Here is a 230,686-nt window from a genome sequence, read left to right on the forward strand (position 1 = left end):
ATAATTTATTACAATACGTGGCTATAAATACCGATGATGCGGTGGTGAGATTACGCGTTGCGGCGTGTACTTGGGCACCCGAGGGTCAAATAGGTTTATTACGCACGCGTGCTGCAGAATTAGCTAAAGCCATCGAAGGTTGGGGCTCTTGTGATGTTTCTGAAGTTTCAGGCGATCCATTTGGAGGCCTTGCTTCAACATTGTTAGGTATATCCGCAGAAAGTGTCGCAACGCCGACTATACTTCCGTTTTCACAGGTCGTTTATATGTTACCGATTACACGACCCGCATCCCCTTGGAAAACAGGCGCACAATTATTTCGTAGTCCAGATGGTAAGCCATGGCCATTTCAGCCGGGTTCTAGCGAACAAACGACTTGGATCGATCTGATTTATGCGCGTCCAGGCTCAGGAAAATCGGTATTATCTAGTACCTTAAATTTAGCGCTTTGTTTGGCTGGTGGTTTACAGCGTTTACCACGTATTGCCATTATTGACATTGGTCCCTCGAGTAGTGGTTTAATTTCTTTATTGCGCGAGGCTTTACCGGTCGTTAATCGGCATTGGGTGGCCTATCATCGTTTACGCATGACTGCGGATTATTCGATTAATCCATTTGATACGCAACTAGGTTGTCGTTATCCAACACCGCAAGAACGTAGTTTTTTAGTTAACTTTTTAACATTATTAACGACGCCGTTAGGTGCGGTGAAGCCTTACGATGGTATTTCCGATATGGCCGGCTTGGTCATCGATGAGCTTTACAAAAACTTAGCGGATGAAGGCATGCCTTATCCTTACACGATAGGTATTGAACCCTTGGTTGATGGAATTTTAGAAGAAATGGGTTTTATTCCTGATCAACGTACGACATGGTGGGAAGTTACTGATGCTTTATTTATTTCTGGATTTCCGCATGAAGCTATGTTGGCACAACGCTATGCCATGCCTTTACTTGCTGATGCAGCGGCTATTTGTCGTACACCTATCATCGAAGATCTCTATGGGAAAATAACCGCGCCAACCGGAGAAAGTTTAATTAACGCCTTTGCACGGATGATTTCCAGTGCAATACGTGAGTATCCGATTTTATCCCGCGTGACCCGTTTTGATTTGGGTGAAGCAAGGATAGTCTCATTAGATTTAGATGAAGTGGCAAAAAGCGGTGGCGATGCTGCGGATAGACAAACAGCAGTGATGTATATGTTGGCACGTTATGTATTAGCGCGACATTATTATTTAAGTGAAGAAAATTTAAGTGATATTGCCAGTCAATATCGAGATTACCATAAGCAACGGATTGCCGAATTACGCGAAGATCCTAAACGCATGGTATTCGACGAATTTCACCGTACCTCAAAAGCTAAAGCCGTTCGTGATCAAGTGATAGTGGATATGCGTGAGGGTCGTAAATGGAATATTCAAATTGCATTACTTTCTCAATCCTTAGATGATTTTGATGAAGTGATGGTAGAGTTTGCAACCTCTATTTATATTATGGATGCGGGTCCTGCTCAATCGGTAGAAAAATCGGTAGAAACCTTTGGTTTGTCACCCACCGCTAAAATTGCATTGCGAACACGTGTACACGGTCCCCGTGAAGGTGGGGCTACCTTCTTAGCACAATTTGCTACAAAAGAAGGTATGAATACCCAATTGTTAACCTTAACCTTAGGCCCTATCGAGTTATGGGCATTTAGTACTACGGTAGAAGATGTTAATTTACGTAATCGACTTTATCATCATTTAGGGCCGGTTGAAGCGCGACGCGTATTAGCACGTTTGTTTCCCAATGGTAGTATTAAAAAATTAGTAGAAAGACGTTTAGCAAGCATAAAAGAAGAACAGGGTGTCATCACTGAAGATTCTAGTTTAGGAATTATCGAACAAATTACCTCTGAAATTCTGGTTAATTACAACAAAGATCCAGAATTATCTACACTACCGGTCACTTAACAACATTAACAACAAGGATGTGTCACTATGATGATGGACAACCAGGATAGTAGTTTTGTTTTTTTACACGAAGAAGAAGTCAATCAATCTAAGCATGAAGCACTCCGTCATATCCGTTTTGGAAATAATAGTTTAGATAAGCAATTTGAGCGTGATATTGAATTAATGAGTCTAGCGATTGTGCAGAGTGGTCCATCCGAGCAAGACAAAATTAAAGCCGATATTTTATTAAAAAGTATGCTGTTATTATTCTTTGGGCGTGTCTGTTATCGGCATGTTTCCGATCAACGTTTCTATCCTTTTAATACATTAAACGCTTATTTCAAACAATCTAAGTTAATGCATTTTCCTATTGCAGCTATTTTACTACATGGGAGTCGGGCGCTGATAGAATTCCCTTCCGAGATCGCACCTGCATTAATAAATTGGCTTATCATTGACAAAAGTAGTTGGCGTTATCTGGCAACGCATGGCATTAGTGCATTAACAGAAGCTGAGGGGATAGCAAAAAATTATCCAGAGAAACAACCGAAGTTTCCATTACGGAAATATTTAAAGGAGCAAAAAGTCAGTAGTACACACGCTGCGATTAACTTATTATCGAATTCTATTTCAGGATTAAACACTTATTTTAATCTTACTTCCACTGCGCATTTGCAAAATAAAATGGATAGTGCTGAACATTTTGGCATCAATTTAGCATTGGGCGGGGTTGGTAACCAACATTTTGCTTCAAAACATATTATTCAAAATAATGGTGAAAATGGTCATTTATATATTAATGTTTATCAAGGTCTGACTCAACAATCTGGATTATTGTTAGGCATAGAACAATCAGCTCCAGGAAAACCTGATCAATACGGTGGCAAGCATGATTTAAGTGTAACTGATAAAGCTTATAGTGCTTCAGGAGGAGATTTTTTCTGTAAAAACCCCGTTTTGCCAGAAATATATCAAAAAGATTATCGTGGATTAACTCTTCTACCTTTTGCTAATTATTATGATAATTTCTGGAATTTTGTAACAGAAGATGCATTTGCTTTAATCAAAAGCAATTTCGAAAAGTGCAAATGTTTATTAATTTTATTAACACAAGAAAAAAGTCTTGCATTTATTAAGGAAATTCTTACAGCAGTGGGTGGCGCCAGCCAAAAAGACTTTAATATATTGTTTGCTAGCTATTTTCAAGAAATTCCACAAATTAAAATAAAAATTAAACAGAGCAATGCATTAGATCAGTTAAAAACTCTACAACAGCAAATCCAGTTATTAAAAATTGAAAAACAAAGGCTAGAAAGCAATGCTAAAGCTGATTTGTTGAGTATGAAAGCAGAAATACAATTGATAAAAAATACTATAAAAAACCAACCGTATAAAGAATTTACTATCCTTAGAGAACAGTTACAAATCTTAGCCATTAAAAAAAACAAGTTCGAAAAAAATAACCAAGAATTGTTTAATGAATTAATCATACAACGTGAACAAACCCTTCAATTGCAAAATGATAAACAAACTTTATTATTAGCGAATCAAACACATAGGTTTATGCATGCTGTAATTAATCAGATGGGTTGGTTTGCCAATATATCACAGAAAAAAAAGATCTTACAGGCTTTACAGGAAAAAATGCAGGCGCATCAAATAAACACAGAACAACTAAAGTATTTGTTAATAAATTTTATCAGTGTCAGTCTAATCAATCGATTTTATTCTAACACTGAAACCCATACTGCAAAAGCATGTTTATCGTACTTAAACGATCCGGAATATCAATCCTTAGCAGGATTTTTTGAGATGGGTTACCCCATTCAGTATAAGGATTTACTAGACTTGGTGTCTAAAAATCGATATAAATTTTATCAAAAAGAAAGCTCGAGAGAATATCAATTTGATGAAAATAATTTCCGCCTAGCAACACAGCAAGTCATGTTTTAACTAAAAGTTATTCAGAAATAATTTTGGGATTGTTTGTTGTTCTTACTGTGTTAAATTAGTAATATGAGTGTTGTTAATTTTATTAAAATAAGTCTAAGGAAAGATAATCTATGTTTGAAAATGATTTAACAATTAATGAAGAACTTTTATTACGTCGACATGCAGCTAAAGGTGAGCTTGAAAAAGTTCAAGACATTTTAAATCGAAATAAAATAAACCCAAATTTTAATATAAATGCGCAAAGTTCAAATGGGAATACGGCCTTGCATTGGGCATGTTCTAAAGCAGTAGAAAATGCTAATGGCTACTCTAAAGAATATAGTAAAATTGTTCAATTGCTTATTCAGGATGATGCCGATCATCGAATAAAAAATAAACTTGGACAAATACCGCTGGATTTTTTACAGGGTTTGCATGTAACAGTGCCTGGACCTGAAGGGTCTTCACACAAAGGATCAACTGAAAATTCCTGTTATTTCGAATTTATAAGCGCACTATTAAGAAAAGAATGCGTGAAAATTACTTTGCCTGAAGAACTTGAAGGGGAACTGGCAGGAGAGACAGCCTTTTATTTCATTATTGATTCACTAAAACTAGCTGATTTTTTACCGCCGGATGAGCAACAAGAGACGGTTACCATTCTAAGTTTAGCGTGTGGTATCTCTACCGAAATTCTACCGCTTATGCTGTATTTTCAATATCAAAATAAAAAAATAAACTATGTTGGGGTAGATAACAATGATGCCATTATCGAGGATAATAAAAAAAGATATGCGGCTTACGAAAATATACAATTTATCTGTGCAGATGCTGCCAATCTCGATGAAATAACCACGCAAATTGTTCCGAATTCTATCGATATGGGAATACTGCGTAATGGTGACTTTACCGAACTCCGTAATAGGCAGAACATATTTTGCCAAATAATCGATGAAATATTTCCAAATGTTTTAAAACCTAACTTTCCATTGTTAGTAAGTTTTCAAACTAAACAGGAGTTAGAAATATGTACGCAAAAAACTCAAATTATTCAAAATTTTAAAAAATTTAAAGGTAATAATTTTTGTGATATTGGTTCTCTATGTCTTATTTCTGGGCAGTATCAAAATAAAACAGTGTTTAGTTATTCGGATAGATATACAGCTATTTTAAATTTAGAAAAAATCAATGAGCAGGAACAAATGCAAATAAGACAATTTTCTAAATAAGCTTAATCTTGAATGATTTCGATGCGCAATGCATGGATTTCTTTGCGCATCGTGTCACCTAAGGCAGCATAAACAAGTCGGTGGCATTCAACTAAGGGTTTATTTTGAAACAATGGCGACGAGATTCTCACTGCAAAATGACCGGCGCCGGCATTGGCATGGCCGATGTGTTGATCACCTTCGTCAATGATATCCAAAAAAGTGGGTGCGAGCGCCTGATAGAGTTTTTTTTGAATTGTGGCAGTGGTATCGTGTGTAGAGTTATTTTTCATGTTTTTTCATCGGATCGAATATAACGCGCCAAATAAATAGCTTGCACGAGTATAAATACAAACGTAATCCCCAACAAGCCAAATAATTTAAAATTCACCCAGGTATTGGTATCAAATGTATAAGCGACCCATAAATTAATACCGCCCATTAAGGTGAAAAATATAATCCAATTTCTATTTAAAGATGACCAAAGGTGAGCAGGTAAGACCACATTAGTTTCTAGCAAATGCTGAATTAACGGTTTTTTTCCAAAATATTGAGTCACTAATGCGCTGCAAGCGAGTAACCAATAAAGAGCAGTGGGTTTCCATTTAATGAATAATTCATTATGCAGCAATAAGGTGCCTCCTCCAAAGAAGAGGATGAGGACTAAGCTAATAAGTTGTATACTAGGTACAGTACGGTGCTTAATCCAGTAACTGATGACTTGTAACAAACTGATAATAATAGCAGCTGCGGTTGCTACATAGATGCCAAAAAGCTTGTAAGCGATAAAAAAGACCACTATGGGCAGAAAATCGAAGAGTAAGCGCATGAAATGAAGGTAGTAGAAATTCGATAGTATCTTAGTATACCCCCAGTTGTTGGGTTTCTGTCAAGGTGCTGCGAACTTGTTTAGGAAAGGGTTAATAAAGTGAGCCAGTTTCTCAAAATTCATCCAGAAAATCCCCAGCTGCATTTAATACGGTTGGCAGCGAATACGTTGATGAAAGAAGGAGTAATTGTTTATCCGACTGACTCCGCTTACGCTTTAGGCTGTCAATTAGGTAACAAAAAAGGCTTACAGAGGATTAGGCAAATACGTCAACTAAAAGATCAACATTGCTTGACTTTACTGTGTCGTGATATTTCAGAAATGGCACTCTTCGCTCAACTAGAAAACCCTATTTTTCGTTTAATAAAAGCCAATACACCGGGTCCATATACTTTTTTATTGCCTGTTACCTCACATGTACCACGCTATTTAATCAATTCGAAACGTAAAACCATCGGTATAAGAATTCCCGATAATAAAATTGTCCATGCGCTCTTAGAAATGATCGATCAACCCTTAGTGAGTACGACCTTGATTTTGCCCGATACCGATTTACCTTTAATCGAACCAGAAGCGCTCAGTGACATTTTAGGTAAGCGCGTCGATTTAGTGATTGATGGAGGTTTTTGCGGCTTAGAACCAACCACCGTGATTGATTTATCCACCCATACACCAGAAATTATTCGTTGTGGTAAGGGAGATATTAAGCCATTTCAATCTATTTAATATATACTCTTTGCACTCGAATTTTTGTCTGTGTTGCCGCTCAATTCTCAACCCTTTTACGGCACTTGCCAAAAATCCAATTGCTGTGACTATAAAAATTAAGAGTAATTTATGAAAGTTCGTACTCGTTTCGCACCTAGCCCCACGGGTTATTTACATATCGGTGGTGTTCGCACCGCATTATATTCCTGGTTGTACGCAAAAAAACAACAAGGACAATTTATTTTACGTATTGAAGATACGGATACTGAACGATCGACTGCAGCAGCGACCGATGTTATTTTACAAGGCTTGGAATGGTTAGGTTTAGATTATGACGAGGGTCCAATCTTTCAAAGTCAACGTTTAGCCCGCTACCAAGAAGTCTTAGAGCAATTATTAAAAGAAAATAAGGCATATCGTTGTTATTGTTCTAAAGAACGCTTAACTGAATTGCGCGAAAAGCAATTAGCTGAACATCAAAAGCCCCGATATGATGGTCATTGTCGGAACCGATCGGCGATATTACCTCATCAAAGTTATGTTGTGCGCTTTTGTAATCCTTTAAACGGTGCAGTCATTGTTGACGATCAAGTCCATGGCCAAGTTATTTTTCAGAATAGTGAATTAGATGATTTAATTATTGCGCGCAGCGATGGCTCGCCCACCTATAATTTTACTGTCGTCGTTGATGATAATGATATGCATATTACGCATGTGATACGTGGCGATGATCATTTAAATAATACACCAAGACAAATCAATATATTATTAGCGTTAGGTGCAAATTTACCCGTGTATGCCCATTTACCGATGATCTTAGGTAGTGATGGTAAAAAGCTGTCGAAACGAACCGGCGCAGCCAATATTTTACAATATCGAGATGAAGGTTATTTAAAGGACGCGGTCTTAAATTATTTGGTTAAATTAGGTTGGTCCCATGGCGATCAAGAAATTTTCTCACGCACAGAAATGATTGAGCTTTTTGATTTGCATCATTTAAATAAAGCGCCCGCTGCGATTAATCCCGATAAGCTCATTTGGTTAAATCAGCATTATTTAAAGACTGATGACGCAAAACAAATTGCACTATTATTAGCTAAAGAATTCCAGCGCTTAGCGATTAACACCGAAAATGGACCTGATTTAATTGACGTGGTGGTTTTGCAACGTGAACGTGTAAAAACTTTAGTTGAAATGGCTGAGAAAAGTATTTATTTTTATTTAGCTCCTCGCTTGGATAAACTGACTATTTCCGAGGATGTTCTGGCTGTATTGAGAATTTTACAAGATCGTTTTCAAGCAGTTAGCGTTTGGACAGACGAATCAATACATACAGCATTAATTGAAACAGCTGAAGCGCTTTCTTTAAAATTAGGCAAAGTTGCACAGCCTTTGCGTTGGGCCATTACAGGTGGCAATATATCGCCACCTATGAACGCGACATTGCATTTACTCGGTAAGAAAAAAGTTTTAGCCCGTTTGCAAACTCTGTTGAATTGACGCTGTTTAGTCTTATAAAAGCTGAAAATAATTTGACAGATTTTTCTTATTCAGCTTAAAATGCCCATCATTGGGGCTATAGCTCAGCTGGGAGAGCGCTTGCATGGCATGTAAGAGGTCAGCGGTTCGATCCCGCTTAGCTCCACCAATCAAATCAAACTCCACTCAGCTTAATGTTTTTTGGAAACTCTCCTATAAAATTTTTGCAGAAACTGTACCTTTGATATAACGACAGTCGGATGTAAGAGCTTAAGCTTACCTTTTAACGTATTTCATGACGGAGAATCTTATTTAAATAAAATACTTTTTTTTATTTTAAAAATACGATACCCTGCGCAAACAATAAATATATTAAAGAGATAAAAAAGCTAATACCTTGTTAAAAGGAAAACTTAATAGATAATAAAAAGGAATTTATTATGTTAGACGCATCTAAAATAAATTTATTAAAAAAAAATTCTACCAATTCTACTATTCAAGCAGATACACATCTTCCAAGCACATCAGAATTTTTTTTTCAAAAAATAAAATATTTTTACACTAATTCGCCAATAAATTTTTCGTTTTTTACAGGTTACCGATATATTGGAATACCGCGATTATCCGGTAATCCTATCGTAGGCAGATTAAAAGACTTTTCGTCAGAAGAAGCAGCATGGAATGTTATCGATCAAGCCGCTAGGCTTGCTACACAGCATGCTTCCGGTATGTGCTATTTTTGGATAGCGAATAAGCTCATTCTTTTGATAACAAAACCTCAGCATATTAATGAGTGTTTGATAAAAAATAAAGATAAAGTTTCTCCCAATAGAGAAATTATAACGGCTGTATTTGGACAAAATATCGCAACAAAGGACAAAGTTAAATGGTTAGAAAAAAGAAAGTTATATAAAAGATATTTTTCTGAGAAAAATTATCTCAAACACTCTGAGCTATATACGCTTGATTTAATGGATAAGTTCTTTCATCAAATACAATCTTCCGGTAGCTATGCCGAGGATATTAAGCTGTTGCTTAATGATTTAAGTTTGTTGGTTATATTAGAGCGATTAACAAATACATCGTCGGATTTTGCTATAAAATTAGATGAATTATCTTCCTGCATTAACGAAGTAGCTAAGCATATAACACACAAAAATAATTTTTTAATAACTATTTCAAAAACATTTATTTATTTATATTTAAATAATAAACCCCCCGTTGATTTTAACGAAATACGTTTAAAATTTAAAAGCGATTTAAATCGGTTATTTTATCCCCACTTAGATAGGCTGCGAAATACAACTAATTTCCTTAATCTCTTATGGGAAGCTGAAGCAGATAAAAATCCTTTTGAATTTATGGAAGAGGTTGCTGCCGATAGTGGTTTATCTTTATTGGCTGCACGCCAAGGAATTGCAACCTCTTTACTTTTTATTATCAAGCTTTTAGCGGCTCATCCCGAAAAAGAAAAAAAACTAAGAAAAGCCATTAATGAATCTCTAGGAGAGCTTGATGAGATAAGTGTAGAAAATGTTAATAAAATAGAATATTTAGACATGGTTATAAATGAATCTTTAAGATTATATCCAACATCCCGTATTCTTTTGCCACGTTCTGTTGAAGATAATTTTTTAATTGGTGGATTACCCTTGTTTAAAGGGGATCAAATTCTTATTTCTCCCTATATTACCCACCGCTTAGGTCATTTTTTTAAACAACCGGTACAATTTATCCCAGAAAGGTTTGATAAAAAAAATAAAGACAAAATTGAATCAGGATCGTACCTACCTTTCGGAATCGGGGCTCATAATTGTATTGGTCAAAAATTATCGATACAAACCATTAAATTATTTTTAACCTCCATTTATAGGAAAAACCATATAGAGGTTATGGATAACTATTTCCCAACTTCAATCAAAGAAAATGTTGTGAAAACAAAGTTTTTCACTAAAATTCAGCTTGTTTCAACGAATGATTGTGAACAAAAAAATGCCTCTAAACCTCATGTTTGAATGAAAAAATTTATGAAGCATAGTTTATTTAATAAGAGAAAAATTCGGAGGAATAATTACTTTATAAAAGGATAAAACGATGGAAAAATATGCGCTAAAGGAATCTCAAGATTCAAATAAAAATAGTGGAAAAAATGTAGCTTTAAAGTTTGACCTAGGAGAGCTTATCACTACAAGATATGGAATAACACAAAGAAGAGGGCACTTTGTATGCTTAAACCCTTTTTCGCCAATTAATTTTATAAAAAAAAATGAAAAAGAACTAGCAGATAAAAAAGTTATATGGGAAAAGGAAATTACAAAAATAGGCTTTATGCAAAAAGGAGATTTTTTTTATAAAAATTTTAATAAATTAAATGCTTTAACCTTTTCTACATTACTTATTCCGGATAAGCCCATACAAAATTTAAAGTTTCTCTTTTATTTTTTAATCGCTTTATTTGCTATCGATGATTTTTTTGAAGAGGTAAAAGCGGATGAAAATTTAAATAAAATTGTAAAAATCCTTATTGAATTTGCTCAAGGCAATTCCGAGATGATTTTGCAGACTCATTATCAGACGCTATGTGCTCGTTGTAAATTATTGTCACCTTTATGTAAATTATTAACGAGCCTTCATCATGAAGCCCGGCAATTTAATTTAGATACTTCTTTTTTTACTAACTCTTTAATTCAGCATTTATATAGCCAGCAATTAGAGTTAAATTATTTTTTAGAAGAAAAATTACATCCTTTCTGTAAAGAAGATTACTTAGATACTCGATATTTTAGTTCGGGCGCTTATATTACTCAAGAGGTTATTAGTTTGATTAGAGGAATAGTGCTGTCTAAAGAGATAAGATTACACCCCGCTTTTATAAAATACAGAAATGAAATTTGTTTACACACTATTCTCGTCAATGATATTTTTTCCTTAGAAAAAGAAGCAGCCAATGAAGAAATATTTAATATGATTATTATAAAACAGGAAAAATATTCTTTACAAACTGCATTTAATAAAACACTGGATAAATTGAATAACCTAGTGATCAAGATAAAAGATAGCGCAAATAAATTAAAAGAAATATTTAAGGACGATTCGAATGTAGAAAAATTTATAAAAAGCACCTTTCAAATGGTCGATGGAAATATACTGGGCCACAAGGAATCTAAACGCTATGGTGATATTGCTTTTGAGGTTGTCGAGCTTCCTGAGATGGTATCTTCTAAATCTATTTTTTTTCAATACCCTCTAAAAGGCCGTTACGATCAGGAAAGTATTTCAAGCGTTTTTAACTCGCCGCAAACTCAACTGAATAAATAATTTGTTGTTTATCAGTGATTATCTTACCGGACATAGCTTTTTAAGCAAAAATAACTTATAACTACTTATAAGTTTTTAGCTGAGTTTGTTTAAAATCTTAACAATTTAATAGCCGAGCAAAACCATGAAACAATTGTTGATAACCCTAACTGCCTGTTTACTTCTAGTTGCTCAAATTACTTACGCTAAGGATCAATTTCTTATTGTTTGTGCACCATCGACGCAAAAAAATCCTGCAATACAGCAAGCAGATAAATGGTATCGCGATTCAGCAGAAAAAAAAGCCAGTTATCGACAGGTGTATAACATTGGATCGGCTTATGTGAAACAATGGGTAGAACAGCATCATCCTAAAGCCAAAACTTGGGGTGTGGTTTTGGATATTGATGAAACAAGCTTAGATAATTCTTGGTATTTTTATCAATGTGCTAGTTTAGTGGAAAAGCCAGCAGAATTTTCGCATTTTGTGACTATTCCGCAAAAATCAGTGGCTTTACCAGGCGTTGTTGCATTTACGCGATTAGTGCACGAATTAGGTGGTTATGTGACGTTGATTTCTAATCGGGATGGTTCTTATATTGATAAATCTGGCATTACCGCGTTGCAAGCCACCCTTAATAATTTAAAACAACAGCATGCTACTTTTGATCAAGTTATTTTAGCCAATAATAAACAATCACAGCATCCAGCCAATAAAAATCCCCGTTTCAATGCGGTGATACACGGCTGCTATGATGAGCATGAGATGGTTTGGTCTAATAAATTACCACCTCATCAAGTGATTGCTTATTTTGGTGATAACATCCAAGATTTTCCTGAGTTTAAGCAAGCAACAGAATATGCTTTACCCGATAGTGCACCACAATACGATAAATTTGGTCAGGGTTATTTCATTTTACCCAATCCTTTATATGGTAGTTGGCAAGCCAATCCTTTTAAATAATTTTCATTAGCTTCGATTAGCTATTGTTTTATAAATGCCAATAGATCCTGATTAACTTGGTTTTTTAACGTCGAACATAAACCGTGTGGTGCACCCGGATAAATTTTTAACGTGGAATCTTTGATAAGCTCAGCTGTAAGTAAGGCTGAATTTTTGATCGGTACGATTTGATCAGCATCCCCATGCATGATCAAAGTGGGTATATCAAATTTTTTTAGATCGGTCCTAAAATCGCTTTCGGAAAATGCTTTGATACAATCAAAGACAGCTTTGAAGCCAGCTTGCATGCCTTGTACCCAGAAAATATCCCGCTGACCTTGAGAAACTTTGGCATCGGGTCGATTAGCACCATAGAAGGGTGCAGAAAAATCTTGGAAGTACTGTGAACGATCCGCTAATACATTGCAGCGTATATCATCAAATACTTGCATTTCGAGCCCATTAGGATTAGTGGCAGTTTTTAGCATAAACGGAGTAACTGCACCAATAAGCACAGTTTTTGCTACCTTTTTTGTTCCGTGTCGACCAATATAGCGCGCAATTTCACCACCACCGGTAGAATGACCGACATGGATGACATCATTCAGATCAAGTTTAGTAACTAATTTTGCAAGATCATCGGCATACGTATCCATATCATTACCTTTCCAGGGTTGGCTGGAACGACCATGACCACGACGATCATGTGCAATACACCGATAGCCCTGTTCGGCAAGAAATAACATTTGGTCTTCAAAAGCATCACCATTCAGCGGCCACCCATGACTAAATACGATTGCTTGACCGCTTCCCCAATCTTTGTAATAAAGTTTGATGTCAGCCAAATTTTCTTTGCCCACTTGAATGTAACTCATAGTAAACTCCTGTAGCGAATCAATAAGCACATAAAAATGCGCTTGTGAATGTTACTTTCCCAAGCTTTTGGTAATGGGTCAATTATTTTTTCTAAATTTTTTATTATTGAATAATCTTCGCTATGCAAGCGGCACGTGCGGCGGCATGGGGATGGATTGAACTTTTCGCTATACAATTAACATAAGATTTCGCATATTGATCAAAGACTTCCTTTGCTTTACAAGGACACAAACTAACTAGCTGCTGGACAAATTTCCGACTACCTATTTCAAAATGTTGATAATCAATCGGATAATCCCAATAGCCACCCCAGCCAATGAAACCATTTTCAGCAAAGATATCAATTGCATCTTCGGCCATGCCGCTACGAAACTGTTTTTTGGGTCGGTAATTCAAACGGTTGATGGCTTGCTGCGCAGATTGGGCAGGTAAAATAGTCGCATGACCTTGATCGTCAAACGCAACATACGGATTTTGTAATGGATTTAAATCGATTGCAACACCGTAAGCATGTAAAGACCAATCCGAACCGCCGGTTATGGGTCGGCCATTAAAGGCAGAAGTATTATTATCGTTCATCGACGCATTATCATCACCGTTATATTTTTCCATCAATAACGCTTTGTTAATTGGGAATTTTCGATGATATAGCGTATCAAAAATGATTTGGGTATGTTTGGCTAGCACATCGAGTACAACGACTTGGCCTTTATCTGTTTGTCCAGTAAAATTGATGATAGGGAAATTAACGGTTCTTAAGCGTTCACAGGAAACAGGATTTTTGTTAGTAATTACCTGCCGAGCTTGCATTTTTTCACATTGCTTTGTACTTATTGGTAGGATGCTAGCCATACTGGGAAGAATCAGACTGTTTGTGAATATCCATGCAGCAAAAAATTTTAATATTTTGTTTAGCATAATGATGCATTCCTTTGTTATTAAATAAAATATTAAAGATTAAAAATTTATTTTTGTTTGTTTAAACGTACAATATTCTTGTTGCGGCGGGCAGTTTATTGTAGCTTCGCTGCCAAGAATAAACGGTTTATTTTCTCTACCATGACCAAAGTAGGGAAAGTAGTAAACGGGTATAGTCGTTTTCTTAGCAAACGCTTCAATGACAGTTTTATACATCAGTCGTTGCTCGTCGGTAGGGTCTAAAGGGTAAAACTGACCAAAGATGATAGCTTTGGGTTTAAAATTAGTTTTATACAGTAGTTGATGCAGGCTACGATCCAATTGTCTGAAGCTTACGCCAGTATCTTCTAAAATTAATAGGTCGTTAGTAAAATCATGTTCGTAACGTGTTGCAAAGAAAGATTGGATCAGTGTGAAATTGCCACCTAATAGATTTCCTCGTAGCGGTTGCAGAGCAGGCTGATTTAAAGGAATAAAATTTTTATAAAGAATGCCGTGCGTCAATAAAGTTTTGATCCATGGAATACTCTCTCGATCATTGATCGTTGCGGTTTCACTATTGGGTTTGCTCATTTCTTTATTGTAAGCAGCGACGACACCATGGACTGAAGGCCAGCCTAAAATGATATTAACAAAATAATGAATGGCAGTGACATCACTAAAGCCAACAATAATTTTAGGTTTAGTTTTTTTTAACAAGTCCTTATTTACATATAATGCTGGAATCAAATTCATAGCTCCGGCGCCGCCACGAACCATCCAAAGGATATCAGTATGTTTATCTAATAAAGCAGCAATGAGAACATTGGCGCGACTTTGGTCGGTATTAACATAACCAAAATCTGAAACGACTTGATTTAAGTACTGGGTATTAACGCGATAGCCTTTTGTTTCAAGTATTTGCTTGATTGGTTCAATATTGTCTTCGTTGTATTGCGTGGAACTTGAAATCAGCGCTACGCTACGATAGGTTTTTGCTAAAATAGGGTTAGCAAAGCTTAAACTTAACGCAGTAAAAAGAAAAATTATTTTTTTTAACATAAACTTATCCTTAAGCAGCAACTCAAAAAAACAAGAATTGAATTAATTGATGTTGGCAGCATCGTTTAATAAATTTATGCTTCTCCCTTAAGAAATGCAACAACAAAATACTGTAGCTTTATCTTCCGTATTGATTTTAAATAATTCAACTGGACATAAAAACAGCGAGGAAAAAAGCTTTCTCCTCGCTGCGTTTTATCAATTAAAGCAGCATGCTAAAAATTAAGCAGTGTTAATTTTTAGTTTTTTGATCCTGTTCATAATGACTATAGGTACGATGACGTAATTTGGGTTCTCCACCATAACGTCGTGTATTGCGACGTTGTGTGGATGGATTACTAGCATTAGTCTGTTTGCTAGAGTTAATGTTAGCAGTATTAGCTATTTGCTCAGCGACTGGTTTTTTTTCTATGCTAGGGGGAGATTTTTCAACAGATCGTGATGGAATAACGGTTTTTCTTTCCGTGTTATTTAACACTGGCTTAGGCGCCGAATTGGTATTTTCTTCTCGAATGGCTTGAGTATTTATTTTATGTTCGTGTTTTATTGACGATCTTTCTGAATGTTGTCGTCTCTTATTGGGTAGTGGTTTTCTTTCTGATGCACCAGCAATAGGAGCAGAGACAGGTTTATTGTTATGGTGTGTGTTTTGTTGATGCGGCGCTGACTCATAACGCTGTTGATGATGTTTGTTATAGCGATTTTGTGATGTTTTGCTGCCATTATGTTGGTGCTGTCCGCTACCAGCTTCGCTGCCACCTTCTCCTTCTTTGTCGCGCCTGTCATCACGGCGGTGATTGCGAAGTCGGTTATTACGATTTGCTTTTGAATAACGTTTTTCTGGGGGGTGTCGATGCGGAGTATCATTAGAATGATTATGTATTTGAGCAGTAGCTAGTTCTTTTTTAACAGAGTTTTTACTAAGCTCTTTAGTTTTACTGAGATCTTTTAACATACCAAGCAGTCGACTTAAAAGACCTAATTGAGTTTTAGGTTTATTTTTGCTAATCGCAAAAGTAAGTGGTTTAACTGCTGGGATTTCTACTGGCTTAATGACTGGCGCGCTATAAGGTAGCGAAGATTCTGCGCAAGATTTATCTAACATTTGATAGCTAGCATTTTCGCTAGCCTGTAGATTAATGTTTTTACCTTGACCAGTAATTTTATAATGCGGAGATTGCCAATATGGATTAGGTATTAATAGTATATTTATTTTATAACGTTGTTCAATCTGTTCTCTAGCAGCACGTTTTTCATTAATCAGATAAGTAGCCATATCCACAGGTATTTCGACGCGTATTTGCTGTGTTGATTTTTTCAAGGCTTCTTTTTCAATTGAACGGAGTAAAGATAAGCTTAATGATTCAATGGTGCGTACTGTTCCTTCTCCATTGCATCGTGAACATAAGGTTTCGTTGGCTTTTCCTAGAGAATGTCGCAAGCGCTGTCGAGACATTTCTAATAACCCAAATGGCGATATTCGACCGATTTGTATGCGCGCGCGATCTTTTTTAGTGGCCAAACGTAAGCAATTTTCTACTTTACGTTGATTGTCTTCGGAATTCATATCGATAAAATCAATGACAATTAAACCGCCTAAATCACGTACACGCAATTGATGCGCTATTTCTTTAGCCGCTTCTAGATTGGTAGTGACGGCAGTTTCTTCAATATCTTCATTTTTGGTAGATTTACCTGAATTAATATCAATGGAAACTAAGGCTTCGGTGCGATCGATAACGATGGTGGCACCTGACGGAAGTTCTATTTTACGCTTAAATGCCGATTCAACCGCTTCTTCAATATCAAAATACATAAATAAGGGAATAGAATTTTGATAAAGCGTAATTCGAGATACAAAATCAGGTCGAATTTGCTCGATGTAATTCTTAATTTTCTCGAATATTTTTTTGTCATCAATAATAATTTCGTCAATATCGCGTCTTAAATAGTCACGTATCGAACGAGTGATTAAATCGCCTTCTTGAAAAATAAGGAAAGGAGCAGAGCGCTCATTATAGGCTTTTTGTATGGCATTCCATTGTTGAATAAGCAAATTCAAATCATTTTGTAGTTCGTAAAATTCTCTACCCACGCCAGCGGTGCGTAGAATAAGTCCCATATCCTCTGAAAGTTCCATTTGGCTGAGTAAATCTTGCATTTCACGCCGTTCTTCTCCCTCAATGCGACGTGAAATACCACCTGCGCCGGGATTATTTGGCATCAGCACTAAGTAACTACCTGGGAGGGTAATATAAGTTGTTAGTGCTGCTCCTTTATTTCCACGTTCTTCCTTTTCGATTTGCACCATCACTTCACGACCCTCAAGTACTTTTTTGAGGTATTGGATTGATTGCGATTTTTCGAATTTAAAGAAAGAGGGAACGATTTCTTTGAAGGGTAAAAATCCATGCCGTTCGGGGCCATAGTCGATAAATGCCGCTTCTAAGCTAGGCTCTATGCGACTAATTTTACCTTTATAGATATTGGATTTTTTTTGTTCTTGACCGCTATATTCGATATCGAGGTCGGACAACTTGTTTTCTTCGAGCAAAGCAACACGGATTTCTCCAGGTTGATTCGCATTGATCAATATTCGATTCTTCTCATTATGCATCGTTGAATCCTATTTTGTATGAAGGCTCAACTAAGCTTGCTTATTTGAAAACGCGATAATCGTTGTTAAAAATTAAAACTGTTATTAATACCTGAAACAATGACCGCTTAATTAATTTAAAAAGGGGTGAGTGTGTCAACAAGGTCCTTGCATAAGCTACTTTGCCTATAAGGCTAGTAGCATAGGTTTTAACTATCTGATTTTTAACACGGATTATAGGCTTGCATATTCTTAATATACCGTATTTTTTTATGCACACATTAATGATTACTGAGCATAAAATTCGCATCGGAAGAACATCGTTCCAAATAAAAGGTTGCAAACTTAAGAAGCCGGACTAATTCTCTCATTTTGGGATTTAAATTTATTACCAAAAATAAGGTAAATTTATAAAAAACTAAAATTTTTTACTTTAGTTAGCTCTAATTACAAAACGTTGATTTCTTATCATTTCGTTCTGTTTGCATCAGAAAAAAGAGGGGATTAACCCTAGCTATAAACTGACACGGGAAACTAAATCTAGGGTTATTATAACAGTATTTAGTGGGTTGGCAATTAAAAGAGGAGGGCTGCATGCCATCGGGTTTAACGGGTGAACGTCTAATTTTTATCAGATTTTGTTTTACTTGAAAGTTTTGCTATGCTTAAGTTGGCTTCTACTATGGGCTATGGATTTGTCAGTGGGCTTTGTCAGTCCTTGGCTTACAAATTGTTCTTTAATGCTTTTTGCACTACTTTTTAGATGGGGAATTTTGCTTATGTATAAGAAGTTTTTGGTTTCTATGCTGCTGACGGCGGCGTTAGTCGGCTGTAATCATCAGCCTTCTGATAAGCAAGGAGATCAATCAGATACTGCGATGCCTGTGCAAGATCAGATGGCTAATCCTGCGAACTCATCCAGCTCGGATGATCAGCAAATGCCGGTAAATCCACAAGCTGTGGAACCTACTCAAACACCGCCTAGCGATACCGCGCCCGCTATGCCAGCGACACCAGATACATCATCTAACAATGGAACGGCAGGTACAGCGACACCCGAAGAACCTGCGAATAATGGTAATTCAGCTAACTCTGCAGCTGGGGACAATAAGTAAAATAATTGTAGTGGTTGTTGAAAACTACTGCCAGTTTAAGCCTTTTATGGTACTATATTTGTTGCAGATGAAGGGGTAAAAGACCTTCATCTGCTTTCATTTTATGTATCATAGGCTTTGAGTTTTTATGACAGAATCAGCGGCTAATGAAATCATTTCGGTAACAGTTGAGAAGGAATTAAAACAGTCCTACCTGGCGTATGCTATGAGTGTCATAGTAGGCCGGGCATTGCCTGATGTTCGAGATGGCTTAAAGCCTGTGCACAGACGAGTTTTATTTGCCATGAGCGAACTTGGCAACGATTGGAATAAGCCGCATAAAAAGTCTGCCCGTGTGGTGGGTGATGTGATCGGTAAATATCATCCGCATAGTGATGGGGCGATTTACGATACGATTGTGCGTATGGCACAAACCTTTTCTATGCGTTCGGTGTTGATTGATGGCCAAGGTAACTTTGGTTCGGTTGATGGCGATTCCGCCGCTTCGATGCGTTATACCGAAATTCGTATGTCAAAGCTGGCACATGCCTTATTAGCGGATTTAGCTAAAGAAACGGTCGACTTTGCGCCTAACTATGATGAAACCGAGCAAATTCCTACCGTATTACCCACTCGCGTTCCCAACTTACTCGTTAATGGTTCTTCAGGTATTGCGGTCGGTATGGCGACCAATATTCCACCGCACAATCTCGCGGAAGTTATCGATGCCTGTGTTGCTTTACTAGTCGATCCTGAATTGACCATAGAACGTTTAATGCAGTTCATTAAAGGACCTGATTTTCCTACGGCAGGTTTGATTTATGGTAAGCAGGGGATTCTCGAAGCGTACCACAGTGGTCGTGGACGTGTGTTTGTTCGTGCGAGAATCGAACTTGAGCAAGATGAAAAATCGAATAAACAACGAATTATTGTGACCGAGCTTCCTTATCAAGTAAACAAAGCAAAACTCATCGAAAAAATTGCGGAATTGGTAAAGGAAAAACGCATTGAAGGTATTACCGCATTACGTGATGAATCCGACAAAGACGGTATGCGTATGGTCATCGAAGTCCGACGTGGTGAGAACGTTGATGTGTTATTGAATAATTTATTTGCTCAAACACAATTACAAGTCACGTTTGGTATTAATATGGTGGCTTTGGTCGATGGCAGACCCGTTTTACTCAATCTCAAGCAATTAATTACTGAATTTTTGGCGCATCGACGTGAAGTGGTAACACGTCGCACCATTTTTGAATTACGTAAAGCGCGAGAACGTGCGCATATTTTAGAAGGTTTAGGTATTGCTTTAGTGAACATTGATCCGATGATCGCATTAATTAAAGCAGCAAAGGATCCAGCAGATGCTAAAGCTCAACTGTTAACGCAACATTGGCAGTTAGGTATGGTAGCTGAGATGCTCACTAAAACCGATTTGCTTGAGACACAATTAACGCTAGATGCAGCTAATGAATATGGTGTAAAAAAAGGTGAAAATGTTTATCGATTATCACCCGAACAAGCACAAGCGATATTAGAGTTACGTTTACATCGTTTAACGGGTCTTGAGCAAGAGAAAATTTTAAAAGAATATCGCGATCAGTTAGATATTATTATTGATTTATTAGATATTTTAAATCAACCCGAACGTTTACGTCAGGTTATTCATGATGAACTGATAGCGATTAAAGAAGAATTTGCTGATCCAAGGCGAACCGAAATTATCAGTGTCGATGCTGAAATTAATGAAGAAGATTTGATTCCTGCTGAAGATGTGGTGGTGACCTTATCGCATGAAGGCTATGTCAAACGACAAAGCTTAGATGTTTATCAAGCACAACGTCGTGGTGGTCGAGGAAAATCTTCTGGCGATGTAAAAGAAGAGGATTTTATTGAACATTTGTTAATTGCTAACACACACGCCACCTTATTGTGTTTTTCTAGTGCGGGTAAAGTCTATTGGCTAAAAGTGTATAAATTACCCGAAGGCAGTCGCATCGCTAAAGGCCGACCCATCGTTAATTTATTACCCTTAGGTGATAATGAACGAATTAATGCGGTATTACCTATACAGAATTATAGTGCTGAACATTTCATTTTTATGGCAACAGCCAATGGCACGACAAAAAAAACCAGCTTAATTGACTTTTCTAGACCCCGTAACGACGGTATTATTGCGATTGATTTACGCGAAGGTGATCGTTTAGTGGGAGTTGCGTTAACCGATGGTCAACAAGATGTTTTATTGTTTACCAATGCGGGTAAGGTAATACGTTTTAATGAAAGTAAAGTGCGATGTATGGGTCGTACCGCCTGTGGTGTAAGAGGTGTTAAATTACAAGAAGGTCAACAAGTTATTTCTTTAATCATTGCTAAACCCGAAGGCTTAATCTTAACGGCAACCAGTCATGGTTATGGTAAACGCACACCTGTTCCTGAACATCGTTTGACGAGTCGTGGTGGTAGTGGTGTAGTCGCTATTAAAACAACGGAGCGTAATGGTAATGTCGTAGCCGCTGTACAAGTATTACCTGCTGATGAAGTGATGCTCATTACTAATAAAGCGACCTTAGTGCGCACACGTGTTTCTGAAATTCGTGTCGCCGGCCGCCATTCACAAGGTGTGCGTTTGATACGATTGAATGAGGGTGAAACATTAGTTGGCTTAGAACGTATCGAAGAAGACTTAACAAACGATCCAGAGCAAACGGATAGCTTGATCAATTTAGCGGTTGAAAAAACTAATAATAATGACAACTCACCTGAAGCTTAGTGTGGAAAAACAAACCTTACTTGATGCATTAATTAATATTGGTGTGATTAAATGGGGTGAATTTACCTTACGTAGCGGTGAAATTTCACCTATTTATATCGATTGCCGTGAAATTATTTCTTATCCCCCTCTATTACGCAACATTGCTAAGGCATTGTGGGATAAAATAAAACATTTAAAACCAAGCTTGATATGTGGTGTGCCTTATACCGCATTGCCGATGGCTACCGCTATTTCGCTTGAGCAAAACTTACCGATGTTGATGTGTCGTAAAGAAGCTAAAAATTATGGCACAAAAAAACAAATCGAAGGTGTTTTCAAATCGGGTCAAGACTGTTTAATTATTGAAGACGTCGTGACTACGGGTGGCAGTGTGCTACAGATAGCAGATTCTTTAAAAAAACACGCTCTACAAGTAAAAGATATCGTTGTGTTAGTCGATAGACAACAAGGTGGCAAAGAAGCGTTGTTAGTTGCAGGTTATCAATTACATAGTGTTTTTACTTTGAACGAACTTGTTCTAACTAAGAAGTAAACTAATTGCCGTTAAGTTTAATTACTTTTTAAATGCTTCGAATACTTCCTTCGCATTCGACAATGCGAAGGATACTGTCGTGATTATCTTCGATAGCTAGGTTCTGCAACCCGAGCCTCTTCTATGCCTTGCTTAGGATTTTGGATAGCGGCTATTTTCTTTTCTAATACTTTTAATCCTCCCGGCGCGGGTTTAATGTCTGATAATTCAAAAACTTGGCGTGTAAAAGGATCTTCAAAAGGTATGAATTTTAAAATATTTTTTAAATCATAAATTCTATCTTTTGAACTGGGTAAAACAACAGGACATTCCAGAGCGGTACTGATAGACATAGAATCTTGATAGGCAGAGTCCAAACAGGCCGTATCAAGACCGGGATTATCCCTAGCGAGATTCTTGTTAAAACAATAATCAATATAAAGCCAGGTTATTGGGGCAAAATCGAGCTTAGCATATTTTTTATCATAGAGAATTCTTTCTTCTATTTGCTGATAAGAATCGATGATCTTTCTATCTACTTGAGTAATAATACTCGCTTGCATGCCTACAAAAAAAGAGTTAGGTGAAGGAATATTTTTTGATTCATACGTTATCAAACCTATTTCTGTTAATAGTGACATAAGGGTCTGAAAATTTTCTTGATCATTTTTGCTAGGAGAGTTTTGTGTGCTTGGCCTTAGGCGAAAATATTTTCTATCATTTGCAATGCGATATTTTGCTTCCAGCTGATAATGTTTTAAACTTGAATTCAGTACTTTTTTTAAAAATTTCTTATTTTCGAGAAAGGTTTCAAGTTCTACTAGATTTATTTCTTCAATCTTTTCAACTTGCATTGTTTGTTTTACAGATGTTCCGTTTGGAGTTTCTCCTTTAAACACTGCCTCATGCTTTTTATAAGTGATAAGTTTATTTTGAGCCAAATCTTGTAGCATCGTCTTGAATCTTGCTTTTTTTTCTTCATTAGGAATATCTTTAGGTTGAGTCGCTTCCCTTAGATAAATAAAATCGGAGGAAACACTATGGGGATAGATGTCCACGCGAAAATTCGAACCTAAATCATAAAGCTTTAAAACTTCTAAAAATAAATCTTTACCATCAAAGCGTTTTTCTGTGGTTAAATTTTCATTGAATATAAGTCCATTATAGAGATAGTTTTTAAATTCTTTAATGCTTTCTATTTCATTAATTTTGATAATTTCTTTTTTTTCTATTGAGTCGTCTATTTTAAAATCTGCTTCCATATATTCATAAGCGATGAGTCCCTTTTTCTCAAATGAATCTAACATAGCCTCAAATTTTATTTTGGAAATGTGATCCGAAGGATAACTAGATTTTTTTATTATTGTGAGGTATCCAGGATCGCCCTTATATTTTCTATAGTATCCAATGAAGTAATTTTTATTAAACCCAAAAAACTCTAAAGCTTTATTTAATAATTTTTTATAGGCGTCCCGTTGTTCTTTTGTTAAAGGATAAGGATTATTAAGCATACTTTTTCTCCTAGTATAAAAAGTTTTCTTTTCTCAAAGAAAAGTCCCTTCAAGATTTTTAATCAATCATAGCGTGTCTATTGGGTAGCGGTTTGTATAAAACAATAAAAAATAGGTTTTGTGTTATATAGAGACACATAATTCAGTTTGCTTATTTAAGCATGATAGGTAACTAATAAAAAAATAGTTTATAATAAGAGTCCAAAGGTGTTCCCTTGGATTTTTACATCTACTAGCTTAAGGTTTGCTCAATGTCTACATTTAATTGGATCGATTACACCATTATTGCCATCATTGCGCTTTCGGTATTAATTAGCGTCATGCGTGGCTTTGTGCGCGAAGTGATTTCTTTGGTTATCTGGGTTGCCGCGATTGCAGTGAGCTTTATTTTTTACCGGTATATTGCTGATTTATTGGTGAATTTTATTCATTCCGATTCAGTCAGATTGGTTGTTAGTTTTGTTGGTTTATTCCTAGTTACACTCGTATTGGGTATGTTGATTAATTATTTAATTGGTCAATTAGTCGCAAACACAGGCTTAAGCGGTACCGATCGCGTGCTAGGAATTATCTTCGGTATTGCGCGTGGAATCTTAGTCGTTGTTTTATTGATGATGCTAGTTAGTTTAACGCCCTTTGCCAAAGAAGCTTCTTGGCAAGAATCGGTGTTAGTGCCGCATTTCCAACCCCTAGAAAATTGGTTAAGCAGCTTCTTGCCCGAGTCCATGCATAGTCATCTTGAATTACAGAAAGATCAATACTAATTAGAATTGTGTCTAAAGCTTGCTGAAAGCGCTTACTGAGGTATGATCATACCTCAGTAAGCGCACAGTGAGATTTTAATTATGTGTCGCTATATCAAAGGCAAGTGCTGCGGCATTTAATACCGATGCGATACGCACACTCGATTGTATCCCAAGCTTACTCATGCCTATTTTTATTAAGCCATGAGTATGGGCTTCAATGCACATACCACAACCATTGATTGCCGATACCGCTAAACAATTTAATTCAAAATTAACTTTATCGATACCTGGATTGCCAATCACACTCATCCGTAAATTAGCGGGCATACTAGAGAAATCTTTATCATTAACTAAGTGAATAAATCGATAGTAAATATTATTCATCGCCATGATGCTTGCTGCAGATTTGGCAGCATTTATTTCTGTTTCTGATAGTACAGGTGTTACCTCTGATAAAACAGCTTGAATCAATGCGGAATTTTTTATGCTATAGGCCGAGGCTAATGCAATTCCGCCGATTTGATTTTTAGTTAAATCCGGTGAACCTTCTTCGGTTAAAATGTTAGATAGATTTAATTTAATATCTTTTGCATTATCTAACAGTTTATTTTTTAATGTTTCTATTGTCATTGTCATCATCATTTCCTCATTAATAGGGGGTTAGTCAACAGTAATCGTGGCTTCGCCTTTTTGCCAATTGCAAGGACATAATTCATCGGTTTGTAACGCATCAAGTATGCGTAATACTTCTTTGGCATTTCGACCCACGCTAAGATCCGTCACCATGACAAAGCGGATAATGCCTTCGGGATCAACAATAAATGTAGCGCGTTGTGCAACCCCTTCTTTTTTATCGAGTATGCCTAAACCCTGTGCTAACTCACGTTTAACATCAGCGAGCATCGGGAAGGGAAGATCACGTAATTCATCTTTTTGCTGTCGCCAAGCTAAATGTGCAAACTCTGAATCGGTACTGGCTCCTAATAAAATTGCATCACGGTCTTTAAATTCGTTGTTTAATTGACCAAAGGCGGCAATTTCAGTAGGACAGACAAATGTGAAGTCCTTAGGCCAAAAGAAAATTATTTGCCATTTATTGGCGTAGGTTTGATGACTAATTTCGGTAAAAGCGTCCTTGGCATTTGAGGATACGACTGCTTTAACCGAAAATTCTGGAATTTTATCACCTATTATTAACATGGATTTTCTCCTGATATTATGTTTGGAAAGGCATAAATTACTTGATATTAAATCATAAGTATAATATATTGTTATTATTAAATTGATAATTTAAACTTATTATAAAAACAATGAACACACGAGATTTTGAATATTTAGTCGCCTTGAGTGAACAGCGCCATTTTGGAAAAGCGGCTGAGAGCTGTTTTGTCAGCCAACCCGCGCTGAGCATGCAAATTCAACGTTTAGAAGCCAGCTTAGGTGTGAAGTTATTAGAACGTAACAATAAATCGGTGTTATTAACCGATATCGGTCTGGCAATAACTGAGCGTGCAAAACAGGTGCTCACGCAAATCAATGAAATTCACGATTTAGCCAAATTAGCCAAAGATCCTTATAGTGGAAGGTTAACTCTCGGGGTTATTCCGACCTTAGCACCTTATTTGTTACCATTGATTTTACCTGCTTTATCGGAAAAATTTCCCCATATTCATTTTTATCTTGTAGAAGAGCAAACCTTATCATTGATACAAAAACTTAAAACCGGCCGCCTAGATGTCGCATTAATGGCACATCCGATCGAAGAGTCTAGTTTTAGTTGCACTGATTTATTTCAAGAAGAATTTTTACTGGCGGTAGCGCATAAGCATCCTTTGGCGCAACGAAAATCCATTAATTTCTCTGATCTTCAGCAACAAAACTTACTTTTACTAGAAGAAGGTCATTGCATGCGTGGCCAAACATTGGATCTATGCCATAAAATGAATGTGAACGAAGTGCAAAATTTTCGTGCAAGCAGTTTAGAAACGCTGCGTCAAATGGTGGCTACCGGTAATGATGTCACGTTAATGCCTAAATTGGCCCAACAACAGCATGATGGGATTTCCTATATTCCATTTAATGCACCTACACCTGCGCGATCAATAAGATTATTTTGGCGATCGTCTTCAGTAAAAACAACGGTATTCAAAGATATAGCGACTCAGATTAGCAAAATAATGGCTCAAAAAGGTTTTTGGCTTGAAAAGTAAGATTCCAAGTGATCTCTGTGCTGAATAATAAAATCTTGTTTCTTAATTTAATAGTTCCTAACCTATTAAGTTTAAAATTGCAAATGTAATTAGGCCCTTGGGGAAAGCTTTATGTTAATTGATAATAAAAATGACTTATGGACGTTCATGAGCGATAACATTAATAGTCAATCTGAAGAGTATTGCAGGGATAGTTATACACAAGAGAACTTCTTAAAAGATTATGTAAGGAGTCTTAAAGAACTTTGTATTAATGGTGAGCTTGCCGAGTCAATACTACTTAATGCAACAAATCAAATTGAAGTAATTCATGCAATCACAGTTGCTAGTGCAATACTAGAAGAAAATCCTGAGCATATTAAACAGGCGTATCGAGAAATGATCCCAAAAGACAAAGATACGGATCAATTTAAAACGACCTTAGAAAGTGTTGCGTCGATGATTAAGAAATTAGATGGAATGGAAGATATTGCAAAGGCACTTCGAACACTCGCTTCAAACCTAAATTCTGTAGCTGGAGATGGAAGTAAAACCCACTATCCATTATTTGAAGGTAATTCAATATCTGAAAGTTTTAGTCAAACTTTGCTAAGTGCAGGTTCACTACTCAGAGAAAAAAAAGGACAAATCGAAAAAACACTACTAGTCGAAGCGGCTAACGTCACTTTTAACAAGATTGATGTAAATCAATCAGAGTGTAATTTGGGAGAATATAGAAAGCAATGCTTTAGAAGTTTTTTAAAGCTTTTTCTTCATCAAAGATTTATCTATCCTAGTATCAATTTTATTAATGTACAGGATAATGTTCTATTTTTAAGTCCTAAGAAAAGAACCATCGATCTAAGCTACTTAGATGATAGTCTGCTTATTAAAGTAAGCTTTTCAATTCAAACAATCTATGATGAAAAAACTAATAAGCCGTTAGAAGTTGCGGAGGATGATTATTTTGTAAAAGGTGTTGCTACATATAAAATTGATATTAAGCCGTATAATCTATCAGGTTGGATCGCTGGAGTTGAATTAATGGACTCCGTACTTGAATGTAAACCTGAATATAAAAATATTCTAGATACAAAGAGTATTTTAGAAAAATTTCAACAATATCTAGTGGCTCTATTAGAAAAATTAAATGTTTATCTGAATTTAGCTGATTCTCTGAACTCAAATAAGACAAGGTGTAAATCTTTTTTCTTTGTGTCACCGGATGGTAACTCTGCTGTAACTAAACAAATTTTCGATAATGATCCCGACAATTCGGGAGAAATATCTAATATAATAATAAATGGCATGTCTCAATACTGATTAGCCTTTAATCTTCGTGTGAAAAGTTGCTTAACATCCTGTCCTTGCCTTGACTAAAGTACATTAATGTCAAAGTTTGATTCGGCAACGCTACTAATACATTGGCTCGATTAGCATGCCAATCACTTAACACAAAACGCCTAATCCAAATGTTTTCTGTTGATTTTATTAGTTGAATACTGGGCAAATGCGTGTGTCCATGAATGATTTGATTTGTACCTGGATGATGTTGCAAGTAGGCTAATAGATCAGAGATGACCACATCATATTTAGCCATAGCAATGGGTGTGTTGGAATGTTCCTGACCACGTAAATACTTAGCAACTTTTTGGCGCCAAGGGAGGGGGAGCTGCAAAAATAAAAATTGCCAAAAAGGATAGCGCGACCAGCGCCGGTAACGCAGATAATGTTTATCTAAAGTGCACCAACTATCGCCATGCGTGAGTAAGGTAGAATTTCCGTATAGATTAATGATGGTCGGATCAGCGAGGTAGTGACAACCGGTTTGCTGAATAAAACGTTTACCGATGAGAAAGTCACGATTTCCGGGCATGAAATAAGTGGCTATGCCCCTCGCCGTTAAATCAGCGAGTTCGCTGATAATCATTTGATTGTATGGACCTAAATTATCGTCACCTACCCAGGTTTCAAATAGATCGCCTAATATATATAAAGCGTCGGCTTCCCTGGCTTGCTGGTGTAAAAAATCCAGAAACAACTGTGTTATTTCGGGTTGGTCGCTACTGAGATGTAAATCGGATATAAAGAGGGTCGACATAGGCTTAATCATAGCTTAAGTGATAAATTAGTTTATAGTAGTTATTTTAAAGCAAGTACTTTTAAAATAAGTATTTTTAAATTAAGTTATCAATCGTGGACTAAGTTATCAAATTTTAAACAAGTAGTTGATTATGAAAACTCGTTTTGCACCTAGCCCTACTGGCCATATCCATTTAGGTAATGCCAGAACCGCTTTATTTAATTTTTTATTCGCACATTCGCAAGCCGGTTGTTTTTTATTACGGATAGAAGATAGCGATGCGACCCGTTCATTGCTGACGCTCGCAAAAGAATTAGAAGAAGACTTGCTTTGGTTAGGTTTACCTTGGCAAGAAGGTCCTGGTCAAGAAAAAGGTCTCGGCCCTTATTATCAATCTGAACGACAAGCAATCTATACACTTTACTATGAGCAATTAGTGAGTCTGGGTCGTGCATATCCTTGTTTTTGCAGCGAATCGGAATTGCTAATGATGCGCAAGCGTCAATTAGCATCGGGTAAACCGCCGCGTTATAATGGTCAATGTCGACAATTAACGGCAGAGCAAATTGCCGAGAAAAAAGCGCAAGGAAAGCTTGCCAGTTTGCGCTTTCATGTTTTGCCGAAACAAGTTATTCGCTTCGATGATTTTGTTAAAGGCGAGCAAACTTTTGTCAGTGATGATATTGGCGATTTCGTGATTCAACGCAGTGATGGCTCTGCGGCATTTTTCTTTTGTAATGCTATTGATGACGCTTTAATGAAAGTGACGCATGTATTGCGTGGTGAAGATCATTTAACGAATACACCACGCCAGATCATGTTATTACAGGCCTTGGGTTTAACTATTCCGGTGTATGGTCATATGGCATTAATTGTCGGTGATGATGGTGCCCCCTTATCGAAACGACATGGAAGTTTTAGTATTAAAACTTTGCGAGAAGCAGGTTATTTTGCCGAAGCCTTGCAAAATTACTTAGCACGTTTAGGCCATACCTATACCAATCCGAATTTTCTAGATATTCATGCCTTAGCTGAACAATTTTCACTCAGTCGACTCGGGAAATCTCCTGCGCGCTACGACCAAACACAATTATTGTACTGGCAAAAACAGGCCTTATTACATATTTCAAATGATAAACTGAGTATCTGGCTGGAAGCTAAAATACAAAATTTAGTGCCAGATGCTGTTAAGTTAAATTTTATTGAATTAATGCGCGGGACAATCTGTTTCCCTGAAGAAGCAGTCGCATGGGCGACTATTTTATTTGGCGAAGCCAGCGCGTTAAACTTCTCGATAGATAGCAAGATTTTTTTGCGCGAAGTCGATCCTCGGTATTGGCAGACACTCTTAATATTATTGGATGAAGAAAATTCTGATTTTAAAGTCTTAATAAAACAGTTACAACAAAAATTAAATCTTAAAGGTAAAGCCTTGTTTACACCGTTACGTTTGGCACTGACCGGACGTCATGATGGTCCTGAGCTGGCAAAGTTATTTAGCCTGTTAGGTAATGAAAAAATTCGTGAGAGAATACTCCATGCTAAAAATTTATAATACATTGACGCAAAAGAAAGAAAAGTTTACACCAATGCATTCCAAGAAAGTAGGTATGTATGTCTGTGGCATGACGGTGTATGATTTGTGTCATATTGGTCATGCGCGCGTATTAGTTGCGTTTGATGTGATATTACGTTATCTCACCATGCAAGGTTATCAGGTGAATTATGTGCGTAATATCACTGATATTGATGATAAAATCATCAAACGCGCACAAGAGAATAATGAAAGCATGTCTGAATTGACGCAGCGCATGATAGCTGCCATGCATGAAGATTTTGCGCAGTTAGCTATTCTGCCGCCAACGCATGAACCTAGAGCGACCGATGCTATCGCTCAGATGTTAGATTTAATTCAAATCTTGCTCGATAAAAATTATGCCTACCAAGCTGATAACGGTGATATTTGTTACTCAGTAGAAAAATTTAAAAACTATGGTGAATTAGCCCATCAAAATTTGGAAAAATTACGTAGTGGTTCGCGCGTCGCCGTTGATGTTACAAAAAAGGATCCTTTAGACTTTGTGCTATGGAAAAAAGCAAAACTGAATGAACCCAGTTGGGAATCTCCCTGGGGCGCAGGACGTCCCGGTTGGCATATTGAATGTTCGGCGATGTCGATGGCTGCTTTAGGTGAACATTTTGATATCCATGGCGGCGGTTTAGATTTAGTGTTTCCACATCATCAAAATGAAATTGCACAATCCCAAGGGGCGACCGATCACAAGTTTGTTAATACCTGGATCCATGTCGGTTTTGTACAAACCAATCGGCAAAAAATGTCAAAGTCTTTAGGCAATTTTTTTACGTTACGTGATGTGTTAAAACAATATCCTGCAGAAGTCATTCGTTATTTCTTAGTTTCAAGTCATCATCGTAGTCCGATACAATATAGCCAAGAAAATTTACAAACTGCGCAGGCGGCTTTACAACGTTTGTATACTAGTTTACGCGGCTTGTTGAGTAAAGCGCCGCAATCTTTTGTTGCTGAACAATTCCAAGGAGAATATCTAGAAAGATTTCAAGCCGCGATGGATGATGATTTTAATACGCCGGAAGCGCTAGCGGTATTATTCGATTTAGCGCGAGAAATTAATCGTTTGCGCGAAACTGATAATAAGCAAGCGCTGCAACTTGCCAAAAATTTACAATATTTGGCAAGCATCTTAGGTATTCTGCTACAAGATCCAGAACAGTTTTTAAAGCTTGGCTTGCAACAAGAGACAGCCAATGAAGAAAAAATCAATGACTTAATTACCGCACGTAATCAAGCACGAGCGGCTAAAAATTGGCAAGAAGCGGATAGGATACGCGATGAATTATTGAGTTTAGGTGTGGTATTAGAAGATAGTGCTACCGGTACTGAATGGCGAAGCAAGTGAAATCGCACTTAATTTCTATTATTAAATTAGCAATTAATTTATCCTAGGAACAACTGATTTAAGGTCTTCGTCGTCTAATAAAGCCTTATTAGACGCTTGGTTGATAAAGTTTTTTATATTAGGGTCCTCCAGATTGAAGATATTCGCATGGGCGATTAAAAATTTTAAAAGATGCGCAGCGGATTCTGGGTATTTTAAACTAAATGCTAATAAATCTATTGATTTGTTAGTAGGGTTTCTATATAGCGTTGTAATTAACTGAAATTTTCCGGGACTTTCAAATAATAATTTAAGTTTTTTGGCAAATAATGTAAAACGTATATCGATAAAATCTAAAAAAAATTTTAAGGAATCAGGTTGAAAGCGGGCAGCACAATGTAAGCAAGTATAACCATCTTTATCTTTTTGCAAGATAATTTTTTTTATAGTTTCTACATCAAAACTATCCGGATGCGTGTTAATAAAATCTAAAATAAATTTTAAGGAATCAGGTTGAAAACGAGCAGCATAATCTAAGCAAGTATAACCATCTTTATCTTTTTGCAAGATAATTTTTTTTATAGTTTCTGCATCAAAACTTTCCAGATGCGCGTTAATAAAATCTAAAATAAGCTTTGTGTTTGCAGGATGAACGCAAGCCATACTTAAAAGATTCCAACCATCTAAGTTTTGTTGCAGAAATAATTGTTGCAAACTGGCCTTGTCAAAAAACTTAATATGTTTTTGATTCATAAAATCAAAGATGAATTGCAAAGCGTCTGAACGATGTCTAGCTGCTAAACTTAAAAGATTCCAACCATTATTATTTTGGCTAATAAATAACGCTGAAATTTTTTCTTTTTCAATCTGATCAATGTATTTATTTAAGAAATGCAATATAAGCTTGATTGTTTCGGTGTGATATCGTGCAGCAAACATTAAAAGAGTATTGTCTTGGTGATTTTTTTTAAATAGCAGGTCAAAAAATAATTGATAGGGCTTATTCGGCGTATTAAAAAGAAGATTAAAAAAATCTTTGGTTATTTCAGGAAAATATCTGACTGATTTTAACAGTAAACTATGATTAACGTCAGTTATGCAAGTGTTTTTTTCGACAATGATCTTGCGTAAAATAAATTCTTTATCTTGGGAAAACAACAACAAATAAGTTTGATTCTCTTTTTCTAAGAAACCCTTATCGTCTGCAATATTTTTTGATTGATTGTCTATAAAACTTAAAAAATTGTCAATATTTTGTATTAGAATCGGATTTTTAATTAGTTTTTGCCAATATTCAGAAAAATTAGTTTGAATGAAGGTTAAATCATCTAGCAATCTTGCATAATTTTCTGATTCAAGATAATCCTTAATAAATTGATTTTCAATTTCAGAATTTGTTTTTTCAGGGAGTAATGTTTGAAAATAAGCATATTCTATTAAGCTGGCTGGTTCTGCTGCTTTAGTAAAATAGTTTTTATCGATTAATTGTTGAAAAAATAGTTGTCGAATCAGGGGCCAATTTAAATCATAAATTCTCGTTGGTTCGCCAAATTCGTCAAATTTATCGAGAATAAAAAGTGGCTGTAGTTTATTGGTATTGGGTTTTGCAGGATTAACTAAAAAATTCTGTATAATTTTCAGCATACTTTCTACAGGTCCGGTGGCATATCCCGTTTCCTGAGAACCTATGTAACCTGACTGATTTAAAATAGCTTGTAATTGTTCAGCTAATAAAAAAGGGATTTTAAATGGCGTATAATGCAGGGGAAATTTACTCTGTAAACATTCGTGTATTGCTTGGTCGGATAACAAACTTTTATAGGGATCTTTTTGTATAATGGCTTCTATCCCTAAGCCTTGCTTTTTTGCAATTCGACATACACGATCAACAACATGTACCTGAAATGGCGGTGGAACGGAACTCATTAAATTATAAGCAATTTCGTGAACTATATTTTTTCTAACTAAATATAATAACTGTTCGAGAGTGTTGGGCACCTGCAAAGCATTAACCAGTTTATTGACACGAATGTGAAAGCCAGGCGTACATTCATTGATATCTTCTGTTAATACTAGCAATAGTAATTGACTTGATTCATGTTTTAATAATTCTGAAGGTAAATAATCTGAAATTTGATAAAAAACAAATGATAATTGTTTGAGTAATATCGCTTTAAGTTTATACGTAGAATTTGGTCCAACATGTTTTAAAAAAATATTTTTTTCTAAGTCTGGTTTAATTTTGCGACATTGGTTTTCTAACTCAATTAACCAATCCTTTGGCAGTTGGTGTAAATCATCGATTGGTAGAGTCGATGGAGGTGTGTTTTGAAAACATTGGTCAAGGTTTAAAGCAGAATCGAATACATACGAAGTAGGCATAAATCTTAATATTTTTAAACTTATAAATCGATAGTTACTTCCTTGTTGTTAAAGTGAATTAAATAGCTTATAAAAAATAAGTTCGTACTATAAATTAGATTTCTTAGCTAAAGCTTAAGAGATTGATTTAAAAAATAAATAGATAATAATTTTTTTGCATATAATAATGTTATGAAAATTATTATATGCAATTATTTATTTTTTTCGTGGAATTTTTGCGATCAACACTAAGGTAATCAAAGCAAAAAATGCTACGACAAACATGGTGATGCTAAATGCGCTGGTATATGCTTTTGCTGCTGCAGTTTTTAATAATTGCAGACTTTGTTGTGATAAATGACTGACGGCTTGCATCGCGCGTTGTGATTGTACTAATAAACCATCAATTTGATATTCCTTTAGAGAAGATAAGGGTGCAGCACTGTGTTTTAAGAAAGAACCTAGTTGCCATTTATTTAAACTACCTAACAATCCAGCAAATACCGCTAAGCCTATCGAAATGCCAAATTGGCGTGAACAATTCAATATTGCACTGGCAATGCCGCGTTGCTCGACTTTGACCATATTCATGACTGTTACCATAATGCCGGATAACGTTAAGGGGAAACCAATACCGAAACCGAGTAAACCAGGGAATAAAATAGGGTAGGTTTGATAGGGGCTAAAAATACCTATCCAAATAATACTTAATACGATAATTAACGCACCCCAGAACATCGGTAGCGTGGCCCCGTATTTATCGCGTAAATAACCACCGACCGGTGCCATAATAATAACAGGTAACATCGCCGGTAATAGCAGTATGCCCGCTTTTAAGGGAGTGAAATGTAACACATTTTGTAAAAATATTGCCCAAAATACAAACACAATACCTACGGCTTGAATAATCAGTAGCACATTAAATAAAATGGAAAAAGTTAGGTTTTTAAATAGGTCTAATTCAACCAATGGATTGCTGATTTTGTTTTCCCATATAATAAAAACACCAAGACTCACAATACTTAATAGTAATAAGCCAATGCTCGAAAAAGAAGTCCAACCCCAATTCGGTCCTTCCATAAAACATAAAACAAAACCACTAATAAAAAGTATCGAGATAAAAAATCCTAACCAATCGAGATTCAATTTTTCGGATCGTTGCCATTTTGGAACAGAAAAAACCGCTAAAAAAATACTAATTAATGCAATCGGGAAATTAATCCAAAAAACGGCTCTCCAGCTAAAGACTTGGGTTAGGAGTCCACCTAACAAAGGTCCTAAAGCGAGAAAGATAGCCGCTAGCGCAACGTAAATTCCTAAGGCTTTACCACGTTCTTTATCAGGGAAGGCATTGGTGACTAAAGTATTGGTCGAGGGCATCATAAAAGCAGCACCGATGCCTTGTATCCCACGCATGATGATTAACCATGCCCCTGACTCGGCTAGGGCACATAACACGGATGCAATAACGAAAACATGCACTCCAAATAAAAAAGCGCGTTTATGGCCGAGTCTATCGCCTATTTTTCCACCCAATAGAATAGTGGCACTTATCGCTAATAGATAAGCATTGATTATCCATTGCGTCAGGCTATTGCTGAGGTTAAGTTCACGCTGCATGGCGGGTAGAGCCACGGCCAAGGCTGTTTGGTCAATAAATACCAGGGCCAAGGCACTTGACATGGCGAGCAGGATCCACCATTTACGATTTTTTTCTGAAAATTTAATCATGATATTTCTTCTTAGCCGTTAAAAATAGACTATCCTTTTAATAAGAGTAACGCTTTCTTAAAAAGCGAAAGAACCGCCCTCAAAAAGCGGAAGGAGCCATTATGCGTATACTCATAAGATTTGGTTTATTGATTGCATTACTGGTTGTATTCTTAATTATGCATGGCGATAGTTTTGCTGCGCGCGGTTGGTTATTACAAAGTTTGTGCAATGATCCTCGACTTTATTGTTTGGTCGTAGCGAGGGGGGAAACTTGGTATACCTTATTTCCTAATCCACAACGACGCGAGTTGGTGCAACGTATAAACCGTATGAATACGGGTATATGGCCTGGAATGAGGATCGCGGCACCACGAAATCTCGATGCAACTAATTGGATGGAGTATACACCATTTTCACCTTACAGAACGCCTTCCGGGAGAAAAATGATCGTTTACTCTCCGGCATTGAATGCGTGGGCGGCTTATGGTCCAGCCGGAAATATCATTCGCTGGGGACCGGGATCAGGTGGACAAAATTGGTGTCCGGATTTAGGTAGGCCGTGTCATACGCCTTCTGGAGCATTCAAAATCTATGAAAAACGAGGAGCGGGTTGTCGATCAACTAAATTTCCTAAGCCTTATGGTGGGGCACCGATGCCTTACTGCATGTTTTTTAAAGGCGGTTTTGCGATGCACGGTTCACGCGGCGTACCTGGTTATAATGCCAGTCACGGTTGTCTGCGAATGTTTGTTGATGATGCGTATTGGCTGAACAAAGAATTTGCAGATATTGGTACGCAGGTGATAGTTTTACCTTATCCTTCGAATCATGTTCAGGTCAGTGATGATGACGATGATGATGACGATGATATAATCAGCAGCAATGATGAGTTCGATTTATTCGACAATCAAATAGCGGATAATCAATTGGGAATCACCCACGCCGTCGATGAGCAAGTTGCAGCGAGTAAAGATGATAAAAATCAAGCTGAATTAAAAAAGATCGAAGATGCGATTACTAATCATGCTTAATTTAGGATCTAGAAAAAGTAGGAAGGGAAACAAGTTGATGTATCTGACAGCAAGATAGAGTTTAAATTGGTGCAAACGATTTTATTTTACTGAATACATTTATGTCCTTACCTGCTTTGGATCATTTTCTACCTTGGATAAATCACTACGGTAGCCTAGCGATTTTTATTTGGTTTGCGTTAGGAATTTTTGCTTTACCGATACCGGAAGAATCCTTACTGTTACTACTGGGATTTTTAATGGCCAAAGGAAAACTGACTATCGTTTCCAGTTTACTGGCAGCTTATGCAGGTAGTTGTTGCGGTATCAGCGGAAGTTATGGTCTGGGTCGGGCTACGGGTCATTATCTGAGTCAAAGTTGGGGACGATATATCGGACTAACAGAAAAACGCTACCAAGCAGCGCACAATTGGTTTGAACGTTTCGGTAAATGGGCGCTAGTGATTGGTTATTTTATTCCTGGGGTGCGCCATCTGACCGGTTATGTGGCGGGTGCATTAAAATTACCGTTTCGTTATTTTGCCGTGTTTGCTTATTCGGGTGCCGTGTTATGGGTGAGTTTGTTTGTTGGCATTGGTTATTTTTTTCACGACCACTGGCACAGTGGGGCTGAGGCGCTGCATACACAGATTAGTTTACTGTTAAAAACGTTTATCTAGCTAACATTATTAATTATACAGCTTCAATTTTTATCGTCATTAGGCTTCATTGCCAAATTTCGTTGTTGCGAGCACCGAAGCTATGCATCAATCCAAGGAATATTGAGTAATGGATGGCCTACTTATTCTACTCGCTCGTCATAACAGCGATTTTTTTATGCCTCCTTTTTATTTTTAGTGCTATTTCAGCGTGAAAATTTCTAATTTTTTGTCCTATGCTGATCTCGCAATTTTTAGAATTGCTCTTAATATTTAATTAATAAATTTAATTTATTATAAAGCCTAATAATTATAAAAATAAAGAATAGGCATGAGTTCTCTGTTAGATACGATAAAAGATGTTTTAGCAAATGAAATTCCTAATAATACAACTGGATGTAAGGTAACTTTATCTGTTGGGGAGATTTTACTTCTCGTATTAACTGTTTGCAAAAAAAATAAAGTCAATGACCTTGAACTCAACCAATTTTATCAGCTGTATCTCGAGGGTGTAAAAACCGAAGCAGATAGAGAGCTAATTAAGGAAATCGAGAAAGTTATTACAGATAAGTGTTTTGTTATTAAGTCCGATTCTAAAACTATTAATGATGATCCAATCAGACGTTACTTTGAAACAAACCTAGCCTACCATATTTTACAAAATAATGCCGAGACTTTGGACCATGCTAAATTAGAAAATTTTACTCAATGTTTGAAAAGTCGACTATTTTCCTTGCAAAATGTAAAACCCTCTTTATCTATAGTTGAAAAAATACTTAAAGGTGATTTGGATGGGAATGTATTAAACAAATATGAATTAGAATATGCAGAATTAACGCATAAATTACTAAAAAATGATTTTTATGGATTGTCTGAAGTTGCTTGTAAAAATTTATATCAAATTGCTTGTAGTACTATTTTAGCAACGTTAAATACTCAAAATGATGAATCAATGCCAGCTAATATTTATAGTCATAGTATCTTCACCATGGGTATGGATGGACGAGGGCGGTTCATTAAGCCATTTCATAATGAAGTTAGGACAACTGCTAAAGGGTTAATGAAGTCTATATCTCCTCTTCCTATGTACCATGATGTAGTAAATCCTGTTGAGGAAAGCTATGAGAATGTTTACTCCCCCTTCCAACGATCGGCTGATCAATCAGATTATATGATAGAAAGTCAATGGAGTCAGCGTTTGTTTTCGCGTCAAACACAAGTCTATTCAAATGGGATTTCTAGTACAACACTAGCGCAGATTAGAAATATGATTTTGCAACGCAGATTAGGATCTCATGATTATAATATTTCTTTTAAGCACTACATGACAGTTTTTGCTTCTTTAATGCTTTATAATAGTGGAGGACATTCATTTTTTGAAATTTTTGAGGTCTTCAAACTGCCATTTTGCGCAGAATTAATGGAGGATGAGTTAGATATTCAAGAGGCGTTAAAAAATGATAAGCTCATGTTTAAATTACTTTACGAAGATCAAAAAGATGCATTTGAACAGGCGCTTCAATCGACGCAATTTTATGCAAATAGGTTGTTAAATAAAAAACTACTAAATGCAGAATTTAAAAAACAAAGAATAAAAGACGATTCTGATTTATTCTCTATCTCTGAAGAGAAAATGACATTGCATCATGCAGTGATAAATTTAACTGCGGATGAGTTGCATAAACGATTAGATAGTTCAGATGATGAAAAAGCAAATATTGATTCGCTAAATCATAAAGGATGGACTGCATTGATGGTTGCTGCTCAATTGGGTAAAGTTGATCATGTAAATGAACTTCTTGCCGCTAAATCAAATATTGGGCGACAGGCAAATTGCTTGTCAGCGTTAGAGCTTGCAATAAAAAGTGAAAATTATAATGTCGTACTTGCTTTACTCAGTGCAGGAGCTGTCGTAAAGAGGAAAAATACTTCATTACAAAAGCTATACAAAACCTCACCTGCCATGTATTTAGCATGTCGTCAGAGAGATATGCGTATTCTTGAAGCGTTATTGCATTATAAAAATAAATTTAATTTTGAAGATATTAAAAAAGCGTTATTAATTGCATTACAAGCTGAAAATTTTGAAGCCATACGGGTATTAGTTAATTATATTAATCAGCATTTGGAAAAAAACGATTTTTCAGAAGACTATAAATTTTTACTTTTAAAAAAGGCCATTACATTAGGTAGTTTGCAATTCATTCAAAATATCAAAAGTTTACTTTTTCCCTCTACTAATCGAATTGACTATTCAACGTTACTGTATATTGCAGCTACAAAAGGATTTTTACCTATTGCTGGATATTTATTAAAATTGTCTAATAGTCATATTTCGAAGTTAGAAAATAAAGAACCGACTTTTTCAATAGATTTTAATAAATTATTACTTACCGCGCTAAAAAATAATCACTTTGCTATGGCAGTATTTTTGATAATCGCGGGTGCTAATCCTGCCGCTATACCTATTAATAGCTCTTGTTTTATGCAGTTTTCTAACTATTTGTTAGACCCTAAATTGAGTGAATTTCTTTTTACTGAAGTTGAGAATGAACTTATTGCTAAAAGAATTAAAGATATCGGAGAAAGCTTGCAACAAAGAGAAAGCGGTGTATTTCATGATTTTTTGACAAGGCTTGTTAGTTTCTTGAACAAAATTTTGCCGAATAATTGGAGATTGGGTTATAACGATAAAACATTAGTTATGCGTAAATTATCATTGCTGTTTACTAGTAAAAATCCGGTAGAAATAGCTTCTATTGAACATCCATTAGAATCTCCAATCAAAGCCATATAGTGAAGTATACGGTCTTATCTTTAGTAAAAAAACTTAAATTCCAGCAAGCTGAATAATCAAACTTGAATTGAGACCTGCAGGCCTGCTATATGGATATTACTACGATAAATGCAAATAGAGTTTATGAAATTATTAGGGGAACTTAGAGAATCTGGGATTTACATTTTTTTTGTGTCTGATGCAATACGCAATATGCAAAATATTGTTAGTGAAAAGAAAATAAAAGTCTCAGACTAGCAATTGGTTTTTAAAAAATTAATGGAATTTTTAAATAAAGAATTTTTGCAACACCAAGAATAACATCATAGTAGTTCATTAAATAGATATAGTTTAGCCGCCAATCTTTCAGTAAACTCCCACTCACACCAGAGTGGGAACGAATATATTTTATTCTATTATTAGGGTGATTTGCTTATGAAAGCACTTGCGTGTTGATCTTGTATGCTATTAGGTAATTGTGTATTTTTTTCATCAAAGAATAATGAGTAGTTTTCTATTGGAGATACTGGGGCGTTGATATTATTATCATTAGAATTTTCTTTGCTAATGACTTTTTCGTTTTTATCATTTCTATTATTTGATGCTTCTTGAAGTGTACAGAGTAATGCCGTTTCATTCTCTAACGGATCAGAATTTTTTTGTTTAGTTGAATTTTTATTTTTTGAAGCAAAAAACCAAATAAACAGTGTACTAAGCAGAACAATAGGTAAACACACCACAGCGAATGTTACTTTCGTTTTATTAGTAAAACGGTTTATTATTAATGAATTAAAAAATATTCCCACTGCATGCAAATAATTTAGAAGATTACGGGATATTTATTAAGCCAGTATTAAGAAAGTCTTCTGCAAAATAATTTCTTTCGTTATGACTTTGATTTTAGCTGCGTACTTATTCTCAACCTCTTCAAGAAAATTTCTCGCTTTAAACGCTGTTTACTTCCTTTCTTCTTATTCATCAGACTTTAAAATGCTCGATTGATTCAGTCATAGACGTTTCAGTGAACTCCCATTCACACCAGAGCGAAGTAAGTGGGAAATACAAACTACAGCATACAGTTTGTTGCATATCTAACAACAATGCGTGTGCATAATTATTCAGTTGTTGTTGATGTTGTTGCATGGCAGATTTTAAAAATTCTTCGGGTTTATTGCCTTGATAGTCGGAGGTTTTATAATCAATAACCCAACAAATATTCGTAACGGGATCGATAAACGTTCGATCGATGACACAAATTTGCAATTCGCCATTGAGTAGGGCAGTGATGCCGTATTCTGATTGTACAGTTTGATGTTGTTGGCTTAATATCCAAAGTGTTAATTCTAAATTAATAAGTTAGTCTATTAATTAAATAATTCGTCAGAGTGAAGCAAAGATTAGCTGGCCATAAACCTTGGAAGCCTATCCGCGTTCATCCCTTAGCTTCAGGGTGTGAACGCAGGTAAGCTAGCGGCTGTAGTTTCATCATGTGTTGAATGAGTAAAATTGCTTCGCAGTTTCTCTAAATGCTCACTAGCCTTTAAAAACTCTTCTTGCAACTCGTTAATTGTTTGGTGGCTGGTAGTAGTAAAACAATTTGGTGCATGAAAAAATATTTTCATAAATTGCCTATAAATGAGTATGCATAACTTAATCAAAAGGCGATAACGCGGCTCATCAATCATGAGTTGATGGTCTTTTTTCCATTGTTCAAAAATACTATTGATATAGGATGTATCCACTTGTTGGATAGGAATACTTTTCAAATTATTTATTAATTGATTAACAGATTTTTGCTTTGATTTCCCAGATTTTAAAAATAGCGTGGGTGAATAAGATTGATTTTCAAGTTTTTTTATTGCTGTTATAAACCAATTCAAATGCAACACTGCATTTTGAAAATCAAAAAATTCATCTTTAATTTTCGTCTCTTTTTCTTCTTCTTTTAGTTTCTTTAGATAGGGGAGGGTTGATGTAAAAGAGTTTTTTGCAAATTGTTGAAATAAACAACAGGCATGCCACAATGAACACTGAAAAGTATTATTTTCAGAATCAGACGTTGTATAAGTGTTTTTACCTTCAAGCACTATAGTGGGATTCTTGTGTTTCTCGCAGCTTTTCAGCAATACATGCCGCCAGCGGGGATGTATTTTGCTAATTCTGCAATTTGTGTCTGAGAATTTTGAAACTGCTCTTCCAAGTTGTTAATTTTACTATTTAAAAAATCTTGAGTTTTATTCTTTATTTTTTTTAAAAATTCTTTGTCATTATTAAGACTCAATTGAGTTTCAAATGAAGACAAATTGTTGCATTTTTCAACCAAAATTTCCAGCGTAGCTTCCGATAAAAAAGCAGTATCAGAGAGGGTTGTATAGTCATTCAACCAGTCTTTAACGGGTTCGCCTAAATGTTTATTGAGAAATTCGAGTTTATTCTTAATCATATCAAGTTTATTGCTATAATCTTGATAGTGGTTTGCCAAAAGGATAAGACAGTCTTGATAAAAATCATTATATAAACTTGGGTTTTCACATTCACTTTTAACTTGTTGAAGGTTTAATTCCAAAAAATTCTTTTTAATTCTGTTTTTTAGCAACTGAATAGCTTGTTCATGCGCTGTAAAAATAAAATAACTTAAATTCGGTTCATTTTGATTAAGATAAGAATGTTTAATAATCTCGAAAAAATTGAGCAATTTTTCAGGATTTTTTATGTGATTTTTTATTAACTGGATGCAAGAATCGAACTGATCGTCAAAATCATTCTGGTCATTAAGCTGTAAATCAGCTAATATGAATGGAAGTTTTTTTTCTGAAAGTTCTTTAAAAAAACCATTTTTTTCTCTACAATACAATACAGCATATTCGGTGAATATGCTCTAGTAGGCTAACTTTATTTTTCGCTTCTAGTTCATCATATTCTATAAGACTGGCTTCTATTTCGGCAGTAGCTACTGTTAAATTAATTTGATTATTATTAAGATGATTGATTTGAAGTTCCAGTTTAGCAAGAAATTCCAATTGATTGACTACTTTACTGATCCACTCTTTTCCCCAAGCTTGAAAACTCCCTAATTCTGTAAAATTAAATAAAGCTTGTTGCAAGTCATTAATCCAAGTGCTTTTTTTAAGCCTTAAGTCATATTTGCTTTTAAGGTTAGAAATAATACTTTCTTTATAACTTATCATGGGAACCTCATTTTTTGTTATCTAATGAAGGTAATTTTTGTATTTTTATTTTTCTCCCAGAAAAATTAAAATTTTATTATTGAATTAGCAGTATATTCCTTTAGGCTTAAACCTAAATTAAGTATTTATTAGAATTAATTAAGGTTTAGGCCCGGATGAATTCAAAAAATGGCTGATTCTTACCTCAAGTTTATCGGATGTTGGCAAAAAATATAAAAAATTCTATAGCTGAATTTAACTAATTAGCATTTTCAATAAGCGGAATTTCGCTGAACTCCCATTCACACCAGAGTGAGGTGAGTGGGAAATACAAACCACAGCGTACGGTCTGTTGCGTGTCTAACAACAATGCGCGTGCGTAATCATTTAATTGTTGTTGATGTTGTTGCATGGCAGATTTTAAAAATTCTTCGGGTTTATTGCCTTGATAATCGGTGGTTTTATAATCAATAATCCAACGGATATTCTTCGCATTTGAATAACTATCGGTAATTGGCACAATAAACGTTCGATCGATGACATAATGTTGCAATTCGCCATTGAGTAGGGCAGTGATGGCATATTCTGATTGTGCAGCCTGATGTTGTTGGCTCAATAACCAACGTCCACGGGGATCGGCTAAGGTTTTTTCTAAACAGGCATGCAGTTTTGCTAAGGCTTGTGGTATTTGCTCTGCAAGCAATCCATTTTGTGCCAATAAACCCACTAACATGGCTTGTACAGAGCGTATTTTTTCTTTATTCCATTTTTGCAAACCATCTTGACTGATTTGATACAGTAAACGATGGATTACTGTTCCTAATATCCGCTCGGGATGCAATTCATAATGATAAGAATACACTTGAGATTTTATCTCAGAAGATGTTGCAAATTGACAAGGAATAGATTGCCAATCAGCCGGTAACCGTTTTAATAAACCTTGTGTGCGCATGCCTAGCGTATTTTTTGCTGATGCATGCGCTACAATCTGCTTCGATTGGATATCCATAACTGGCCATAAGTGACTTAATAATGAATGTGGAGCAGGAGATTTAAGTTCTCCTGAGGCATCGCGAATTAATGTGCCTAGTAAATGTAAGGATTGCTTGGCACGCGTGCAAGCAACATATAATAAGCGGATTAATTCAGCTGCATTTTTTTGCTTTTCTTCACTAAAAAGATAGTCATAAATTAAATCATGTTCTTCATGAGTGGCTTTAATCGGCGCCAATAAAAAATCTTTTTTTTGTTGCGCAAAGATTTTCTCACTCGATAATAATAATGGGGATTGCAGAGCGCGACCACGCCGATGCAAGCCCGGTAAGATGACATGATCATATTCTAAACCTTTGGCTTTATGGATGGTCATGACTTCGACAGCATGTGCGGAAATGGCAGAAGTGGTTTGAGTATAAATATGACTTAACTCATCTTCTAGTTTAAAAAAATCCAGTGCTGGGCCTTCCTGTTTAATTTTATTTTCTAAAAAATTTAAATACGTATGGATATGATCCATTTCTTCCCAGCTTGACAAGGTGGTCGGTCCGCCTAAGGCTAACCAGGTTTGTTTGACCCATAAGTGTAAAGAAAGTCGACCTTGTTGTTGCAAACTTTGTCGTAAAATGGGCAGGATGCGACGTAAACGTTGTTTAGTGTCTGCACTAAGTGGAATTTCTTCAAATTGCTGTAGCTGTTGCCAAATACTGAGCGATGTTTTTTTTTCATCATCCCACTGCGTAATTTGGTATAGATCGCTTAACGACAAACCACAATAAGGCGAGCGTAATAAGGCGAGCCAAGCGATCCTATCCCCTAAGTGATGTAACGCACGGGTTAAGGCTAATAGATCGCGTACCGCTGATTTTTCGGCGAGACTATCAATTTCTACGGCTTGATAAGCAATCGCGGCGCGCTGCAGGGCCGGTAAAATACTGCTTAAATGACTCCGTGCACGGACTAGGACTACAATAGAAGCTTTGCTATCTTTACGCTGAATTTTTTGAATAATTTTTATGATCTGCTCAGCTTCTGCGGATTCTGCTAAGACGGCATCATCTGCTTGCTGCCAGTAGGTACAAACGGCAGCGTTATATTGTTGTGCTTGCGAGTAAGCGCTTGCAGGAGAGAAACAAATAGTGCCGAGTTGCAGGTCCTGAGTGTTTGGCAGTAATTGGCTAAATTGTTGATTCACCCAATCGATAATGCCAGGTGTAGAACGAAAATTAACTGACAAACTTAAAGCTTGCAGTTGCATCGTGCCAATACCGTAGTGTTGCACCTGTAAAAATAAACCGACTTCGGCTTTGCGAAATCGATAGATGGATTGCATGGGATCACCGACTAAAAATAAACTGCGACCCTCTTGATTCTGCCAACCGGCGGTTAATTTTTCGATTAAGTTCAATTGTGTATTGGAAGTATCTTGAAATTCATCCACAAGTAAATGTTGGATTTGATAGTCTAAGGCGAGTGCTAAATCACTGGGATTCTCGGTCTGACCTAAGGCAGCGCTAGCTGCGAGTAAGATTTCGGTGTAATCGACTTTTTGTTGTTGTTGGAAAATAATTTTTAAATGGGCAACCAATACCGGTAATAATTCAAAGAGTGACTTGAGAATCTGCCATTGTGACTCGGTATAATGTAAAGGCGGTGCTTGTTTTAAAGCGATTAAGGTTTCTTGTACTAAATCTTGCTGACTTAAATGGTCAATTAAATTCAAACATTGTTTTTTTAGTGTTTGAATCTCTGTCTGTGCCGCTTTATTTTTTATTTCATTGGCAGCAGCAAAACCTTCTGTTTTTCGTAGTTGTTTGCGCCAAGTATTCGATTCAGTTAGCAATAACTGACTTACTGCTTGCCAAAAGTTTACATCATCATGCTGGACTAAAGGTATTCGCAGGCGCTGCTGTAAGGAAAAATTTATAACCTGAAAAAGTTCTTTGGCGATGTCTTTGCTAATTAATCGATTTAATTTTTCGACTAATAGCTGATTAATGTTAAATAAAGTATGTTCTAAATCTTCGCGTAAATGGTGTTGGTGTTGCAGCAAATAGTCCAACCATTGTTCGCGTCGAGCTAACATGGGAATGAATAAATTTTCTACACGTTGAAAATCATTATCTAAATGACTCAACAAATGACTTAATGCGACTTGCCAGGGCAATGGTTCTTCGAGCTGCTGGAGTAGTTCTTGTATCGCTAAACGATATAAATACTCAGGATGATCAACCGGCATTAATTTTTCACCTAATCCAGCGAGTAAAGGCATTTGTCTGATTAAGGATAGGCAAAAACTATCGATGGTAAGTATACGCAGTCGATTGGGATTGCTTAATAAATTCCAGCCTAAAGCGTGATCCTGTGTTAACACTTTTTTGGCCAAATAATAACGTTCGGTATCTTTGCCAGTAGGCGTTGTAGTGTTTAGCGCGAGTTCTAAGGCCTGCATGATGCGTAAACGCATTTCGTTAGCGGCTTTACGTGTGAAAGTAATGGCGATGATGGCTTCGGGTACGGCGACGCAGGTTAGCAACACCAGATAACGACGTACTAGTAATTCTGTTTTTCCAGAGCCGGCAGGTGCTTGCACAATAAATGATTGATTGGGATCGAGTGCTTGTTGGCGTTGCTTGGCGTCGGCTAAGTGTATACTCTTCGCACTTGAATTTTTGTCTGTGTTGGCGTTCAATTCGCAATCCTCATGTATCTTGCATACATTCCGGTTGCTTCATTCTCGCGCCGCCTTGACAAAAATTCCATTGCTGTGAGTATATTGAAGCTCATGATGGCGTTACCGTATGTTGTTGATGATTAATTCGACATAGCAATTGCAGATCGCACTGTCGACAGGTGCTAGGACCGTGTTTCGGATTGACATCGGCAACACCGTGTTGGAATTCTATAGCGAGCTTTTCCAAAGAAGTTTGCCAATGCTTCAGGAGATCAGACCATTGACTTATGTTCTGTGAGTTTTTTAATTTTTTTAAGGGTATAAGTTGATGCATAGCAGTTTCTTCTGCGCTTAAGCCCTGTAGCGTAATCTTATTACTGCGAAGATGCATAATGGCAAAGCTGCGTACCGTTTCGGGATAGCTTAAACAATATAACGGTAACTGTGGATAATCACAGCGTTCTTCTAACCAGTCTATTTTACCGGGTATACCGGTTTTGTAATCAATAATCATGCTGTGTGTTGCGTTAAGGTGATCGATACGATCAATCCTTAATTTCAGAGATATATTAGCTAGCGTGAGTTGTCTTTTCGTTTCATGTTGCGTTTGCATAAAAACGGGGCGTTGTTTTTCTAAAGCGATGATATTTTTTAATAAAGTTTGCAAACGATGGCGTTCGATGTCGATAAAATGAGTTTTAAAAACTATCGGCCGTTTTTTACTAAATAAACATAAGCAATGGTCAATAGCGGCATTAATAAGTTGATCCAAAGCACTCGGTGTTTGTGCTAATAAGGTTTTTTGATCCTTAACTTCATTCCAAAATTTTTCCAACACCTGATGTAATAGTATGCCACGATCGCGAGCGTTGAGTCCGTTTTGCGGAAAAGCATGACACTGCGCTTGCAAGCGCCAGCGTGCATAGGCTTGAAATGGACAGGCGGCTTGCGATTGCAAAAGTTGTGTACCTGCACTAAAACTTTCTTCAGGAGAAAATGCTAGCGTTTCATCCGTATAATATTCCCATTGTTGTGTATGCATTATTTTTTTTGCTAAAGCTTGATAGGAAGGTAGCTCTAGATCGCTTAATTTGATTTCTGCTAGGGTTTTAATTAAGAGACTGGGACGTAAAATCTGATCCAAATGCTGTGCCGGATAACTGAAAATAATGTTTTTTGTACAGCCAATTAAGTTTTTTGTTAGCAAGGAAGCAAAATAATATTCTCGTTCACTCGAGGCGTAAGGAATTTGGTGTATACGCTGCAAAGCATAAGGAATAAATGGATTAGGTTGGGCGGCGGCAGGCCAAGTTCTATCGTCAAGTCCCATCACCCATAAATTATCAAAATACATACCGGCGCTATCCAGTAAACCCAACACTTGAATCGGTGGGTCATGTAAGGTTTTGGTTTGGAATATGGAATTGCTAAGTAATTCATATAATTGTTGTAATGCTTGCGTTTGCGAAAGGTCACCGAGAATAAAATCTAAACCTGAAAGCTCTGTCAGTAACTCTGACCAGCATTCCAACAATTGAAATTCACTACTGATTAAAGAACGTTCGCCAGGCCATGCTAAAGCATGAAGCTTGCTAGCAAAATATTTTGACCAAAAACTTGGTTTCGCTAAAAAATTAACAGAATATTTTTTTAGCAAATGACTTAGCTTAGTAATTAAATTACTAAGCAATGGACAAGCGTGTTGACAGCTTACTTTAAGCAGTTGTTCTAAACTCAATCTATTTTCTGCAATAATACGTAGCGTGATATCAAGCTGTGCACGTGATGCTTGTTCTTTTTGCGAACCTCCTAAGTAAGGTGAAAGTAATAACTGATTAATTTGCTGAAATGAATTGATCTCATCTAAGCTAAGAATAAGCATTGCTGTTTGAATTAAAGGAAATTCTAACAAGCCATTACCTGCGGCTATGTTAAAAGGAAGAGGATTCATAGTGTTCTGTGTTAATTCGCTAAATACATCAGTGAAGGTATTGAGTAAGTGTGTACGTTGCTCGACTAAATTTGGAATCACACAGGCGATATTTTTTGCGCCTAGTTGCCAGGATTGATAGGCCCAAAGTGCCATTTGTTGGGATTCAGTTTCTTTGTCTGTTAAACACAGACGTTGTTGTTTTGTGTGTAAATGAACCGGTGCGAAATAACAAAGTTGACAGTGGTGTTCTTCTAAGATACTAAGCAGTTTTTTATATTGTGGATTTATTTCATTAAAGCCAATTAGAAAAATACGTGACGGAGGTTTTAAAATTTTCTTGTTGAATAAAAGGATTAAATGCTTGAGTGCACTGGATAAATCAACGTAAGCATGGTCTTGGCAAAAGCTTACGAAATCAGTGGCCCAGGTTTGCCAGGTTTCAGTTTCATTGCTTTGTTTAAAATGTGTTGTTTGATAATCAAGTTGCGCTTGTTGAAGTAATTGCCAAGCTTGCTGAGCATTTTTGGCGGTATCCGCGTTACCTAAAAAGGAATAAAAAGATTGCTGAATAATGGTTTTCCATATTAGACATTCTTGTTGCTTGTTGAGTAAGCGCAAAGGAAAACCCTTTTGTTCTATGAATTGTTTTCCCCAAAGTATTTCTAACCAACGTGTGAAAGTAAAAATTTGCGGTGTGCACCAAACATGTTTTTTTTGCGTTTGTTGATATTGCGCATAAGCTTTATGTAAAAAAGGAATTAAGCGTTTATTACCCGTCAGTAATAGATCCCCAGGATTTAACTGCTTGAAAAGTTTGTTATAAATTTCCATAGACTACCTATTGACAACGCTAAGTTTAGCTAAGAATGTACAGGACTTTTGCACAAGTCGGCTTAATTTAATTTATTCTATGTAATCTTAACAGCATTAAATGTAATTTTCTGATTGACAGGAACTAACTATTTGAAAAAAGAAGTTTTTTATCTTTTGTTTAAAGCTTGTACAAATTGTAACGATGACTTATAAATCAAGGTTTTTAGTAGCTTCCCCCAACTCTGTCCACAAAGTTATTCACAGAATCTGTGGGTAAACATGAATTTGTCATCCTAATGCCTAATAATTAAACATTTTTATACATATGCAACAACTTTCCAAAGACGCGGAATCTATTTGCTAATTTCTATAAGTATTCTATACTCACTGCACATCACGATGCGAGAGCATCGAGACGTGTTTTTATCTCGCGATGGAGATTTTCAAAAGGGGAAGCGTAATTCTCCGTTTGGATGGCTGAGCCCGAGCATAGGTCGAGCCAGTCATATGGGCGGGATACCGCTCACAGGAGTTTGAAAGTCACACATTTTTAACTACGAGTGGTATACTCGTGACTTCGGTAGCGAAAGCCAAACGTTGCAAAGGAGTTTTCAGCGTGTTCTTAAGAGGAATGGCCTTAATTTTTGCTATTGTTTTTATTCTTTTAGGCATATTAGGCTTTATTCCACCTATTACACCTAACCATGTGTTGTTCAATTTTTTTACAGTTGGGATTTTATTGAATATTTTCTATATTCTAATCGGTTTGCTGGCTTTATCCGCTAGCGGCTCAATGTTTTATGCGCGTTTGTATTTTAAATTTTTTGGTATAATCTTTGCTGCTATTGCTATTTGGGGTTTCGCCATGAATGGCGATTTGAGGCTAGTACATATCAATATTTCAGATAGTTTCTTTTATCTTCTGACAGCTATTATTGCGTTGTATTTGGGTTTTACCAGTAAACTGCCTCGTTCTTATGCACATTAATGGAAATTTCGAGAAATTAAAATTAAGCCACCGCACGCATTTCCGAACATCTAGCATCGTTTTCCAAATTAGATTCAACAACACTTTCAGCTTCGAGCAGGTCAATTTGTTGGTAAGCAGCAAATAAATTACCGAGTCTAGCCTCTAGAAGGGCAGGATATTGGTGTTTGAGTTGAAATAAGTCCACTCCCGTAACAAAGTCTTTTGTTTCTAACACTTTTTCTAAGGCTTGCGCTGCTTCTAGTTTTTCTGGCGTAGAATATCGCCATTTAAAAAAGGAAAATTTAGTCGTATAGGTTATTTTTTTGATTTTTCGATCTTCAAGTTCATTTAAATAACAGCGAAATAATTTATCAGTCACGATTTTTAAATTATTAGGCTTTTCGGCAAAATAGTTTTTATCAAAATAAGTTAATAGTGGCACTGAGCAATTTACTATAATTTTATCTAACAACTCTTGGTCTGCGACAGTTTTTATTGACCAACATGCAAATTGTTCAAATATAAAATAAGCTGCTAAGTTCTGCATGGACATTAAATCTTTATCATTTACAGAATGAGCAAGAAAATTTAAAGTGTTTTTCATGAGAAAAAGATTTCGAGCACAGGCAGAACGAAAAATATAATTACCTTGGGTATCCTGTTCTTTTAGCAAATCAATTAAGACTTGGATTCCTAAGAGTTCAATATGATCGTCGATAAACTTTAGCAGGGCATTGATGGGTGTTTGATCTTCTAGTTGCGAGGTGACTGACAAGACACTTTTATAATAATCATAACGGCCACCAAAAAATATCGCATTGGATGCTTGTTTATCGTGAATTTTTTTAAAAACAAATTCTTTTATGGTGTCAATACTAATAGGTCCAGGAGCAATATTATCGGCTAAAAATGTCAACAGCAACTCAACCACTTTAGGTCGATAAGTGGCGGCAATCATTAATGCGTTACATCTGTTTTGGTCATGAGTAAGAATCAAATCATTAAGAAAAGTAGATGAATAAAAATTAGGATTTTTTTGAATACTCTGAATAAAATTTAATATATGAGCTACAGCATCATATTGATTACGCGCTGCTAGCATAAAGGAATTATATTCTTGTTCGCTTTTTTCTGCGATCAATGTATGCAAATTATCTTTAGTAAAAAGATTCGGATACTTTTCAATAAATTCAAATACAAGCTTTAAAGATTGGGGTTTATCCTTTGCTAATAGCATAAAAAAATTTAAGCCATAGTTATTTTTTTTTAAAAATATTTCTTCTAAAGTGTACGGTAGTACGCCTTTTGGTTGTTGATAAATAAAATCTATAATTGAAGTCATGGCTTCTGGATGATGTCGGGAAAGCATCAAACTGTTGCAACCTTTTTGATTTTTATTGAATAATATCTTTTCTAAATGGGGATTAAATATTTTTTGTTTGCTTTGAATAAACTGCAAAATACTGGATACAAGATTTGGTTGATATTCTGTTGCTAACATTAAAAAATTGTAATTTAATAAATTTTTTTCTAAAAATAATGTGGTTAGATACTCTGCAGGAAAAAAAACTTTTCGTTCATTAAATAATTTAAACAAGATGTGTAAAGCGTTAGGCTGATAGCGAGCAGCTAACATTAAAATGGTAAACCCGTTTTCCTCTTTTTCTAAAAACATTTTTCTTAAAATTCCAGGATCAAAACTTTTGATATTTTCAGATATAAATTTTAGAATAGAAATTGCTGTATCAGCTTGATTTTTCAACGCTAGCATCAAAGCATTACAAGTGCCATTGGTATGTTCTGGAAATAAGACTTTATGTAAAATTTCTCCATCAGTGGTCATATTGTCGGTTATAAATGTTAGAATCTTTTTTAACATATCGGGATGATTACGCGCAGCTAAGGTCACCGCCGTATCACTATTTTTTCTTTGCTGCTGTGTAAAGAGTTTACACAGTGTATCATGAGCAAAACGACCAATATGAGAGGTTAAAAAGCTTAAAATGGTGATTATTGCTTCTGCTTGTTTGTTCGCGGCTATCATTAGCGCATTGCAATGATCGCTATTGTTCATTAAAAGCATTTTTTCAGCTATTTCAGAGCTAACAATCGTTTCATGTGTTTTAAGGAAAGCTAAGATATCCTTTACTAACTCCAGGTTATTCAGTGCGCCTAGCATCAGGAGGTTAAAACCATTTTGATTTTTTACTAAAAATGTGTTGGCTATTTTTTCAATGATATAATTTTTACGGCGTAAATCTAAACGGATGACTAAAAGAAAACCTTGCGTGATTTCTTCAGAATATTCTTTACTAATTTTTAACTGTCGAGTTAAATAATCAATGAAGGGTAAGCAATTATTAGTATAAGCTTTATTTTTGCTAATTTTTTGATAATAATTGGGAAATCTTGTCTTTAACTCAACGAGTTGCGTTAGTAAATCAGAATAATTTTCTTCTTTGAACAATTTATTAATAACATTGGTTGGGGTCTTAAACTGCTTATTTTCTAAAAATAAATTTTGATAGGCACTATCAAGCAGCGTATTTATTTGAGGGTTTTTAAAATAATTTTGATCAGATAAAGCTAGGTAAAAAGATTGATACATTTTTTCCCAATTAACATTAACAAAACTAAAAACTACAGGGTTTTTTTCGTTGCGAGATAGTTTAAAATAATTTTTCCAATTATTTTCACTCTCAGATTTTTCATTGATATATTTAGGTAAAAAACGTTTAATCAATCGAATTATTTTTTCTTGAGTTTCCAAACAGATCCCGTTTTCATCATGCTTTTCAATCTCTAATTCTGGAATAAATTCAATGAAGACAGCGATTAAAAAACAAGGTAAGTTGAAGGGAGTAAATTTTTTCGCAAATGTTTGTTGTAATGCGCGTCGAATTGAAGCATTAGCCAAACCACCGGAGTAGGTATCATTAGGAAAATTAGGCTTTATGCCTATACCATCAATGGCTGCAATAACACTTACACCATTCCAGGCATGAACTTCGTCGGTTAATTGCGTAGCGATTTCTTGGACAAATCGGTTGCGCACAATATAAAGTAATTCGGCTAAATTACGTGGTTTATGAAAAGAATCAACGATAATGTTGACACGGTTATGAAAACCTTCAGTGCATTCTTTAATCTCTTCGGTTAATTTGTAAATTAAACCATGGCGATGGTCCGCAGAGAGTTCACCTAGTTCTGCGTCCAAATTCCCTAGTAAGCGATGATAAATAAGTTGCAATTGTTCTAGTAATAGAATTTTGGTGCGATACTCGGATGCTTCGCCCACATGTTTAGCAAAACAATTGTTTGGTAATTTATTATTCGTTGTACAAGCAATTTTTTGCAAATCCTCCAACCAATTTTCAGCTAAGGTGGGTAAGGTTGAAGGGTCTATTACTGGAGGAGGTTGATACGCAAAAACAAGATTTTTATTAAAGGCAGGGTCCATTTGGTATTCATCTAACATTTAATATCCCTCTCTGTTATTAATATTTATTATTTAAAAATGCTTTATATGTATTAATTTATAGTAAATAAAAATAAGAATATCAGTTCAATTTCGCATTCACAAGAGCATTAAGATTAAATTAAATAATTTTAATTTTTTTTTAAAAAAAAGGGAAGGTTAAATAATTTTATAAAAAATATTTTATTTTAAGTGGGCCAGGTTTGTTGTGAGTAAGCACCTTGCCAAAATTGCCATTCACACAAGGTAGCTAATCTAAAAGCGCTTAACATATTTTGTTTACAGTGGATGCTGGCATGTTCTGCAAGTTCATTGACTGTGGCTATGACTAATTCCACGGAATGATTAAACTCATCACTCGCATATAAATCGATCCAGACTTGATAAGGGTTATTGGGAATTTTTTTATTATAGGCGCGTTGTCCTACTTGTTGATAAACCCAAAAGCAAGGTAATAAACTCGCTACTGCTTCTTCTACAGGCGCTGTACTTGCCATACGTAATAAATAATTGGTATACATAAAACAAAAAGGGCTTTGTTTAGGGGTTATAGGGGTAGTAGAAGTATATTTTTTTAGAATAGTATTATGCAAATCACGTTCGGCTTTAAGTGCATTTATGGCAAATTGAATAAATAATTCACTTTGCCGATCATGGGGTAATCGTGCTGCAGTAAGCGCAAGTGCTTTTGAAAAATCTGTAAGATATAAAGCATCTTGATGTAAATAAAAGATAAATGTTTCGATAGCTAAAGTACCCTGGGCCAGCTCTTGATTAAAAGGATGCAGATAAATTTTAGACATGACATCTGTAACGGAAGTTTTAAGTTCATTAAACATGTTGTTTTGCCTTATTTAAAAAATAAAAATGATGGACTGGACCTTGGCCATGACCTAGTTTTAAATTTTTTGCCGCTAAAATGCATTCTGTCAAATAATGTTTTGCTTGAGTAATGGCGCTAAATAAACTCTCGCCTTGTGCTAAATAAGAAGCGATTGCTGCAGATAATGTACAGCCGGTGCCATGTGTATTTTTTGTGTCTATGCGCAAGCTATCAAAACGGTGTATTTGTTTTTGCGGGTAATCATAAAAAATATCTGGCGAAGACATGGTTTTTAAATGACCACCTTTCAGTAGTACCGAAGTTTTATAGCGTGTTGCGAGTAAGGTGGCGGCGTCTTGCATACTGCGATGGTCATTAATGTTAAGTTTTAAAATAGCTTCGGCTTCTGGAATATTGGGTGTAATCAATGTCGCTAATGAGAATAAAACATCCACTAAAGCTTGTATCGCTTGAGGTTTTAATAAAGTATGACCGGTTTGAGAAATCATGACCGGGTCAAGCACTACAAATGGAGGTTGATATTTTTTTAAATTTGCAGCGACTAAATGGATAATCTCTTCATGATAAAGCATACCGAGTTTAACTGCGCCTATGGATAAATCAGTAAAGACAGCATCGATTTGTTGTTGAATAAACACTAATGGAATTTCTTGTATGGCAGTGACAGATAATGTGTTTTGCGCAACTAAGACGGTAATGATGCTGGCTGCATAACTACCTGTGGCTGAAATTGCTTTGATATCTGCTTGTATGCCGGCGCCACCGGAGGGATCCGTACCTGCAATACTGACGACACTGGTTAATACTTCGTTATAGAGTGACATAAGATGTTCATTCAGCAATTGTCGATTTAAGGAAGGCTTGTAAATCATTCTTTTGTACTGAATATAGGCTATCGAGTAGTTGAGAATAAAAACTGCCAGGACCTGAGGATTTTTTTTCTGCATATTCGCTAACTAATCCCATCCAAGCCATCGCATGCACGCAAGCATTGAATCTTTCCGGATTAATTGCTAAAAAACTGGCAATCATAGCGGTTAATGAACATCCCATACCGACCACTTTAGTAAGTAAGGGTGTGCCATAATCTAAGGTGATTGTTTGTGTGGCACTGACGATAAAATCAATTTGGCCACTGACGACTACGATGCATCGGTATTGTTCAGCTAAGGTTTGCGCAGATGCAAGGGCATGACGACTGATTTGTGTTGAATCGACACCTTTCGTGATGATGGAAGTATCTAACAAAGCCATGATTTCTGAAGCATTACCACGGATGACATCGATACCTCTTTTTATAATAGTTAAGGAGGCTTGCGTGCGATACCGGCTGGCACCGGCACCGACCGGATCGAAGACGATAGGGATATTACGTTTTAAAGCAGCGTGTTGAGCTTGTTTTATGGCAGTCAACCACGTTTCATCAAGAGTACCGATATTGATGACTAAGGCTTGGGCTAATTGAATAATTTCTACTATTTCCTCTTGGGCATGCGCCATAATCGGCGCGGCCCCTAATGCGAGCAAAAAATTAGCGGTAGTCGGCATAACGACTAAATTAGTGATATTGTGGATTAACGGATGGGTTTGACGGATTAAATCGACGTCATGGTATAGCGATTCTAAGGTAAATGCATTGATATTCGAGAGGGAGGCGCTTTTAACTGAGCAATTTTTTGTTTTCAATGTACTTCTTCCTACGCAGGTCTTAGCCCGATCAGGTTATGAGGGTTGAATGGGAACATTCTCTCAGCCTTTAAAAAAAGCACCCCTGGAGTGGCTACTATTAGACAGGAATTAATGGGTCGGATCAAGTGACTTTTCTTGGTCATTGCCAGTGAGTAGTGCATAACAATCTACACTAACACGACATCCGATTGCAGGCGCGCGCATACAACATTTACTCGCCATGATGGGCCGTTTGCTGCTATAGTTTGGGCATGGAAAATCAAACGCTGAAATCGATCTGTGAAGCCGCTATTCTTGCTGCCGGTGAACCGGTGAGTATTGAGCGCTTATTCGATTTATTTAATCCGGAAGAACGGCCGACTAAAGCAGATCTGAAGAAAATTCTGTTGGAATTAAGCGAAGATTATCAAGATCGCGGAATTCAGTTAAAGCAATTGGCGAGTGGTTATTGTTTTCAAACCGCTAGTGCACTCAATGCCTGGGTTAAACGACTCTGGCCGGAAAAATCAGCGCGTTATTCACGTGCTTTCTTGGAAACCCTCAGTATTATTGCGTACAAACAACCCGTGACGCGCGGAGACATTGAAGCGATACGTGGTGTGTCAGTAAATCCAAATATTGTTAAAACCTTGCTGGAACAAGAATGGATACAAGTGGTTGGGCAACGTGAAGTTCTAGGACGACCTAATCTCTATGCAACGTCGAGATTATTTCTTGATCATTTTGGTTTAAAAGAATTAGCCGATTTGCCGCCTTTTCCTTTGCCGCAAATGACAGAACCGTTAGAGATTTCTTTGTCTGCTGATAGCGAAGCGAAAGATACTTCACTTGATATTCTACAAAATTAAATTTAAATGCTTTATTCTTTTGAAGGCAGACATCCAAAGCTATTAGGTAAAGATATTTTTATTGCTGAAAGCGCTGATGTGATTGGCGCCGTAATTATCCATAATCATGTCATTATCTTACCGCAAGCGGTAGTCCGTGCCGATAATACCGTGATAGAAATTGGCGAAAATAGTAATATCCAAGATGCTGCGGTATTGCATACCGATCCAGATATGCCGATGCAAATTGGTCGATTTGTAACGATTGCTCATCATGCCATGGTGCATGCGCAGGCGGTGGGTGATTATTCAGTTATAGCCATTGGCGCAAAAATATTGAATAATGCCGTGATTGGTAAACACTGTTTGATTGCAGCGAATGCTATGGTATTAGCAAATCAACATATTGCGGATGGTTCTTTGGTAATGGGCTCTCCTGGTAAAATAAAACCATTGACTGCCCAACAAATAGCGGATATGCAATGGTATGCGCAACATTATTCAGCAAAAATTCATCGTTATCAAAAAGGACTTAAACGATTCGATCCCAAAACTTGCGAATAAATTTTAGTATGATGGGTTTGTGTGTAAGTGCTTACCGCAGTGAGTATTAATAATACTGCAATAAAAATTCTTGCTAACATACTAATCCTGTATCAAACTTTTCATCCTGAAAAGTATCATTTTAAGTATACCATTAAATCACTATTGGAAAAAAAATATAGCAAGAGAAAAAATAGCAGCGATGATGTTTAATTTAGCATAGTATAAGAGGATTAACTGGCTTTATTTCTTATGAATGAAAAAATACAAAAAATACTGGCTAATTTAGGTATTGGCTCGCGTCGCGAAATAGAACGTTGGATCCGCGCGGGTCGAGTGCGTATTAATCAGCGGCCTGCCAAGCTCGGCGACAGAATTGATTTAACCGCAAAAATTTTTATAGATGGTAGGCCAATTCCGCTCATATCCCCATCCGATTTTAAACGACGTGTATTGATTTATCATAAACCTGAAGGCGAGATTTGTGCACGTTCGGATCCCGAACAACGACCGACAGTATTTGAACATTTACCACCGTTACGTGGTCAACGTTGGATAATGATTGGCCGTTTAGATATTAACACCTTAGGGTTATTAATTTTCACCAATGATGGTGAATTAGCGCATCGTCTATCACATCCTTCTTACGAAATTGAACGCGAGTATGCCGTGCGTGTATTAGGTAAAGTGGATGAGAAAATTTTGCAGCGTTTAAGACAAGGGGTGAAGTTAGAGGATGGCATGGCGGCATTTACGCGGATTGAAGAGCGTGGCGGATCGGGTGCCAATCATTGGTATCATGTAGTACTTAAAGAAGGGCGCAATCGAGAAGTTAGACGTTTATGGGAATCGCAAGGGGTTGGTGTTAGTCGTTTATTGCGCGTGCGCTTTGGTAATGTGAGCTTGCCGGAAGATTTGAGCAGAGGGCAAAGCCGCGAATTAAAAACCGACGAGAGTCAAAAATTAGCTCGCTTGGTAGGTTTAGATTGAGTTGCGTATTTAAAGGAACAGATCATGCAAAAGGATTGCAACAGAAATCGTTGGTTAAAATACTATTTAATTACACTTATCTGTATCTATACGGCTAATGGCTTAGCGGATTCCTTAGCACCACGATTTTCTGCGAATGCCTATACCGGTGTTTATACAGTAGGATCAGCGGATTTAATGTGGTCACTCGATGGCAATGAAATCCACAATTTCTATGTGAATCCACAAGCTGCTTATGGTAGTGATCAACAATGGCAGGCAGATTTAGGCTTAGGTTATCGTTGGGTTAATAACGACGCGGCTATTTTAGGTTGGTATGCGTTTGCGGGCCGTACACGTGTTAACAATAATAGTGATTTTTGGATAGCGAATCCTGGCGTGGAAGTATTAGGAAGGCGTTGGGATACGCATCTTAATGCTTATATCCCGGTTGCTGGGCGTAGTAATGAAGTGAATTTTCGATACGAATTTAATTCAGTAAGCGAACCATTTTTTACTGGGCATAGTGAAGTAATTAATAACCTATTTGATCTTGCCAATGAAATTGAGAGAATTGGCAATGGTGCGGATGCCATGTTGGCTTACCAACTTTTTCGAGAAGTGCCTTTAAAAGCCTATTTAGGCGCTTATTTTTTTGATATTCACGGCACAGATAATTTACGCGGTGGTGTTGCTGGGTTTCAATATTGGTTTGATCCAAATATTAAAATTTTTACTAACTTTAGTTATGATAATTATCAACACAGCAAGGTGATAGCAGGCATCGGTGTGAGTTTTGGTGGGGTGAGAAAACATACCGCCGATCCTTCCCTGTCAGAAAGATTAACTGATCCTGTTGAGCGTTATTTGGCGCATTGGGGCCATGGTTCAGGTATTCCCAGCCGGACTATTTTCTTTGCAGAAGGCCAAGGAACCAGCACACAATTAATTAATGATAATATTGCTTTTTTCACTCAAAGCGGAAGTCCAAATGATGGCGGTATTGGCTTAACCTTAGCTAACTGTACGTTTGAAAATCCTTGTGCCCCTAGTGATTTCAGTCAAACTGGAGTAAATACCTTAAATACTTTATTAGCAAATACCACAATGTTTTTTAATGGTGGTAGTTACCCAGCATTGAATAGCGCAGGTACCGGAGCGATTAGTTTAAACCCAGGACAAAGTGTTTCTTCTCGTTCAGCAGATTTTAGCGAAAGCGCAGCGGGTGCAAATCGCTCGATTTTTAATGGTGCGTTTATTTTAACGAGTAACAATACCTTGAATGATATTATTTTATTACCTACGAACGATACGGCAGCAGGCAATGCAGTCAATGCCACTAACGCTAGTAATGTGAATGTTAATGGCAGTCAAATAGGTAGTGCTTCCAATCGATTTCTTAATACGGCTATCTTATTATCTGGCAGTCAATTAGCATTAAATAATAGCGTTGTTTTTGCGGGTCGACGTGCCGTTAGAGCAGAAGCTAATTCTTCATTTAGCATTCAATCAAGTCAAATGGATGTGACGCGAACTATAAATGGAGGAATAACGGGAATAAGTATAACTGGGAACAGTACGGGAAATATGGAAAATAGTCAGTTAAATGTAAGTGGTCGAGGTAACGCCTTTGGCGTTAATGCATTGAGCAATTCACAAATTACTATAGCTAATAGTGATATTTCTGTGACGAGTACAGGGGGTAATTCTATGGTGAGAGGGATAATGACAAACACGGGAGGTTCAGCCCTCATGGAGCTAGGTAGCTTATCCGTAACAAGTCCTAGCCCAAATGCCGCTATAACCTCAGGCGCAAATATTTCATTGGATTTGGTAGCTTGCACACTTAACGGAACGACAGTTGTTTGTTAGCTTTACTACGAGTTACTGCCGCGATAGTACGTAAAGTATTTTTTATTTTAGACCAAGCTAATTCGATGGGTGATAGGTTAGGGAGTATGGAGGAGATAGAGTAAGCGAGCTCCTGTCTTTTCAATAGCTTCTTTAACGCCAGCGACTTATAAGCTGAAAGATTATCCATGACCACTACGTTTCCTGGTGTGAGTTTAGGAACTAAGTTTTTTTGAATAAATGCTGAAAAAATAGTGCCATCCGTGTACCAGGCTCCAAACAGGCTGGCTGTAAAACCTTGACAACTTAATGCGCCTATTAAGGTAGTTCGCTGACCCGGGTAAAAAGCAGATTACCCTTTAGCACGACTTTTTCCTACCGCTCTTCCATACAAACGACTCATTCCACCATGAACACCTGATTCGTCAATAAAGATAAGTTGGCTGGGGTCGAACAGGTTATCCTATCTGAGTAGCCGCCGCCCTGGCTATTGCTGCATCAATATAATTAGGATCTACCTCTACTCCGATATATTCTCTTACAATCTCCTGCATTTTTTCAGAATGAAGAAAATCAACTGCTTTTTCATAGAAGGCATCACCTGATAATTTAATATTATCGCAAATCTTCTGTATTTCTTTAGGACGAAGAAAATCAAATGTTTCTACTGCTTCTACAGAGAAGGTATTACCTGATAATACACGTAATAATTCTTTAGTAAGTTCAGATACATCAGCCATTAATTTTTTTCTCCCTTCTCTACTAAGCTTTCGGGCAGATAATCCACTGCAATTATTCATATTGGCAAATAATCCATGGGCTGTAGTTTCGAGACTACGTAAGTTGTTTCCTAGCGGTAGTTCCACTTGGAGTAGAATCTTTATAGCTTTATGAGTTTCGCTTTGCCCCTCACGGAAGTTAGGATGGAACAAGCCTTTCAATTTTCTTAAATATTCACGAAGTATACCATCAAAGATTTTGTCTAAATCTTCATCCGCCTCGGGGTTCTCGAAAAAACTGTGGGGTGAATTGTTCTTATACATAATTTCTCCTACATTAAATTGCATTGTAGCAGGACTCAGATCAAGCCAAGTGCTTAGTTACAGCCACGCAGATAGCGCTTGAGACATAACAAACATTCTAGCAAAATTTTCTTACCATACTGCCAATATATTATTTTATATAATTTTATTGTCTATTATTTGTACAAAAGGGGCACTTATTATTTGCATTCATAATGCTAGAAAAAAGTACAACTTATTTGTATTTGTCTGTTAATTAAGCGTATAATCGCCCAGTCTTTTTTACCCTGATTCATTAAAAGGCTTACAATTTGTGAGTAAACGACCGATTAATCTTAATTTATTGACGATTCGCTTTCCTATCACGGCAATCGTATCAATTTTGCATCGAATTTCTGGTTTTTTCTTATTTTTAATGATCCCAATCTTTTTAGCTATCCTGTCGCTGAGCTTACATAGCCCAGAGGCTTTTTTTACCGTGCACACCTGTTTTGCGCATCCAGTCACTAAATTGCTCATCTTGGGCTTTTTATTTGCGCTTTTTTACCATTTATTAGCCGGTGTTCGTCATTTGTTGATGGATACGGGCGTTGCAGAAGAATTAAAGTCCGCGCGCTTTAGTGCTGGCTTGGTTATTGTGCTGGCGATAGGTCTGACCGGTCTGATGGGAATTTATTTATGGTAAAAAAATTAACTAATGTAACCAGTCTTAGCGGTAATGGGTTACGTGATTGGTTAATCCAGCGTACCACATCGGTGATTTTGGCAGTCTATATTATTTTTTTATTGGGATTTATTCTTTGTCATCAATCATTAGATTATGTCACCTGGCAGAACTTATTTAGTCATATAGGTATGCGTTTGTTTAGTAGCTTATTTTTATTGAGTTTATTTTGGCATGCCTGGATTGGCATGTGGACGATAGTGACGGACTATATTAAATCAGCGAGTTTACGTTTAATCACTCAACTCATTATTATCATTGCGCTATTCCTCTATTTTGTTTGGGGTTTAGTTATTTTCTGGGGCACAATCTAATGGCCTTGCCTACTTATAGTTTTGATGCCGTGATTGTGGGTGCGGGTGGCGCAGGTATGCGCGCGGCATTGCAATTGGCGCATTCTGGTCAGAAAGTTGCATTAATCTCTAAAGTATTTCCAACGCGTTCGCACACGGTTTCAGCACAAGGTGGTATTACCTGTGCCTTGGGAAATGCGCATGAAGATGATTGGCGTTGGCACATGTACGATACGGTGAAAGGTTCAGATTATTTAGGTGACCAAGATAGTATTGAGTACATGTGTAAAACCGGTCCTGAAGCGGTGTATGAGCTGGAACATATGGGCTTACCGTTTTCACGGATGGACTCCGGAAAAATCTATCAACGTCCGTTTGGCGGACAATCAAAAAATTTTGGTGGTGATCAAGCGGCGCGAACCTGTGCTGCTGCCGATAGAACCGGTCATGCTTTATTGCATACCCTGTACCAACAAAACATAAAAGCCAAAACGCATTTTTTTAATGAATGGTATGCCATTGATTTGGTTAAAACACCACAAGGCCAAGTCGCTGGACTCACTGCGTTGTGCATCGAAACCGGTGAAGTGGTTTTTTTTCATACACGCGCAACTATTTTAGCAACGGGCGGTGCGGGACGAATTTTTCAATCAACTACCAATGCGATGATTAATACCGGGGATGGTATCGGAATGGTGTTACGTGCAGGCTTTCCAGTACAAGATATGGAAATGTGGCAATTTCATCCGACCGGCATCGCTGGGGCTGGCGTTTTAGTGACAGAAGGTTGTCGTGGCGAAGGTGGATATTTAATTAATAAAAACGGTGAACGCTTTATGGAGCGTTATGCGCCGCATGCAAAGGATTTAGCTTCGCGGGATGTGGTCGCGCGCGCTATGGCATTAGAATTACGTGCTGGAAATGGATTTAATCCAGAAGGGACCGATTACGTAAAATTAAAGTTAGATCATCTTGGCGCAGAGATTATTAAAAAACGTTTACCTGGAATTCGTGAATTGGCATTGACCTTTGCGCATGTGGATCCAATTACCACACCTATTCCTGTTGTTCCAACTTGTCATTATATGATGGGCGGAATACCCACCAATGTCCATGGTCAAGTGATTACGCTGGATATTGAAGGTCAAGATCAAGTCGTTGAAGGTCTATACGCGGCAGGAGAGTGTGCCTGTGTTTCCGTGCATGGTGCAAATCGATTAGGCGGTAACTCTTTGCTGGACTTAATTGTATTTGGCCGTTCTGCTGGATTACATGTTGGCGAATCTTTAATCCAAGATTTACCGTTACTCACTATTAATCAAGATGATTTAGATGCGGCATTAAATCGCTTGAATCGTTGGGATCAATCTAAACAAGGTGAAAGTTTGGTTGAGATTCGACATGCGATGCAAAAAGTGATGCAAACTGATTTCGGGGTTTTTCGTACCGCGAAATATATGGAAGAAGGTTTAGTTAAATTAAAACAATTAAAGGAACGTTTAAATCACGCTGTTTTAACTGATCATAGTCAGGTGTTTAATACCGCGCGTATCGAAGCCTTAGAACTCGATAATCTTATGGAAGTAGCCTATGCTTCAGCGGTATCGGCGTTAACTCGCGAAGAAAGTCGTGGTGCGCATAGTCGCGAAGATTTTCCAAAACGGGATGATAAAGTTTGGTTAAAACATCTACTGTATTTTTCTAAAGTAGATACGATAGATTTTAGACCCGTGAATCGGAAACCTTTAACCGTACCACCCATGGAGCTTAAAGAACGAACCTACTAATGCATAATCGTCGTCTTTTTTTGATTTCGTTGTTGGATTGCCTTTTTTGTACACTCGGCTACTAAAACCAATCCGCCTATAAATCAAATAAATACTTGATTCTGTAAGGAGGTTAGCTAGATATCTATGTGTACATTATTTTTTGTTTGATTTTTATTCATTAGGTTAAATTATGCAATTTTCCATTTATCGTTATGATCCCGAGATCGATAAAAAACCTTATATGCAGGATTACACACTGGAGATCGCCTCGGGTAAAGACATGATGTTATTGGAAGCTTTGGAATGTTTGAAGGAACAAGATCAAACTTTAAGCTTTCGCCGTTCTTGCCGTGAAGGAGTCTGTGGATCCGATGGTATGAATATTAATGGTAAAAATGGTTTGGCATGTATTACGCAAGTTTCGTCCTTGCGTTCGCCGGTCGTATTAAGACCGCTACCGGGGTTACCGGTGATACGTGATTTAGTAGTGGACATGGAACCTTTTTTTCGTCAATACGAAAAAGCTCAACCTTATCTTATTAACGATAAAGAACCGCCGGCAAAAGAACGCTTACAATCACCCGAAGAACGTGAAAAATTAGATGGGCTTTATGAATGCATCTTGTGTGCTTGTTGTACCAGTGCTTGTCCTTCTTATTGGTGGAATCCTGATAAATTTTTGGGGCCCGCCGCGCTATTGTGGCTTTGTCGCTTTTTGGTAGATAATCGCGACGATGCTAAAGAACAGCGTTTAGCTGAGTTAAATGATCTCTTTAGTTTATTTCGTTGTCGGACCATTATGAATTGTACGACGGTATGTCCTAAAGGACTTAATCCGGCTAAGGCAATAGGCCATATTCGCTCTGAGCTTTTACAAGAAGAAGTGTAATTAAAATATTCTCAATAGGGTAAATTCAACCATTATGACTGAGCAATTAAAATCGGCGCAGGCCTTACAAAAAAATTCCTATCTTTTTAGTGGTAATGGTAGCTATTTAGAAACTCTGTATGAACAATATCTACACGACCCGAGTCAGCTAAGTGCTGATTGGCAAACCTATTTTAGCCAACTCAGTGATAAAGAAAATGATGTTTCGCATGCTGATATTCGCGCTTATTTTACTGAATTAGCGCAACGACCCCTCGAGAAAAGAACGGTTCATGAGCCCAGTAATTTACATGATAAACTACTTAGTTTAATTGATGCTTATCGCCGCTATGGCCATTACCAAGCGCACTTAGATCCCTTAGCCTTAGCTGCAAAACGTGAAATAATCGATTTAAGCTTAGAAAATCACGATATTAACGCGCAAGATTTAACGCGCATCGTTAATCTTAATGGTTTACTCGGTTTACAAAGTGTTACCGCGGAAAGTTTACTGGCTCAGCTTAAAAAGATCTATTGCAGCAGTATAGGCTTTGAATATGAACATATTACCGATCATGGGCAACGAACTTGGTTGCAAGAACGTATCGAAGCGGTTGCGGGTAAACCGAGTTTCGCAGCACAAGTAAAAAAAACTATTTTAAAAGGTTTAATTCAGGCTGATGGTTTAGAAAAATTTTTGGGTAATAAATTTGTTGCACAAAAACGTTTTTCTTTGGAAGGTGGAGATAGTTTAATCCCTTTACTCGAAGAGTTAATCGCGCATGCAAGTGCCGCTTCGGTACAAGAAATCGTCATTGGTATGGCGCATCGTGGCAGATTAAATGTACTTATTAATATTTTAGGTAAATCGCCAGCAAAACTATTCGAAGAGTTTGCCGGTAAGTTAACGCAAGAAAATCGTTCGGGTGATGTCAAATACCACAAGGGTTTTGCTGCCGATATAAAAACCGATCACGGGGTCATGCATGTCGCTATGGCATTTAATCCTTCACATCTGGAAATTGTTAATCCCGTGGTGGAAGGTTCCGTGCGCTCACGCCAAGAGCGTCGCCAAGATAGTGGAAGAAAACAAGTATTACCATTATTGATCCATGGTGATGCCGCTTTTTCCGGTCAGGGCATTGTGATGGAAAATTTTGAATTATCACAAACCGAAGCTTATGGTACCGGTGGAACTTTACATATTGTTCTGAATAATCAACTTGGTTTTACCACTGATCCGCAAAATGCACGTTCGAGTTGGTATTGTACTGATCCTGCTAAAATTGTTGATGCACCGATTTTTCATGTTAATGGTGACGACCCCGAAGCGGTATTATTTACTTTACAACTTGCGTTTGATTTTCGGCAAACCTTTAAAAAAGATGTTGTCATTGATTTAGTTTGTTATCGTCGTCACGGACATAATGAAGCCGATGAACCCGCAGCGACCCAACCATTAATTTACCAAACCATTAAAAAACTGCCCACCGCAAAACAACAGTATGCCGATGCCTTAATTAATCAAGGGGTGGTAAGTGCAGAAGAAGTTCAACAATGGTCCGATGAATATAGAAATCGCTTAGATAATGGCCAACCTGTTGTGCATCGCCTTACTAGCGATTACGAAAATCCTTATCGTATTGATTGGCGTCCTTATCGCTATCAAGATTGGCGGTCACCCGTTGATACGGCCGTTGATTTATCCGTATTGAAAAAATTGGCTACGCAACTAGAAACTTTACCGCCAGGGTTTGTATTGCAAGCGCAAGTGGCCAAAATTATGGAAGATCGTCGTAAAATGACAGCTGGCCAGTTACCGTTAAATTGGGGCTATGCCGAAACCATGGCTTACGCTACCTTATTGCAAGATAACTATGAAATACGTTTATCTGGTCAAGACAGTGAACGCGGCACCTTTTTCCATCGTCATGCAGTGCTCCATGATTTTAATACCAATCAAACCATAACACCTTTAGACCAGTTGGCTAAAAATCCAAATGCATTTACTGTGATTGATTCAATACTTTCAGAAGCGGCGGTTATGGGTTTTGAATATGGTTATGCTATTTCGAATCCGAATAGTTTAGTGATTTGGGAAGCGCAGTACGGTGATTTTGTTAACGGTGCGCAGGTGGTTATTGATCAATTTTTAAGTTCTTCAGAACAAAAATGGGGTAGACTATGCGGTTTAGTTTTATTCTTACCTCATGGTTATGAGGGTTCCGGTCCAGAACATACCTCGGCTCGTTTAGAGCGTTTCTTACAACTTTGCGCCCAAGATAATATGCAAGTGTGTGTACCGAGTACACCGGCACAGATTTTTCATTGCTTGCGACGACAAATGTTAAGACGGTATCGAAAACCTTTAATTTTAATGACACCGAAAAGTTTATTACGCCATAAATTAGCCGTATCAACTTTGCAAGAATTGGCGAGCGGTACCTGGCAATCCATTATTTCGGATAGTGAAGTTGACGTCAAAAAAGTAAAACGTGTCGTTTTATGTAGTGGTAAGGTTTATTATGATTTACTCGAACAACGGCGTACGCAAAACCGTGAAGATATTGCACTGATACGCATCGAACAATTATATCCTTTTCCAGACATCGAGTTGCGTGCTGTACTAAATTCTTATTCCAAAGTAAAAGATATTGTATGGTGCCAAGAGGAATCTAAAAATCAGGGTGCTTGGTATTGTATCCAACATGAACTTGTTGCGTGCCTAGCAAAAATCCAAACGCTACGGTATGTGGGTAGGCCCGCTTCCGCCGCTCCTGCGGTGGGTTCACCTTTGGTGCATACAGAAGAACAACAAACTTTGGTTAAAGAAGCTTTAACCTAAAAGCTGAGTTAATATTATTTAGAGGTATCCAGAAATGAGTATTGAAGTAAAAGTTCCGATGTTACCTGAATCGGTTGCCGATGCCACCATTCTAAAGTGGTATAAAAAACCAGGTGAAATGGTTAAGCGGGATGATAATTTAGTCGATCTGGAAACTGATAAAGTTGTTTTAGAAGTACCGGCACCCGCCGACGGTGTGATGGGCGAAATTGTAAAAGAAGCAGGAACTGTGGTTAAAGCGGGTGAAATTTTAGCGCATCTAGACATTGACAAGGAAGCTAGTATGAAAACAGAGAAACCCTCTTCATCTCCAGTAGCACCCGCACCCGTCGCAGAAAAAACGCTCTCCGTTGATAGCGGTGCTAATTTGGCAGGTCCTGCTTCTAGGCGTAAACGGAGTATTCAGGAACCAGAAAGTCTGTCGGCTAATAAAAAAGAACCCAGTTCTGCAATTCAAACTTCAGCAACCCATGCTAACGCGCCTTCCGCAGCGTATGCTATGTCAAGTCTTCAAAATCAAAGCATGGAACGCGTGGAAAAACGTGTACCTATGACACGGTTGCGCGCGCGTATTGCTGAGCGACTAGTGGCAGCACAGCATAATGCGGCTATTTTAACCACTTTTAATGAAATTAACTTACAAAAAGTGATGGAGTTGCGCAGTCTCTATAAAGATAGTTTTGAAAAGAGGCACGGATCACGTTTAGGTTTCATGTCTTTTTTTACCAAGGCAGTTATTGAAGCTTTGAAGCGTTTTCCAGCGGTGAATGCGTCCATTGATGGTAATGATGTGGTTTATCATAATTATTTTGATATCGGTATTGCTGTTTCAACGGATAGGGGTCTGGTGGTTCCTATTCTACGCGATGCGGATCGTTTATCATTTGCAGAGATAGAAAAAACCATTGCCAATTATGGCCGTAAAGCCAAAGAAAATCAGATTGCTATTGAAGATATGACCGGCGGTACTTTCACTATAACCAATGGTGGAGTTTTTGGGTCACTTTTAGCTACGCCGATTATTAATCCACCCCAAAGCGCGATACTCGGAATGAACAAAATAGAGGAACGACCTGTGGCAGAAAATGGCCAAGTGGTTATTCGACCGATGATGTATGTTGCTTTATCTTATGATCATCGTATTATTGACGGCAAGGAATCAGTTAGCTTTTTAAAAACCATTAAAGAGTTACTTGAAGATCCGTCCCGTTTGTTAATTGATGTATAAGCGCTATCTCATAGCACAAAGCATAGTTTAATGGCGAGCAATCCGTTATCATTATTTTTAAAAAGTATGCTCACAGCAATGGGATTTTTGGTAAGTGCTGTAACCCAGCTGCAATTTATGTGTATATAATATTGACACATAAATTGCAGATAAAGCGGTAACGTAGACAAAAATTCTAATGCGAACAGCTAATAATTAGGAGAAAAAGAAATCCATGAATCTACATGAATACCAAGGTAAAGAACTATTTAGCGAATATGGTTTACCCGTACCCTTAGGTAAACCCGTTAGCACAGTAGAAGAGGCCTTGGCCGCTGCCGAAGCCTTAGGTGGAAATGCATGGATGGTCAAAGCACAAGTACATGCCGGCGGAAGAGGTAAGGCAGGCGGAGTTAAATATGTGACCACTAAAGAGGCGGTTGCGGCGGAAACTAAACGCCTACTTGGTCGACGTTTAGTGACTTTTCAAACCGATGAGCATGGTCAACCAGTTAATCAAATATTGATTGCTCAGCCTTGTGATATTAAACGCGAGTTATATTTAGGTGCAGTATTAGATCGCAGCACGCGTCGTGTTGTTATCATGGCGAGTACCGAAGGTGGTGTTGAAATTGAAAAGGTAGCGGAAGAAACACCCGAAAAAATATTAAAAATTACCATCGATCCTTTGCTCGGGGTGATGCCTTATCAAGCACGTGATATTGGTTTTAAATTGCAATTAACCGCTAATCAATTAAAAGAATTTACGCAGATTTTATTAGGTCTGGGTAAGATGTTCGTCGAGCGCGATCTGAGTTTAGTAGAAATTAACCCTTTGATTATTGATCAAAATGATCATGTGATTTGTTTAGATGCCAAAGTAGTGGTCGATGATAATGCTTTATTTAGACAAGCCCAATTGCGCGCAATGCGCGATCCTTCACAAGAAGATGAACGTGAAAACCGTGCTCACGATTGGGAATTGAATTATATCGCTTTAGATGGTGATATTGGCTGTATGGTGAATGGTGCAGGCTTGGCCATGGCGACCATGGATTTAATCAAGTTACACGGTGGAAGTCCTGCTAATTTCTTAGATGTTGGTGGTGGTGCTACACAAGAAAGAGTCACGGAAGCATTTAAGATCATATTATCCGATGAAAAGGTTAAAGGTATATTAGTCAACATTTTTGGCGGTATCGTCCGTTGCGATATGATCGCAGATGGAATTATTGGTGCAGTTAAGGATGTTGGCGTTAAAATTCCAGTGGTGGTGCGTTTAGAAGGTAATAATGCGGATCTAGGCGCAAAAAAATTATCTGAAAGTGGTTTAAATATCATTGCTGCGAATAGTTTAACGGGAGCTGCGGAACAAATAGTTGCCGCTGTTAAATCTCCGATGACTGCATGATACGCTTCGCATCAGAGTTTTTGGCTGCAAAATAAAACATTTTTATAAAAGGTTAGATATAAACATGAGTATATTAATCGACAAAAACACGAAAGTTATTTGCCAAGGCTTCACCGGTAAACAAGGGACATTTCATTCTGAACAGGCCATCGCATACGGAACGCAAATGGTTGGCGGTGTGACACCAGGAAAAGGTGGAACACGACATTTAGATTTACCCGTGTTTAATACGGTGGCAGATGCTATTGCAGAAACCGGTGCTGATGCCAGTGTTATTTATGTACCAGCGCCTTTTTGTAAAGATTCTATTGTTGAAGCAGCCGATGCGGGTATTTCATTAATTGTTTGTATTACTGAAGGTATTCCAGTATTGGATATGCTAGATGTGAAGGTTTATTTAGAAAATAATACCCATGCGCGTTTAATAGGACCGAATTGTCCTGGTGTGATTACACCCGGACAATGTAAAATTGGCATCATGCCAGGTTATATTCATAAACCCGGCTGCGTCGGTATCGTATCACGTTCAGGGACTCTAACTTATGAAGCGGTTAAACAAACAACTGACTTAGGCTTGGGTCAGAGTACTTGTGTCGGGATTGGTGGTGATCCGATTCCAGGCATGAATTTTGTTGATGTGCTGCGTATGTTTCAAGAAGATCCACAAACACAAGCTATTTTAATGGTTGGCGAAATTGGCGGCACAGCAGAAGAAGAAGCCGCAGATTTTATTAAAACCTACGTGACTAAGCCAGTGGTGGCTTATATTGCTGGTGTAACAGCTCCCGCTGGGAAACGTATGGGCCATGCCGGTGCGATTATTTCAGGTGGGAAAGGCACTGCTGCGGAAAAATTTAAAGCCTTAGAAGCAGCCGGTGTGCACACTGTAAAGTCTCCAGCCGATATGGGTAAAAAGGTTGCACAATTTTTATGATCATTTTTTAATGATAATACACTCACAGCGATGGGATTTTTGGCAAGGCGTCGCGAGAATGAAGCAACCGGAGTGTATTTGTTATACATGAGGATTGCGAGTTGAGCGACAACGTAGACAAAAATTCAAGTGCGAAGAGTAAGCATTCTATTTTACAGGCAATTGGAAATACGCCGCTCGTTAAATTAGAAAAAATAGTTCCAAATAAACACGTAACCATCTTAGTTAAATGTGAATTCGCTAATCCTAGCGGTAGTGTAAAAGATCGTATTGTTGATTATATTATTGCCGATGCCGAACAAAACGGTTACTTAAAACCGGGCGGCACGATAGTTGAAAATACATCAGGAAATACCGGTGCCGCTATCGCGATGCTGGCAGCTGCAAAAGGCTATCGGGCTATTTTGACTATGCCGGATAAAGTCAGTCTGGAAAAACAAAATACTTTGCGTGCCTATGGCGCTGAAATAGTGGTAACTCCAACAGCGGCTGCGCCGGATTCTCCAGAGCATTATGTCAATGTTGCTAAGCGTATTGCTATGGAAACTCCTAATAGTTTTCGACTTGATCAATATGATAATCCAAAAAATCCTGAAGCGCATTATCTCAGTACGGCACCAGAAATTTGGCAACAAACACGAGGTAATATCGATATTTTTATAGCCTCCGGTAGTACGGGTGGTACGGTGTCGGGTGTGGGTCGTTTTCTCAAAGAAAAAAAACCAACCATTAAAGTAATTATGCCCGATCCGGTGGGTTCTATTTACTATGAATATTTTAAGAATGGAAAAATTCCAGAAGGAGGGAATTGTAATTATTTAGTTGAAGGAGTGGGCGAAGATCATATTGCAAAAGCACTCGATTTTTCTGTACTGGATGAGGTTATTCCTTTTACCGATAAAGAAGCGTTTTCGATGGCGCGGCGTTTAGCCAAAGAAGAAGCGTTGTTAGTCGGAGGTTCATCAGGAGCCAATGTTTGGGCGGCATTAAAGATGGCTGCTGAATTGACCGAACCTACTACCATCGTCACTATTTTACCCGATAGCGGGATTAAATATCTCAGCAAAATTTATAATGACGAATGGATGCAAGCACAACAACTTTTGTAATAGATCTTTAACAATAAAATCAAGTCTATCACGCAGGTTATTTAAGTGGTTTAATTTTTATAGAGTAAAATAATTTGTTGATGAAGGTGAAGTACTTAAACAAAAAGTATTGCATTCACGATTAAATTTTATAATTTCTGCAGCTTCTTTAAAAGCGAGTTTACGTTCTTCTTTATCATTAGCATCAAAAAAATGTACGCCTAAATTCTTTTTCCATTTTTCTCGCATGGTTGACGCTTCAGTCCCAAAAAGTTCTTCCATGCGTTGATAAGCGACACTACTTTGCTTTCCTTCGTGGATACGTTGCAGAAGTTCTCGGCGTGCATCGAATTTTTCTTCTTCTTCCCTTTGGTTTTTATTCAACTGCATAAGACGTTCATTTTTAAATTTGATGATACTTGGATCATCTACTATTAAATAGAGTTGTGATAACAGTTGTTGTAAAAAATTCAAATCTGCTTCGCAGCAAGCTTGTAAATGTTGAGGTAGTTTTTTAAGTATAAGCTTCGCTACATTCAGAGGTTTGTCGATATATTCATTGTTTAAAAATTTATAAAAAGATCGATGTATATCTTGACGGGTGTTTTCTTTAACTACATGGATCATAAAATGATCTTTAATAAATACTTTTATGGCTAAGATACTGTTTTCAGCAACAACCGATAGAAATTCTATTGAGTAACTTTTGTTTTTTTCAAGCAGGCCATGATTTGCTTCAAAAACTTTTTTGAGTGTTTCTAAATCAAATGGTTTTTTGGTTAAAGTTTGTATCGCTAGGAGCTGAAACAGAGTAAGTGGGTAAGTATCAGTTGATTCTTGTAGCAGTGTTTGGAATAACAAATCTAGCTTATTTGCAGTCGATTTTTGTTTTGTTAAATCGTTATTAGTCATTTCAGATTCAATATTTTTATAAGAAAATTGGATTAACTGATCGATCAGATCTGAGCGTTGCTCACTTAGACAAAGATCAAGAAAATAAAGGATATTTTCTTGAAAATTTTGATTACTTACTAAAATATTTTCAAAAAAATTAAACCTTGCATTTGAATCAAGTCCAAGGAGATATGAAGTTAATATCGGATTTTGAGTTTCCAGTAATTGATTTATTAAGCATCGAATAAAATTAGCTGAAAAAATTAATGTAGGTGTACCAGAGAAGATAAATTTCAACAAATGTTCAACGAGATACGCATTTAAAATAGTTAGGTTAAATTTATTTTTATCTTTGATAAGTTTCTCTTCACATTCTTTAGCCAATATGGATAATGTCGAATGATAGTCTATTCGTTTGTCGTCGGGCATTGATAAGATAAATTTTAATTTATCGTCGAGTAAAAATTTATCTTTTAAACGAGCGCACCATTTTAGATTTCTTAAAGAACAGTTAGCCGCATTCAATTTGCTAAAATACTCACCATACAATTTTGCGGGTAGTTGCTCTAAAATATCGTTTAATAGAGGAGTACGGGTGTTATCTGGGTTAAGTCGCTCAAAAAACTGTGCTAAGCGTTCATTTGTAATGAGATGAATTTTTTTAGTAAAGATAGTTTTAATAATTTTCTTAGATATATTTATTTCTGATGCTTCATAAGCATATTCTTCAAAAATAAATAATAAATCAGGAAATTTATCCCAAGGAAAATAATTACCCGAGCGCTTAAGATCATCAATGAAATTTCGACATTTAAAATAAAAATTGCTAGGAGTTTTAAAAAAAGGTAGCCAATAATGCAGTAATAAAATCCAATATTTTGGAATATCTTGATCTAAAGAGTCTAAATTCATATGAGCTCCTTATCCTGGAGTTTGATTTAAAAACAATCATTATCTATCAAAATTAAAGTATAGCAAAAAATATTAAAAACGGATATTTTTATTTAATTAAAATTAAAAAAAATCTATTTAATTAAAAATATTATAGAATGCACCTCTTATTTTTTAGAAGAGAAACCTTATGCAAGAAAATATTTCCTTACCAATGAAAAATTCTACGCATGCTATATGTTTGTTTAATGCACAGAGACAGTTAAAAGAATTAAATTTTTTTGATCTCGCTCGCGAAGAAAAATTAAATGATATACAACAAAATTTGGAATGTGCTTTAGAAAAATGGGGTAAAAAAATTGAAAAACATTCTCGAGAAGATAAATTGAGTCTATTGGAACGCACAATAAAAAGCTTAGTTTTTTATAGTAGTTCCTTTTTTAAGAATGATACCCATCAAGAAGATCAAACAAAGTATTCGCAAAATTTTGGTATTAGTAATAGGATGAGCATTAAACATTAAATAAAAAATGCATCACATCGCCATCCTTGACCAGATAGGTTTTACCTTCTAAACGCCATTTACCCGCTTCTTTGGCGCCTTGTTCACCTTGATAACGTATGAAGTCATCATAGCTGATGACTTCAGCGCGAATAAAGCCTTTTTCAAAATCGGTATGGATGCAAGCAGCAGCCTGTGGAGCGGTTGCGCCTTTGTGCACGGTCCAAGCGCGAACTTCTTTGATACCTGCAGTGAAATAGGTTTGTAAATCTAGTAACTCATAACCAGCACGTATCAAACGATCTAAACCTGTTTCAGTTAAACCACAGGCTTGTAAGAATTCTTGTTTTTCCTCATCATTTAAATCGATACAATCTTCTTCTAATTTCGCGCAAATCGCCACTACTTTGGCTTTGTCTGCATGGGCATAAGTCTCTAATTGTTCAAGTAATGGATTATTCGCAAAACCTTGTTCATCGACATTGGCAATATACAAGGTGGATTTGAGCGTTAAAAAAGAGAAGGGACGCAACAACACTAATTCTTCAGGATTGAAATCGAGTTGACGTAATAAGCGACCTTGGTTTAATTCTGGAATAATACGTTCTAATAAATTTTTACTTAGCAGTGCCGATTTGTCATTAGACTTACTGGCTTTGTTAAGACGCAATACGGCTTTTTCAGCGCTTTCTAAATCGGCTAAGGCTAATTCAGTATGGATAGTTTGTACATCAGCAACTGGGTTGACTTGGCCTGTGACATGCACAACATCGGAATCTTCAAAGCAGCGTACAACATGCACAATTGCATCGACCTCGCGGATATGGGCAAGAAATTTATTACCTAAACCTTCACCCTGTGCGGCTCCTTGCACTAAACCGGCGATATCAACAAATTCCATCGTAGTGGGTATTATTTTTTGCGGTTTAACAATCTTGGCTAGCGCACTAAGACGTAGGTCTGGAACTGGGACGATACCCACATTTGGTTCGATGGTGCAAAAAGGGTAATTGGCCGCTGCAATACCTGCTTTGGTTAAGGCATTAAATAAAGTGGATTTTCCCACATTGGGGAGGCCAACAATGCCACATTTAAATCCCATAAAGTGTTCCTGTTATTCTTGTTGTGTATGTAAAATTTGCATCGCGTGTTCTTGGTTACCTTCGGCAAAACGGGTTAATGTACTTAGCGCAAGTTCGATGGCGAGCTCTATTCTTTGTTTATCCGTAACGGAAGGTATCCCCAAGACATAATCATGGACACGATCGCGCTGACCAGGGTGACCAATGCCGAGTCGCAAGCGCCAAAAATCTTTGCTGTGCAAATGAGCCACAATATCTTTTAAACCATTATGCCCGCCGTCACCACCACCTTGTTTATAGCGTGCCACACCGGGTAATAAATCTAAATCATCATGGACAATTAAGATGCACGCGGTGGGGATGCGATAAAAATTAGCAATGGCTTTAACTGCACGTCCGGAATCGTTCATATAGGTGCTGGGGATTAGCACGTAACATTTTCCAGATGTGAGCGACCAGGTCGTCACCGAGGCATGAAATTTATTTTCCACCTTTAAAGCGGATAAGGAATGCTGATGTAATAGCGCATCAATGAGCCATGCTCCGGCATTATGCCGGCTTTTTGCGTATTCTTTACCAGGATTCGCTAAGCCGGCAATCAGCTGTATACTCTTCGCACTTAAACTTTTGTCTATGTTGCCGCTCAATTCGCAATCCTCATCTTTATTGTGTACACCAGATTGCTGTATGGACGCGGCACTTGCCAAAAATCCCATTGCTGTGAGTATAGAGGATGAGTTCCATGCCGAGGATTAATTTTTGTCCTTTTCGGCCTTTTCTTTACCTTCACTGGCTGTTTGTTCAGCATCATCTTTGACATTGATAGCAGGTACTTCAGCCGATTCAGGTGCTGCGGTCAGATCTTCTTCGACAACCGCACGTGGTATATGAATATTGACCACCGGCCGGTCGTCTTCATGACTGATCGCTGCGGTTAATTCAACGCCTTGTGGTAAATTAAGCTGGGATAACAAGATGGATTCATCCAGTCCTAAGCTAGATACATCGACCTCAATGTACTCTGGAAGTGCTGCCGGTAAACACCGAACTTCGACGCTGTTTAATAGTTTAGTAAGGACACCGCCAGCGTCTTTGACACCCGGTGCATCGGCTTCGCCATTAAAGTGTAAGGGCACTGACATGGTGATTTTTTCTTTTGCAGATACGCGCATTAAGTCGACATGCAAGATACGCGGCTTATAGGCATGCCGTTGCAGGTCTTTTAATACCGCTTTTTGTTCGATACCATCGATCTTGATGGTTAAAATATGCGAATAAAAGGCTTCATTTTCCAGTGCCCGTAATATTTGGTTATGTTCCAAAGAGACAGGTAAGGGCGGCTCTGCTGCGCCATACAAAATAGCCGGAACGCGATTTTCAAGACGACGGAGACGGCGGCTCGCACCCGACCCAAACACCTCTCGAGTTTCTGCGTTGAGTTCAAATTGATGATTTGTTGACATATACTTTTTTCCTCAAATTCAAAAAATTATACTCTTCGCACTTGAATTTTTGACTGTGTTACCGTTCAATTCGCAATCCTCATGTAGGTTAATACACTCCAGTTGCTTCACTACGCAGGCCACTATCAAAAAATCCCATTGCTGTGAGTATGTCATCCCGCGACCAGGATGAGTGGGCAGTAGTTTACGGGGATTTACAATAAAACTCCAGGTGTTTTTAGGAGTTTTACAAAAGTTTCACTGAATAAATACCTAGAATTTAGGCCGCGTGATGAGCCTTCCCTAATTACATTTGTCTGTATTACCTAAGGGTGTGGGTCTTTCCTAGATTGCCGTGCATTCTGCGCTCGAAATGTGTTAATTCGCAAAATTGCTAATTAAGTTTTATTTAATGTATTTAGATTAAAATACTAAAGTCAAGAGCAAAAATAATAATAATAAGTAGGAAATAAGCCATGGGTAAATTTTCTTTAGAAATTGATCATACAGCTAATCCAATTCCTGATACAACACAGGAAAATTTTTTTAAACAGCTCAGTATTTTTATTATCAAACAACAAAAAATAAACGATGAACTTAGTGCGATAGCCGAGAAAGTCAGACTCGATCCGAAAGCTAATAGATATCCAAATATTGTAAATCGGAAAACGCAGCTAAGTGCGGAATGCGATAAAAACCAGCGACTTATAAATACAGAAATTAAAAAAATTAACGCGAATAATAAATTTGAAAACGAACTGCGCAGATTACCGCAAAGGCATTTGCAACTTTTAGACAAACAAAAAAAATTAGCTCAGGAATTATGTGAAGAAAAAATAAACGAAGAACAGGCTGAAAGATTAAAAGCTGAAATAAATAATGAGCTTTTTTGGTTATGTTCTGAACCCGTTAGTAGGCTTTATAAAAGTGATTTTCAAAATATCTTGACCAATGGAATTTCTAAAGCAAATCTCTCTTATCTCGGAAAATTGAGCCAATTAGATGAGAGAATCCGTAACACGGCAGAAGATAAAATCGCTGACTATCATATGGAGACAGCTGAGAAACAAATAGCAAAAAATTCTCAAAAGGCAAGTCAACGTGTGAGTGGTTTGATAAAAAAAAATAGCGTAAACAATCCTTGCGACTTTGAAATAGCGTTTGACGAAAACGAGTCTCTGCCAGCACTTTTTACTGTTGATTCTGTCGACCGAATTTATGAATTAGTATTAAACGGTGCAGATCCTAGTCAAGAAAGTGAAGGTTTAGGCCAAACCCCTTTAGATCGTCTATTTTCAACACGGTATGAAATCCAACAGTCATTAAATGGCATTTATATTGCTAAAAGTAGCGTGCAAGCTGCACGACAGATGCATTCATCTAAGGAATTAAAAGTAGAATTAAAAAATCAAAAGAAACATTTGAAAATTGCAGCTGCAGCGTTAAAGCTTGAATTAAAAAATAATGAAACGCATATTAAGGCGCAAATTGAGGTATTAGTGCTGCGAAATCCGGATGCTGAGGTATCGCACTATCCTGATATTGCCCGTTCAGAAAAATATCTGTCGATATGGAATGCGTGTAAACAAGAAGTGGTGGCAATGAAGCAGAGCAAACTGACGGAAACTTGCTGTGTGTATGATTTATTTATCGAAAATATAGAAAAATTACCTGACATACCAGCGAATACTTTAAAATCACTTGGCGCTAAGTTTCCTCACTATTATCCTCTTTTGAAAATGCAAAATGATATAATAGTAAATTATCGTTTAGTATTACCTAAATCTCAACAAGTGATACCAACAACCGAGGGAAGTTTGGTAGGTACTTCGGATAATGTTACAATTAATCGAAAAACAAAAATCCTGGGAGAAACTATGCCAAATGACAATTTAAATAAAAAAAATCCAGATTTTGTAGCAGAATTAAAAGGTATAAAAGGTATAATAGAAAAACAAACTCAAGAACAACCCATTGACTCATCATCTTTAATTTATGCCGATCTTGAATTCAGTGGAATATTTGGAAACAATCCAATTGAAAATAAAGATAACACAGATAAAACCGAATATACTCAAATTCTTTCGCTGGGTTTAATTAATCAAGCAAAAAAAATAATAGCGGATATCAATACTGAGAATAAAAAAATACAAGGGATAGAAAATTCTAAAAAATTAAATCAACCAGCTAGTAATTTAGCTATAATAAAAGAAGAAGTAAAAAAAGCCCGTGAAAACAAGCTTATTCTAGAAACTAAATTATCAGAAATTAGAGGGCCACTAAATAGTGAATTTAACGTAAACTTTGAGCGGTTACAAAACAAAGAAACCGAACTTGAAAAAGATATTAAAGATACGCATGGCCATATCGACAAGTATTATCAATTAACATCTGATTTATTCAATACTAGAAATGAACATATTGGTTTAATTCAAAACAATATAGAGTTTGAAAAAATATTAGCGAATCACAGTAAGGATTTACAAGATGAGGCTGGAACTCCTTTATATCACTTATATAAAGACGAATTAAGCTTACAGACAAAACGATTAGCGACTTTAGAAGAAAAAAAAGAACTTATAAAACTGAATTCACACCTGCATGACCAAGAGAACAATGAGAAGCAGTCCAGTGAAAGTTCTGCTGATATCGACAGCTGTTATAGGAGAATATTGCTACTAAAAAATGAAATCGATATTAAGGAAAAAACTTTTCAAAACGAAGAAATTGAACGCATAACAATAGGGAGTTTGGCACCAGATGGCGCATGTGAATCATCCGAATATGCAATTAATTCTTTCTATGGACAAGAAGAACAGCAAACTTCAGCAAATATTCTTCCTATTGATCCTATTGCTAAGCCAAAGCCATTGTCAGAATCTGAACAGCTAAAAAAACAAATGGAAGCATTAACAATCCAGAGAATAGAGACGATTAATCAACTTCGGAATGAGGAATTATCATCAAAAAAATCAATTTTCTCTTCAGAATTGGATGGAATTGAATTAAGTATTAAAGCAAAATATGACCGTATAGCAGAGTTAGAGAAAGAAAAGCTTGCTGCCCCTGTTGTTGATAGTAATAAGTCTAAACCCGTTGAATCTACTCAAACCGAAAAACAAGGTGCAGTGCCTAAGAAGAAACCTGATTCTGTCAAACCAGCGATAAATCTTGTTGCAAAATTGCAAGAAAGATCAGAACAAATTATTAAAGATTGGCAAAAGCCTTTATCTGAACCAGTTTCTGAGCCGACTCAGCAAAAATTGGAAGAATTGAAAAAACAAAAAGAGTTGGAAGATCTTCTAAAAGCAAAGCCTAAAAAAACTAATCTCTTGGAAAATTCTACAAATAAACAGAGTGCAGTGTCTGCAAAAAACAAAAACCCTGCATTTTTTAATGAACTTAATGAAAAATTGCAAGCAAAGCAAGCAATGCAAGGAACATCTACATCCACATTTTTTGGGTCAGGTAATTCATCTATTTCAGGTGATAAGACAAAAACGCCAAAAATACCAACGCGTAAACAATTGAGTCAATAATAAAAATTTATTTTGGGACAAGGATGTTCAAAAATAAAGTTAAATTAATCAACAAACATTGAACTGACCGATTCTTCCGAATTAATTCGGCAAATTGTTTTCGCTAACATATCACTCAAACTCAATTGACGGATCTTTTTGCAATGCTTTGCTTCATCACTTAACGGAACCGTATCGGTGACAACGAGTTCATTGATAATTGAATTTTGAATAGTCTCTATAGCATTCCCTGATAGAACCGGATGTGTACAATATGCCATGATTAAATGAGCACCATTTTCTTTTAAAGCTTGCGCGGCCAAGCATAAAGTGCCACCTGTGTCGACGATATCATCGACTAATAAGCAATTGCGATCTTTCACTTCACCGATAATATGCATAACTTCAGTTTTATTTGGACCGGTACGGCGTTTATCGATGATAGCGATATCGGCATCATTGAAACGTTTAGCAATCGCACGCGCTCTAACCACGCCACCTACATCCGGTGATACAACAATTAATTGCTCATTGCTTTTGTAAAGCTTTTGGCTTTCCATATCTTTTAAGATTTCTGGTGTGGCATACACATTGTCCACGGGAATATCAAAAAATCCTTGGATTTGATCAGCATGCAGATCCACCGTGAGTAAACGACTGATACCTACAGCAGTCATCATATCCGCAACGACGCGTGCAGTAATCGGAACACGTGAGGAGCGAATACGTCGATCTTGACGGCCGTAGCCAAAATAAGGAACGACCGCCGTGATACGTTTCGCCGATGCGCGACGTAAGGCATCGGCCATGATGATGAGTTCCATTAAATTGGTGTTAACCGGCGGACAGGTCGGTTGCATAATAAAGACGTCTTGTCCTCTGACATTTTCTAAAATTTCTACCATGATTTCACCGTCACTAAATTGACCGACGGTGGCTTTACCTAATTCTTTGCCTAAATGTTTAGCTACTTTTTCAGCTAAAGTTCGATTAGCGTTACCAGTAAAGAGCATCATTTCAGACACAGAGGAACCTCATTGTGTTAAATAAAAAGATTAGATGGATATGTATGGCTGGGGTGCTAGGATTCGAACCTAGGAATGCCGAGATCAAAACCCGGTGCCTTACCACTTGGCGACACCCCAATTTTTCATTATTTGTTGTAAAGGTGAAGTGGTTAACCCTTTACACACAAAGCCTTGATAAGGCGCTTTAATTTTTTCTAGTAGTGTTTCAGCGGCTACTTTTGTACTGAGTGTAGCAAAAATACACGCGCCGGTCCCTGATAAGCGAGCAGGGGCATAATGATTTAAGAAGTCTAAGCCTTCTGCAATCACTGGATAATCCTGCCTAACGATGTGTTCAAAATCATTATGTGTATTTAATGATCCGCTTAAAAAGGTTTGTATTTTGATGGGTGTCGTGTTGTATGTCAATCGGGGATGTGAAAAAAGTTTTGCAGTCGAAATAGTTAAGGGTGGAATCATTACCACAAACCATTTTTCAGGTAACGGTATTGGGTGTAGTTTTTCGCCTATCCCTTCAGCCCAACTGCTTTCACCCTGAATAAATATTGGTACATCGGCGCCGAGTGTAGCACCTAAATTTAATAATTCGTCTAAAGGTAAATTCATTTTCCATAAGTGATTTAACACGACGAGTGTCGTTGCCGCGTTGGAACTACCGCCACCTAAACCGCCGCCGATCGGAATACGTTTTTTGATAAGTATATCAACGCCGGGTAAATTTTTATTTCTATCTTGTAATAAGCGTGCTGCTTTAATGGCTAAATTATCTTCATCGGGAATGACTGCTGCAGTGACGGGGTTAAGTAATGATACACAGGTGCAATTAATTTGTGGATCGGCGCGTTGCGTAAAACTTAATTCATCGCAGTAATCAATCAGTTGAAAAACAGTTTGTAGTTCATGATAGTGATCGGGTCTGCGACCGGTAAGATGTAAAAAAAGATTTAATTTTGCAGGGGCGGGCCAATAGTACATGGTTATACTCACATTAATTAGATTTTTTGGGAGTGGATCGCGTTGTGAAGCAACCGGAATGCCATATTATAGGATCGCGAGTTGAGCCGCAACGCAGCCAAAAATTCAAATGCGAAGTGTATTATTTAATGTCCCACTGGGTAAGTTTAATTCGAACTTGCCATTGGCAGTTGGATAGCTGAATACGATCGGGTAAATCAATTTTTCCGATGTTAGTAAAATGTTGATAAACAACGCGCCAACCGGATTGACGTAGTTGCATGATATGGTTATAAGCATCTAGATTAGTGGTATAACGTGATTGAGGAGCGGGTAGGCCGCGTAACCAATAATAGAATTGTGATACCGGTAAATTTAAACCTAATTGATCGTGTAAAAGTTTTTCTGGATTTTGTGCATGATAAGTTTGTTGATGCGTAGTTAAACTGACTCGCTTAGGGTTGCCAGTGAGCACAGCACTTTGTGTGCCTAAGGGACCAAAAAAGTTGAGTTGATAATTAGGATAGTTCTGTTCCCAACTGAATGAAGCATTGACACCGTGACCAGTTGTTTCATGGATGGCTAGGTTCCCATTAACACGAAAATTTTGTATAGCGTTCAGTTGTGCTTTTCGTTGCGCCCAGGGAAGATAGTGATTAACTATTTTGGGCTTAGGGAGTGGTGTAGGGGTTTGTGTAAAGCTCACACAACTGCTCAAAAATACCGCTAAAATAATGACACTAATCTTTTTCATAAAAAATTTATCAGTATACTATTACATGAGGTCGTTAAGCATTCTATGCGTCTAACTCGTATCTATCAACCACAAGCTTCACACACTGGGCAAATTGTAAGCTTATCTAAGGAGGCTGCAGGGCATTTAATTCGTGTATTGCGTCTACAAGTCGATGATGAGTTTATTGTATTTAATGGCAAAGCGGGAGAATTTCCTGCCAAAATTGTTGAAATAACTAAAAATACGGTTACCGCAAAGCTCGGTAAATTTGATGAGGTGAATCGTGAATCGCCTCTGCAAATTACTTTAGCGCAAGCAGTATTGCGATCAGAAAAAATGGATTATATGCTGCAAAAAGCCGTGGAATTGGGTGTTACACGTTTTGTGCCTTTGCTTACCGCACACAGTACACTTAAATTAGCACCTGAACGTTGGCAGAAGCGTTGTTTACATTGGCAAGGTGTGATGCTTGCCGCCAGCGAACAATCAGGAAGAACACGTTTGCCGAAATTAGAAAACCCTATGACCTTCGATGTCGCTACGACTTCGATAAAAGCAGATCAGCGCATAATTTTACACCCTTGTGCTAAGGAAAATATCAATTCTTTATCGTGTTGCCAGAGTGTTGCGCTATTAGTGGGTCCTGAAGGTGGCTGGTCAGAAAATGAGTTGAAGTGTGCTCATGTCGCAGATTATAGTTCTATGCAAGTAGGACCGCGCGTCTTGAGAGCAGAAACAGCCGGTTTAGCGGCTGTCAGTATATTACAAAGTTTATATGGTGATTTGTAAAAGGATTTTAATTATCGGTTAGTCGCTAATTTTAATGTTCGCGCAATTAAATAGATATTCAAGCTCGATGCGTAGAGTCTAAAAAAAGATTTATTTGTTGAGTTAAAAGAGAATTACTCAGATCTTTTAATCTATAATTTTCCAATATGGTAAAGAAAGCCTGCATGGCTTGAAATAAAATTTTTTGAATAATGCAATGTGGGCTAATGATGCAATTATTCTTTTCTTTATTAAAACACTCTACTAAGTGAAAATTAGTTTCAGTTTTTTTTATGATTTCAGCCACTGTGAGTTCAAGAGAAGCATAAACTAATTGTAATCCACCGCCATGGCCTTGCTGGGTTTTAATAAAACCTAATTGTGCGAGGCGGTGGGCAACTTTGACGAGATGATTTTTAGAAATTTTATAAAAATTAGCAATCTCAAGAATTGTTGCGATTTTTTTAGGGGTTTGGCTTAAATATAATAAAACCCGTAAAGAATAATCTGAATAAAGTGTTAATTGCATAATAAAATTGAGTTTAAAGTTTTAAGAAAACTTGACAGTTTTTTTATCGAATTATAACATATATTTTTAATATATATTAAAAATAATTTGATAATTTGAGAAATAGGTTTATACCTATTTAGGTAAAATTTTTATTTCATAAAGTTGTTTCTAATAGATCCCTTAGTTGATTAATACATTTAATACTTCGCTTTAGGAAAATTAATGATACATCTTGATCCGCTTTTTTTGTCACGTTTACAATTTGCCTGGGTAATTGCTTTCCATATCTTGCTGCCCGCGTTTACGATTGGATTGGCATCTTTTATTGCTGTGTTAGAAGGAATGAATTTTTTCACGCATCGTGGCATTTATTTGCGTCTTTCTAGCTTTTGGACAAAAATATTTGCGATTTCGTTTGGAATGGGAGTGGTGTCAGGGATCGTCATGCCCTTTCAGTTTGGAACGAACTGGAGTCGTTTTTCGGATGCAACGGCTAATGTTTTATCTCCCTTATTAGCTTACGAAGGCTTAACTGCTTTTTTCTTAGAAGCGTCTTTTCTTGGTGTATTATTGTTTGGTCGTAAACTTGTGCCACGTTGGGCGCATTTCTTTTCTGCGTTAATGGTGGCTTTTGGAACTTTGTTATCCGCTTTTTGGATTTTAGTGACGAATAGTTGGATGCAAACACCTGCTGGCTATAAATTAATCAATGGTCGCTTTTTTCCCAGCGATTGGTTAGCAATTATCTTTAATCCTTCTTTTCCTTATCGTTTTGCACATACCGTGGTCGGTTTTTATATTACGACAGGTTTTGTGGTTATTGCGGTGGGTGCATATTTTATTCGTCAGCAGCGATTTGCAGAAGAAGGTCGAAAAATGTTTTCCATGACCACCGCGCTTTTAACCGTTTTGGTTCCATTGCAAATTGTTTTGGGTGATTTACATGGCCTTAACACATTAAAGTATCAGCCGGCTAAATTAGCCGCTATTGAAGCACATTGGTCGCCTGAAAAACGCGCACCGCTTATCTTGTTTGCTATTCCCGATGAAAAAAAACAAATGAATCATGATGTGTTAGAAATACCTCTTTTAGGTAGTATTATTCTAACCCATCATATTAATGGGCTTGTTCCTGGGTTAAAACAATTTCCTGTTGAGAATCGTGCTCCCGTCGCTATTCCGTTTTTCTCTTTTCGCATTATGGTGGGCTTGGGTACGATTATGTTATTGTTCATTTTAGTGAGTTTATTGTTGCGATTTAAACATCGGCTATTTGATACGGGTTGGTTTTTGAAATCTTCTCAATACATTGCACCGATTGGTTTTCTAACGATATTAGCCGGTTGGGTTACCACAGAAGTAGGGCGCCAACCTTGGACGGTCTATGGTTTGTTAAGGACCTCCCATTCTGTCAGTCCTTCATTAACAGGCGTGGATGTTTTACTTTCTTTATTCGGTTATATGTTGGTTTATTTAATTATCTTCCCTGTAGGTATCTTTTTAATGACCAGGGTTGCCCGGAAAGGGTTTATTGAAGAACCCAGCGCACCTATTGCTGGACAACAGCCAAGCCACCCTATTTTATCTCCGCCGGAGTTTTCAAATGACAAATAATTTAATTTTGCTATGGACATTGATATTGGGTATCGGCGTTTTTTTCTATGTTTTGCTTGATGGGTTTGATCTCGGTGTGGGTATTCTTTATGCATTTGCACCTCATCGCGAAGCACGTAAATTAATTATGAATTCAATTGCCCCTGTTTGGGATGGTAATGAAACTTGGCTAATTCTAGGAGTGGTGGGATTGTTGGCGGCATTTCCATTGGCTTTTGCTATCATTTTCCCGGCTGTTTATTTTCCAGTGCTGATTATGCTATTGGCTTTGATATTTCGAGGCGTGGCGTTTGAGTTTCATTTTGGAGAAACTGCACATGTCACACTGTGGGATCGCGGCTTTAGTTTCGGATCGTTAATTGCTACGTTTGCTCAGGGAATTATTTTGGGTGCTTTTATTCAAGGATTTGCAGTTAAAGGTAGGTTATTTGTAGGTAGTTCTTGGGATTGTTTTACACCGTTTTCATTATTCACAGGTTTAGCATTGGTTTTTGGATATGCGTTATTGGGCGCGTGTTGGCTTATTTTAAAAACGGAAGGTGAATTGCAAATGTCGGCACGTCGTCAAGGCCGTGTATGTCTAATTGCTGTACTCCTTGCAATGGTCATTATTTCTGTATGGACGCCATTTTTGGATGACACTATCCGGCAACGTTGGTTTAGTTGGCCGAATCTGCTTTATTTTTCACCTATCCCCTTACTTACTGGCGTGGTAGCGCTAGCAGAATGGCGTCTACTTAAAAAATCCAAGGATATTATGCCTTTTTTGGGAGCACTTAGCTTGTTTTTGCTAGCCTATCTGGGATTGACGGTGAGTTTATTTCCTATGATTGTACCTCATCATTTTACACTTTGGCAGGCTGCTTCTTCTCCAGAAACGCAACTCTTTTTAGCGATTGGTACATTGTTTTTATTGCCGATAATCTTGATTTATACAGCTTGGTCTTATTGGGTATTTTGGGGAAAAGTCCGGAGTGATATAGGTTATTGAAGAATTGTATTTGTTTACTTTAACTATTATTTTTTAAATTAACTCTAACAATTTGATAGGTCCTATCGTTTAGTCTTTCATTTCAATAGAATGATTTTCAGATAAAATATTATCTTTTCAAAAAAAACTACTATTTATGCTATATTACCTAATTCCTTATATAGAATTAAGGCATAACTTTGTGGTGTTATAATTTATTCCTAACGTATTTGCATATTTGGACCGGTTGCCTGAGTAACGATTGGAACGATTCTGAATTTTCAAGAGTAGGATGTGTATTCAACTCATTAATTAGTGATAACTATGGCAAAAAAATCGAAACGCTTTGTTGATCCTTATGCGGCACGTGAAGCCGGTAAATATGATAACCCCATTCCTAGTCGCGAGTATATTTTAGATTTCTTAAAAAAATGTGGCCATCTGGTTAAACGCGAGGAGCTTAATCAACGTTTGGGTTTAAGCGATCCCGAACGCCAAGAAGCCTTGCGTCGTCGTTTACGGGCGATGGAACGCGATGGACAAATTGTTTTAACGCGACGCGAAGGTTATGGTTTGCCAGACAAAATGAATTTGGTGCGTGGCAGGGTGATTGGTCATCGTGATGGATTTGGATTTTTAGTTCCTGATGATGGTAGCGATGATCTGTATTTAAATGCGCGACAGATGCAGTTGGTGTTTCACGGCGATAGAGTTTTGGCGCGCGTCATTGGAATGGATCGACGTAATCGACGTGAAGGAGTGATTGCCGAAGTCTTAGAACGAAACACACCTTCTTTAGTCGGACGTTTTTTCAAAGAGAAGGGTGTCGCTTTTGTTGTGCCGTCGAATAGTCGCATTACGCAAGATATTTTAATCGGTGTTGATGATGAAAGCGCAGCAGCATCGGGACAGATTGTCGTCGTTGAAATAACGCGTTTTCCTAGCTTTCGTCAACAAGCGATTGGCCGCATTACCGAAATACTCGGCGAACACATGGCGCCGGGTTTAGAAATAGAAATAGCGATACGTAATTATAATCTTCCGCATATCTGGCCAGATTCGGTACAGGAAGAAATTGCTGCTTTACAAGCCGGTGTGCCAACGAGTGATGAGCAAGAGGATCGGATTGATCTACAAGATTTGGCGTTTGTTACGATTGATGGTGCGGATGCCAAGGATTTTGATGACGCCGTTTATTGTGAGCGACAAAAAAAACAATGGCGTTTAGTAGTAGCTATTGCGGATGTCAGTCATTATATCAGCCCGCAAAGTGAACTAGATAAAGAGGCAGAAGCACGAGGAAATTCGGTTTATTTTCCGAATAGTGTACTGCCGATGTTACCGGAAGTGCTTTCCAATGAGCTATGCTCATTAAAGCCTAAAGTTAATCGACTATGCATGGTTTGCGATATGTTGATTTCTAGTAAAGGAGAATTAAAACGCTTTCAATTCTATCCCGCTACCATCCACTCTAGAGCACGTTTAATTTATAATGAAGTGGCGACTTGGTTAACAACTAATAAATGTCCTCCCGCGTATAAAAATCTATTACCCCACTTACAAAATTTGCATAGTCTGTACCAATTGTTACGTCAAACGCGTGAAGCGCGCGGTGCGATTGATTTTGAGACCACCGAAACACAAGTTATTTTTGGACCGAATCGAAAAATTAAACAGATCATTCCCAGCGTGCGTACCGTGGCACATCGTATTATCGAAGAATGTATGTTGCTAGCCAATGTATCGGCAGCGCATTTTTTATTGAAAGCTAAAATTCCAACTTTATTTCGGATTCATGCGGTTCCTGCGGCGGAAAAATTAGCGGATCTAAAAAGTTTTCTCGCCGAATTGGGTTTACGTTTTCCGAATAAAAAAGTCATCACACCCGAAGATTATTCAAGCTTGTTAAAATTAATTGCTGACAGACCGGATGCACATTTGATCCAAACCGTTATGTTGCGATCCTTGAGTCAAGCCATCTATAGTCCAGAAAATATTGGTCATTTTGGTTTGGCATTTGATGCCTACGCACATTTTACCTCACCGATACGTCGATATCCCGATTTATTAGTTCATCGAGCGATACGCCATGTATTAGCAAAACGTAAACCAAAGAATTTTTTCTATGATAAGGTCACTATTTCTCGTTTGGGTGAACATTGTTCGACTACCGAACGACGTGCCGACGAAGCGACACGTGAAGTATTAGATTGGTTGAAATGTGAATATATGCGCGATCGCGTCGGTGAAACCTTTGATGGTATCATTACCAATGTAACTGGTTTTGGCTTATTTGTTGAATTGCGAAATATTTATGTTGAGGGTTTAGTGCATGTCACCGCCTTGCATAATGATTATTATCAATTTGATGCGAATCGTCATTGCTTGCAAGGTGAGCGTACCGGAATAGTTTATCGTTTAGGCGACAGAATTCAGGTGCGAGTAGGGCGTGTCGATCTGGATCAACGTAAAATTGATTTTGAATTAATCGAGCCGGAAGTGCAAAAATCTGCAAAAAAATTTAAAAAATATAAAAAAAGAAAATAACTTAAGTTTCTTTAATTAGAACCTTTGTATATCTATCTTGTGCAAAGCCACTCGGAGTAATAGCATTTTCTAAATGCTACGCTATTTCGAGTTTATGGGTTTATTTAGCCGGGAGGGATTATGCACATCGAAGCTGCGCGATATCAGAGCTGTCAAGCTGGGGTTCGGATGACTGTGCATTGATGGTTTTAAAATGATCTTGGCGGAAAAATGACGAGGTTTGTCTGCGTTGTATTTGAGGGTTAGTAAGTTGTTTGTTGTTAAATATATATATTGGCCGTCGTAATTTATCCTTATCTTTTTTTCTGCAGACCAATTCATAGCTACTGTTTAAGCTCGCTAAAATTAAGCCTATTCCTAATCCTGCTAGTGGAAGTATTAAAGATGTAAGTGGTGTGAAACTTAAAGCCAGCATACAGATCATTGCTACGAGGCCGAATAAAAAACTGACTAAGATTGGAATAACACAAAAATTAAAGAGAGGCTTCTGCATTTGATGTCTAAGTTTGATGATATCCAGCTCAGCTTCGGGTAAAATCCAATCTTCAAAATTTTTAATGAGCATAGATTTAAATTCGTTAGCTTCATTGTCGTTAGTAAAAGAGAAGGTGATCGGTATTAATTCGAGTTTTATTTGTTTTTTTTCAGTAATAGTAAAGTGAATAGAGGTGCTTCCGACAGGCATTTTTGAAGTCTGATTTTTTACAAGCAAAGTTAAGCTAAATAAAATTGATTTATCAGTTGCGGTAGGTTTAGCTTTTTCAGCTTTTAATATATGTTTAAAATCAGGGTCCGAAAAGCCGCTATCATTGCTAGAATAATAACCTATATTGACCAGCAAAGAATTGACCAAGTTATGCAAAGCAAATTCTAGATACACTGGATCCGTTAAGCACATAATCATAAAATCGATGGCAGACGGATCTAGAATTTGGAATTCTTCTTTAAATGTTTTTTGTAAACTGGCTAAGTTGATTTTTTTTCCTTCTAAGAAACGTTTTAATAAGGAAGGTGTCAAGGCATAGAAAGCACCGCGGCTAATTTCTGTGTTCTTTTGCGAGTTAGAAAATTGAAATTTGGGTTGATTTCTTAATAAATTTAAGAGTCGATGAAGTTGTTCTAAAGTAAGATGTAAATCTTTTTTGGATAGGGATGCAAGCTTATGAGCGTGAATGTTTCCCAAAAAACCAAAACAATTGGGATTAATGTGGATGGAAAGTTCATTAGGCATTGTGCAATCCTTAGCAAACTATTTTTATTGAGTACTTTATCATGAGTCATGCCGTTAAAAAAGAATTTATTTTTGGTTTTCATGCTATTAACGCGTTGTTAAAATCACATCCAGAAAGAATATGCCAACTTTATTGGCAAGAGAGTCGTGAAGATAACCGCATTCAAGAGATTTTGCAGTTGGCAGGCGCGCATGATATTCCGATGCAAAGTATATCGAAGCCCCAATGTGATGAATGGTCAAAAGGTGGCGTACATCAGGGGGTGTTAGCGGAGATAAAAATTTCTAAACAATTAAACGAACGTGATTTATTTATTTTGTTAGAGCATCGATTACAAGACCAAACAAGACCGCCATTTTTATTAGTGTTAGATGAGGTTCAGGATCCGCACAATTTAGGTGCCTGTTTACGTTCTGCGAATGCAGCCGGTGTAGATGCTGTCATTATTCCACAGGACCGTTCGGTGAATATGACAGCAAGTGTGCGCAAAATAGCCGCAGGTGCAGCTGAAATGACGCCGCTTTTTACGGTCACGAATTTAGCAACAAGCTTAGAAAAGCTAAAAAAGGCTGGAGTGTGGTGTTATGGTTTAGATCACTCAGCCACACAGCTTATTTATGATACGACATTGACTGGGGCATTGGCGTTGGTTTTGGGCGCCGAAGGTAAAGGTTTACGTCGCTTAACTAAAGAACGCTGTGATGGTTTGCTTGCTATTCCAATGGCGGGTAGTGTCAGCAGCTTAAATGTTTCAGTTGCCGCCGGGATCTGTTTATTCGAAGCGGTTAGGCAAAGACAATAAAATCCAACTATGATACTATTTACCGCCTTACTGTTGCGGTAAAATAAAATACAACGTTGTATTGTTGTTAGCGACTTAATTTTTTATTTAAAATTGCAAGGAGACCCTACTATGTGTCGTAAATTCTTCCCAGCAATAGTGATTATTATTGCTGTTCTGATGGCTATCGCTGCAAGTCTTGCGAAACCTGAGTCGGTTGATACCATCGTAATGGTTTCACGATTCTTCGATATTATGCTGCCGATTTTAGCCGTAGGCGCATTGATAAAATATTTATGCTGTCCTCGTTCACACAAAGGCTGTCATTGCGGCTGCGATCATTGTAAGATGTGTAATAAAAAATAAATTGACTATTTTTTTACCACTTCCAACCTGCCTTTGTTGAGTGAAAGACAAAAGATTAGGTCTTTTAACTCAAGCTCAAATCCCGCGGCTTAAACCGCGGGATAATTCAAAAAAAATTATTTAACAACATTTTCAAGTTATGCAGCAGTTTGATCTAGATATCTATTATATGCAGCATGCCTTAGAAGCTGCGGAGCTTGCAGAGAGGGAGGGCGAAATTCCGGTCGGTGCGGTATTGGTAGTGAAGCAACAGATCATCTGCAGCGCTCACAATCAAACACTCACTCGGTGTGATCCTACTGCACATGCTGAAATTTTATTACTGCAACAAGCGGCCAAACAGCTAAAAAATCATCGTTTAGTCGAATCGACATTGTATGTTACCTTAGAACCTTGTTTAATGTGTGTAGGTGCGATGATTCAAGCTAGGATTAAGCGACTAGTGTTTGGTGCTTATGATACACGTTTTGGCATAATAACCACGCAATGGTCTATGTTAAAAGGACGAAATCATACGTTTGATTTTACGGATGGATTATTAGCTGAAACCTGTGCAGAAAAATTACAGAAATTTTTTAAACACAAACGTCAAATGCTTAATATACAAGATGAACAATAAAAGTTAATTGCGTAATCTCAGTTCAGTGTTTGACGTATTTCTTTATAGTCTACATCCTATATAGTTTATGCTAATATAGCCATAGCACTTATAATGAGCCTAAAAGGTGCAAACAGACAATATTTCCGTTTTGTTAAAAGCGGTAGTTACTGATTAAAGTAGGAGGGATGGCTGAGCGGTTGAAAGCAACGGTCTTGAAAACCGTCAAGGGGGTAACTCCTTCCAGGGTTCGAATCCCTGTCCCTCCGCCAAAAAAATGAAATTGACAAGAGGAGTTGGCGTTCCATGATTAACGTCGTTATCGTTGACGATCATGCCTTAGTACGTTTAGGGATGAAGCGCTTGTTAGAGGATGTTCGTGATATTAATGTGATCGGTGAAGCCGAAAGTGGCGAAGCTGCTATTAATTTAGTAAAGGAAACTAAGCCTGATGTGGTATTGATGGATCTAAAAATGCCTGGGATAGGTGGATTAGATGCCACCCGCCGTTTGATTCGTGTAAATCCTAAACTTAAAATTATCGTCGTTACTGTTTTTAGTGAAGGACCTTTTCCGGATCGTCTGGTGCGTGCTGGGGCAGCAGGATATATTACCAAAAATACCAATGCCGAAGAATTGATTACCGCGATTCGTAAAGTGGTTGCTGGTCAAATTTATATAACCTTAGAAATTGCGCAAAAAATGGCATTACGTCAAGTTTCTGATGCGTCCAAATCACCCTTTGCCCAACTTTCCGAACGTGAATTACAAGTTATGTACATGGTTACACATGGTACAAAAGTGAATGGAATTGCCAAAAAACTTTGTTTAAGTCCTAAAACGGTGAATACCTATCGCTATCGACTGTATGAAAAATTAGGTGTGCATAACGATGTCGAGTTAACGCATCTTGCTTTGCGTTATGGCTTATTGGAAGAAGAAGAGGGTTATGCAGATAAATCATCAGATAAAACAACGGAGGAATAATATTTCTCCGTTGTTTTTATTAGTGCTTATTAACGATTACCGAGCAAAAGAGTTTTTTCCGAAGAGTTTTTTTCAGTGCATTCTTCTTCCTGTTTTACTTTTGCAAAAATGGCTCGATTACTACTGAATAAATTATTGGGCAGTGGTGCGATGGTCGTTTGAGTTGGAAGGATTGTGATTTCGTTATTTAAAAGTGGGCTAGATGGCGATGCTGCTCGCTCTAGAATGTTAGGAAAAAATTGATTAGCCGATTGACTCTCAATACCTAATTCTTTTGCTTTATCTAAATCCCCTTGTATTGACTTACTAACAATATATTTTCTAATTTTTCGCCTTTATTCAGCAGATATTCTTTTAATTTAGCTATCAAGCCAGGTGTACCCTCTTTAAATTCTTTATATTGGTAAGAAGTGCAAAGATAAAAATTATCAGCAATTTCTAAAGGTGTTGCTTCTGTTTCTTCAGGTAGCTTCCAATCATTAGGGAAGTTTTCCTCAAATAATTCTACGATTTTTTTTATATTTAACGGGTTAGTATTTGAAATAAAATAAATAGATTGATTTTTGTTGATTAAGGTTTGTAATCTTGTTGTTGATTCAGGATTCCAGGTAATCAATGAATTCCATGCGCCGGTTATTTTTTCTGAGCTTATTTCAGGTGGAATAAAAATAAAAAATATCTTTAAGTTTACTTATAAAGGTATCAGTATTTATTTTCCCCAATTTGTATTCATTAATGATGGGTGTCATCGTCAAGTATTTTAACCTGACCCAAAGCTTGCTATACCATTCAAAGTGTAACCCACTGTTCGCATAGCCGTAGTGCAACTTAGCAAAATTATCCAATACGCTAGAGATCGGTGCGAGTCCATGGATAGTCGATAAATTGATGATAGAAACTGAATCAGCTTCAGAAGTGTTTGGTGTAGGTAGAATCGGTAACATAACTTAGTTTCCTGTGGTGTTTAATTGGTAAAAGTTAATTTTTAACAAATATGTTTAGGGATGGGCATTCAACTTTAGGATATTTATTTCCCGTAGAGTTTGGACAACGGGTTTATCAACGTCTCGGTCCATAGTGTCTACAAAACTGTTGTAAGATCAGTTTGATCAAATCATATAAATCACTATCATGTAAATCTATTTCCATTTAATTTTTAATCCACTTGTTATTAAAATATTTACTGGTCAGAATCCTAGCGGATAAATAAAAAAATTGTAAGCAGTTATTTATCCTAAAAACCGGTACACCGTGGAGAGATCTAACGGAAAGATATGACGATTGGAAAAACGTTCATCAGCGATTTTCTTGCTGGAAAAAAACAGGTGGGTGATCAAACGATTGCCGATTAAAACAGTTTCGTGGCATTGCTATTCGATATTGTAAACGAGGTTAATATTTCTTAGAAGCCATTAAATTTGCTGTTTCATATTATTGGCTTAATTGACGACACTCCCTAAATAAATCGTCTTGAACACTGCCTCGACAATTTATATAATGATAACTTCAATTTGATTGATTTTTTTGAGAACCCATATGAATACTGAACTTGTGTGTGTTGCAACTTTTACTGCAAAAACTGAAAAATCTGATGCATTACGTAAAGCTTTATCCAATTTATTAGAGCCAACAAGACGCGAAGAAGGTTGTCTACACTACGCCCTACATGAGTCTTTAAATAATCCTAATGTATTTACCATGCTGGAGCGATTCAAAAATAAAAATGCTTTTGACTCCCATTGTAACGAACCATACATGTTGCATTTTAAAGAAAATATATTAAATGAATTGGTAGATAGTACCTCTATATCGATTGAATTATACAAGGAAATTGAAAAATAAATTTCTCATAGGGCCAATTAAACAAAATTTGTTTGTGTCCATTGTATATCAGGCATTTTAGATCAATGTCACCATCTCGTTGATGAATATATTGCACGGGTAACGAACTTGCATGATAGGCTATAAACTTTTGCAAGAATTTAAGAAAGAGAGGGAGAAAGCTTGCAAAATGATGTCTAAAAAGAGAATACTATTGTTACCGAGGAAATGGAGTTAGAGAGTTTTTTAGATACCTCTCATTCGTTGTACCAATTAGCCAATGTTTTTAATTGTGAGTACTTAATCAAGGAGTTTGGCGCTTATTACGTAGAAGGAAGAACATAAACTTAAAAGAAATTACTTGCTTGGAAAAGCATGTGACAAAATTAACGCCTTATTAGCCGGTGCTGCATTCAATTTAAGGAAAATTATTCGACTTATTCGCTGTAAAAATTTACTTTTTTTCTTAGGCATTGACAAAAAATAAAAATATCAATTACGGTAGATATATGCTAATTTTTTCTATTTTTATAATGTTTTTTTAACAAGGGGGTAAATTTAATTTTTTACTATTTGATAATCTAAAATATCGCAACGATAAATTTATGATAATTTAAGTTAAAAACTTAAATAATTTCCAAAATTCTTTTTTCCATAATTTAAACAAAAATTTCACAATAGTGCATAAAATCAGCAAAAATTCCGAACAAAAATCTAGCATTTAGCATAAGTTTACGCTTTAGACTATGCTTCGTTTGCTTGGTACCGAAATGAAGGGTTGCTTATACTCTTGTTCGGTTTTAAGTCCGTGCCGGGCGTTTAACGGCTGTGTGCGGTGGATCCCTTTTTATGTCATAAGGAGGTTTTTTCCGATGTCAGTATTAAAACCAGTCACATTATTCTTATTAGCCGTTTTTGCGGTGAGTCCCGTTTGGGCGCAAGACAGCGATTGCTGTGCAGAGTTACGCCACGAAGTACAAATGATTAAAGATCAACTTAAAAGCCAACAAAATCAACAAATTAATGCTTCTAAGGAACTGAATCAACAACAGACTACGACCAAAACCGGCTTTAAAGGCGTCGGCGTTTTAGTCGATGCTTTGGCTACGCAGTTTCCTAATTTACCGGCATTGAAGACGGTAAAACAGATATTTGATAACTTAAATAAATAAAATATACTTGTGTACTTCAAGATGCTGTTTGCATCTTGAAGGAACCAGCGTATAAGCTGATTTTTTAAGTTGTTAATGGGTGATTGTAGTGGCAGGTGCTAGCGAAACGTCGAATTTAAAGCAGCAACTTGCTTTTATCAGTCAAAGTGCTGGCGTTTATCTATTTTTAAATGCCGAGCAACAGGTATTGTATGTTGGAAAGGCACGGAATTTAAAAAAACGTCTCACCAGTTATTTCCGCACTCAGCAAAGTAGTCGTGTTGCGTTGATGATGAGACAGGTTACTGCTATTGAAACCACGACGACTGAAACTGAAAATCAAGCGTTACTACTCGAAAGTAATCTCATTAAGCAACTCAAACCGCGCTATAATATTTTATTACGCGATGATAAAAGTTATCCCTATATTATTTTAAGCAAACATCAAAGTTATCCGCGTTTAGCGTTTTACCGCGGTGCCCGCAGCAAAGAATACCATTATTTTGGGCCGTTTCCGAGTATCTTGGCGGTCCGAGAAACTTTAAATTTATTGCAGAAATTATTTAGAATTCGGTCATGTAAAGATAGTTTTTTCCGCAATCGTACTAGACCCTGTTTACAATACCAAATTAAACGTTGTACCGGCCCGTGTGTCGGGTTGATTACATCAGAAAATTATCAGCGTGACGTGAACAATACCGTTTTATTTTTACAAGGAAAAAATCAAACGGTTATCGAGGATATTGCTGAACAAATGGAAAAGGCTGCGCAGGAATTAGATTATGAGACTGCAGCGCGTTTGCGCGATCAGATTGCAGCGCTGCGAGAAATTCAGCAAAAACAAGTGATTACTACCGGCCAGGGAAATTTGGATATTATCGGTTTAGCACAACAAACCTCTCATTATGTATTGTATGTGATGAATGTGCGTCATGGCCGATTATTAGGTGGTAAAGCCTATTTTCCGAATGTTCCTCCAGAACATGCCGCCGCGGAAGTGTTATCGGCTTTTATTGGACAATTTTATTTACAAACTGAGGTTGCGCATAGCATTCCTGAACAGATTATTTTGCCATTAAAAATTGCTGAACAAGCCTGGTTAATAGCTACGCTAGCGGAGCGTTCGGGACATAAAGTTAAATTACTGAATAAACCGAGTGGTGAAAAGCAGCACTGGATGATATTGGCCAATGAAAATGCACAACATGCCTTAGCTGCGCATCTTTCGGATAAATTGGCGTTTTATAAACAACTCGAATGTTTGCAAACGGCGTTGCGCCTAGATAATTTACCGCAACGTTTAGAATGCTTTGATATTAGTCACACACAAGGCGAAGCAACAGTGGCATCGTGCGTGGTATTTGACGAACAAGGTCCACGAAAAATGGATTATCGGCGATTTAATATTGAGGATATTACGCCTGGCGATGATTATGCGGCGATGCGTCAGGCACTCCTACGTCGTTATAAATATTTGAAAAACGAAGAAAAAAATTTACCGGATGTTTTATTAATCGACGGTGGCAAAGGACAATTAAAACAGGCCGAACACGTTTTAGAAGAGTTACAGATCAGTGGCGTTCTCATTATAGGTGTGGCGAAAGGACCGGGGCGTCGATCAGGACGGGAAAGCTTATATCTTTCTTCCGGATCGCAAGCGATTACATTACCCGCTGATTCATTGGCCTTGCGTGCTATTTTAACGATACGCGATGAAGCGCATCGTTTTGCGGTCACTGGTCATCGGGGTCGGCGTGCAAAAAAAAGACGAACTTCGGCATTGGAAGATATTCCAGGTATCGGCGCGAAACGACGACGCGAATTATTACGCCAGTTTGGTGGATTACAAGCCTTACAAAATGCCAGTGCCACCGATCTCGCTAAGGTACCCGGTATCAGTAAACGTTTAGCCGAACAGATTTATTTAGCTTTAAAAGCCTAAACTAACCGGTTACACTAAGCTAATCACCACATTTGCTAGCGGCTGGTATACACCTTATGGGTATCCCCAATATATTGACTTTTCTGCGCATTGTTTTAATTCCATTTTTTATTTTATTATTTTATTTACCCTTTCGGGGGAGCCATATACTGGCCGCGATCATTTTTATTTTTGCTGCGATGACGGATTGGTTAGATGGTTATTTAGCACGCAGCTTAGGTCAAGTTTCTAAACTAGGTACATTCCTCGATCCGGTTGCGGATAAATTAATTGTTGTAACTGCGTTGATATTATTAGTCGGTGATCGCGCTTTACCTTATTTAGCGGTTCCCGCGATTGTTATTATTTGTCGCGAAATTATGGTATCCGCATTGCGTGAATGGATGGCAGAAATTGGTAAACATAAGCACATGGCCGTAACCATGATAGGGAAAATAAAAACAACAATACAAATGTTAGCCATCATTTTATTATTACTATACAAACCGGGCGCTTGGATAGGATTTGCTTGGTTGGGTTATGTGTTACTTTATCTTGCCGTATTGTTAACGTTATGGAGTATGTGTTTATATTTAAAAGCAGCTTGGCATGATTTATCTTCTTGACAGTATTTTTCATGCAGTTACAATAACACCCGTTTTGCGGGAATAGCTCAGTTGGTAGAGCGCAACCTTGCCAAGGTTGAGGTCGCGAGTTCGAGCCTCGTTTCCCGCTCCAAAGTTTTTATTTTTAGATGTTATAGATACAGAGGCTGAAGTATTTTTGTTAAGTTCAAGGCGGATGATTGTTGAGGAGCGGAATGTATTGCGAAGTACATGAGCACCTGAAACAAGCATCCAGCGAAGAAATTAATAAAAAGACAAAGCCTTTAGATATAAAAAGATTGGCTGGGTGGCAGAGTGGTCATGCAGCGGCCTGCAAAGCCGCGTACGTCGGTTCGATTCCGGCCCTAGCCTCCAGTTAGAGAGCAAGAAAAAGAAAGATAATAGTATATTGCCCGGGTGGCGAAATTGGTAGACGCAAGGGACTTAAAATCCCTCGGTGGTAACACTGTGCCGGTTCGAGTCCGGCCCCGGGCACCAGATTTATTCAATTTGTATTTTTAAAGTAGTCCAATGACATTTTTAGTCACTGAAAAATGTATACGTTGTAAATATACCGATTGTGTCGAGGTATGTCCGGTCGATTGTTTTTACGAAGGGCCGAACATGTTGGTAATCCATCCTGACGAATGCATTGATTGTGGTCTGTGTGAACCAGAATGTCCAGTCAATGCTATTTATGTCGAAGATGATTTGCCGAAAAAGTATCAAAAATTTTTAGCGTTGAATAAAGAACTCGCGCAAAAATGGCCGAATATCACGCACCGCAAAGATCCGCCTGCCGACGCCGATGAATGGAAAGACAAAGAAGATAAATTACAATATCTTGAAAAATGATTACGCTAAAAATTTCATTTTTACGCAATATTATTTATTAATAAATCTAATAATTAAATAAACAACAATTTTTATGGATGAAAATTACCAGAAGCAATATGCTTCAAGTTCCATTGTTGTGCAACCCATCCACAATAATCTATTAGAATTAGTTCAAAAAAATAAAACCATCCCCGCTTTTTTAAATAATTTAACTGCGAATGACCCGCGACTGTGTTGCTTAAAAAAAGCAATTCGTAAAGGAAATTTTCGGGCAAAAATTTGGAATAATCGCGATTGTAATTTATATCTTATTTATCTCATTCAAGAGCAAATGATCCCTTTTTGGCAAGGGGTTACCGCTTATGTCTATCTGATTGCAAAAATGCAGTATACGCAGAAACAAGATTTGCGTGCTGAGGATCAGGATGTCAAATGTAATTATCAAGTCGAAATTGTTTCTTTAGTTAAGGCGGGAAAAATAACAATTCTGGGTTATCAATATTTGCTTGGCATGATGCATGCTTTGGAGAACTTAAACACGCATTTGAATTTTGATCAATTAGTCGATTATGTAGTAAAACTGCCACGCATCGAACAGTGGTTAATCAAAACGGAATTTGATCATCACCTGACACAGCGCGAGAGTCAGTATGATGCTAATCGTTTAGTTTGGGTACTGATCAACAATTTACCGTTGCTACAAAAAATTAGTGTAGGTAATTTTGAAGATCCAACCACCCATTATTTAATACCTTCTTCCTCGCTGATCAATTATGTTTTGCAAGCGCTGAATCAACAACCGCTGCGCATGCGTCCGGTTTTGGGCAATCCAGGCCTAGAAACTTTGTATAAATGGCATAGTCAAAATTTTCATCCGGTTGCATTGTATGCTCCGCAAATTTTGTCGAATCCTAAAGATGCTGATGGTTATCGATGTGGACCGCTTCCCATGTACTTACATGATATCGGACATATTTTTTGGGGAAGTATGTTGTCAGGAACCCAACGTAATTATATTTTCACGATTTATATTCCTGCTTTGCGTTACTTAAAAAAAATAGCAGAAATGTTTGGGGATGAATCGAGTATTGAATATCTGCAAGAAGCTATAAAAAAAGCTTACGATTTTGATTTGACAGCGATTATGGATTACGCGAATGTAAAGACGCGTTTTATTACCTATCTTGCACATACCATGGGTAAAAATCCGATTTATCCAAGCTGTATATTTACAGGAGCTTATGAGTATGAAGCGATAGGCCGAGCAGAAGGCGATACGTTTTATTTTTTACTGCATTATGGTATGTATACTGCTAAAGTGCCGAATGCTTTTAAAAAGGTCTATGAAACGCTAATAAGTTTTATTTCCATTGGACAAAGTTATAGAAAGTTGTCTATTGTTGAGGCGCTGCAGAGATTGGCTAAAAATGCAGTAACCGATCCAGATGCTTTATTTGCTGGTGATCCGCCTGTAGTGAAGCTAAATACCCTAGCTTGGCATAGCTTGTTGAATTCAGGTTTACCGAGTGCAGAACTCTGGTACAAAATGACCAGGGATGCTAATTTAGCCGATGAGCTTTTGCAGATGATCCAACAAGGATTGAATTTTTTTTCTCCTTATTTGCCTATAATACTGCCCAAACGACTCGCTCTGCTTGATTATTTAAAAAAACAACAACCTGACTGTGCAAAAATTAGCAAAGATCAATCCAGTAATGCTAATATTGTGAATAAATTTCGATCCCAGTTTTTTAACTCCCGGGACAATGAAACGGGTGAACCTGAGGCCAATGACTGTGGCGAAGGGTTAAAGTATAACTAAAATGTATGTCACTTAAGCTATTAGCCATTGATACTTGTACCGAAGCGTGTTCGGCGGCTTTGTTGTACGAAGAGCTTATTCAGGAACGCTATCAATGTGCACCGCGCGCCCATTCACAATTGATTTTGCCGATGATGCAATCCTTGTTAGATGAAGCGGGGCTTATGTTACGCGATCTGGACGCGTTAGCTTTTACACGTGGACCGGGTAGTTTTACTGGAATACGTATTGCGGCAAGCGTTATTCAAGCGAGTGCTTTTGCTGCTGATTTACCGGTTGTGCTCGTGTCTAGTTTACACTGTTTGGCACAAGGTGCTTACCGAGAATTGCAAGCGGCGCAGGTGCTAACGGCTATCGACGCGCGTTTACAGGAGGTTTTTTCTGCTGCCTATCGTTTACATGCCGACACCGCAATCATGCAAGCCTGCGGCATTGAACAATTATGCCTACCACATCAATGTGATACGAACGGTTTAACCCGTTTTGTGGGAGTTGGTAGTGGTTGGGATCAATACCATGACTTATTCGAAACAGAATTCAAGAATCGGTTGCAGCGTTGGGTTCCACAACGCTATCCTAAGGCCTATGACGCTGCGGTGATTGCCGCCGATGCTTATCGACGTGGGGAAACAGTTACGGCAGCCGAAGCTTTACCCACTTATTTAAGAGAAACAGTTGCTCTACGACGAGGTTGCGATGGATAAATATTTGCTCAGTATTCTAGTTTGCCCATTATGCAAAGCAAGTTTGGTGTATGAAAAATCTGCTCAAGAACTCGTCTGTCGTTTTGATCGTTTGGCTTATCCTATTCGCGATGAGATTCCGATTATGTTAGAGACGGAAGCGAGAAGAATAACCTTAGAAGAATATGATCGCTTGAGTTAAAGCGATTTTATTTTTTAATGTTTTTTTATTCAAGATTATTACTAATTCAGTAAATATAAAATTATTTTTTTTAATTTAATGATGTAGAACCTAATGGCTTAACAGTCTCTCTATTAAGTAACACACTCTTGAAAGCGCATAACAGCGTTAAAAAACTTTCTAACTTTAAGATAATCAGGCTGAAATCTACGTTTTAGTCTAATTAACTTTTAACTGTGATCAGCATTGTTAATGAATCTCATTTTTCTTTTTACAATAGGTTTGCTCTGAAGGATTTTATTTAAATCACTTAAGCAAAACCTAAGTTTTGGCATTTATACTTAACTATGTCATGTTGCATTAAAACAGCAATATCGAATTCATAAGCGCGTAACAAATTTCCACAAAAGAAAAATAATTTCATTATGCAATTCAAGCAATTAATCGAAGCAAATAATCAATTATTACTCGAAGAAAATTTTTCTGCTTATATAGAACATTTAATTCAGCTAGAAGATATTCTAGAAAAGGAGTTTGTCCAAGAGGTTAATAATTGTGCAGAAGGAACATTCGCTGAAGAAACGGATCAAAAGAAACGATTCTTTAAAACTATCGCAAATCGCTTCACATTTAAATTTTTATGTTTTCCCTCTAAACGGCAGGATTTATGTACAAGGCTTTGGAATCTACTAAGCTTTTTAAAGGCATGGGAAGATCCTGGGTTACGTAAACAAGAAGACAGAAAATTACGTAAAGAGATTACGTTCAAAGGCGGTATAGATAAATCTTTTCGGGGATCTATCCATGCGGCTTTGATCGCGGAAGTTAATAGATTACAGAATGAAGTCAGTGTATTTATCGATAAAGATTTAGCTCCTATCCATTCTGAATCAAAAGCAGAACTTATAAATTGTCTTACTGACTGTATTCATGCATTAAAGAGTGAAACACCGGAGGATATCCGTCAAACTTTTGATAAAGCCGCTGACGCTATTTTATCTTTTACCCCTCCAGCAGATAAGTTTTTACATGGATTTGCTATGGGTATTGGCTTGCTTGCCGCATTAGCCGTCGGTTTGGCTACCGGTGGATTTATATTCTTATTATTGAGTGGATTGGGTACTTCTGTAGCAGTGGCTGGATTGGCTGGGTTGGCTATATTTTCTGCTAGTACTTATGCAAATTATGGACTTTTTTCTGTTCACAGCAGTAAATTTTTACGCGCTTTAGCAAAAAGCGGTGGCATCACCGAAGTGATTGACCAACAGGGTAAACGTAGGCAATTGTCACTACGTATGAAATGTTTGCTGGTCTTCGGTGCTGTTTTATCAGTGGGTGTGGGTCTCAGCAATGCTTCTTTAACCATTATGTTTGGTATGGCCTTACTTGCTACGCTTTTCCCAACACTACCGGTGGTATTACCCGCTATCTTAATCAGCGCTTTAGTATTCGGAATGACGATAGGCTTAAGCTTAATTATATTTAAAGCATGGGTTTATTTAGTGGATATTATTCAAACCAAGTTCTCTTCGGGTAAAGAGTTTTTAGAATGGTTTATTAAAGAAATAAAAGCATTGAAAAATCTTACAGGTACGCAGTTATTAAGTTATCTTTTACAAGTTGTGTTTACCGGTTTTGCATTGTTTGGCTTATTTTTCATCTGTTTTACCGGGATTCCAAGCTTAGTTCCTGCATTGACTTTAACAGGTTCTTGGATCGTGGGTTTTGCTGCGTTTTTTGGAGATCTTCCGTTTACAGTCAGCACTATCCTTAATTTCTGTAGTGGTTTCAGGCAATTGTTTTCACGAACTGAGCCGAATACGACACAGGAGACTGAAGAGGGAGTGTCTACAGCAAATAAACAATCTCTTTTGGGTCGGATTGCGCATGGTCTTTTATTATTTTTAAATGCAGCAGGTCGATCCATTCAAGTTTTCGATGGAAAACTCATCTCAGCTTTTGCCGCCGTAGCGTGTTTTTTTTCTGCGTTAGCGGGTACGCTGGGTAAACAGGATGATTATGCAAAAATTCGTAGAAATGAAGCGACCAAAATTATCAAAGATTCATTGGTCGAGTGTGGATATAAAACGTGTGGAAGTACTGACCTAGCTGAAAATCCTGTTTACGAAAATAGATCTTCTTGCGTATTGTTTCCTGCGCTAAATATTACTTTGCCATCACCCATTTCTGAAACTGAGCTGAGCCCGACTACTGTGGGAACCAGACATTCAATTTAGATCCGGCTAACAGCTGATATTTTTTACCGATATATCCTACGGATATGCTAGACTGAACGATTTATAGAGTCCGAGCTCTGCATCTGATTCAAGAATTAAAAAAGGTTTAGTTTCATGATAGATGATTTGCAACAAATTATTCAGCAAGCGGCACAATCGATTGCCGAAGCAAAACGTTCTTTTGATTTAGAACAATTACGTAGCTCGCTATTAGGTAAAAAAAGTGCATTAAATGATTATCTTAAAAAATTAGCACAGTTGCCAGCGGCTGAAAAACCTAAAGCCGGACAAGCCGTTAATCAAGCTAAGCAACAAATTGAAGCCTTGTTGAAAGCGCAGAATGAGTTATTAATCAACCAAGAAATCAACGCGCAATTGGCGAGTGAAAAAGTCGATATCACCCTAGCGGGTCGTGGCCAGTCGAATGGCAGTTTGCATCCGGTAACTCGTACGCGTAATCGCATTGTCGATTTTTTTACCGGCGTGGGTTTTACGGTGGAACAAGGTCCCGAAGTCGAAGATGATTATTATAATTTTGAGGCACTGAATATTCCGAGTAATCATCCAGCGCGTGCTTTACATGACACCTTTTATTTTGCGAATGGCTTGCTGCTGCGCACGCATACGTCGCCCGCACAGATACGCGCAATGCAAGACACTAAACCACCGATAAGAATGATTGCACCGGGTCGAGTCTATCGTTGCGATTCTGATGTCACACACACACCGATGTTTCATCAAGTCGAAGGATTGTTAATCGATGAATCCGCTAATTTTTCTGAGCTTAAAGGTTTATTAACACAATTTTTACAGAAATTTTTTGAAAAAAATGATCTATTGATTCGTTTTCGTACCGCTTATTTTCCATTTACTGAACCTTCGGCGGAAGTAGATATCCAATGTGTAATGTGTGACGGAGCAGGCTGTCGTGTCTGCAGTCAAACCGGATGGTTAGAAATATTAGGTTGTGGCATGGTGCATCCGAATGTATTAGAAAAAGTGGGTTTAGCGCCAGATAAACATCAAGGCTATGCGTTTGGTATGGGCATCGATCGTTTAGCGTTATTACGTTATCGAATTCCCGATTTGCGTTTAATGTTTGAAAATGATTGTCGTTTTTTAGAGCAATTTTAATATGAAAGTAAGTGAACAATGGTTACGTACCTGGGTGAATCCTAACTTAAGTGTCGAGCAATTGGCTGAACAACTTACTTTAGCCGGCTTAGAAGTCGCTGCAGTGCATCCGGTTGCCGGAGCGTTTCATAAAGTCGTTGTCGGTGAAATATTAAGCGCAGTGCCGCATCCCGATGCCTCACGTTTACAAGTGTGTAAAGTGAATATTGGTACGGATTCATATTTGCAGATCGTGTGTGGTGCTAAAAATTGTCGAGCAGGTTTAAAAGTTGCTGTTGCACAAGTAGGCGCGCAATTACCCAATGAGGTATTGATTAAAGAAGCTAAATTACGCGGTGTGGTTTCACAGGGCATGTTATGTTCCAGCAGTGAGTTAGGTCTCGCTGAAGTAACACAAGATGCTGGGATCTTGGAATTACCTAATGATGCACCCCTCGGTAAAGATATTCGCGAGTATTTGCAATTAAATGATCATTGTTTGGATATTCATCTGACACCTAATCGGGGTGATTGTTTAAGTATCAAAGGTTTAGCCCGTGATATTGCTGCCATAACGCAGCAAACATCGACGGAGCCTGCCATTGTCAAACAGCCGGTGCTTATAGAAGATAAATTGGCTATTAAAGTTATCGCCGTGGCAGATTGTCCGCATTATGCCGGAAGAATTATCCGTAACATCAATACGCAAGCCAAAACACCCTTATGGATGCAAGAGCGTTTACGTCGTAGTGGTGTGCGTAGCATTCATCCCGTGGTGGATGTGACAAATTATGTGATGTTAGAACAAGGTCAACCTCTGCATGCTTTTGATCTTAAGCAATTAAAAGATGAGGTGTGTGTACGTTATGCCAAGGCGCAAGAACAAATCACTTTATTAGATGGTAAAAATTTAGTTTTAGAGTCAAATACCTTAGTGATTGCGGATAAAAACCAAGCACAAGCCTTAGCTGGTATAATGGGAGGTTTGCATTCAGCAGTCACCGAACAAACTCAGGATGTATTTTTAGAAAGCGCCTTTTTTAATCCCACACGCCTTGCCGGTCGTGCTAGGCAGTATGGATTGAATACCGATGGTGCCTACCGTTTTGAACGCGGTGTGGATCCGGCTATTACTGTGTCGGCTTTGGAACGGGCGACAGAATTATTGACTGAAATAGTCGGCGGTCAAGCAGGGCCTATCACACAGGTGCAATCAGCAACCGAACCTAGGTCTAACATAAAATTTCGTCCGGCGTATTTACAAAAATTTTTAGGCTTTTCCTTAAACGAAGAAAAAATTTCAACAATTTTTGCGAGCTTAGGGATTAATGTACAGCATAAGGATGTGCACGCTTGGCAGGTAACGCCACCGACTTGGCGTTTTGATCTATCCTTAGAAGTCGATCTCATCGAAGAGTTAGCGCGGATTCATGGTTATCAACATATTCCAGCCATACTGCCGAATAGTCCTTTAAGATTTTTACCGCAATCTGAAACACAACTTTCCTTAACTCGCCTGCAAGATTTACTTATCGACCGAGGCTATCATGAGGCTATCAATTATAGCTTTACAGCGCCTAAACTGCAGCAAACGGTAATTCCGCACGTTGAATCAATAAGTTTGCTAAATCCTATTTCCAGTGAACTCTCAGTGATGCGCACCAGTTTATGGCCGGGTTTGTTGAATGCCTTACGCTATAATCAACAACGACAGCAATTAAGTTGTCGTTTATTTGAAACGGGCGTTTGTTTTCAGTTGCATAAAGAAAAATTTGAACAGCAAGAATATTTAGCTGCCGTTGCCAGTGGGCATAGTTTACCGGAACAATGGGCTGTTGCTAATACCCCCTTAGATTTTTTTACGATGAAATCTGATCTGGAAGCCTTATTGAGTTTAACCGCTAAAAACGATATTCAGTTTATCCCAGGAACACATCCTGCTTTACATCCCGGTCTATCCAGCGACTTACAACGTGAGGGTAAGATTGTCGGTTATTTTGGCGCTTTACACCCAAAAATTATCACTGAGTTAGATTTAATTGGTCCAGTGTATTGTTTTGAATTAGAAACTTCCGCCATTAAGCACAGACATTTTCCACAATTTAAAACTTATTCTAAATTTCCTATGGTAAGACGGGATATTTCTTTTTGGGTGGATGAAAAATATCCCGCACAAACTATTTTGCAGCATGTGAATCATAAAGCGGGTGAGTTGTTGTATCGATCCTTCTTGTTTGATGTCTATTTTTCAGAACAAGAATCGCAAAAACGTAGTTTAGCTTTGGCTTTATGTTGGCAGCACCCGACACGTACCTTAGTTGATGCTGAAGTGGATGATTTAATGCAAAAAGTAATCGACAATCTTAAACAGAGTTTTGCTATTCATATACGGGATTAAAGTACTATGAGCCCAGTGTTAACCAAAGCTGATTTGATTAACAGCTTAAGACAACAAGAGCCCAGTCTCAGCCGACCTCTAGCAACAAAACTGGCGGATGCTTTTTTTGAAGAAATTGTATTAGCATTAGAAAAAGGGGAGCCCGTTAAAATCTCCGGTTTAGGTAGTTTTCGTCGGCGTAGAAAAAAAGAACGACCGGGTCGAAATCCAAAAACAGGTGTGACAACCATTGTAACTTCGCGGAATGTGGTGCTATTTCAAGCCAGTCAGAAATTAAAATCACAATTAAAGAACCAAAAAAATTAATTTTTAATCTTTTGTCATTGCATTTATTGTAAGGTTTAATTGTTTTTGGATTTAATTGCTAGTTGCGAGTTGACGATCCTAACATTACAATGTGCGCTGTTCGGGGCGTAGCGCAGCCTGGTAGCGCACCTGCATGGGGTGTAGGTGGTCGCTGGTTCAAATCCAGTCGTCCCGACCAAAGTTTAATACAATCGCTGTATATCTTTGCCTGCTTAGTGTAGGATAAATATTAGGAATATAGTTTATTTACCTAAAGTCAGGAGATAAGATATGGCAATTTATGAAAATATCTTAGTAGCGATAGATTTACACCCTACCTGTGATGACATTATCTTGAAGCGTGCACACGCCTTAACCAAAGGTGGGCATATCAGCTTATCGGTCATTCATGCAGTGGAACATATTAATGCTTATGGTGTTGCTCAAGCTTACCCTGCTGTCATCGATTTAGAAGGTGAAATGCTAGCTGAAGCGCAAAAACAATTAGCAGAAGTATCGAAAAAATTTGATATCCCTGCAAAACATCAATTTGTTGAAGTCGGATCCCCTAAAGTGGTGATACTCGATAAAATGAAACAATTAAAAACTGATTTAATTATCATTGGCAGCCATGGTCGACATGGTATTGGTGTGTTATTTGGTTCCACAGCCAGTGCAGTGATCCACCATCTATCCTGTGATGCTTTAGTGGTGAAGATCCCGGAATTAAAAGCCTAATAATTTATCGTTAAGATTAGTTAAAACCATCCCTTAATTATTACAGTAGCCAACAAAATAATTTGTTCGCTCGTTCTTAACGATCCGATCTTTTTGTTGTAAATTTCCTAATCTCATAACAGAAATCAAAGCGCTACGTGATTCAGTGGAATAATTATCTCTATTTAAAGAAATGGACCCTAATAAAGCTTACACTAAAGCCATACAGTGGGTTCCATTACTCTCACTTTCCGTTAATTTTGATAAAAAAATAGAAAAAACATAAAAAAATTTTTATCGGAAGCATGTATGTTATCCGGCATGGAATTAAAAAAATTCCAAAAAATTGTCGAGTAGATAGGCCCAGAGAATATTAAAATTTTTGCTGATGCACAGGCTGGTAAAGCGCGTTACAGCATTCCAAAACATTCTCTTATGACATGATGCCGAACAATCTGTTTCTTATAGACCATCGATCTAGGTAATACATTGAAGAAGTCAATAAATCAACAGTCATTTCTGGCTGTTGATTTAATATTTATTCGAATTGATTTATTTCTTTTTTTTGTTAAAAATTAAATTTCAGCATTATTCAACTGCGTATAAATTAAAAAATAGTAAACACGAATTAACTCAAAAAATTTTATCTAGAATATTTATTGCAAGTTACAGGCCTTAGTCATTCTCAATTGAGATACTGCAAAATTTGTTTATCTTAAATTTTTGAGCTACAGTAAGGGGGTATTACTGTCAAATGAGCCAAAAATAAGACGTTTAGTGTGTTACGAGAGTTTCACTTGCTTAAATAAAGGAGTATTTATGTTCAAAAGTCCGAGCGTTTTAGACTGGATTGCACTAGTTATCTTATTTATCGGTGGTTTGAACTGGGGTTTAGTCGGTTTATTCCATTTCGATTTAGTTACCGGCATCTTTGGAGATTACAGCCCGATAGCTAGAATTATTTATATTATCATTGGTTTATGTGCAATTTATGTACTAGTCCGTGCGATTAGTTGTTGTAAAAATCACGTTTCAGTACCTTAAGTCGGTATCTGCTCATCAAAAAACCTCCCGTCTCGTACGGGGGGAAACTATTTTTTTAAATTTAAACTTATAAAGTCCTACGTATCTCTGTTAATAAGCATTTCGAGTTTATCCCATAACCAATTTATTTTATAAAGTAATTAATTATTGCTTAATCTATTTTGGTAGAATGTCATCAATGTAGTGAAAAAAGAAGTCTATGTTGAATTCTAAACAAATAATTAACACACAAACTTTTTTTTGGTAGCCTCTAATGAGGCAAATCCGATTTTTGATAGACCCTTTCAGAAATTTACTCTTGATCCAAATGGAAAAGATAAAAAAGGATTGGAGCACATTTGTTATGGAGATTCGAATGGAGGAGGCCATATGCATTTGAACCAAAAAAACTTAGAGAGTAAACGTAGGGCGCTTCATGAGGCACACTCTCCAAGAGCTATAAGCGATTATGAGAAGTTAAAAAATAATTTAGATGAGAATCTTAAAAGACAGTGCAAAATATTAGATGAAAAATACAAATCAGAAGGCAGTGGCGGTATACAATTAGCTTCTCTTGCACTAGAGAAAGAAAAGATAGAAACTAAATGTAAATTAGCTGCTAAAGAAGGCCAACACAAATTTAACAAAAGAGTCGAAACTGCTGTAGAAAACGAAATTAAACAACTACAGAAAAGAAGGGATGAAATTATTAAAAACGAAAAAACCACGCATAATTTTTTTCCCTCAGAATGGGGACCATCAGAAATAGGATATAGTTAAGGATGTCGTTAATGATAATAATTCAATAATATCAAAGCTTCTAACTCCAGAGATAAGGCAAGAAGACCAAGGAGCTAGAAGTTCGTCAAGGGGCTGTGATAAGCGTGTGCATGGACCGACATGGGAAGTAAAAGGTGAATATAAAGGTAAACATAAAGGCGATTATAATGAAATATCAATTATAGTTATAATAGCTAAGGATTCTAAAAGTCAAAAGCTAAAGTTAATATCTGCTTATCCTGTAAATAAGATTGAAAAACAGCAACATTTATCGCTAACTCTTTCAAAATGATTAGTGATGTTTTACTGTCTTTCTTAAACGCAAGGGATTGTTATTTATTGAATTATTCAATTAAATTTGTACTTAATTCCACTTTTTCAATTTTTTCAAAGCGTGAGGTAATTTTATCGGCCGAGGTTTTAGCGTCTTGAATATCGGTATAGGCGAGCTGTATGTGACGGGATAGATCGTCCATGCGTTTTTTGAAACGTGAAAAATCTTTGGCTAAGACACTCAAATGTTGTTGTATCAAATGGATTTGCTCGCGGGTCGCGGCATCTTTTAAAATAGCGCTTGTGGTGGTGAGAACGGCCATCATCGTTGTCGGTGAGACCAACCAGACGCGTTGACGCTGTGCTTCTTCGACCAAATCATAATAATGGGCGTGAATTTCGGCAAAAATCGCTTCAGCAGGAATAAATAATAAAGCACCTTCTGAAGTTTCGCCGGGAATAATATATTTACTGGCGACCGCTTGTATATGATGGCGGATATCCTGGCGAAATTGCGCTGCTGCTGCGCGCTGTTCACTTTTTGGTAGATCGATCTCGGTTAATTTTCTAAAACCTTCTAAGGGAAATTTAGCATCGATGGCGATGCTACCAGTGGGTGGGGGTAGCAGTAACAGACAATCGACACGCTTTCCATTACTTAAGGTATGTTGCAAACTGTAATTTTTTGCCGGTAAGACATTTTCGATTAAAGCATGCAGTTGTACTTCGCCAAAAACACCGCGTGAGCGTTTGTCGGCAAGAATTTGTTGTAAATTAACCACATTCGTGGAAAGTTCAGTGATGCGTTTTTGCGCTTCATCGATCAACGCCAATCGTTTTACCACATCAGCAAATGTAGCGGTGGTTTGTGCAAAGCCATCAAATAAACGTTTTTCGACTTGACCACTAATCGCCAGTAATTTTTCTTGAGTGTTTTCAGTTAATTTATCCATACGTTGACTGATGTGTTGCAAACCTTGCTGCAAGCTATCTTGTAACAGCTTTAAACTACAGAGTTGGTGTTGATCAAATTGTTGGCGATACGTATTAAGTTCGAGTAACAGTTGCTCTTTACTGGCAGCTGTATGGCGTTGATCAATAACCCGCGCATCGTGCAGTTGATTGAGTAAACGATTGATATCTGTCCAACGACTTTCCATTTGGATTAATTTGTCGTGTTGACGTTCTAATTTATAAAAATGCAATAATGTAAAAGCGATTAAGCTGGCAAGCAGCCCTAAAGTGATATATATAAAATACAGGGGCATAAATTTTTCCTACTCTTAGAATGCTATGGGGACTATAAAAAGCAGCATATTGATCATAAGTTTTCTCTTGATATGGCCATGCTTAGCCCACGCTGAGAATAGAGATCAACAACGAAAACTATTTTGGCAGGCGCGGCAGCTGTTAATGACTAAACATTATGCACAGTTTTCTGCTTTAAAAGTTAAACTAAAAGATTATCCTTTATATTCTTATTTAATTTTTATCAAATTAAAACAACAAGGGTCTTATGCCAATAGCGGCGAAATCGATGAGTTTTTGCAAACCTATAACGATACACCTTTGGCCGTTAGGCTACGTGCTGATTGGTTAGCTTATTTGGCCAAAAAACAGGATTGGAATCATTTCATTCATTACTATCAACCTATTTATGGTACACCATTACAGTGTTATTACCTGCAATCTTTATTAGCCACGCAACAAAAATCTTTAGCGTTTAAAAAAATAGCCGCACTTTGGTTAGAAGTTAATTCACCGACGAGTGTTTGTCGTAAAGTTTTTGGTCGTTGGGAGCAATCCGGCGGATTGAATTCTGCTTTAATTTGGAAAAAATTAGATCAAGCGATGAACAAAAATAATGTCAACGTTGTCCAACACGTCGCACAATTTTTACCGTCTGCACAACGCCAACACGTTAAACATTGGTATCGAGTGCAACGCTATCCCGGGTTAATTAAATACAGCAATCAATTTGATCCCGATGATACTATCGATCGAAAAATTTTATTGTTTGGTATGAAACGTTTGGCGAATAAAGATCCTATTACATTAGCAGAAGACTGGTCGCAATTAAGTAAAGCCTATGATTTAACTGAAGCAGAAACCCAGCAAATATTGGCCGTTCTCGCCGTCGGTTTAGCCAGACGTGGTCACAGTACAGCGGGCGCTTGGTTAAAAAAAATTAAACCGGCTTATGCTGATGCGACCTTACGTGAATGGCGCGTGCGGAATAGTTTGTTAAATGGTCAATGGAACAAGGTGCTTTATTGGTTGGATCATTTGTCACATAAAGAACAACAACAACCGTGTTGGCGTTATTGGCGGGCGCGGGCCTTAGCTGAGACCAAGCAAATTGCAGCGGCAAATAGCATCTATACAAGTCTCGCTAAAGAAGTTGATTATTACGGTGTGCTAGCCAGTCAACGTTTGAAGTTAAATTATCATCCGTCTACACGTACTATTTTGGGTGATCGTGCAGCACTCGGGAATAATCTTGCTATACAACGAGCTAAAGAATTGCTGGCTTTAGGTTTTGTTGGTGAAGCGCGTCAGGAATGGTTATGGGCACTGGATAGTTTGAGTTTGACTGAACGGCAAGCGGCGGCGCAATTGGCTAAACAATGGGGTTGGTATGACTTAGCTATTGTGGGTGCGAGCAAAGCGAATATTCACAATGATATCAAATTACGCTTCCCCTTTGCTTATCGGCGTTCAGTACTGGCTGCTGCGCGTAAAGCCCATTTAAACTCGGCGTGGGTTTGGGCGATCATGCGCCAAGAGAGTGCTTTTATGTGGAATGCTAAATCCAGTGCGGGCGCGTTAGGTTTAATGCAAATTATGCCGCGTACCGGTAAACAGTTAGCGCATGGGCTAGCGTTACGTCGCGTGGATTTGCTGGATCCAGAACAGAATATTCGTTTAGGTAGCGTTTATTTAAGACAGTTATTAAAATTATTCGATGGCAATGCGACCTTGGCCACCGCTTCTTATAATGTTGGCCCTAATCGGGTGAAGCATTTTCAAGGATTGTATCAACGTCTACCAAAAGATGTTTGGGTAGAGATTTTACCCTGGAAGGAAACCCGCGATTATGTTAAAAGTGTCAGCTTAGCGCGCAGTATTTATAATCAAATCTAATTACTCTTCATACTAGAATTTTTGACTAGGTTGTCATTCACTGCAACATTATTTTGTGATGCTAAAATTATGCGGTGAGAGTGCAAAAAATAAATTTTCATTACAACTGACGCGCAAACGGGCATAATCGGTTGGTTTAACTAGCTTTGGGACTACAATGGCAAAACTTCCTTGATTGGGAGCTTTGCTGGCCAAACTTTTGGGTAGAAAAGTATATCCACCATCGGTAGATAGATCGATACGTACTGTTTTACAAGCAATCGGTTCGTGATTCGTTCCGGCAACATTCCAATTCACCCATTTCTTTTCGCCACTTTTCCAGGCGGTGTCCACAGGTCCTACTGAGAATATAAATCCGGTATTTAAGACATTGATCAGCATATCTGCATGGGCAGTGGTGGCTTGTTCTTGAAGATTATCGCGTACCGTCAAACGAAAATGTAGTTTTCGCGTCGTGCTTGGATAAACTTCACCCAAGCCTAATGCTTCTTTGCCGAGTACCGCATTTAAACGCGGAAAGATACGTTCGCCGCTGCTGTTGGGCAGATACGACCGGAAGATCGGACCTTGCCCGTCATCTTTTAGTGGAGTTTTTATGGGTTGTGTGGGGCCGAGATCCATTTGCTCCCAAGTATAACTAAGTTTTGCCTGACGATGCGGCGAATGCGCATAGCCATGTAATACAAAAGGTGTATTAGCCGGAATGGTTATTATGCGTTTACCGAAGGGTGCACTAGAGCGTGGATCGATTACCGGCGGCCAACTTGGATTGGATAGTTTTTTGGCACACCCACTTGCCGGGCCTACCAGAAAGGCTTTTATTTGATCAATCGACGCGGCATGGAAATATGGATCTTGGTGGTTTTGGAGATTTTCCAAACTGTCCTGATGAATAGGAGTCGTATATTCGTCATAACATTCGCCTGCATAGGACATAAGCGTGGAGCCACTGCCGGGTTCGAATGCGGTGTGCTCTGTACCGGGATCAGGGTTGCAACCATTAAACGTGTGTGTGGCACTGAATTGGTGACCTATCTCATGCGCAACTATTAAATCAAACCTGAGTTCACTTAAATCTTTTTCGGGAGGATTGGGTGTACCGTCATCCGCTGGTGTGGCTGAGCCACTCGAACCATCTGCCTTGTTGGCTGCTTGGCATACGGTTCCATTGGTTGTTCCACCACCAATCGCTCTGGAAAAGAGATGACCTAGATCATAATTTTTAATACCGATGATTGAGTTTAAGACAGTGATGTGTTTTTCTCGCGCTTGATCGGGATCTAAATTTAAATAGGGATCGGTGGTGGGATTGGCAAAAATAATTTTATCGTTGTCTTTGACGAGAATTAAATGGATGCCTAAATCAGTTTCGTAAATTTCATTAATACGATTAATGGTACGTACGGCATTAGCGAGTCCGCCTTCAACAGTGCCGCCATATTTTTTGACGTAATCACTATCCATGGCAATCGCAATTCGATATTCACGATGGATATTATCGTTAGTCAGCCGCGGTTTAGATTTAGTTGGCTGCTGAGTCGTGTTTGGGTTAACGGTTAATTTTTCGCGTAGGGGTACACTGCGTGTGCGTAGCGCTTCGAGTCGAAAACTTTGATAGGCTTGCTTATTGTTAAACTTATTTCCAACCGGTTGTATTAGCCAATTACCGGATGTATCAAACACCATCGCCTGCAAGCCGCCTTGTTGCGAAATATCTAAGCGTAAACGCCGTCCTTCTTTGTCAAATCCTTTTAAGCTGAGAAGATTAGGATATCGTTTGGCAAGTTCCGGTGGCATGCTATGGGCATTGGATACGGTAAATAATGAGAAATCGCCTTCAGGTAAGGGCAATAATAGCTCTGCTGTATTTCTTCTGCTCAGATCGTGACGTAAAGCGTTTAAAGACGCATCATTTAGACTAATAATGCGATAATAGCTTGGTTGTAGTTTTTCTGTTGTTAAGCTTAATGGTGTTTCACTATTCGTATCTTGCCAAACATTTCGCACGCTAGCATGACTTGGGATGGTTAGCGTGACGAGCAACAGTGTGAAAAGGCTTATGGAGAATTTTTTTAGCTTAGCTAGGAAACACTTTGTATATCGCATAAGACTGATCTGAATATAAGGAAAACAAGGATTTTAACCCTGTTTTCCTTATAATAATAGCTTTTTATTCTATTTACAGTCCGTCTTTAACGATGCATTTTTTTAACAACGATATTGTTGGTTACACCGGTGACGCCTTCAACTTGTTTAGCGAGCATGCCGGCTTTTTGTTTTTGCGCCCAACTATTTGCAAAACCGCCGAGTTTGACTTGGCCTTTATAGCTCATGACTGAAATAGCGAGACCTTTTACATCTGGGTCGGCTAATAATTTAGATTTTACTTTTAAGGTAATGACGCTACTGTCAACATATTGACCAGTAGTTTCTTGTTGCATGGCGCGATGGCTGCTCATGGCTATCGTGGCTACCATCGGTAATGCGATTAAGCCTAAGATAACAAATAACTTTGCTTTCATAGTATGAGTACTCCTACTTGAAAATAGAACCTCGATCATTTTGTGTATAAAATTTTATTCTATGAAGGGTTAGATTTTAAAATAGATGACTGAATAACCAAATAAGTAACAATACAGCAATAGGTATGCCTAATAACCAAGCAATTAAATATTTCACTATCCCCCCTCGTTTTTACACTCTTCTTTGAGAAAATACTCTTCGCACTTAAATTTTTGACTGTGTTGCCGTTCAATTCGCAATCCTCATGTATCTTGAATACATTCCGGTTGCTCATTCTCGCGGCGCCTTGCCAAAAATCCAATTGCTATAAGTATAAAAATGTTTCCCTATAAAAAGATTAGTCAAGTCAGCAGATAAATCAAGTACTCCCATTTTAAAGGAGATAGGTTATGTACATAAAATGCACAAAGGCATTGCTGCGCACAGCAATGCGCACTATGAAAATGAGAGGTACACTACCGATGATATTTTGGAAAATGTATTAAAATGGAATATCGTCATCAAATGCTTCGCTAGCCATTTCTGGTAATTTGTCAGCTTCGCGTTTGGGTCGCGTAGTGGCAGTGTTTTGTGTAGCAAAGGAGGGTGATTCACTGACCGCGCCGCCACCGCGACTATCTAACATTTGCATTTCATTGGCAATAATTTCGGTGGTATAACGATCTTGGCCCGTTGTTTTATCTTGCCATTTGCGTGTTTGTAAACGCCCTTCAATATAAACTTTAGAACCTTTTTTTAAATACTCATGGGCAATCTCAGCAAGGCGTTGGAATAAAATCACGCGGTGCCACTCGGTGCGCTCTTGTTGTTCGCCGGTCGCTTTATCTTTCCAGCTTTCGCTCGTGGCAAGGTTAATATTGGTTACCGCTGCACCATTGCCAGGCATATGACGCATTTCCGGATCAGCACCTAAGTTGCCGATTAAAATAACTTTATTAATGCCTCTAGCCATGTTCGAATACTCCTGCGCTAACTAAATTAAAACAGTTTAACATTGAATTCTAAATCTTGTCGCACAAAAAAGAAAGCGTTAAAAAGGAGATTTTTAGAGGTTTCTTTTCATTATTTTCAAGGTTATAGTGTGGTGTTTCAGCAATAGCTGATAAAGATTTTAGCTTTTGTATCAAAACTTTCCTATTTATCTATGGATACAATTCGCATTCGTGGTGCTCGCACCCATAATTTACAGAATATTGATCTCGATATTCCGCGTGATCAATTAATTGTGGTGACTGGATTATCCGGTTCGGGTAAATCTTCGTTAGCCTTTGATACCTTATATGCCGAAGGTCAGCGTCGCTATGTGGAATCCTTGTCGTCTTATGCACGGCAATTTCTTTCCATGATGGAAAAACCGGATGTCGATCATATCGAAGGGCTTTCTCCTGCGATTGCGATTGATCAAAAATCAACTTCGCATAATCCACGCTCGACCGTCGGTACTGTCACTGAAATTTATGACTATTTGCGCGTATTGTTTGCTCGGATTGGTGAGCCACGCTGTCCTGTGCATAACACCAGTTTAGCCGCGCAAAGTGTGAGTCAGATGGTGGATACATTGATGGCGCTACCGAATGAAACGCGCCTACTTATTTTGGCACCAAAAGTACAAGGTCGAAAAGGTGAATTTAAACCTTTATTTGATGAATTACGTAGCCAAGGTTATTTACGGGCACGCATTGACGGTGAATTGATCGAATTGGATCAAATGCCGTCTTTAAAAGCTAAGCAAAAACATAACATCGATGTGGTGATTGATAGACTGCGAGTGAAACCTGACAATCGATTACGTTTAAGTGAATCTTTAGCCACGGCAGCAGGCTTGAGTGAAGGTTTAGTAACGGTAGTGGTACAAGATGACTCAGGAAAGCCATCACAGGAATTAATTTTTTCTGAGCGTTTTGCATGCTCAGAGTGTGGTTATAGTATTAGCGAGTTAGAACCACGTTTATTTTCTTTTAATAATCCGGCCGGTGCTTGTCCGCAATGTGATGGTTTAGGCCATGAAATGATTTTTGATGCGGATAAAGTGATACCGCAACCCGAATTAAGTATCGCGCGCGGTGCTATTCGTGGTTGGGACGCACAAAATCCTTATTATTCTTTGTTGTTATCGACCTTAGCGAAACATTATCGTTTTTCTTTAGACACACCTTTTAATGCATTGCCAGAAACTATTCAGAAAATTATTTTGTATGGTAGTGGCAAAGAAGAAATAAAATTCCATTACGAGAGTGAAAAAGGCTACGTCTATAATAAGAAGAAACCCTTTGAAGGGGTGATACCGGTTATGCAACGCCGTTATCAAGAGACGGAATCGCATTCAGTGCGTGAAGATTTAGCGCGTTATTTAGCGTCTAAACCGTGTACCAGTTGTCAGGGTACACGTCTTAATGTCGCTGCGCGGCATGTTTTTATTGCGGATAAAGCCATTACGGATTGGGTGGCTTTACCATTGGATAAATTAAAAGAATTATTTGAAAAATTAAATTTATCCGGTCAACGTGCACAGATTGCTTTGCGCTTACAAAAAGAGATCATCGATCGTTTAAACTTTTTAATTGATGTCGGTTTAAATTATCTGTCACTGGATCGGAGTGCCGATACCTTATCTGGCGGCGAATCGCAACGGATTCGTTTAGCCAGTCAAATTGGTTCGGGTTTAGTGGGCGTGATGTACATACTCGATGAGCCATCGATAGGTTTGCATCAGCGCGATAACGGTCGTTTGTTAAGCACACTGCTGAGATTGCGCGATTTAGGCAATACCGTGATAGTCGTTGAACATGACGAAGAGGCCATTCGACACGCCGATTATGTCATTGATATGGGGCCGGGAGCGGGTGTGCATGGCGGTCGTGTGATTGCCCAAGGGTCACCTGCTGCAATTATGCGCAATACCCATTCATTAACGGGCCAATATTTATCCGGCGAGCGACGTATTGAATTACCTAAAAAGCGCCGTAAATTCGATAAGAATAGTGTGCTTAAGTTGTCTGGCGCGAGCGGTAATAATTTAAAACAGATTGATGTTGAAATTCCCCTTGGTTTAATGACCTGTATTACTGGCGTGTCAGGTTCTGGAAAATCAACCCTGATAAATGACACCTTATACCCACTTGCAGCGAAAAAATTAAATGCAGCCATTTTGCCGCAAGCAGCATCGTATCAATCCATTACGGGTTTAGAACTGCTGGATAAGGTGATTGATATTGATCAAAGTCCAATAGGGCGCACACCACGATCCAATCCGGCCACATACATCGGTTTGTTCACACCGATACGCGAATTATTTGCCGCCACACCCGAAGCGCGTTCACGTGGTTACACAACGGGACGCTTTAGTTTTAATGTGAAAGGAGGGCGTTGTGAGGCCTGTGAAGGTGATGGGGTACTTAAAGTAGAAATGCATTTCTTAGCGGATGTGTATGTGCAGTGCGATGTCTGTAAAGGTCAGCGTTATAATCGTGAAACTTTAGAGATTCGTTACAAAGGAAAAAATATTTATCAAATTCTAGAAATGACCGTAGAGGAAGCGCATGAATTTTTCAATCCTGTCCCTGTTTTAGCACGAAAGTTACAGACCCTCATCGAAGTAGGACTGGGTTATTTACATTTGGGTCAAAGCGCGCCAACTTTATCCGGCGGTGAAGCACAACGTGTCAAACTGGCTAAAGAACTGAGTAAACGCGATACCGGTCGTACACTGTATATTTTGGATGAGCCAACGACCGGTTTACATTTTTATGATATCGAACAATTGTTAAAGGTGCTGTATCGTCTGCGTGAGCGCGGTAATACCGTGGTGGTTATCGAACATAATCTGGATGTGATCAAAACTGCGGATTGGATTATTGATCTTGGCCCCGAAGGCGGTAGTAAAGGCGGTAAAATCGTTTGTGTCGGCACGCCTGAGCAGATCGCAAAGCAACCAACTTCATATACCGGTCACTATTTAAAACCTTTATTAGGAAAACGCAGCTTATCCAGTGAGAATGGTAGTCGGCACGGTTAATTGAAGACGATGATTAGATGTTAAAAAACCCCTAGAACAGGGGTTTTTTAACATACAGAATGTTGGTTTAAACGACGGAATTAACCGAAGCTGTAACCAATACCTACTGCAGCAAAGTCAATATTGCCGGGTTTGTTTTTTCCACCGATAGGTTGGATATGTGTCCATGAAGTATCAATAAAAGCATTAGGTGTGATATTGAAGCTTAATCCAATACCTGCTTCAGGAGCCCATTGATGCTTAGCGACACCCAAGTCATTACCGTAGTTGTCATTATTGCCTGTACGTTCATTAAGGTAAGCAGCCTCACTGGTTAAGTAAGCAACACCTAATTTTCCATAGACATTAAATTTATCGTTGATCGGTAAAATGCCTTTAGCAGCTACATCAATGGCATTTTGCTTTAATGTTATTGATCCTGGTTGGTACCAAGCTCCGTGTATTACGATATTAGGAGTAGTCGCTTTTAGTGTAGATAATTGTAGGTAACCTAATTCGACAGCTAGGTTAGGGTTGAATTGATAACCGATCGCAAAACGTCCAGCTATACCACCATTAGGCATTGATTTACTGCCAGGAAAAGCGGGGTCAAAAGAGAGTCTATTCTTCATATGCGTCTTTGCATAACCGGCTTGACCAGTCACATAAATACCATTCGTTGTTGCGTTAGCAGTCATCATTGCCAGTGCCGAAACGCCGAATGCACTTACTGCGATTATTTTTTTAAACATATTATTATTTTCCTCGTAAGAGTTTAACTAGTTAAACAATCTATTATCTATCATTTATATGAATAGTTGTCAAATTTATTATTGATAGAATTAATAAATATTTAGAAGCTTATATGCGCAGTAATGATTAAAAAAACCCCTAGAACAGGGGTTTTTTAACATACAGAAAATTGATCTAAACCACGGAATTAACCGAAGCTGTAACCAAGACCGACAGCAACAAAATCAATATTGCCTGGCTTGTTTTTTCCTAAAGGTTGGATATGTGTCCAAGAAGTGTCAATAAACATGTTAGGTGTGATGTCGTAACTAACACCTACTGCTGCTTCTGGAGCCCATTTATGCTTAGCAATCGCGGCTTGGCTATTGTTAATCATTTTGGTTTGGGCAGTTGTGAGATGTTTTCCATCGACAGTCGTGGTCAGATAAGCCACACCAAATTTACCATACACATTGAACTTATCATTAATCGGATAAATACCTTTACCCACTAAGTCTATAGCACTTTGTGAAATGTTTATTGAACCATTAATGTTTGAAGTACTGGTGCTATCTTTAATAGGGGTATAGAGCAAACCATCAAACTTCTTATTGCTGAGTTGCAGATAACCCATTTCCACGGCCCAGTTTGTGCTGAATTGGTAACCTATTGCCAAACGACCGGCTAAATTTCTGCTATTTGCAGAAAGCTTGTCATTAACATTATAGACCGGCGTTCCTGTTTTCGGCTTAATAGGGCTAAGGCCGGTTTTGTTCTTAGCGTAACCTAATTGACCAGTGACATACACACCATTAGTGGTTGCATTAGCAGCCATCATACCTAGCGCTGAAACGCCTAATACGCTCACTGCGATTATTTTTTTAAACATATTATTATTTTCCTCGTAAGAGTTTAACTAGTTAAACAGCCGGCATTTCTATCACTTGAATAAATAGTTGTCAACTTTATTATCAATAATATTGATATATGGGGGGGTGAAATAGTCCTAAAACCAGGTTTAGACGACAAAAGAACCAAAAAAAACCCCTGGAACGGGGGTTTTTAACAAACAGAATGTTGGTTTAAGCGAGTGATTAACCGAAGCTATAACCAATACCTACTGCAGCAAAGTTTATGCTGTTAGGCTTGTTTTTACCGATCGGTTGAATATGTGTAATCGAGGTGTCGATAAACACGTTCGATGTCATATTATAGGTGAAACCAATGCCCGCTTCAGGAGCCCAATTATGCTTTGCGATTGGAGCCATAATTGACTTAGTTTTTTCCTTACCCACTTTATCACCTTTTACGTCGGTGACTAAGTAAGCCATACCTGCTTTCGCATACACATTGAATTTATCGTTAATCGGATAAATACCTTTACCAACCACATCAAACGCATGTTGGTTAATCGTAACTACTTGCGTGATTTTGGTGATACTAGTGAAATCAGACTTTTGTTGACCTAATTGTAGATAGCCTAATTCAGCTGCCCAATGGGGAGTGAATTGATAACCTATCGCAATACGACCCGCTAAGCCTTTGGCCGATTTTTGGGTTTTGCCGAAGCTGGAACCAGAAGGTAAACCTTTTGCACCTTTGAATTGATTACCTGTAGCAGCATAACCCAATTGTCCGGTAACATAAGCTCCATTTGTTGTTGCATTAGCAGCCATCATACCTAGCGCTGAAACGCCGAGTACGCTTACTGCGATTATACGTTTAAACATATTATTATTTTCCTCGTAAGAGTTTAACTAGTTAAACTAAAGGGCTTGTATATCATTTGACCAAATAAAAAACAATATGTTTAAACGAATAAAATGACCGAAAAAACCCCTAAATTTGTCATCTAAATGACTACTTTTATAGGTAATTCTGCAGAAAAAGAAAAACCCCTTAAAAAAGGGGTTTTTTATTGAAGCTAGGGTCTAAAACAAAGTTTTAACCAAAGTTGTAGCCAAGACCGACAGCAACAAAATCAATATTGCCTGGCTTGTTGTTTCCTAAAGGTTGGATATGTGTCCATGAAGTGTCAACAGACACGTTTGGTGTGATGTCGTAGCTTACACCAAGAGCTACTTCTGGCGCCCATTTGTGCTTAGCAATATTAGCGTTATTATTAAAATCAATGTTTATATTAGGCTGACCAGGTGTTTGCAAGCTACCTTTTACATTGCTAGTAACATAAGCGACACCGAGTTTACCGTAAACATTAACATTATTAGCAACGGGAATAATACCTTTGCCAACTAAATCAATAGCATTTTGTTGAAGTTTTAAAGTGCCTTCACTTTCGCCAAGTGAGGGGTGGTGAACTACACCCAAATTGACTTTGCTTTCACCTAATTGCAGATAACCGGCTTCAACCGCAAAATTTTGATTAAATTGATAACCCAGTGCAATACGACCGGCTAAACCATTATCGGATAGATTTTTGTTATCTTGAGCAGGATCAACAAAGTGGACATAGTCGCCAAGAACATTCGAGACTTTGGTTTTGTTGCCCATATGCGTATTCGCATAACCGACTTGGCCAGTTATATAAACGCCGGGTGCAGCAGCATTTGCAGTCATTGCAGCTAATGCAGAAACACTTAATACAGTTGTACTTAGAACTTTTTTAAACATTATTATTATTCTCCTGAAGAGTTTAACTAGTCAAACGAGCAACTATTAAACAATCGGATTGATTTTTTGTCAACTTCTCTACGCAAAAAATAATTTTCTTTTAATTTTCATCTATATTTTTCATTTATTAGAAAAAAAATAATTTTATGTGAAACTTTATTTTTTTATTATTTTTGTTAAGTAGCGGCGTCTGCAAATGAAATTAATGTAAGGAATAGCTAAAAATTTGATATAATAAAAAGTTAGCTTGAGATGACTGTAAGAAACTTAACTAGTTAACCTAAGCTAACTAGTTAAGTGCGTGTTTAGCCGAAGTTATAGCCGACACCGACAGCTAAGAAGTCGATGTTACCAGGACGATCGTTGCCCAGGGTTTGGATGTGGGTTAAAGAGGTATCCACCGTGACGTTAGGTGTGATGTTATAGTCCATACCGACAGCGATTTCAGGTGACCATTGATGTTTGGCAATACCTTGTCTGGAATTGATGTCTCTAGAGATTATAGAATTATTTGCTTCTAACTGTGTGGTTAAATAAGCCACGCCGAGTTTGCCATAAATACCCACGTTGTTGGTAATGGGCAACTGACCTTTAGCAGCAACATCGATAGCATGCTGCTTATTAGAACGAGTCACTGAACCTTTTTTGAATTCTGCGCTGGGTAGTTGTAAGTAACCTACTTCTAAAGCAAAATTGGGTGTGATTTTATAACCAAGGGCTAAACGACCTGTCAGTCCGTCGTTTGCAAAATCAGCACCGTAACTTTTTACTTGCGATTTCATGTGTGTATCAGCATAACCGATCTGACCATTAACATATAAACCCACAGGAAGCGCTGCATTTGCGTTTATCACAGCACATGCACTAGCGGTTAATACACTAGTAATGAGTATTTTTTTAAACATTATTATTATTTTCTCCAAGGAAATATTATTAGAGTTTACTATTTAATCGTTAATACAAATTAATGTCAATTTGTTAGAAATAACCTGCGCAACAGACAAAAAAAATTATTCATTAAATAGTTTATCGTTATCCAAAATAATACGACACGCCGAGTGCATAAAAATCACTGCTCGGTGCATGATTACTGCCACCCATTTTTTGAATGCGATTCCAAGAAAATTCGATGGGAACATTCGGTTTCAGTGCGTAACTGATGCCTAAGCCAAACGTCGGTTCTAAAGTTTTAGCATAGCTGTTCATGGTTCCAGAATAAGATGGATTAAAGATTTGTACCGCTCCTTGTGCATTAGGTCGTAGATAAGCAACACCTAATTTTGCGTAGAGTGCTAATTTACAGGTGACCGGAAGTATACCTTTTGCAGTTAAGTCAAATGCACTGGATTTAGTCGATGCATTGGCGATGTAGTTATTAGTACCAATTGATGTGTCGGAGTTATTAAAATGACGATAACCAAACTCCATCGCCCAATATTGATCAAATTGATAACCAAAACTAAGACGATAGGTTAACAAGATATTATTCAAACCGGGTAAGGTTACGGGCGAAGTTCCGTTATTGACGGTTACTAAATCAGTGGTATTGAGATGATTATTTGCATAACCAAGCTGAGCACCCGCATAAAAACCTGGCATTTCAGCTTGCGCGTTGGGTGTGATACTGAAAATAGCGCTAGCGAGTAGTAAGGTACTTGTACTTCTTTTTAGCATAATGCTTCCTAATAAAAGTTTAACGAGTTAAAAATAGTTTAGCAAAATTATGTTTTGCAGATAACAGTAAACTACATTTTTAAATACAAACGCATTAGCCAAAATAATACGCCAAACCGATAGAATAAAAGTCGGTGCTGGGTGTGCTGTTACCGCCCCCGACACTTTGAATGCGTGTCCAAGCTAAATCGATGGGTACAAACGGTGTAATATCATAACTAAGACCGACACCGAAACTGGGATTCCAACTATCAGAGTAACCTAAGTAATTACGACCATTCACCACAGCAGAACCATTGGCTTTAAGATATGCTAAACCTAATTTGGCATAAAGATTTACATTACTCGAAATAGGTAACATCGGTTTCGCCATGAAATCGATAGCTTTTTCACTTAAAGAAACATTTGCGCCTGGCACACCACCGACGCCGGAAAAATCGACATCCGAAAAACGCGTATAACCAATTTCAAAAGCAATATTTTGATTAAATTGATAACCACCGGCGATGCGACCCGTAAAAGCCATTTTACTATTAATTGATTGTGCGGCGGCATTGCTGGCTTCTTGATGAGTATCGGCTGTGCCGAGTTGGCCTAAGAGATAAAATCCAGGAATCGATGCACTGGCCACTATCGGGAAGCAACATGAAAAAAGAAAAACTATTTCGGGCCTAATTTTTTTCAACATGAACAACTCCTTGTGAATGAAGATATCCTATTATACGATAAGCGGCATGAACTACCTACCGCGCTGGCGAGCTTATTTCGCCTTGCTTCGTTTACATCAACCGATAGGAATTTTTTTATTGTTATGGCCTGCACTATGGGCGTTATGGATTGCGCGTGCGGGCGCAATAGATTTTAAAGTCCTTGCTTTATTTATAATTGGATCAGTGCTCACGCGATCACTCGGTTGTGTGATGAATGATATCGCCGATCGAAATCTAGATGGTTTTGTGACAAGAACACAACACAGACCTTTAGCGACAGGTGCCGTGAGTTTGCAAGAAGCGGTGTTGATATTAATCGTTTTGACCTTATTGGCGTTTCTTGTGGTTTATCAATTGAACCGCCTAAGCATAGAATTGGCGGTAATCGCGGCAGGGATGATTGCGCTCTATCCGTTTACTAAACGTTATATCGCCTGGCCGCAGTTATTTTTAGGTATTGTATTTGGCGCATGGTCTATCTTAATAGCTTTTGCTGCAGAAACTGGAAAAATACCGAGCATGGCTTGGTTGTTGTTTTTGGCCGCTTATGCTTGGTGTGTCGCCTATGATACCATTTATGCCATGGTGGATAGAGAGGATGACAAGCGTGTAGGAATTAAATCCAGTGCTATCGCCTTGGGCCGTCACGATGTGAAATTTATTGCCGCGCTAGAGTGTGGTTTTGTTTTGTTGTTAAGTATCATCGGCCTCTGCTTAAAATTGAGCATGATTTATTATGTGATGTTGGTGTTAGTAATTGGCCTATTTATTTATCAACATTATTTAATTAAAGGTCGAAAACCTGAAGCGTGTTTTAAAGCTTTTTTGAATAATGCATGGATAGGTGGTTTGATATTTTTAGGGTTTTTCTTTGGTATGCCTAGTTAAAATGTATTCAAAGTCATTGGGCGACATCAACTCCAACAGCTCGGTTGATTACGGCATTTGATTTATCTTTAAAAAAAAGAATCCTCTCTAAAAGCAAGTCGACGTAAACGCTTCAAAGTGACTATTTATTCATTAATTAAAATACGATTTCTCTGGAATTAATCAATTTTTAGGAACTCTGTAGGGGACAAAACTAGAAATAAAGAAAGAACTCACTGCTAAAAAAATCTCATATACTACTTTTTGAATAAAAAAAGAGGTGTGTATGAAACAAAGCAGTGAATTACAAGCTATGTTAAAAGAAATATTAGGCTGGAACAAGGCACGTCTTAGTTGTTTTACAAAAATGTTGTTGGCTTTATTTTCAGTACGCACAGTGAATCTACGAGAACTTGCCGTTGCTTTTGCCAGTGATGCATTAGTCGATTCAAGACATAAGCGATTAAAACGTTTTTTCTCAAACTTTAAGGTAGACACGGGAATTATAGCCCCATGGATTTTCAACTTGTTTTTTCCTGAAACTAAAAAAGTTTATTTGATTATCGATAGGACTAATTGGTATTGGGGTAAACAGAAAATTAATATTTTTATGTTGGGAGTTGCTTATGAAGGCTTGGCGATTCCCTTATATTGGCGTTTATTACCCAAAGCAGGGAACTCCAATTTTACAGAGCAAAAAAGCTTATTAAATCGATTTTTTACGACGTTTGGAACGTCACGGATCGTTGGCCTATTAGCTGACCGTGAATTTGCCAGTGGTGAGCTGTTTCGATGGCTCAATGCGAAGAAAGTGCCCTTCTATATCCGTATTAAGGAAGGGTCCGTTATTGCGAGTAAAAATAAAAAAATATTAACGGCTAAAAAATTCTTTAACCGTCTCAAACCAAAAAATAGTAAAGAATTTCCTATGGCTGTGTGGATATTTGGACAAAAAGTGTATTTAGCCGGCTCCCGTTCAGAGCGGGGAGAATTGATGATTGTTGCAACCAACCAACTTCCTAACAATGCTATTCCTATTTATCTGCGACGATGGGAAATAGAAATGCTTTTTCAAAGTTTGAAGGGGCGTGGATTTTGTTTTGAAGAAACTCGTCTTACACACTATGAACGTATTGAAAAACTTATTTTACTCTTAGTCATAGGGTTTTGTTGGGCTCACAAAGTCGGTGAATGGCAGGCTATTAAAAACCTATCCCTTTTAATCGCTATAGAGAAAGTCTAAGACCTCAATATTCTTATTTTCGCTATGGCTTTGATTTAATTAGAGAAACTCTGCTCAATCCCTGGCGTCGATTATCTATTTTCCGAGATTATCTTAACCAAATGACGAGCCTTTTTTCTAGTAATATTCTCCGTAATTTAGATTGATTTCTACTTTTGTCCCCTACAGAGTTTTAGGAATCTGATTAATATTTTCTTAATATTTTCTTAATTTTTAAGATATAGAATGATTATTCATTAATTAATAAATTATTGCAATGATCAACGATAACTCTAACTCCTTCTATTTTGATAAACAAAAAGAAAATAAATTTTTAACTCGAATAATGTTAAAAATTTTAAAATCTATACTAGACGGAAAACCTAGCATTTATGCCAAAGATATAGATAAAGATTTTTATATATCGGATATAGATAAAAATCTTTGGCGAATTGATTCTATTCTTTCTAATATTAATCTCTCTTTCTTTGAGGAAAAATTAACCCCAAAAAATTTTTCGATTTTATATAAAACAGCAGAAAAATATTTAAATAATCGAGTGAGGAGATTTGAAGATCTTAAAGAAGATTTAAAAAATTTATTTCCTCTTAGTGAATTCAATATACAAATCAACTTAGAAGGGTGCAGTGATTGTTGTATTGTTATTAACAAAAATAATAAACAAAAATTATTCGTAAAGTCATCTAAACAAGATCAACAGAACCGCGAATTTATGATTAATTGTTTTATAAGTAATATATTACGCGGGGTAAATGAAAATTTATCGGCTAGATCTTATATTCATAGAAACGAAAAAAATAAATATCTTGTGTCAGAAGATGTTATAGGTATATTTAGAGAAGGGAGTAAATTTATAGAAGGCTTTGAATATATTAAAGATAATGTAAAAATTATACAAGGTCTAATAAAAAAAACTAGGAAAATGGGAGAATTAATAAATTATTTTAGCAAAGAAGATTTGCTTACATTAGGCATAATAAGCATTGTTTTCGGGTTAGCTGACTGTCATGGCCATAATATAGGAATAATAATAGAACATTCTAAAACGGATGAGTCAAAGCTTAAAAATAGAATAGTTACCTTTGATTTAGAAATGCATAAAAACCCTAAAGAAATAAGAGCTATATCAAAAGATGAAAATTTGATAAATTATTTTTCTTCAAATATTCAGAAGTATTACAACAATGCGTTTCTTAGGTTCCTCACTCAACCTCTAAAAAATGAGAGTTCATTAGTAAGTGCTGATGATTCTGATGTAACTAGCGCATTTTTAACATTAAAAATGCGCTTAAGCGCTATATATCTGGATAATTCAAGTCTAAATCAGCCTTTCGGAAATGAATTAGACGAACGTGGGTTAATATCATTAATTGAAAAAAGTATCGAGAGTATAGGAAAACCAAAAGACAATATTGAAATTGGATGCATTAAACATCTCAATTCTATTAAACATAAGTTGCTAAAGAATTACCAGACCTTTAAAAAGGCAGTGATGGGAAGATATCTGAAATCCCAAGACGATTTGGATATTCCAACGTCTATTTTTAGTACTAATTTCAAACCTACTTTTTTTTCTCAACCTCCGAATGATACTTGTGTAAGTTTTAACTCAAACGTCGAGATAGGAAGCACGGAATGTGAGACGAGGCGCTCTCGCCCGAGAGGTATGTTTTGATGGGCGAAGAATGCCTCGCGCGCTTAAGCCGAATTTATCCCAATTAACAACCTTTATTAAATTTAAAACTCGCATGTGCGTAAGTCCAGTAATAAATTCTAAGGGCTTACTTTCATTACTTGCTAGGGCTGTCATACGCAAGGTTATTTGCGTGCATTTTCAAGTACGAGCGGTATAATAATTTAAAGGTGGTTATTCATGAAAACCAAAGTTATTTATCCCGGTACTTTTGATCCGATGACCAACGGTCATGTTGATTTAGTACAACGTGCAGCACAGCTTTTTGCAACAGTTATTGTTGCTGTGGCGAAAAATCCCAGTAAAGCACCGGCATTCTCTGTCGATGAACGTATTGCTTTAGCACAAGAGGTATTAAAAGACTTAAACAATGTACAGGTGTATGGATTTGATGGTTTACTCATTAACTGTGCTAAGGAATATAATGCGCGGGTTATTTTGCGTGGTCTGCGCGCGGTTTCTGATTTTGAGTATGAATTTCAATTGGCGAGTATGAATCGAAAAATGATGCCTGATTTAGAAACCTTATTTTTGACCCCCGCCGAACAACATTCCTTTATTTCAGCTAATTTAGTCAGAGAAATTGCGAGTTTTGGCGGTAATGTGGCACAGTTTGTACCGGTGGTGGTTGCGGAGGCTTTACAAGCCAAATTTAAGCAAACAATAAGCTGAGACTAGGTATGGCTTTATTAATAACCGATGACTGTATCAATTGTGATGTCTGCGAACCCGAATGCCCAAATGAAGCCATCATTCAGGGTGAGTTTATCTACGAAATTAAGCCGAATAAATGCACTGAGTGCGTGGGTCATTTTGATGCTCCGCAATGTGTTGAGGTTTGTCCTGTCGCTTGCATAGTCATTAATCCCGAATATCAAGAAACCCCAGAACAATTGTTAATGAAATACCAAGGCTTAGTCGCTGAAATAAAATAAACTGGACTGAAGCGAGGATTTTAGATAAAGCGTAAGGCGCGGATTTGACGAGGAGCGGAGTTAACTGAGATGTTAATGAGGATCGCAGACCAAGTCCGCAACGCAGCGATTTGTCAAAAGCCGATTTTTCGCTTAAGTCCAGAAAAACGCCGGTTGTTTTTTCGACCACTAGACCGCATAATATGCGTCTTTTAGAATTGCTTATATAAGAGGGCCATCATGGCAGTCCAAAAATCACGTAAATCCCGTTCCAAAAGAAACATGCGCCGTGCGCATGATGCATTAACTTCACCGGCTATTTCCATTGATGCAACCAGTGGAGAAACGCATATTCGCCACCACGTCACCAAAGATGGCTATTATCGTGGAAAAAAGGTACTAAAAGCTAAGGAATAACACCTTAAAATGTCTCGTTATACTCTGGCTATAGATGCTATGGGAGGCGACTACGGTCCCTCCGTGATAGTCCCCGCTGTGCTCTTAGCGTTACAGGAAGAGCCTCAGCTACATATTATTCTTGTCGGTGATTTGCCTGAGTTGCAAGAGCAGCTAAAACTGGTAAAAACTAAGCCTGCAGCGAGTCAATTGACGCTACGCGGGGCTACTCAGGTCGTATCGATGGACGAACCTCCGGCTTTAGCACTGCGTAATAAAAAAGATTCTTCAATGCGCGTTGCGATTAATTTAGTTAAAGAAGGCGAAGCGCAGGCCTGCGTGAGCGCTGGCAATACCGGCGCATTGATGGCGACCGCCCGTTTTGTATTGAAAACTATTCCTGGTATCGATAGACCGGCTATCAGTGCCATGCTCCCTACCATGAAAGAACAAACCAAAGTACGCGTTTTAGATTTGGGCGCGAATGTGGATACGGAGGTTGAACATCTACTGCAATTTGCCATTATGGGTTCGGTATTAAGTTCTGAGATCGACAATATTCCCAGCCCGCGCGTGGCCTTATTGAATATTGGCGCTGAAGAAATTAAAGGCAATGAACAAGTTAAAAAGGCCGCTGAATTATTGAAGAATGCACATATCAATTATATTGGTTACATCGAAGGCGATGAGATTTATCAAGGCTTGGCAGATGTCATCGTCTGTGATGGTTTTGTCGGCAATGTGGCATTGAAAGTGACAGAAGGTGTGGCAAAATTAATGGGCCACTATATTAAATTAGCGTTTAATCGTAATTGGTTTTCGCGCCTCTCCGGGTTAATGGCTTTACATGTATTAAAAGGATTACGTAAACAATTTGATCCGGCCCATTATAACGGTGCAAGCTTAGTTGGTTTGCGCGGCATTGTGATTAAAAGTCATGGTAGTGCCAATATATTGGCTTTCAAAAATGCGATTAATGAAGCAATCTTAGAAGTACAAAAAAATATCCCTGAACGTATAAGAGAACAAGTGACCGGTTTATTGAAGGAATCTGAACAGTCTTTATGAAATATTCACGTATTGCAGGCACGGGTAGTTATTTACCGGAAAGAATATTAACGAATGCCGAACTTGAGAAGATGGTGGCGACCACGAATGAGTGGATAGTCGAACGTACCGGCATACGTGAGCGTCATATTATTGGTCCTAACGATAGCACAGCGAGCATGGCCACTATGGCGGCTAAAAATGCGCTAGAAGCCGCTAAGTTATCGGCTAAAGAAATACAATTAATTATTGTAGCTACGAGTACACCCGATAAATTTTTTCCTAGCACCGCCTGTTTAGTTCAAGCAGCATTGGGTGAAGATGGTTGTCCGGCCTTTGATATTGTAGCGGCCTGTGCCGGCTTTAATTATGCATTGAGTGTTGCGGATCAATTCATTCGTAACGGTGTCGTTCAGACTGCACTCGTCATAGGCAGTGAAAGCATGTCGAATATTATTAATTGGGAAGATCGCTCCACCTGTATTTTATTTGGTGATGGTGCCGGTGCTGTGGTATTACAAGCCGCCAATGAACCTGGCATTATTTCTGCACATCTGCATGCGGCGGGTTCTTATCAAAATTTATTGTCATTAAGTTCAGGGTTGAAAAAAGATGATATTCCACATCTTATAATGCAAGGCAGTGAGGTATTTAAAATTGCGGTGAAGAAATTAAGTGCCGTATTAGAGGAAACTTTAGCTGCGAATAAAATCAATAAAAAAGATATTGATTGGTTAATTCCGCATCAGGCCAATTTGCGTATTATTCAAGCGATGGCGAATAAACTTAAAATGACGATGCAACATGTTGTGGTTACATTAGATCAACATGGCAATACATCGGCTGCTTCTATTCCGTTAGCGTTAGATGTCGCCGTGCGTGATGGTCGCATCCAACGCGGCCAATTATTATTAATGGAAAGTTTTGGTGCAGGGTTGGCGTGGGGTTCTGCTTTAGTGCGCTATTAAGAGGGCGTTTTTAATTGCACGATGCTGGCCAAAAAGCACTGTTTTTTGTCTCAGCCTAATACAATTTAAGATGCCCTCTAACGATAAATTATCGTCTCTTATTTTGATTTTATTATGTTTAATTTGAATGAATAAATAATTATGGCTAAAAAAATTGCATTTATTTTTCCGGGACAGGGTTCACAAACATTAGGAATGTTAGTGGAATTTGCTAAAGAGTTTTCTATCATTCAAGACACATTTATAGAGGCTTCGCACGTCTTAAAATTTGACCTATGGGAATTGTGTCAAGACGGTCCAGAAGCCGCACTCAATCAAACAGAAAACACCCAACCCGCTTTATTAGCAGCCAGTGTGGCCTTATGGCGTGTTTGGCAACAACAACGGGGTCTTAAACCGACATTTATGGCAGGACATAGCCTAGGTGAATATTCTGCCTTGGTGTGTGGTGGCGCATTGGATTTTATGACAGCGGTACGTTTGGTGGCTGAACGAGGACGCTTAATGCAAGCAGCAGTTCCACCCGGTGTAGGCGCCATGGCGGCTATCGTGGGTTTAGATAATGATAAAATACAGGCTTTGTGTGAGTCGCTTGCCGAAGGCCAAGTCTTATCGCCCGCTAATTACAATTCTATCGGTCAAACGGTGGTGGCCGGAGATGCGGCTGCGGTGCAGCGCTTGCTTGAACAGGCTAAATCAGCAGGCGCTAAATTAGCGAAACTGATTCCCGTTAGCGTTCCATCGCATTGTGCTTTAATGAAACCCGCTGCAAAGCATTTAGCTGAAACCTTGGAAACCATTCATATTTCTGTACCACATATTCCTATTGTCAATAATGTCGATGTTGCTATCGAACATGATCCAAGTTTGATAAAAAAAGCATTAGTGGAACAATTATATAATCCAGTGCGTTGGGTAGAAATAATCCAACAGCTCGAGAAGCGTGGGATTGAAGAAATGATTGAATGCGGTCCAGGTAAAGTGTTGGCAGGTTTGAATAAACGTATCACATCGATACCCACACTCTCACTACAGGATCCGGAAATACTACAAGAAGCCTTAATTGGTTAAGGATGGTTTTATGTTATTAAAAGATAAAATAGCCTTGATAACAGGTGCCAGCCGGGGTATTGGCGCAGCGATTGCGGTTGCGATGGCACAGCAAGGTGCACTGGTTGCTGGAACGGCTACCAGCGCTGCCGGTGCAGAAAAAATTTCTCACATATTACAAGAGCAAGGATTGAAAGGTAAAGGTTTCGTCTTAAATTTAAATGATGATGCATCGATAAAAAATTTAATGACAGAATTACAAACGTTTGGACTTCCTAATATAGTAGTGAATAATGCGGGTATTACGCGTGATAATCTGTTATTGCGTATGAAAGCAGATGAATGGAATGCCGTGTTAGAGACTAATCTAAGTGCAGTTTTTAAGTTAACACAGTTGTGTTTGAAGCCGATGCTAAAAGCACAATCTGGGCGTATTATTAATATTTCTTCTATAGTAGGCTGTACAGGAAATCCTGGTCAGGCCAATTATGCGGCGGCAAAAGCAGGATTAATTGGCTTTACTAAAGCGTTGGCACAAGAAGTGGCAACGCGGAATATTACTGCGAATGTTGTGGCGCCAGGATTTATAGCTACCGATATGACCAGTCAATTAAATGAAAATCAACGCACTTTGTTGTTGGAAAAAATTCCAGTCAAACGTTTGGGCACTGCACAGGATATCGCTCATGCGTGCGTCTTTTTAGCCTCGGATTGGGCTGCTTATGTGACCGGCAACACATTGCATGTTAATGGCGGAATGTATATGAATTGATCAGAATAGCTTTGCAAAGTAAGTTTAGTTTTATAAGCGGCTAAACTTAATTGCTTAAATTAATTAAAGTGGCTTGCGTTCATTCAGGAATTGAATAAACTAAGCGACAGGTTTTATTTATATTAAATAGGGGAGATTCTCAGTGAGTACAATTGAAGAGCGTGTCAAGAAGGTAGTGATTGATCAACTTGAGATAAGTGAAGGAGAAGCGACCATGGAAGCTTCTTTTGTCGATGATCTGGGTGCCGATTCTTTAGACACCGTAGAATTAGTTATGGCTTTAGAAGAAGAGTTCGAGACCGAAATTCCAGATGAAGAAGCTGAAAAAATTCGTACCATTCAGCAAGCAGTTGATTATATTAAGCAACATCAAACTGAAACTGAAGACTCAGAACACAACGAAGAATAAATTCCATCTAAATATAGGCTCACAGTCATTGTGTTTTGTCATTGCCGCGAAGGGAATTATATATCAGCGGCAAAGCAGACAAAAATTCAAATGCAAAGAGTACATAAGTCAGTTCATTTGAAGGGGGCAAAGTAACGTGAAGAAAAAGCGACGTATCGTAGTAACCGGTGTCGGTATGATGACGCCATTAGGTTTGAACACCAAAACAACCTGGGAAGCGATATTGGCTGGCAAAAGTGGAGTAGCTACTATCACCCAATTTGATGTTTCTGTTTTTCCCTGCCAAATATCTGCAAGCGTGCGTGATTTTCAAGCAGAAAATTATGGTATTTCGCCGAAAGATGGCCGCAAAATGGATTTATTTATTCAATATGGTTTAGCGGCAGCGCTAGAAGCGATGACGGATTCAAAACTCGAAGTGACTGAAAAAAACGCTGACCGAATCGGTGTTGCAGTAGGCTCTGGAATTGGGGGTTTACCTTTTATTGAAGAAAATCACACGCGATTAGAACAAGGAGGTCCACGGAAAATCTCTCCTTTTTTTATACCGGGTGCCATTACCAATATGTTAGCCGGTCAAATTTCGATACGTTATGGACTACGAGGCCCAAATATTGCGGTAGTAACGGCTTGTACTACGGGCACACACAATATCGGTTTAGGAGCGCGCACTATTTTATATGGTGATGCCGATGTGATGGTCGTTGGTGGTTCGGAAATGGCGACCACACCTTTAGGTTTAGGTGGATTTTCTGCGTGCCGGGCCTTATCTAATCGGAATAAAGATCCGCAAGCGGCCAGTCGTCCATGGGATAAAGCACGGGATGGCTTTGTATTAGGTGACGGCGCGGGTATTTTAGTTTTAGAAGAATATGAGCGTGCCAAACAACGCAATGCACCGATCTACGCTGAACTTGTGGGTTTTGGTATGAGTGCCGATGCTTTTCATATGACCAGCCCATCGCCCGACGGACAGGGTGCGATGACGGCTATGTTGAATACATTGCATGATGCGAATATCGATAAAGAAAAAGTGGCTTATATCAATGCGCATGCCACGTCGACCTTGCAAGGCGATTATTTAGAACTAAGAGCCATCCGCCGTGTATTTGGCGATTATGCCAAGAAGATGGCAATTAGTTCGACTAAATCGATGACGGGCCATTTGCTAGGAGCGGCGGGTGCGGTAGAAGCTATTTTTACTATTTTGGCATTGAAGGATCAAAAAGCACCACCGACTATCAATTTAGATAATCCAGGAAACCCCCCTGAGCTGAATATACCCGACGATGATTTTGTTGATCTGAATTTTGTACCGAATGTACCACAAGAATTAAAAATGGATTATGCACTCTCTAATTCTTTTGGGTTTGGTGGAACGAATGCCTCCTTGCTTTTTGCACGATTATGAGACTTCTTTGGAAACACAGGAATTTGCTTGAGTTCGCAGCAAACGACTGGCAAGAACCGGAGTTTACATGAGCTAAGCGCGGACCCGGAGCCAGTATTCAACAATGAAATCAAGCAAATTACATAAATTTGGAAGACATCTTATGTCTAAAAGATTGACCTTGATTGCATTAGTCATTCTGGTTGTCGCTTTCTTATGTAGTTATTTTGTCGCGCATTATCATCGTTTTTTACAATCACCTTTAAATCCAACACAAACGATACACATCGTTTTTGCCCCTGGTTCATCCGTACATCGCTTAGTTGCAGATTTACAAAAACTAGGTGACATGCCACATCCGCGTTATTTTTTATTTTTAGCCTATATAAAAGGGGCGACGAGTAAATTAAAAACTGGGGAATATCAGTTTGATCCGGGTACGACACCCAGTCAGCTGTTGAATCAAATGTTAGCTGGGAAAGCTATTTTTCACCGTTTTACGATTGTTGAAGGTTGGACATTTCAACAATTAATTAGTGCGTTGAATAACGTAGACTTTGTTAAACATCAACTTAAACATGTTTCTTCGGAACAAGTCTTAACTAATTTGGGCTTACCCGCGCAGAATCCCGAAGGTTTATTTTATCCAGCCACGTATTATTTTAGCGCAGGTGTCAATGATAGTGATTTATTAAAATGGTCGTATCAATTATTAGAAAAGAAACTACAGGCTGCTTGGAAGGATCGGGCCACAGACCTACCCTATAAAACACCGTACCAAGCATTGATTGCAGCATCTTTAGTGGAAAAAGAAACTGCGGTTGCTAAAGAACGGCCTATGATTGCCGGCGTGATCGTGCGGCGTTTGCAGGCGGGCATTCCTTTACAAATCGACGCCAGTATTATTTATGGTTTAGGTGCGCATTATACAGGTAAGTTAACGATTGAAGATCTCCGTAAAGATACACCCTACAATACCTATACGCGCAGAGGTTTGCCACCGACACCGATAGGCAGCCCCAGTTTTGCTTCTATCACCGCTGCTTTGCATCCGGATCATAGTCAAAATTTATATTTTGTGGCAAAAGGCGATGGGTCGCATCAATTTTCCGAGCATTTAGCCGAACATAATTTAGCCGTACAACTTTATCAACTCGATCAGCGCTATCCGATTGTTAAGAAAAGAAGATCGTGTCAAAGTTTGTGGTATGTTAGTAAAACGATGCGTGCATTTTTTTGTAAATTGAATGATTTAAGTAGTTAGTTCTAGCTACTGTGACGCGAGAAGGAGATATCACTTAATAACGAATTAGCCTATCTTTTTGACTATAGTGCGTGATAGTTTCTTTTAGTAAGATCTGCTGAGCCTCGTTAAAATGAGGCATTACATATTTTGCCCAGGTGACGATAGAATAAAGATTTAAGGATTCGTATAAAAATATTCTTTTTATTAAATTTTTGATATCGCCGTCTGATAAATTGATGTAGGCATGCTTGTAGGTTTTCAAAAAAAGCTCTTTTTGCTCAGCGTTAAATTCGGTCACACAGAATAACCTAGAAATATCGTAGGCCGGATCTTCCATACTAGAAAGTTCCCAATCCATTAATTGCAGATATCCGTTGTTTTCGATGAGATTAAAATGATGTAGATCCCCATGTGAAGGAAGTAAAACTTTAGACTTTGCCAGAAAATTTTTAATACCGAATAGTTTTTTTAATACTCGATGATCTTTTTTATTTAAGATAGGTAGAATGTTTTGAAAACATTGCGATGCTTCGTCGATAAAAGAAATGCCCGTTTCTGAATTTTTTTTGAATGTAAACTCCGAATAATGTAATTTTTTAACTAAATGCGCTAAAGCAATTAATTGAGTGGGTTCTTTGAGGTCAGCAGTGGATAAAGGTTGAAAGTTTGGAATAAATTCTGTTACCAAGAGACTGTATTTTGCATAATAAGCAATTATTTTTAAAGGCGTTAAATTGAGTAATCTTGCTAACCGAAGGTTTTGTATTTCTACTGAAAACTCAGGAAATAAGGGGTTATACGTTTTTGGAAAACGTAACACCAGATTTTCAGTTGGATAATGGTAGGTATCATTGGAATGACCGCCTTTGATTTCTTTAAATTGACTCGGTTGATAGATTTTTAGGATTAACAATTGGATTAAAAGATTTTTATTCTGTAGTTTGGGTCCTTCTTTTTCTGTGATAACATCCGATAAAATCCGACAAAAATAACTATTTTCTTTTTTTGCAATCGCTTGTATAAATTGCCTCGGCATAACATCCCTTAATGTTTCAATTTTTCAGTTTTCCACATAAATTTCGATTGTATTATACCAAGATGTTGGATGTGTCAGAAATGAATGAAGGTAATGTAATATATTTTAAATTATCTGCCGCCGCTTAACTGCGGAATCTTTAATTCATTCTAAGCCAAAGTTCTGTGTTTATTTTTTCTTTAATTAATCACTTTTTAACAGATAATTTTATCTAAAATATTGAATTAGTTATTTTAAATTTTTTTAAAAAAAATACTAGTAAAAATTAAAAATTATCGTTATATTGCGCCGCCCATTTAGATTGAAAATAATATTTTAATTGAGACCAATAATAATGCCATCTTCAAGTTCTTCAGAATACGATCATTTGTCAACACCAGCATTTAATGCACGCTACAAGTTATTAGCTGGTTTTATAAAAATACACCAAGAGATGATTGATTCGGCGTATACAAAAATTCATCAAGAATTTCTAAGCAGTACTGAAAATAATTTTTCTGATTTTATAAAAAAAGACAATCCTAAGATTCAATCAGAATACAACAAAATTTGGGGGATTTATGAAAGATTTAAGGATGAAAATAAAAATGATGTCAATAAAATTACAGAAAATATTTTTGCGCTGAATATTAATGAAAATGAAAGTGAGGAAAGTGTCGATAGTGAAGTGAGTATTGAAAGTGTAGGTAGTATACAAGACACTAACAATATTGAAAGTGAAGAGGGTTTAGAAAGTATAGAAAGTATTAACGATGATTCTACATTGGATAGAAAATCATTATTACATAAAGCGGCGTTAGAAGAAGATCTGCCACTGATTAAATTTCTGGTAGTGACAGGACATGCTATCAATCTGCAAGATGCGCAACATAAAACAGCTTTATACGATGCTTGCTCACAATTAAAAATTGCATCGGCGAATATCTTACTGGATATGGGTGCCGATCCGAATCTTGGCAATAGCCATATAAAATATAAATACATATCCAAAGAAACGCACACCGAGCAAGAGTTGCGTGGCAGCAGAGTTCCTTTAGTGGCGGTTATTAAAAGCACGGCGACAGTCACTGCGGCGAAACTTACTACAACTTCATTAACAGGAGAAGATTTTTCAAATCTAAGCGATGAACAAGCAACAAAACAAGCAGCAGCCAAACTTGTAGAAAAATTGATTGCAAAAGCTGCGGATGTCAACCTGAAAACGGGTAAAAAAGAATTCCCAGCATTACATCGCGCAGTTGATAAGAAAAAACTTTTAATTATTAAGGAAATTATTAAATCAGGTAAAACTAACTTTGAGTTGGTTGATCAAGGTGGGGAAACCGCTTTACACATGGTGGCTGATTATCGAACGAGTGATGATAAAGAACATGAACAATCAGAGATGCAAGAAGAAAAAGAAATCGCTGAGGTACTTGTTCAACACGTTGAAGCCCTCGATATAAAGGAACATTTGGGTGGCAATACGCCCTTACATACAGCGGTTATACGCAGTAACCTGGATGTTGTGAAAGCCATTTATAAAGAAGATTATCGTTTTTTTTCTCACCAAAAAATCTTAAGCATACCAAATAAAGATGGTAATACACCGCTACACGAAGCGCTTAAAGAAGCACAGCGAGGACCTAAAATTTTAGCGTTTTTACTGAGTGTTGCGACAAAAGATGATTTAGCCATTGTTAATAATAAAGGTGAAACAGTAAGCCAAATGACTGATCGTTTATTGCAAGAAGCAGACAGCGTCAAATCCTTAACTGACGAAATAAATGCAGCAGCAGAGGCTCTGGAGCTGATTTTAGATGATAACTCCTTATCGAATGAGAATATAATACCTGCATCTGCAGAAATCGAGGAATTACATACAGCAATCAGTAATTTAAGGGATAATGATTCTTTTGAGAACAAAGAATCCGATGATTTAGGTGGTGGCTTATCTAAGAACGCAGATGATTTGTTTAGTGCTTTAGAAAACTACAAGAAAAGTCCTGGTTTGTCGGTAAAGGATGCAAATAATTTACTTAAAAAGATAAACAAGCTAACTGCTGATACTGAAATAGAATTTTTTCATGAAAATTATCTCAATTCATTAGAAAATGTTAAACAGCAGAACTATTTCGCTTGGAAAGCGGAACAATTACGCCTGCCCAGCAGTTTTCCAGATCTAAGACCTATAGATCCTAACTTAGTATCTCGGCATCCAGATCAAACTTATATCCTTGCAGAACAGTGGTATGAACATGGACTTCAAGCGTATCACAATCGAAATTATCCAACGGCCATAACTAGCTTAGAAAAATCGGTAAACTTCTTCAAACCACGTTATTCTAGACACCGTGCACTCGCTTTTGCTCATGATACATTAGCCAGTGCATATTTAGCTGCAAATAATAATATTAATGTACAAAACAACCAAATACTCTTTGATGATAATAATGCAAATGCACAAGTAAATTTAGAAGAAGCTATCAAAATTTATCTTCCTTTGAAAGAATATCAATTTCTCGAATCCGTTTATCAAAACTTAGCGAAAATCTATGTTAAAGATGAGTATAGTATTGCTCGCTTCGAAGAAATTAATCGCAAAAAGTTGTCATTAGATAATCAAGAGCAATTACAAGGACATTTGGCATTAGCCGGTCTTTATAAACAACTTGGAGAGCAAGCATTTGTATCCGCTTCTTTTTCAATGCAGGATTTATGGACACGCGAATCTTATCATTATCATCAAGCTTATAAACTAAGCCAAGGCAAGCTAGATAATTCCGCACATGTGGTTTTACAGCGTGAAATCGGCATCGCTAACGATGAGAATTTAGGCACGTATAATATTCAGCAATGTGTGGCGGTGGTGGCGTTTGATCCAGTTACGAAAAAGGTGGTTTTGTCGCATTTTGATAAAGCGTCTGGACCCGCAAGTTTTATTCAGCAACTTGCCAATGAATTTCCAGGACCAGCGCCCATCGATCTGTATATCAGTGGTGGCAGGGATCGTGTGACTCCCGCTTCAACTATTATTCCAAGTAAAGTATCCGATAACAATATTGATTTTGTTTTAAAACAAATACACTTAAAAAATAGTGAAGATTCGATAGATGGCAATCCTGAAAATGGTCGATTTAAGATAAAAGCCTGTGATATAGGTGATAAGCCATCCCCAGAAGGCATTGTCTTTGATGTGCAAGCGCAAGCGCAACGTTTAGTCCATGCTACGCCTAATCTTGATGATACTAGTCTTGAATCAAGAGCGGTTAACTTTATATTGCAAAAAAGCAAAGCAGATTATGTATGTCCATTAAACCCGGTCGATTTTACTAAAAGCGAAACTGAAAGAACGATAAGCTTTTCTTCTGCAGAACAGCAGCAAATACGCGATAAAACGGCAGAGTATACTCAGTATTATTCTTACGGAACCGAGGGAAAAACTTGGCAACATGATCAATTACTTTACCCCTTAATGACAGTGAATAACGAGATAGACAGAGTAACTCGTCAAGACTTTGACCAAGGTTTGCTAACTGACTATTTAACTCACTACAGGAACTCTCTGCAGGGTGCCCCATTAAGAACGAATACGCTTCAGGTAGCTGATGATGATGAGGAAAATTTTAATCAATGGTTGCTATGTCTTGGAAATAGACGTAGACGCGAGGCCGGTCCTTGTACATTAGATAGTGAACATTTGCTTGAAGGCATGCGTAAGTTACCTGAAAGCAAACAAGCTGAATTTTTAGAACAGGTGTCTAAGCGTAAGGTGGGAGGCGCTAAGCAGGAAGAAATAGCGACCTTGGTGCATAATCAAGAAACTACGAATCATCTAAAAAAAGTGGGCAGTATTTCTGCAAAGCTACTGGATGGATTATTTTATGATGACGCCATAATGGGCTTGTCGAAAGGTGATCCTTCTCAGGCTATGCAGCTGGGTGGTTTTAAAGCACTAAGCTATGGATTAGGAAAAGCATCCGCAAGGATGGATGCTACAGGACTTGATTTGATAGCGGAAGGAAAGACGATTCCAGGTAATTTATTGCGTGCGGGAGGCCCTGTTGTACGGCGTGGTACATCCATATTAATTGGATTTGATTTGTATAAGCAAGCCAGCGAATTGCAAAAAGATAGTAATAATACCGATGCGCTGGTAGGTGTGGTCAGTGATGGTATCCAAATAGGAACTGATTTGGTTACCGGTGGTATAGAAGTCGCTGAGATCACTTCTGAAAGAATTGCGTTGATGGGTATTTCTGAAGTAACGGGACCTGTAGGCGAAGCCGTGGTGGGTATCGTCATCCTAGGGGATAGAATCTATGAAGATGTAGAAAAAGTCGACCAAGAAAATCATTTAGTTCATTTAACGGTTTTGGAAAGGATTGAGGAAGGTGGATTAGCATTTGCCGGCTTTGAATCACGAACGTATCTCAAAAAAATGTTTGATGAAGTCAACGAATACAAGCGCATCTTACCCAAGCGATTCGAATTTTTAAAAAATCATCCCGAAGTTAAATATATTATATTTCCTGCCATTGAGAAGACGAATCTAAATTGTAACGGAGTGAGGGAAGAAGAATCCTGTACGGCAGGCGGGCCTATGTTCGCGTCACGGTGTTCGACTAGAAAGGTCGGATGCGATCCTATCTTTGCTGAAATTGAGAATAACTCCGCTGATTTCTCAGCGCCGCGATCAGGTTTTAAAGTGACCAGAGAAATAATTGTTGCACCTGCTGGAAGTCAACTGCTTTGTGTCCCTACCGCGGAGGATGGGGATGAACTTCCTACCGAAGCGGCTTTTTTCTGCGAGAATGCAATCGGACTCGAACGTAGTGCTACTAACAATGGAACAATTGCTTTATTCCAGTTAGGTGTAGGAATGGATGGTGTGATTGGCTTTCCCGAATTAATTAATGCGTTTATGATCAATAATGGTGCTAAATACTATCGAGGGGGTAAAAAAGATGATCAGTTTTTTCTACAAGCTACAGAAGTAATTAGTGCGATAGATGCAAAGACATTCGCGAGCGGTTTAGATGGAGCAGAGGGTAGCGATAGCTTACTCCTACAGGAGTTTAAGCCCTCTGCAGATAAAATAATGGTTGATTTCGCTAACGGAAATTTACGGTATAACAATAAAACTCTGGCTATCACGCGCATAGAAAAACTCTTCGGAGGCGCTGTGCCGTTAGACATAACGGCGGCTTGTGATACCGAAGAGATTCATTTAAGAAATGGGGCGATAGTTCAACAGACGAATACCTTGTTAATTCCGCAAAGTAGTTGTGCTTATGGTTTTGCAACCTATTTACAAGCGCCTGTTACTCTTAATGTCAATATTGAAGCAGAAGCTGGAAATTTTCCTTATTATATTTTACCAGGCAAAGGAAATATGGCCGTTAACTCAACCGCAGAAGGTAAGTCTAATGCGGAACAGGAAATTATTTTTAAATTGCCGATTTCCGATGTAATGTCTATTCAAGCTTCGATGACATCGACTGCGTTAAATTTAACCCTCAATGCTGAAGATAAGGCGGAGGCGTTTAAATTTGAATTACATACCAATTTGTTTAATAGGACGCGCATTTATTTCATGGATGCTGAACTGAGAGTTGGTTATAAAAATTTATATCTTTTTCCAATTTTAGGAAAGCCTAATCCAAGTACCGCTGCAATCATGGATAAATATGCGCCTATTGCGAGTCGTTTAAATCTTATTTGTAGTTTAATGACTGAAAACAATGAGCAAATTGTTATTGGCCATAATGGACATGAAGTCATGCAAAATAATCCTAGAGCATTTCGAACACATCTGAATGGCAATGGTGGTGAAGGAGTTTTTGTTATTCAATCAGGAATGCCAAGCTTAAGACGCTCGCATTTACCGATCCCTGAAACGGTAGTTTATCGTCGTCCAGAAGATACGCGCATCGATACACTCGATTTCCGCCCCTTAGTGGAGCAAATTCAAGCGGGTAATTCGACCGCTAAATTAGTTATTATTCCACCGAATGCTCAGAATCATCTAGGCGATGATTTATTATTGTTACTTGGCATTGCTGCAGCACCCCCCAGTCAACGATTGATCGAAGTGGCTACGGTGCGTTTAAAAGATGCGCGCTTGGATCATTGGTATAAACACTATTTACATATTCTTTTAAATGATAATTTACCGCAGCAGATAGCCGGTCGGCACGCGCACCTGTATTTAAAACCAATGCCTTTAGAATTTGCTGCGCAGTATGAAATGGCCAGTGTCGGTGTCAAGGATGTCGAAGAAAATATCGATGTTATTATTCCGCGACCCTACGAAGCCAATGCTTTTTTCCACCATAATAAAACTAATTTAGTATGGACGAATAGGCTGAGTAATCGCACTAAAGAGGTTGAACCCTTTTCGCTAATAGTAAAGAAATTTTTCGAAGAACCTAAGTTGCAGACGTTGGTATTAAAGTTTACCGATCAGGAAATAGCATTAAATAATAAATTAACAGAACTTAAGGCAGCCGAAGATTTTAAATCGGTAAAAAATGCTCATCTTGCTCGCTTGCGCGCAGAATCCTTATCGATTATACATCCTGAGCAACTTTTACCTAAAGCAGCTCAAAATGTGACTGAGATTAGTGTAGCTCAGGATCATTACTCGAGTAATGATATTAATGCGACTTCTATTGAGTCAGAAGAGCATATGCCTGTTTATTCGCGTGAGGAAACGAGTGGGATTGATAGGATTAGACTGCGTCGTTCTGCTGCAAAGGATTCTGATTTTGGCGGTACTTCAGATGCAACGCGTTTACGGAATTGGGTGCATTATCCACGATTAATCGCAGAAAATATGTTGCGTACAACAGGAGAAATTTTTACAATGCTTCGATCAAATATTCACAATCTCAGTTCTTACTTACCAGATATAAACTTTTCTGGTAATCCAGACTCACTTAATGAAGCTTCCATTTTAGGAAATAAAACTTCCATAGTTCACCCCATTGCTATTCAAGAATATGTAGTTAATGCTCAGGATGTGCCATTAAAAACATGTTTTCCTTTAAAATTAGTGGATCCCGAACAAGGATCTATTGATGGAGTAAGTTGTCGCATTCCTAATGCAAAGATTAATTTCTTCCATAACACTTTTGATCCCGCACCTTTTGAACAGCCTGAAGATAGTTTTACTAATTGTCACCCCACCGAATGGTATGACCGACCCGCAGTTATTTGTGAAGGAGAAAAAACTACGGCTATTGTTATCCCACATTTACCACATCGTATTTTTGATCCGCTTGATAGCTGGTTGATGCTAGGACAACTAACTATAGCAATGCTTAACCAATTTTTTTCCAAACCAGTGAATGAGACTCGATATCAATTAGTGGAAGAGTTTTCCTTGAAAATATCATTCTTATTGGAGATAAAATTAACAGCGGCGAAGCTGAAATTAAAAAGCTTGCAAAAACAAAAAGAAGTAAGTATGAAAGAATTAAATTGGATTTCACTACAGTTAGAAGACCGACAAGAAGAGTTTGAACAATTCCGAAAACTTAATCGGATAACAAATCATGAAGTAACAGAATTTACAGAGAACTTATTTGCTTTGCAAGAAATGTTGGATGAAGTAGAAGAGATGCCCACGCATACCTCTTCCAATTTCGCACAAAAAGACAATGACGTATTTGCGCGTGCAGCTAACGGAAATTACTCAAGTCATTTCTTTGGGTTAACGCGGCCTTCTGGTTTCTTTGAGGGTGCCGCGAATCAAATTAATACGGTAAAAAGGTTAATTTCAGCGTCTGTATCATAAAGGCGCTGGGATTCATTTAACGAGTATGCGTATAATTGCTGAAATATTCAGTTGGATGTGTTATGCAAATCAATCGAGCGCGCTTTATTACTTTAGAGGGCATTGAGGGCGTAGGAAAGTCAACGCAACTTAAATTTATCGCCGATTATTTGCAGCAAGCGGGAATCGCGCTGACCGTTACGCGTGAGCCGGGAGGTACGGAAGTCGCAGAAGCCATACGTGCTTTAGTGTTACAATCCGATTTTTCACCGGAAACTATTATTCCTGAATCCGAGCTATTATTATTTTTTGCGGCACGTGCGCAACATATCCACTATGTCATTAAACCGGCCTTGCAACGCGGTGATTGGGTACTCTGTGATCGATTTACTGAAACCAGTTATGCTTACCAAGGCGGCGGTAGAGGCATTGATTTGGCCTTTATTCGTAGTTTGCAGTTATGGGTACAACAAGATTTAAAAGTGGATGCCGTTTTATTACTCGATGCACCGGTCGATATTGCCTTACGTCGTACACAACGTCGAAAAACCTCAGACCGTATTGAAGCCGAGAAACAAGATTTCTTTACGCGCGCACGGGCCAGTTATCTCGAGCGCTCCAAACAAATGGCGGATTGTTATCATGTGATTGATGCCAGTCGTTCATTAAAGGATGTACAAAAACAAATTAAGCAGGTGTTGGAGCAACTAGTCGCATTATGGGTAAAATCAGATGAATAATTATTCAGCGCCTTTACCCTGGCAAGCGCAACAATGGCAGCAGCTGTATCACTGTCATCAAGAAGGCCGATTAGCGCATGCTTTATTGCTGGTAGGACAAGCGGGTTTGGGTAAAACCTTATTTGCAGCAAATTTTGCTAAAACCTTACTCTGTAAACAGCCAGTGCAGCAAATAGCGTGCGGCCGTTGTCGTGATTGTGTGTTAGTGGCCGCGGCAACCCATCCCGATTTGTGTTGGCTTGCTACAGAAAAATCCAGTCAGGGCATTAAAATTGATCAAGTACGCGCGGTGATAGAAAAATTAAATCACACCAGTCAAGCAAGCTACAAAATTATTGTAATTAATCCAGCGGATAGCTTATTGCTGGCAGCGAGCCATGCTTTATTAAAAAGTTTAGAAGAACCGAGTGAACGAACCTTATTTATTTTATTGACTGAAAAAATTGAGTGCTTATTACCCACTATTCGTAGTCGTTGCCAAGTGATTCGCTTTGCGACGCCAGAAAAATCGCTGGCGACGACTTGGTTAGCGCAGCAACTTCCAGCGTCAACACCTATCGATAAGCTTTATCGTTTATCCGCCGGTGCGCCATTACTTGCATTGAGCTATGCCCAGCAAAATTATTATTCATTTTATACCGACTTGTTGGCCTCATTAGCGCAATTATTCAATCAAGAACTGGATCCCGTCCACTGTGCAGCACAGTATGTGAAAAGTGATACGCGGCAATTATTATCGACGCTATTGAATGTCATCAGCGAATTGCTTAAATGCCAGTTACTGAACGGATATTTAGCGATAGAGGGTGCGTTATCGCATTTAGCCGCGCGCATGTCGACGGATTTTTTGTTGCAGTATTTTGATAGCTTATTGGCATTACAAGCGCATACCGCTAAAATCAGCTTGAACTTACCCTTAATGTTAGAAGATCTGTTTTCTCGTTGGGCTTTACAAGGTAAATCATGTTAGTTGACTCACATTGTCATTTGGATCGATTGGATCTGGATTATTTTAAAAAAGACCTAAGTGCCTGTCTGGAGTTTGCTAGAGAGCAAGGTGTGATACACTTTCTTTGTGTCTGTATTGATTTAGCCAATTTTCCGGCCGTATTAACGATTGCTGAGCAATTTACCGATGTTTCCGCGTCTGTCGGCGTGCATCCTACCGAACAAGTCGCTCAAGAAGCGACATTCGAAGAATTAACTAAGCTTGCAAAACATCCTAAAGTGGTGGCTATCGGCGAGACGGGTTTGGATTATTACCGTGAAAATACCGAAAAGGAATGTCAACAACAACGATTTCGGCAACATATTCGTGCGGCTATTGCGGTGAATAAGCCATTGATTGTGCATACTCGAGCAGCGCGCACCGATACGTTGCGTATTTTAATAGAAGAGGATGCGCAGCAGGTGGGCGGTGTACTGCATTGTTTTACGGAAGATCTAGATATGGCTGAGGCCGCTATTGAAGAAAATTTTTATATATCTTTTTCTGGAATTATAACGTTTAAAAATGCTGTTGAGTTAAAAGCTATTGCGCAAACATTACCTTTGGAACGCCTGTTAATTGAAACAGATTCACCTTATTTAGCACCGCAACCATTTCGCGGTAAACCTAATCAACCGGCTTACGTGCGTTACGTTGCCGAATATTTAGCTGAATTGCGTGATTGTTCGTTAGAAGATATTGCCAATCAAACCACCACTAATTTTTTTACTTTATTTAAACAAGCACAACATAACTAGTCAGTGGATAGACGTTAACTTTTTAAAGAGAGACGTTTTAAATAATGCGCGTATTATTTTTCTGTGTATTGCTTGTTAGCTGTAGTCTATGTATGGCGGAAAGCGCTAGCGAACGAGCAACCGCTGCAAATTTTAATTCGATACAGACCCAACCGAAAAAATTAAGCCGTTTTTTGCATGACATGCCGAAAGGAGGTGATTTGCATAATCATCTGGGTGGTGTGAGTATGGCGGAGAATATGTTGCGTTATGCGCAACAGGATGCTTTGTGTGTCAATAGTCATAATTTTAGCGTACACAGCGATCGCCGTTGTCCAAAGCAACTGAGCATTGCGCAGATACAACAATTCCCAATTTTATACAATCAATTGATTGACGCCTGGTCGATGCGTCATTTTCGTCCGGGGAAAGAAACAGGACATGATCATTTTTTTGCGACGTTTATAAAATATTTGCCTATTTTGATGAAACATCGTGCCGAGATGGTGAATGAGGCAGTGGAAAGGGCGTGTCGAGAAAATTTAATCTATCTGGAACTGATGATTATGCCAGATGATGATAAATCCGGATTATTAGGAAGTCAGATTGCTTGGGATGATAATTTAGTCAGCTTGCGCGAAAAACTTTTAAAATCAGGGGTTCTTCCTATTGTAAGGGATATTTCTAAGCAATTAGATAGCTATCAAAAACCATTGCAATCATTTTTAAACGGGCCTGGAAAGCAGCTGTGTCCAGATTTTAAACTGCGTTATTTATATCAAGTATTACGTGAGCAGCCGCGCACACAAGTTTTTGCACAATTATTAACCGGTTTTGAAGCGGCAAACCGTGATCCACGTATTGTTGGCATTAATCTCGTGCAAGCGGAAGATGGAAAAATATCCATGCGCGACTATTCCTTGCAGATGCGCATGATAGGATTTTTACATCAACACTATCCCAAGGTTAAGATTAGTTTGCATGCGGGCGAATTGGTTCCTGGTTTGGTGCCGATGAGTGGTTTACGCTTTCATATCCGTGAAGCCATACAGAGTGCGCATGCTAATCGAATTGGTCATGGTGTGGACATTCGTTATGAGGATCACGCTTTACAGTTATTGCAAGAAATGGCTAAAAAACAAATATTAGTTGAAATTAATCTCAGTAGTAACGCAGCCATACTCAATGTTAAAGGTCAACAACATCCGATCTTACTGTATAGGCAGTATCATGTACCCGTCGCGTTATCGACGGATGATGAAGGGGTTTTAAGAACTAATCTGACCGAGCAATTCAAGATTGCGGTAACAAATTATCATTTTTCTTATTTGACCTTAAAACAATTAGCCCGTAACAGTATCCATTATAGTTTTTTACCCGGAGCGAGTTTATGGCAAGATGTCCATTATCAACATCCGGTTTTATCCTGTAAAAATAGTTTAAGCAGCGGCCAGTTGTCTTCGAGTTGCCAAGATTTCTTAGCGAGCAACGAAAAAGCGAATAGCGAATGGCAATTGGAACAACAATTTTTAAAATTCGAACAGCAATTTATTCAGCATCGATGTTAATTAGCGCTAATTAAATGTTTAGATTGAAAAAAAGATGGCGTAAGCGATGCCGCCAAATAAAGTCCATTTAATTAAATAATAAGTGGGTTTGTTCCATTTTTTAATGCGTTTGCCGATGCGACGAATAAAATAAACATATTTAAAGATGCGATTCACAGCGCCGGTCTGATCCGATGCATCATTTGGCGCAGCCGCAGCGCTCATCAAGTAACGCCCTACTAAATAATTAAATTGCTGTGCCCAACGATATTTTAAAGGTCGTTCAATATCACAAAATAAAATCAGTCGGTTTTGACCACTGGTGTTTTCTGCATAATGAATATAGGTTTCATCAAAGATGACATCTTTACCATCCCGCCAACTATAATGCGTGCCGTCGACATTAATATAACAACGATCATCATTCGGTGTCATGAGTCCTAAATGATAGCGTAATGAGCCCGCATAGGGATCGCGGTGACGAGGTAAACGACTTTTATCGGGTAATTCAGCAAACATGGCGGCTTTAATTGAAGGTAGTGTTTTTAGTAACGCCGTGGTTTTCGGGCAGTGGATTGCTGCGGAGGGATGGTGGCTGTTATACCATTTTAGATAAAAACGTTTCCAACCGGTTCTGAAAAAAGAATTAAATCCGGCATCATCATACTTTTCGGACGCTTTAACATGCTGTTGAGCTAAAAGATGCATACCTTCTTCGCGTATCAGCTGCCAATTTTTTCGCAAAATTTCTAATTCAGGAAAATTTTCCAGTTTTAGATAGGGTGTATTAGGCAGCGCCGAAAAGCAGTACATAAACACATTCAGCGGCGCGAAAAAAGTCGAATGATCGGAAAGCTGGCGCCAAAATGGATAACGCTGTTTTCCGCGACGATGAATGTAAAAAACACATCCAGCAAATAAAATAACAATGATGTATTTCATTAAAGACATCTTAGCCTATTCATAACAGTATGTTATTGTATAAATCTGTCAATAATCCGATTTCCTAGTAAAAGTAATGTATGTCGTAGGTATACCAGACATTAATTAAACTGAGGTTTGATTTGCACATTGCCTTCGACATAAGTGTCTGAATTAGATGAAGTAGACGTTGGAAAGAATCCAGCACTACTACCGGAAACGTTTTCTGGTAAATTGGTTTCTAGCGGCGCGCTAACTTCTTTTTGGCAATTTTTCCAACATTCTAACAACTCTTTCTTTTCGGGTTCATCCAAAATCGCAGGTTGAGCTAAATTTGGGTTTTGTTTTAATGAAAGTCGAATATATTCCTTTGCTAACAAAGGATGAATAGGATACATCAAAGCATAATCAAGTGGAGTCTTCCCATAAATATCCTTAATATCAAACCTCGCGCCATTTTGTTCCAATTGTTCCAAAAAATTGATCGTGACTATCGCTGCAGCAGCATAGTCACTAGTCATAGGACCAATTACCCCCTTTCCCATAGCAAAGTCATGTAATGGTGTTCTACCCAACGCGTCTTGTGAATTGCTATTTTCAGGAAATAGAATTATTTTTGTATCTTTATTATCCATAATAAACTCCTATTTTTTCTCGTGATGGTGCGAATTATATTAACATATAAATCATATATACTTAGAAATTAAAGTGACTTTTAGAATAGGTATCTTGTTTTTATTCGGGTCTAAGGTTAGTATCGGCATAGTTTCTTTTCTTTCAAATATCTACTAAAAATAACAAGTGAAACACTCTTTTTCTCCTACGCTTAGCGTCACACTCGCGCTTTTATGCGTACTGACGGTTAAATTCCTTTTGGCCTGGTTTATTCCCATTACGGCGGATGAAGCCTATTATGCCATTTGGGGCGCTTATCTTAGTGGCGGCGGATATGATCATCCACCCATGATTGGGTTTGTTTTATACCCGTTGTTGCATTTCGGTCATCATGCCTTGACGCTGCGCTTACCGGCCATCTTCAGCAGTCTATTATTAGGTGTCGTAACCTATCTTTTTCTCAAAAAAGAGGATCCAGAGCGAGCGGCTATCGCTAGCATTCTATTAATGGTTGCGCCGATTAGTCTATTTAATATTATTGTGACTACTGATACACCCTTATTTATATTTTCGTTTTTGTCGGTGATGTGCGTCTTACAAGCTTTAAAAAATAATGATGCATGGAATTGGTTTGCTTTAGGCGGATTGTTTTTAGGACTCGCTTTTTTCTCAAAATATTTTGCATGCCTATTAGGCTTAGCCTATGCGGTGTATTTTCTTTTTATTGCACCAAACCGGGCGCGTCTCATTGGTTTAGGTTTATTGGCTTTATTCACACTGCCTTTTGTCGTGCAGAATATCTATTGGAATTATCATCATGATTGGTCAAATATTTTATTTAATATTTACAATCGAAATAATGATATGGGCTTTAGTTTCAAAACCATTTTAGCCTATGTGCTTATTTTATTGTATCTAATTACGCCGCCATTAGTGTTCGCGTTGGCCAAATTCCCAAAGCAGCAATTAAAACAGCAGGCGTTATTTTACTTCTCTTTTATACCCTTGCTGTTATTTTTTCTGCTCAGTAGTTTTAAACCGATAGGTTTACATTGGCCGCTTGCGTTTATTCCGTTAATTTATGTTTGGGCGGGTCAGTATTTAAGCGGTGAAAAACTAAGAAAATTATTAAAATTTACCGTTTATTGGAGTGGAGTACAGCTCATTCTGATTGTTAGCTTATTGCTTATTCCTCTTAAATCGGTGCAAGACCGTCATGTTCTGGGTTTAAACTATAATAAGATCGTTTATTTTTTTCATCATAAAACCATTAATGACTTGTTAAAAGAAAAATATTCGCTGGATTATATTTATGCAAGTCCTAACTATGCGGACGCTTGTTTATTTTTTTTCGATACGAATCATTATGCATCGGTATTTTTAAAAGGGTCTTATCATGGTCGTGAAGATGATTTAATTACTAATTTCAAACATTTTAAAAATAAAAACTTTTTAATCTTTTCACGCACACCACTGGTGTATAACGATTATAAGCCTTATTTTCAACGCGTTGCTTTGCATACTTTGCATTATGAGCAGGCTACTTTTTATTATTTGATTGGTACAAAATTTAATTATCTCGTTTATCGACAAAAAATATTGCGACCAATTAATGATACCTATTGGATTGATCCCCCATATTTACCGCATACGCCAAGCTTTTTTTATTTAAAATATTTTAAAAGTAAATAGACTCACAGCAATTGAATTTTTGGCAAGTGCTGCGTCCATGCAGCAATCTGGTATACATAATAAAAATGAGGATTGCGAGTTGAGTAGCACACAGAAAAAAATTCAAGTGCGAAGAGTATTAGACAACTAAGCTTAAAAACTCCGATCGCGTGCGTAAATCTTCTCGGAATAAACCCAGCATCACCGAGGTTTTCATCGAAGCCTTTTGTTTTTCAACACCACGCATCATCATACATAAATGTTTGGCTTCAATAATGATGGCAACACCTTTGGCATTTAATACTTTCATCAAAGTATCGGCAATTTGACGGGTTAAATTTTCTTGAATTTGTAAGCGTCGTGCATAAAAATTAATAATACGCGGTATTTTTGATAAACCGATGATTTTTCCGTTCGGAATATAGGCAATATGACAGACACCAATAAAAGGCAATAAGTGATGTTCACATAAGGAATATAATTCAATGTCTTTGACTAAGATCATTTCTTCCATTGTCGAATGAAATACCGCACCATTTAGCAGGATATCTAAAGATTCACGTGAACCACTGGTTAAATAACGTAAGGATTTGGCTACGCGCAACGGTGTATTTTTTAAACCTTCTCGTTCCGGGTCTTCTCCGAGTGCGCTTAAAATTGCTTTAATATGCTTTTCCATTATTTATTTTCTTATTACGTTTAGTTTTGTAACTACTTCCAAGCTGGAACGGCTGTACCATGAAATAATCTAGCGGCGGCGGCTAATACTTCAGGAGAGTGTATGGCCTTAATTAGATTAATAAACTTCGGGTTATTTTTATCGCTTAGTTTTACCACTAAAAGATTAGCATAAGGGGAGGTTTTACTTTCACTAAATAGTGCATTTTGTTGCGGGTAGAGATGGGCTAACGCAGCATAGTTAGCATTAATAACCGCCAAATCGACATCAGCGAGTACACGCGGTAATTGTGCAGCATCTAGCTCTTTGATAGCTAAGTGTTTAGGATTAAGTTGGATGTCGTTAGGCGTCATGTAGGTGCCTTTGTGTGTATCAAGTGTCAATAATCCGGCTGAACTTAACAATAATAAAGCGCGTGCTTCATTGCTTGGATCATTAGGTATGGCCACGATAGCATGCGGTTTTAATTCATTTAAATGCTGGATTTTTGCTGAGTAGATAGCCATAGGATAAATAAACGCTTTGGCTATCGGAGTTAATGCATAAGCTCGGTTATGAATTTCGTCGTTTAAAAAAGCTTGATGCTGAAATAGATTGGCATCAAGATTACCGTCGTTTAGCGCTCGATTGGGTAGCGAATAATCGGAGAATTCAATAATTTTTATTTGTAAACCATAATCTCGTTGTGCTACTTGTTTGGCGACTTGCATGAGTTCTGTTTCTGGCCCACTAATCGTACCTAAACGAATTTGTTGTGAGTTTTCACGATGCTGGCAAGCACTCAGGCCGAATAAACTACTTAGTAATAGACAGCGCAATATGAAATGAGAAGTTTTTTTTATCATAGTTAATATATCCGAAACACTAATAAAATTTTAGCAATCACTGCGTCATGGTAAGTGCAGCTTATTTTTGTCATTGCGTGCACAAACTGCACAGCAATCGGGTTTAATGATGATTTAAGCGTTTTGCCCAATAATCTCCCAAATGCTGAATGCCTTGTACTAAAACAATGAGGATCACTATAGTCATGATCATGATACTGGCATCAAAACGTTGATAACCATAACGTATGGCTAAATCACCTAAACCCCCTCCGCCAACGGCTCCTGCCATAGCAGAATAGCCAATTAAAGTAATGAGCGTGGTCGTTAGTGTACCTACCATACCGGGTAGGGCTTCTGTCAACAAAATAGCAGGGATTAATTGCCAAGTGGTAGCTCCCATTGCTAACCCTGTCTCAATTAAACCCGGAGGTAACTGGTTGAGATTATTTTCTATCATACGCGCAAAGAAAGGTATGGCCGCTAAGCTAAGTGGAACGATAGCGGCGCTAGTGCCAATCGAAGTACCGACTAACAAGCGTGTAATAGGAATGATGGCTAACATTAAAATGATAAACGGAATTGAACGTGCCATATTAACCATTAAGGATAAACTTTTATTAAGTAAGGGCATCGGTAATAAATTGGTTTGTCGCGTGCTAAATAACAACACACCTAAAGGTAATCCCAGTAGCATAGCCAGCAATCCTGAGACGAACACCATATAGAGTGTTTCGCCGGTAGATAGGAGTAATTCAAACAATAGATTCGTCGACATAGCCCATAATCTCTACATGAAGTCCTTTATCAGTTAAATAATCGATACCTAAAGGTAAGGGAGTTTGATCACCCATGACCTCAACTACCATGATACCTAAAATTGTTTGTTTAAGACATTCAATATTGGCTTGTAAGATATTCAGATGAATACCCATTTCACGCATCACATGGGCTATTAAAGGTTCTGCCGCGGCTTGTCCCTGAAATATGATCCGAAGAACTGCATGGCTATTTAGTTTTTTTTGCATACTGAGTCGTTTTTGTAATAAAGGGGGGAGTTCATGTTTTAACGATAAACTCACAAATTTCTTGGCTAAATCAGCTTTTGGTGCCGTAAAAAAACTGACCACATCAGCGACTTCAAGGATCGACCCTTGATCCAGTAATGCAACACGGTCGCAGATACTTTTTACAACATCAACTTGATGCGTAATTAATACGATGGTAATCCCTAAACGCTGGTTAATATCCTTTAATAATTGGAGAATCGTTTGTGTAGTCTGTGGATCGAGCGCCGATGTCGCTTCATCACAAAGTAATACCTTGGGTTGGCTGGCAAGTGCGCGTGCAATAGCAACACGTTGTTTTTGTCCACCACTAAGCTGTGCTGGATAAGCGTGTTGTTTATCACTTAAGCCAGTAAGGTGTAACAAAGGAGCAATCGTCGCGTGGATTTTCGATGGCGAATAATGTGCAAACTTTAACGGTAAGGCAATATTTTCATACACTGTTTTGGCTGCAAGTAAATTAAATTGTTGAAATATCATACCTATCTGACGTCGCACTAAGCGTAAATCAGCGGCTTTCATTGAGGTTAATTCTTGTTCAGCTATCCAGACTTGTCCTAAGCTAGGACGTTCTAAAAGATTGATACAGCGCACTAACGTACTTTTGCCGGCACCACTTTGACCCACAATACCAAATATTTCTCCTGGACAAATAGTCAGGTTTATGTCGCGTAGAGCATAGATAGGCGCGACTAAACTATTATAAATTTTTGAGATATTAATAAGTTTTATCATCTTTAATAGGTCATATTCCGCTAAAAAGGCATTGCTTAAAGGTATTATCGATACTTAGATAAATAACGCAAGAGGATTTGTTAATTTCGCTTGCTATCATACAGTTTCTAACTGAATCAACGTTTTGCTCAAATCCGTAGTTTAAGCTGAATTAATCTAAGTCAGACAACTTTTAAGGTATTTTTCAAAATGAAGTTTTAAACTTCTATCATTTTTTTAAATAAAAAAAAATTTTTATATTTAATTTTTTTTAAAAACTTGTATGGAAAAAAATTATAAAAAAATGTTTTAATGACTTGACACTAATCTTTAAAGTACATAATCTATATCCTAGTAAGATAAATTTACTTTAAATTAGCTTAAAAATAGTAGATAATTATTACCAACAACGGTATTATAAAATTTATTACAATATGTTTTATTATTAATTCCTTGTTGATAATAAAACATATTGTATTGCATTAAAAAAATAAAATTAAAAATTAATGGATGATCTTATGAGCAATCTAGAAAAACAACCCGCCTTAAAAGAACGTTCTGCTTTATTGATCGAGGATGATATTTTTTGCCAAAAAGTTCAAAGTCATTGTCTTTCTGAATTGGGATATACCGTCGAAGTCGTGTCCGATGCTGAAACAGCGATTAATCACATAGAGCAGTATGTTTATAATCTTATCGTGTTAGATTTGGGATTGCCTGATCAATCCGGTGAGTTAGTCATTCGCGCAACACGTGAGCTTGAGACCAATCATCGAACACCCCTTATTGTTGCTACGGCTCATGCCGATGGTCCTATGCAGCAAAAGTGTCTCTATTTGGGTGCCGATGTGGTATTTATTAAACCGTTTAACAAGCAAACCTTAGCGAGAGCGATTGATTTTTGTCATTCTCGAATCGAAAAATTATCTCGATTTAATTAAAAATTAATTAATGAGGTGTACTACTTATAGTTTATCCCATAACCAATTAGAAAAATTAATTAAACAAAAAATACAACGTAACTAAGTTTGATTTAAACTATGTTAAATAAACAAGTTTAAATATAATAGTAATGTAGTATTTTATAGTTGGTTATGGGATAAACTATAAGTATTTTTTCCTTGCAAGGAGGAAGTGTGTTAATAGATTTTGCGCCGAAATTCATTAGCTGCTTTACGGCTTTATTGCAAACACTTAATAAGTGTAACGCACATATTCAAAACGAGCTCAGTGAATTACCGCTATGGGTAGACAATGGCGCCGGAGATTTTATTACAAATCGCGATAAAGTCATTTTTGCTTTAGGAAACTTTGGGCCCACACAAGGTTTATCTCCCCAAGAAACCTTCAAATGCCCAGGCGTCGTAGCTGGGACGCAACATACCTTAATGCTTATTAATGAGCTTAACCAGATAAAAACCACTTTTAGAGAACTTGTACGTGCCTGTCAGCAAAGCACACAGCAAGATATTACCAAATTTGTTCGTGATACCTTGGCGTATGCTGGCTATCCAGGAATTAAACTTAAACAGGTTTTTCGGCATATTATTTATATTAACTATCATCCGCGCCGTATCGCATGGACTAAAGGCAAACACACCACGAGTAAACAATTATCAAAACAAGCCTCAGAAAAATTGTTGGAGAAAGCAGGGCAGGGCTTACATATTGATATACAAAAATTAAAATTGAACGGTTTATCTCATCAAACTAAACTGATTAAACATCGAGATATTAAGCCAGGTTGGGTAGTGAATATCGGTGCATTTAAAGAAAACAATTGTTCAGCTTACGAAGATATTCGAACCGCTTTACCTTTATTTTATTTGCATGATCAACAATTACCAAATCCTACGGTATGTTTTAGTAAACCCCGTATGCAAAATCGTAAAATGCGTATTGATAAGCAAATAGAATCCATGGCTTTTTTACCCTCTATCAGTGTCTATCGATATAAAAAAGAAACTATTAATTAAAATTTAATTAATATAAGCTTTCTATCAAATATTTTTTTAAATAAATTATTTTTTTATAAAAAAATAATGTTTCTTTGGAATAAGTTAATGCACCAAATACATAGATACCTTGGCATATACTATGCTATCTGGGAATTAATATGACTTCAATTATAAGAGATTAATTAAAATTATCTATTGCAGATTTTTTTTTAACGTGCTTAAATTTATTTAAATTGATAATAATAATAAATCGCTATTTGAATAAAGATTTAAAAATGTGAGGGAAATTATTATGCCAGAGCCAGAATTTAGAGAAAGGCTTGAATACACACAACTTAAGCCTGCTGTCCCTATATTCGCATCCATTCCAACTAATCAAGTTGTAAATATCCACTTATTAACAACAGAAACCTGTCGAACTTCCACCTCTTGTACGCTATCTAAGTAGATTATTGCAGAGATAATTTATTCGAAATAATAACTTATTTCATTACTTTAGCACTCAAAATTCCTAAGTTTTATGCAATCATCAAGCCTTGCTAAGAAAGGTTTAATTTTATCTTAAGCTAGGGAGACTACACTAAGTAAGTGCCAGGTAATTAATCTTGATTCAAGAAATTTAAATTGATTATTACAGCGAGGTTTTTAATGTCAAAAAACGATGTCGGATCAGTAACAAATGCTTTACTAGGCAGCAACGATCTTACAGTGGCTAATTTAGCCAAACTAGGTCACTTAATTAAAGATGAATGGCATAAGTTTTTAAAAAACTCTACCAAAAAAATTCCCATAAGTCCTAAATTTAGTTCAGACCCTATATTTAAAAAATTTTTGGCCACTCAACTTCAAATTTATATTGATAATGCAAAGATTGAACGTATACAGAATATTCAGGAACTTAAAAATAAATTAATAGATGTACATGAAAATTTAATAATATGGAAAGACAACCCAGAGAATGACAGTTTAAATTCTTCACAAAAATCGGAAGCTGAGAAAAAATTACGTCAAGAAACAAAGTCTAAATCAACAGTCGATAAAAACGAGCGCTATGCAATCAATATCGGTCTACAAAGCCTGGTTTTTATTCTTTGCCAGCAAAGTGATTTCGTTATAGAAACAAAAGAAGAAAATAAAAAAAAGAAAGAAAGAAAAAAAAGAATTTTTGTTACTCGCTTTGAAAAATTGAGCACTAAAAAAGCTTTATCGAAATTTGTTTCTAAACGAATTAGAAGCTTAAATTATCACTTTAAACTTAGTAACGAAGAGCCATCCAATATACAACAAAAAGTTGAAAAAAAACTTGAAGAGATTTCAGCTCATCAAACCCCGAATATCAAGAAAAAAATCATCAAATATACCGGTAAGATAGTGGCTCTCCTTGCATCCATAGCTTGCGGTCTAACAACTGGTGGTGCTATTTATTTACTGGGGCCTAGTTTTTTAGCACTCGCTATTTCCTTGGGAATATTTACTATTTTAGTTGCTCTTACATTTAATCGTCGCTTCACTGGTATTGCTATATCATTAGTATGTGGATTAGTTATGGGCGCGACTGTTTATTCACTAGGGCTTTTACTCACTCCTGGCTTAGCTTTGCTATTTAGCGCTATTACCTTAGGACTCTTAACAGGCATATTTGGTTTTACAGCTAATTTTGGTTTTTTTTCAAAGAATTTTCCTGGTTTTCTTCTTAACTTGGTAAAAAAAGCAGGTATAAGTGAATTTATTGACAATAATGGAAATCGCAAACAATTTTCTGCAAATTATAAATATCTATTAATACCGCTGATTACATTTTCGTCGCTAACGGTAGGTGCAGGGACTGTGGCCTTAACTTATATTACTATTTTAAGTCTATTTACTAAGCTTGCCACGATATTACCGATACTCGCCCTAGTCTGGCCACCCTTACCACTGATTATTGCGGGTGTCTTAGCCGGAGCTGTTGGCATTGCCTTGACAGTCGCTGTGTTGACAGCTTCTTTAGATATCTTAAAAAAAGTGGCTGCGTTAAATCTGGGTTTTGTACCACTGTGCAAATATGCCTATGAAAGTTGCAAAAATTGGGTTGCAGACTTAAGAAATTTAAACGCACGTGATATAATCGGTTTAGTTATTTTGTTGTTATTACTCCCTGTTGCGTTAGGCGGTTTGGCTTACTTTCGTTATACCGCTGGCATTGATTTATCAGCCTTTATTGGGGCAACCGGCGCTATCGTTATGGGAGTTGTAGCTTATATTGCACAAATGGCTTTTATTTGTTTATCTGTTAATAAGCTAAAAAATGCTATCATAAATCCTTCAGCTGCTTCTAATGATTTCTCAGCACTGACTGTTAATGCCGTTGGTAATGGAGTGTTAGTTTACGATGGTTCTCCTTCGTCATTTGCAGGCATGATATCTTGTTCCCTTAATTCTTTTTGTGGAAATATGTCTGAACCCGATCTGAACAAAGAGTTCAGATCCCGACAAACAGCAAAAATTATTGAAGAAGTGGAAAATTTTAATACGAAGGTTAAAACTGAGCCATCTGCGTCTATAAATAATTTTGAGCCAAATCAAAGGAACTTAAATTTAAATGGTTTTCCAATAGAGGAACCATCGAATGGTCTTCCTAGTCCTACTAGATCTGATAATGGGCTTTTTAATAACGGTGGCTATTCTGCTCTTATAGGCCAGACGCTTTTTCCTATTCCTAAAGGTAGTAATAGTTCAACAGTAGAAGCAAACTCTCGACTAGCTCCCGCAGCTACTCATTGATAAGCAACTAGCGTTGACTTAGACTTAATGTTAAGATTTTTGCAGAGAAAAGCAAAATCTATGTCTAAGTCAACGAAAGCTTATCCAGATAAAAACAGCATTTACCCAATACCGGGTGTCACTAGAACCTGTTTCCTAAAAAACATTATTTCGCATCCACAAATCATCATCGGTGATTATACCTATTACGATGATCCAGACGATATTCATCACTTCGAAAAAAATGTCTTATATCTATTTGACTTCATGCAAGATAAGTTAATTATTGGCAAGTTTTGCCAAATCGCTAGCGGTGTTCGTTTTATCATGAATGGTTCCAATCATGCTATGGATGGAATTTCTACGTATCCTTTTAAAGTATTTGGCAAGGATTGGAGTTCTGCGAGCATGAATGTGGTCAGTAAAGGAGATACTGTTATTGGTCATGACGTATGGCTAGGTAACTCAGCTACTATCATGCAAGGGATTAACATTGGTCATGGTGCCATTATTGGTAGCAATGCCTTAGTCACTAAAGATGTCGATGCTTATTCTATAGTCGGGGGAAATCCTGCCAAACTTATACGCTATCGTTTTTCCGAAGAAAATATTGAATTTTTATTAAAATTAGCCTGGTGGAATTGGTCAATAGAAAAAATTACTGACAATTTAGCAGCCATTACGCAAGGAGATTTTGCTGCACTCAAATTTATGCTACATAAAAACATATGAGTCATGAAGCCTGGCACGCTGATATCATTATTAATGAAGCGCAAGTAAAAAACTGTTTAGCAACACAGTTTCCTGAACTTTCACCTTTAAAAGAAATAATCTGTGTTGATGCAGGTTGGGATAATCTAGTTTTTTTAGTTAATCAAAAAATTATTTTTCGCTTTCCGCGTCGAAAAATAGCGGTAGCATTGATTGAACAAGAAAATCAGGTGTTAAAAAATTTGCAGTCGTATATCACATTACAAATTCCTAATCCTGAATTTATCGGTTGTCCAAGTAAAGGTTTTCCTTATCCCTTCCATGGTTACGCATTGATACCCGGAGTAGCCGCTGAAAGGGCGGATTTAACCTTGCCGCAGCGTATCGCAAGTCTAAAGCCCTTAACCGAATTTTTAAGTCAATTACATGCTATTGATAGTAAACATGTCGCAAATATAGGGGCTAAAGTTCCCATATTTGATCGGACGCATATTCAAAAATCCATAGCAATTTTACAAGAACGTGTCCAAAAAATCTTGGGCTTAACTATTTATAAACTAAATGCTCAATGCTTTCAGCAAGAACTTAACTTAATACAAAAAATAAAATTACCAGCCAACGAGCATTGTTTAATTCATGGTGATTTATATTGTCGTCATCTTATTTTTAAGAATAAACGATTAACGGGGATTATCGATTGGGGTGATGTGGCTATCAGTCATAAAGCGGTTGATTTAGCCGTAATTTGGAGCTTTTTTCCAGCAAGCTGCCATCAGGAATTTCTGCAATTGTACGGTCCTGTCGATCCAATGACTTGGCAATATGCACGATTTCTCGGTTTATATACGGGATTTACATTAGTATTGTATGGTCATGCGACCGAAGATAAACCTTTAATCAAAGAAGCGTTGGCGTCGATTAAAAGAATTAATCCAGATTTATTTCTGAAAATTAATTAAACGTTGCTTTATTAACGCTGGCATTGTTGACAATACACACTGCTGCGTTGGCCAATACGTGCAAGTTGTAGTGTAGATTGACATTGTAAACAGGGGAGTCCAGCACGACCATACACGTTTAAGTGCTGCGTAAAATATCCAGGTTTCCCTTCACTATTTAAAAAATCTTTTAAACTAGTACCCCCTTTTTTAATTGCTAAACGTAAAATAGCTTTAATAGCACTGACTAATAGCTTTAAATCGCAAAGTAATAATGTTTTGGCAGGCTTCAAGGGATTTATTTTAGCCATAAATAACGCTTCGGTAGCATATATATTACCCACGCCCACCACAACGCGCTGATCCATAATTGCCGATTTGATGGGTAATTGTTTTTTAGCCAATTGTTGTCTTAAATAGAATGCAGAAAATTGGCGACTAAGTGGTTCAACACCCAAATTTTTTAACAATGGGTGCCGTTTAGGATCTTCATTCGTATAGAGCAGTGCCCCAAACCGACGCGGATCAGTAAAACGGAGTAGGGTGCCATTATTCAAAAGAATATCGACATGATCGTGTTTCCCAGGAGTAACGCATTCATCCAAGATCCTCAGTCGTCCAGACATACCAAGATGAATAATAATGTTACCTTGAGCCGTAGCTACACAAAGGTATTTTCCGCGGCGGGTAACTTGCGTAATGGTGAGACCGACTAATTGCTGTAAATCTTGCGACGGAATAGGCCAACGCAAACTAGGCCGACGGATCAGAAATTTTTGTATAATTTGATTTTGTATTGGAGTTTGTATACCCCGCAACGTGGTTTCAACTTCAGGCAATTCAGGCATAGAAAGCGATAATTTATCTTTTCAAGGATAATAGCAAATTTAGTGCTCGCTAACTAATTTTCTTTACAAAATGATGGAGAAATTGTTTCATCTGCTTGTCCTGTGTTCAGTTGTAATTAGGAAACTAAAATGAAAATTAGCTGGGTTACTCTATTATTTATAACATTGACCGATCGATCACTACGTTTACGTCAAAAATTATGGCGGGGACTTTACAATAAAATTGTATCCAGAGACAAACTAGGTCAGTTTTTATTTATGAATTATGGATACGAGGATCAACATAATAAGCAATCCTTATATTTAGAGCCTGAGGATGAACCCTTCCGATATTTTATTCAATTATACCATTTTGTTATTCAAAGTCTTGAATTGCAAAACAAAGACGTTATGGAAGTGGGTAGTGGGCGTGGCGGTGGCGGTTCTTTTATCATACGTTATAAAAAACCTCGTTCTTTCATTGGTATTGATTTGTCAGAAAAGGCAATTAATTGGTGCAAACATTACTTTCAATTTAAAAATACAAGCTGGATACAAGCTAGGCAAACGCTAGCTGCTAACAACGAGGTTATACCTGCTAGACCACCAGAAAATCCTGTCAATCGAATAAACATTGCATCTAGTTCTTCTTTCTTTCAAGCTAATAATTCTTCTGGAGATACCCTTACTCCTGAACAAAACAATACGAAAGAGCAAAAAACAAATTCCCCTAAATAAATTAATGTGGGATGATGAGCGGTGTAGATAGCATATTAGGATCTAATTGGGTGTGGATTTTTTTGCATAACTAGTTCAAGCTTACTTGTATGTTCATCTTTCTCTTGAGGAAAAATAACTCCCTGTTTCCTTAACTCTTGATATATTATAAATTAATATTATTAACACAAAATTAAATATTTAATTTATTTTTTAAATATTATTTAATTTTTTTAACTAAAAAAATAATGCATAAGAATATAATATTGAAATTAAATACCCTTAGTTTATACTAAAAATAGAACATTAAAAATAAAGCAAAGGAAATGCAAAATGTATAAAAAAAATAAAAAAAAGGGAGTTAATTCTGAATTCACATTAAATTTTTCAGAAAATATTAAACATTTAAAGACATCGAATCAATTGCGTGTTAAGCGTGGTAATGATGGAACGCTGGTCGAAGCGACAGCAAAAGGCCAATATAATTATTGGTTAAATCAAGACGATCTCAACGAGATCGTTCGTTTAGGATATAACACTTATGCAGGAATAGTAGGAAGCAACGCAAAATTTGCAGTATCTGCTTCACTATCTGACTTAACGATTAACTTAGAGGCATTTTTATTAAAAACTAAAGAATCCGCTGAAGTCAGAATGACTTTAATTATACAATTAGAAAGTTTGAATTGGGTAACTTTGGTTATTTCTTATAAAGATAGACAGTGTACTGCTTATTATACGGATTCAAAAAATCATCCCATGCCGCCTGAATATTATCAGCTGCTTTTTGATCAGTTTAAAATACAGCCAATAAGCTTAAGTCCAGGTTTTTTGCAACAAACCGAGGATTATAATTCTGGTTTATGGGCTCTTGAAAATGCAGTCAGTCTGAATCAGATGCTTATTGAAAATCAATCAATGTATTGGTTAATAAATCAATTGCAATTATCCCGCAGTAAAGAATATTTTGAGACCAGACGACAATTTCTTTCAGAAAAACTTCGCGCTGACCCTGGATGGCATGAAAGACATCCTATGTTTATTCAGGAATTTAACCCACAACGTGAATCTTTACCCTCTTCATTCCGCCGTATCTCCTCTTCTTCATCACTCCATAGAGATGATGCAAAACGATTAAAATTAGCGCCTAAAGATGAAAAAGAAAAAATAATAATCTTATTAGAGACTTTTGTTGAAACTTTTATGAGAGTTTTTACCAAAAATTTGGGTAAATATCATTTATTGGCAAAAGGTGAGCTATTAACAGAAGAAGCATTAAAAACCGAACTAAAAACAGGATTAACCGGTGCGTTACTTGGAATAGGTATTTCTCAAAGTTTAGTTGGATCAATTCCTTCACTCGTCGCTTCATTACGAATGATTAGTGGTAAATTTTATATATCAAAAGATAAAGCTCAAAAAATTACTAAGATTTTTTCTAAGCTTAACCCAGGTAGTTTAAGCAAACTTTTATCCGCAGCGGCAGTTGATATTTTTTATAGCTATGAAAATCAATTTATGATGATAACGGATAAAGCCGGCGACAAGGTTGCTATGGAAAAGTTAGCCGAAGATGCCGTAGGCCGAGTATTTAACTCTATAGCAAAACTTACTGAAATAGATAGTTTTATTTCCGAGGAACTAATCGTACAAGGGATATTGCAAGGTCCATCGGAAAAATTCTTTGACCCGAGTGTTAAAACAGCCAGACTGAGAATCTCGGGAAATATTGTACAAGATAAAAGTGGAAAAGATATCAATACTGCAAATTTATATGAAAAAGTAGGTTTAGTTATTTTTGATGCCTATGGTCAACCCAATAAATATTATGCCAATAAAGATCATTTCAGAAATCATCGCTATGGTTACCGAAGAGTTTTAAATTGGGAGCAAGAAGTAAAGGGTGAACTAAAACAAAGTTTGAAAAATCAGTTTTTAATAGAAAACTATCCTCAAGAAGAAAGTCTTTTTCAGTTTGTTTCCAGAGGATATAATTATGTTTTAGAGACAGAGACGAATGCATCAGAAGCGCAACGTATTTTAGATAAAATAGAGCATCGAAATTCCGCCCAATCTTTTAAAAAGGAATACGAATACCCAAGTAAGATGCCTATTTTGTTTGATTTAAGAAAGCCTATAATAAATTTTAGCGGAAGAGTAGAGCTCCTTAAAACATTGCACGACATCTTACTATCGGAAAGAACGATAGCCATCGTGCCAACTTTATCTTCCTTAGATATTTTATCAAGCCCATCCTCCAGCAGCTCCTCTCAAGCAGCGAGTGGTTCTTCATTTTCTATTACTGGTTTAGGGGGAATAGGTAAAACTCAGCTCGCCTTGCGTTATGCTGAGCTTTATGCCAGAGACTATGATTATAACGTTTTATGGATTAGTGCTGAAACTAAAGAGAACTTGGCCTATTCCTTTCAAAAACTGGCCAACAAATTGCAGCTTATCATCACAGATAGCTATGGCTCAAAAAAAGATCTGGAAGAAATTGTCGATGCCGTATATGAATATTTTTCCGATAGAAAAAGTCTATTTATTTTTGATAATGTTGAGAATTATCGTGCGATAACAAATTATTTACCTAAAACTATGTTGGGTAATAAACCGACATTGCTAATTACTTCACGTTATTATAATTGGGAGAATGTTGCTTCAGTGTTATCGTTAGGGGTTTTTACCGAACAAGAAACCGAAGAGCTTATCAAAAAATCTTTAGATTTAAGCGATAATACTGAAAATGAAAAAATAAAGGAATTGAATAAATTACTTCAAGGTTTACCTTTAGCATTACAACAAGCGCTTGCTTTTATTAAACTTAAACAAAATACCGATGCTAATTTTTCTCTCGAAGACTATATAAAACTTTACAAAGAAAAATGTCAACTCTTATTGAATTTTGATTTCTCGAATTACAGCAATGATCTCTATCTGCAGACTGTATATACAACCTGGCTCATTACCTTAGAAAAAATTAGATCTCATGCAGTGGGTGAAGATGCGATAGAGGCTTTATATATTATGGCCTATTTAGACCCAGATAACATTTCAATTACAAAATTTTATTATTTAAATCATATTAATTGTAATTTAAAACTATATGATTTAGATGCTATTATGCACTTGTTAACTAGTTATTCCATGATAAATCGAGGTCAGGAAAATAAATTTACCATCCATCGATTGCTGCAACAGGTTATACGGCTTTATCTCGAGCAAGATAGACCTAAATTTGAAGACGTAATAAAAAAAACTCAAAAATTGCTGATTCATTTTGGTTTCAAAGATGATGAAGAAAATATTTTTCATTATTTACATTTTTTACTCTATATGTCAGAGCATTCCGATCTGGAATCGACTTTTTTATATGGTCATCCTGAAAAAATTTTTTTTGATAATTTGAGTTATCAACATATAAAATATTGCTCTTATTTTATCGATTTAGCCTATCTTAAATTTCCAAAGCCAAAATATCTTAGGTTTGTTGGAGACGCCATTGCCTATTATATAAAGTTAGGTTTATCTTTTTTCTTGGTTGAAACCTTAGACTATTTAGAAAAAAAATTGCTTGCAGGAAGCTTATCTAAAGAAAATATTAAATATATTATCGAGCATTTTAATAGTTTAAAAGACCCTAAATTTAAAATAAAGCGACTATCGAGTTTACCTTTGAAAAAGGAAATGCAACAAGAATCTATAAAACTTTTTTATGAATTTAAGATGAAAATTTTTGGAGATTTGTTCACCAGATATGAAAACTGCCCAGCACATAGTTTAAAGAGAAGTATTTGTACCTTTGAAACTGAGCAAGAAAAGATCGAAGATATCAAGAATCTAAAAATTAAATCTCATTTAAAAAAAGTAGCATCGCTAACTCGAACTATAGGTTCTGGTCTTATGGCTAAAGATACCTTAACCGCTTTATTTCAAGGGGATTTTAGCAAAGTGGCCATTAATTTTGGATTAATAGCCAGTAATGCACTCTTTGGCAAAATATCCAATGGCTTATTTTCCCAAGGTAAGCATTTGGCAGCAGAGACGAGTTTACTAGAAAAAGAGTTAAGTTTAGAAAGCAAAGACGCACTCCGAGCTTTATTTAACAAGAAAGTATTATCCGTAGGTCAAAGACAATTTTTAGCTAAAGCCATGCAAGGTGCTTCACCGTTTATTGCTAGAACGACAACCATTTTTATGGTTTATAATCTTAAACAAGAAATACAAGCTTATGAAATGGGCGATAAAGCAGTTATTCCTGATATTATTTCCAATGGCATTATTGTGGGTGTTGAGGGTTTAGAAGGAATTATTGAAGGGGCTGAATTGCTTGAAGTTATTGCAGGTGTAGCAGAATTTACAGGTCCAGTAGGCGAGGGAATTGCTTTGCTCGCTTGGTTAGGATCCGAAATATATACCTCAGAGCAACAAGTTGAGGCCATCAATAAATATGTTCCTCTCTCTCTAAAAGAACAAGTTGTTCAGTTTTTTCGGGCTTTTTTTCAGAGGTCGCCATCAGAATATTTACAACTTGAAGCTAAGAACCAACAATTAGTTAATCATGTCATTTCTTTCTTAAAGTTACACCCAGACATTATCTGGTATATTGTTCCTGCTTTTTATACAGAAAATATTTTATATAATAATAGTCTGATTTTCTTGGATAAAAAAAGACAACTGGAGCTTGATGAGAGCACCCCCAATCAGCCGAATGAAGGGCATTTATTTTGTTTATCCGGTACTATTAAATTGAAGCCTTCCGATGTTAACTTAGCTAATTCTAACTGCAAATGCAGTTACCTCTGTCACCATGCTATAGGTATAGAATATTCGGTAAATAGAACCGGTAACGCGACGCTAGTAGCTTTAGGACCAGGGAATCAGGAAGTTATTGCTTTTATCGATTCTCCCACATTATTTATCATAGAGAATGGCAGAAAATTGTATAGAGGTGGTAATAAAGTTAATGTGTTTAATTTGCAAGGAAACTCTACATCAGGTCATCTGCAAGGAGGTCAGGGATGGAATATACTTATACTGAATAAATTTAATCCTATAAAAAGTGATTATTTATTGATTGATATTAACGGTTTTTTATGTGGAAAAAATAGTAGTCTACTAAATTATATTCCAATATCCTGTTCTTCTGACGACAGTAGAATTCTGCTAAATAAAATCAATCAAGTTCGAGGTCGAAATAATCAACAAGAAATCTTTTACCTTAATAGGAACATGCACGAAATCGATGGTGGGGGAGGTAGAAATAATGAATTCCCAGACACCTTCTTCCTGAATGATCGTTCGTATAAAACACCAAAATTTATATTAAGAAATAATACTCTTATTTTATTTTTTTCAAATTCGAGTGTGAATTCTGTTGATTATTTAATACCATTAAAAGAAGTCGGTACAGCACAAGTCCGATTACATTCACAAGAAAAAATTCAACATCGATTCTTTTTCCAAACGGCTATACAGAATATTCAGACACTCAGTGTACAAAATAGTACCATAAATATTTTGCTTAATGCATTAGATTTTACAGATACAAAAACATTTACTCTTACTATTTCTGACTCTTCGACGGATTTAATTCATAATCAAACAAAAAATATATCTTATTTTTTTCAAGATACAGAAATGAAATTGTTAAATAACGAACAGGTCTATCTGCAAGAAAAGGTATCAAATAATAAAACCATTGATGAAAACATTAGTGTGTTAACCACATTGGCTAATCGTTTAGAAAAAACTTTTTCACTTCAATTATTCAACAATACTATGATTTCGATTGGGCAGACAAAGCATGAAATTTTTTATATTAATGGTTTATTTGAAAGTCATTTAGTGGGTAATGGTGGAGAAAATGTCTATATTATATCGCCTTGCAACGATGTCGTATTTCCTCTTGCGCCAATCACACTCTATGATACGTTAAAAGAAGATTTTAACGAGTTAATCGAATTCAGAGATACTTTGGATTTACGTGAACTGATTAAAAAATACAAACAAATCTACCCCGATGCTATCATTTTTCCTCGTTTATTTCGGGTAGGGGAGGATTTATTTTTGACATTGATTAACGCAATTTATTCACCCGCTCGTTATTTGCACGATGTAGACTGCTTCCATTCTCTGATCACTATTCAATTTAAAAACGCAGTTCTTGATAATTACACCTGGTTCCAAAAAATCGATATTTTTATTGATAATTCTATTCCTAAATATATAAGGGTTTTGGAGGATGAAATTTGGAATTTGGAAGAAGCACCTTTGGTTTTTACCGATGATATAGAAATTATAGTTATTACAGATAAAGATATTGGAGAACAAGCCGAAATTCCCATATCTAAAAATATAGGCAATTTTATTTTTCTTCAAACTGAAAATGATCTTATTATAACTAATATTCCAACCGCTTCCTTTGATTTCTGCACCATTATTCTAGTTGATTATAAAATACCTGAAATGAAAAAAAAGATATTATCAGCGACCTTTAAATCTTTCGATCACGAATTTCTATTGCAAGATTATCAAGATAAAATTGAACATGCTGCTTATTTTTCTGATAAGGTTAACTTCGAAGATATTAGCCTGACATCTAATTTTTTAAATTTAATCACCACCAAAGGAATATCTTCTGAGCATGAGAAGCCGCCACAAGAATTGCAGCGTCGTAAGCGTCAAATCATTCGCGAAGAAAATATAGGATTAAACACAAAAAAATCAGTGCCTAAGAATGATAATAAACTAAGCAATCAGACATTTTTTCCTCAGAGTAAACCGCATTCTCGACTTAGTAGTGCGTTTGTCGAGGATCGTATTTTAAGGATTGCAGAGGATTACTCAAATAAACACCAGGATTCTTCATTGAAAAACATAGCTCAGCCTATTAAAAAGAGGATTAATCAGAGAGACAGTGAAAGACAAGCGAGTCCGATAGCTACACAGAAGAAGAAATCTAATTCCAATCTAGAAAAGAAACATCGAACTTACACTAAAAATAATCGAAATTATCATAAGCAAATTATTTCGAAACAGTCTGCTCAACCTATCTTAAAATCACCAGTAAAGCCGCAAACTGAAAATTTACCGGTGAATAAAAATAATTTTTTAAAAAATGTCTTACATCAGGATAGAAAAAATTTGTTTGCTGCGAAGGCTGAAAGCAATTTCTTAAACTATAAAGAAATAGTTAAAAAGGGTATAAAAACCCAACCGAGACTACGCTATCAACAAAGTGAATCTAAATCGCAGCACAAAGCAAATCAATACTCAATGCAATTTTCACGCACAGGTGTTTTCCCTGAGCTAAATGAAACCCTTGTGTTTTTTGAATTTGCTGCGAGGAAATTTTTACGAAACCCGGTATCCCATTCTTTTGATGCAAAATCAAATAAAATTTTTAAGCAAAAAGAAAAACAAGTAGATAAAATGAAATCTAAGATTTTTGGGGCTCAGTTTAAGTTTAACGGGTGAATCACTATCAGGAAGCATTTAAAAGAAAGTAAACTTCAAGTGCTATCTAAATCTAACCAACTTGCTTATAGAGGACAGTAATATTAGTTATAGATAATATTAATCGATTATTATTTTTCAATAAGATAGTTCTATTTATAGATAAGTCATGATAGTATTCACTTTCATAAATATTAATCTTTTTGGGTAAATATCATGCATATTAAATTTGATTCAGCCTATGGACCATTAATTAATGGTGTTTTTGAGCTTAGTGGAAAAGAGGTCTCACCAGCCATTGATCCTGCAACAGGTAAGCATTTGGCCAATATACATTATTGTACTGCCGATGATGTTGCGCGTGCTGTTTCTGCTGCTGAAAATGCATATCCAGCCTGGAGATCAGTCGGTCAAAAGGAGAGAGCGGCGTTAATTAATAAATTGGCGGACGCATTGGAAGGCGACATGGAGCGCCTAGCTAGAATTGACATGCATGATGTTGGACGTTGTATTAGTGAAGTAAGAAAAGATTATTTAACAGCAATCCGGCATTATCGTTATTTCGCATCGATTATCATGGCCTATGAAGATTTTGGCAAGGAAATTTCTGATGGATATTGCCTAGCTATGAGAGAACCTCTGGGAGTATGTGGACAAATTATTCCCTGGAATGCCCCTGCGATTATTGCTTCTTTTAAACTTGCTCCAGCGCTAGCTACGGGTAATACCATTGTTTTAAAGCCAGATGAAAATGCTTCTCTTTCAACCTTGGAACTTGGAAAGCATATTAACGCTATTTTTCCTCCGGGAGTAGTAAATATAGTGACAGGTCTTGGTGATATAGTGGGTAATGCGTTGACTCACAACAAAAAAGTTAGGAAGTTGTCTTTTACTGGCAGTACAGAGGTTGGAAAATTAGTTGCAAAAGTAGCGGGTGAGAGATTGGTACCTGTAACTTTGGAACTCGGTGGAAAAAGTCCAAATATCGTTTTTCCTGATATTGAAGATATGGATGCTGTCGTCGATAATGTTACATTTGCGGCAATCCATAATAATGGACAGTCTTGTCTTGCAGGTACAAGGTTATTTGTGCATGCCGATATTTTTGATGCCTTTACAGAAAAATTGGTTGCATCCTTTAAAAGAGTAAAGCTAGGTTCTCCTGAGGATGAAAATTCAAGAGTAAGTTGTCTCATTTCAAAAAAGCAGGGAGAACAAGTGCTTAATTATATTGATATTGGGATAAAAGAAGGTGCGAAACTTCTTGTCGGTGGCTCAAGAAAAACAGTAAAAAACTGTGAACATGGTTATTTTATTGAACCAACCATTTTTTTAGCAAAGAATGATATGCGCATATGTCAAGAAGAGATTTTTGGTCCGGTGTTGACGCTGATGAAATGGGATAATTATGAAGAAATGATATATCAAGCTAACGATGTACAGTATGGACTTGCAGCAGGAATTTACACAAGTAGTTTGAAAAATGCTTTAGAAACAGCAGATAAATTAGCGGCAGGTTCAATTTGGATTAATCGTTATTCCAATATTTCAGAGGGTACTGCTTTTGGTGGGTATAAAAATAGTGGGATCGGCCGAGAGTTTTGTCGAGAAACACTTAATTCGTATACTCAAATTAAAACAGTCACTATTCAGACACAAGTTCCGGAAGCTTGGTTTTCTCCCTTGGTTAAATAATTCTAACGGCTTATACTTAAAAGTAACGTCCTGCACATACGATAATATTTTTTAAAAGAATAATTTTGTAATAGAGCAGGGCGATAACTTAGAAAAGTCCAACCAGATTTGTGCTTCTGTAGAACTTGAACAAATAACTATTAAAGGTGCAGTGTGTTTCAATAAATAAAATAAAAATTATTTTAAAATAAATGATTTATGAAATAATTTGTTGATCCTCTATATCACTAGTTCAAGAGAAAGATTACCATCTCATTTTGATGGATATTGGGTTGCCCGATATGGATGGCATTGCGTTAACACACCGTATCCGTCTACAGCAGTGGCAACGAACTGACACAACGCCTATCATTGGTTTAACGGCTCACATTGATCTTGAAAATAGACAGTGTTGTTTAGATGCGGGTATGAATACCGTTATAACAAAACCTTTAAAAAAAGAAACCGCCTTAGAATTATTGAGGACTTTTGTGCCAGATGCATGCATAAATCAAGTTTCTTCTCTTACTGATATTAGGCCAGTTACCGGACCGGTATTAGATGTCGAAGCAATGAAAGCCGTATTAAAAAATGAGGAATTGATTAAGGACTGTATTCAATTAATGGTAATTGGATTAAAAAAAGATCTTGTTGAATTGTCTCGATTACATCAATCTGCTAACTGGCAAGCCATACGTGAGATTGCACATAAAAGGCAAGGAGGAGCTAGCTATTGCGGAGCTAAACGTTTGGAACAAGCTTGTAAGCAGATTGATGATTATTTACGCGAAAATGGTCCTAAGGGACAAACTAATGCGCTTTATCGTCAATTGATTCAAGAAATGGAAGATGCAAAAACAGTGTGTGAAGATTATATTAAATAAACTGATAATAAAAATATTTGCTAGAATAAATGTCTTTTTTGAAATAAGCCAATTATTAAAACAATCGGCTTATTTTGGGCTAATGAAGATTAATAATATTAATTCATCGCAGGTTTTTGTACTGGATTGTTCTCAGTTATATTATCTTCTGGCTTAAGAGTAAAAAATGAGCTATTAGATAACGTGAACAATTTTTTTGGGGTCTTAGAAGTAAAGTAGTCAAAGGCAATAATTGAATCTGCTCCTTTTTCCAATAACGGAATAATACGATGGGCAACTTCTACATGTTGTTTATCCGTTAAATAATTATCACGATTGGTTTCATCTGAAAAATTCATTTCAAAAACATATTTTTTATCAGAAATAGAGGCTTGGCATTTTCCATAAGAAAAAGAGGACATTCCAGGAAGCTTGTTAAATAGATTTGTTAATAATTCAAATGACTTATTAATTTCTACGTTTTTGCAGGTTTCTTTAAATGGTAAGAAGACTACATGGTTTATCGGAGATTGAGAATGAACCGATTGATTAGTAAGCTGAGTAGAGGGTTCATACTCTATAGAAAAAACTTCTTTTTCTTCATTGAGGAAAGGTTTTAATTGCTCTAAAAATTCGAGATATTCCTTCTCTGTTTCTGATTTGAATTTAGCAGGGTTGCCATCCACAGAGATCTTCAAAATGTAATTATAACCTTTATTTCGTCCTTCGGCACTTTGGTAAGGACCATGTTCAATTAGATGGGTGATCTTATTTAATTCTTTAGATTTTAAAAAATCATCAAATTGGGTAATAGCAGATTTTGAGCATTCTTTTAATGAAAAAAGTTTAATAAAATGATAATTCATATTTTCTCCGATTTATTTAAGGTAAATAGTTTTTAGTTTGATGTCGATTTTAATCGACAGTTAAGCTTTTCCATACTTTGTATTCCTCTAATACATAGGTCAATCCATGTTTAATGGCAACTGACATAATTTCTGCTTTCGAATGACATTGTAATTTTATCTTTAAATTATGCACATACCAACGAGCGGTTAATAATGAAATTTTTAAAAGAGAAGCAATTTTCTTTTAGGACGTAATTTAAATTCCTTATTTAGCCACGAAGAAGATATTGCTACTGGCGTTGCGGCTGCTGCTTTAGGTTTTATGTTAAATTTAAAAAATGATAATAAAAAGAATAATTTTACGATCGAGCAGGGCGCTAATTTAAATCAATCGAGTCGAATTTATGTTGCCATAAGCACGAAAGTAACTATAAAAGGGGAAGTTTATTTTATTAATTAAAATAAAAATAATTTCTATAAAAAATGATCTAGGAAATAATTTATTGATCCTCTATACTCAAAAAGTGGCCTAAAAATAAATTCAATAAAAGGAGACAGGAATGGTTATTGAGGCGGTAACAGCAATTGCGGTAGTTAAAACTGGCAAGGAAATTCTTGAGATTCTGCATTTGCTACATGTGGGGCATTTAACGGGTAAAGCCACTTTTAAAAAAGGAAGTTCTTTTATACTCGCCCTAGAAAAAAAATATCAAAAATTTTTAGATAAAAAAAATTTAATTCTACAGCTAAAACGAGGAGCACAAACTCTTTATGATTATCAGGATATTGGTACTCAGGAAGAGATTGAGAGCCAAGCTGAAGGTTATCTGATTACACTGCAAAAAAGTATTAAGAAATTAGAGAAAGCACAGAAATATTTTTTAGCGATCAATACAACTTTAATAGAACTTATTAAAGCTTTACGAGATAATAATAACGAGCAGTGTCAAATCCAATTATTAACGCTCGAAACTAACTTTAAATTTTTTACAGATAAATTAGACGGATTTTTAGATTTAATTGCACCGCCGGTATCTCGTGAAAGATTGTATATTGCCGATTCATTATCTGAAACGAAAATTATTGAACGCTTCAATAAATATTTAAAAAGAATTAGGGAGAACGTTGATTTACTAGGGAAAACAGAACAACTGATTGCTAATCAATTTGATCAAGGCTTCAATTCGGGTCATACATTGTTACCTGCAATAAGCTCAAGTTCAGCTCATCCCTTTGAACAATTCCAGCAAGATATTAAACAGTATTTGGATTTCCTCAAAATAGAACGGACCAATCCATTGGAGAACAATCCAAATTGGTTTCGCTTACTTACTGAAGCGGAACAGATAGAAGTTGGACAGCGTATTTTTCTACATGCGATGAACGTTGAAGAAAGCTGCGAGGATGAAAAATTACTGATCGCTCAAATTTTCTTAACTAAACCCGTTTCTAATCATTTGGCGAAACAAATGGAAGTTGATGAGCTGGCTTATGAAATGGCTTGTAGTTTACGCAATTGGCAAATTTTAAAGTGCAAACAGCTTATTAGATTTCTCATAACATTGGAACGAAGGCAGCCATTGCCAGACCAGGATATGGATGGACTGTTAGCGTGGCTTAAAACGAAAAGAAGAAAGCAGAATCCGATCGAATTATTCACAGAAATTTTAGTTCCACCCTGTCTTTTCAGCGAGTGCAATTTAGAATCAGCACAGGCCAAATTCAATAGTTTATTTCCTGATCAAGATTTAAATGAACTTATTAAAAAACATCAGGACAGTCTTTGGGGTAGTATCTGGGAAAAAAGCGATTTGCTGATCCAATTGCCGAAATCATTTAATACGAAAATTCTTGAAGAGGATTGCCAAAAAGAGGATAGCTCATTACGAAGATCAACCATCGTCTCTGTAATGATACGGAAACTTGCCACAGCGGTTATTGTAGATCTTAAACAGTTACAACTTGAGTTGATGAAGGATAAATTTTCTTATTCAAATGAGCAAGCCCGCGTTCTTAAGGAAAAGAAAGAAGCTTTTGAGATACAAAAAAACGAAGAACATGATGCAGGTGTAGAACGGATTAAGCAAGCAGATGCACGTATTATTATTATCTCTTCTTTTGCAAGTAGTTTATTTCCTTATCTCTATCAAGCCAAGAGGATCAATCAAGAAGAGCAAAAGCTGCAAGTGCCAACCATCGATGATTTATCACACGTTATTTATAGAGGCGTCGATCCGAATGGAATTTGTCTCTGGAAAGACAATTCTAAGACCTTTTCCCGATCAAACCAACTCGTGCATCATTTTTTGCCGGATAAACCAGGTGATAGCAAAACAAAAGCTTGGCTTTATGCTCGTGATGAATGTCAAGTCAATAGGGTTGCTTTATTTTCTGATTTATTTTCTTCTACTGACTTAATTTTATCACAGGCGGTTAAAAATAATCTTTCAATACAAGCTATTTTAAGAAACAACAAACAACTCGCCATCACTGCTCACAGTAAAGCATTGAGCGGTTTGAAACCAGAAACGATGGAAAAAACCGAGGCTGTTTTTCAGGAATTGAAAAATTACTATGTATTGGCTTTAGTAAGAGCACATCCAGAATACCAAAAAGAAGTATCATTCAAGAAACAACTCGAATGCTTAGTTAAAAATTTCTTTAAATCGACTCAGAAAACAGGAGAAGAGCGACTGAAGAGTGTAGAAATATTTGTCGGTGATTTATGTGTTGTATTTTCAGCGAAGGATGCCAATGCCATGAGCCTGGCTTTAGATGATTTTAATAAAAATTATGAGGAAAGATTTAAGAAGGAAAGGAAGGTCGATCGCAGTGTTCTCTATTCTATAATAAAAAAGATGATAGAGGGTCCTCTTTTAGCTATCGAACACCAGGCAAAAGGAAATCTTACAAAAACTTCCTTAGATGCGAAACTGATTGAACAACAACCAAAAGAGGAAGTAGTGGCTACAGAGGATAAAGGGAAGGAATCTGCACAAGTTCTTGAGCAAGAGGAAAGTAAAAAGAAAGAAACCGTATTAGAGAAAGTAGCTCGTTTGGAAGCTTTAACGGAACAAGAACCACGGACTTTATCCGCTTCCGTAAACCTAACAACCTCACGAGTGACATTATTTTCTAATCCATCTTCATCCAAAACAATACCAACAGAGGAAGTGGATTCTAATCCTACAGCAAAGGTTCACTATGGCCCCTAATACGGATATCCAAGTCACAGACTCGACAAACTTGCAGTTCAATCCGCCCTTTTGGATAACTCATTGTTTGTCGATGTCTGTGACTAAAGACCAAGTTTGGACATCCGATTGGGTCAAATCTTTGCAAAAAGGAATGGGAGAGGCGGATTCAAAGGTCATTGTATGGGTATATCAACAACTCACTATTCAACTCAATAGTCTGTTGCATCAGCCAAACTCAACTGACGAGAACAGTCAGAATGATTGGGTAACTGTTTTATTGCGGCAGTTATTGGTGATGCATGTCTATCTTGAGGTTGTTGCAGAGTATAACCCCTATCTAATCCAAGCAGATCAATGGGTAGAGCAGGCTACTCATGTGATGACTGTTACCCCTAAAAAGATTTGCTTAAATCAGTTGGATCTATTAATGGAAGAGGCTCTATGCGAAAAATATGAAAAGCAGCCTTTAAATAAAACGGTAGACCGTGCTTTATTTAAGATCTATCAACATACATTGATTCTCTATTTTCAACAGTTATTGGATTGCCTTCGAAATACGACTCAAGAACATGCACCTTGCGATGCAGAAGAGAGTGAATATGAATCCTATATTCGCGTGATTTGTATATTACATGCTTACATCGCTCAATTATCTACTTTACCGTTAACAGAAACAGAACATTTACCGAGTTTGTTATTAGATCAATTAACGCAACTTATAAAACTCACCAGTACACTGGATTTATCGCCGTCATGGATGGAGCGTTTGAAGCAGTGGCTACTATGGTGTTTTAACAAACTTAAGTTATGGCATATAACAACACCCAGCGCTGCACAGACTTCATCTACATCGTTACTGGTAATTAGTCGGCAATTAAAAAAATCAGCTACGGAAACGATTAGGAAAAAAAAGGTGCAATCACTTCATGTGATACGAGAACGTTGTTGGTTATATTTTTCATTGCATGAGCAACTCATCAGTCAATGGTGTAATGAAGAAGAAAGGCATGCACTGGAATATCATTCGACTGCATTGGCTTTATTTGAAAGTTTTATGAGTACTTTTGAATGCCCACCGACATTTAATAAAGGGATTTTACGTGAGAATCCTCTGAAATCACAGCGAACTGCCAAGTTCAATCGAAAGAAAATAACGCCAGTTGAGCATTGGGAACCCTTATTAGATATTGCCTTAAATAAACTAGGCACGGATTTCTTTATTAGGGGTTGGTTTATCTATAATTGTTATTCTGATAGAGCATCCTTACTACACTGGTTGGTTGCTCGACAAGAACCTCGTCTAATGGCTACTATCAAGGCTTATGTAAACAGCGAAGAAAGGGATTTTAAGGAAGATGAAATTTCTAATTTTGATAAAAGAAATCTGTATCGTTTTGTTCGAGCTACTTATAAAGATTTCTGTGCGGACTTAAATTTGATCACACAAATGATCTTGAGTGTTTGGTTTAAAAAGGTTGGAATCAATGTTTCTCACACAGATTTGGCTAGTATTTTATCAAGACCGGGACGTTGGTTACATCATAAAAAACAAGAGCCACCGTCAACACGATCCGCACACTGGGAAGACACTATTCCTAATCTTGCCTTTACCTTATATGATGCGATTGAGCGCTTAGGCGCTGGTTTATATTTCTTTCCACCCTTACAACAACGTTGGTCTGCATTACAAGAAGTATTATCAGCCTATCCCGATAATCTTGCAGAATTTGTTCATCGCCATCATGCTGAGATTGCCACGGTCATTAAAAAATTATTATTTATATTTCATTTAGACCATAAATCTAAAGCGAGTAGGGATAACGTTCTATTAAATGTTTGGGCACAGCGTTATATTCCGCGTATTCAGTCTGTCAAGCATCTTTTACAAAAGTTCAGAGAGTTAGATCCCGATGAATTACAAAGTGACGATGCAGAAAGAGCAGCAGACTCCTTATTAAGGCGGCTGAAAACGGTCGTAATCGATAGTATGCATTGTCATCTCAGCAGTATGCAATGGATTATTAATGCGCTTTCTTTATCACCTGAGGAATTACAAAGAGAGCATACCCAGGAAAACTGTAACTATGTCAATAAAGTCAAAGAAGTAGATGCTGAGATAACTAGGGCCCGCAAAAGTGAAAAGGCGGCGCGCAGAGAGAAAGAAGCTGCATTGGAGAAAATAGTGCGTTTAGAAGCTTTATTAGCGGAACGAGCACGACAGACCCAGCCAATTCCTGCAAACGTAACAAAATCGGGGATGACGCTATTTTCTGATTCAGCTCCATCTCAAAAAACACCCACTGAGTTTAACGATCCTAGTTCTGTTTTAACAAATTAGTGCCGTTGCGAGTTTGCGTATCACGAAAAGATTAGCCAGGAATTAGAAACGGATTTTTATTTCGCATATCCTTATTCCTTGTGGGAACGCGGCCTCAATGAAAATACGAATAGGCTAATCAGACAGTATTTGAAAAAAGGTTCTGACTTTAGTCACATTACAGAAAATGAACTTGGATCTATTATGGATAGATTGAATAACCGACCAAGAAAGTCGCTAGGTTTTGCTACACCAAAAGAGATATTTTATGAAATGCTACAATAGTTAGGTTTAAGCGAAGGATTACTTGGTTCCTGAGTAGTTGCTATTCGTTTTTTTAATTCTTCCAAAGCTTCTGGAGCAGGAATAATTTCATTTAAACTAAAATATTTACGGGTTATGGGATTGCAACGTTGACTTAGATCAGATGGATTGCGTTCCCTAATATTTAAAATTTCAACTAAATCATATACTTCATTAGATTTATTATCAGGAAGTAACTCATTGGGAAGCCTAACCGGGATAGTAGGGGCAGTCAGGCCAATAGGCGATCGAAATGTATTGCCTAAAATTTGCGTAGTTAATAAATTATTATATTTCTCTTCTAGATTTTCTTTTAAACAATTTTTAATATGAACATGCATCTCTGAATTAAATCGATCCCAACGCAATTGAATTATCGGAGGAATAGTTAAACCATCAACACGCCCAACATCAGACAGTAAGCGATTCAATAAATCTATATTTAAATAATTAATTTTAATACTTTCTACTGAAGTAACCCGAGTCAATGGAAATTGACCAATAAAAACAGGGATTGGAGCTTTTTCAAAAGCTATTAAATTTATTTCACTTAATTTCAAAAGATACTTTTGAAATTTGTTTTGTATAGAAGCATTTGGAGGATTAGATATGCGTGGACGGATTCTTATGGAGTCAGCCTCCATTGTAGTTCTATAATACATATCACCGACTAAACTTAAAATTAATTTTACCAAGCTCATTAAGGTTTTTTTCTGTTCTTCCGTTAACTGATTATAATTAGACATAGTTATTTTTTTAAATTAAATTGACTAATATAATGATAACATATTAATGGGGTAAGGTTGGGAGTTTTGCAGTTAAAATTGCCTGTTTTAAGCGTTTAAATTAATGTATAATTTAGTTATTAATTAAAATAAAGAAGTAAAGATAAACATGCAAACGAAAAAAATAAAATTGGGTGACGTTAAGCGACTTGAATCAATAGCTGAGGAACGTTATTCGGCTGAACTGAAAAAATTGTATGCACAGGTTGATCAATTGAGATCTCAACCGTTTAGCGTGGGCAATGCCAGCAGCGTCGCTAATTCTTCTCTTGATAACGCTAAGAAGTTAGCGGAACAGGCCAAAACTCTTTATTATTCTTGTGCTGAAGATCTTGGGCTGAATCATGCAGATGCTGGTGAGGCTTACAAAAGCTTGATGGATCTGTTAAAGAAAAATGCAGCGGGACTCCGTTGGTTTCTAGCGAATAACCCTGCTTTTGGAACAATTGAGTATAATCAATTAATGCCTGGCGTTGGCTCGGTTACCTCAGAATTCGAGTATGTTGCCCCTACGTTTATTACCAAATTTGTAGACAGTGGAATATGGCTGCCTCCGCTTGTGATTTTATCTATAGTCATCTTAAGTGTTGCTATAACGTCGTTGGCAGCTCCAGTCCTCCTAATTCCTACAACAATAGGCGCTGCAGCTACTGCCATTACGTTCTTTTCTTGCAAAAAAACCTATTATGACCAAGAAGTAAAATTAATTCAGATCCTAGCTAGATAAAATATGTTTTAACGTTATTTGATAAGCTTGGTAAACATCGAGCGAGATATTTTCTCGATGCCGATAATAAAGTTTATCGGATATTGAAGTGAGTGAGCGGACCGCGCATGCAAATCATAAGTGCAACGTAATTTCGAAGGAAATCCTAAATAGATTTTCGACGGTAAGCCCTTTCAGTTTCTTCAACGTAAGCAATTCCTGTTAGTATATTAACAGGAAAAGTTAATATTCCTGAACAATTAAAACAAGCCTTAAAATCATCTCCTTCTCTTCCACCTTTGGTTTTATAAAGTCTTTTAGTCATTATAATAGTATTATTCATTGTCCTGAAAAATAACGATGTATTCTTGATTTTTTTAGCTACACTAGGAAAATGATCATGATGTTGCCAAAGTTGATCATTAAGTGCGACTATTTCGGCATGCAACCCAGGGATTCCCGCAGATCTTGGTATAGTGTAATTATTTTTTTTGAGATGATGCGTAATTCGGCTTCGTATGATAGGATGTAGTCCTGCCTCCCCATACTTTTTATACTTTTCATCCACTGCATTTAAAAATGCATCCAGGTTAACTATTAAGTACGTTCTTACGCTAACATTACCTACTCCTGGAAATGAATTTATTTCCCCTCCATCTATATTGTTAAAGAGCGAATTAATTTTATTGGACTCCATTACATTTACACTTGTAGAGTATGCGCTTGCAGCTTTATAAAATGCCGGAGAGAATTTCATCGTCCTTAATGCTGTTTGTAATGTACGATCACTTAACTTCTGATTCCCCATTGCCTCTCTTTCTTCTTTTCCCTTTTTTAATAGTTGATTCGTCGAATCCTCCAGCATTTTATAGGCGACTCGAACGATAGGGAATTTTTTAAATAAACACTGTACTATCTTTAAATCATCACATTTATCGCCAGCAAGATCTAAGGCATTTAAACTTCTTTTTTTTTGACTTTTCATTGCTCAGCTTTCTTTTATTATTTTTTGGATTTGTAAAATTTTTTTAAAGCACCAATTCGGTTCAGTAACTAAATTTTAAGCGCAACGCCGTTTGATTGTAACCTGCTTTCCATAATCCATAAATTTGACATCGTTTCCTAAAATCAAGTTGTTTGAACTTCTTAAATTAATCACTTACTCCAGGTTGACCTACTATCAAGGCTAACTCGAATATCCGGTTTATTGGCATCTACATCCAAGCTTCGATGTCCTTCGCAACCGTAAAAGCTACACCAAGCGGTTATTGGACGGTTTTGACTTGGGATCTTAGCTGCTTTTTTTAATGTTGTAATTTCAGAGGCCCCGTTTGTGCTAGTTGTGCTACTTTGTGAGCACTTTACTAATAACGTGTCTAGAACTGAGCTTACCTCATCTTCTTTTAGTAAATTTGGATGTTCATTCAAGGAAACTAATCTGATCATAAATTCTTTAAAGAACGACTCAGGTGAATTACTTTTTATAACGGCATCGATGATGTCGTTTGTGTTAGTCTTATCATGCAATTTATAAAAGCAGATAAAATGGAGAGCATTAAGCGCTTCTTTAGGACGATTGCAACCCATGATCTTATCGAGATGCTTTTGGATAAACGCTTTTCCAGCACTATCCATATTCCCATAGAAACCTTTGTAGATCCAAAATAGTACATCAAGCTTACCCCTAACAATAGGATCCACCGTATTAGGATAGTTATATTTTTCAAAAAATTTATCCATGACGGGATTTTTTTTTACAATTTTGATACCAAAACAATAAAGATAACTGAGCGCACAAAGATCGTCCGCCAATGCTTTGAAATCTATGTCACTCTTTACCTCCCCCTTTTCATCTAATATTTTTAAACTAAGTCTATTTAGCCCAGAGTTGTAAATTTCCTGAAATTCTTTTATTGATTCTGATAATTTTTTCCGGTAGGTTTTATATTCTTTATTATTATTTTGAGTTGCTTCAAAAGCGGCAGTCACGCGCGCTATTAATGGCTGAGAATTGTTATTCCTATTGACTAGAGCCCACCATAGGGCAATTAAGAACGTAAAGAAGTTAATTAGCTCAGGGGGTTTAGGCAGTATTTCTAAAGGAAAGGACGGATTTTCAATAAACGCGCTTATTTTTTCTAGATTATGGCTGAGAATTGTTATTCCTATTGACTAGAGCCCACCATAGGGCAATTAAGAACGTAAAGAAGTTAATTAGCTCAGGGGGTTTAGGCAGTATTTCTAAAGGAAAGGACGGATTTTCAATAAACGCGCTTATTTTTTCTAGATTTAAGTTATCTAATACAATATTTTCTATACTTGGGTATCCCATGTTTGTTGGTAAGCTATTACCAAACAAATGTTCAAAAGCTTCCAAATGCCCTAATGATGTATCTAAAAATTCCCTGAATCTTTCTGTATTTTCCCAAAAAAGCTTTATCTTATTATGGCTCTGATAAAGGTAGAATAGCTGCAATCGTTCAAGTGTTTTGTTGGGATTGTTAGATTCAATAATAGTGTTGATGTGCTTTTTTACAAATTCTTTTGTAGAGTTTGCACATTGACAATACTCAGAACTGAACCAATTTAATACCTTTGAAACCTCTAGATAATAATCAATACTATTTCTTTGCAATGCTTCTTTTTGAAGAATTTTAAGAAAATTTACCTTATCGATTTCTACCCTACTAAACCACTCATTGAATGCATTAAGAAGTGCAGTATCCAGTAGATCGTTGAATGCATCATCATGTACATCAGTCCGTAGTTTAACAAGAAGTTGTTGTTTGTTATCTAAATCTTTATAAAGTTCCTTGTATGAAGCCTCATCTATTTTTACTTTATTCAATATATTCTTTAATACTACATCACCTTCAAGATTCTTAACTACGATAGAGTGTGCGTCTTCTAATAATTTAAAGAATAATTGGTCTAGTGTCTTATCTTCAATGAATTTAACTGAAATAACATTTAGCTCTTCACCTTTTAGCAACATAAACAAGGCATTTTTTATTCTCTCATAGATCACCGTATCTTTTAGTACCCTATCTAAATCTGCTAATGTTATTATTTTTATAAATAAATTATCATTCACTGAAGAACTCCATAAACTGAAAATTATTATTTTACAGGTTTCAGATTAACAGCAGCTTAATGCTAGAAATATATTGGCGTAAGAAAATTTTGGCAAGAAGTAATATTTTTACAATATTCCCCCTTATCTACTATCAAGCAAATTACTAACAGTTCGTCTACGATAAAATATTTCACTCGGCGTATTGTAGCTCAAACATTTCATCGGTCTTCGATTAAGAAATGGCATATATCCTAATCTAGCGCTTCGTACATTCAAGTCATTAGTGCAACCGCTTAAATGAAGATGTATACGATTGTTCGGGCTGATTATTAGAACTCGGTGGGATGGGACGGATGATCTCCTGGCTAAATAACTTGCTGTCGAGTGGTGATGGTGAATTTGGACTGAGTTGTTGATTTACTTTTTTACCATCGTATTTCTCTTCTATTATTTTTGGATCTGAATTGAAAATCTCTTTATTAATAGTAGCGACATATTCTAAATCAGACTCAAAACCAAGATATTCACTAGCTGATAGAAAAGCTAATCTTTCTTTTTCTGCTAAATACAACAAATCAATAGGTGTTTGCCCCTTCTTATTTTTGATATTCAAGTCTGCACCTTTTTCTAACAGAAAAGCAATCCAGCTTTCATCTCGTCTTACACAGGCAATATGAAGACATGTATCGCCATGTACAGTCTTATCATTAATATGTTTATTAATGTCAGTATGCTTTAATACTTCATCAACTATGCATCTTTGTGTGTCATGTCCTTTAAGTAGTAAAAAGTGTAAAGCATTCTTGCCATTATTATCAGGGGTAAAAGGATTAGCATTAAACATCTTCAACAGTATAAGAGCGCCATCTGGTTTAACAGCTTTACCATATGAAATACACCACATTAATTTAGTATTACCATAGATGCCAGGAAAATCAATTTCGTTAACGTTAAATTCAGTCCTCCCCTTGCTAAGAGATTCTAGTTCAGCATAAGCCTTATTGTAATCGTCATCAGTGGAGTAAAGACTCCGCACTTTATCAATCGCAGCACGGAATATCTTATTAAGATTGGATTTCATGAAATTATTTACTCTTTATTTTTATTTGAACCAAATAAATCAGTAATTATTATTTCATATACTACAATATTATTATTAAGAAACGATTAGGGATCCTTGAAAAAATCTATCGACAAGAAACCAAATGATCGAATGGGTAAAACTGCAAAGTAAGGTTACACATAAAAAGAGAACTCCTCCGCTTAGCAATACCTTTTTCCGCCCATGTAAAGCTGATGCCCTAGAACCAGCGTCTCCAAAAACCTTTTCCTTTATCATAATCCTCTAAAGCAGATTTTAATATTCAAAAAGTTAGGAGACATCGGTAAGCTATCAAAGGCATTTACTTAACATTCAATCAAGTAAGTTGTTCATACAACCTATACTTTAAATTATCGGCTAAAAGAAGCTTGCGTATTCGACGAGCTTTCCATACTACCATAACCATTCTTTCGCGTTGAAGAAAAAAAGGAATTACCATTATTTATGCTATTAAGAAAAACACCACTTTCGTTAACTAAGTTTACACTATCAAGTTTGTTAATTATTTTACAAGCAGCCTTATAGGCTTGACAAACTTCCTCTAAACTTAAAGCTAATTTTATGCTTGCTGGCTCTTTATTAAAAAAATTTAACAACTCATCAATTTTCTTGACGTCATAGCCCTGATCATTATCCAGCTGATATATTAGTTCAGATGGACTCGCTTCATCTGTATTTTCCTTATCTATCAACTTGAATTCTTTAATTAATTTTGTTTTTAATGTGTCAGCAAGCTGGATAAGTGATCGACTAAAACTGATTAGATCATTTACGCCCTTAACATTCAAAATAATTTTTATTTGATCTTTATCCGTTTGGGCTAAGGATTCTAGTAATAGTTTTGGTATCATCAGTTGTATACTATCTGTCATTTGATTTAACGCCGCATAAAAATTAGCAACCGTTTGCGTATCTGCATTACCACTATACTGTTGAAGTTTGCTCAATACATTACTAAAGAAATCTATCATGGCGGTAAAGCCTAAGAAAGTTAAACCGGTTTTAGCTAGCTCGAGTAGATAAGGACGTAAAAATTCTAATTTACCATTAAAATTATCATTAATTAACTGTGTTCCTGCTGCATAAGAAAACACAGATAAATACATCGAGATCATGACCGATACTACCGATGTTTTTAGATAATCTTTAAAAGTAATAGGAATTTTAACCGTATCGTCATTCCAAACAGTTAAATAATCGTAGCTATTTTGTAGGGCATTTCCGCCAAAAAATGCCAGCAACACCATCAAACAATAATCAGGAAGTGCTGAAAAAATAGCCGCTAATACTTGGCTTTTGGTTAGTTCGACCATTTCATTAAACGTACCCCCCCAAAACCCTGAACAAGCCAGTATCACCCAGGATGCACCAATAAAATAAAGCATTTTTCTGAAAATGTTGTTTAATTTACCCGGAGGTGAAATAATTTGATTAGGAGACCTCTCGTGTAAGCAAGTCAATAGTCTCGTTAATAATTTTAATGGCAACTCATCTAATTCTTTAATATCGCGAATTTTCTTTGCTATTTCATTGGTATAGGAACACCCTGTCAATCTATACCCATAAATGCTTAAAAGTCTTTGTGCCAGACCTAAATGATCAATCATGCGTTGCTTGATCATTTGATAACCTAGATTTATTTGCCCCTGTAATTCTTTTTCTTGTTTTTCTTCCTCATTAAGTAACGCATTGGATATTGTTTGAAAAATAAATTCTAATGGTAAAAAAGGCGCACGATATAAGGGATTTTTTAAAGCTAATTTAAAGGGTAATAAATGTAATAAGGTATTTGTCAAACCAACAATTGCAGATTGTAAAACAATTATTACTTTAGGTAAATTTGGGATAGGGTTAACTGCCGTAATAATCATAAAAGGTATTGATGCAACAAACGAACCTGCAAATGTCACTGCATTTTCTGCTAATTTTTGTTTAGGTGTTAATGCATCTTTTAAATAATTCTGTAGCTTGAACGGAATGTTTTCTGCCTTTTTTCGATCAAAAAATGCGTTAGTTGCCGACATTAAAATCCCTCCCGCTACCAGCAAAGTACCTGCTACGTGATTTATAACAAAAAAGTCACAGGGAATATTCTTGTAGTCTGGATCGGCACAAATTGATTCAGCATACTCATTCGCAGGAGGGAAATATAATATGACTCCAAAAAAGGCTAGTATAAATAAAAGTAATTGCTTGAATACTTCTGCATTTAGACTACTACGCCCTTCCCCATCTAAGTGAAATTTAATGACGGCGTTTAATGCATCCTGAATAACTTCTTCATTTTCTTCTTCTATAAGAAGAGAAGTCTCTAGTTCAGTATCCGTGTTGTAATCAGAATCGTTGATTTCTTTTATTAATGGCATACCCATCTCCTTTTTAAGATTATTTTTTATATTTAATTGAGAGGTTTTTTATTTACTCTGTAAAAATAAACTTCAGTTCTTATCTTGCACTGAAGTAGTAATTTTTTTTAAATGAAATTAATTAGATTAATGAATGAGTGAAATAATTTCCCTATATTATTAATATTATTTAGGTTTAGATTAAATTATCTAGATAATAAATTTTCTAATTTTTAAGCAGAATTAACTTTATATAATTGAAGATTATCTGAATTAATTTAGCATAACTTTTTAATGATTCCAATCTGTTTTTTAAAAAATATAATTCTTGAAGATTTAAGATTTAGAGCGATCATGATGTTATCTGCGAACCAGTAGTGTTACAAAATCGTTAAAATCATATCGTCATTTTCCCTATATTGAAATGGATTGCATAGAAAATTCGCCTTTTTTATCTAGACCGGTATACTATCGCCAAAAAATTAAATTTTCGAGCAATATAGTATGATATCGATTAATCAACTTAGCATGGCCTATGGCGAAAAGCTGTTATTTTATGACGTAAATCTTATTCTATCTACACACAGCCGTTATGCCTTAGTCGGTGCGAATGGCGCTGGTAAGTCTACTTTTTTAAAATTACTCACCGGCGCAGAACAACCCATCGACGGCACGCTGTCAATTCCTAAAATCGCTAGCGTCGGATGGTTGAAACAGGATCAATTTCGTTATGAAAATACGCTGATTAGCGATATTGTCTTGCAAGGTAAACCTGGCTTATGGCAAGCGTTACAAGAAAAAGATAAATTATTACAAAGTGATTTACATAACGAAAAAAACCTCAATCGTTTAGGTAAACTTGAAGAAGAAATTGCACGCCTGAATGGCTATAGCGCCAATGCTTTAGCGGCCAAGCTTTTAATGGGTTTAGGAATACCGCTTGAATATCATGAAAAACCATTAAGTACACTCTCCGGTGGCTTTAAATTACGTGTTTTACTGGCTCAAGCCTTATTTCAAGAGCCGGATATTTTATTATTAGATGAACCGACCAATCATTTGGATTTTATCTCTATCGTCTGGTTAGAAAAATATTTAAAAAATGAATTTTCTGGTTTATTACTGTTTATTTCTCACGATGTAGAATTCATCAATCGTTTGGCCGATCAAATACTCGATGTCGATTATGGCGAAATACGCGCCTACAGCGGTAACTATGAAAAATTTCTTGCTGAAAAACAATTAATTATTGAACAAAAACTGCAAGAAAAACGCAGCGTGGAACTTAAAATTGCTAGCATGCAAAGTTTTGTAGATAGATTTCGTGCCAGTGCCAACCGAGCGAAAATGGCCCAATCTCGTGTGAAAATGATAGCAAAAATGGAAATCCCTGATATTAAACAATCTTCGCGCTTATCCCCTACGTTTCAATTCAAAGCGCTACGCCCTTCTGGAAAATGGGTAGTTCGTGTTAACAAATTAACCAAAAATTTTAACGAGAAAAAACTTTTTCAGCAGTTAAACTTTGAAATTAAACGCGGCGAAAAAGTTGCGATTATGGGTGAAAACGGTATTGGAAAATCAACACTTATTAAAATATTACTTGACACGATTCAATCTGATCAAGGCAGCGTTGAATGGGGCTATGAAACGCATGTGAGTTACTTTTCTCAAGATCATCATGACTTACTAAATAAACATGCTACTGTTTTAACGTGGTTAGAACAGTATGCTGCTGGCATCAGTGAACAATCGATACGTAAAACCTTGGCCCAAGTTTTATTTAATAAAGAAGATGTCCTTAAAGATATCTTAGCCTTAAGCGGCGGTGAAGCAGCACGCTTATTGCTTGCGAAAATGGTATTAGAGCCCGCGAACGTCTTGATTCTGGATGAACCAACTAACCATTTAGATATCGAAGCCACTGAAGCCTTGGCGACTGCTTTACGAAATTATCCAGGCACCTTACTCTTTGTAAGTCACGATCGGCATTTCATCAACAAAATTGCGGATCGCATCTTATTTATTTCTCACGAGAAAAAACTACAAGATGTTAAACGCTTGGATGCGATTAATTTAGATTAATATCAGGCTTTTTTTTCCATTATTTATTTTTATAATGGTTTAATCGTACTCCAATTACGGCAAGCTGGGCATAACCAATCGAGAATTTTGCTATTAAAACCGCAGCTTAAACAACGATAGACCGGTTTATTTTCCATTAATTTTTTAATAAGACCTTTTAAACTATTTAAATTACTTTTATCGGCCAGAGAACAACTTTCTTGCGCTAAATGCAAGTCAACTAATTGATAGAGACCCGATAGCGAGGGCTTCGCTTGTAATTGCTGAGTCAGAAATTGTAGCGCTTTATCGTTATCTTTTTCTTGAATCAATTTAACGATAGCCAATGAAAGTGGCGTCTGCGCATGCTCGGCAAGTGTTTCATTTAAATAACTGAGTAGCCCTATCGATCCCGATTGATGTTGTAAGTAACATTGATTAAGTGGTTCTAAGGTTTCAGTAATATAATCGGGGTCTTGTTTTTTTATCGCTTGATAGATAGAGATCGCTTCTTCCCATTTTTCTGCGGTAATAGCCAATTTTCCTTTAATCAGGTTAGCGCGAACACAATGTGCATCATACTTTAAAGCGAGTTCTAAAAGTTTAATGACTTCCTTTTGGCTCGCTTGGTTATTTAATAAATTTTGTGCTAATTCACAATGATAATGCGCAATATTTTTAAAAATCTTGTTATCCCATTTTGAAATTTTTTTCGCTTGCTTAATAGCAATTTCCCAACGTTTTTGTTGTTGGTAAATTTCTAATAGATAGCGTACGGCGATACGGGCATATTCGCTATCATCATGGTTAATCACTTCGAAAAATAAACGCTCTGCTCTATCTAATAAGCCTGCGCAATAATAATCTCTTCCTAAAGCTAACAATGCTTGTAATTTTTGTGCGTGCGCAAGATTAGGCCTAGCAATCAAATTTTGGTGCAGCCTAATTGCACGGTCAATTTCACCTCGCCGGCGGAATAACACACCTAAAGCTAAGTGAGTTTCCACTGTTTCTATGTCAACCTCGAGTATCTTGATAAAGGTATCAACTGCTTTATCAGACTGTTCATTGAGTAAATAATTTAAACCACGTAAATACTCACGATTACATTCATGTTTCTTACTCGAGCTTGAATTAGAAAATTGAAAATAAGCGACATACCAACCGGAAGCGGCTGCAATCGGAAGCAATAAAAACAGTAACTCCAGCATAGTCACGCTCATTAGGAAGTAGGTAGCACTGTAGCCCGGTTAATGCTGATCTTTAAATGGCAAAGCTCTTAAGTTGCTCAGTTCTTTTTCAACTAAGATCAATCGATGTCGTAAACGCCGATTAACATACTTGAGTTTTATATAGGTAATTAAAGCAGTTAACAAACCTAATAAACCGCCTAAAATAAAACTAAGTATGGTTAATAAAGAAAGCGGTAATCGTTTGGTGTCCCAATAATAATTGACACTGACCAGATCGGCATTAAGACCAGCAAAAATAAGTCCCAATATAAATAATATAATCAGGAACAAATATGTAATGCATCGCATAGACTTACCTACTCAATGGGAACTTATACTAAATTAGTTTTACATTAAGCTAAAGTTCCAGTGACGACCAGAACTTTAGCTTTGCTGCAAAATCATCCTTCATTTAAGCCCATGCTATTTCCTTAAGCAATAAGAAAACAGCAATTACTTAGTGACTGCTTTTTCTTCTAAAGGAAGGAGAGAAAGTGAAATGTGACGATTTTTTCGATCAAGATTTAAAATTCTTGCTTCTATTTCTTGTCCCACTTCAAAATTTTTTCCTTCTTCGCCATACTCAGATAGCTTAAGCTGAGCTTCGATACTATTACCTAAATCAACTTTCATCCCTTCGTCGTTGACTTCAGTTATTTTTCCTTTGACCATTTGATCTTTACTGTATTTATCAAAAGGATGCGATGATTCGGTATCCAATTGTTTGATACCTAGCGAAATACGTTCACGCTCAGGATCTATTGATAAGATAATCGTTTCTAATTCATCACCTTTTTTGTACTTACGTACCGCTTCTTCGCCGGATATATTCCATGCGATATCCGATAAATGGACTAAGCCATCGATGTTACCGGGTAAACCGATGAACAGACCGAAATCAGTAATCGATTTGATTTTACCGGTAATGCGTTCGCCTTTAGCATGCGTATTCGCAAAATCTTCCCAAGGATTAGATTTACACTGTTTAATACCTAAAGAAATACGACGTCGATCCGAATCAATATCTAATACGACGACCTCAATTTCCATACCTGCTTGAACAATTTTATTCGGATTAATGTTTTTATTGGTCCAATCCATTTCTGAAACGTGGACTAAACCTTCAACACCTTCTTCTATTTCGACAAAGCAACCATAATCGGTCACATTAGTCACTTTACCTTTCAAACGTGTACCGACAGGGTAACGTTTAACTAAGTCTTCCCAAGGATCGCCGACTAATTGTTTCAGCCCTAATGACACTCGACCTCTATCTCTTTCGATCTTGAGTACCACGACTTCAATTTCATCGCCTATAGTTAATACTTCACTCGGTTGTTTGACACGTTTCCAGGAAATATCGGTGACGTGTAATAAACCATCAATGCCACCTAAATCGATAAATGCACCATAATCGGCTAAGTTTTTTACGATACCCTTAATGACTTGACCTTCTTCTAATTCAGTTAATAACTGTTCGCGTCCGGCTTGACCTTCGGATTCCAATACCGCGCGTCTTGATAAAACAATATTGTTACGCTTAGGATCGAGCTTAATGACCTTAAATTCCAGGTCTTTACCTTCGATAATGCTAGAATCACGTACTGGACGTACATCCACTAATGAACCCGGTAAGAAAGCACGCAGATTACCGATTTCTACTGTAAAACCACCTTTTACTTTTCCTGTGACCTTCCCCGTCACCACCGTATCGGCATCGTGTGCACGCTGTAACGCCGTCCACATTTCTGCACGTTTGGCTTTTTCACGCGATAAACGGGTTTCACCAAAACCATCTTCTAAAGATTCTATACTGACATCAATTTGGTCGCCAACTTGGACTTCTAACTCGCCGGCTTCATTATAAAATTGCTCAATGGGAATCAAACCTTCGGATTTTAAATTCGCATTGACAACAACTCGGTCTTTTTCGATGCGGACAACGGTTCCGGTAATAATCATCCCGGTATAAAAAATACGTTCGGAGAAATTCTCCTCGAGTAACTGTGCAAAACTCTCACTCATATAGTTATATCACTTGTTCTTTTTTAGAGAACCACGGTTAAGGCGCAATATGCGCGGTTAATATTTAGGTATATCGTCTTTTGGCACGATGATGGTCATAAATCGCGGTATTTTCTGCGTTTCGTTACTCACATACTCCGTGTATGCTCCGTTACGATACTCGAAAAACCACACTTTCTGACTCATCTTCGCTGAATGACGACACACCTGCATTAAGCTAATTTTTAGGAAATCTCTAGCCTAATGCCCCTGTTACGTTTTCGCTTGAGCCTGTGGCAACTTACTTTTGATAAGTTGTAACACCTCTTGAATGCTTAAGTGCGTCGTATCGATAGTAATAGCTTCCTTAGGCACTATGAGTGGCGCTACCGGGCGCTGCCTATCTTGACGATCACGTTGCTCAAGCTCTGCTCGCACAGCGTTAAGGCTAACATGCTTCCCCCTTGCCTTCAACTGTAAATAACGTCGTTTAGCACGTTCTTCGAGACTCGCTTCAAGGAAAATTTTAAGTTGTGCGTCAGGAAAAACAATACTGCCCATATCCCGGCCGTCAGCTACCAGACCGGGAGCACGACGAAATGCCCGTTGATAGACTAACAATGCTTGTCGAACCTTAGGATAGACCCCTAATTTCGAGGCTAATTGACCTATTTCTTCGGTACGAATGTTATCAGTAATATCCTGCTGTCGCCAAAAAATTCTAAGCAACTGATCCGAAGACTGAACACTAAAATTTAACGCTAAGTTTGTCACTAAAGGAAGCAAGCTATCCTCTTCAATAGGCGTTTGTGTGGCTACCGCAATCCAGGCGGCGGCGCGATAAATAGCCCCACTATCGAGGAAATGCCAACCTAATTCTTGGGCTAATAAGTGACTAATCGTACCTTTACCTGAGCCACTTGGACCATCTATGGTAATCACCGGAATAGGCGATTTTTTTTTGGGTGTTAACAACATGCTAAATAAGCCTTCCAAGCCAATTTTCGGTAGTGCTGGGCTTTCGCCGCAGGATCCTTTGCTTGATAAATACCCCGACCAACTATAATGATATCCGTGCCGTTTTGTGTAATCGCCTGTTCGGGAGAGATATAGTGTTGACCGAGACCATCGACAGCTATGGTATCGGATTGAACGCCAGGGGTCATGTGGATCAGACCTGGGTTTTCGGTTAATTGATGCTGAGCAATAAACCCCATGACAAAATCGGGATAGTGTTTAGCCATGCTAATACTCGCTTCGGTATAAGCACCTGTGGCTAAAGAACCTATGGAACTCATTTCCGCAAGTAACAATAACCCGCGTCCTTTCGGGAGGCCTACTTCTCGTAGGCCTTGGATTACGCCTGGACCAGGAACCGTGTGGGCATTAACGAAATCTGCCCAATCGGCGATCTGGTAGACCCCTCCCGCATATTGTTGTTTAACGGTATAACCAATATCAGCAAACTTACGATCTTCAAAGATTAAAAACTGATGCTTTTCAGCTAAATGTTTCAGTTGCTTGATAAAATTAGGTGTGAAATCAGACAATATATCGACATGGGTTTTTAATAGGCAAATTTCCTCGCCTATTTTATCAAGCAAACTTAGTAATTCAGCAGCATGACTAACATCAGCAGATAAGCAAAGATTAGTTTTTTTTTCCGCTATCAGTTGGCATAAACGTTGTGCACTTGCGTTTAAACAAATCGTCGCTCGTTCGGAAAAACTTAATTTTTTAATTTTTTTTGACATTTATTGACTTAGTAAGGGATCAAATGCAACCACCTGTGTCGTAAGATGCATCTCGGTATTAAGTTGTTCAGCTACTTGTTTCATTTTCTCCGGTTTAATTTCCGGACCCACAAAAACACGTGTCAACACACCTAATAAACTTTTGTATTGACGACTATACGCATTAAAACCTTTACGCCGTAACATCTGAACCAAATTTTCAGCTTGTGCTGGATCTTTAATATCGGGTAATTCAACCACCCAGGCTTTTGCTGGTGCCAAAGGATAGCTTAGCAAATTTTTCATACTCGGCTTATTTGAAATCATTGGTAATAATGCGGCGCTCGGTGGAACCGGCGGGCTGGGAATAGTAAACGAGAGTATGTTATCCGTAGGGTAATCTTTCATCCATACAGGCACAAAAATAACGAGCAAGGCGGCAATAGCAATAATAATAATCAAGCTGGCGCGTTTAGAGGGGAAATCCACAGAAACTATCTCAAGCAATTAATTGATGAACTTATCTATTACACAGGAATTTGCAAATTGAAACAACTATTTTTAATAGAAATGTTTAAACTTTACCTGTTTATCACTTAAGACGGCGGTAAAAATTATTTCTGCTGTTGTAAATAGTCACGAATATCCTCTGGGGGAAGATAAAGCGTTTTAAGGATGGGACATTCGGTGATTGAAACACTACCATCACAGGCATTTTCCCAATCCATTAAAGCCTGTTTTATGCGCTGCAAACCCTTTATTTTAGTTTCAATGAAAGAAATTTTTTGTTGCATGTGTAACTTTATCTGCTGACTGGGTAATTGATTAGTTTCTATATCAAGCAAACATTTAATTTCATTTAAATCGAAACCTACCAACTTCGCGTTTTGAATAAAATAAAAACAAGGTATAAGACTTTCTGGATAGAGACGAAAATTCCCTACGCTGCGTTTTGACATGGGAATTAAACCAATTTTTTCATAATAACGTATCGTTACCGGTGTTTGCTGAACTAATTTAGCCAACTTTCCAATGGTGTAATATTTCATATTAAGCCTAATTTTCCAAAAATTAATGATTATTTAATTAAAACAATAACGACAATCCCACACTGTAAGTATTATCATTAGTAGAAAGATTATTTTCTTGAAATAATGTTCGCGTGTTACCATAATTACCGGTGTGTTGGTACTGTGCATACACAGCAAGTGTTGGATTGATTTGATAATACGGTCTTAACGTTAATTGCAATTCGTTGAATCCACTACCAACTAAATCACGCGTAACCGTTTTACTTGCAAATAAACCTTCTACTTCGGTTCGGATAAAAAAATTATGCGCTATTTGTGTATCGCGACTAAAATCTAGATCCAGTTTACTACTGCCGTTATGATAGTAGGCTCGAATATCGGTTTGGATAAAATAAGGGGCTAAGCCTTCAATACCCAAGCCCGGTTGAAAATAAGGTGTTAGCGCCGGACGATACACATAATTCACACCTCCTTTAATTGCCCAAAACTGACTAATAGCATGCCAATAAAATATATCCAGATTGGCATTTTCAATAACACCCTGCCTAATTTCGGCATTTTCCAAATATAATTGCAGTTTGTTATTATCACCGCCAAACAGTCCTTTATAAGTAATTTCTTGATCGTTATTAATTAAATTCTGATTAACATCCAATAAATTTGCACTAAAAAATCGCGGTACATGATCCGTAGGATGATCGACTAAGCTTTGATCAATAGGTAAATGCTGAACACGAACTATCGCTTGATTTGCATAAGTTAAAGGTTTAACGATATTTTGCGCCGTCTGCTTTGCAGGTGTCACATCGATCAAGGTTGTGTATTGAAATACCCGTGCCATTCCGGCTGCCATGTGATAAAGCTGATGACAATGAAAAAACCACTGTCCACTTGCATCGGCATCTAGATCGACGACCACAGTCGCCATCGGTGGCACAACAACCGTGTGTAACAAAGGATCGTAAGCACCATGTCCGTTACGTAAAATAAACCAATGACCATGAATGTGCATGGGGTGATCCATCATCGAATGATTAGTAAATATTATTCGATAACGCTTGCCAGGTTTTAATAAAATTGGCTTTGCATTATTCATGGTCACGCCATTAATAAACCAAATATAACGATTCATATAACCGGTTAAATCCATGTGTATGGTTTTTTCTATCGGTTTATTAGGATTATTAGTCTTAACCGCTGCCATTATTTTTTGATAAGGCGAGCCTTCTGTTAAACTTTTCATGTTCGACATGGGTGCGTTATGCATGCTCATATCTGGCATAGCGGAGGAGGAACTCATTGCAGGCAAAGAATTGGAATGCATTTCCATTGCCATGTTACCCATCATAATTGGCGCAGGTTCAGGAAAGGGTTTAACATCTTGAATATTAACCGCTACATTCGGCGTGGTAGTAAGCACACCCATCGCACGCCCTAAGGTATCCATTGATTCGGCATAAATAATCGTAGCGCCTAAATGTTTAATGGGTACTAAAACATCATAGGTTTCACCTGGCTCAATCTTGAAGTGTTCGACTGTATAAGGTTTGATGTTATTACCATCGATTTGAATAATTTTCATCCTGCCGCGATCCAGCTTGACATTATAATTAGTGCTCGCCCCTGCCCCAATAAAACGTAGCCGAACGGTATCACCTAATTTCACCTTGCGTGTCCAAGGTCGTTGACTTACCTGTCCATTCAGTAAATACGCATCGTAAGCAATATCACTAAAATCATAAATATCCATGCGACTTTTTTGCATCATTTTATAACTATGCAACAATTGATGGCGTTTTAAAGGCGTAGCGTTTCTATAATCGTGAATAAACTTGAATAAGGAAGCTTGTAAAGGAAAACGTGAATCATAATAGCCATCGATTTTTTTAAGATTGGCATATATTTGCTGAGGACGTGTGTTGCTCCAGTCAGACAATACGATGACAAAATCTTTATTATAGTGATGAGCGATGGGAGTTTTAGCGTCGATAATAATACCACCATACAAACCTTGTTGTTCTTGGAAACCGTCATGGGCATGATACCAATAACTCCCGGATTGGTGCGGTGTAAAACGATATTGGAAAAAACCACCGGCGGGTATGGGCTGTTGACTCACACCGCTTACCCCGTCCATTTGCCAAGGAACCAACAAACCATGCCAATGAATGGTTGTGCCGACATTAAGTCGGTTATACACATTAATGAGGACCGGTTGGCCTTCTTTTAAGTGTAAAATGGGACCAGGAATTTGATTGTTGACGCTAATCGCTTGCGCCGGTGTTCCAGTAAAATTGACCTGTTTATACGCCACAGTCAAATTAATAATCTGAGTTTTGGCCTTAGCCGGATTCACAAATAACAGCGCAAAACTGAGAGTAAAACTGTAAGCCAAGGTAACAATAGATTTCATGTAAAGTTTTAGGGTTAATGAGATTAAAGAAATATTAAGCTTAACCTTAAGGTTAAAGTCAATAGTGCTAGAGATTATACATTGATATCAAAAAGATACCATTAAAACGAGGCTATTTTTGGGTTAAGTGACTTCAAGTGGCCGTGTGCTACTTACAATACTTGCGGGCTCTTTTCGAGAAAAAAGTAATATTTTTCTATGAAATTGTTCTAAATCGGCCCGATGGCCAATACTAATCAAACTGGTATTAGGTAGCAGTAAACGTAAATTTTGATAGGCGTTAATTTGTGACGCATCATCTAATGCTGAAGTCGCTTCATCAAGAAATAATATGTCCGGTTTATTTAAAACGGTCCTAATCAACGCCATTAATTGCTGCTCGCCAGGCGAACATATTTGCTGCCAAGGCTGAATCTCATTTAATTCATCTTGAAATTTTGCTAAACCAAAACGTCGCAGGAGTTCCCTTACATCATCATCCGTCACTGCAAGTTGAGTAGGATATATGAAACTCTCTTTTAATGTTCCTAATGGGAAAAATGTTTTTTGTGACAGAAAAAAAGAGGTTTTATCTTTTGGAAAATAAATAGTCCCTTCTGCAAACGGCCAAACTCCGGCCAGTGTACGCATCAATGAACTTTTTCCGAGACCTGAGCCGCCTTTTATTAAATAATTCTCGCTTAAATCCAAAGACAAATTAAGGGGTCCTATTAATAATTGTCCATCCGGTAAAAATAAATTTAAATCATTCAACGTAATCTGATTTTGTAGATTATTTTTTTGTATCATTAATTTGCTAGGTAATGAGGTAGATGCGTGTTCAATAGCGCTATTTAGTTCAGTTAAACGCACAATAATCGAATTCCATTCGGTCAATGAACTATACACCTGCATCAAAGTCGTAAATGAAGCAACTACGCTACCAAATCCTATCGTAATTTGCGTTAATCCGCCAAACTGTATTTTTTTACTTAAAAAAAGTGGTATAGCAATCAGTGTCGCTATGGGGATGCTGGCGAAATTAAAACCATTGGATAGAAAGCTTAAACGTTTTTTTAATTGAATAATATCGATAAAATTATGGTAAATTTTCTTAAACAACGCATTAAATTGACTGGCTTCGGATTGCTCTCCGCGTTGTAAAGCGATCTCGTCTCTGGACTCACGAAATTTTATTAACGCAAAACGGAAATTAGCGTTATAACGTTGCTGATGGTAATTGTAACTGATTAATTTTTTACCAATTCGATTCGTTAACCATATTCCTACGCCGCCAAATAAACAAGCCGCCCAAAATAAATAGCCCGGTATGGGAATAAGCAGATGACCTAGCGGAATGCTGAGATTCCCAATTCGCCAAAGTACTATGCCAAATGAAACAAAAAGCGTTAAGGATTGCAAAACTTGAAACGTTATCATTAAGGTCAATTGCGTGAATTGATCGATATCTTCATTAATACGTTGATCGGGATTGTCTATTTTTTTCGCTAAAAACTGAAAACGGTAATAATTTTTATTGGCTAACCAATTAGCCAAAGTATTTTTAGTCAACCATTGTCGCCAGCGTAGCGCGAGTAAGCCATTCACATAAAAGGCAAAACCAAATGCTAAAAACATGAATGTAATAACAAGGGCCATCACTATTAAATTTTGCCAAATCAATGGCTTATTAAAATGTTGCAGCGCATTCATGACATTTTTACTACTATAGCTAAACCATACATTACCCTCGACTGCGGCGAAGGTAAAAAATACATTTAAAAAAAGTAATAGGTAGGCGAGTTTTTTTTCATCGGATTGCCAATAAGGCTTTAGTAAGCGCCAAAAGCTCAGCCAGAATTACCTACTAAAAGTTAGATGTTGTTGATTTGGTTTTTTCATATTATTTTTGACGGCAAGCTACCTTTTTCTCTTTCTATGCATTTTCGAAGGTAGATATGAGCGCCTTAAGAGCTTACGGGAAAGCAATATCCAAGGCTAGGTTAAAAATGCATAAAAAAGAACATATAAATCTTAAAAGATAATAATATATCTATATTTAAGATAAATATTAAATCGCCCAGCCACTGACATAAAATAGGACTAATAGGAGTGCAATCACCACGGTTCCTATGCTTAATTGCCGCCATTCACCGGCACAAACGCGACCAATTACTAAAGCGCTAAACCCCAACATAATACCAGTGACAATATTACAGGTTAATACGATAAAAGCAGCACATAACAATCCTGACAAGGCATCGACCAAATCAGCAAAATTTAGTTTTGATATATTACTTAACATCAATAAGCCAACATACATTAAAGCAGGCGCCGTGGCGTATGCGGGCACTAAATAAGTCAGCGGTGAAATAAATAGTGTGAGCAAGAATAACAGTCCTACTATCACGGCTGTTAAGCCGGTTTTTCCTCCCACTGCTGTTCCTGCGGCGGATTCTATATAAACCGCCGCGGGTGAAGCACCGATTAAACCTGCAAAAATACTACTCACAGAATCTGCCGTTAACGCTTTTGATTCGTTTTCCATCGGTTGATTAACGCGCAACAACTTTGCTTGACTCGCTACGGCATGAATAGTACCGGTTGCATCGAATACCGCGGTCATCACTAAAGCTAAAACACTCGGTAATACACTGGGATGTAATGCTCCGATAATATCCAAATGCAAAAATAGTGTGTCTGTTTTTGCATTAAATAAATGCGGTACAGAAAACAGTCCTTGATATTTAACCTGTGGATCGAAAAATAAACCCAACATCGAAATAAATATAATCACCCACAACACGGCTCCTGGAATACCTTTTTTTTCCAAACCAAAAATCATCGCCAAACCTAACAACGTCATCAGTGCGGGAAAGGAAGTAAACACACCCAAATGCAGCGGTAAGCCTTGCTGGGGATTTTTAATGATTAAACCGATACTGCTTGCAGCAATCAATAACAAAAACAAACCTATTCCTATCCCAATACCACAAGCCACACCCTGCGGCAAATTACGCAGTATCCAAGCACGTATCCCTGTTACTGAAATGATAGTAAACAAAATTCCTAGCCAAAACACCGCACCTAAGGCAATAGGAATACTGAGATGTTGCGTTAAGACGATACTAAAGCTTGTAAATGCCGTGAGCGAAACCGCACAACCTATTGCCATCGGCAAATTGGCCCATAATCCCATCAACAAAGAACCAAACGCCGCTACTAAACAAGTGGTTATAAAAGTAGCTAACGGCGGAAAACCGGCCAGCTTTAACATATTAGGTATAACCATTACGGAATACAGCATGGCTAAAAAAGTAGTTACGCCAGCCATCACCTCACGCTGTAAGGTACTACCCCGTGCATGGATTTTAAAATAAAATTCTAATAAATTTTTCTTTTGCTGGATCATTTTTACCTCAGAAAGTATTGAGCAAATCGATACTCACAGCAATAGGATTTGGCGCGTATAGTTAACTATCTAAATAACGGTAGATAGCTGCAGCAGTGTGAAAAGAGCCAAAAACCAGCAAGCGATCATTTTTTTGTAACTGGCGATAAGCCTGTTGAAATGCTAAATCGGGTGAAGAGAACGCTAAAATTGTTTGATTGACTTCAAGATCTAATAATGATTGTTTTAATTTTTCAGCCTTCGCGCCGCGTTCCTCAATTAAATCACAAACATACCAATGATCAACATGGTGCTTTAAAGGACGCAAGGTATTGCTAATATCTTTATTCGCCAACATGCCCGCTATCGCATGCGTATTTCCTAAACAGGGGGTATTTGCTAAACGTTTTGATAAGCATTCTCCACCAGCAGGATTATGTGCAACATCAATAATAATTTGACATGCATTTTTTTCAATAATATGGAATCGACCCGGTATAAAAACGCGCTTCAAACCTTCTTGTATGGCAAGCGGAGTAATAATGAAATGTTCACCGAGTAATTCGACCGCTTGCAAAACCGTCGCAGCATTCTGACAATCTATGTTAGGTAAAGGTAAATCACGCAGAGTAAGTTGCTGGCTCATCCATGTCCAGGATTGAGCCTGTATTTTATAATCAAATTCTATGCCTTGCCGGTATAAGGGACACGCCAAAGATTGGGCTGTGTTGAGTATCGATTGCGGCGGTGTAAAATCGCCACAAACACACGGTCGATTCGGGCGCATGATACCGGCTTTTTCGAAACCGATTTTTTCTCGTGTATCACCCAACCAATCCATATGATCAAAATCTATCATGCTAATAATAGCCAGATCCGCATCGACACAATTGACGGCATCCAAACGGCCACCTAAACCTATTTCTAGAATAATCGCATCTAATGCGGCTTGTTTGAAAGTCCATAAAGCCGCTAAGGTAGCAAATTCAAAATAAGTCAATGGAATATCAGCGCGATTTTTTTCAATATGCAAAAAAGCTTGACATAAATCGTAATCACTAATGCAGTGCCCGGCTATTTGAATACGTTCTTGGTAACGAATAAGATGCGGTGAAGTGTATGTACCCACTCGATAACCCGCAGCACTTAAAATAGCAGCGGTCAATGCAACATTAGAACCTTTGCCATTCGTTCCAGCAACCGTCACAACCGGACAATTAAAATTGACAACCGCTAGGCGCTCTGCAACTTGTGCAATGCGTTCTAGACCTAAATCGATGCTACTTGGATGACACTTATCAATATAAGTTAACCAATCAGATAATGTCCATGCACTCAAACTCAATTCATTAGATATCATCATTAGCAATGGCGGTTAGTGTATAACGTCCTTGGTTTGCGGCCATGAGTTTATTTAATAGCGAAGCAATTTTATCCTTTAATCCCCTTCTGTCGACAATCATATCGATGGCACCATGTGTTAACAAAAACTCACTGCGTTGGAATCCTTCCGGTAACACTTGACGTACCGTTTGTTCAATGACACGTGGACCGGCAAAACCTATTAACGCTTTGGGTTCAGCAATAATAATATCACCAAGATTAGCAAAACTTGCTGATACACCACCCATAGTCGGATCGGTTAATACCGAAATAAAAGGAAGTCCTTTTTGTTTCAGTTTCCCCAAGACTGCACTGGTTTTTGCCATTTGCATTAATGAGAATAAACCTTCTTGCATGCGTGCTCCGCCACTTGCAGAAATACAGATAAAAGGAATATCTTCCTCTATCGCTCTTAATACACCTTGCACAAAACGTTCACCGACCGCAGCGCCCATCGATCCACCCATAAAATCAAACTCGAATGCCGCGCAAACGACTGCTCTATCCTGTAGTTTTCCTTGCATGACTAACAAGGCTTCTTTTTCGCCAGTTTTTTTCATTGCTGATTGCAAACGATCTTTATATTTAAATTGATCTTTAAATTTAAGTCTATCCACTGCTTCTATTTGATTGGCTATTTCTTGACCGGTTTCAGGATCTAAAAGTTGTGCTAAACGTTTACGCGCCTTAACGCGATGATGATGGTTACACGTAGGACAAACCATCAGATTACGTTCGAATTCTGCACGATATAATACCGCACCACAGGACTCACATTTAATCCAACTATTTTCAGGAACTTTCGTGGTGTTTCGAACCACAGTTCGAATTCCTTTTATGACTTTTTTTAACCAACTCATAAGCTTCCTATAACCTCTCGCCCACTAAATAAAAATTTTTCTGAATCCTGAAGTATATACCCTCTTCACCCAGATATGCGTAAATTAACCACCAATTTTCAACAATTCCCAATAATGTTGATAAATACTTTCTGCTGCACCGACATCATCTTGAACCCTACCCCGCTGCAAGGTTTTTTTATCGGGATAGATCATCGAATTATTTAAAGTGGCTTTAGGCATCATTTTGTACGCAGTAAGGTTAGGGGTCGCAAAACCCGTCGCTAAACTTATTTTTTTCGCAATATCCGGCCTTAGTATGAAATTGATAAAAGTATAGGCATTATTTAGATGTGATGCGCCTATCGGAATCGCCATACTATCGATTGCAATCACAAAGCCTTCTTTAGGATAAATAAAACGTAAAGCAGAATTTTCTTGTGTAGCTTGATAGATATCACCATTCCAAGCCATGCCAACCGTCAAATCTTCATCGATAAAAAGTGACTTCACGCCATCATTATTAAACAAACGTACATTGGGCATTAATTGTCTTAATTTTAAATAAGCTAAACGAATATGTTCAGGATGGGTATCATTCGGTGAAAATCCTAACTCCATCAATGCCATAGAAAAAACTTCATGAACATCATCCAATAACAGTAATTGATTTCGATAAACAGGATTCCAAAAAGTTGACCAAGATTGTAATTGCTGTGCTGTGTGGTATTTGCTATTAACAACAATTCCCGTGGTACTCCAAAAATATGGGATACTATAATGATTACCCGGATCATATGATTTATTGAGTAAGGCTGGATTGAGGTGTTTAAAATTCGGTAAACGGGATTTATCTAAAGTCTGTAACATGCCTTGTTGGCGCATCCGGTCCACATAATAAGTAGAAGGTACAATAACATCGTATCCGGTATGCGGATTGGCTTTGAGTTTCGCATACAAGGTTTCATTACTATCGTAAGTGGTATAATTGACTTTGATCCCGGTTTCTTGCGTAAACTGTTTTAATACATCGTTGGAAATATAGTTCGACCAATTATAAATATTAACAATATTTTCTGCGGTATAGGCAGGGCTAGCAAGCAAGCTAAACCATAAGATAAAGAAACAAACGCGACGCATAATTATTGATTAACCTTTTTAGGTAATGCGAGTTGGAAGGCAACTACGATAAATAACGTAATAGCAAACATCACTGAACATAATGCATTTAATTCAGGTTTTAATCCAAGACGCACTAACGAATAGATATACAAGGGTAAAATTTGAAAATCAGGACCGGTAACAAAAAAACTAATAATCACATCATCTAATGATAAAGTAAAACTTAATAGCCAGCCCGCTAAGATAGCCGGCCATAACATAGGAATAATAATCCGACGAAAACTCATAAAGTCAGTCGCACCTAAATCACGCGCTGCTTCAAAAATATTTTTATCTAAACCGGTCAGTCGACTATAAACCGTGACGGCCACAAAAGGAATACAAAAAGTAATATGTGATAATAACAATGTCCAAAAACCTAAGCGCATTTGCAGTAAAAAAAATAGAATAAGTAACGAAATTCCCATCACAATATCGGGCGAGACGATCAATACAAACAATAAACCATGCAATAAATGCTTACCAAAAAAACGATAACGATACAAACAAGTGGCAGCAATAGTCCCTATCAATGTAGCCAAACTAGCCGCTAACACACCCACTTCTAATGAATGCAAGGCGACTACGGCAAGATCGCTATCATCACCTAACTGTTTATACCAATCTAAGGTAAACCCATGCCAAAGCAATGAATAGGTCGAATTATTGAAGGAATAAATAATCAACAAAATAATAGGGAAGTAAAAGAAGCAGTAGATTACTGCCAAATAACTAAATCTCGCCAATCGATTCATCGTGATATTGTCCTATTTTGTTGGCACGTCGATACAGTAGCAACAACACACCCATCGCTAAAGTAAGTACCATACTCACCGCAGAACCTAATGGCCAATTATTTGCAGATAAAAATTCGTTTTGAATAAGATTCCCAACCAGCAGCGACTTAGCGCCGCCTAAAATATCCGGAATATAAAACATACTCATCGCTGGCAAAAACACTAAAATAATTCCTCCCATAATACCCGGAAACGTTAACGGTAAAATTACACGTGTAAAAGTAGTTAGGGTATTTGCTCCTAAATCGCGCGCTGCATCGATAAATTGTGTATCCAACTTTTCTATATTGGCATATAAAGGCAAAATCATGAAAGGAAGTAAGCTATACACTAAACCGATAATGACGGCCGTACTGGTATATAAAATGGTTAATGGATGATGAATAATCCCAAGCGTCAATAAGACAGAATTTAATAGACCTTTCGCTTTCAATATGGAGATAATTGCATAAGTACGGATTAATGAACTGGTCCAAAAAGGAATAATCACCAAAAATAATAATAAATTTTTGTATTTAGAATCTAGTCTTGCTAGAAGATAAGCAAACGGATAACTGAGCACTAAACAAATTAAACTACAGAGTCCCGCTACGCAAAAGGAATGCCAAAAAACTCTGAAATAAATAGGATTTAATAAAGCTTGATAATTTTGCAACGAAAATTGCCAACGAAAAAGGTTTACTGGATCATTTTTCAGAAAACTGGTTATCAACACCAATAGCGTTGGCAATAAAGCAAATACAGACAGCCATAGCCAAACAATACTGATAGTGGTTCCTTTAAACAGACGATCAACTTTCATCGGGCAAAATAACCTCCCACCCGGGTATCCAATGCACCCATACCGACTCACCACTATGGAAATCTAATTTTTCATCATCTTCATTAAAAAATTGAGTGGCAGCCAATAAATTTTGACTTTGTAAGCGTACCATCAGATCCACGGTTGAACCTTTATAAATAACTTGTTCAACTACGCCGGGGAACATTTGCGAGGTATCTGTCACTTCAGCAGGTGACCAAACCTCGAGATCTTCAGGCCTAACTAAAGTATAAACTTTTTGATTCTTGGAAAAATGACGGCGATTTTTTAATGTAAATTCTTTACCTTCGATTATTGCATGAAACACATCTTCATCAGCCGAAATAATTTGGGTTTCGAAAATATTCACCTCACCGATAAAACGGGCAACACGTAAACTATGGGGTTCTTCATAGACCTCGCGCGGTGTACCGATTTGTTCGATACGTCCTTCATGCATCACCACAACCCGATCTGACATCGACAAGGCTTCTTCTTGATCATGTGTCACAAAAATAAACGTGATACCTAATTGCGTTTGCAGTTGTTTTAGTTCGAGCTGCATGGTTTTACGCAATCGATAATCTAAAGAACTTAACGGTTCATCCAATAAAAGTATACTCGGTTTATTCACCACCGCTCGAGCAATCGCCACACGCTGCTGTTGGCCACCACTGAGCTGATAAGGTTTACGCTCACTTAAGTGAGCCAATTTCACCATGTTTAATGCATCGTTAACTTGCAGTTGAATCTCAGCTTTCGATAACCCACCTTTGCAACGCAAGCCAAACGCAATATTATCAAAGACATTCAAATGCGGAAATAAAGCATAGCTTTGAAAAACGGTATTTACATGACGTGCTTGAGGCGATAATCCTTTGACATCAATACCATTAATACAAATGACCCCGCCATCGGGTTGCTCAAAACCTGAAATCAAACGCAATAACGTTGTTTTTCCACAACCGCTAGGACCCAGCAAGGTCAAAAATTCACCATGCCTCACCTCGAAGTTAATATCTTCTAATACGTCTTCGTCATCGAAGCGTTTAGTGACTCCTTTAAGTTCAAGGACATTTCCGTTCATTACACAGGTAACCTCACTTTCATGATGAATACTCTTCGCACTTGAATTTTTGCTGCGTTGCCGCACAACTCGCAATCCTTATGTATCTTAAATACCTCCTGGTTACTTCATTTTCACGGCACTTGCAAAATCCAATTGCTATGAGTAAGACTAAAATAGCAAGGGATTATGCAATAGAGCTTCACTAAAACCAAGTATTTTATTAAAAAGCATTCATTCTCATGGCGAGCGTCGAAGGTGTGCGACAACCGAGTCAAAATAACTCCTCACTTAAATCATTCTAAAAAAATTATTTTCCGATTTGGGCAACACAAATTTTTCTGGATAAAAAACTTGGCATAAATACAATCCGTTAGGTGCAGCCGTTATGTCAGCTGCTTTTCGATTCTGTGCCAATAAAACTTCTTTAGCCCACTCGATGGGTTTTTTACCTGTACCTATCGACATTAATACCGCGCTAATATTACGTACCATATGATGTAAAAAAGCATTTGCTTGGATATCGATGATGACATAGCTGCCTTCACGCATCACGTTAATATGCTGCACTTCACGTCGTGCACTCTTAGCTTGACAGCCTGCAGCGCGAAATGAACTAAAATCATGCTCACCCATCAAGTACTGCGCAGCACACTGCATATCGCTTTCATTTAAAGGAAGATAATTATGCGTTGTGTATTGATTCCATAGTGCATTTCTTAACGGATGATTATAAATAATGTAATAATAACGACGCGCTATGGCAGAGAATCGCGCATGAAATGTACTATCCACAACCTGCACCCAATTAACACGTATATCGGGCGGTAAATGGCTATTACAACCTAACAACCAAGCGCGCTGCGATCGTTGCGCCCTGCTATCAAAGTGTGCCACTTGACCTAAGGCATGCACACCTTTATCCGTACGTCCAGCACAGCTTAAGCTTATCGGGTGATCCGCAACTTGACTGATCGCCTGCTCTAAACAGGTTTGTATACACGCTAATCCTTTTTGTGACTGCCAACCATGGTAAGCGCTGCCTTGATAAGAGATACCCAATGCAATTCTCATACTTATACTCTTCGCACTTGAATTTTTGTTTGTGTCGCCGTTCTATTCGCAATCCTCATGTATCTTGAATACATTCCGGTTACTCATTTTCGTGGCCCCTTGACAAAAAATCAATTGCTGTGAGTCTATTTCCTTAGACGTTATTCTTGGACGGAATGCTTGCAGCAGAAATCATTGCTTTAAATTGCTGTAAACGGGCTTGAGCCGCCTGCGCTGCTTTTGAATCGGGGTATTGTTGGATTATTTTTTCAAACAATTCCATCGCCATTGGTTTATCCCCTTTAGCAAAATAAGCTAAACCACACTGCAACATCGCATCAGGAACGCGTGCATCTTGACTATAGTGACTAATAAAACGTTTAAAAAAGTTAATCGCTGGATCAGCTTGTCCTTGCAACAAATACAACTGACCTAAAAAATAATCGGCATTCGCAACATTTAAATCATTCGGAAATTTTTTATTGAATGTCTCAAAGGCTTCTATCGCTTCATTATATTGTTTAGTTTTTAATAGCTGAAAAGCCGCCTGATAAGCACGCTCTCCCGCCGCCGTAGGCGCCGCATTCGGCATCATCGACTTTCTATCCTTCGACATCTGTTTTTTACTGCTACTTAAATCGACTAACGGACGTGGACCCAATGTGCTATTAGCTGTCGAACTCGAAACGCTGACCGGTTTTCCAGAATAGACGGCGCTTGGATTATTTCGTGGCGCTAAGCGTTTTTCTAATGCTAAATATTGATTACGCACTTGCTCTTCTAACACTTTGATCGCATGCTGTTGTGAATCAATTTTACCTTGTAAGCTTTGTAGTTGCTGCTGCAGATCGTCAACCTGCACCAACATAGGATTGAGATTAGTAATTTGGCGCTCTAAAATCGTGACGCGTTGCTCCAACGAAAATGAAGCCGAGTTACGCGGTATCGTTGGAGCACTCGGCGCTGCTGGATTCGGTGCTACGTTGGGTACTGTACTACCTGTAGTAGGCTCAGTGGCTTGAGTCGTAGGATTTGCAGTGTTAGCCACCGCAGGCGGAGCATCATCATCATCGTCATATGCATCAACTACGGGCGCCAGTGCATACGTGAGTGAGCTTAGTAATAAGCCCACACAGCATAAACAAACCTTAATTGACTTAACGAGCCTCGAATTTACCCTTAGCATAGTTAATTCCTAGTATTACATCTTATCGGTGATAACCGGAGTTTGATACTGTAAATCAGCACGACGATTTTTTGCATAATCCGCTTCGCTATGACCAAACGCTACCGGTTTTTCTGCCCCATAACTGACCGTTAGGATTTGACTTGCGCTGACACCATTTGCGATTAAAAACTGTTGTACACTTAAGGCACGGCGTCGACCTAAAGCAATGTTATATTCACGGCTGCCTCTTTCATCGGTATTACCTGTTATCAATATTTTAGCTTGTGGATGACTAATTAGGTAATGCGCCTGTACTTGCAACGAAGGTTTATCTCCATCGCGGACGAAACTTTTATCAAAATCAAAGTAATAGGTTTGATTACCGACTTGCATTGGATGCGTGCTCTCATCGCCATAAAAACTACCGACATCTCCCGCTCCTTGTGTCAGTGCACTATCGGCATGTGTCGGACTAGCCGAGGTTTCACCTAATTCACTTTTGTCAGCTGTGGAACAAGCAGCTAAACTTAATAACGTTGCTGCGATAGCGCTCATTTTGAACAATTTTTTTATTAACATATACTAACCTCACTTATAATAATTAACTCGATAAAAAAGGTGACCAAACCGGATCTTGCACATCACCTACCGCTGTAGGTAAGCGACAATTTATTCTTCCATCGATTGAAGCCATGCCTAACAAGCCATGCTCACCGGGTTTTGATTCAAATAAAACCATTTGTCCATTCGGTGCAAAACTGGGAGATGCATCAAAACCGGAATGGGTAATGTTTAGTAAAGTATCGTCGTCTAAATCTTGCACCGCTATATTATACATTCCTTGCTCACGATTGAGTACCACTATCATTTTTCCATCGGGTGAAAAAGAAGCCCGCGCATTATAACTGCCATCAAAAGTAATGCGTTGTAAGCGTTTATTGTGCAAATCCATTTGATAGATTTGTGGTCCACCCCCTCTATCCGAAGTAAATAATAACGATCGACCATCCGCTGACCAAGTTGGTTCAGTATCAATAGAAAAACCAAAACTCATTTGACGTAACTCTTTACTGGCTAAATTCATTAAATAAATTTTCGGCGTGACAGAATTTTTAGATAAGGCTAAAGCCAAGGTTTTATCATCCGGAGACCATGCTGGCGCACCATTAATACCCGGATAATCACTAACACATTGGCGTTGCCCATTTGCGATGGTTTGAATATAGATACGTGGCATGATTTTTTCAAAAGAAACATAGGCAATGCGTTTACCATCGTGCGACCATGCAGGAGACATAATGGGTTGTGTCGAAGTTAATAAGGGTTTGGCGTTATATCCATCCATATCCGCCACTTGTAAACTATAAACTCGATGATTATTCTCACGAGTGACAAGCACATAAGCAATACGCGTTGAAAAAATCCCTTTCACTCCGGTTAATTTTTGATAAATCAGATCACTAATATGATGTCCCAGCGCGCGTAATTGTGGATATTTCACCGTAAATTCTCGTTGCGCTAAAATTTGTTTACGACCCTGTGCAACCTGTATTAAATTAATGTGCACACGATATTGCTCCTTCCCTAGTGCCGTTATCTTTCCCGAGAGCACATCATCAATGTGATGTGCCCGCCAATATGCCACGCCAGCTTTGTCCGCTTGTGCTAAGTTTTTTGCTAGCGTTATCTTAAATTGGCCACTGTGACTTAAATCTGAGTGAATTACGTGTGTAACATCGTTTTCTGGAGCAAATCTTGCCTCACTGGCAAAAGGTACGATTGCAATCGGTAACTGATTGGCCACTCCTTGTGTTAATTCAAGATTTAACGCTGCCCAAGCGTTATGACTCAGCAATAAACTACTGAGCGACAAGACATTGATAAATATCAAAATAAATTTTTTCAGCGTATGACAGGACTTTTCTAAACACAGCTCGTTCATTTATTATTCTCCATTCACTCTATTCTTAGATAATATCCACATTCTTTGCAAAACAGGATGGTAAAATGCGCCGATAACATGCAAAATAAATGACGCAATCAATAAATAAGCCAATATCTCATGTGCTTTTGCAAAAAATTTGGACACCAGCTGATTATCAGCTAAAGCTGACAAGGTAAAAATACCATAAAAACTAATCGCATGATCACCAAGTGTAGACATGAAAAATCCGGTTAACGGCATCGTCAACATCAATAGATACAACGCTGTAATATTAAATTTGGCCAACTGGCGCTGCCATAATGGAATCGATGGCGGTAATTTCGGTGTCTTATTTATAAAACGCCAGGTCAATCTTAAGATCAGTAAACCGAATAAAAGCAAACCGGTCGCCTTATGCAAACTAAATAAAATATCACTAAAATGAGAAGCAGGAATATTGATCATGGTAAAAGCTACCATAAACATTCCAATAATCAGCACTGCCATCAGCCAATGAAAAAACTTAGCGATAGTGCCATAAACCGTTGCCGTATTTTTTAACATATAAATAACTCAATGTTACAAATAGCTAATATTTATTTTAATGCAAATCACTCTAATTGCTAGCTTACTTAAATTAATCAAGTAAAAAAAGGTAATATTTTCTTCTTTATCCTATCCAATTTTAAAAAAAATAATATTTTTTTATTAATTTAAAATAAAAAATAAATAATAAATTAATTTATATCTAATAAATTCTATTAAAAATAGGGTTATTTTTGATTGTTTTATGTTATTATAAAAATAAAAATATAATTTTTTTAATACAAAATAAGAGATTTTTTATGCCTAAAATTAATTTTTTCAATACAAATGTTATCGATACCTCTCCCACATTACAACACTATCTGGCTTCCTTCAGTTTTAATACAACATTAACAGAAGAAATGGCAATATTTTCTCATGGAAGAACTCTAAAACATCAAACTTATGTTTTTAATAATTTAAAAGTACTGTCACAGCAAAACTTAAAGAAATGTTTGTTTTTAGACGAAACTTTCTTGTGTAAAAATGAACTTGAAAAACTAAAAGAAGAACTCATAAAAAGAGGACAGAATCATGATAAAAGTAAATTTATAGATCCAGAACGAGAAGCTTACGTGTATATTAATTGGCAACATCATATGGAAAAAGATCTTAAAAAAGAATATATCTATTCCGATGAAATTCGAGAAAAAATAGATAATGCCATTCTCCATCATTGGAAAGTAAACTCACATCATCCTGAATTTTATTATTTTAAAGACGGTAATACCTTAGAAGTTAATAAAGAAAAAATTAAACATTCCTTAGAAAAGATGAGCAATCTTGATCTTCTTGAAATGCTTGCCGATTGGATGGCTGTTAGTCAAGAGTATAAAACTGATTGTAAAGAATTTGTAAAAAACAATATTGGAGATGGCAAAAGATGGCCATTTCCTGAAGAACAAAAAACAAAAATAGACAAAATTATGGATGCCTTAGAACAAGCACCTCATGCCAATAATGATTCTTGTTATCAGCAAAAATCGAGTCTTTCTCGATAAAAGAGTAGATAATCAAATTTTAAGTATTAACAGGCGTTTTAATTTGCTATTACTACTTATTTAAACACTCAGTATTTTAAATACGTCGACAATAGGTTTCTTTAATACCACAAGCGACGAAAATTGCCAGCAATAAACTAGCGAGCAAAAGCAATAAAGCGGTACGAAAATCACTATTAGAATACAAAGGTAAACCGTGTTCCATCGCACCATCCCAATTTTTCTGCAACATCCAACCAATGAGTGGTTGAAATCCTGCACCAATAATCACCGAGGCCATATTCGCGAATGCCACTGACGTCCCGGCAACTGCTTGTGGGTTAATTTCAGAAGCCACTGCATAAGCGGTTGCAACGCCGGTGTTGGCAAATCCATATAAAAATAACAAACTAAATAAGATACCCACGGGTAACCCAGGCAATAAGATAACCAGACTGGCGAATAATAAACTAAAACTTGCCGATAAAATGAGTATAATTTTGCGTCGTTGAATTTTGTCAGAAATCCAACCGATTAAAGGACCCCCAATCGTCCAACCGATAAAGATTAAACCGATCCCCATCGCAGCGACTTCGTTACTTAAGTCATAGGTTTGACGAAAAAATTTAACGCCCCATAATTCTGCCAAAGCCGCAGTGGGTGCAAACAGTAAACCAGCCAATAACGCATTCCACCAACTCTGTGGATTTTGCAATACACGCAGCAAACCTGACCAAGGTGACTGCATTAAAGTTTTTTTAACGTTGGCTTGGGCCGGTGGAAATTTCGGATCACGTACCAAGAGCGCCACCAACACCGACAATAAAATCATTAAGCCTGCAATAAAGGATAAAGCGCTACGCCAACCCAGGTTTTCTACTAAATAAGCCATTGGCATTTGACCTACTGCAGCGCCCAGCATACCTAGGGCCTGTGTCAAACCCGCTAATAAGCCGAATTTTTGCGACGGAAACCATACTGTCGCAACTTTCAATGCACTGACAAAAGCGAATGCTGCACCAAAACCCATCATTAAGCGCGCAAACGCAGCAATTTCTAGATGTGTAGTGCTCGCAAAAATAAGACAAGACACACCACAAAGAAAGATCATGCTGGTCAATAACCAACGTAAACTAAACCGATCGACTAAAATACCGACCGGGATTTGCATACCGACATAGGTATAATAGAAAAAAGCCGATAAACTGCCTAAAGCTAAGGCCTGCACTTTAAAATCATGCATTAAGGAATCGACCATCACACCTGGCGCCACTCTGGCAAAATACTCAATGAAAAAAGCGCTCGCCGCCAAACCCCAGATTAACCACGGGTAATAAGGATGTTGTAAACATCTATTAATAAAACGATTATTCGACATTTTTTGTGTAATCCCAAAAACTTAAGTGTGTGAAATAGACTAAGTCAGTTTCCTTGCTATGCAAACACACATCCCTGTGTCGGCTCGTAAGCCTGTATTCCCTTACTTTAGGATTTTCAAAACCTCTTTATCAATCCCCTTGTTTTTTTTGAGCATAACATATTAACAGTGAAAAAAATTTTGTCTATGTCATTGCATCAACGACTAGTGTATTTCAAGTATATGATAATCCTGATAGGATAAGCTTTACTGCATTTTATCAACTATAATGTAGCCAATAATCATAATAATATTTTTTTATTCCAGGATTTATTCTAATTTATGAAAAAAAAATTCAAATATAGCTTGCTTTTATTCACTCTCTGTCTACAGATTCCCGCGTATGCCTATAACGAAGAAAAAATAAACGCGTTAGCTCAGAGCTTTATGCAACAAAATCAAGTTCCTGGGATGTCTATAGCAGTTATCGATCAAAATAAAATTCATTTTTATAATCTAGGCTGGGCCGATCCCTTAAAAAAAATTCCTACCAGCAATCAGACTATCTATACGGTGGGCTCGTTTACTAAAACCTTTACTGCAACACTCGCCGCTCGCGCGATGGTAGAAAAAAAATTAAATTTAAATGCGGCTTTTATTAATTATTTTCCGGAATTAAGACAAAATTCCAATTTAAAATCGATCACACTGAATGAATTACTAACCCACACCTCAGGCTTTCCTTTTGATTTCGAACCCCGACCTAAAAACTATGCCGAACTTACACAAGCTTTACAACAATACCGAGCTTCAAAAATACCTGGTACGGAATATAGTTATTCGAACGCTGGGATTGGTATCGTCGGCTATGTGTTGCAGAATATTTATCATCAGAATTATCAAACGCTTTTAACGACTAAAGTTTTAACCCCTTTGCAGATGCATTCAACGTATTTAAAGGTACCAGCGGTCAAGGAAAAATATCTTGCTGTCGGTCATGATCCGCAAAATAACATTGTAGCTTACAATAAAAACCTTGAAACATGGTTTGCAGCCGCTTCGTTAAAATCAAGTATTTCTGATCTCGCCAACTATTTATATGCACAAATCAACCCAGAAACACTGGGTGATAAAAATCTGAGTAAAGCAATAAGCCTGGTCCATCAAAATAGAGCTTGTTTTGCGGATAAGCTTTCTTGTGAGCAACTGGCTTGGCAAGCACATCATTTATCAGTCTTAAAAAATTCTATCGGTGACACTTACTTTATTGCTTTTGATAAAGAAGGATTTCCAGAGTTTTATAACAAAAAAATTAGCACTAATAATAGTTTAGGTAAACCAATTTTTATTGATAAAACCGGTTCCGGTTATGGAATGTCCAGCTATATGGCGTATATTCCCGAGCAAAAAATAGGTGTCGTCATCCTAACGAATAAATTCTTAGGTGACGAAAGAATTAAACTGGGACGCGATATTTTACAAAACTTATAAAAATCCATCACGATATTAAGCGCTAGCGTTAAGGCCAGCGCTTAATTTTTTTTCAAAATAACTAATTAATGGACGAGAACCTTAAACGGTTTACCTGGCTGTAATGCCCAAGTAGCAAGGATTTTAGCGCCATTCGGGCCTGCTTTAGTCCAATGAACTAAGTTGGGTAGATTTTGGTAACTATCTCCTACTTTGAATTTTCTTGGCGCTTGACCCTCGACCATAAACGTAATTTCACCTTCTAATACATAACACAATTCAGGACCAGTTTGTTTTTGCGCTGCTTTGCTAGCATTCGGTGCAAACTCTGTGATACCCATCCCCATTTGATAAGGCGATTGCGGAATGCTAATTCGTTGTAAAACATAGGTTTGTGGTGCTGGTTTTGCGAAAGCTAAATTCATTTTCATAAAATTGAAACCTACCAACACACCTAGCAGTAAAAGATAAGAAGTTTTATACATAGTAATCCAATAAAATTTTAATAAATAAAAAAAAAATGTAGAAATTAAAAACTATTTTTTTGTCAAAAAAGAACATGCCTATTTAAATGTAAATACACTATAATGTTAACCCATTTTAAATTGCAATAGTTTTTGCATCACCAAGCAATAATAAGGAGCTATTATGCCATTCCCTCCTCCAATCAATGAAGCCTTAGAGAACTACGATAAAAATAAAGGTCCTTGGCGACGTTTATTCCGCTTTGATCAAGCCGCGATACGCGCATTACGTAGACTCAGCGAAGCGGATCAAATCAATTTTTTAAAAATTGCTCAGTGTTTTATTGAAAACAAACCTAAAAATACACAAGAATCTTTCAAGGTTTATGATGCACTATTAAATTACCTAGAGACTATAGACTTTAGTGGTATCCCGGAGATTATGCAACAACTACATATCAGCAAACTCTTAAAACCAGACAATCTAGATAAATTAACACCGCTAAAAGGCAATCAATTTTATCAGCTCGCAATCCTACTTTTCCAGTTAAAAAAACAGAATTTATTAACGCAAGTAAACTTTGATAATATCGCTCAACACTTCGAAACGAGCGTTGAGCATAAACCGGAGGAATTCCAGAAGCTCAACTATGTTGTTGAAGCTGTAAAGATACTCGATTTTCATTTAACCCAAGAAAATTTTAATCTCATACTTAAACAACCTATGCTAGTAGGTATTTTAACTATATTACACTCAAACCTTCTACTTAACTCAGATAATTGTAGCGATATTTTTAATGGTAATAATCAGTTTCTGCTCAGTGAGGAAGCATATAATTTAGTATGGCTGCCATTTAAAGCTTATTTATCCACTTTAGATTTGGATGAAAAACAATGGACATTTGATCGATTAATTCGTTTAATGCAAAAAGAAAATCCAGAGGAAAAAATCAAAAAATTTATGACTAAGTTAAATTCTGAAGGCGCTGCATCTACTACTCAGAAAAAATCTACTGATAAATTTTTTACAGCACCTCCGCAAAGATCAAAAAGCAGGGGTAGTCTCCACGATCTGGTTAGCCTAGCGCCGGATAGACCAGGAGGAACACTATGAACACAAGCCATTTTATAAATGTAAAACATTGTTAATTACGCTCTAGAAAAGCATACTGTTTAACTGCAGTATGCTTTCTGTCATGTGTTTATTTAAAGTTAGGTTTAAGAATCATTTCTACAATCTCAGGTTCATGATTAGTGCTTCGCTTAAAAAGCTGACTTAGTAACTGTTGTTGATTATCATGTTCTTTTATAAACTCATTAATAGTTTTTAAATTATTATTGAATTCATCATCAAAAATTGAATTTGGCCTTGTGATTTCTTCAACAATTTTTGAAACAGTATTTTCAAAGCGTTTTTTTTCAGCTTCATTTCCAAGTTTTAATTCTACATTACAAACCTGCTCGCGAAAATTAATGATCTCTTGTCTTTCTTCCTCTGAGAGATCTGTTCTATCACAAACGATTTCCGAAAAGTTAAAAAAGTCTTGTTCTTTTTTTTCCTCAAGTTTTTTTTCTTCGGCGGAAGCAATAAATTCAGATTTAACCCAAGAAGGTAGATTATCTTCCTGTCCAGTCGTTTGGTTATTAATTAATTGATCTCTAGCGGATTTTAATTGTTGCAATAAAAAAGAATCTACGTCAGCATTTTGGGTTTGATCCGGTGCGGCAATGTTATCGATATTTTTTTGCACCTGCACTTCGACAGCTGCTGGATTAGAGAATTTTTCTTCACTTTTTTCAGTATGTTCTATATTTATAGGATTTGATTTGTCCAGCAATGCTCTTTGTTTAGTTAATTTTTCCGCTAATTCTGGGTTAATTCTATTTTCATTGTTAGAAATCACATCCCTGGTTTGAACAGTCTTTTTTAATTTAACACGCGATAATATATTTACATCCACAGCAAATTTTTTTGGATCGTCATCTACGTTATTAATAGCAGCAAGGTTAGTTTCTCCAGTTTCATTTCTGGGCTGCAGTGGTTTTAATTTTTTTTCACGTATTGATTGCAGTAAAGTACTCGATTTTTCTTGACTATTCTTATCGATGTCGGTTTGGACAGCCGGCGCTTCAATTATATTATTTTCCTCTTTTGATAACCCTATTTCACTAACAACTTTTTCCGGTGTTGGAAGTTGTTCAAGAATCGAATTATAATCTCGTATACGTTTGTTTAATTGTTGTATATGTTCATTTATATCTTGTATATCTTGTTGTATAGGTTGTTGTATTTTTTTAATTTCTTCTTCTAGTTCAACCTGAAGCTCGTTTTTTTTAGATACTACTGCCTTTAGATATGAATCTTCTATAGTCTGGTCATTGACTATTTTAGAAGAATAAAATTTTATTTTTTTATTTTTAAACATGATTAACCTTAAGCTAAGTTTAAGAACTATCGAGTATAATTTTTGATTCTTAAGATAAGATTAATATTTCTTACGTATTTATATTTTTTATAAAAAATAAAATTACTTATTTAAAAAAATGATTACTGAGTAATCACGCCTTCGGGGCGTACCGTCAGATTGATTTGCCGAAATGTGTGAAACAAACCATTATTTTTTGGCACGGGTAAAGGCGAAGCTTTATATACTGCCGTTTGTGCTGAACGATCCAATACCGAATTTCCACTGCTCTTGACAATAATCACTTCTAACACCATGCCACCTGGCGCCAAATGCACGATTAATTTAGTTTCTAGATGTTTATTCATTTCGGGAGGAATGATCCATTGTTGGGCAATCGCTTGTAAAATCAGATGTCGATATTTATCCGTGGTCGCGGCATTGCGCGCTGTATTAATCTGTTGTTTCGCCAGCGATTGCATTTCTTGATCCAATAATTGCTGAACATTTTTTTCCACTAACTTTAATGATTCTTTAGAAGGTTTTAGATGTTTAACAACGATTTTTTTGGGTTTTATCGCTACTACTTTAGTGGGCGTCGTTTTAATCGGTAACACTTTTTTTATTAAAGATGGCTGTTTATTCGGTACTTTCAGCGGAATAATCTTATTCTGCTCAGGTTTAGAAACTTTTTTTTCCTTGATCGATAGCAGCACCGGACTTTTTTTGAGTAATATCGGTTTCGCTAAGGTTTTTGCCATAGCGGTAGGTAGCGGTTTTATTTTCTCTGCCTCAGGCGTAGGCTTCTGCACTAATGCATCCATCGATATTGCGGTTGCATGGATCACTTGTAAGGGCGGCGGCGCTAAAAATAATAATTTTGTGTTATGACGCAACGTCAAGAATAACGCTAAAAATAGAACAATATGTAACACAACCGCCACGACTAGCGAATAACGAAAGTCCTCTTGTTTAGCTCGGCTAAACCTAGACTCTTCGGGCTTGAAATTTTTGTTTGTGTTGCTGCTCAACACGATTTTAAACCGCTTTTGCTGGGGATTCGGTTAATAAACCAATATTGATTGCACCTGCTTGTTGTAATAAAACCATCGCAGTCACCACCTTACCGTAATCGACTTTTTTATCGCCTTTTACAAACACTTGACGCGGCACTTTTTTTTGTTCCGCACTGCGTAGTTGCTCACTCACTTCCAAGCTTAACTGATGGGCATCTAAAGCGACTTCTGGATGCCTCGCAGTATTTAAATAATAAAGTCCTTTTTCATCAATCGATACGATGAGTGGTTCCTGTGCGGGTGCAATCGTTTGCGCTTGGGCTTGCGGCAAATTTACTTTAATACCTTGGGATAATAACGGCGTGGTGACCATAAAAATGACTAATAACACTAACATGACATCAATGTACGGGACGACATTAATTTCAGACATTGGCCCTTTGCGTCGTTGATGTTGAAACGGATATGGGTTATGCAACATAGCTACCCGTATTACCATGAACTTGTCGATATAAAATATTCGAGAATTCTTCTTGAAAGCGGTGATAATTATGTAATAAATGTTGAATTTGATGTGAATAACGATTGTAAAAAATCACTGCAGGGATAGCGACAAATAAACCCATGGACGTAGCCACTAAAGCTTCCGAAATACCCGGCGCCACCATAGCAATCGTTGCAGTCTGTTGCGAAGACGATAAGGCTTGGAAAGAGGTCATGATGCCCCATACTGTACCAAATAATCCAATATACGGACTCGTCGAACCCAAGGTCGCTAAAAAATCCAGATGTTTTTCGAGTTGCTGGTGCTGTTCGGAATAAGCAATGCGCATCGAGCGTTGCACGCCTTCCATAATAATAACCGGTGCATCACCCACGTGTTGATGTAAACGTAAAAACTCACGAAATCCGGCATGAAAAATGCTTGCTAATCCGCTGTGTTGATCCTGCTCACGGTTTAAATCGGCATAGAGTTTACTGAGATCAATCCCTGACCAAAATTTGTCTTCAAATTGCGCCAGTAATTTTCTTGAACGTCTCAACATAAATCCTCGCTGCACAATCATCGACCAGGATGCAATCGATGCAACGAGCAAGATGAACATGACCAATTTGACTATTCCGCTGGCAGCGGAAAAATAACCCCACAATGATGGATCGACCGTTGGCATTTACTATCCCCATTTATACTTTTCGCACTCGAATTCTTGTCTGTGTTATCGCTCAATGCGCAACTCATGTATGTGATATACATTCCGGTTGCTCATTTTCTCGACGCCTTGACAAAAAACCGATTGCTGTGAGTATACATTTAAATTTAGTTTATTTTATCAGAAAAATCATAGTTGAGTTGTTTTTGTCCGTTAAGATGACCCGGCATGGTCAATCCAAAATGAATATAGGTTTTTTTCGTCGCAATCCGACCTCGTGGTGTACGCATGATAAATGCTTGCTGAATTAAATACGGCTCGATCACTTCTTCTATCGTATCACGTTCTTCACCGATGGCTGCTGCTAAGCTATCTAAACCCACCGGTCCACCCTCAAATTTATCGATAAGTGTTAATAATAATTTTCGATCTTGTTGATCAAAACCTTCTTTATCCACTTCTAATAGATCTAAAGCTTGTGCGGCCAAACATTGATCTATTTTACCATCGGCTTTCACCTCAGCAAAATCTCTAACTCTGCGTAATAGACGATTCGCAATCCGTGGTGTACCACGAGCACGCTTGGCAATTTCATTGGCACCCAGAGGATCGATCACCACACCTAAAATTCCTGCCGAGCGCGTCACGATACGGCAAAGATCCGCGACACTATAAAACTCTAAACGTTGTACAATTCCAAACCGATCCCGTAAAGGTGACGTTAACAAACCGGCACGTGTCGTGGCGCCAATTAATGTAAAGGGTGGTAAATCTAATTTAATCGAACGCGCCGCTGGCCCCTCGCCTATCATAATATCCAATTGATAATCTTCTAAAGCCGGATACAATATTTCTTCAATCACTGGACTCAAGCGATGTATTTCATCAATAAACAACACTTCTTTGGCTTCAAGATGCGTCAACAACGCGGCCAAATCGCCTGCTCTTTCTAAAATGGGGCCTGAGGTTTGTTTGAGTGCAACGCCCATTTCATGCGCAATAATATGCGCCAACGTGGTTTTACCTAAACCCGGAGGTCCGACAATTAACACATGATCTAAAGCTTCGTTTCTTGCGCGGGCCGCATGGATAAATAGACCCATTTGCTCACACACTGAGGCTTGTCCCAAATAATCAGCTAATGCTAAGGGACGGATGCGAGGAAGATTTTTTTCATCATCAGATTGTTTTTTAGCCGAAGTTAAGCGATCTGAGATTTGCATAAATAATAATAACCGGAGATGAACCGACAAAAATTAATAAAGTGTCGTGAATCGTTCTATTATTAGCTAATTACTGATTTTTTAGCAAGCATCCGTGTCTTGAAAAAAGTTTATTTGAACTAAGTCGATGCAATTTTTATTGTCTCAGAATAATTTATTGCATCATTGCCGAGATAAAAAAAATAGCCTATTGTATATTTTTTTCAATACAACAAAAAGGAATTACGCATGCTTATAAAATTTTCAGCCTTTACTGCAACATTATTAGAAACATTATCCTTTTACAATGAGTTGAAATGCTCTCCAGTAACTGAAAATACATTGGATTTAACCCGTATTAAACAGCTAAAGGGTTGTCGTACAACATTAGTGCAGGACTGCCTAAAAATTATTCAAAAATTAGATGTTTTAGCAAAAACTGCGTGTGATGAAAAAAATTATGCCTTAGCAAATATTAACACACTTATTGAAGCCCTTAATCACTATAAAATCAGTTGTGAGCGTTATCCACGACTCAAGGATTTTTTAAATATCATTCCAGATAACATGAGTGGAATAGTTGGTTTTTTCATAATTGCCAGCGCTCTTGCATCCATTACCTTTCCACCTGTAGCGGTCATCCCTCTATTTATTTTTTCTTGGGTGTTGATGGATTTATTTTTTAATAATCGAGAGGCCGCTAAAAACCTGCAAGAAACATTGTATAACGTTGAAGATGAACTCAGAACAATTGATGCAGCAGATAATATTTTAAAAATAAAAGTACAAGCCACTCCAACCGCAGTTCAAACGCCCTCATCTTCACAAGCTATATCCATACCTGGTCCTAGTAATAGAAGAGATTATTCTCCTTGTTTCTATGGTTCTATAGAAAATAAACCTATTAATCAGGATGAAACACATGCTAATCAATTAGCATCCAGTTTGACTTCGACTTGATCTGAAATTATTAACGTGTTTATTAATTTTCTATAGAAATTGCTCATTGCTAAATTACTAGTTGTATTTTGTAATGCAAAAAAATTTTCAGACCAATAGATAATTAAGAAAAGGCGTTGCACTTATGATTTGGATCCGCGAATTTCGGTTTATTCTTATGTCTTTCCTCAGCATAGGTCTGAGCATAGTGGGTTTTATATTGCCAACAACCCCATTGGGTACGCATAAGTTGTGTGTTACGTTTAAATTCTCGACTAATCGTTAATTTGTGAATACCTATTTCTTTTGCAATTTCCATTTGGTTATAACCAGATTTCCATAAACCATAAATTTGATATCATTTTCTAAAATCAAGTTGTTTATAACCCATTTTGCAACCTTTTATTATTTTAAACAAACAATATTTTATTATAAACACGAATCTTGTTTAAGGAATAGGAGTTATAGATAGTCAAAAAGCCATCCTTGTGATTAAAAAAGAAAACGATTAAAATTTCAAAATGGTGGTTAATCAACAAAGCACCCTAGTGATGACAATGAACTATAACAAACTTTAAAAAAATAAAACCACGCTGGCTGCTGATAAAATAATAGGAAAACAAGATGAAAAAAAAGCAGAGATAAGATGTACTCTTGGAATAAAAACGATAATTTTTGAACAACCCTTAAGCCTAGCAGCGAACGTTAGAACTGATTGTCAAGATACACGTATTTGCAAGGAAAAAATAGCAAGGACAACTTTTTTCCAAGCTACGCGCAGCCCTACTGCCGACGAGACAAGGAGAGAACGAAGTGCGGAGTCAATGAGCCCCGCGATAGGCGTGCGTTGACGGGCAAAGCAGGAAATGCATTACGCTGTAAAGTCACTGTGGGAGACACGCGAGCATGAATCCCGTTAGGGATGAGTCCGCGTCGGACGCAGGACGGTCGCGGCCTAATGATAGTAGTGTGATACGAACAAATTTTGGGGACACGACGGCCAAAATTTTTTGTGAGCATAGCGACTCGCGCATTTATGATGCCTTTTGTACCGCTAAATATATGTGCAAAACGGTATATCGCTTTTTTAAACGCGCAAAAGACAAAGGGATTTGGGAAAGGATAATGGATAGTTTAGTCAAGAGAAGCCGTATTCCTTATAGTTCTACTTAAAAAACGTGTCCTAATTGAAAAATACTTTTCATCTTGAACACTCTAGGCATCGCCATCCTATCAACGGCCTCGTCAATCTCCTTTCCGCTATTGCCGCTTATATCCATTACCCCAAGCCTTCCATCCCTATCACTTGCTTTGTTCCTTAGGCAAGATTCGCATTATAATTTTATTATTTGTACAAAAGTTGCATAAACTTATTGAATTCAAGATTTTACATTATGTAAACTGGCGCACCCCTCTATGACGACGACGCTGCCAAGCAATTTTCCGTTGGATTGCTATTAAATACTCCTCCATTGAAATAGGTTTTTGTGGTAGGGGTGGAATCTTACGGCTAAAGGAATGTAATGAATTCCATACTGGCCGGCTAGGCTGTACGGGCAATATTCCATTCGCTTCATATTTTACATATAACTCCTTCAGATCTTTTCCATTTTGCACAAACACCTTTAACATGCGTTTAAGCATCGCTCCAGAATCCGTATTTCCAACCAGAGTATCAACATTTTCAATAATACCTTCCAGATTGGTTGCAATAATCTGATAGGCCACTGCCATTGCTTGTACGGCATTGACTGATTCATTATTCCCAAGGATTAAACTCTTTAGTTGGCCACTGATAGTTTCTAATAAGGCACAAGTTTGTTGTAATATATTATATCTAAGTGCCTTTTCCCTTAAGTCCTTGCTGGCTTCATCTCGTTTTTGTGTCGCAATCCCAATAGCGGAACCTCCTCCCGCAGTAATAACGGTGCCTGCGCCAACAATAGCAGTAGATGCCCCCGCTGAGGGAAGTTCTAACAAAACACCCACTACAATAACTAACGATCCAACGACGGTCGCGACAACACCGCCGGCAATAATCGCATTGTAAGTGCTTATAACTTCCTCTAAAGCGTCCATTGCATCTTTTAATTGCTTCATTTCACCCGTATTCGAATCATATTTTATATCGGCTTTCTGTTTTATTGATTGAAACTGTGCACCGTCTTCACTAATGAGCACTCGAAAATCCTTTAATCCATTAGTAACCTCTGTAATTTTTTTACTTCGGGATACCGCCTCATCTTTTAAGAGGCCTATTTCTGATACAAAGTTATCTTTAGCCCCTGAAATATTATTAACCACATCATCAACAAGATTATCAATATCATTTTCATAAGTAATAATAAGATTACAATATTGTTTTCCATTGGAATTAATCCCAACGACTTTTTCATTTAGGTTACTCAACCAAAGGTTAGCATGCTCTTGTGCATCTTCTTGAATTTTAGAAACATTCTGAAATTCTGGATCAGGCGGCATCACAATCGCCTGAGTCGTTGTTTGAACACAATAATTTTGTACGATGGCACCTTGTGAAAAATTAGCGGATGAAAAACATTCTGTATCCTCAGGTATTATAGATTGATTACTTAATTTCTTGAAATAATCATCTTGCGCCCTAAGTGATAAAAACGAAAAATCTATCGTACTTTCCCTTATTTGTTTATAAGTGTCTATACTCTTTGCATTTTCTAGTACAGCTGACAAAGTCATAATGCTATCAATTTTGTTTTTTGGCACATGGGTACAATACTCTGTATCCGATTTTATTAAATTTAACATAATTTTCTCCTTTTAAATTAACTATGCTTACTTAAACTGAGGGCAACGAATCCCAGTCCATTGACGAGATCCTCCCAGTTTTTTTGTAGAATCATTAGCTGGCGTCGCAATAAACGGGGTGTATTCTCAGAATCAATATTGTCTAATATTTCAGCAATTCCGGAAATATTATTTACAATAAAGATACACGTGCTATTAGACGTAGAAACACTTGCTAATAGCGTATTACATTCATTGTGCTCAATGATTAGACTTTGCTGTTGTTTCTTTTGAAAATCCAATCTAGAGTAATTTGAATTTAATTCTGAAGTTTTACGATTTAATTCTTCCTGTTTTTGGCTTTTCTTATAGGCCACTTCCTGGATTAAGGTAGGAAGCCAAAGACAAGTAATAGGTATAAGACATAGCATCCACCACCATCTTAAATCATCTAGTTCTTGCTGTAATGCACGAATTTCATCTACTAATAGGCTTATTTCTCTAGAAAGTTGCCCTTGTTCTATTTCTAATTGATTAATTTCTGTCGCTAAATTGCTTATACTTTTTGAAATTTTTTCACGTAAACTGTTTAATTCGTTTTGGCTGGACTGTGCTAAGATTTGAATGTCTTGCACATTGATAGAAATATCGTCAAGTAAGTTTTTAAATTGATTAATTGCTGACGCATTACCATCACCGACCAACTCTATGAGTTCGAATAACTGATTACAATTTTTATTAAATTGACTATC

At 37.3% G+C, this 230,686-nt stretch carries 192 protein-coding genes, 7 tRNA genes, 2 pseudogenes and 1 riboswitch (2 of these 202 cut by a window edge); of the genes and pseudogenes, 107 read left to right on the forward strand and 94 right to left on the reverse strand.

The features are described from left to right. The 3 genes from AAHI99_RS02910 to AAHI99_RS02920 form a co-directional block, all read left to right on the forward strand. A protein-coding gene (locus AAHI99_RS02910; protein ID WP_342228176.1) for a type IV secretion protein IcmB crosses the window boundary here: on the forward strand, nucleotides 1–1,955 show its 3' portion. The gene continues 1,069 nt to the left of window position 1, outside the view; 1,955 of the gene's 3,024 nt are visible here — the last part of the coding sequence; its start codon lies off the left edge, out of view; its stop codon occupies nucleotides 1,953–1,955. A 27-nt stretch (nucleotides 1,956–1,982) separates the two neighbouring features. Then, nucleotides 1,983–3,890 carry a hypothetical protein gene (locus AAHI99_RS02915; RefSeq protein ID WP_342228177.1) on the forward strand — a complete coding sequence of 636 codons (1,908 nt, stop codon included), beginning with the start codon at nucleotides 1,983–1,985 and terminating at the stop codon, nucleotides 3,888–3,890. Between the two features lie 110 nt (nucleotides 3,891–4,000). Continuing rightward, the gene (locus AAHI99_RS02920; protein WP_342228178.1) at nucleotides 4,001–5,098 is read left to right on the forward strand and encodes a hypothetical protein; all 1,098 of its coding nucleotides are present in this window, start codon (nucleotides 4,001–4,003) and stop codon (nucleotides 5,096–5,098) included. A gap of 2 nt (nucleotides 5,099–5,100) precedes the next feature. Here AAHI99_RS02920 and AAHI99_RS02925 read toward each other — a convergent pair whose 3' ends face one another. Together AAHI99_RS02925 and AAHI99_RS02930 are read right to left on the reverse strand one after the other, a co-directional pair. Continuing rightward, nucleotides 5,101–5,370 (reverse strand): BolA family protein, encoded by a 270-nt coding sequence (locus tag AAHI99_RS02925; protein ID WP_342228179.1) that lies wholly within the window; start codon nucleotides 5,368–5,370, stop codon nucleotides 5,101–5,103. Beyond that, nucleotides 5,367–5,906 carry a septation protein A gene (locus tag AAHI99_RS02930; RefSeq protein ID WP_342228180.1) on the reverse strand — a complete coding sequence of 180 codons (540 nt, stop codon included), beginning with the start codon at nucleotides 5,904–5,906 and terminating at the stop codon, nucleotides 5,367–5,369. Before AAHI99_RS02930 ends, AAHI99_RS02925 begins: the two co-directional genes overlap by 4 nt. Before the next feature lie 99 nt (nucleotides 5,907–6,005). Between AAHI99_RS02930 and AAHI99_RS02935 the strand changes: the two genes are divergently transcribed. The 6 genes from AAHI99_RS02935 (at nucleotide 6,006) to AAHI99_RS02960 (ending at nucleotide 12,354) form a co-directional block, all read left to right on the forward strand. After that, nucleotides 6,006–6,632, forward strand: a complete 627-nt coding sequence (locus tag AAHI99_RS02935) for an L-threonylcarbamoyladenylate synthase (RefSeq protein ID WP_342228181.1) — start codon at nucleotides 6,006–6,008, stop codon at nucleotides 6,630–6,632. A gap of 111 nt (nucleotides 6,633–6,743) precedes the next feature. Next, nucleotides 6,744–8,114, forward strand: a complete 1,371-nt coding sequence (gltX, locus tag AAHI99_RS02940; protein WP_342228182.1) for a glutamate--tRNA ligase — start codon at nucleotides 6,744–6,746, stop codon at nucleotides 8,112–8,114. A gap of 72 nt (nucleotides 8,115–8,186) precedes the next feature. Next, nucleotides 8,187–8,262: transfer RNA gene (locus AAHI99_RS02945), tRNA-Ala, on the forward strand. Between the two features lie 271 nt (nucleotides 8,263–8,533). Next, on the forward strand, nucleotides 8,534–10,108 hold the full coding sequence (locus AAHI99_RS02950) for a cytochrome P450 (RefSeq protein ID WP_342228183.1): 1,575 nt from the start codon (nucleotides 8,534–8,536) through the stop codon (nucleotides 10,106–10,108). A 79-nt stretch (nucleotides 10,109–10,187) separates the two neighbouring features. Further along, nucleotides 10,188–11,411 carry a terpene synthase family protein gene (locus AAHI99_RS02955; protein ID WP_342228184.1) on the forward strand — a complete coding sequence of 408 codons (1,224 nt, stop codon included), beginning with the start codon at nucleotides 10,188–10,190 and terminating at the stop codon, nucleotides 11,409–11,411. Between the two features lie 124 nt (nucleotides 11,412–11,535). Next, entirely contained in the window at nucleotides 11,536–12,354 is an 819-nt protein-coding gene (locus AAHI99_RS02960) for an HAD family acid phosphatase (RefSeq protein WP_342228185.1), read from the forward strand. 20 nt (nucleotides 12,355–12,374) lie between these two features. On the opposite strand, the gene AAHI99_RS02965 is transcribed toward AAHI99_RS02960, so the two are convergent. The 4 genes from AAHI99_RS02965 to AAHI99_RS02980 form a co-directional block, all read right to left on the reverse strand. Continuing rightward, nucleotides 12,375–13,208, reverse strand: coding sequence for an alpha/beta hydrolase (locus AAHI99_RS02965; RefSeq protein WP_342228186.1), 834 nt, complete (start codon nucleotides 13,206–13,208; stop codon nucleotides 12,375–12,377). 103 nt (nucleotides 13,209–13,311) lie between these two features. Further along, nucleotides 13,312–14,127 (reverse strand): M15 family metallopeptidase, encoded by an 816-nt coding sequence (locus AAHI99_RS02970; RefSeq protein WP_342228187.1) that lies wholly within the window; start codon nucleotides 14,125–14,127, stop codon nucleotides 13,312–13,314. Between the two features lie 39 nt (nucleotides 14,128–14,166). Continuing rightward, nucleotides 14,167–15,168: an LD-carboxypeptidase gene (locus AAHI99_RS02975; RefSeq protein WP_342228188.1), complete on the reverse strand. Its 1,002-nt coding sequence runs from the start codon at nucleotides 15,166–15,168 to the stop codon at nucleotides 14,167–14,169. A 232-nt stretch (nucleotides 15,169–15,400) separates the two neighbouring features. Beyond that, a complete protein-coding gene (locus AAHI99_RS02980) occupies nucleotides 15,401–17,785 on the reverse strand; it encodes an Rne/Rng family ribonuclease (protein ID WP_342228189.1) in 2,385 nt (794 codons plus the stop codon). Nucleotides 17,786–18,543: 758 nt separating this feature from the next. Between AAHI99_RS02980 and AAHI99_RS02985 the strand changes: the two genes are divergently transcribed. The 3 genes from AAHI99_RS02985 (at nucleotide 18,544) to AAHI99_RS02995 (ending at nucleotide 22,166) form a co-directional block, all read left to right on the forward strand. Beyond that, complete coding sequence (locus AAHI99_RS02985; RefSeq protein WP_342228190.1) at nucleotides 18,544–18,879, forward strand: hypothetical protein; 336 nt, start codon at nucleotides 18,544–18,546, stop codon at nucleotides 18,877–18,879. A gap of 127 nt (nucleotides 18,880–19,006) precedes the next feature. Next, nucleotides 19,007–21,631, forward strand: a complete 2,625-nt coding sequence (gyrA, locus tag AAHI99_RS02990; protein ID WP_342228191.1) for a DNA gyrase subunit A — start codon at nucleotides 19,007–19,009, stop codon at nucleotides 21,629–21,631. Further along, nucleotides 21,609–22,166 (forward strand): orotate phosphoribosyltransferase, encoded by a 558-nt coding sequence (locus AAHI99_RS02995; RefSeq protein ID WP_342228192.1) that lies wholly within the window; start codon nucleotides 21,609–21,611, stop codon nucleotides 22,164–22,166. The genes gyrA and AAHI99_RS02995 overlap by 23 nt, the downstream gene beginning before the upstream one ends. 83 nt (nucleotides 22,167–22,249) lie before the next feature. On the opposite strand, the gene AAHI99_RS03000 is transcribed toward AAHI99_RS02995, so the two are convergent. After that, on the reverse strand, nucleotides 22,250–23,656 hold the full coding sequence (locus AAHI99_RS03000; RefSeq protein WP_342228193.1) for a hypothetical protein: 1,407 nt from the start codon (nucleotides 23,654–23,656) through the stop codon (nucleotides 22,250–22,252). A gap of 251 nt (nucleotides 23,657–23,907) precedes the next feature. Between AAHI99_RS03000 and AAHI99_RS03005 the strand changes: the two genes are divergently transcribed. Next, on the forward strand, nucleotides 23,908–24,420 hold the full coding sequence (locus AAHI99_RS03005; protein WP_342228194.1) for a CvpA family protein: 513 nt from the start codon (nucleotides 23,908–23,910) through the stop codon (nucleotides 24,418–24,420). 75 nt (nucleotides 24,421–24,495) lie between these two features. Here AAHI99_RS03005 and AAHI99_RS03010 read toward each other — a convergent pair whose 3' ends face one another. Both AAHI99_RS03010 and AAHI99_RS03015 read right to left on the reverse strand, forming a co-directional pair. Continuing rightward, the gene (locus tag AAHI99_RS03010; protein WP_342228195.1) at nucleotides 24,496–25,032 is read right to left on the reverse strand and encodes a carboxymuconolactone decarboxylase family protein; all 537 of its coding nucleotides are present in this window, start codon (nucleotides 25,030–25,032) and stop codon (nucleotides 24,496–24,498) included. Nucleotides 25,033–25,062: 30 nt separating this feature from the next. Next, on the reverse strand, nucleotides 25,063–25,602 hold the full coding sequence (locus tag AAHI99_RS03015; RefSeq protein WP_342228196.1) for a peroxiredoxin: 540 nt from the start codon (nucleotides 25,600–25,602) through the stop codon (nucleotides 25,063–25,065). A 110-nt stretch (nucleotides 25,603–25,712) separates the two neighbouring features. Here AAHI99_RS03015 and AAHI99_RS03020 point away from each other — a divergent pair, with 110 nt between their 5' ends. After that, entirely contained in the window at nucleotides 25,713–26,612 is a 900-nt protein-coding gene (locus tag AAHI99_RS03020; protein WP_342228197.1) for a LysR substrate-binding domain-containing protein, read from the forward strand. A 111-nt stretch (nucleotides 26,613–26,723) separates the two neighbouring features. Beyond that, the gene (locus AAHI99_RS03025) at nucleotides 26,724–27,914 is read left to right on the forward strand and encodes a hypothetical protein (RefSeq protein ID WP_342228198.1); all 1,191 of its coding nucleotides are present in this window, start codon (nucleotides 26,724–26,726) and stop codon (nucleotides 27,912–27,914) included. A gap of 7 nt (nucleotides 27,915–27,921) precedes the next feature. On the opposite strand, the gene AAHI99_RS03030 is transcribed toward AAHI99_RS03025, so the two are convergent. After that, the gene (locus AAHI99_RS03030; RefSeq protein WP_342228199.1) at nucleotides 27,922–28,692 is read right to left on the reverse strand and encodes a UDP-2,3-diacylglucosamine diphosphatase; all 771 of its coding nucleotides are present in this window, start codon (nucleotides 28,690–28,692) and stop codon (nucleotides 27,922–27,924) included. A 133-nt stretch (nucleotides 28,693–28,825) separates the two neighbouring features. On the opposite strand from AAHI99_RS03030, the gene gltX (AAHI99_RS03035) reads away from it, so the two are divergent. Both gltX (AAHI99_RS03035) and cysS read left to right on the forward strand, forming a co-directional pair. Beyond that, nucleotides 28,826–30,229 carry a glutamate--tRNA ligase gene (gltX, locus tag AAHI99_RS03035; RefSeq protein ID WP_342228200.1) on the forward strand — a complete coding sequence of 468 codons (1,404 nt, stop codon included), beginning with the start codon at nucleotides 28,826–28,828 and terminating at the stop codon, nucleotides 30,227–30,229. After that, nucleotides 30,213–31,613, forward strand: coding sequence for a cysteine--tRNA ligase (gene cysS, locus AAHI99_RS03040; protein ID WP_342228201.1), 1,401 nt, complete (start codon nucleotides 30,213–30,215; stop codon nucleotides 31,611–31,613). The genes gltX (AAHI99_RS03035) and cysS overlap by 17 nt, the downstream gene beginning before the upstream one ends. 33 nt (nucleotides 31,614–31,646) lie before the next feature. Here the strand turns inward: cysS and AAHI99_RS03045 are convergent, their stop codons facing one another. Next, the gene (locus AAHI99_RS03045) at nucleotides 31,647–33,974 is read right to left on the reverse strand and encodes a hypothetical protein (protein WP_342228202.1); all 2,328 of its coding nucleotides are present in this window, start codon (nucleotides 33,972–33,974) and stop codon (nucleotides 31,647–31,649) included. Between the two features lie 195 nt (nucleotides 33,975–34,169). After that, complete coding sequence (locus AAHI99_RS03050) at nucleotides 34,170–35,684, reverse strand: MFS transporter (RefSeq protein ID WP_342228203.1); 1,515 nt, start codon at nucleotides 35,682–35,684, stop codon at nucleotides 34,170–34,172. 101 nt (nucleotides 35,685–35,785) lie between these two features. Here AAHI99_RS03050 and AAHI99_RS03055 point away from each other — a divergent pair, with 101 nt between their 5' ends. The 3 genes from AAHI99_RS03055 to AAHI99_RS03065 all read left to right on the forward strand — a co-directional run bounded on the left by AAHI99_RS03055 (nucleotide 35,786) and on the right by AAHI99_RS03065 (nucleotide 40,132). Beyond that, nucleotides 35,786–36,697 (forward strand): L,D-transpeptidase, encoded by a 912-nt coding sequence (locus AAHI99_RS03055; protein ID WP_342228204.1) that lies wholly within the window; start codon nucleotides 35,786–35,788, stop codon nucleotides 36,695–36,697. Nucleotides 36,698–36,798: 101 nt separating this feature from the next. Continuing rightward, on the forward strand, nucleotides 36,799–37,356 hold the full coding sequence (locus AAHI99_RS03060) for a DedA family protein (RefSeq protein ID WP_342228205.1): 558 nt from the start codon (nucleotides 36,799–36,801) through the stop codon (nucleotides 37,354–37,356). A 310-nt stretch (nucleotides 37,357–37,666) separates the two neighbouring features. Continuing rightward, a complete protein-coding gene (locus AAHI99_RS03065) occupies nucleotides 37,667–40,132 on the forward strand; it encodes an ankyrin repeat domain-containing protein (RefSeq protein ID WP_342228206.1) in 2,466 nt (821 codons plus the stop codon). 398 nt (nucleotides 40,133–40,530) lie between these two features. Here AAHI99_RS03065 and AAHI99_RS03070 read toward each other — a convergent pair whose 3' ends face one another. From AAHI99_RS03070 to AAHI99_RS03100, 7 genes are all read right to left on the reverse strand, one after another. Beyond that, nucleotides 40,531–40,851, reverse strand: coding sequence for a hypothetical protein (locus AAHI99_RS03070; RefSeq protein ID WP_342228207.1), 321 nt, complete (start codon nucleotides 40,849–40,851; stop codon nucleotides 40,531–40,533). A 238-nt stretch (nucleotides 40,852–41,089) separates the two neighbouring features. Further along, complete coding sequence (locus AAHI99_RS03075) at nucleotides 41,090–41,374, reverse strand: hypothetical protein (RefSeq protein WP_342228208.1); 285 nt, start codon at nucleotides 41,372–41,374, stop codon at nucleotides 41,090–41,092. A 182-nt stretch (nucleotides 41,375–41,556) separates the two neighbouring features. After that, nucleotides 41,557–42,198 (reverse strand): hypothetical protein, encoded by a 642-nt coding sequence (locus tag AAHI99_RS03080; RefSeq protein ID WP_342228209.1) that lies wholly within the window; start codon nucleotides 42,196–42,198, stop codon nucleotides 41,557–41,559. Nucleotides 42,199–42,230: 32 nt separating this feature from the next. Beyond that, entirely contained in the window at nucleotides 42,231–42,965 is a 735-nt protein-coding gene (locus AAHI99_RS03085) for a hypothetical protein (protein ID WP_342228210.1), read from the reverse strand. Next, entirely contained in the window at nucleotides 42,955–43,299 is a 345-nt protein-coding gene (locus AAHI99_RS03090; RefSeq protein WP_342228211.1) for a hypothetical protein, read from the reverse strand. The genes AAHI99_RS03085 and AAHI99_RS03090 overlap by 11 nt, the downstream gene beginning before the upstream one ends. 238 nt (nucleotides 43,300–43,537) lie before the next feature. Further along, nucleotides 43,538–46,966: a UvrD-helicase domain-containing protein gene (locus tag AAHI99_RS03095; RefSeq protein ID WP_342228212.1), complete on the reverse strand. Its 3,429-nt coding sequence runs from the start codon at nucleotides 46,964–46,966 to the stop codon at nucleotides 43,538–43,540. Between the two features lie 91 nt (nucleotides 46,967–47,057). Next, the gene (locus AAHI99_RS03100) at nucleotides 47,058–49,712 is read right to left on the reverse strand and encodes a PD-(D/E)XK nuclease family protein (protein WP_342228213.1); all 2,655 of its coding nucleotides are present in this window, start codon (nucleotides 49,710–49,712) and stop codon (nucleotides 47,058–47,060) included. A gap of 613 nt (nucleotides 49,713–50,325) precedes the next feature. Here AAHI99_RS03100 and AAHI99_RS03105 point away from each other — a divergent pair. Beyond that, nucleotides 50,326–50,682, forward strand: coding sequence for a DUF4383 domain-containing protein (locus AAHI99_RS03105; protein WP_342228214.1), 357 nt, complete (start codon nucleotides 50,326–50,328; stop codon nucleotides 50,680–50,682). Between the two features lie 22 nt (nucleotides 50,683–50,704). Here the strand turns inward: AAHI99_RS03105 and AAHI99_RS03110 are convergent, their stop codons facing one another. From AAHI99_RS03110 to thiM, 4 genes are all read right to left on the reverse strand, one after another. Continuing rightward, nucleotides 50,705–54,142, reverse strand: coding sequence for a hypothetical protein (locus tag AAHI99_RS03110; RefSeq protein WP_342228215.1), 3,438 nt, complete (start codon nucleotides 54,140–54,142; stop codon nucleotides 50,705–50,707). A gap of 188 nt (nucleotides 54,143–54,330) precedes the next feature. Next, nucleotides 54,331–54,981: a TenA family protein gene (locus AAHI99_RS03115; protein WP_342228216.1), complete on the reverse strand. Its 651-nt coding sequence runs from the start codon at nucleotides 54,979–54,981 to the stop codon at nucleotides 54,331–54,333. Continuing rightward, nucleotides 54,974–55,810 (reverse strand): bifunctional hydroxymethylpyrimidine kinase/phosphomethylpyrimidine kinase, encoded by an 837-nt coding sequence (thiD, locus tag AAHI99_RS03120; protein WP_342228217.1) that lies wholly within the window; start codon nucleotides 55,808–55,810, stop codon nucleotides 54,974–54,976. The genes AAHI99_RS03115 and thiD overlap by 8 nt, the downstream gene beginning before the upstream one ends. Nucleotides 55,811–55,817: 7 nt before the next feature. Beyond that, on the reverse strand, nucleotides 55,818–56,672 hold the full coding sequence (thiM, locus tag AAHI99_RS03125; protein ID WP_342228218.1) for a hydroxyethylthiazole kinase: 855 nt from the start codon (nucleotides 56,670–56,672) through the stop codon (nucleotides 55,818–55,820). Beyond that, nucleotides 56,664–56,769: riboswitch (TPP riboswitch) on the reverse strand. (Overlaps the previous gene by 9 nt.) 157 nt (nucleotides 56,770–56,926) lie before the next feature. Between thiM and scpB the strand changes: the two genes are divergently transcribed. The 4 genes from scpB (at nucleotide 56,927) to AAHI99_RS03145 (ending at nucleotide 60,886) form a co-directional block, all read left to right on the forward strand. Next, nucleotides 56,927–57,523 carry an SMC-Scp complex subunit ScpB gene (gene scpB / locus AAHI99_RS03130; protein WP_342228219.1) on the forward strand — a complete coding sequence of 199 codons (597 nt, stop codon included), beginning with the start codon at nucleotides 56,927–56,929 and terminating at the stop codon, nucleotides 57,521–57,523. A 6-nt stretch (nucleotides 57,524–57,529) separates the two neighbouring features. Continuing rightward, nucleotides 57,530–58,066 carry a gamma carbonic anhydrase family protein gene (locus AAHI99_RS03135; protein ID WP_342228220.1) on the forward strand — a complete coding sequence of 179 codons (537 nt, stop codon included), beginning with the start codon at nucleotides 57,530–57,532 and terminating at the stop codon, nucleotides 58,064–58,066. A 231-nt stretch (nucleotides 58,067–58,297) separates the two neighbouring features. Next, nucleotides 58,298–59,035 (forward strand): 23S rRNA pseudouridine(2605) synthase RluB, encoded by a 738-nt coding sequence (rluB, locus tag AAHI99_RS03140; RefSeq protein WP_342228221.1) that lies wholly within the window; start codon nucleotides 58,298–58,300, stop codon nucleotides 59,033–59,035. Between the two features lie 24 nt (nucleotides 59,036–59,059). Next, nucleotides 59,060–60,886: a hypothetical protein gene (locus tag AAHI99_RS03145; protein WP_342228222.1), complete on the forward strand. Its 1,827-nt coding sequence runs from the start codon at nucleotides 59,060–59,062 to the stop codon at nucleotides 60,884–60,886. Here AAHI99_RS03145 and AAHI99_RS07585 read toward each other — a convergent pair. Both AAHI99_RS07585 and AAHI99_RS03150 read right to left on the reverse strand, forming a co-directional pair. Further along, nucleotides 60,861–61,184 (reverse strand): transposase, encoded by a 324-nt coding sequence (locus AAHI99_RS07585; RefSeq protein ID WP_425288730.1) that lies wholly within the window; start codon nucleotides 61,182–61,184, stop codon nucleotides 60,861–60,863. The two genes, AAHI99_RS03145 and AAHI99_RS07585, sit on opposite strands and share 26 nt — an antisense overlap. Before the next feature lie 139 nt (nucleotides 61,185–61,323). Further along, entirely contained in the window at nucleotides 61,324–61,908 is a 585-nt protein-coding gene (locus AAHI99_RS03150) for a hypothetical protein (protein WP_342228223.1), read from the reverse strand. Nucleotides 61,909–62,200: 292 nt separating this feature from the next. Between AAHI99_RS03150 and sdhC the strand changes: the two genes are divergently transcribed. The 9 genes from sdhC to AAHI99_RS03195 all read left to right on the forward strand — a co-directional run bounded on the left by sdhC (nucleotide 62,201) and on the right by AAHI99_RS03195 (nucleotide 73,047). Next, nucleotides 62,201–62,572 carry a succinate dehydrogenase, cytochrome b556 subunit gene (sdhC, locus tag AAHI99_RS03155; protein WP_342228224.1) on the forward strand — a complete coding sequence of 124 codons (372 nt, stop codon included), beginning with the start codon at nucleotides 62,201–62,203 and terminating at the stop codon, nucleotides 62,570–62,572. Continuing rightward, nucleotides 62,566–62,925 (forward strand): succinate dehydrogenase, hydrophobic membrane anchor protein, encoded by a 360-nt coding sequence (sdhD, locus tag AAHI99_RS03160; RefSeq protein WP_342228225.1) that lies wholly within the window; start codon nucleotides 62,566–62,568, stop codon nucleotides 62,923–62,925. The genes sdhC and sdhD overlap by 7 nt, the downstream gene beginning before the upstream one ends. Continuing rightward, the gene (sdhA, locus tag AAHI99_RS03165) at nucleotides 62,925–64,691 is read left to right on the forward strand and encodes a succinate dehydrogenase flavoprotein subunit (protein WP_342228226.1); all 1,767 of its coding nucleotides are present in this window, start codon (nucleotides 62,925–62,927) and stop codon (nucleotides 64,689–64,691) included. Before sdhD ends, sdhA begins: the two co-directional genes overlap by 1 nt. Nucleotides 64,692–64,863: 172 nt before the next feature. Beyond that, nucleotides 64,864–65,562, forward strand: a complete 699-nt coding sequence (locus AAHI99_RS03170; RefSeq protein WP_425288726.1) for a succinate dehydrogenase iron-sulfur subunit — start codon at nucleotides 64,864–64,866, stop codon at nucleotides 65,560–65,562. 34 nt (nucleotides 65,563–65,596) lie between these two features. After that, nucleotides 65,597–68,386 (forward strand): 2-oxoglutarate dehydrogenase E1 component, encoded by a 2,790-nt coding sequence (locus AAHI99_RS03175; RefSeq protein WP_342228227.1) that lies wholly within the window; start codon nucleotides 65,597–65,599, stop codon nucleotides 68,384–68,386. 34 nt (nucleotides 68,387–68,420) lie between these two features. Next, nucleotides 68,421–69,614: a 2-oxoglutarate dehydrogenase complex dihydrolipoyllysine-residue succinyltransferase gene (gene odhB, locus AAHI99_RS03180; RefSeq protein ID WP_342228228.1), complete on the forward strand. Its 1,194-nt coding sequence runs from the start codon at nucleotides 68,421–68,423 to the stop codon at nucleotides 69,612–69,614. A 214-nt stretch (nucleotides 69,615–69,828) separates the two neighbouring features. After that, nucleotides 69,829–71,004, forward strand: a complete 1,176-nt coding sequence (sucC, locus tag AAHI99_RS03185) for an ADP-forming succinate--CoA ligase subunit beta (protein WP_342228229.1) — start codon at nucleotides 69,829–69,831, stop codon at nucleotides 71,002–71,004. A 64-nt stretch (nucleotides 71,005–71,068) separates the two neighbouring features. Beyond that, entirely contained in the window at nucleotides 71,069–71,938 is an 870-nt protein-coding gene (sucD, locus tag AAHI99_RS03190; RefSeq protein WP_342228230.1) for a succinate--CoA ligase subunit alpha, read from the forward strand. A 101-nt stretch (nucleotides 71,939–72,039) separates the two neighbouring features. Then, nucleotides 72,040–73,047, forward strand: a complete 1,008-nt coding sequence (locus AAHI99_RS03195; RefSeq protein WP_342228231.1) for a cysteine synthase family protein — start codon at nucleotides 72,040–72,042, stop codon at nucleotides 73,045–73,047. A gap of 57 nt (nucleotides 73,048–73,104) precedes the next feature. On the opposite strand, the gene AAHI99_RS03200 is transcribed toward AAHI99_RS03195, so the two are convergent. Next, nucleotides 73,105–74,832 carry a hypothetical protein gene (locus tag AAHI99_RS03200; RefSeq protein ID WP_342228232.1) on the reverse strand — a complete coding sequence of 576 codons (1,728 nt, stop codon included), beginning with the start codon at nucleotides 74,830–74,832 and terminating at the stop codon, nucleotides 73,105–73,107. A 169-nt stretch (nucleotides 74,833–75,001) separates the two neighbouring features. On the opposite strand from AAHI99_RS03200, the gene AAHI99_RS03205 reads away from it, so the two are divergent. Next, nucleotides 75,002–75,334 (forward strand): hypothetical protein, encoded by a 333-nt coding sequence (locus tag AAHI99_RS03205; RefSeq protein WP_342228233.1) that lies wholly within the window; start codon nucleotides 75,002–75,004, stop codon nucleotides 75,332–75,334. On the opposite strand, the gene ychF is transcribed toward AAHI99_RS03205, so the two are convergent. From ychF to AAHI99_RS03220, 3 genes are all read right to left on the reverse strand, one after another. After that, nucleotides 75,324–76,415, reverse strand: a complete 1,092-nt coding sequence (gene ychF, locus AAHI99_RS03210) for a redox-regulated ATPase YchF (protein WP_342228234.1) — start codon at nucleotides 76,413–76,415, stop codon at nucleotides 75,324–75,326. The two genes, AAHI99_RS03205 and ychF, sit on opposite strands and share 11 nt — an antisense overlap. 12 nt (nucleotides 76,416–76,427) lie before the next feature. After that, nucleotides 76,428–77,003: an aminoacyl-tRNA hydrolase gene (gene pth / locus AAHI99_RS03215; RefSeq protein ID WP_425288731.1), complete on the reverse strand. Its 576-nt coding sequence runs from the start codon at nucleotides 77,001–77,003 to the stop codon at nucleotides 76,428–76,430. A 144-nt stretch (nucleotides 77,004–77,147) separates the two neighbouring features. Next, nucleotides 77,148–77,858 carry a 50S ribosomal protein L25/general stress protein Ctc gene (locus AAHI99_RS03220; protein WP_342228236.1) on the reverse strand — a complete coding sequence of 237 codons (711 nt, stop codon included), beginning with the start codon at nucleotides 77,856–77,858 and terminating at the stop codon, nucleotides 77,148–77,150. Nucleotides 77,859–78,826: 968 nt separating this feature from the next. Between AAHI99_RS03220 and AAHI99_RS03225 the strand changes: the two genes are divergently transcribed. Continuing rightward, nucleotides 78,827–81,376, forward strand: a complete 2,550-nt coding sequence (locus AAHI99_RS03225; protein WP_342228237.1) for a hypothetical protein — start codon at nucleotides 78,827–78,829, stop codon at nucleotides 81,374–81,376. Between the two features lie 44 nt (nucleotides 81,377–81,420). Here AAHI99_RS03225 and AAHI99_RS03230 read toward each other — a convergent pair whose 3' ends face one another. The 4 genes from AAHI99_RS03230 to lolB all read right to left on the reverse strand — a co-directional run bounded on the left by AAHI99_RS03230 (nucleotide 81,421) and on the right by lolB (nucleotide 84,091). Beyond that, nucleotides 81,421–82,371 (reverse strand): ribose-phosphate pyrophosphokinase, encoded by a 951-nt coding sequence (locus AAHI99_RS03230; protein WP_342228348.1) that lies wholly within the window; start codon nucleotides 82,369–82,371, stop codon nucleotides 81,421–81,423. Nucleotides 82,372–82,425: 54 nt separating this feature from the next. Beyond that, nucleotides 82,426–82,500: transfer RNA gene (locus tag AAHI99_RS03235), tRNA-Gln, on the reverse strand. Continuing rightward, nucleotides 82,480–83,358 (reverse strand): 4-(cytidine 5'-diphospho)-2-C-methyl-D-erythritol kinase, encoded by an 879-nt coding sequence (ispE, locus tag AAHI99_RS03240; protein WP_342228238.1) that lies wholly within the window; start codon nucleotides 83,356–83,358, stop codon nucleotides 82,480–82,482. Before ispE ends, AAHI99_RS03235 begins: the two co-directional genes overlap by 21 nt. Nucleotides 83,359–83,479: 121 nt before the next feature. Continuing rightward, nucleotides 83,480–84,091 (reverse strand): lipoprotein insertase outer membrane protein LolB, encoded by a 612-nt coding sequence (gene lolB / locus AAHI99_RS03245; RefSeq protein ID WP_342228239.1) that lies wholly within the window; start codon nucleotides 84,089–84,091, stop codon nucleotides 83,480–83,482. 45 nt (nucleotides 84,092–84,136) lie between these two features. Here lolB and AAHI99_RS03250 point away from each other — a divergent pair, with 45 nt between their 5' ends. Further along, nucleotides 84,137–84,862, forward strand: coding sequence for a 16S rRNA (uracil(1498)-N(3))-methyltransferase (locus AAHI99_RS03250; RefSeq protein ID WP_342228240.1), 726 nt, complete (start codon nucleotides 84,137–84,139; stop codon nucleotides 84,860–84,862). A 58-nt stretch (nucleotides 84,863–84,920) separates the two neighbouring features. Here AAHI99_RS03250 and AAHI99_RS03255 read toward each other — a convergent pair whose 3' ends face one another. After that, a complete protein-coding gene (locus AAHI99_RS03255) occupies nucleotides 84,921–85,370 on the reverse strand; it encodes an Rrf2 family transcriptional regulator (protein WP_342228241.1) in 450 nt (149 codons plus the stop codon). A 204-nt stretch (nucleotides 85,371–85,574) separates the two neighbouring features. Here AAHI99_RS03255 and AAHI99_RS03260 point away from each other — a divergent pair, with 204 nt between their 5' ends. The 3 genes from AAHI99_RS03260 to rnr all read left to right on the forward strand — a co-directional run bounded on the left by AAHI99_RS03260 (nucleotide 85,575) and on the right by rnr (nucleotide 90,483). Further along, a complete protein-coding gene (locus AAHI99_RS03260) occupies nucleotides 85,575–86,966 on the forward strand; it encodes a cytochrome ubiquinol oxidase subunit I (RefSeq protein ID WP_342228242.1) in 1,392 nt (463 codons plus the stop codon). After that, on the forward strand, nucleotides 86,956–87,957 hold the full coding sequence (gene cydB / locus AAHI99_RS03265) for a cytochrome d ubiquinol oxidase subunit II (protein ID WP_342228243.1): 1,002 nt from the start codon (nucleotides 86,956–86,958) through the stop codon (nucleotides 87,955–87,957). The genes AAHI99_RS03260 and cydB overlap by 11 nt, the downstream gene beginning before the upstream one ends. A 303-nt stretch (nucleotides 87,958–88,260) precedes the next feature. Continuing rightward, nucleotides 88,261–90,483, forward strand: coding sequence for a ribonuclease R (rnr, locus tag AAHI99_RS03270; RefSeq protein ID WP_342228244.1), 2,223 nt, complete (start codon nucleotides 88,261–88,263; stop codon nucleotides 90,481–90,483). 118 nt (nucleotides 90,484–90,601) lie between these two features. Here rnr and AAHI99_RS03275 read toward each other — a convergent pair whose 3' ends face one another. Continuing rightward, complete coding sequence (locus AAHI99_RS03275; RefSeq protein WP_342228245.1) at nucleotides 90,602–91,714, reverse strand: hypothetical protein; 1,113 nt, start codon at nucleotides 91,712–91,714, stop codon at nucleotides 90,602–90,604. Nucleotides 91,715–91,755: 41 nt separating this feature from the next. Between AAHI99_RS03275 and rlmB the strand changes: the two genes are divergently transcribed. From rlmB to uvrY, 5 genes are all read left to right on the forward strand, one after another. Beyond that, nucleotides 91,756–92,517, forward strand: a complete 762-nt coding sequence (gene rlmB / locus AAHI99_RS03280; RefSeq protein ID WP_342228246.1) for a 23S rRNA (guanosine(2251)-2'-O)-methyltransferase RlmB — start codon at nucleotides 91,756–91,758, stop codon at nucleotides 92,515–92,517. A gap of 111 nt (nucleotides 92,518–92,628) precedes the next feature. After that, nucleotides 92,629–92,862, forward strand: coding sequence for a hypothetical protein (locus tag AAHI99_RS03285; protein WP_342220765.1), 234 nt, complete (start codon nucleotides 92,629–92,631; stop codon nucleotides 92,860–92,862). A gap of 139 nt (nucleotides 92,863–93,001) precedes the next feature. Continuing rightward, nucleotides 93,002–93,481, forward strand: a complete 480-nt coding sequence (gene tadA / locus AAHI99_RS03290) for a tRNA adenosine(34) deaminase TadA (RefSeq protein ID WP_342228247.1) — start codon at nucleotides 93,002–93,004, stop codon at nucleotides 93,479–93,481. 161 nt (nucleotides 93,482–93,642) lie between these two features. Next, nucleotides 93,643–93,732, forward strand: a tRNA-Ser gene (locus AAHI99_RS03295). Between the two features lie 34 nt (nucleotides 93,733–93,766). Continuing rightward, entirely contained in the window at nucleotides 93,767–94,447 is a 681-nt protein-coding gene (uvrY, locus tag AAHI99_RS03300) for a UvrY/SirA/GacA family response regulator transcription factor (protein ID WP_342228248.1), read from the forward strand. Nucleotides 94,448–94,730: 283 nt separating this feature from the next. On the opposite strand, the gene AAHI99_RS03305 is transcribed toward uvrY, so the two are convergent. After that, complete coding sequence (locus AAHI99_RS03305) at nucleotides 94,731–95,063, reverse strand: hypothetical protein (RefSeq protein ID WP_342228249.1); 333 nt, start codon at nucleotides 95,061–95,063, stop codon at nucleotides 94,731–94,733. A 37-nt stretch (nucleotides 95,064–95,100) separates the two neighbouring features. Beyond that, a complete protein-coding gene (locus AAHI99_RS03310; protein WP_342228250.1) occupies nucleotides 95,101–95,391 on the reverse strand; it encodes a hypothetical protein in 291 nt (96 codons plus the stop codon). Between the two features lie 284 nt (nucleotides 95,392–95,675). Between AAHI99_RS03310 and AAHI99_RS07590 the strand changes: the two are divergent. The 21 genes and pseudogenes from AAHI99_RS07590 to AAHI99_RS03410 all read left to right on the forward strand — a co-directional run. Next, nucleotides 95,676–95,774, forward strand: a pseudogene (locus AAHI99_RS07590) (transposase); the annotation flags it as partial. 209 nt (nucleotides 95,775–95,983) lie between these two features. Further along, a complete protein-coding gene (locus tag AAHI99_RS03315; protein WP_342228251.1) occupies nucleotides 95,984–96,289 on the forward strand; it encodes a putative quinol monooxygenase in 306 nt (101 codons plus the stop codon). A gap of 851 nt (nucleotides 96,290–97,140) precedes the next feature. After that, nucleotides 97,141–97,440, forward strand: coding sequence for a hypothetical protein (locus tag AAHI99_RS03320; protein WP_342228252.1), 300 nt, complete (start codon nucleotides 97,141–97,143; stop codon nucleotides 97,438–97,440). Between the two features lie 88 nt (nucleotides 97,441–97,528). After that, nucleotides 97,529–99,361 carry an excinuclease ABC subunit UvrC gene (uvrC, locus tag AAHI99_RS03325; protein ID WP_342228253.1) on the forward strand — a complete coding sequence of 611 codons (1,833 nt, stop codon included), beginning with the start codon at nucleotides 97,529–97,531 and terminating at the stop codon, nucleotides 99,359–99,361. 56 nt (nucleotides 99,362–99,417) lie between these two features. Then, nucleotides 99,418–99,966 carry a CDP-diacylglycerol--glycerol-3-phosphate 3-phosphatidyltransferase gene (gene pgsA / locus AAHI99_RS03330; protein WP_342228254.1) on the forward strand — a complete coding sequence of 183 codons (549 nt, stop codon included), beginning with the start codon at nucleotides 99,418–99,420 and terminating at the stop codon, nucleotides 99,964–99,966. 36 nt (nucleotides 99,967–100,002) lie between these two features. Then, nucleotides 100,003–100,078, forward strand: a tRNA-Gly gene (locus AAHI99_RS03335). 168 nt (nucleotides 100,079–100,246) lie between these two features. Then, nucleotides 100,247–100,320: transfer RNA gene (locus tag AAHI99_RS03340), tRNA-Cys, on the forward strand. A 36-nt stretch (nucleotides 100,321–100,356) separates the two neighbouring features. After that, nucleotides 100,357–100,443 (forward strand) — tRNA-Leu (locus tag AAHI99_RS03345). A 33-nt stretch (nucleotides 100,444–100,476) separates the two neighbouring features. Then, the gene (gene fdxA / locus AAHI99_RS03350) at nucleotides 100,477–100,800 is read left to right on the forward strand and encodes a ferredoxin FdxA (protein ID WP_342228255.1); all 324 of its coding nucleotides are present in this window, start codon (nucleotides 100,477–100,479) and stop codon (nucleotides 100,798–100,800) included. Between the two features lie 73 nt (nucleotides 100,801–100,873). Continuing rightward, the gene (locus AAHI99_RS03355; protein ID WP_342228256.1) at nucleotides 100,874–102,604 is read left to right on the forward strand and encodes a hypothetical protein; all 1,731 of its coding nucleotides are present in this window, start codon (nucleotides 100,874–100,876) and stop codon (nucleotides 102,602–102,604) included. A 5-nt stretch (nucleotides 102,605–102,609) separates the two neighbouring features. After that, nucleotides 102,610–103,308 (forward strand): tRNA (adenosine(37)-N6)-threonylcarbamoyltransferase complex dimerization subunit type 1 TsaB, encoded by a 699-nt coding sequence (gene tsaB / locus AAHI99_RS03360; protein WP_342228257.1) that lies wholly within the window; start codon nucleotides 102,610–102,612, stop codon nucleotides 103,306–103,308. Next, nucleotides 103,301–103,489 (forward strand): Trm112 family protein, encoded by a 189-nt coding sequence (locus tag AAHI99_RS03365; RefSeq protein ID WP_342228258.1) that lies wholly within the window; start codon nucleotides 103,301–103,303, stop codon nucleotides 103,487–103,489. Before tsaB ends, AAHI99_RS03365 begins: the two co-directional genes overlap by 8 nt. 404 nt (nucleotides 103,490–103,893) lie before the next feature. After that, complete coding sequence (locus tag AAHI99_RS03370) at nucleotides 103,894–105,705, forward strand: hypothetical protein (RefSeq protein WP_342228259.1); 1,812 nt, start codon at nucleotides 103,894–103,896, stop codon at nucleotides 105,703–105,705. Between the two features lie 114 nt (nucleotides 105,706–105,819). Beyond that, nucleotides 105,820–106,839 (forward strand): phenylalanine--tRNA ligase subunit alpha, encoded by a 1,020-nt coding sequence (pheS, locus tag AAHI99_RS03375; RefSeq protein WP_425288727.1) that lies wholly within the window; start codon nucleotides 105,820–105,822, stop codon nucleotides 106,837–106,839. A gap of 1 nt (nucleotide 106,840) precedes the next feature. Then, nucleotides 106,841–109,216 (forward strand): phenylalanine--tRNA ligase subunit beta, encoded by a 2,376-nt coding sequence (gene pheT, locus AAHI99_RS03380; protein ID WP_342228260.1) that lies wholly within the window; start codon nucleotides 106,841–106,843, stop codon nucleotides 109,214–109,216. Between the two features lie 6 nt (nucleotides 109,217–109,222). Beyond that, nucleotides 109,223–109,522: an integration host factor subunit alpha gene (locus tag AAHI99_RS03385; protein ID WP_342228261.1), complete on the forward strand. Its 300-nt coding sequence runs from the start codon at nucleotides 109,223–109,225 to the stop codon at nucleotides 109,520–109,522. Nucleotides 109,523–109,623: 101 nt separating this feature from the next. Then, nucleotides 109,624–109,700: transfer RNA gene (locus AAHI99_RS03390), tRNA-Pro, on the forward strand. Between the two features lie 92 nt (nucleotides 109,701–109,792). Continuing rightward, nucleotides 109,793–110,239 (forward strand): universal stress protein, encoded by a 447-nt coding sequence (locus AAHI99_RS03395; protein WP_342228262.1) that lies wholly within the window; start codon nucleotides 109,793–109,795, stop codon nucleotides 110,237–110,239. 798 nt (nucleotides 110,240–111,037) lie between these two features. Then, nucleotides 111,038–111,262, forward strand: a complete 225-nt coding sequence (locus tag AAHI99_RS03400) for a DUF378 domain-containing protein (RefSeq protein ID WP_339051445.1) — start codon at nucleotides 111,038–111,040, stop codon at nucleotides 111,260–111,262. A 369-nt stretch (nucleotides 111,263–111,631) separates the two neighbouring features. Then, nucleotides 111,632–112,021, forward strand: a complete 390-nt coding sequence (locus tag AAHI99_RS03405) for a hypothetical protein (protein WP_342228263.1) — start codon at nucleotides 111,632–111,634, stop codon at nucleotides 112,019–112,021. 106 nt (nucleotides 112,022–112,127) lie between these two features. Continuing rightward, entirely contained in the window at nucleotides 112,128–112,313 is a 186-nt protein-coding gene (locus AAHI99_RS03410) for a hypothetical protein (RefSeq protein ID WP_342228264.1), read from the forward strand. 52 nt (nucleotides 112,314–112,365) lie between these two features. On the opposite strand, the gene AAHI99_RS03415 is transcribed toward AAHI99_RS03410, so the two are convergent. Next, nucleotides 112,366–113,562 (reverse strand): DNA recombination protein RmuC, encoded by a 1,197-nt coding sequence (locus tag AAHI99_RS03415; RefSeq protein WP_342228265.1) that lies wholly within the window; start codon nucleotides 113,560–113,562, stop codon nucleotides 112,366–112,368. Nucleotides 113,563–113,587: 25 nt separating this feature from the next. On the opposite strand from AAHI99_RS03415, the gene AAHI99_RS03420 reads away from it, so the two are divergent. Beyond that, a complete protein-coding gene (locus AAHI99_RS03420; RefSeq protein ID WP_342228266.1) occupies nucleotides 113,588–115,438 on the forward strand; it encodes a transglycosylase SLT domain-containing protein in 1,851 nt (616 codons plus the stop codon). A 48-nt stretch (nucleotides 115,439–115,486) separates the two neighbouring features. Here AAHI99_RS03420 and AAHI99_RS03425 read toward each other — a convergent pair whose 3' ends face one another. The 3 genes from AAHI99_RS03425 to ssb form a co-directional block, all read right to left on the reverse strand. Then, nucleotides 115,487–117,544 carry a reprolysin-like metallopeptidase gene (locus tag AAHI99_RS03425; RefSeq protein WP_342228267.1) on the reverse strand — a complete coding sequence of 686 codons (2,058 nt, stop codon included), beginning with the start codon at nucleotides 117,542–117,544 and terminating at the stop codon, nucleotides 115,487–115,489. 86 nt (nucleotides 117,545–117,630) lie between these two features. Further along, nucleotides 117,631–117,960, reverse strand: coding sequence for a BON domain-containing protein (locus AAHI99_RS03430; RefSeq protein WP_342228268.1), 330 nt, complete (start codon nucleotides 117,958–117,960; stop codon nucleotides 117,631–117,633). Nucleotides 117,961–118,442: 482 nt separating this feature from the next. Continuing rightward, the gene (ssb, locus tag AAHI99_RS03435) at nucleotides 118,443–118,913 is read right to left on the reverse strand and encodes a single-stranded DNA-binding protein (RefSeq protein ID WP_342228269.1); all 471 of its coding nucleotides are present in this window, start codon (nucleotides 118,911–118,913) and stop codon (nucleotides 118,443–118,445) included. Nucleotides 118,914–119,105: 192 nt separating this feature from the next. Here ssb and uvrA point away from each other — a divergent pair, with 192 nt between their 5' ends. Continuing rightward, complete coding sequence (gene uvrA / locus AAHI99_RS03440; RefSeq protein ID WP_342228270.1) at nucleotides 119,106–121,976, forward strand: excinuclease ABC subunit UvrA; 2,871 nt, start codon at nucleotides 119,106–119,108, stop codon at nucleotides 121,974–121,976. An 80-nt stretch (nucleotides 121,977–122,056) separates the two neighbouring features. Here the strand turns inward: uvrA and AAHI99_RS03445 are convergent, their stop codons facing one another. The 7 genes from AAHI99_RS03445 to AAHI99_RS03475 form a co-directional block, all read right to left on the reverse strand. Further along, the gene (locus tag AAHI99_RS03445) at nucleotides 122,057–122,707 is read right to left on the reverse strand and encodes an outer membrane beta-barrel protein (protein ID WP_342228271.1); all 651 of its coding nucleotides are present in this window, start codon (nucleotides 122,705–122,707) and stop codon (nucleotides 122,057–122,059) included. A 188-nt stretch (nucleotides 122,708–122,895) separates the two neighbouring features. Then, nucleotides 122,896–123,525 carry an outer membrane beta-barrel protein gene (locus AAHI99_RS03450; protein WP_342228272.1) on the reverse strand — a complete coding sequence of 210 codons (630 nt, stop codon included), beginning with the start codon at nucleotides 123,523–123,525 and terminating at the stop codon, nucleotides 122,896–122,898. 256 nt (nucleotides 123,526–123,781) lie between these two features. Then, a complete protein-coding gene (locus AAHI99_RS03455; RefSeq protein WP_342228273.1) occupies nucleotides 123,782–124,417 on the reverse strand; it encodes an outer membrane beta-barrel protein in 636 nt (211 codons plus the stop codon). A 214-nt stretch (nucleotides 124,418–124,631) separates the two neighbouring features. Further along, entirely contained in the window at nucleotides 124,632–125,318 is a 687-nt protein-coding gene (locus AAHI99_RS03460) for an outer membrane beta-barrel protein (RefSeq protein ID WP_342228274.1), read from the reverse strand. Nucleotides 125,319–125,623: 305 nt separating this feature from the next. Beyond that, the gene (locus AAHI99_RS03465) at nucleotides 125,624–126,223 is read right to left on the reverse strand and encodes an outer membrane beta-barrel protein (RefSeq protein WP_342228275.1); all 600 of its coding nucleotides are present in this window, start codon (nucleotides 126,221–126,223) and stop codon (nucleotides 125,624–125,626) included. Nucleotides 126,224–126,350: 127 nt separating this feature from the next. After that, nucleotides 126,351–126,992 (reverse strand): outer membrane beta-barrel protein, encoded by a 642-nt coding sequence (locus tag AAHI99_RS03470; RefSeq protein ID WP_342228276.1) that lies wholly within the window; start codon nucleotides 126,990–126,992, stop codon nucleotides 126,351–126,353. A gap of 94 nt (nucleotides 126,993–127,086) precedes the next feature. Then, on the reverse strand, nucleotides 127,087–127,680 hold the full coding sequence (locus tag AAHI99_RS03475; protein WP_342228277.1) for an outer membrane beta-barrel protein: 594 nt from the start codon (nucleotides 127,678–127,680) through the stop codon (nucleotides 127,087–127,089). Between the two features lie 46 nt (nucleotides 127,681–127,726). On the opposite strand from AAHI99_RS03475, the gene ubiA reads away from it, so the two are divergent. From ubiA to mltG, 13 genes are all read left to right on the forward strand, one after another. Further along, nucleotides 127,727–128,590: a 4-hydroxybenzoate octaprenyltransferase gene (gene ubiA, locus AAHI99_RS03480; protein WP_342228278.1), complete on the forward strand. Its 864-nt coding sequence runs from the start codon at nucleotides 127,727–127,729 to the stop codon at nucleotides 128,588–128,590. A gap of 265 nt (nucleotides 128,591–128,855) precedes the next feature. Beyond that, nucleotides 128,856–129,812, forward strand: a complete 957-nt coding sequence (locus AAHI99_RS03485; RefSeq protein WP_342228279.1) for an IS4 family transposase — start codon at nucleotides 128,856–128,858, stop codon at nucleotides 129,810–129,812. Nucleotides 129,813–130,068: 256 nt separating this feature from the next. Continuing rightward, on the forward strand, nucleotides 130,069–131,487 hold the full coding sequence (locus tag AAHI99_RS03490) for a hypothetical protein (RefSeq protein ID WP_342228280.1): 1,419 nt from the start codon (nucleotides 130,069–130,071) through the stop codon (nucleotides 131,485–131,487). A gap of 198 nt (nucleotides 131,488–131,685) precedes the next feature. After that, nucleotides 131,686–132,177 (forward strand): pantetheine-phosphate adenylyltransferase, encoded by a 492-nt coding sequence (gene coaD / locus AAHI99_RS03495; RefSeq protein WP_342228281.1) that lies wholly within the window; start codon nucleotides 131,686–131,688, stop codon nucleotides 132,175–132,177. Nucleotides 132,178–132,185: 8 nt separating this feature from the next. After that, on the forward strand, nucleotides 132,186–132,440 hold the full coding sequence (locus tag AAHI99_RS03500; RefSeq protein WP_342228282.1) for a YfhL family 4Fe-4S dicluster ferredoxin: 255 nt from the start codon (nucleotides 132,186–132,188) through the stop codon (nucleotides 132,438–132,440). Nucleotides 132,441–132,659: 219 nt separating this feature from the next. Continuing rightward, nucleotides 132,660–132,836 carry a 50S ribosomal protein L32 gene (rpmF, locus tag AAHI99_RS03505; protein ID WP_339051470.1) on the forward strand — a complete coding sequence of 59 codons (177 nt, stop codon included), beginning with the start codon at nucleotides 132,660–132,662 and terminating at the stop codon, nucleotides 132,834–132,836. Nucleotides 132,837–132,845: 9 nt separating this feature from the next. Beyond that, complete coding sequence (gene plsX, locus AAHI99_RS03510; protein WP_342228283.1) at nucleotides 132,846–133,883, forward strand: phosphate acyltransferase PlsX; 1,038 nt, start codon at nucleotides 132,846–132,848, stop codon at nucleotides 133,881–133,883. Next, nucleotides 133,880–134,830 carry a beta-ketoacyl-ACP synthase III gene (locus tag AAHI99_RS03515; RefSeq protein WP_342228284.1) on the forward strand — a complete coding sequence of 317 codons (951 nt, stop codon included), beginning with the start codon at nucleotides 133,880–133,882 and terminating at the stop codon, nucleotides 134,828–134,830. Before plsX ends, AAHI99_RS03515 begins: the two co-directional genes overlap by 4 nt. 141 nt (nucleotides 134,831–134,971) lie before the next feature. Continuing rightward, nucleotides 134,972–135,901: an ACP S-malonyltransferase gene (fabD, locus tag AAHI99_RS03520; protein ID WP_342228285.1), complete on the forward strand. Its 930-nt coding sequence runs from the start codon at nucleotides 134,972–134,974 to the stop codon at nucleotides 135,899–135,901. A 10-nt stretch (nucleotides 135,902–135,911) separates the two neighbouring features. Continuing rightward, nucleotides 135,912–136,652, forward strand: coding sequence for a 3-oxoacyl-ACP reductase FabG (gene fabG / locus AAHI99_RS03525; RefSeq protein ID WP_342228286.1), 741 nt, complete (start codon nucleotides 135,912–135,914; stop codon nucleotides 136,650–136,652). 142 nt (nucleotides 136,653–136,794) lie between these two features. Beyond that, entirely contained in the window at nucleotides 136,795–137,061 is a 267-nt protein-coding gene (gene acpP / locus AAHI99_RS03530; RefSeq protein ID WP_342228287.1) for an acyl carrier protein, read from the forward strand. Nucleotides 137,062–137,236: 175 nt separating this feature from the next. Continuing rightward, complete coding sequence (gene fabF, locus AAHI99_RS03535; RefSeq protein WP_342228350.1) at nucleotides 137,237–138,472, forward strand: beta-ketoacyl-ACP synthase II; 1,236 nt, start codon at nucleotides 137,237–137,239, stop codon at nucleotides 138,470–138,472. A 142-nt stretch (nucleotides 138,473–138,614) separates the two neighbouring features. Then, nucleotides 138,615–139,715, forward strand: coding sequence for an endolytic transglycosylase MltG (gene mltG, locus AAHI99_RS03540; RefSeq protein ID WP_342228288.1), 1,101 nt, complete (start codon nucleotides 138,615–138,617; stop codon nucleotides 139,713–139,715). Between the two features lie 34 nt (nucleotides 139,716–139,749). Here mltG and AAHI99_RS03545 read toward each other — a convergent pair whose 3' ends face one another. After that, nucleotides 139,750–140,733, reverse strand: a complete 984-nt coding sequence (locus AAHI99_RS03545; RefSeq protein ID WP_342228289.1) for a phosphotransferase — start codon at nucleotides 140,731–140,733, stop codon at nucleotides 139,750–139,752. A 334-nt stretch (nucleotides 140,734–141,067) separates the two neighbouring features. Between AAHI99_RS03545 and AAHI99_RS03550 the strand changes: the two genes are divergently transcribed. The 5 genes from AAHI99_RS03550 to AAHI99_RS03570 all read left to right on the forward strand — a co-directional run bounded on the left by AAHI99_RS03550 (nucleotide 141,068) and on the right by AAHI99_RS03570 (nucleotide 152,525). After that, the gene (locus AAHI99_RS03550; protein ID WP_342228290.1) at nucleotides 141,068–148,513 is read left to right on the forward strand and encodes an ankyrin repeat domain-containing protein; all 7,446 of its coding nucleotides are present in this window, start codon (nucleotides 141,068–141,070) and stop codon (nucleotides 148,511–148,513) included. A 62-nt stretch (nucleotides 148,514–148,575) separates the two neighbouring features. Then, complete coding sequence (gene tmk, locus AAHI99_RS03555) at nucleotides 148,576–149,232, forward strand: dTMP kinase (RefSeq protein WP_342228291.1); 657 nt, start codon at nucleotides 148,576–148,578, stop codon at nucleotides 149,230–149,232. Next, on the forward strand, nucleotides 149,225–150,202 hold the full coding sequence (gene holB / locus AAHI99_RS03560; RefSeq protein ID WP_342228292.1) for a DNA polymerase III subunit delta': 978 nt from the start codon (nucleotides 149,225–149,227) through the stop codon (nucleotides 150,200–150,202). Before tmk ends, holB begins: the two co-directional genes overlap by 8 nt. Further along, complete coding sequence (locus AAHI99_RS03565; RefSeq protein ID WP_342228293.1) at nucleotides 150,196–150,978, forward strand: TatD family hydrolase; 783 nt, start codon at nucleotides 150,196–150,198, stop codon at nucleotides 150,976–150,978. The genes holB and AAHI99_RS03565 overlap by 7 nt, the downstream gene beginning before the upstream one ends. A 44-nt stretch (nucleotides 150,979–151,022) precedes the next feature. Next, nucleotides 151,023–152,525, forward strand: coding sequence for an adenosine deaminase (locus AAHI99_RS03570; RefSeq protein ID WP_342228294.1), 1,503 nt, complete (start codon nucleotides 151,023–151,025; stop codon nucleotides 152,523–152,525). 18 nt (nucleotides 152,526–152,543) lie between these two features. Here the strand turns inward: AAHI99_RS03570 and lpxO are convergent, their stop codons facing one another. Then, a complete protein-coding gene (gene lpxO / locus AAHI99_RS03575; protein WP_342228295.1) occupies nucleotides 152,544–153,446 on the reverse strand; it encodes a lipid A hydroxylase LpxO in 903 nt (300 codons plus the stop codon). A 101-nt stretch (nucleotides 153,447–153,547) separates the two neighbouring features. Then, nucleotides 153,548–154,060: a hypothetical protein gene (locus tag AAHI99_RS03580; RefSeq protein ID WP_342228296.1), complete on the reverse strand. Its 513-nt coding sequence runs from the start codon at nucleotides 154,058–154,060 to the stop codon at nucleotides 153,548–153,550. Nucleotides 154,061–154,298: 238 nt separating this feature from the next. Here AAHI99_RS03580 and AAHI99_RS03585 point away from each other — a divergent pair, with 238 nt between their 5' ends. Then, nucleotides 154,299–155,732 carry an ArnT family glycosyltransferase gene (locus tag AAHI99_RS03585; protein ID WP_342228297.1) on the forward strand — a complete coding sequence of 478 codons (1,434 nt, stop codon included), beginning with the start codon at nucleotides 154,299–154,301 and terminating at the stop codon, nucleotides 155,730–155,732. Between the two features lie 118 nt (nucleotides 155,733–155,850). Here the strand turns inward: AAHI99_RS03585 and folE are convergent, their stop codons facing one another. The 4 genes from folE to AAHI99_RS03605 all read right to left on the reverse strand — a co-directional run bounded on the left by folE (nucleotide 155,851) and on the right by AAHI99_RS03605 (nucleotide 159,016). Beyond that, nucleotides 155,851–156,390 carry a GTP cyclohydrolase I FolE gene (folE, locus tag AAHI99_RS03590; RefSeq protein WP_342228298.1) on the reverse strand — a complete coding sequence of 180 codons (540 nt, stop codon included), beginning with the start codon at nucleotides 156,388–156,390 and terminating at the stop codon, nucleotides 155,851–155,853. Nucleotides 156,391–156,422: 32 nt separating this feature from the next. Continuing rightward, the gene (locus AAHI99_RS03595) at nucleotides 156,423–157,235 is read right to left on the reverse strand and encodes a MetQ/NlpA family ABC transporter substrate-binding protein (RefSeq protein WP_342228299.1); all 813 of its coding nucleotides are present in this window, start codon (nucleotides 157,233–157,235) and stop codon (nucleotides 156,423–156,425) included. A gap of 103 nt (nucleotides 157,236–157,338) precedes the next feature. Then, the gene (locus AAHI99_RS03600) at nucleotides 157,339–157,992 is read right to left on the reverse strand and encodes a methionine ABC transporter permease (protein ID WP_342228300.1); all 654 of its coding nucleotides are present in this window, start codon (nucleotides 157,990–157,992) and stop codon (nucleotides 157,339–157,341) included. Further along, nucleotides 157,970–159,016, reverse strand: a complete 1,047-nt coding sequence (locus tag AAHI99_RS03605) for a methionine ABC transporter ATP-binding protein (protein WP_342228301.1) — start codon at nucleotides 159,014–159,016, stop codon at nucleotides 157,970–157,972. Before AAHI99_RS03605 ends, AAHI99_RS03600 begins: the two co-directional genes overlap by 23 nt. A gap of 497 nt (nucleotides 159,017–159,513) precedes the next feature. On the opposite strand from AAHI99_RS03605, the gene AAHI99_RS03610 reads away from it, so the two are divergent. From AAHI99_RS03610 to AAHI99_RS03635, 6 genes are all read left to right on the forward strand, one after another. Further along, the gene (locus tag AAHI99_RS03610; RefSeq protein ID WP_342228302.1) at nucleotides 159,514–159,936 is read left to right on the forward strand and encodes a response regulator; all 423 of its coding nucleotides are present in this window, start codon (nucleotides 159,514–159,516) and stop codon (nucleotides 159,934–159,936) included. A 195-nt stretch (nucleotides 159,937–160,131) separates the two neighbouring features. Further along, entirely contained in the window at nucleotides 160,132–160,971 is an 840-nt protein-coding gene (locus AAHI99_RS03615; protein ID WP_342228303.1) for a hypothetical protein, read from the forward strand. A 274-nt stretch (nucleotides 160,972–161,245) separates the two neighbouring features. After that, complete coding sequence (locus AAHI99_RS03620; RefSeq protein WP_342228304.1) at nucleotides 161,246–161,401, forward strand: hypothetical protein; 156 nt, start codon at nucleotides 161,246–161,248, stop codon at nucleotides 161,399–161,401. 200 nt (nucleotides 161,402–161,601) lie between these two features. Further along, complete coding sequence (locus tag AAHI99_RS03625; protein ID WP_342228305.1) at nucleotides 161,602–163,716, forward strand: hypothetical protein; 2,115 nt, start codon at nucleotides 161,602–161,604, stop codon at nucleotides 163,714–163,716. Between the two features lie 60 nt (nucleotides 163,717–163,776). Then, the gene (locus AAHI99_RS03630) at nucleotides 163,777–164,427 is read left to right on the forward strand and encodes a CatB-related O-acetyltransferase (protein WP_342228306.1); all 651 of its coding nucleotides are present in this window, start codon (nucleotides 163,777–163,779) and stop codon (nucleotides 164,425–164,427) included. Beyond that, complete coding sequence (locus AAHI99_RS03635) at nucleotides 164,424–165,365, forward strand: phosphotransferase (RefSeq protein WP_342228307.1); 942 nt, start codon at nucleotides 164,424–164,426, stop codon at nucleotides 165,363–165,365. Before AAHI99_RS03630 ends, AAHI99_RS03635 begins: the two co-directional genes overlap by 4 nt. Before the next feature lie 11 nt (nucleotides 165,366–165,376). On the opposite strand, the gene mutM is transcribed toward AAHI99_RS03635, so the two are convergent. Beyond that, the gene (gene mutM, locus AAHI99_RS03640; RefSeq protein WP_342228308.1) at nucleotides 165,377–166,192 is read right to left on the reverse strand and encodes a bifunctional DNA-formamidopyrimidine glycosylase/DNA-(apurinic or apyrimidinic site) lyase; all 816 of its coding nucleotides are present in this window, start codon (nucleotides 166,190–166,192) and stop codon (nucleotides 165,377–165,379) included. A gap of 129 nt (nucleotides 166,193–166,321) precedes the next feature. On the opposite strand from mutM, the gene AAHI99_RS03645 reads away from it, so the two are divergent. The 4 genes from AAHI99_RS03645 to AAHI99_RS03660 all read left to right on the forward strand — a co-directional run bounded on the left by AAHI99_RS03645 (nucleotide 166,322) and on the right by AAHI99_RS03660 (nucleotide 176,904). After that, complete coding sequence (locus tag AAHI99_RS03645) at nucleotides 166,322–166,909, forward strand: hypothetical protein (RefSeq protein WP_342228309.1); 588 nt, start codon at nucleotides 166,322–166,324, stop codon at nucleotides 166,907–166,909. 312 nt (nucleotides 166,910–167,221) lie between these two features. After that, nucleotides 167,222–174,367, forward strand: coding sequence for an NB-ARC domain-containing protein (locus AAHI99_RS03650; RefSeq protein ID WP_342228310.1), 7,146 nt, complete (start codon nucleotides 167,222–167,224; stop codon nucleotides 174,365–174,367). A gap of 195 nt (nucleotides 174,368–174,562) precedes the next feature. Further along, on the forward strand, nucleotides 174,563–176,041 hold the full coding sequence (locus AAHI99_RS03655; protein WP_342228311.1) for an aldehyde dehydrogenase family protein: 1,479 nt from the start codon (nucleotides 174,563–174,565) through the stop codon (nucleotides 176,039–176,041). A 260-nt stretch (nucleotides 176,042–176,301) separates the two neighbouring features. Continuing rightward, nucleotides 176,302–176,904, forward strand: coding sequence for a response regulator (locus AAHI99_RS03660; RefSeq protein ID WP_342228312.1), 603 nt, complete (start codon nucleotides 176,302–176,304; stop codon nucleotides 176,902–176,904). A gap of 98 nt (nucleotides 176,905–177,002) precedes the next feature. On the opposite strand, the gene AAHI99_RS03665 is transcribed toward AAHI99_RS03660, so the two are convergent. Continuing rightward, entirely contained in the window at nucleotides 177,003–177,749 is a 747-nt protein-coding gene (locus tag AAHI99_RS03665; protein WP_342228313.1) for a Dabb family protein, read from the reverse strand. Nucleotides 177,750–178,017: 268 nt separating this feature from the next. Here AAHI99_RS03665 and AAHI99_RS07595 point away from each other — a divergent pair, with 268 nt between their 5' ends. From AAHI99_RS07595 to AAHI99_RS07600, 4 genes and pseudogenes are all read left to right on the forward strand, one after another. After that, nucleotides 178,018–178,191 carry a hypothetical protein gene (locus AAHI99_RS07595; RefSeq protein WP_425288732.1) on the forward strand — a complete coding sequence of 58 codons (174 nt, stop codon included), beginning with the start codon at nucleotides 178,018–178,020 and terminating at the stop codon, nucleotides 178,189–178,191. A 100-nt stretch (nucleotides 178,192–178,291) separates the two neighbouring features. Then, nucleotides 178,292–180,946 carry a hypothetical protein gene (locus tag AAHI99_RS03670; RefSeq protein WP_342228314.1) on the forward strand — a complete coding sequence of 885 codons (2,655 nt, stop codon included), beginning with the start codon at nucleotides 178,292–178,294 and terminating at the stop codon, nucleotides 180,944–180,946. Continuing rightward, the gene (locus AAHI99_RS03675; protein WP_342228315.1) at nucleotides 180,936–183,266 is read left to right on the forward strand and encodes a hypothetical protein; all 2,331 of its coding nucleotides are present in this window, start codon (nucleotides 180,936–180,938) and stop codon (nucleotides 183,264–183,266) included. Before AAHI99_RS03670 ends, AAHI99_RS03675 begins: the two co-directional genes overlap by 11 nt. Nucleotides 183,267–183,275: 9 nt before the next feature. After that, nucleotides 183,276–183,530, forward strand: a pseudogene (locus AAHI99_RS07600) (IS30 family transposase); the annotation flags it as partial. Here AAHI99_RS07600 and AAHI99_RS03680 read toward each other — a convergent pair. After that, complete coding sequence (locus AAHI99_RS03680; RefSeq protein WP_342228316.1) at nucleotides 183,512–184,294, reverse strand: hypothetical protein; 783 nt, start codon at nucleotides 184,292–184,294, stop codon at nucleotides 183,512–183,514. The pseudogene AAHI99_RS07600 and the gene AAHI99_RS03680 overlap by 19 nt on opposite strands. A 148-nt stretch (nucleotides 184,295–184,442) precedes the next feature. Between AAHI99_RS03680 and AAHI99_RS03685 the strand changes: the two genes are divergently transcribed. Further along, nucleotides 184,443–185,060 (forward strand): hypothetical protein, encoded by a 618-nt coding sequence (locus tag AAHI99_RS03685; protein ID WP_342228317.1) that lies wholly within the window; start codon nucleotides 184,443–184,445, stop codon nucleotides 185,058–185,060. 145 nt (nucleotides 185,061–185,205) lie between these two features. On the opposite strand, the gene AAHI99_RS03690 is transcribed toward AAHI99_RS03685, so the two are convergent. The 5 genes from AAHI99_RS03690 to AAHI99_RS03710 form a co-directional block, all read right to left on the reverse strand. Beyond that, a complete protein-coding gene (locus tag AAHI99_RS03690; RefSeq protein WP_342228318.1) occupies nucleotides 185,206–186,024 on the reverse strand; it encodes a YwqJ-related putative deaminase in 819 nt (272 codons plus the stop codon). 170 nt (nucleotides 186,025–186,194) lie between these two features. Beyond that, a complete protein-coding gene (locus tag AAHI99_RS03695) occupies nucleotides 186,195–187,028 on the reverse strand; it encodes a hypothetical protein (protein ID WP_342228319.1) in 834 nt (277 codons plus the stop codon). A gap of 154 nt (nucleotides 187,029–187,182) precedes the next feature. Further along, nucleotides 187,183–188,133: a hypothetical protein gene (locus tag AAHI99_RS03700; protein WP_342228320.1), complete on the reverse strand. Its 951-nt coding sequence runs from the start codon at nucleotides 188,131–188,133 to the stop codon at nucleotides 187,183–187,185. 262 nt (nucleotides 188,134–188,395) lie between these two features. Beyond that, nucleotides 188,396–189,196 carry an ankyrin repeat domain-containing protein gene (locus AAHI99_RS03705; RefSeq protein ID WP_342228321.1) on the reverse strand — a complete coding sequence of 267 codons (801 nt, stop codon included), beginning with the start codon at nucleotides 189,194–189,196 and terminating at the stop codon, nucleotides 188,396–188,398. Between the two features lie 371 nt (nucleotides 189,197–189,567). Further along, the gene (locus AAHI99_RS03710; protein ID WP_342228322.1) at nucleotides 189,568–191,583 is read right to left on the reverse strand and encodes a hypothetical protein; all 2,016 of its coding nucleotides are present in this window, start codon (nucleotides 191,581–191,583) and stop codon (nucleotides 189,568–189,570) included. A gap of 483 nt (nucleotides 191,584–192,066) precedes the next feature. Here AAHI99_RS03710 and AAHI99_RS03715 point away from each other — a divergent pair, with 483 nt between their 5' ends. Further along, the gene (locus tag AAHI99_RS03715; protein ID WP_342228323.1) at nucleotides 192,067–193,647 is read left to right on the forward strand and encodes an ABC-F family ATP-binding cassette domain-containing protein; all 1,581 of its coding nucleotides are present in this window, start codon (nucleotides 192,067–192,069) and stop codon (nucleotides 193,645–193,647) included. A gap of 29 nt (nucleotides 193,648–193,676) precedes the next feature. Here the strand turns inward: AAHI99_RS03715 and lapB are convergent, their stop codons facing one another. The 21 genes from lapB to AAHI99_RS03820 all read right to left on the reverse strand — a co-directional run bounded on the left by lapB (nucleotide 193,677) and on the right by AAHI99_RS03820 (nucleotide 216,166). Next, nucleotides 193,677–194,837 (reverse strand): lipopolysaccharide assembly protein LapB, encoded by a 1,161-nt coding sequence (lapB, locus tag AAHI99_RS03720; RefSeq protein WP_342228324.1) that lies wholly within the window; start codon nucleotides 194,835–194,837, stop codon nucleotides 193,677–193,679. 39 nt (nucleotides 194,838–194,876) lie between these two features. Further along, on the reverse strand, nucleotides 194,877–195,167 hold the full coding sequence (locus AAHI99_RS03725) for a LapA family protein (RefSeq protein WP_342228325.1): 291 nt from the start codon (nucleotides 195,165–195,167) through the stop codon (nucleotides 194,877–194,879). Nucleotides 195,168–195,311: 144 nt separating this feature from the next. Then, nucleotides 195,312–196,883: a 30S ribosomal protein S1 gene (rpsA, locus tag AAHI99_RS03730; RefSeq protein WP_342228326.1), complete on the reverse strand. Its 1,572-nt coding sequence runs from the start codon at nucleotides 196,881–196,883 to the stop codon at nucleotides 195,312–195,314. A 252-nt stretch (nucleotides 196,884–197,135) separates the two neighbouring features. After that, on the reverse strand, nucleotides 197,136–197,840 hold the full coding sequence (gene cmk, locus AAHI99_RS03735) for a (d)CMP kinase (protein ID WP_342228327.1): 705 nt from the start codon (nucleotides 197,838–197,840) through the stop codon (nucleotides 197,136–197,138). Continuing rightward, nucleotides 197,831–198,616, reverse strand: coding sequence for an orotidine-5'-phosphate decarboxylase (gene pyrF / locus AAHI99_RS03740; protein WP_342228328.1), 786 nt, complete (start codon nucleotides 198,614–198,616; stop codon nucleotides 197,831–197,833). The genes cmk and pyrF overlap by 10 nt, the downstream gene beginning before the upstream one ends. Then, entirely contained in the window at nucleotides 198,617–199,084 is a 468-nt protein-coding gene (locus AAHI99_RS03745) for an SPOR domain-containing protein (RefSeq protein ID WP_342228329.1), read from the reverse strand. A gap of 125 nt (nucleotides 199,085–199,209) precedes the next feature. Continuing rightward, nucleotides 199,210–199,644, reverse strand: a complete 435-nt coding sequence (locus AAHI99_RS03750) for a heavy metal-responsive transcriptional regulator (protein ID WP_342228330.1) — start codon at nucleotides 199,642–199,644, stop codon at nucleotides 199,210–199,212. Between the two features lie 37 nt (nucleotides 199,645–199,681). Then, complete coding sequence (locus AAHI99_RS03755) at nucleotides 199,682–202,039, reverse strand: multicopper oxidase domain-containing protein (protein ID WP_342228331.1); 2,358 nt, start codon at nucleotides 202,037–202,039, stop codon at nucleotides 199,682–199,684. Nucleotides 202,040–202,162: 123 nt separating this feature from the next. Continuing rightward, entirely contained in the window at nucleotides 202,163–203,872 is a 1,710-nt protein-coding gene (locus AAHI99_RS03760; protein ID WP_342228351.1) for an ABC transporter ATP-binding protein/permease, read from the reverse strand. Between the two features lie 217 nt (nucleotides 203,873–204,089). Continuing rightward, the gene (locus AAHI99_RS03765; protein WP_342228332.1) at nucleotides 204,090–205,430 is read right to left on the reverse strand and encodes an NCS2 family permease; all 1,341 of its coding nucleotides are present in this window, start codon (nucleotides 205,428–205,430) and stop codon (nucleotides 204,090–204,092) included. 61 nt (nucleotides 205,431–205,491) lie between these two features. Beyond that, nucleotides 205,492–206,772 (reverse strand): bifunctional tetrahydrofolate synthase/dihydrofolate synthase, encoded by a 1,281-nt coding sequence (folC, locus tag AAHI99_RS03770; RefSeq protein WP_342228333.1) that lies wholly within the window; start codon nucleotides 206,770–206,772, stop codon nucleotides 205,492–205,494. Further along, the gene (accD, locus tag AAHI99_RS03775; protein WP_342228334.1) at nucleotides 206,759–207,652 is read right to left on the reverse strand and encodes an acetyl-CoA carboxylase, carboxyltransferase subunit beta; all 894 of its coding nucleotides are present in this window, start codon (nucleotides 207,650–207,652) and stop codon (nucleotides 206,759–206,761) included. Before accD ends, folC begins: the two co-directional genes overlap by 14 nt. Before the next feature lie 84 nt (nucleotides 207,653–207,736). After that, nucleotides 207,737–208,771, reverse strand: a complete 1,035-nt coding sequence (locus AAHI99_RS03780) for a spermidine/putrescine ABC transporter substrate-binding protein (RefSeq protein WP_342228335.1) — start codon at nucleotides 208,769–208,771, stop codon at nucleotides 207,737–207,739. A 2-nt stretch (nucleotides 208,772–208,773) separates the two neighbouring features. Then, nucleotides 208,774–209,547: a spermidine/putrescine ABC transporter permease PotC gene (gene potC, locus AAHI99_RS03785; RefSeq protein WP_342226979.1), complete on the reverse strand. Its 774-nt coding sequence runs from the start codon at nucleotides 209,545–209,547 to the stop codon at nucleotides 208,774–208,776. After that, nucleotides 209,525–210,391: a spermidine/putrescine ABC transporter permease PotB gene (gene potB / locus AAHI99_RS03790; RefSeq protein WP_342226980.1), complete on the reverse strand. Its 867-nt coding sequence runs from the start codon at nucleotides 210,389–210,391 to the stop codon at nucleotides 209,525–209,527. The genes potC and potB overlap by 23 nt, the downstream gene beginning before the upstream one ends. Next, nucleotides 210,381–211,478, reverse strand: coding sequence for a spermidine/putrescine ABC transporter ATP-binding protein PotA (gene potA, locus AAHI99_RS03795; protein ID WP_342226981.1), 1,098 nt, complete (start codon nucleotides 211,476–211,478; stop codon nucleotides 210,381–210,383). Before potA ends, potB begins: the two co-directional genes overlap by 11 nt. 270 nt (nucleotides 211,479–211,748) lie before the next feature. Then, on the reverse strand, nucleotides 211,749–212,531 hold the full coding sequence (truA, locus tag AAHI99_RS03800) for a tRNA pseudouridine(38-40) synthase TruA (RefSeq protein WP_342226982.1): 783 nt from the start codon (nucleotides 212,529–212,531) through the stop codon (nucleotides 211,749–211,751). A gap of 133 nt (nucleotides 212,532–212,664) precedes the next feature. Then, nucleotides 212,665–213,696 (reverse strand): tol-pal system protein YbgF, encoded by a 1,032-nt coding sequence (gene ybgF, locus AAHI99_RS03805; RefSeq protein ID WP_342226983.1) that lies wholly within the window; start codon nucleotides 213,694–213,696, stop codon nucleotides 212,665–212,667. 15 nt (nucleotides 213,697–213,711) lie between these two features. Then, nucleotides 213,712–214,257, reverse strand: a complete 546-nt coding sequence (gene pal / locus AAHI99_RS03810) for a peptidoglycan-associated lipoprotein Pal (protein ID WP_342226984.1) — start codon at nucleotides 214,255–214,257, stop codon at nucleotides 213,712–213,714. A gap of 22 nt (nucleotides 214,258–214,279) precedes the next feature. Continuing rightward, complete coding sequence (tolB, locus tag AAHI99_RS03815; RefSeq protein ID WP_342226985.1) at nucleotides 214,280–215,620, reverse strand: Tol-Pal system beta propeller repeat protein TolB; 1,341 nt, start codon at nucleotides 215,618–215,620, stop codon at nucleotides 214,280–214,282. A 3-nt stretch (nucleotides 215,621–215,623) separates the two neighbouring features. Beyond that, nucleotides 215,624–216,166, reverse strand: coding sequence for a cytochrome b (locus AAHI99_RS03820; RefSeq protein WP_342226986.1), 543 nt, complete (start codon nucleotides 216,164–216,166; stop codon nucleotides 215,624–215,626). A gap of 281 nt (nucleotides 216,167–216,447) precedes the next feature. Here AAHI99_RS03820 and AAHI99_RS03825 point away from each other — a divergent pair, with 281 nt between their 5' ends. Beyond that, a complete protein-coding gene (locus AAHI99_RS03825; protein WP_342226987.1) occupies nucleotides 216,448–217,188 on the forward strand; it encodes a DUF5662 family protein in 741 nt (246 codons plus the stop codon). 76 nt (nucleotides 217,189–217,264) lie between these two features. Here the strand turns inward: AAHI99_RS03825 and AAHI99_RS03830 are convergent, their stop codons facing one another. Then, nucleotides 217,265–218,545 carry an MFS transporter gene (locus AAHI99_RS03830; RefSeq protein WP_342226988.1) on the reverse strand — a complete coding sequence of 427 codons (1,281 nt, stop codon included), beginning with the start codon at nucleotides 218,543–218,545 and terminating at the stop codon, nucleotides 217,265–217,267. A gap of 321 nt (nucleotides 218,546–218,866) precedes the next feature. Here AAHI99_RS03830 and AAHI99_RS03835 point away from each other — a divergent pair, with 321 nt between their 5' ends. Next, entirely contained in the window at nucleotides 218,867–220,015 is a 1,149-nt protein-coding gene (locus AAHI99_RS03835; RefSeq protein WP_342226989.1) for a serine hydrolase, read from the forward strand. A gap of 65 nt (nucleotides 220,016–220,080) precedes the next feature. Here AAHI99_RS03835 and AAHI99_RS03840 read toward each other — a convergent pair whose 3' ends face one another. Beyond that, complete coding sequence (locus AAHI99_RS03840; protein WP_342226990.1) at nucleotides 220,081–220,479, reverse strand: cupin domain-containing protein; 399 nt, start codon at nucleotides 220,477–220,479, stop codon at nucleotides 220,081–220,083. A gap of 163 nt (nucleotides 220,480–220,642) precedes the next feature. Between AAHI99_RS03840 and AAHI99_RS03845 the strand changes: the two genes are divergently transcribed. After that, nucleotides 220,643–221,572, forward strand: a complete 930-nt coding sequence (locus AAHI99_RS03845) for a hypothetical protein (protein WP_342226991.1) — start codon at nucleotides 220,643–220,645, stop codon at nucleotides 221,570–221,572. A gap of 88 nt (nucleotides 221,573–221,660) precedes the next feature. On the opposite strand, the gene AAHI99_RS03850 is transcribed toward AAHI99_RS03845, so the two are convergent. The 5 genes from AAHI99_RS03850 to ruvB all read right to left on the reverse strand — a co-directional run bounded on the left by AAHI99_RS03850 (nucleotide 221,661) and on the right by ruvB (nucleotide 226,253). Beyond that, complete coding sequence (locus AAHI99_RS03850; RefSeq protein ID WP_342226992.1) at nucleotides 221,661–222,884, reverse strand: hypothetical protein; 1,224 nt, start codon at nucleotides 222,882–222,884, stop codon at nucleotides 221,661–221,663. Between the two features lie 122 nt (nucleotides 222,885–223,006). Next, nucleotides 223,007–223,897 carry a cell envelope integrity protein TolA gene (gene tolA, locus AAHI99_RS03855; protein WP_342226993.1) on the reverse strand — a complete coding sequence of 297 codons (891 nt, stop codon included), beginning with the start codon at nucleotides 223,895–223,897 and terminating at the stop codon, nucleotides 223,007–223,009. 4 nt (nucleotides 223,898–223,901) lie between these two features. Continuing rightward, entirely contained in the window at nucleotides 223,902–224,360 is a 459-nt protein-coding gene (gene tolR / locus AAHI99_RS03860; RefSeq protein ID WP_342226994.1) for a protein TolR, read from the reverse strand. After that, nucleotides 224,350–225,051, reverse strand: coding sequence for a protein TolQ (tolQ, locus tag AAHI99_RS03865; protein WP_342226995.1), 702 nt, complete (start codon nucleotides 225,049–225,051; stop codon nucleotides 224,350–224,352). Before tolQ ends, tolR begins: the two co-directional genes overlap by 11 nt. Nucleotides 225,052–225,197: 146 nt before the next feature. After that, nucleotides 225,198–226,253 carry a Holliday junction branch migration DNA helicase RuvB gene (ruvB, locus tag AAHI99_RS03870; RefSeq protein WP_342226996.1) on the reverse strand — a complete coding sequence of 352 codons (1,056 nt, stop codon included), beginning with the start codon at nucleotides 226,251–226,253 and terminating at the stop codon, nucleotides 225,198–225,200. A gap of 228 nt (nucleotides 226,254–226,481) precedes the next feature. Here ruvB and AAHI99_RS03875 point away from each other — a divergent pair, with 228 nt between their 5' ends. Then, entirely contained in the window at nucleotides 226,482–227,192 is a 711-nt protein-coding gene (locus AAHI99_RS03875; RefSeq protein ID WP_342226997.1) for a hypothetical protein, read from the forward strand. Between the two features lie 103 nt (nucleotides 227,193–227,295). On the opposite strand, the gene AAHI99_RS03880 is transcribed toward AAHI99_RS03875, so the two are convergent. The 3 genes from AAHI99_RS03880 to AAHI99_RS03890 all read right to left on the reverse strand — a co-directional run. Next, a complete protein-coding gene (locus AAHI99_RS03880) occupies nucleotides 227,296–227,490 on the reverse strand; it encodes a hypothetical protein (protein ID WP_342226998.1) in 195 nt (64 codons plus the stop codon). A gap of 1,073 nt (nucleotides 227,491–228,563) precedes the next feature. Further along, entirely contained in the window at nucleotides 228,564–229,955 is a 1,392-nt protein-coding gene (locus AAHI99_RS03885; protein ID WP_342226999.1) for an HBL/NHE enterotoxin family protein, read from the reverse strand. A 17-nt stretch (nucleotides 229,956–229,972) separates the two neighbouring features. Then, nucleotides 229,973–230,686, reverse strand: the 3' portion of a protein-coding gene (locus AAHI99_RS03890) for an HBL/NHE enterotoxin family protein (RefSeq protein ID WP_342227000.1). It continues 201 nt past the right edge of the window; 714 of the gene's 915 nt are visible here — the last part of the coding sequence; the start codon falls outside the window, past its right edge; the stop codon is at nucleotides 229,973–229,975.

Origin of the sequence: Rickettsiella endosymbiont of Rhagonycha lignosa (assembly GCF_964031165.1) — a bacterium.
Taxonomy (GTDB): Bacteria; Pseudomonadota; Gammaproteobacteria; order Diplorickettsiales; family Diplorickettsiaceae; genus Aquirickettsiella.

What these genes read in the sequence shown, in the direction of transcription:
- AAHI99_RS02915 (WP_342228177.1), top strand. Translation starts at nt 1,983, where the DNA reads ATGATGATGGACAACCAGGATAGTAGTTTTGTTTTTTTACACGAAGAA.
- AAHI99_RS02920 (WP_342228178.1), top strand. Translation starts at nt 4,001, where the DNA reads ATGTTTGAAAATGATTTAACAATTAATGAAGAACTTTTATTACGTCGA.
- AAHI99_RS02925 (WP_342228179.1), bottom strand. Translation starts at nt 5,370, where the DNA reads ATGAAAAATAACTCTACACACGATACCACTGCCACAATTCAAAAAAAA.
- AAHI99_RS02930 (WP_342228180.1), bottom strand. Translation starts at nt 5,906, where the DNA reads ATGCGCTTACTCTTCGATTTTCTGCCCATAGTGGTCTTTTTTATCGCT.
- gltX (WP_342228182.1), top strand. Translation starts at nt 6,744, where the DNA reads ATGAAAGTTCGTACTCGTTTCGCACCTAGCCCCACGGGTTATTTACAT.
- AAHI99_RS02950 (WP_342228183.1), top strand. Translation starts at nt 8,534, where the DNA reads ATGTTAGACGCATCTAAAATAAATTTATTAAAAAAAAATTCTACCAAT.
- AAHI99_RS02955 (WP_342228184.1), top strand. Translation starts at nt 10,188, where the DNA reads ATGGAAAAATATGCGCTAAAGGAATCTCAAGATTCAAATAAAAATAGT.
- AAHI99_RS02960 (WP_342228185.1), top strand. Translation starts at nt 11,536, where the DNA reads ATGAAACAATTGTTGATAACCCTAACTGCCTGTTTACTTCTAGTTGCT.
- AAHI99_RS02965 (WP_342228186.1), bottom strand. Translation starts at nt 13,208, where the DNA reads ATGAGTTACATTCAAGTGGGCAAAGAAAATTTGGCTGACATCAAACTT.
- AAHI99_RS02970 (WP_342228187.1), bottom strand. Translation starts at nt 14,127, where the DNA reads ATGCTAAACAAAATATTAAAATTTTTTGCTGCATGGATATTCACAAAC.
- AAHI99_RS02975 (WP_342228188.1), bottom strand. Translation starts at nt 15,168, where the DNA reads ATGTTAAAAAAAATAATTTTTCTTTTTACTGCGTTAAGTTTAAGCTTT.
- AAHI99_RS02980 (WP_342228189.1), bottom strand. Translation starts at nt 17,785, where the DNA reads ATGCATAATGAGAAGAATCGAATATTGATCAATGCGAATCAACCTGGA.
- AAHI99_RS02985 (WP_342228190.1), top strand. Translation starts at nt 18,544, where the DNA reads ATGTATAAGAAGTTTTTGGTTTCTATGCTGCTGACGGCGGCGTTAGTC.
- gyrA (WP_342228191.1), top strand. Translation starts at nt 19,007, where the DNA reads ATGACAGAATCAGCGGCTAATGAAATCATTTCGGTAACAGTTGAGAAG.
- AAHI99_RS02995 (WP_342228192.1), top strand. Translation starts at nt 21,609, where the DNA reads ATGACAACTCACCTGAAGCTTAGTGTGGAAAAACAAACCTTACTTGAT.
- AAHI99_RS03000 (WP_342228193.1), bottom strand. Translation starts at nt 23,656, where the DNA reads ATGCTTAATAATCCTTATCCTTTAACAAAAGAACAACGGGACGCCTAT.
- AAHI99_RS03005 (WP_342228194.1), top strand. Translation starts at nt 23,908, where the DNA reads ATGTCTACATTTAATTGGATCGATTACACCATTATTGCCATCATTGCG.
- AAHI99_RS03010 (WP_342228195.1), bottom strand. Translation starts at nt 25,032, where the DNA reads ATGACAATAGAAACATTAAAAAATAAACTGTTAGATAATGCAAAAGAT.
- AAHI99_RS03015 (WP_342228196.1), bottom strand. Translation starts at nt 25,602, where the DNA reads ATGTTAATAATAGGTGATAAAATTCCAGAATTTTCGGTTAAAGCAGTC.
- AAHI99_RS03020 (WP_342228197.1), top strand. Translation starts at nt 25,713, where the DNA reads ATGAACACACGAGATTTTGAATATTTAGTCGCCTTGAGTGAACAGCGC.
- AAHI99_RS03025 (WP_342228198.1), top strand. Translation starts at nt 26,724, where the DNA reads ATGTTAATTGATAATAAAAATGACTTATGGACGTTCATGAGCGATAAC.
- AAHI99_RS03030 (WP_342228199.1), bottom strand. Translation starts at nt 28,692, where the DNA reads ATGTCGACCCTCTTTATATCCGATTTACATCTCAGTAGCGACCAACCC.
- gltX (WP_342228200.1), top strand. Translation starts at nt 28,826, where the DNA reads ATGAAAACTCGTTTTGCACCTAGCCCTACTGGCCATATCCATTTAGGT.
- cysS (WP_342228201.1), top strand. Translation starts at nt 30,213, where the DNA reads ATGCTAAAAATTTATAATACATTGACGCAAAAGAAAGAAAAGTTTACA.
- AAHI99_RS03045 (WP_342228202.1), bottom strand. Translation starts at nt 33,974, where the DNA reads ATGCCTACTTCGTATGTATTCGATTCTGCTTTAAACCTTGACCAATGT.
- AAHI99_RS03050 (WP_342228203.1), bottom strand. Translation starts at nt 35,684, where the DNA reads ATGATTAAATTTTCAGAAAAAAATCGTAAATGGTGGATCCTGCTCGCC.
- AAHI99_RS03055 (WP_342228204.1), top strand. Translation starts at nt 35,786, where the DNA reads ATGCGTATACTCATAAGATTTGGTTTATTGATTGCATTACTGGTTGTA.
- AAHI99_RS03060 (WP_342228205.1), top strand. Translation starts at nt 36,799, where the DNA reads ATGTCCTTACCTGCTTTGGATCATTTTCTACCTTGGATAAATCACTAC.
- AAHI99_RS03065 (WP_342228206.1), top strand. Translation starts at nt 37,667, where the DNA reads ATGAGTTCTCTGTTAGATACGATAAAAGATGTTTTAGCAAATGAAATT.
- AAHI99_RS03090 (WP_342228211.1), bottom strand. Translation starts at nt 43,299, where the DNA reads ATGATAAGTTATAAAGAAAGTATTATTTCTAACCTTAAAAGCAAATAT.
- AAHI99_RS03100 (WP_342228213.1), bottom strand. Translation starts at nt 49,712, where the DNA reads ATGGAAATTTATAACAAACTTTTCAAGCAGTTAAATCCTGGGGATCTA.
- AAHI99_RS03105 (WP_342228214.1), top strand. Translation starts at nt 50,326, where the DNA reads ATGGCCTTAATTTTTGCTATTGTTTTTATTCTTTTAGGCATATTAGGC.
- AAHI99_RS03110 (WP_342228215.1), bottom strand. Translation starts at nt 54,142, where the DNA reads ATGTTAGATGAATACCAAATGGACCCTGCCTTTAATAAAAATCTTGTT.
- AAHI99_RS03115 (WP_342228216.1), bottom strand. Translation starts at nt 54,981, where the DNA reads ATGTTTAATGAACTTAAAACTTCCGTTACAGATGTCATGTCTAAAATT.
- thiD (WP_342228217.1), bottom strand. Translation starts at nt 55,810, where the DNA reads ATGTCACTCTATAACGAAGTATTAACCAGTGTCGTCAGTATTGCAGGT.
- scpB (WP_342228219.1), top strand. Translation starts at nt 56,927, where the DNA reads ATGGAAAATCAAACGCTGAAATCGATCTGTGAAGCCGCTATTCTTGCT.
- AAHI99_RS03135 (WP_342228220.1), top strand. Translation starts at nt 57,530, where the DNA reads ATGCTTTATTCTTTTGAAGGCAGACATCCAAAGCTATTAGGTAAAGAT.
- rluB (WP_342228221.1), top strand. Translation starts at nt 58,298, where the DNA reads ATGAATGAAAAAATACAAAAAATACTGGCTAATTTAGGTATTGGCTCG.
- AAHI99_RS03145 (WP_342228222.1), top strand. Translation starts at nt 59,060, where the DNA reads ATGCAAAAGGATTGCAACAGAAATCGTTGGTTAAAATACTATTTAATT.
- AAHI99_RS03150 (WP_342228223.1), bottom strand. Translation starts at nt 61,908, where the DNA reads ATGTATAAGAACAATTCACCCCACAGTTTTTTCGAGAACCCCGAGGCG.
- sdhD (WP_342228225.1), top strand. Translation starts at nt 62,566, where the DNA reads ATGGTAAAAAAATTAACTAATGTAACCAGTCTTAGCGGTAATGGGTTA.
- sdhA (WP_342228226.1), top strand. Translation starts at nt 62,925, where the DNA reads ATGGCCTTGCCTACTTATAGTTTTGATGCCGTGATTGTGGGTGCGGGT.
- AAHI99_RS03170 (WP_425288726.1), top strand. Translation starts at nt 64,864, where the DNA reads ATGCAATTTTCCATTTATCGTTATGATCCCGAGATCGATAAAAAACCT.
- AAHI99_RS03175 (WP_342228227.1), top strand. Translation starts at nt 65,597, where the DNA reads ATGACTGAGCAATTAAAATCGGCGCAGGCCTTACAAAAAAATTCCTAT.
- odhB (WP_342228228.1), top strand. Translation starts at nt 68,421, where the DNA reads ATGAGTATTGAAGTAAAAGTTCCGATGTTACCTGAATCGGTTGCCGAT.
- sucC (WP_342228229.1), top strand. Translation starts at nt 69,829, where the DNA reads ATGAATCTACATGAATACCAAGGTAAAGAACTATTTAGCGAATATGGT.
- sucD (WP_342228230.1), top strand. Translation starts at nt 71,069, where the DNA reads ATGAGTATATTAATCGACAAAAACACGAAAGTTATTTGCCAAGGCTTC.
- AAHI99_RS03200 (WP_342228232.1), bottom strand. Translation starts at nt 74,832, where the DNA reads ATGAATTTAGACTCTTTAGATCAAGATATTCCAAAATATTGGATTTTA.
- AAHI99_RS03205 (WP_342228233.1), top strand. Translation starts at nt 75,002, where the DNA reads ATGCAAGAAAATATTTCCTTACCAATGAAAAATTCTACGCATGCTATA.
- ychF (WP_342228234.1), bottom strand. Translation starts at nt 76,415, where the DNA reads ATGGGATTTAAATGTGGCATTGTTGGCCTCCCCAATGTGGGAAAATCC.
- AAHI99_RS03220 (WP_342228236.1), bottom strand. Translation starts at nt 77,858, where the DNA reads ATGTCAACAAATCATCAATTTGAACTCAACGCAGAAACTCGAGAGGTG.
- AAHI99_RS03230 (WP_342228348.1), bottom strand. Translation starts at nt 82,371, where the DNA reads ATGATGCTCTTTACTGGTAACGCTAATCGAACTTTAGCTGAAAAAGTA.
- ispE (WP_342228238.1), bottom strand. Translation starts at nt 83,358, where the DNA reads ATGTACTATTGGCCCGCCCCTGCAAAATTAAATCTTTTTTTACATCTT.
- lolB (WP_342228239.1), bottom strand. Translation starts at nt 84,091, where the DNA reads ATGAAAAAGATTAGTGTCATTATTTTAGCGGTATTTTTGAGCAGTTGT.
- AAHI99_RS03250 (WP_342228240.1), top strand. Translation starts at nt 84,137, where the DNA reads ATGCGTCTAACTCGTATCTATCAACCACAAGCTTCACACACTGGGCAA.
- AAHI99_RS03255 (WP_342228241.1), bottom strand. Translation starts at nt 85,370, where the DNA reads ATGCAATTAACACTTTATTCAGATTATTCTTTACGGGTTTTATTATAT.
- AAHI99_RS03260 (WP_342228242.1), top strand. Translation starts at nt 85,575, where the DNA reads ATGATACATCTTGATCCGCTTTTTTTGTCACGTTTACAATTTGCCTGG.
- cydB (WP_342228243.1), top strand. Translation starts at nt 86,956, where the DNA reads ATGACAAATAATTTAATTTTGCTATGGACATTGATATTGGGTATCGGC.
- rnr (WP_342228244.1), top strand. Translation starts at nt 88,261, where the DNA reads ATGGCAAAAAAATCGAAACGCTTTGTTGATCCTTATGCGGCACGTGAA.
- AAHI99_RS03275 (WP_342228245.1), bottom strand. Translation starts at nt 91,714, where the DNA reads ATGCCTAATGAACTTTCCATCCACATTAATCCCAATTGTTTTGGTTTT.
- rlmB (WP_342228246.1), top strand. Translation starts at nt 91,756, where the DNA reads ATGAGTCATGCCGTTAAAAAAGAATTTATTTTTGGTTTTCATGCTATT.
- AAHI99_RS03285 (WP_342220765.1), top strand. Translation starts at nt 92,629, where the DNA reads ATGTGTCGTAAATTCTTCCCAGCAATAGTGATTATTATTGCTGTTCTG.
- tadA (WP_342228247.1), top strand. Translation starts at nt 93,002, where the DNA reads ATGCAGCAGTTTGATCTAGATATCTATTATATGCAGCATGCCTTAGAA.
- uvrY (WP_342228248.1), top strand. Translation starts at nt 93,767, where the DNA reads ATGATTAACGTCGTTATCGTTGACGATCATGCCTTAGTACGTTTAGGG.
- AAHI99_RS03310 (WP_342228250.1), bottom strand. Translation starts at nt 95,391, where the DNA reads ATGTTACCGATTCTACCTACACCAAACACTTCTGAAGCTGATTCAGTT.
- AAHI99_RS03315 (WP_342228251.1), top strand. Translation starts at nt 95,984, where the DNA reads ATGAATACTGAACTTGTGTGTGTTGCAACTTTTACTGCAAAAACTGAA.
- AAHI99_RS03320 (WP_342228252.1), top strand. Translation starts at nt 97,141, where the DNA reads ATGTCAGTATTAAAACCAGTCACATTATTCTTATTAGCCGTTTTTGCG.
- pgsA (WP_342228254.1), top strand. Translation starts at nt 99,418, where the DNA reads ATGGGTATCCCCAATATATTGACTTTTCTGCGCATTGTTTTAATTCCA.
- fdxA (WP_342228255.1), top strand. Translation starts at nt 100,477, where the DNA reads ATGACATTTTTAGTCACTGAAAAATGTATACGTTGTAAATATACCGAT.
- AAHI99_RS03355 (WP_342228256.1), top strand. Translation starts at nt 100,874, where the DNA reads ATGGATGAAAATTACCAGAAGCAATATGCTTCAAGTTCCATTGTTGTG.
- tsaB (WP_342228257.1), top strand. Translation starts at nt 102,610, where the DNA reads ATGTCACTTAAGCTATTAGCCATTGATACTTGTACCGAAGCGTGTTCG.
- AAHI99_RS03365 (WP_342228258.1), top strand. Translation starts at nt 103,301, where the DNA reads ATGGATAAATATTTGCTCAGTATTCTAGTTTGCCCATTATGCAAAGCA.
- AAHI99_RS03370 (WP_342228259.1), top strand. Translation starts at nt 103,894, where the DNA reads ATGCAATTCAAGCAATTAATCGAAGCAAATAATCAATTATTACTCGAA.
- pheS (WP_425288727.1), top strand. Translation starts at nt 105,820, where the DNA reads ATGATAGATGATTTGCAACAAATTATTCAGCAAGCGGCACAATCGATT.
- pheT (WP_342228260.1), top strand. Translation starts at nt 106,841, where the DNA reads ATGAAAGTAAGTGAACAATGGTTACGTACCTGGGTGAATCCTAACTTA.
- AAHI99_RS03385 (WP_342228261.1), top strand. Translation starts at nt 109,223, where the DNA reads ATGAGCCCAGTGTTAACCAAAGCTGATTTGATTAACAGCTTAAGACAA.
- AAHI99_RS03395 (WP_342228262.1), top strand. Translation starts at nt 109,793, where the DNA reads ATGGCAATTTATGAAAATATCTTAGTAGCGATAGATTTACACCCTACC.
- AAHI99_RS03400 (WP_339051445.1), top strand. Translation starts at nt 111,038, where the DNA reads ATGTTCAAAAGTCCGAGCGTTTTAGACTGGATTGCACTAGTTATCTTA.
- AAHI99_RS03405 (WP_342228263.1), top strand. Translation starts at nt 111,632, where the DNA reads ATGCATTTGAACCAAAAAAACTTAGAGAGTAAACGTAGGGCGCTTCAT.
- AAHI99_RS03415 (WP_342228265.1), bottom strand. Translation starts at nt 113,562, where the DNA reads ATGCCCCTGTATTTTATATATATCACTTTAGGGCTGCTTGCCAGCTTA.
- AAHI99_RS03420 (WP_342228266.1), top strand. Translation starts at nt 113,588, where the DNA reads ATGGGGACTATAAAAAGCAGCATATTGATCATAAGTTTTCTCTTGATA.
- AAHI99_RS03425 (WP_342228267.1), bottom strand. Translation starts at nt 117,544, where the DNA reads ATGCGATATACAAAGTGTTTCCTAGCTAAGCTAAAAAAATTCTCCATA.
- AAHI99_RS03430 (WP_342228268.1), bottom strand. Translation starts at nt 117,960, where the DNA reads ATGAAAGCAAAGTTATTTGTTATCTTAGGCTTAATCGCATTACCGATG.
- ssb (WP_342228269.1), bottom strand. Translation starts at nt 118,913, where the DNA reads ATGGCTAGAGGCATTAATAAAGTTATTTTAATCGGCAACTTAGGTGCT.
- uvrA (WP_342228270.1), top strand. Translation starts at nt 119,106, where the DNA reads ATGGATACAATTCGCATTCGTGGTGCTCGCACCCATAATTTACAGAAT.
- AAHI99_RS03445 (WP_342228271.1), bottom strand. Translation starts at nt 122,707, where the DNA reads ATGTTTAAAAAAATAATCGCAGTAAGTGCATTCGGCGTTTCGGCACTG.
- AAHI99_RS03450 (WP_342228272.1), bottom strand. Translation starts at nt 123,525, where the DNA reads ATGATGGCTGCTAATGCAACCACTAATGGTGTGTATGTCACTGGTCAA.
- AAHI99_RS03455 (WP_342228273.1), bottom strand. Translation starts at nt 124,417, where the DNA reads ATGTTTAAACGTATAATCGCAGTAAGCGTACTCGGCGTTTCAGCGCTA.
- AAHI99_RS03460 (WP_342228274.1), bottom strand. Translation starts at nt 125,318, where the DNA reads ATGTTTAAAAAAGTTCTAAGTACAACTGTATTAAGTGTTTCTGCATTA.
- AAHI99_RS03465 (WP_342228275.1), bottom strand. Translation starts at nt 126,223, where the DNA reads ATGTTTAAAAAAATACTCATTACTAGTGTATTAACCGCTAGTGCATGT.
- AAHI99_RS03470 (WP_342228276.1), bottom strand. Translation starts at nt 126,992, where the DNA reads ATGCTAAAAAGAAGTACAAGTACCTTACTACTCGCTAGCGCTATTTTC.
- AAHI99_RS03475 (WP_342228277.1), bottom strand. Translation starts at nt 127,680, where the DNA reads ATGTTGAAAAAAATTAGGCCCGAAATAGTTTTTCTTTTTTCATGTTGC.
- ubiA (WP_342228278.1), top strand. Translation starts at nt 127,727, where the DNA reads ATGAACTACCTACCGCGCTGGCGAGCTTATTTCGCCTTGCTTCGTTTA.
- AAHI99_RS03485 (WP_342228279.1), top strand. Translation starts at nt 128,856, where the DNA reads ATGAAACAAAGCAGTGAATTACAAGCTATGTTAAAAGAAATATTAGGC.
- AAHI99_RS03490 (WP_342228280.1), top strand. Translation starts at nt 130,069, where the DNA reads ATGATCAACGATAACTCTAACTCCTTCTATTTTGATAAACAAAAAGAA.
- coaD (WP_342228281.1), top strand. Translation starts at nt 131,686, where the DNA reads ATGAAAACCAAAGTTATTTATCCCGGTACTTTTGATCCGATGACCAAC.
- AAHI99_RS03500 (WP_342228282.1), top strand. Translation starts at nt 132,186, where the DNA reads ATGGCTTTATTAATAACCGATGACTGTATCAATTGTGATGTCTGCGAA.
- rpmF (WP_339051470.1), top strand. Translation starts at nt 132,660, where the DNA reads ATGGCAGTCCAAAAATCACGTAAATCCCGTTCCAAAAGAAACATGCGC.
- plsX (WP_342228283.1), top strand. Translation starts at nt 132,846, where the DNA reads ATGTCTCGTTATACTCTGGCTATAGATGCTATGGGAGGCGACTACGGT.
- AAHI99_RS03515 (WP_342228284.1), top strand. Translation starts at nt 133,880, where the DNA reads ATGAAATATTCACGTATTGCAGGCACGGGTAGTTATTTACCGGAAAGA.
- fabD (WP_342228285.1), top strand. Translation starts at nt 134,972, where the DNA reads ATGGCTAAAAAAATTGCATTTATTTTTCCGGGACAGGGTTCACAAACA.
- fabG (WP_342228286.1), top strand. Translation starts at nt 135,912, where the DNA reads ATGTTATTAAAAGATAAAATAGCCTTGATAACAGGTGCCAGCCGGGGT.
- fabF (WP_342228350.1), top strand. Translation starts at nt 137,237, where the DNA reads ATGATGACGCCATTAGGTTTGAACACCAAAACAACCTGGGAAGCGATA.
- mltG (WP_342228288.1), top strand. Translation starts at nt 138,615, where the DNA reads ATGTCTAAAAGATTGACCTTGATTGCATTAGTCATTCTGGTTGTCGCT.
- AAHI99_RS03545 (WP_342228289.1), bottom strand. Translation starts at nt 140,733, where the DNA reads ATGCCGAGGCAATTTATACAAGCGATTGCAAAAAAAGAAAATAGTTAT.
- AAHI99_RS03550 (WP_342228290.1), top strand. Translation starts at nt 141,068, where the DNA reads ATGCCATCTTCAAGTTCTTCAGAATACGATCATTTGTCAACACCAGCA.
- tmk (WP_342228291.1), top strand. Translation starts at nt 148,576, where the DNA reads ATGCAAATCAATCGAGCGCGCTTTATTACTTTAGAGGGCATTGAGGGC.
- holB (WP_342228292.1), top strand. Translation starts at nt 149,225, where the DNA reads ATGAATAATTATTCAGCGCCTTTACCCTGGCAAGCGCAACAATGGCAG.
- AAHI99_RS03565 (WP_342228293.1), top strand. Translation starts at nt 150,196, where the DNA reads ATGTTAGTTGACTCACATTGTCATTTGGATCGATTGGATCTGGATTAT.
- AAHI99_RS03570 (WP_342228294.1), top strand. Translation starts at nt 151,023, where the DNA reads ATGCGCGTATTATTTTTCTGTGTATTGCTTGTTAGCTGTAGTCTATGT.
- lpxO (WP_342228295.1), bottom strand. Translation starts at nt 153,446, where the DNA reads ATGAAATACATCATTGTTATTTTATTTGCTGGATGTGTTTTTTACATT.
- AAHI99_RS03580 (WP_342228296.1), bottom strand. Translation starts at nt 154,060, where the DNA reads ATGGATAATAAAGATACAAAAATAATTCTATTTCCTGAAAATAGCAAT.
- folE (WP_342228298.1), bottom strand. Translation starts at nt 156,390, where the DNA reads ATGGAAAAGCATATTAAAGCAATTTTAAGCGCACTCGGAGAAGACCCG.
- AAHI99_RS03595 (WP_342228299.1), bottom strand. Translation starts at nt 157,235, where the DNA reads ATGATAAAAAAAACTTCTCATTTCATATTGCGCTGTCTATTACTAAGT.
- AAHI99_RS03600 (WP_342228300.1), bottom strand. Translation starts at nt 157,992, where the DNA reads ATGTCGACGAATCTATTGTTTGAATTACTCCTATCTACCGGCGAAACA.
- AAHI99_RS03605 (WP_342228301.1), bottom strand. Translation starts at nt 159,016, where the DNA reads ATGATAAAACTTATTAATATCTCAAAAATTTATAATAGTTTAGTCGCG.
- AAHI99_RS03610 (WP_342228302.1), top strand. Translation starts at nt 159,514, where the DNA reads ATGAGCAATCTAGAAAAACAACCCGCCTTAAAAGAACGTTCTGCTTTA.
- AAHI99_RS03620 (WP_342228304.1), top strand. Translation starts at nt 161,246, where the DNA reads ATGCCAGAGCCAGAATTTAGAGAAAGGCTTGAATACACACAACTTAAG.
- AAHI99_RS03625 (WP_342228305.1), top strand. Translation starts at nt 161,602, where the DNA reads ATGTCAAAAAACGATGTCGGATCAGTAACAAATGCTTTACTAGGCAGC.
- AAHI99_RS03630 (WP_342228306.1), top strand. Translation starts at nt 163,777, where the DNA reads ATGTCTAAGTCAACGAAAGCTTATCCAGATAAAAACAGCATTTACCCA.
- AAHI99_RS03635 (WP_342228307.1), top strand. Translation starts at nt 164,424, where the DNA reads ATGAGTCATGAAGCCTGGCACGCTGATATCATTATTAATGAAGCGCAA.
- mutM (WP_342228308.1), bottom strand. Translation starts at nt 166,192, where the DNA reads ATGCCTGAATTGCCTGAAGTTGAAACCACGTTGCGGGGTATACAAACT.
- AAHI99_RS03645 (WP_342228309.1), top strand. Translation starts at nt 166,322, where the DNA reads ATGAAAATTAGCTGGGTTACTCTATTATTTATAACATTGACCGATCGA.
- AAHI99_RS03650 (WP_342228310.1), top strand. Translation starts at nt 167,222, where the DNA reads ATGTATAAAAAAAATAAAAAAAAGGGAGTTAATTCTGAATTCACATTA.
- AAHI99_RS03655 (WP_342228311.1), top strand. Translation starts at nt 174,563, where the DNA reads ATGCATATTAAATTTGATTCAGCCTATGGACCATTAATTAATGGTGTT.
- AAHI99_RS03660 (WP_342228312.1), top strand. Translation starts at nt 176,302, where the DNA reads ATGGATATTGGGTTGCCCGATATGGATGGCATTGCGTTAACACACCGT.
- AAHI99_RS03665 (WP_342228313.1), bottom strand. Translation starts at nt 177,749, where the DNA reads ATGAATTATCATTTTATTAAACTTTTTTCATTAAAAGAATGCTCAAAA.
- AAHI99_RS03670 (WP_342228314.1), top strand. Translation starts at nt 178,292, where the DNA reads ATGGTTATTGAGGCGGTAACAGCAATTGCGGTAGTTAAAACTGGCAAG.
- AAHI99_RS03675 (WP_342228315.1), top strand. Translation starts at nt 180,936, where the DNA reads ATGGCCCCTAATACGGATATCCAAGTCACAGACTCGACAAACTTGCAG.
- AAHI99_RS03680 (WP_342228316.1), bottom strand. Translation starts at nt 184,294, where the DNA reads ATGTCTAATTATAATCAGTTAACGGAAGAACAGAAAAAAACCTTAATG.
- AAHI99_RS03685 (WP_342228317.1), top strand. Translation starts at nt 184,443, where the DNA reads ATGCAAACGAAAAAAATAAAATTGGGTGACGTTAAGCGACTTGAATCA.
- AAHI99_RS03690 (WP_342228318.1), bottom strand. Translation starts at nt 186,024, where the DNA reads ATGAAAAGTCAAAAAAAAAGAAGTTTAAATGCCTTAGATCTTGCTGGC.
- AAHI99_RS03705 (WP_342228321.1), bottom strand. Translation starts at nt 189,196, where the DNA reads ATGAAATCCAATCTTAATAAGATATTCCGTGCTGCGATTGATAAAGTG.
- AAHI99_RS03710 (WP_342228322.1), bottom strand. Translation starts at nt 191,583, where the DNA reads ATGCCATTAATAAAAGAAATCAACGATTCTGATTACAACACGGATACT.
- AAHI99_RS03715 (WP_342228323.1), top strand. Translation starts at nt 192,067, where the DNA reads ATGATATCGATTAATCAACTTAGCATGGCCTATGGCGAAAAGCTGTTA.
- lapB (WP_342228324.1), bottom strand. Translation starts at nt 194,837, where the DNA reads ATGCTGGAGTTACTGTTTTTATTGCTTCCGATTGCAGCCGCTTCCGGT.
- AAHI99_RS03725 (WP_342228325.1), bottom strand. Translation starts at nt 195,167, where the DNA reads ATGCGATGCATTACATATTTGTTCCTGATTATATTATTTATATTGGGA.
- rpsA (WP_342228326.1), bottom strand. Translation starts at nt 196,883, where the DNA reads ATGAGTGAGAGTTTTGCACAGTTACTCGAGGAGAATTTCTCCGAACGT.
- cmk (WP_342228327.1), bottom strand. Translation starts at nt 197,840, where the DNA reads ATGTTGTTAACACCCAAAAAAAAATCGCCTATTCCGGTGATTACCATA.
- pyrF (WP_342228328.1), bottom strand. Translation starts at nt 198,616, where the DNA reads ATGTCAAAAAAAATTAAAAAATTAAGTTTTTCCGAACGAGCGACGATT.
- AAHI99_RS03750 (WP_342228330.1), bottom strand. Translation starts at nt 199,644, where the DNA reads ATGAAATATTACACCATTGGAAAGTTGGCTAAATTAGTTCAGCAAACA.
- AAHI99_RS03755 (WP_342228331.1), bottom strand. Translation starts at nt 202,039, where the DNA reads ATGAAATCTATTGTTACCTTGGCTTACAGTTTTACTCTCAGTTTTGCG.
- AAHI99_RS03765 (WP_342228332.1), bottom strand. Translation starts at nt 205,430, where the DNA reads ATGATCCAGCAAAAGAAAAATTTATTAGAATTTTATTTTAAAATCCAT.
- folC (WP_342228333.1), bottom strand. Translation starts at nt 206,772, where the DNA reads ATGATGATATCTAATGAATTGAGTTTGAGTGCATGGACATTATCTGAT.
- accD (WP_342228334.1), bottom strand. Translation starts at nt 207,652, where the DNA reads ATGAGTTGGTTAAAAAAAGTCATAAAAGGAATTCGAACTGTGGTTCGA.
- AAHI99_RS03780 (WP_342228335.1), bottom strand. Translation starts at nt 208,771, where the DNA reads ATGCGTCGCGTTTGTTTCTTTATCTTATGGTTTAGCTTGCTTGCTAGC.
- potC (WP_342226979.1), bottom strand. Translation starts at nt 209,547, where the DNA reads ATGAATCGATTGGCGAGATTTAGTTATTTGGCAGTAATCTACTGCTTC.
- potB (WP_342226980.1), bottom strand. Translation starts at nt 210,391, where the DNA reads ATGAAAGTTGATCGTCTGTTTAAAGGAACCACTATCAGTATTGTTTGG.
- potA (WP_342226981.1), bottom strand. Translation starts at nt 211,478, where the DNA reads ATGAACGGAAATGTCCTTGAACTTAAAGGAGTCACTAAACGCTTCGAT.
- truA (WP_342226982.1), bottom strand. Translation starts at nt 212,531, where the DNA reads ATGAGAATTGCATTGGGTATCTCTTATCAAGGCAGCGCTTACCATGGT.
- ybgF (WP_342226983.1), bottom strand. Translation starts at nt 213,696, where the DNA reads ATGCTAAGGGTAAATTCGAGGCTCGTTAAGTCAATTAAGGTTTGTTTA.
- pal (WP_342226984.1), bottom strand. Translation starts at nt 214,257, where the DNA reads ATGTTAATAAAAAAATTGTTCAAAATGAGCGCTATCGCAGCAACGTTA.
- tolB (WP_342226985.1), bottom strand. Translation starts at nt 215,620, where the DNA reads ATGAACGAGCTGTGTTTAGAAAAGTCCTGTCATACGCTGAAAAAATTT.
- AAHI99_RS03820 (WP_342226986.1), bottom strand. Translation starts at nt 216,166, where the DNA reads ATGTTAAAAAATACGGCAACGGTTTATGGCACTATCGCTAAGTTTTTT.
- AAHI99_RS03825 (WP_342226987.1), top strand. Translation starts at nt 216,448, where the DNA reads ATGCCTAAAATTAATTTTTTCAATACAAATGTTATCGATACCTCTCCC.
- AAHI99_RS03830 (WP_342226988.1), bottom strand. Translation starts at nt 218,545, where the DNA reads ATGTCGAATAATCGTTTTATTAATAGATGTTTACAACATCCTTATTAC.
- AAHI99_RS03835 (WP_342226989.1), top strand. Translation starts at nt 218,867, where the DNA reads ATGAAAAAAAAATTCAAATATAGCTTGCTTTTATTCACTCTCTGTCTA.
- AAHI99_RS03840 (WP_342226990.1), bottom strand. Translation starts at nt 220,479, where the DNA reads ATGTATAAAACTTCTTATCTTTTACTGCTAGGTGTGTTGGTAGGTTTC.
- AAHI99_RS03845 (WP_342226991.1), top strand. Translation starts at nt 220,643, where the DNA reads ATGCCATTCCCTCCTCCAATCAATGAAGCCTTAGAGAACTACGATAAA.
- AAHI99_RS03850 (WP_342226992.1), bottom strand. Translation starts at nt 222,884, where the DNA reads ATGTTTAAAAATAAAAAAATAAAATTTTATTCTTCTAAAATAGTCAAT.
- tolR (WP_342226994.1), bottom strand. Translation starts at nt 224,360, where the DNA reads ATGTTGCATAACCCATATCCGTTTCAACATCAACGACGCAAAGGGCCA.
- tolQ (WP_342226995.1), bottom strand. Translation starts at nt 225,051, where the DNA reads ATGCCAACGGTCGATCCATCATTGTGGGGTTATTTTTCCGCTGCCAGC.
- ruvB (WP_342226996.1), bottom strand. Translation starts at nt 226,253, where the DNA reads ATGCAAATCTCAGATCGCTTAACTTCGGCTAAAAAACAATCTGATGAT.
- AAHI99_RS03875 (WP_342226997.1), top strand. Translation starts at nt 226,482, where the DNA reads ATGCTTATAAAATTTTCAGCCTTTACTGCAACATTATTAGAAACATTA.
- AAHI99_RS03880 (WP_342226998.1), bottom strand. Translation starts at nt 227,490, where the DNA reads ATGGAAATTGCAAAAGAAATAGGTATTCACAAATTAACGATTAGTCGA.
- AAHI99_RS03885 (WP_342226999.1), bottom strand. Translation starts at nt 229,955, where the DNA reads ATGTTAAATTTAATAAAATCGGATACAGAGTATTGTACCCATGTGCCA.